Genomic DNA, 230,686 nt, shown 5'->3' on the forward strand with positions numbered 1-230,686 from the left:
AAGAAAAATACGATGTTCAGGAAATCATGGTTGTCTCGTATATTTATGATATAGAAAAACAAAAACGCTCCTATGAAATATTGAAGGAAATTATTAATGAAGATTAATCCTTAATATATGCAATTAAAAGACAAAACAGGCTCAAGTTATTTTCCTTGAGCCTGTTTTATTAAAATCTAGAAATTCAAAATTATTATGCGTTTACTACCAATTCTTGTTCGAATGCTTTTGCCCCAGCTTTTGCAACGGCAACATCATTTGGAACTGAGCTACCACTGACACCAATTGCACCCACTACTTTACCGTCTTGTACCAATGGAATACCACCGCCGAAGACAACTACTTTACCATTATTTGTAGTGTTGATGCCATAAAGTTCTGCTCCAGGAATTGTTGCAGCTTCTAAAAGTTCTGTTTCAAGTTTGAAAGCAACAGCTGTCCATGCTTTTCCTTGTGCAATGTCAACACTACCGATCCATGCATCATCCATGCGATGCACTGCAACTAAATTGCCTCCTTCATCTACGATTGAAATGACCATTTTTAAATCACGTGCTACCGCTTCGCTTTCTGCAGCAGCAATCAACTTTTTTGCTAATTCTAAATTCATATTATCTACCTCTTTTTTATGTATTAGTTACCCTATCCACCTAAATTAAATGAATATATGGAACTTTTTTAATTTTAACATAAATAATTAACTGAAAATGTAAAAATTTCTTACTTTACAAAAAAGCAATACACAAGACTTCAATAAATAACCAATAATGCAATATACAAATTGAATTTTCAAAGGCTATGTTGATGTACTAACTGTTACTGAAGGGTTCAACACATTATCGAAAAAATTAAAACTCAGCTAATCTTCTCTTAAGAAGGGTGCTGAGTTTTTAATTATTATTAATATGAAATTTAAAAAAACTCTTGCATTTCCTGAAATTCCATTTTTTTATATCATCAGAAATCTAAATTTTCCCACACTGCAGCTATCCCTTGGCCACCACCAATACAAACTGCACTCACACCATATTTTTCCTTTCTACGTCTTAATTCATATAATAATGTTAGTGATATTCTAACGTCACTGGCAGCTAAGGGATGTCCAAGTGCAACTGCACCACCATTCACATTCCATTTTTCTAAATCAAATCCTAATTCCTTTTGACAAGCCAAATATTTTGAATCGCAGGAACTGATCCGGTGCACATATATTTTAGCTCTACACCGACAATTCCCCATGATTTCAGGCGAGCAATAGGTTTTAGATTGTTTTCTTTTGTATAATCACCGGAAGTAACAATCATTGCACCTGTCCCATCAACCATACCGCTTGACTTACCAATTCAAAAAGCTGTGAAGAATAATATACTTCCATCACAGCTTCTATTTCTATTCCCTATTTAAAGCTATCTCTCCAAGCCTTTTCTGCGGCCTTATCCGCAATTTCTTTTTCCTTTATTTGAATTTCTCGTTGTCGACGGTAATTCTTTTCTTCTAGATGCTCAAGTTCTTCCTTACCAGCAAATTCCATGCTGATTTCAGCTTCGCTCATATTCTTTCTTGTATTTTCAATCATATTTTGGATTGGTGCTGCACTATTAGATTGTTTATTTTTTGGTTTTTTCATTTTAAGAGTCCTCCTGCGATGTTTTCATTACTGTATTAGTTTGTTAAGGATTGCACACTTTATACAATAAAGAAAAAGTAAAAAGCTGTGGCACAAAATTTTGGATATTCATCCTTTTGCCACAGCCTTTAACTAAATTATTGTTGTCCTCGTTTTCGTGCTTCTGCTTCATCATGCATTTCTGCAATAAATGCATCAAGTGCTTGATTTCTACGTTCATTTTTTTCTTTAATTTTTTGAGCTTCTTCAGGTCCTGCAAATTCCATACTAAATTCCGCTTCTTTTATATTCTTCTTCGTATTTTTAGCCATTTGTTTTAAACGCTCCACATTGTTAGAACGGTCATCTGGGTTTGGTGTATGTTGATTCATTATAAAAAACCTCCAAAAAATGATTTTTTGAATTACTACGTTAGTTTGTTTAATTTTGTTTACATTATTCAATTATCCGTAGTGGAAAATAATAAGAGAAATACAGTACTTTTTCTCCATTTATCTAAGTGCTAATTATTAAAGAATAAATCTTTTACATATTGAGCACATTAATTTCTGGGAGGTGATTAACCATGCCAAAACGTAGTGGATATAATCAAAAAAACAAAACACATAAAAGCAATGATTTTGCAAACCAAAATAATACGAACAACCAAAACCAAAATTCAAATGAAGAATTTGGTGCTGAATTCGAGGCTAACAACCAAAATAATTCAAGCTACAAGAATCTAGAGTCACATAATAAAAATAAATGACTTGTTGATTGCTAAGCCTTAATACATTATGTATTAGGGCTTTATTTTTGTTCCGTAGAGATGTTGAAATCTCTTCCAACAACAATCTATTAAGGTAACAAACTTTCAGATATAAAAACCCTTGCATAAAATAAATTACATGATAAGCTATTAATGGAAACTAAATAGCACCACTAGGGGTGTCCCGATGAGGACTGAGACTGAACAATCGTTCTAAACCCTTTGAACCTGATCTAGTTTATACTAGCGGAGGGAAGTGAGACATGTTTAATGAATTTATTATACATACCCCACTGACTTTGTTAGTGGGGATTTTTTTATTTTCAAAATTGAATAACAACAACCTACTAGGGGCGCCATTAGGCTGAGATTGTACCCTTTGAACCTGAACTAGACAATTCTAGCGTAGGAAAGTAGTTTCACAGATATTGTTATCTGAGTAATTCTTTTGAAACTGCTTTCTTTAATAGAAAGCAGTTTTTTTAAGTCATTAAAAAAAGAAAGGAGTAACAAAATGACACTTATTCTCAAAGATGTCTCCTACAGTTTCACAAACGAACAAAAACAAAAAAACAAAGTAATCTCAAATCTAAATCTGGAAGTACAAAACGGTGAATTTGTCTCGATCATCGGTAAAAGTGGAACTGGAAAAAGTACAATCTTACGACTTATCGCAGGCCTCCTAGTTCCTTCTGAAGGACAAATTCAAATTGATCAAAAGTACATAACACTTGGCGATGTCGGTTATATGCCACAGAAGGATCTACTACTCCCTTGGCGTACAATCCTAGATAACATCCTAATCGCGTCCGAAATTCAAAAAGACCTGAACATTTCAAAAGATGAAGCGAGAACTTGGTTAAAACGAGTTGGATTATCAGAATACGAAAATGCTCTACCAAAACAACTATCCGGTGGAATGAAACAACGAGCATCATTTCTAAGAGCATTATTAACTGGAAAAAATATCCTATTATTAGATGAACCATTTGGTGCACTAGATAGTATAACGAAAAAAGAAATGCAAACATGGCTTTTATCGATTTGGCAAGATTTAAAGAAAACAATATGTTTTATTACGCATGATTTGGAAGAAGCGATTTATTTAAGCGATCGCATCATACTCCTTCATCCTAATTTTCAAATAGAAGAGATTTCTGTTGATTTGCCGAGACCTCGCGCTGCGAAAATGTTACATTCTCAAAAAATAATTGAATTACGACAAGAATTGGAGTTAAAGATTGCCAATGAAACAGATTAAGAACTTTCTACAAACCTATAGTTTATTTATCATTGTTTCTATTATTCTACTAGCGATTGTTGAATTGCTTGTACGTTTGACAATCGTCCCAAGCTTTATCATTCCTGCACCAACTGGGGTACTAAGAATGATAATAGACAATTGGCAACCGCTAATTTTTGAACATTTAAGTGCTACTATGCTGGAGTTTATCATTGGGTTTTTAATAGCCGTTATAGGTGGTGTAATACTTGCAGTTAGCATGTTCTTTTCAAAAACTATTGAAAAAATTGTATATCCTGCGGTTGTCATCTCGCAAATGATTCCGATTATTGCCATTTCCCCTATTTTTGTTTTGTGGTTTGGGTATTCCATCTGGAGTAAAGTTGCTGTCACAGTCCTTATTTGTTTCTTCCCAATTGTCGTAGGTACTTATGATGGACTGAAGTCATGTAATCAGGAGTATATCGAGTTATTACGTTCAATGGGGGCTACTCGTTTTCAAGTTTTTCAAAAGCTACATATTCCAATGGCACTACCTTCTTTTTTTTCTGGATTTAAGATGGCCATTGTTTTTGCACTTGTTGGGGCAACCATTGGAGAATGGCTAGGAGCAAGTCAAGGCTTAGGATATTATAGCCGAAGAATGTCTGGAAATTTAAACTCGGAAGGGGTCTTTGCTGCGATCACACTCTTAACTATCGTAGGCATTTTACTATTTGCACTAGCCACTTGGTTTGAAAAAAGAATCACCAATAAAGTGAACCTTCACTAATGTAAGATTTTCTTCATCCCGTGAAATACAAATCTAATAGAAATAGGAGCATTCCAAAATGAAAAAATGGATTACATATTCTTTATTACTATCACTACTCGTCCTCATGGCAGGATGTAGTGGAAAAACTCAATCAAAATCGACTGATGAAAATGGGAAAAAATTAGACAATATCAGCATCATGCTCGACTGGTACCCAAATGCTGTACATTCTGCCATCTATGCAGCACAAGAAAAAGGCTATTTTAAGGACCAAGGCCTAAATGTCAAAATCGAAATGCCCGCTGATACCAATGATCCTATTAAACTTGCTGCAACTGGGAAAGTCGATTTAGCTATTAGTTATCAAAATCAAACAATTTTATCAAAATCAGAAGGAATTCCAGTCGTTTCTGTGGCTGTTTTAGTTAGACATTCACTAGACCAACTCATGATGAAAAAATCAGCAGGAATCAAATCACCTAAGGATTTAGAAGGGAAAAACGTTGGTTATTCATCAAGCGAATTAAGCGAAGCTACTGTCAAAACAATGGTTGAAGCAGACGGTGGGGATTTTAGCAAAGTCAAAATGACTGATGTCGGTTGGGATTTAATTTCATCAGTTGCGACAGACCATGTAGATGCGATTACAGGTGGCTATATTAACCATGAATATGTTCTTTTAAATAAAGAAGGTTATGATATGATGACCATCAAAAACAGTGACTATGGCGTACCTGATAATTATGAACTAATTCTAGTAACAGGTGAAAAAACTTTACATGAAAAGAAAGATGCAATTAAGCGATTCTGGACTGCTGTAACAAAAGGCCAAGAATACGTAAAACAAAATCCAAAAGAAGGATTACAAGTTTTACTAGATCATGAAAATGATAGTTTTCCTTTAGATAAAGAAGTTGAAACAAAAAGTTTACAAATCCTTCTACCTCTCATGGAAGAAAAAGGAGTACCTTTTGGCTATCAAGACCAAGAAGCTTGGAAAAAAGCATCTGATTGGCTTTATCAAAGAGGGGTTATTAAAAAACAAGTTAAACCTAGTGAAGTAATTGATAATATCGTATCAAAATAATTTCAGAGGGGCTTGGTCTAAATGAAAAATATGAATAAAACAAGAAAACTTACCTACACTGCCATTATTGCTGCTATCACAACTATCTCTAGTAGTATGGTATATATTCCATTAGGATTTGTTAAAGTCTTTCCAATCCAACACTTTGCCAATATTTTATCAGCTGTTCTTCTTGGACCTTGGTACGCAGTGTTGCAAGCTTTTATGTCCTCATCTTTACGCATAATGCTGGGGACAGGAACTGTGTTTGCGTATCCTGGTAGTATGATTGGAGCATGTTTGTCTGCGATACTCTATACAAAAACAAAGAGACTAGCGTTTGCAGGTCTAGGTGAAATCTTTGGAACTGGCATCCTAGGCGCTATGGCCACTTATCCGATTGCCATTTTATTTTTAGGCAAAGCATCTACATTATTTGGCCTCGTCCCCGCTTTTGCCATTAGTTCGTTTACTGGTGCCTTAATGGGCTATGGATTATTGAAAGTATTACAAAAAAATAATGCTTTTTCTCATATAGTTAACTAATATTTAAAATCAATCTCCTAAAGATTATGGTTTTCAAGTATAGGTAAAATGGTAGAGTTTTTGACCTCTCTTAAAGCCAAACTAGTTTGGATACGCGTTATGCCAAGCTTGTTGAGTTTTCGGATAAAGCTTTCTAATTCCTTTCTACCTCTATTGACCACCTTTAGGAGATAATCATGTTCTCCTGTTAAACAATGGCATTCTAGAATTTCAGGGATGGATGAAAGCTCCGTCTCCAATATTTCTAACTGCTCAGCTTGATGAATCGTTGTACTAATGAAAATGAAAGTTAATAACTCAAATCCTAGTTTTTCTTGATTTAAGATTGTAACCTGCTGCTGTATGTAGCCTTCTTTTTCTAATCGTTTAATCCGCGCATGAATTGCTGGAGGGGACAAATTTACTTGTTTAGCTATCTCCGCATAACTTATACTCGCATCCTTTTGCAAGCTATTTAAGATTTGAATATCCAACTCATCAAGAATTTTATTTGTTACTGACTCCACTCTTTTTCCTCCCTCTTTCTATTCTTCAAAAAACCACATAAATAAATGTAAATTATTAAATGAAATGTATCGAAAACCTTATTTCGCTTAACATTATTTCAAATTATTTTTATTATACAAAATATTATTTATTATGTAAGCGGAAAGAGCTAAAATAATTAACAAGAATATAAGTAAGGGGTAATGATAATGAACAATACTTTTACATTTAGAAATGCAATGATTGAAGATTTACCGGAGATTGTTAATATTTACAATTCCACTATTGCAAGTAGAATGGTAACCGCTGATACAGATCCTGTTTCAATTGATGATCGAATGGAATGGTTCCATCAACATACCCCATCCAAAAGACCCTTATTCGTTGTAGAAGATCAAGGTGAAATTTGTGGCTGGATTAGCTTCCAATCTTTCTACGGTAGACCTGCTTATGATTCAACAGCAGAATTAAGTATCTATTTGCATGAAGATTATAGAGGAAGAGGTCTTGGAAAAACTACTTTGAAATATGCCATTGATGCATGTAAAGGGTTAAAAATCAATCGCTTGTTAGGTTTCATCTTTGCACATAATGAACCAAGTCTTCGCTTATTTGCAAGCTTCCAATTTGAAAAGTGGGCACATTTACCAGAAGTAGCTGAATTGGACGGAGTGAAAAGAGATTTAATAATTATGGGTAAAAAAATTGATTAATCCCCTTCATCTAACTTAAATAAAATTACTCGGACAACTTTTCAATTTATAGCCTCCTTCATACTATAATCATTATCCTTTTGTGAAATGACATCTTATGTATAAGGAGACAGCAGCCGATGAAATATGTTCATTTTTTTGAAAATAGAACAAATGTCTTAAGTCAGATTTTAGAAAGTGTTCCCTCAGTTGATACACCGGTGAAAATTAAGGGGCGAAAAGGGAAAGTTGTAGAAGTCAATATAATTGGTGAAAACATTTTTCATGTTAAAGTGGTATTTGAAATAGTTAAGAAAAAAATACCGGTATTTAAAGATGACCGAAATAAGAAAAGAAGATAAATATTATATAAAAAAGTGACGAGATCTGGATGATCTCGTCACTTTTTTATTACAATTTCACAAGAATTCTTCCGCGAGCTTGTCCTTTTAGTAAAGTTGATAGAACTTCTGGTAGTTGTTGTAGTGAAACTTCTTGTAAAACAAATTCTTCTAAGTTTGCAGGTTTAAAATCAGTTGCTAAACGATTCCACGTTTCCACCCTTTTTTCCATTGGGCAGTAAACTGAATCAATTCCTAGTAAGTTGACTCCTCTTAAGATAAACGGGAAAATGGTTGTCGGTACTTTATTGCCTGCAGTTAAACCCGTAGTCGCTACAGAACCGCCATATTGTATTTGACTAATCACAGATGCAAGCACTTCACCACCTACAGGATCTACAGCTGCTGCCCATTTTTGTTTACCTAGTGCTTTAATTTTACCATTATAAACGTCTTCTCTTGAAACTACACTTTGTGCACCTAATTTTTTTAGGTATTCGTTTTCTGAAGTTTTTCCTGTACTTCCTTCAACTTGATAACCTAATGTGGATAGAATTGATACTGCAAAGCTCCCTACGCCACCCGTTGCACCAGTAACTAGAACTGGACCTAAATCATTTGTTATTTGGTTATCCTCTAAGCGTTGAACGGATAATGCTGCAGTAAAACCAGCTGTACCGATAATCATTGCTTCTCTCATCGTAAGGCCTTCTGGAAGCGGCACAATCCATTTTGCAGGAATCCGAGCGTATTCACTATAACCCCCGAAATGTGATACACCAATCTCATAGCTAGTAGCAATAACCTCATCCCCTTCAACAAAACGAGGATCATCTGATGAAACGACTACACCTGCTAAGTCAATTCCGGGAACAAATGGGTAGTGGCTAACAATATTGCCATCAGGAATCGTTGCAAGACTATCTTTATAATTGACGCCGGAATACTGAACGCGAATCAACACCTCTCCCTCAGGTAAATCTTGGAGTGAAAGCTGTTGAACCCCTACTGAAAATTGATCGTTCTTTTTATCTACAACTAGTGCATCAAACTTTTTATTCATGATATAACTCCCTTCACATTTGTATAAGATTTCATTATTAACTCAATCATAACAATAAAAATTTGACCGGTCAATATAATTTTGACCGGTCAGAATAAAATAGTACTAAATATGTGCCCGATTTTGTGTATAATATTAATTATAATGGACGGTGAGTTTAATGAATAATAATAAGGCTGAAAAACGGCGCGAACAAATTTTAAGAGCTGCCTTTCAAGCTGTTTCAGATAAAGGTTTCCATAATGTTACCCTGCAAGATATCGCAAATTATGCAGAAGTAAGCAAAGGTGTTACAAGCTACTATTTTCAAAATAAAGAAGATGTTTTTTACCATTTGCTCAAATGGGTAACTGAAAAAATTTATAAAAAAGAGAATGAGGCAATTAGTCAAGAGAACAATGCAGTAGATCAACTACGGGCCTATGTAAATGCGGCTTTTTCGAATCCAGGTGAGAATCGCAAATTTTACCGAGTTTACCTTGAATTTCTCGCTCAAGCGAATAACAACGAACAATTTCGTGAAACTAATATCCAATTTTATGAAAATTGTTGGTCAATCGGAAGACAAATTATTAAGAAGGGTCAAGAAGAAGGCAAATTTGCAGATATGGATATAGACCAAGCTACTTATTCAATTCGCGCTTTTATCGATGGCTCTCTTATTCAATGGTTGATGCGAAACGATGATGGTCTTCATTCATACTATCGGGATACTTGTTTTAAAACCATCTATCGTTTCTTAACAAATAAGGCTTTTTAGAACAGCTAGAAAAGAGATTGGATATACACAATCTCTTTTCCCCTTTTACAATGTCAAAACGCTGACGCTGTCCAACTCTTCAAAAATTGTTTTGCTTTATTTCTACCAATTTCCATTAAATTCTCTTTCATTTCTTGAGTTAATTCAAATTGAGTTGCATTATAATTCTCAACTGGTATGAAAATTATATGTTTTTCATGTTTTCTTGAAATATACCGCTCATCATGAGCATTTTGCATCGTACTAAAAAGTGCTTCAAACAAGTTGAGACCATTCTCAATTTTATGTGGCTTCATTTGCTCTTGTGGATGACTTAGCTTCAATCCAATGACTGGACGTGGTCTAATTCCATATTCGATATCATATAACCAAATCGGAAAATTACTTAATACGCCTCCATCTACTACAATGGATTCTCCTTCAGCCACACTTAACTTCACTGGTTGAAAGAAAAAAGGTACACCACAACTCATTCGTAGCGCCTTTGAGACTAAAAACCCCCCCGGTTCTATTCCATAATTAATTAAATCATCAGGCAAAACCAACATTTTCCCATTTGTTAAATCCGATGCAATCAACTTTAAAGAGCCTTCTGGTAAATCCTCAAACGTATAAATATCTTTATCTGAAAGCTTTTCATAAAACCATTTTTCTAATGCTTTTCCTTGATAAATTCCCATACGGAAATAAAGATTAATCCATCTCATAAAAGGCATCGAAAAAAACGTCTTTGGAGGATCTAGAAAAGTAGCAACATCTAATTCATCTAGCATCTTTTCAATTTCATGTGCAGTATAACCTGCAGCTAGAAAACAAGCTAATATTGCACCGGCACTCGTACCAGCTACACGTTCAAAATATATATCATTTTCCTCTAATACTTGAAGAGCTCCTACTAATGCAAATCCTTTGATTCCTCCACCAGAAAACACCCCATCGACAAGCATTGTATCCCCTCCTCAACAGTCCCTATTTACACTGTAAGAAAAAACAAGAAAAAATAGAACAATGTCGAACGAAATTAAGAAGATTCCCCATACCATTTCGTTGTTTTATATTCGTGGGCTACTTAAAAATTCCTTCTTTTAGGAAATTTGCGGTAGGTTAAAGATGAGTAAAAAACCAATAGTAATAAGCAGAATAGTTTTGGGATTTTTTCATATGGATATGTATTATCCTTAGATACCTGTCATAATAATTCAAAATGAGCACAAAGTTTAAACAATTAACGAAATAATCCATAACAAAAGACAGGTCCAAAGTAGGATAATAATTATTCCAGCAATCCAGTTTTTCTTTTTAGTCTTTTCTGAATGAGCAACAATTTCGCGACATTCCAAGAGCACATCTTTTGGAATCAATTTCATTACTAATACAATACCTAATGGAATCAAAATGATATCATCCAGATACCCTAAGACAGGTATAAAATCAGGGATTAAATCAATTGGGCTAAAAGCATAAGCAACCACTACAATAGCTAGCATTTTAATATAAAGTGGAGTTTTGGGATGTTTATATGCTTCCACTAAAACAAAAAGATCTTGTTTAATTTTCCTAGCTTTTATCTTTAGTTTTTCAACAACACTTATCATTCGTTCTACTCCAGTCTATGAAATATGTTAAATTCAAAAGGTATACTCTTGTCAAAATGAGTATACCTTTTTTAGTTCATATTCTATATCATTTTCAAGAAATCTGTGCTTCAACAGATGTTTAGAACTATTCTTTCACTTTCATCATTCGCAATCCATTCAATGCGACAATTAAAGTAGCACCCATGTCAGACATAATGGCAATCCATAATGTTAACCAACCTGGGATTACTAAAATTAGCGCAGCAAGTTTAATAAGTATAGCAAACGTAATATTTGCTTTAATGGTATTTAATGCACTACGACTTAGCTTTATGGTAAACGGTAGTTTCCGAAGATCATCTGCCATTAAGGCAACATCTGCTGTTTCAAGAGCTGTATCCGTTCCAGCACCCCCCATTGCAATACCAACATTCGATGCTGCCAGTGCAGGTGCGTCATTTACACCATCACCTATCATCGCAACTTTACCAAATTCTTTTCGTAAGTCTTTAATAATATTTAATTTTTCTTCTGGCATTAACTCTGCTCGTATTTCAGATATGCCTACTTTTTGACCAATTGCTCTTGCAGTACCGATGTTATCGCCCGTAAGCATAACCGTTTTCTTAACACCCATTTCATGCAATTTCGAAATAACTTCTTCACTTGATTCTCTCACGATATCAGCTATTGCAAGTACTGCAATAATTTTTTCTTTTGTACCAAAGAACATAACTGTTTTACATTCAGATTGAAGCTTACGCATATGTGTAAGGATATGTTCAGACATATCAACATGTAATTCTTCAAATAATTTAGGACTTCCAATCAAGTATTCTAGTTGATTTATCAATCCTTTTACACCTTTTCCTGTAATTGAAGAAAAGTTTTCTACATTGATTGACTTATATGAAATGTGTAATCCTTCTACCTTTTGTAAAATAGCTGAAGCAAGAGGATGTTGTGAACGATTTTCAAGAGCAGCAATTAAAGCTATTACTTCATTCTCATTAACATTTGGCTCAAATACTTCAAAATCTGTTACAACAGGAACTCCTTTTGTTAAAGTACCTGTCTTATCAAAAGCAATAGCTTTTAAAGCTCTCATTTCTTCAAGATAATTACCGCCCTTAATAAGAACACCTTTTTTAGCAGCATTCCCTATAGCAGAAACAATGGTAATAGGTGTTGAAATAACAAGAGCACACGGACATCCAACGACTAAAATAGACAATCCTTGGTACAACCAAGTTGAAAAGTTAGCTCCAAAGAATAATGGTGGAATGATTACGACGAATAAGGCAATCATCATAATAATTGGCGTATAATATTTTGCAAATTTATCTATGAATGCCTGTGATGGTGCTCGTTCTCCTTGAGCTTCCTCTACCAGATGTATTATCTTAGAAATTGTTGTATCTTCTACATACTTTGTGACCTTCACTTCTAATACTCCAGCTTCGTTTAATGTCCCAGCAAAGACTTCATCCTCTATCGTTTTCATTACAGGAACAGATTCTCCTGTGATTGCTGCTTGATTAACAGATGAATTTCCTTTAACGACAACACCATCCATAGCAATCTTTTGTCCGGGTTTGACAATCATAATATCCCCAATTTTAATCTGTTCAACAGGCACTGTTAATTCATGACCATTGCGCAGAACAATTGCCTCTCTTGGTGCGATATTCATCAAAGAACGAATAGACTTTCGCGCTTTCTCCATCGAAAACCGTTCAAGTGCTTCACTGATGGCAAAAAGTATGACAACAACAGCAGCTTCTGACCATTGCCCAATAATTGCTGCTCCAATTACAGCTACAGTCATTAATGTTTTCATATCAAAGTCAAATCGAGTTAAATTTTGAAGTCCCACTTTAAAGAGTGAGAAACCCCCAATTACAATTGACACCAAAAATAATAAAATTGTAATCCAATTCTGTTCACCATTTACAAAATGTGAAATATAACCTAGTACAATCAGTAATGATGCATATAAGAGTGTACTATGTTTAATATAAAATGGAACTTTCTTTTCTTTCGACTTTTCTATTACTTTAGGTGTTGCATGGAATGGCTGTTCTACCGTTACTTTTAAGTTTTCGAATGCTCCTGCTTTTTCTAATTCCTTTACAGTTGCCCTTCCGACAACAGAAATTTTTGAAGCACCAAAATTCACTTTGGCATCTTCAACATTTGGTAACTCTTTAACATTTCGTTCAAACTTTCCTGCACAATTAGCGCAGGAGAACCCTTCTACACGATACGTTTGTTTCTCATTCTGAGGTTCATCCAATGGATTCACCCTCTTTATATTGTGAAAACGCTACATCGATTAAATTTTTAAAATATTTATTTTGAATGGTGTAATAAACTAATTTGCCTTCTTTCCGATATTCAGCTAATCCTAAATTTCGCAATAAGCGTAAATGATGAGAAGCGGTAGCAGTGGTAGACCCAATAATATTCGCCACATCGCATACGCAAAATTCGTTTTCAACAGTTAACGCATATGCAATTTTCACCCTAGTGTCATCAGAAAGCGCCTTAAAAATTTTTGAGACTTCTGTTGAGTTTTGTTTATCCAATTGCTCTTTTACATGGTTCACCTTTTCATCATGTATACACGTTACTTCACAAATTTCTTTCAACAAAATCCCCCCAAACATTTTAATATTCAAATGATTGTTTGATTATTAATATTATTGTATGCACTGATGATTAAATAATCAAACGAATATTTGAATAAAATCACTAAAATATTTAGATTTTTATTGAAATTAAATTTAAGGGATAATGCTAAACAAAAAATGAGTACTACTAATCAAGTTGTGAGTTATGCTAAGCTCTTCCTGAGTAATTCTAATCGTGCTGCGAGTTGGGCTTATCAAGCTACAATCCAAATATAAAAAGAGGTTCACTTATTGTTCTTACTCAATAAGTAAACCTCTTTCAACACAACTGTCCTTATTTCACATGCAACTCAGCCAATACAATTTCAGGTCGATTATTTATCCGGAATGTTGCCCCGCTATTTCCAAGACCTCGGCTGATTATTTGTGTCATACCGCCTATTTGTTCCACCCCATCAATATGTGCAGGGAATAAATTAAATTGATGATCAATTAGGCCACCAAGACCTGGGATTCGAATTTGACCACCATGTGCATGGCCATTAAATGTTACGTCAACACCAGTCTGTTCATATTCTTTATAATACTCTGGTCGATGTGCAAGCAAGATTTGAAATTCCGATGGATTGGTATTCTTCTTCGCTATTTTCAACATCTCTTCTGTTGTTTTACCACTAAGTGGATCATCAATCCCGATTAACTGAATCGTTGCCCCATTCTTTGTGAAATTTTCAAAGCTGTTTGATAAAACATGGACACCAAGCTCTGACAATCTTGACTTAATGTGATCGATATCATTAATCGATACCTCATGATTGCCAGTGATGTAATACACGGGGGCAATTTTTACAAAGCCTCTTACTGCATCTAGACTTCGTTCCAAATCATAATTGTAGCGATCAACCAAATCACCAGTTATCAAAATGATATCCGGTTTCTGTTCATTCACTTTTTTAATAAGATATGCTTGCCTGTCACCGAATCTGGCATGATGTAAATCTGAAATTTGAACAATTCGTAAACCATCCATTTTCTTCGGAAGCTTTTTAACGACAATCGTATATTTTGTTAATTGTAACCATTGTTGATTTATAACTAGAAAGCCCATAAAAGCTCCAAAAGCCATCAATATTTTAATGAATTTTTTCATTTAGAATCATCCTTACTTCTAGCCCATTAATGATTAAAGACGAACTTTTCCGTGAAATGTTTCTTCCACAAGATTTCAATTTCGTTCAGAAGAATTTTTTATAGAATAACACATCATGAATTAAATAGAGAATTAAATAAAATTGAAAAAGTTCCCCTTGAGGGAACTTTTTCAATTTTATTTGTTTTTATTTTGATAACCGTGATTGACTTTCTTTTACATTTAAAATATTGATTGCATACAATATTACACCAAGAACAACCATTATAGAGCCAATTATCGTGCCAATCGTCAATGCTTCATTTTCTGTAAGAATCATACTAAATAATGAAATTTGCATAATCGGTAAGCCGAGATTATGGAGCCAAAAATGAGTTTTGGCTAATGCTGTTTCTCCCGCACTTGGGAATAGTAAATAAATAATACCGAAAATTGCCATGGAAACCCAACCGAGGAGATTTAAATGCGCATGTACTGAGGCAAAAGCAAAATTATGAATAATACCCATTACAAGCCCTAAACAAACCGCAATTAAAAAGTATACAACCGCAATTTTCAAAAAGCGCAACCCCATCAACATACCTCCTTTTTTTGTTTGTTTCAAAATTCAAGTGAGTCTATAAGTATATATGTCTACAATTTTGATTTATTCCACAAAGAATCTACAAAATAAAAAGGCCAAAAGCAAATATCTTTCAGCCCTTTTAATCAAAAAAACTTTATTTAGTATGATGGGAACGAGTTTTAAATCGACTATTTTGAATCCATATTGGGAGTCTGAGTACAAGACTTATCAGTAAAGTAATAAGTACTAATAAAGCAGATGCCTTTTGAGCAATTTCAGGTGCATCCTCTACAAGGGCTTCTGATTGAACATACCATAACTGAACAGGCAATGTTCCACCTTGAGAAAGTGGATTCCAATCCCACATATCTCCTGAAGTACCAGTACCACCTACCAGTAATATTAATGCAGATTCACCAAATGCACGACATGTTGCAAGACTAATGCCACTAATAATACCCGTCATTGCTGCAGGAATTACAACTTTCAATATAGTTTGTGATTTCGTCGCTCCTATTGCAAGAGAAGCCTCTCTTAACTCATGACCAACACCATGTACAGCTTCTTCTGTTACAGAAGCAATGACAGGTAGATTTAATAGAGAAAGTGTAATGCCAGCACCTAATATTGTTAATCCAATATCAAATAAATCGACAAACAAAACATAACCAAAAAGACCAAATACAATGGATGGAACTGATGCTAAACTTTCTACACATGTCCTGATAAACTCAGTAAATTTATTGACAGGTGCATATTCAGCCAAATAGATGCCTGACCCTACTCCAATTGGAATAGAGATTATCAGTGAAATCAATAAGACATAGAAGGAATTAAAAAGAAATGGCCCAACCCCACCGCCTTTTTCAATCTCATCTGGTAGATCGATTAAAAAAGAAGGAGTAATCTTAGGTAATCCTTTAGATAAAATATATGCTAATAAGCTAATTATCACGATGAAGATGAGAAATGTCACAATCCCTAAGGAAAATGTAAATAGTTTATCTTTTATTCCATTTATCCTCTTATATAAATTAGCCGGTAAAATTCTATTCATCTCTTATACTCCTTTGGCACGAAGCTTTCTTATTATAATAATTAGTACATTTGAAATAATCAGTAGTAGAAATGCCATCATATATAGAGCATAATTCCATGTAGAATCGAATTCGACATCTATGATTTGATTTACAATATTACTTGTTAATACAGCTGTTGGTGTTAATAAGTCTGTCGCAAGTTGTGGTGTATTTCCAATAACCATAACAACAGCCATTGTTTCCCCTAACGCTCTAGCCATACCTAAAATGATTGCCGTTAAAATACCAGAACGTGCATGAGGAATCACGACGCCAAGAATTGTTTGCATTCGAGTAGCACCTAATGCGTAACTTGCTTCCCTTAATTCAGGTGAAACCGCACTGATGGCATCATCACTTATTCTTGAAATTGTCGGTAAAACCATAATCACTAATACTAATGCAGCTGCTAATAGACCATCACCCATATCTGTCCCTGTTATTTTTCTGATAAAGGGAATTAATAATGTTAAACCCAAATAGCCATATACTATAGAAGGAATGCCAACTAATAAGTCTAAAATTGGACGAAGTAGTCTTTTCAGAAAATCAGGTGCAATTTCAGCAGTGAAGATCGCAATTGCAATCGAAATGGGAGCAGCAAGCAAGAGCGTGATTCCAGTTAATTCCAATGTTCCGATAATAAATGTGGCAGCTCCATATTTTTCTTCGAATGGTTCCCACGTTTTGGAGAAAAAGAATTCTTTAAAAGAGACATCGTGAAAAACGAGCAAACCCGTCTGTCCAATGAAAACGATAATTGAGAGAAGGACAAGCCCCATAAATAAAACACTCAAGGTACAAAATAATTTAAACAAGCGATTATGTACATAGACTTTTGTTTGCACTACATTATCTCTATTGATGAAAAGTTCTGGCTTTTGATGCTGGGGTTCCTGCAAATCATATTCTATTCTCTCCATAAGATCCTCCATATATTAAATATGATGCCAGCCTATAAGACTGACATCATATTACATTTTTGAAAGTACTATATTATTTCATTTTGTTAACTGGGATGAATTTTAATTTCTTTAAAGAACCATTTTGGAATTTGCTGCTTTGGATATATTTAATGTATTTTGCGTTTGCGCCAGATGGATTGCCTTTTGTTACTAAGTAACCATAGCTCCATACTTTGTATTTACCGCTAATTACATTACTTGTCGTTGCAGCTACACCATTGAAGTTTACTGCTTTAATATTGCCTTTTACATACGCTAAGTCAACATAACCAATTGCATTAGGATTAGTTGATACAGAAGTTACCATTTCACCGCTCTTACCAACTTCTTTATAGTTACCTTTAGTCATAAAGCTTTTTCCGCTTAATGCTTTCATTTGATAGTTAACACGAGTACCAGAGCCGAATTTACGGTTTACTACAACGATTTTTGCGTTTTTACCACCAACTTGCTTCCAGTTTGTAATTTTACCTGAGAAGATACCTTGTAGTTGTGAAGATGATAAGTTTTTAACAGGATTTGATTTGTTTACAATTGTTGCAAAAGGAATAACAGCAATTTTATGAGCTTTTAATCCTTTGAACGCTTTAAATCCTGGTACATTTTTTGTTGCGTCCCAGTCAACTGCTCCAATTGTAGCAGAGCCTTTTAAAACGGATTGTGGACCTGCAACAGAAGAAGAACCAGATACAGAGATTTTTACTTTTGGATTTGATTTTTTGAATTCTTTTGCTGCTTGTTGTGTAACTGGAAGTAATGCAGTTGATCCTGCCACAACAATTTTATTTGATGACGCTGCATTCGCATTTGATGAAGAAACGCTACCAATTGTAAAACCAAGTGCTGCTACTGTAGATAAAGCTGTAAGTGTAATTTTTTTGAACATTTTCATTTTTATTTACCCCTTTATTATTTAGTTAATAATTCAAACAATCCATTTTTCAATACTGCTACTTGATCACCATTTGCTCCTGGTGTAGTTGCAACAATTGATTTATCATTTAAAATAGAAAAAGATGTAAGTTTTAATTTTGATGAAGCAACTTTTGTTATTTTTTTCGTAGATGTATTCACTTTATAAATAACAGATTTACCGTTACCTTCAGATACTAAGATTAAAACTTCTCCTTTTGGTGACACATCTGCATAAACGATTTCCTTAGTAGAAATAAGTGATGTAACGTTTTGGTTTTTATCTATCATTTTAAGCTCTGGGAAATTTTCATCATCATCTTCTGCACTTAAAAATACAATATTTCCATTCGCAATAAACCTAGGGAAAACTTTATTATCAGTAGTATTTGTAAGCGCTATTGCAGTTGGTGTTGTGTCCGTTAGATTTACACTAAAGATTTGAGGTTCAGTTCCTGTTGTATCAATATTGTCAACTTCAGGATTTTCACCATCAGTAAATGTAGTACTTCCCTCTTTACCAACAGTATATAAAAGCTTTTTGCCATCAACAGATAAACTCAAATCTGCTTTGTAACTGAAACTATCTGAGAAGATTGTTGATATAGTACCATCTGCAACTTTGATTGAGCCCACTTTGTCACTCTTATCTCCCTGAAGGAAATAGACTATTTTTCCATCATGAGACCAAACAAACTCAGATTTAACTGAATCATCTTCATCATTTAGTACTTTCGGTTTACTTTTAGAAACTAAATCGACTAGATAAACAAACCCGTTTTCATCGGAATAAATTGCTTGCTTTCCATTTGGAGATACAACTAAACCTGAAGCATTAACAGTGTAAGTAACTTTTTTCGTAGTTGTATTTAGTAATAAGCTTTTATTATTTTCGGCATCTTCATTTGAAACTAAAATGTTTGAACCATTCACCCATTGTGGATCAAATGTATCTCCATTTACTAATCCATTTGGGGACAAAAACTTACCGTCAAAATCTGCACCTAACGCTTTTATAATTGTAGTCGGTTCAGCAAACAATTTTTTACTAACTAACTTTGGTGCAACATTCATTTTTGATTTCTTACCATTGATTATGACCGTTGCAACATTCGCTTTAATCGATAGTTGCACTTGCTTTTTATTGATTTTTTTGGAAAGCTCATATGACTTTGTTTTGCTATTATACTTATAACTAGCAGAGAGAAGTTTTGATAATTGTTCTACAGAATAAAGTTTGAACTTATTCTGTTTAGTAAATGAAATAGCCTTGGCTTTCCCGTCAACTAATATGGATCCCTTTTCTACCTTTTGCACCTGTACAGTTTTTGCATGAACATCATTTAGCGCAATTGGTGTAATTGCAGATGATGCTAAAACTGTTGATGCAATTAACAAGCTTGAAAATCCTCTTTTCATTTCAAATCCTCCATTATAATTGCTCGATTTAATAACCTATTACTAATTTCCTCCTTCCAAATGTGTATAATTACTTATCCACAACGATAGTATAAAGCTCTTTTATTAACCTTATTTACTATATTTGTTCGAATATTATGTACTATTTGAAAATTATTGTGAACAATTATTTTCACTTTTAGTAATCCTAAAGTTTTATTTTTTAGCCAAAAAATTCAGAAGAAGTCTAATGTACCTATTAATTCATTCAATATATTCTGAATTTTAAATGTGCAAATTTCATGTCAAAGGATTCATAAAATTTACATCCCATTTACATTTGCTGTATCTACTAATTTAATAATTTTGAAAATTATTAAATTTGTTTTTTGATTGAAAATAATTCATATAAATGTATTTCTTTTTAATTTTTCACATATACATTCAGAATGAAGAATATTTTGGAAGGAGAATGTCTTGGAAATACATGTCGTTAAAAGCGGAGAGACACTCTGGCAAATAGCAAACCAGTACCACGTGGATATCAATTCGATTATTCAACTAAATCAATTACCTAATCCGAATCAATTGGTTGTTGGTCAAACTTTAGTCATTCCAACTCAAAATCCAATTCATATCGTTTCGTATGGTGAAACTTTGTGGCAAATCGCCAATCATTACGGTACAACCGTGCAAGCAATTGTAAGAGAAAATCATTTACAAAATCAACAGTTAATCTTTGCGGGAATGCATTTACTTATTCCAAAAACGAAAATGCCACTTGAAGTGAATGCTTATACGTATCAGCCTCCACAAGAGGGTGCTGATTCTATAAATGAGGTTGGGAATCTTCTAACATACATGAGTCCTTTTGCTTATAAAGTCAAAGAGGATGCCACATTGGAGCCTTTTCAAGATGATTTAATGATTGAGGCAGCTAAAGCACACGGTGTCGTTCCAATGATGTCAATTACCAATTTCACTGCCACAGAACAAGGGTCAAATCTTGCACATATAATTCTTTCAGATCAAGTTATGCGTGAAAAAGTCCTTAATAATGTCTTAAAAGTAATGGATGCCAAAGGCTATAAGGGTTTAAATATCGACTTTGAAGGTGTACTTGCAGCTGATAGAGAAAACTATAATACCTTCCTTCAGCTTGCAGTTGACAAGCTTCATCCAAAAGGCTATTTCGTCTCTACAGCACTTGCTCCCAAAACAAGTGCAACACAAGGAGGACTCTTATATGAAGCACATGATTATCCTGCTCATGGAAGAATAGCTGACTTTGTCATTTTAATGACATATGAATGGGGATATCGCTTAGGGCCTCCTCAATCCATTTCCCCTATCAACCAAATGCGAAGAGTAGTTGAATATGCATTATCCGTCATGCCAGCAAACAAAATATACTTAGGCTTCCAAATTTATGCGAGAGACTGGAAAATCCCACACGTCAAAGGACAAGAAGCCGAAACCTTCAGTCCGCAAGAAGCTATTAACCGGGCTGCAAAATATGGGGCGACAATCCAATATGACACAATAACCCAATCCCCTCACTATCGTTATGTAGATGAAACAGGACAACAGCACGAAGTATGGTTTGAAGATGCAAGAAGTGCACAAGCAAAATTTGATTTAATTAAAAAATATAAGCTCAGGGGCGTTAGTTATTGGGCATTAGGATTCCCTTATCCTCAAAACTGGGCTCTTCTAGGAGATAATTTTAATATAAAAAAAATTAGATAATTTTTAAAAAGACCACCGAAAAATTGCAGTTTTCCGATGGTCTTTTTAATTTTCTAATGGGAAAATTTCTCAAGATAGGTAGAGTACCAACTCAACCTGTTCATTTTACATATATATAACTACAGCAAGACTAAATTTAACAGATGGAGGGAGGGAAAAATTGCTAAAATCCACAGAATATACTCCTAATAATAAAATCATTTTTTATAAAAATACGCACGAAGGAAAGGTCGAATTATATGGAACCAATGGTTTTAATTACGATATTAACTTTCTTTGTGACATTAATATTTATTTTGTGGAGACCAAAAGGTATTAATGAAGCTATTCCTGCTACTATCGGTGCTCTAATCGTTATCCTTTGTGGAACTGTTTCGTTGTCTGAACTCGGGATTATTGCAGAAACAATTAGTGGTGCCGCTATCACCATTATGGCAACAATCGTTATGGCAATCGTTTTAGAAAGCTTTGGTTTCTTTAATTGGGTAGCAGAAAAACTTGCCGAAAAAGCCAATGGATCAGGAATTCGATTATTTTGGTACGTCAATCTCTTATGCTTTTTGATGACACTCTTCTTTAATAACGATGGTAGTATACTAATCACTACCCCTATCTTGGTTATGTTACTAAATAATATGGGCCTAAAAAACCGCCAGAAAATTCCCTACTTACTGTCAGGCGCTTTAATCGCAACCGCATCCAGTGCTCCAATTGGCGTTAGTAATATTGTTAATCTCATTGCTCTAAAAATTGTTCATATGAGCTTATATGCTCACACTGCCATGATGTTTGTTCCAGCAACATTAGGCTTACTATTTTTAGCTGCACTACTGTTCTTACGATTTAAAAAAGATTTACCAAGAACGGTCCCAACCAATGTAGGCGGACTAACACTCCCATCCTATCACCCATTAAAGAATAATTCGATGTTAGACTCTGAAAAGCAACGTTCAAAATTCATGAGAAATATTCTACTCTTTGTATTTGCTGTTCGTGCTAGTCTTTTTGTCGCTTCATTCTTCTCAATACCAGTCTCACTAATGGCTGTAATTGGCTCACTTGTTCTGCTAGCATGGAGATGGGTTTATTTAAAAATACCACCAGGTGATATGCTTAAAAAAACGCCATGGTATATTATAATTTTCGCATTTAGTATGTATGTTATTATATACGGTCTTAACAATATCGGTCTAACTGATTGGCTAATTCATTTCATGAAACCTATGGTAAATGGAAGCCTGCTTCATACAAGCGTTTTGATGGGAATTCTCCTAACGGTTCTCTCAAATATCTTCAACAACCATCCCGCATTAATGGTAGGAACGTTAACCTTAATGAATATGGATTTAAGTCCACTCTCCTTAAAAGTTGCCTACCTTGCTAATGTAATCGGAAGTGATATAGGTTCATTACTTCTCCCAATGGGAACGCTTGCAACACTCATGTGGATGCATATTGTTCGAAAAGGAAAAGTAATGATCACATGGTGGGAATATATTAAAGTAACACTAATTGTTATACCTCCAGCAACTTTATTTACTTTAGTAATCTTATTTTACTGGGTAACTTGGTTATTCTAAGTCAAATTCACAAAAAGGGCACCAATCGCTATTCGATTGGTGCTTACATACTAAAATCAATTAAATTTACCTGTAATTCTAAAGCCAATTTCTGCAATGAGCGTTGCAAAAAGGAATGTTCCTGTATATACAACGAGTGAAACAACGATGATCCTCCAACCAAGCTTTTTAAACTCGTTTAAGTCTTTCCCAAATGATAAGCCTGCATACGCTAAAATCGGGGTCGCTAATGCCATAAAATTAATCTTGGCAGTTTGGGTAGCAATCATCTCATGTCCTGGGAAAATCCCTGAAGTAACAAGCAATGCAATGATTGATACCCAAATTACGACGGGTATTTTAAATGGAATAACCTTACTAATTACAAACCCTGCTATTGTTATGAGAATGATCCATAACATGCCTGGTAACGCCTCTACAGGTGCTACATCAAAGCCAATCCAGTTTCCAATCATCGCAATAATCCCTATTAATAAAAACGTAAATAATTTATTCAACATATCTTTTCCTCCCGCTATGTACCGATGAAGTCTTATTTATCCTTATTTTTTAAATTTTCTCCCTAAAACTGGCTCTAATTTGTCATAGAGATAATTAGTAAGCGGTAATGAGATTAAGATACACACGTAGGTACCGACAATTGTCGATATAAGGTTGGCTGCTCCTGCAAATAATGCGATATCATCCGTTGAGTCTGGGAAAATTACAGATAACGCACCTGTCATTGCTGCCATCATACTACCAGAACCAACCCCTGCACCCATTGCAAGCGAAATAGGGTGGAAGAAACCTGTACTTGCGATCAATCCGGCAATAATGGAAAGGTAAACTGCTCCGAAAATGGTTCCACAAACATAAACACCTAGTGCTCCCCGACCTTCTGGAGAATCTGCACCGTATTTTTCAGCAATGATTGCTAAATTGGGTTCGCGGTCAATAGAAAATGTTGCCCCAACCGCTTCACGTTTCATACCGATTAACAATGCAATAGGTAAACCTAGAATAATCGTTCCTAAAATGTGTCCAACCTCCTGCAAGGCTAAAGACATTCCTGCATCCATTAATTTTGGTAATGATGGACCCATTAAAGTTCCTAATTTTGCGACAAAAAGCATAAAGGAAACACCTAATATACTAGCAGCAAAATTCATTTGCTTATCAGTTAATAATTTCAGCTTTGGTAAACTAATGATTGACCCAATGATTAGAGCATAAAGCATTGGAAAAAATGCAATGGCCCCAAAGCCAACTTTTAAATTCTTTACTCCTATCCATTCAGCAATACATACTAATACAAACACTATCGCGTGTATTTTAAAATTTTTTAAATTATTTTTCATATCTTTTCTCCCTTTTTATTTAGTTTGAAAAGGATTTAACGCTAAAGAAATGTAAAGACCTATGCCGTATTTCATTGCTTCTGCATTAGGTAAGAAATGATCACTATGCAATTTATAAGCGCCACCTTCATCATCTTTCACACCCAAAAACACAAAACATCCTGGTATTTTTTGTAAATAATAAGCAAAATCCTCACTAGCCATACTTGGCTGTTCTAAATAAGAAATTGCTTCTAGTCCAAATTGATTCGTAGCAACTTCTCCAACATAGTTTGCTTGTTCGTGATTATTAATAGTAACTGGGTAATCCGATTGATATGAAATTGAGGCTTTAAGATTCATCGCTTGACCCATACCTTCTACCATTCTCTTAAAATCACTTTCTACTCGAACTCTTGTATCATTATTTATTGTTCGAATTGTTCCATTGAAGTTTGCCTTTTCTGGAATAATATTAAATCCATCACCAGCTGTTAATGTGCCGACAGTTATCACGACAGAATCAACTGGATCAGTGTTACGACTTACAATTGACTGTAACCCAGTAATGATTTGTGCTCCACCAACAATAGCATCGATTCCTTGGTGAGGAGCTGCACCATGTCCAGATTTACCAGTTAGCTCAACTCTAAATGTATCCATACTTGCCATCAATGGACCACCTTTGATGCCGAAAGTACCAATAGGTAAATCAGGCCAAACATGGAAACCATAGATAAAATCTACATCTGGGTTTTTAAGAGCACCGTCTTCCACCATTTTACGTCCTCCACAGAGCATTTCTTCTGCAGGTTGGAAAATAAATTTCAAAGTAGCTGGGATTTGCTCCTTAATTTCAGTTAATGCTTTAATTGCACCAAGTAGTGTAGCCATATGCATATCATGACCGCACGCATGCATTACGTTTGTATTTTTAGAGGCAAATGATGCATCTGTTTTCTCAAGGATTGGTAGTGCATCCATATCTGATCGGAATGCAATTACTGGCTTTTCTTGACTACCTTTTAATATGCCGATTACACCCGTTTCAGCATAGCCGGTTTGAACTTCTAGGCCAAGTTCTTTCAAATATGTTTCAATAGTTTTTGATGTTTCAAATTCATGATAGCCTAGCTCAGGATTTTCATGAAATTGTTTTCTTAAACGAACCGCATCATCAAAAACTTTTTCTACTAGTTTTTGAATGTCAATTGTACTTTCTGTCATCTTTTTATCAACCCCTTGTTTATTACAAAAAGAATTGTCTAAATATTAACACTTGAATTAATTATTTGTAAATAATTTATTGACGTTTTTACAAATTTGATGAATATTTTAATAAAAAATATGCACTTTTCTAATAAAAAAACGAACATTTCTTCCTACAACTTATAAATTCATCCGCCATTTCCTTTCTGGCATATCTCACAGTAATTAAGTTTTTTGTTTTTTAGCATTTGAAGTAAGCTTTCAGTTTTGTTTTTCAAGAAAAAAAGAGTTGTATACTTTTATAAAGTACAACTCTTTTTTCTTAATTCAATTTTCAGGTTATGTTACCTTATATAGAACAATCCACCATTAATTATTTCAATATTAATTCTAGCTACATATCTTTCCTCTAGAGCCTTTTTCTCAATTTCGTAACATTCAGGCTTTTCTTCAACTTCCTCATAAAAGTATTCCAATACTCTTTGGTCTCGTTGCCAACGTTTCTTGGCATCCTCTGCCCATTCGTGATCATCTAGATTGATCATATTTTCTACTACATCATCTAATCGTTTTAGCGCTCGAATTGGTTTAATAATATACTGTAATGGGAAGCTTTTAGTAGGAGGCGTGGTTACTAATTCAAGCTCTGTTAGCATATCATGAAAGTTATCATAAATTTGGCCAGTCATCATATTAATGCCAAGTGAATAAAGCATTTCTTTGGTTCGATCACAGTAGTAAGAAACTTTATAATTAATGCCCAAAAATGGAGTTAAAATAGTTTGATCTTCAGAAGGATCAACATTTTCAAACATCTGAACATAGGTACCAAGCTCTCTTGTGACCTGGAATAGTTGATTTAGTCGGTAAGAACCAAAATGAACAATTTCACCTTTAACATCTACATTCACTTCATTGTGGTTGGTAATCAAGGTTAATTGAGCTGGACTTGGATCTGTTTCAGTTGATTCTATATATTTCCAGTAGAATGGACGATTCATAATTCTCTTGTCCATATCAACTGTTAACTGCACCGTCATATAATGCTCATCTTTTGAAATAATTGGACAATTGTTTTCTTGAAAAAAATTGTGTAAATAACCGTGTACTTGTTGTGGGAGCATAGAATCCTCCTTTCTAAAGCTGTTTGTTAACTATACATTTGTTTAAAAAGCCAAAATTTCATCTAATTCGCCCACTACTTTTTCAAAAACATCGATTTTTGTTTGCAGCAAGTTAAGAATATCTTCTTCAATGGTATCTTGAATCGCTAAATTATAAATTTGCACATCATAATCTTGTCCTAGCCTATGAACCCGACCAATTCTTTGCTCCAATTTCATTGGATTCCAAGGTAGGTCATAGTTAATCACATGATGGCAAAATTGAAGGTTAATCCCCTCTCCACCTGCTTCAGTAGCAATTAACACTTGCGCTCGTTCTTGGAATAGCCGCTTCATATAATCTCTTTTGCTTTTATTAAACTTTCCGTTGAAGAGGACACTTGTAATTCCCTTCGTATGCAAATACCATTGTAAATAAATTTGACTTGCACGGTACTCTGTAAATATAATTACTTTATCATTTGCTTGTGAAATAATTTCAAACGTCTTTTCAGCCTTCGAATTAACCTCAAGCGTCATTAGTTTTTGAATAATTTCTTTTATATAGCTAACTTCATCTGAATCCCCATGGTTTTTAATCATATTTTCTAATGTTAAACATGCCGCTTCCTTACTACTGCACATTTCCTTTTTCAACGTAATCATTGAAAATGATCCCGAGAATATAGATGATTCCTCTTTCAGCTGTTGAATCATGTTATATGCTTCTTTTTCTTCTTTTGTAAATTCGATTTTAATGTTCCGTACTTTGCGATTTGTCCATTCAATCCCTGTATCTTGTCTTCTATTTCGTACCATCACCTGATTTACTAATTCCTTCAAAAATTCATCGTTTTCCAAATTATGTTTACTCGCTGAAAAAGCTGATTGAAACACATCAAAATTCCCTAAATGCCCAGGTTTTAATAATGAAATTAGATAAAATAATTCAAATACATCGTTTTGAATCGGAGTGGCAGTTAGTAATAAGCAAAACTTTTTCTTCAAACTTTGGACAAACTCATAAATTTTAGTTTTATGGTTTTTTAATTTGTGGGCCTCATCAATTATGATCATGTCATAGTCCTGTTCAAAGATGAGTTCTCTATGTGGGCTTTTTTTCGCGGTATCCATACTCATCACAGCAATATCAATATGCTCTAATGAAGATTTCTTTTTATAAGGAATGGCAGGAATATAAAATTTATTGTTTAATTCTTCAATCCATTGATTGATCAATGAAGCCGGCGCTAATATTAAAGCTTTTTTGACAAGTCCTCTGATTAAATACTCTTTCAAAATTAATCCTGCTTCAATCGTTTTACCAAGCCCTACTTCATCCGCAAGAATTGCCTTACCATTCATCCTCTCGATTACTTTTTCTGCGGCTTCTAATTGGTGGGCAAGAGGAGTTAGGTTGGGTAAATATTTCGGTGCTTTGAGACCCGTGAATTCCGTGATGAGATTGTTTTTAACAATATCGTAACTCATATTATAAAGTCTCCAACTATCCCACTCATTCTTTTCTAACCTCTCGATTAATCCTTCTTCCCATTCAGGCGATCTTTCAATAATCATGATTATCACCTCTATAAATTTTCTTAGACTTAAGTTGTCCAAAAATCTTATTTATATGTTTACTAATTTGTAATTAAATTTTTACAATCTTCAATATTTTACCTAAAAAGTAAAATGATTAATAATTTAACATTCAAATAGCATCTTTCTTCTAGTTTTAGGTTTTAGACTAACACAAAGAAATTGGTCTGCGTATTATAAATTAAATCTAAATTATTAAGGAGGTTCTTTAATGAGTGAAGAAAATTTTAACGCAGGCTTAAATTCTGATTGTTCTTGTAGTTCTTCTACTAGTAGTTCCTCTACTAGCAGCTCTTCTTCCAGCAGTTCATCTTCTGGTAAAAAGAGTAGTTCATCCAATTCTAGTTCGTCTTCAAGTAGCAAATCTAGTCATTCTTCTGGTCACTCTTCTTCCAGCAGTTCATCTTCTGGTAAAAAGAGTAGTTCATCCAGTTCTAGTTCGTCTTCAAGTAGCAAATCTAGTCATTCTTCTGGTCACTCTTCTTCCAGCAGTTCATCTTCTGGTAAAAAGGGCAGTTCATCCAGTTCTAGTTCGTCTTCAAGTAGTAAATCTGGACATTCTTCTACTGGCAGCTCATCTTCCAGCAGTTCGTCTTCTGGTAAAAAGGGTAGTTCATCCAGTTCTAGTTCGTCTTCAAGTAGCAAATCTAGTCATTCTTCTGGTCACTCTTCTTCCAGCAGTTCATCTTCTGGTAAAAAGGGCAGTTCATCCAGTTCTAGTTCGTCTTCAAGTAGTAAATCTGGGCATTCTTCTACTGGCAGTTCATCTTCTGGTAAAAAGGGTAGTTCATCCAGTTCTAGTTCGTCTTCAAGTAGTAAATCTAGTCATTCTTCTGGTCACTCTTCTTCCAGCAGCTCTTCTTCTGGTAAAAAGGGTAGTTCATCCAGTTCTAGTTCGTCTTCAAGTAGTAAATCTAGTCATTCTTCTGGTCACTCTTCTTCCAGCAGCTCTTCTTCTGGTAAAAAGGGTAGTTCATCCAGTTCTAGTTCGTCTTCAAGTAGTAAATCTGGGCATTCTTCTACTGGCAGCTCATCTACCAGCAGTTCATCTTCTGGTAAAAAGGGTAGTTCATCCAGTTCTAGTTCGTCTTCAAGTAGTAAATCTAGCCATTCTTCTGGTCACTCTTCTTCCAGCAGCTCTTCTTCTGGTAAAAAGAGTAGTTCATCCAGTTCTAGTTCGTCTTCAAGTAGTTCATCTAGTAGTTCATCTAGTAGCAAATCACATAATTGCTGTCCTAAATGCAGCGAATCTACTGGCGATACTTCAACTCATAAAAATACGACGAATCATAGATCAACTTGTAGTTCATCTTCAGAAAACAATCCTTGGTAAATATTCGTTAACTACAGGTACTTACAGTTGTTATCGATTAGCTAAAAGCTTTCCTTAATCAAATATCGATTAAGGGAGGCTTTTATCCATAAGATTTATTTTTCAACATTTAAAAGTTATTATTCCATATTTAGCCGACAACAAATATTGCTTATCATATGAAATAAAAGGATGGCCATATTTGTTGTCGGCTATGTCCTAAATTTTCAAATCTATCAATCTAGAGAATAAAAACAAGAAGGTGTATAAATGTCTAAAATGATTCCATCTTATTTCTTAAAGATTGAAGACGAGGAATTAAATACATTAAGGAAAAATTTATTCAATGACTATACAGTTCCGGCAACATTAAAGGTTGAAAACACCTCCTATCCAATTGAAATCGGCTATAGAGGTTCTTACACTCGCAAATTTCGAAAAAGATCCTATACGATTGATTTCGAAGAAGAAAGCTTTTATGGGGCAAGTAAAATCCATCTAAATGCAGAATATAGAGACCCATCCCTTATACGTAATAAATTGTCTCTTGATTTCTTTCAAGATCTAGGCGTGCTATCACCTGACTCACAACATATCAATCTATACCGAAATGGCATATTAAAAGGGGTATATCTACAATTAGAATCAGTTGATGATATGTTTTTAAAAAAGAGAGGGCTTCCATCTGGTCCAATCTACTATGCTGTAAACAATGATGCAAACTTTTCATTGACCAGGGAAGATAAACCAAAAAAATCTAGATTATCAGGCTATTATCAAGCAGCTGGTAAAAAATCAGATAATGAATTGCTTCGTGAATTTATCACTACAATCAATACAACTCCTACATCTGAATTCCCTGATATGATTACGCAATATCTTCATCTTGATAAATTTTTCAGTTGGCAAGCTGGAGCAGTTTGTACGATGAATAATGATGGATTTACGCACAACTACGCCCTATATCGTAATAGTGAAACCGGTTTGTTTGAAATACTTCCTTGGGATTATGATGCGACTTGGGGTAGAAAAGTAAGTGGCGGCTTAATGGAGCATACCTACGTACCAATCGGTGGTAAACCTGGTAACAAACTTTGCTATTTACTATTAGAATCACCAGAGTTAAGGAGTCTTTACAGAGAAAAATTAGAAGAAATCCTCGAGACGAAATTTACCGTTGACTATATGGAAGAGAAAATACTTTCCTTACACCAATCCATTCGCCCTCATCTGATTCTTGATCCATATAAAAAGAAGAAAATCGATATTTTCGATAATGAGCCTGACGTTTTTTTCCAATTCATTCGTAAACGTAATGATTTCTTAAAGAATCAATTAAAACTTCTTGTTTAAATTATTAAAATTAAAGGAAGGAGTACTACAATGGGACCAATAGAATTAAGAGATACAGGTAAATATGGAAGAGGCCTTTTTGCTACGCGTAATATTAAGAAAGATGAGTTAGTTGAGGTTTCACCAGTTATCGTATCACCACATGATGAATGGAATGACTTAAAAAAGACAACTCTCTTTCATTATTGCTATAAATGGGGAAATGGCGGTGACGATACAGCCCTCGCATTAGGGCTTGGTTCTCTCTTTAATCATTCATATTCTCCTAATTTAACTCTTAAAAATAACGAAGAAAATTTATCCATAGACTTTTATGCATTACAAGACATTAAAGAAGGAGAAGAATTAACGATTAATTATCATGGGGATCCTGATAACAAAAATCCTCTCTGGTTTGAAGTTATTGAATAATTGATAATCATAATTAAATGGATAAACGCAGAAATAATTATATTCTGCGTTTTTTTATTTTAAACCCAAGTTTTTCTATAGGATTAATATTTTTTGTGGTATACTAACTTTAATATTCTTTTACGGAAGGACGATTGGATATGACATTAACTAAAGAATCATTAGATTATATAGAAGCGCATAAAGGTATACAATATTACGAACAAACTGTAGAAGAAGCGAGAGCAGAAAGAACAAAGAAATCTATTCACCAAGTTCATGTTGAGGGGATTGCCAAAGTTGAAGACTTACTAATAACCGTTTCAGATGGGGCACAAATTACTGTAAGGGCATATATACCAGAAGGGAGCGGACCATTCCCTATTATTATTTACTATCATGGTGGAGGCTTTGTTTTTGGAGACCCAGATTACGTTGATGGAGGGTGCCGTTATTTAACTGCTTCCAGTAAATCAATTGTTCTATCCGTTGATTACCGCCTTGCACCTGAGTTTTCCTTCCCTATTCCAGTACAGGATAGCTATGATGCACTACAATGGGTTTATGAGCATGCAGCAAAGCTCAATGGTGATCCTTCAAAATTATTTGTTGCTGGTGATAGTGCAGGAGGAAATATAGCTGCAGTCGTTTCTCAATGGACTGTTGAAAAAGGTGGACCAAAAGTTTTAGCACAAGCGCTAATCTACCCTGTGACAAATTTCAATTTTAATACTTCCTCTTACGAACAATTTGGAGAAGGATATGGTTTAGATCGAGATGGTATGATTTGGTTCACAGAACAATATCTTACGAATTCAAAGGATCGTCTAAATCCTTCAGTGTCACCTTTATTATCGAAAAAATTACATGACCTACCACGAACAATAGTAATCTCTGCAGAAAATGATGTTTTATTAGATGAAGGGATTGCCTATGTAACTCGATTACATGAAGCAGAGGTTGAAGCAAAACATATTATTCTTCCTGGGCTCATTCATAGCTATTTTAGCAAAATGGAATTCTTTGAAGAGGATACTCGAAAGACGACTGAATTAATAGCTGAATTTTTTATCGAAACCTTGGATTAACATGCTCTCAAATCTCTATTTTGAGAGCATACGTAACTAATTCATCAAGTCAAAAGTGCTAAATTTTATTTTGTTGCAAAAATTTATCTTATTTCTTGGCTTTAGCACATATGGATATAGTAATGTTAGCATATGATACAATCCAAGCTATAACAGATTTGACTAGTGGTGCAGTTAAATCGAGTTGTAGCTTGAGGTTGAATCCTCCTTCAATTCAGACTGATGGATACGTTTTTCTTCCTAACTACACCCTATCGAATGCGTATTCTATCAGTCTGAATACGTTCGTAGAAAGGCACTGCCTCTTGTGCCGGGAAAGCGCAAAAAATCGCCAATGGGCTAGCAATCCGATGGCGATTTTTTGCTTGTTTTTGTAATGACTAAATAGTACCAGCCGGTCCTAGTATTGACTAAAGTCTGCATTCGTATTATCACTCAATTCCTCATTGTCATTTTAATCACTCGAGTATTCATTTGATTTACTCAGAACCTCATTAGATTCACTTATGTCTATATTAAAACCACCGGAATCTAAATAATCCACTCATTAATCTTTTCAAGCAATGTGCCATCGAGTAAAACTTTAATCATTATTGTATAAATATTACTTCTCCATGTTGCCAATTGAATTCATCAAAATCATTGACTATATATGAATTTGGCATGATTTCTTTTACTTGTTGTAGCATTTTTTCGATATCACTTGTGAAGAATCGAGCACTTAAATGATTTAATAATAGATACTTTGCTTCAGCTTGAACTGCCACTTTTGCTGCATCTATATTCGTTGAATGCCCATAATTTGCGGCTAACTCCTCTGTAGTGTGATCGAATGTCGCTTCATGAATCACGATATCTGCATTTTCACTTAAAGTAATCGCGTTTTCGCAATATCTCGTATCGCCTAATATGGCAACAGTAAAGCCTTTTTTGGGTGGCTCAGTTACATCTTCACTTCGAATAATTTTGCCATCTTCTAAAGTTACATCCAGACCAGTCTTCAACTGACCTAAGAGAGGCCCTTTTGGCACCCCTAAGTTAATAGCCTTTTCAACTTGAAGTGCACCAGGTAACGGTTTTTGTTCGACACGATAGCCAAAGCAAGGAATGACATGCTGAAGTGGCATTGCCCTTACCATAAAATCTTCATCTTCAAAAATAATGCCTTCTTCAACTTCTACATACTCAATGGAATAATTTAGATGGGTTTGAGATGTTACTAACGTTAACTCTATCCATTCTTTTAACCCTTTTGGTCCGTATATTGTAAGGGGGGTTTCACCACCTAAAAAAGAACGTGACCCAAGTAATCCAGGTAATCCATAGATATGATCGCCATGTAAATGAGTGACAAAAATTTTCTCTAGTTTTCTTGGTTTAATCGGAGTATGTAAAATTTGGTGTTGTGTTGCTTCTCCGCAATCAAATAACCAAATCGTTCCCCTTTCCTCTAATAATTTTAATACTAAAGAGCTTGTATTACGCATTTTCGAAGGCATGCCTGCACCAGTGCCTAAAAATTGAATTTGCAAACCTTTCGTTCCTCCTATTGTTTATGATCATTTAAAAAGTCCTTACTAAAGCTAGTTTGGGATTCATATGTTGTTTTCTTTACATCCTTAATCCCTTTTGTAATAATGTCTTGGCCAAATTTAGTTTTTAATTCTTCCAAGACTTTCAAAACAGGCTCTTCTTTTGCATATTTTTGATAGGTAAAGATGGATAATTGCTCAACTGTATCTTTTTTATCTATAACATTGCTTACGGTTACACCTAGTAATCTTAATGGAGAGCCGTCCCAATGTTTTTCAGCAAGTTCTAGCGCTATTTCATAAATATCTTCTTTTTTAAATATTGAATTCGAAATAGTTTTACTTCTGCTACTATTATGCCAATCTGAATCACGGATCATTATGGATACAGTATACCCAGCAAGATTCTTTGCATCCAAACGTTTCGCTACTTTTTCACAAAGAATTTCAATATTACTCTTCAACTCTGAGAATTCTATTAAGTCTATAGGAAATGTCATTGAGTTTCCAATCGATTTTGTATCATATATGGAGTTTGGGTCCACTTCCCTTTTATCTACACCATTGGCGCGATCCTTTAAACGAACTCCGTTTTTTCCAAGACTCTCCTTGATGATATGTTGTTCAATCCTTGCCAAGTCCCCTATTGTGTGGATTCCTATAGTTTCGAGTTTCTTTGCAGTGCTTTTCCCTACTCCATGCATCTCAATGACTGGTAATTGCCACAATAATTTGGGCACTTCCCTTTTTCTTAGAATGGTGATCCCCATTGGCTTTTTCATGTCAGATGCAGTTTTAGCTAGAAACTTATTTGGAGCAATCCCAATGGAACAAGGTAAATCTAATTCATGTAAAATACGCATTTGAATTGATTCCGCAAGATCAACTGCATCTATTCCATGAACAAGCTCTGTAACATCCATATACCCTTCATCGATGGAAACCGGTTCCACAAGAACTGTATAGGATCTAAGAATGGCAAACATCGCTTGTGAAGCCTTTCGGTACCGTTCAAAGTTAGGTGCCATAAGAATTAGTTCAGGACATTTACGCTTAGCTTCCCATACGGCCATAGTGGTGTAAACACCCTTCGCCCTTGCTTCATATGAACACGTAACGAGGATTCCTTTTCGTTCTTTTGGATTTCCCGCAATAGCTATAGCCTTCCCCTTCAACTCTGGATTATAGGCTTGTTCGACAGAAGCATAAAAACAGTTCATATCAATATGAAAGATAATTTTACCAGTATGCACCATTTTTATACCCCCTTAAAAATTTTAATACTAAATTATTATATCAAGATGTGCAAAGAATGTACGGAAATTACTATTAGTTAATTAATTTTCAAATAACTCACTTCTTTTTAGTATGCATTCTTTTTTTAGTCAAAAAAATTTATATCGACACTTTAATATTTTTGATGGATAATAGAAAGAATTAATAAAATTTTCCATCATACATTAAACCAATCATATTTCATTACGAAGGGAGTACTACATATGATTCATGTTTCAAATGAACTTTTATTAAGACCTGTCAACACACAAGATGCTGTTGTATTATTTTCATTAACAGATTTTGACCGAATGTATTTAAGAGAATGGCTTCCTTGGGTTGATGGGACAAAAAGTTTGAAGGATACGCAAGAGTACATTGCTTTTAGTCAAAAAGGTGAAAAAGATGGCACATTACTAAACTTAGCAATTATTTGGAAAGGTGATGTAGTTGGAATTACTGGTTTCAACAATATTGACCATACACATCGTATTGGCAAAGTCGGTTATTGGCTAGGCAACTCATTTCAAGGACATGGTCTTATGACACAATCAGTTAAGGCATTAACAGACTATGCTTTTAAAGAATTACATTTAAACAAAGTAGAAATCCGTGCAGCTGTTGGCAATAAAAAAAGCCGGAGTATCCCGGAACGTCTCGGGTATATTCAAGAAGGTATTTTACGAAGTAATGAATGGCTTTATGATCATTTCGTCGACCATTCTGTTTATAGTATGCTTTGTGATGAGTGGAATAACGAAAAGTAAAAAGAGATAAGACAATACTAAAAAGCGAAAACCAGAAGCAGTTGATTCTGCTTCTGGCTTATTTTGTTTATTTAATTTCTTGCAATTCCTTTTCTGCAAGAGATTTGACATATGCTTTAATCTCTTTAACGCCCTCTAAACAATTGACTAATACTTCTGGTGATACGATCGTAATCATTCGTTGTTCAAGATTTGCTACTGCTGTAAAGTACTGAGTTTTTGAATAGTTGAAAAGTCCAACTTGTTTTAATTGTTGTTCTTCAATATCTAAAATTTCCTTTGCTTCCAAAACTAGTAGACCAAAGATAAAATCATCTGCCGTTACGACAATCATTTTAGCATCAGATGAATCCATTGGTTTATGATATAATATTTGTTCAAAATCTAATATAGGAATCAGTTCATTTCGGACTTTTGTTAATCCCAGTACATAGTCAGGTAAATGAGGAATGCGATTTGTGAAATCTTGTTTTTCTATTGATATTACTTTTTCAACAGGAATGGCGTATTCCTCTTGTCCACAGCGAAAGACCACTACTTTTATATTTGTCATATATTCACGCTCACTTCGTAAAATGGTTTATTTTACTTTTGCTGAACATTTAACGATTTCCACTAAAAGATCAGCTAGTTTTTCTAATTCTTTGACAGGAATTCTTTCTTCTGTTGTGTGAATGTTTTCATAACCTACAGATAAATTAACAGTTGGGATGCCGTATCCTGCAATAACGTTCGCATCACTACCTCCACCTGATTGCATAAGTTTTGGTTCACGATTGATATTTTTTGCTGCTTCTACTGCTACTTTTACTACTAGATCTTCTGGACCAAAGTGGAATCCTGGATACATACGTTTTACTTCTACAACTGCAGTTCCACCCATTTCTTTAGCAGCAGTTTCAAACGCTTCTTTCATGTGATTTTCTTGAGCAACAAGTTTTGCTTCATCTAAAGAACGACATTCAGCTAATACAGATGCTTCGTCACAAACGATATTTGTTGCTTTTCCACCTTCAAATCGACCGATATTGGCAGTTGTTTCTGAATCGATTCGACCTAAATTCATTTTAGCTACAGCTTTTGCTGCAATAGTGATTGCAGAGATCCCTTTTTCAGGTTCAACACCAGCATGTGCAGTTTTTCCTTTTAATGTGGCGAAAATTTTTGTTTGGAATGGAGCAGCAGTTACGATTCCACCAACTAAACCATCAGAATCAACTGCAAAACCATATTTTGCATAGACTTTATCACGTTCTAATTCTTTTGCACCTTCAAGTCCAGATTCTTCACCAGCAGTAATGATATATTGGATATCACCATGTTCGATTTTTTCTTCTTTTAAGCGTTTTGCTAATTCTAATAATCCAGCAAGTCCTGCTTTGTCATCTGAACCAAGGATAGTCGTACCATCTGAGTAGATATAGCCATCTTCTTTGATTATTGGCTTAACCCCAACTCCCGGAACCACTGTATCCATGTGTGATGTAAAGTATATTGGTTGAGCATCTGCTAATGTTCCTTTTAACGTTGCAATTAAATTGCCAGAAGCATGTCCATTTCGACTTGCAGCATCATCTTCGTAAACATCGAAACCTAGTGCTTCTAATTTACTTTTTAATACGGGTGAAATGTTTTCTTCATGATATGTTTCTGAATCAATTTGTACTAATTCTAAAAATTCTTCAACGATACGACTTGGCATCATACAAGACTCCTTTAATCTATGGTAGAAACCCTACCTTATTCCTAGACAATTTTATCACAAAATCACGGAAATGACTTATTTTGGTTGTACTTCTTTATTTCTTATAAAAGGTTGGGCGTTTCTATGTACTTTTAAACGATTAACGTTTAGATTTTCAAATCCATCCCCATATTCTTCTTATTACATTCATTGCAAATAGAGGCTATAAATTCCCCCACAAATTCAGAGGGATTATTTACGCCTCTTAATCTGCTTTTAAGCCAAATGAAATTCCACCCCCAATTTGCTAGCAATTCTTACCCTTAGTTTATTATAAATAGATAGTTTGATTAAATTCTTACCTCCAAAGAATTAAGAAATTAAACTACCTATTTTTTTGGAATGATTTTTAGAATTGTAGCTATAGTAATATATTCAAAAACAATACAAAGATTCAGGCCATAGCCATGAAATAAGAGGGTATCCATTTCTTTCATTCTCTTTTTTAATAAGAAAAAAGCAATCTCAAAACCGTAAACGGTTGAAATTGCTTTTTATCATTTAATTTACTTTTCAATTCTTCATTTACAAAGGAATATTCCCGTGTTTCTTATAAGGTCTAGATTCTTTCTTCGTACGAAGCATTTCAAGTGATTGCATCAGTTTAATACGCGTTTCACGTGGATCGATGACATCGTCTACTAATCCGTGAGATGCTGCAACATATGGATTTGCGAATTTTTCTTTGTATTCTTCTATTTTTTGAGCACGTGTGCTTTCAGGATCTTCAGATTTTGCAATTTCACCTGCGTGGATAATATTTGCTGCACCTGCTGCACCCATTACGGCGATTTCCGCATTTGGCCAAGCATAGACCATATCTGCACCAATTGCTTTTGAGTTAAGTGCCACATATGCACCACCATAGGCTTTGCGTAGAATCACTGTGATTTTTGGTACAGTTGCTTCTGAATACGCGAATAAAATTTTCGCACCGTGACGGATTATTCCACCATGTTCTTGTTTAACGCCAGGGAAGAATCCGGAAACGTCTTCAAATGTAATGATTGGTACATTAAATGAATCACAAGTACGAACAAAGCGTGCTAGCTTGTCAGATGAATTGATATCTAGTCCACCTGCAAGTACTTTTGGTTGGTTACATACTAGACCAACTGATTCCCCGTCGATTCGTGCAAAACCTACAACGATGTTTTTCGCAAAGTCTTTTTGTACTTCCATAAATGTTCCTGTATCTACAACTTGTTCAATTACTTTGCGCACATCATAAGCTTTTGTTTGGTCGACTGGTACTAAATCAAGTAGTTCTGAACGGTAGTTGTCATCATGATCTTTTTCAACTTCAACTGTTGGTGCTTTTTCTGTGTTATTTTGTGGTAAGTAGCTAAGTAATTGTTTGATTTGTTCAATTGCAGCTTCTTCGTTTTCAGCACGGAAGTGTGCATTACCACTTACAGAGTTATGAACTTTAGCACCACCAAGGCCTTCAGAAGAAATCTTCTCTCCAGTTACTGTTTCAATAACTTTTGGCCCTGTGATGAACATTTGTGATGTTTTATCAACCATTAATATAAAGTCTGTTATAGCTGGAGAATATACAGCGCCACCAGCACATGGTCCCATGATGACTGAGATTTGTGGAATGACACCAGAATAGATTGAGTTACGATAGAAGATATGGCCATAACCATCAAGTGATAATACACCTTCTTGAATACGGGCACCGCCTGAATCGTTAATGCCGATGAATGGTGCGCCGTTTTTGGCTGCTAAATCCATAACATTCGCAATTTTCATTGCATGCATTTCTCCAAGCGCACCACCGAAAACAGTGAAGTCTTGTGAAAATAGATAAACTGGACGGCCATTTACTTTACCGTAACCTGTTACAACACCATCTCCAGGACCTTCTTTTTTCGCCATATCAAAATCTACTGTTCGGTGTTTAACGAAAGGATTAATTTCTACGAATGTTCCTTCGTCTAGTAATAACTCAATACGTTCGCGAGCTGTCAACTTACCTTTTTCATGTTGCTTGTCGATTCGTGCTTCGCCACCACCCAGTTCAATTTCGCGTTTTCGATCATATAATTCATCAATTTTATCGTACATATCCATATGTCAATTACCCCTTTGTTTGACTTCTGTCTACTAATTCATAAAGCACACCGTAAGATGATTTCGGGTGAATGAAAATAACCTTTGCACCACCTGCACCAATCTTTGGTTGTTCAGATAAAAGTCGTGCCCCTTCTGTGCGCATTTTATCAATTTCTTGCTCTATATTCGTTACAGCTAAAGCAACATGGTGAATGCCCTCACCACGCTTTTCCAAAAATTTATAGATAGCGCTTTCTTTTGTCAGTGGCTCTAAAAGCTCAATATGCGTATTTCCCGCATCGATAAATGCCACGCGCACTTGTTCTGACTCTACTTCTTCAACATTGATCAGTTTCATGCCTAGCACATTTGTATAGTATGTAATTCGTTCATCTAAATCTTTAACGGCTATACCAATATGATCAACATTCTCCATGGATCCCCCACTCCTTCATTGTTGTATAACACAATTCTACCGGAATTTTTCAGAAAACTCTAGTACTTGTTTAATAATTAATATTTGTTAAAATAATTTTAAGGAAAAAAAGGAGAGAACGAGAATGAGCAATAAGAAAGTACAGAAAATTATTGTTATGTTAATGGCTATTATAATGGTATTGTCCATGTTAACATTTGGTCTAGCTATGATAAAATAAATAAAACAACAGACTTATTGATAGAATACAATAAGTCTGTTGTTTTATTTTCTGTTATAATTTGTTACCATTCATAATTTTCTTTCCTGTTTATTAAGTTTGAAGGAATGAAATAGCCATACAACCCACACAATGATATATGCACTCAATGCTAAAATGCCTGGCATTAATACAAGCCACCAGGACCACGAAACAAACCCTAACAGTTTAAGAGCCATGAAGATAATTGTTAAAACTTCTGCAAACCCCAATTTCATTCTCACTCCTTACATGCTCATCTATTCACGTTCGTTTTCCATAAATTCTTTTTGTTATTCCTAGTATTACCAAATCCTAAATTTCTATGTACTTATTCCATCGATTTCAACTAAAAAATAAAAGCACCTCTTTTAGAGAGATGCTTTATTTCTATTTATTTTCATTTTCTAATTCTTTAACTGTTTCTTTGACTACCAGTAAAATCTCTGTGTAATATTCCTTATGATAATTACAGTAGCGAGCGGTTTCTTCAAGGTTTGCAAGCTCCTTTTCAATTTCTGCTACCATATCACTGATGATTAGTTGGGTCATGCCACTACTAACTTTGCTATAGGCATGAGCTAATATTTGTCTTCTTTGCGCTAATTCCTTTTGTTTTTCAATTGATTGAAAAGATTCTTCTGTCATCTTTTGAATTTTTGATTCAATGTCATCTATTAACGATGACACAATATTCGTTTTTTCTTCTCTTAATTGGATCATTTACTCACTCACCCCACGACGATTTTATATTTGTTTTTCTTCTAGTACTATATTATTGATTTGATAGAGAAAATATTCCCTTAATTGACTATCAATTTCATAAGTATATTTCAAGCTTATATACAGCCTATGTTGTTGCCAATAATGTTTCGACACAAATGAGGCGGTAATAAAAATCATTTATTACCGCCAAACTTTTTTCTATTCTAAGTTTTGTCTAGCTGTTTCATTAGATTTTTTTCTTTTTTCTTTGAAAAGTTCAAAATTACTCTTTTTTGTTTTTACCTTTTTCATGATAGGTTGTGCAGAAAAGTCCTCTCCCATTTCTTCTCTACCAAACATACCATGTGATTTTGGAATTTCTTTATTCGACATTTTCCTTCCTCCCATTCATTTATTTTTATTACGGTATTAGTTTACCTTTTCTGTTTTAACTTTATACTGTTCCACTTTTGGCATATTTATGGCGATGTGATTCCATAATGAAGAGCAAAATTTTAAATTACTAATCAATAATTTCGAGTTGTTCAAGGATTTTTGTGAAGGATTTTTCATTTATTGTTTTGGCATTTGTAAATTGAAAAAATGGATTACCATGTTTTTTTATTCGCTCACAAACGGCCGGAATTGAGAATTGGTCAGGTGTAAGAGAATTGTTAACTTCATTCCAATTTAAGGGTGTTGCAACTAACCCTTTGTCATTGCCCCTTGTAGAATAAGGGGCGATTATTGTTTTTCCTTCACGATGTTGCACATAGTCTAGATATAACTTGTTGTGCCGGTTCTTTTTTAATCGTTCTATCGTGAACCATTGTGGATTTTGCTCGATAAGAAAATCGCACACAAATTTTGTGAACAAGCCTGTTTCTTCATATGAAAATGTATTGAATGGTAAAGGAATATAGATTTGCATTCCTTTTCCACCGGAAGTTTTGATAAATGATTTTAGTTTAAATTGATCAAATATTGCTTTCATTTGAACGGCTGCTTCCACAGATAATGAGAATTCCTCTACTGATGGTGGATCTAAATCGAAGACTATTTCTGTAGGCATATCCGTTTGCAGTGGTTGGAATGGTATATGATATTCAATGGCTAATTGATTACCTAGCCATAATAGTGTTTCAATATTGTTACATACTATCGAGCTGGAGTCCTCATTTTTCACAGTAGTTATAAATTCTGGAACATGTTCCGGACTGCTTTTTTGATAAAAACTTTCTCCGGGCACACCATGTGGAAAACGAATGAGTGTTAATGGGCGATTACGAAGAAAAGGTAACATTAATGGTGCTATATTTTGTAAATAGTATAAAAAATCATCTTTTAGGATATCCATAGCTGGAAAAACAGGCTTATCTGGATGCGTGATTTCAAAGGTTTTGGGAAGCGGTTGAAGTTGACGTAACATATGTCGCCAATCACATTCTTGCGGATCAACATTTAATTTAAAGGCATGAAATCTTGGCTCTCGTAGCATTCCCCCAAGGAAATCAATGCAGGCAATTTCAACGCAAATAGAAGGCTGTAATTCATAAATCTCCCCCTTTTTCATTGTTCCATTTTCTTCAAAAAAAGCTGTTAAAGTACCAAACTCTTCTTTTTTTAACCCATGCTTAAAAGAAACTACTTCAATCAATTCATCATCATTAAATACTGCACCGTTAAAAAATCCATTATTTTTATCAAATTTGGTTAAAATAACAGTTACATATCGCCAATTTTTTATCTTTAACCAATTGGTCGTCCTTTTATCACTAACCCATTTGCTATTTGCCTTTTTTGCAATAAGCCCTTCGCCGTTACACACTTGTATATTTTTCCATAATTCTTTGTGATTGCTGAATGCATCGATCATTTGGATTTGATGGAACTCTTCATAATTGACGGAAGTTGGAAGGCTGACCTTTTTACAAAACTGTTGTAATTTAGCCTTTCGTGCTGTTAATGGTTGACTGGTTAAGTCCTTTCCATTCGTTTGTAAAACATCAAAAACGATTAAATGGCACGGAAATGCTCTAGCATGTTTTTCTATTGAATTTTGACTTCGCATTCGCCCACGTAATTGCACTTGTGAAAAATCACTTTGGAAATTATTTATTAAAAAGACCAATTCCCCATCTAATTGTATAGGCAAATAAGGACTAAATAGCTCCTTCTTCTCTTGTAAATAATCAATAATCTCAGGAAATTGTGGATTCAACACTTTACCATTTCTGCTGATTAGGACTGGTTCTTCTTCCCAATTTAAAATGCAACGAAATCCATCATATTTTGTTTCGTATGTCCATTCTTCACCAACTGGTATTTCATCTGTTTGTGTCAATAGCATTGGTTTCAACAATCATCCAACCTTCGTACTTTTTTATTAGCTTTTGATGATTTCAAAATTCTGATACATAAAAAACCTTATTATCTTGAATAATAAAGTCAAAAAGGGGTGAATGTAAAAAATGCATACTGTTTGGAAAGGGAGTATTAGCTTTGGTTTAGTCAATATTCCAATCAAATTACATGCTGCCACTGAAGATAAGGATGTTAAGTTAAGACAGCTTCATAAAGAATGTAATACACCTATTAGTTATAAAAAGGTCTGTGAAAATTGCAATAAAGAAGTACATGAAGAAGATATTGTAAAAGCATACGAATATACGAAAAATAAATTTGTCGTTTTGGATGCTGAAGACCTTGAGAATCTAAAAAAGGAAAACGAAGATAAAGCAGTAGAAATTATCGATTTTGTGAAATTGGAGGAGATTGATCCAATTTATTTTGAAAGAAGCTATTTTATGTCACCTGATGCTACTGGAAGCAAAGCCTATACTTTGTTGAGAAAAACGTTAGAGGATTCAGGAAAAATTGGAATTGCGAAAATTATGATTCGCTCAAAAGAACAATTAGCAATTGTGCGAGTCTATCAAGATACCTTAGTAATGGAAACAATCCATTATCCTGATGAAGTTCGAAATATAAGTGACGTTCCCAACATCCCTAGCGAACAATTAGTAGTTCAAAAAGAACTTGAAACAGCACTAATGTTAGTTGATCAACTCACAACAACCTTCGAGCCTACTAAATATACAGACGATTATCGCACAGCCCTCATGGAATTAATCGAAGAAAAGAAAAACGAAAATACCGTAACCGCAAATAACGTTGAAAAAGAAGTTCCAAATAACGTTACCGATTTAATGAGTGCTTTACAAGCTTCCCTCAATAAGACCAAAAAGAAAACGACTACAAGAAAGAGAACGAAAACATTAAAAGAGAAAACATCTTAAATAGTAATGCCCCTAAACTTTTGGTGATAGTTTTAGGGGCAATTTATCCTATTATTATTGAGAGCTATCCTGCATTTTGTCGTTTTGTCTTTCTCGCCAAACTCCTACGTGATGGGGTAATTCCTTTGAAGTCTTGCTTGATTGCAAGATATCTATCCATTTCTTCAATGAAAATATAGAGTGATGACATAGCCAAAAATTTCTCATGCGAAGTTGGCAAAGGTAATTTTGCAAAATTCACTTTGACATCTTCAAGTTTACTCCGGTATTTCCTTGCTGTATTACCTGAATGGACATTTTGAGATAGTTCTTCCATAAAATCTGCTACTAACTTTGCTTGTTGAACAATAACAGGTAGACTTGTTACTTTCGGTAGTACCCTTTCAATAATCTCTAGTTGTTGTTCTCTGATATCAAAATATTGATAGTAAAGATTTTCGTGACGTGTCAAATGATTTTCTACGTCTTGGTATGCCAATGCTTTTGCTTTATTAATTACGATACTTACTTCAACAAGTTCTTTCCCATCCCAACTTGTATCGCCATTTCTCAAATATTTCGTAATTTCTTTGAAAATAGAAGTATACAATTCTTCAATTTTCAATCGATATTCTTCTAGTTTTTGCTGAATATCTGGCATATACATATTCACTGCTAATGCGGTACCGAAGCCGATTAACATTAATAGTAATTCATTAATCAAAAGATTCCATGTAAAATTTGCTGTTGAAAATATATGTAAAATAATAACACTTGATGATACGAATCCTGGTGCTACTTTGATCATGACAAGTATTGGTAAGAAAAGTAATACCATGAGGCCTAATATCCACGGATGGTATCCCAGTAATTCAAAAAAGGCGACAGACATGACAATCCCAATTAAGGATGCCATGACCCTTGTATAGACTGCATGCACTGATTTTCTTTTAGTTGGCTGGATACATAGTATGGTTAAGATTCCTGCTGATGTGAAGAACTGTATGTGAAAATATTGTGCAATCCCTATGGAAATGGCAACTCCCAAGGCAGTTTTTAAAATTCGATAGCCTATGTGAAACTTTTTCAAAGATAATCACCCCTAAAAAAAAGAGCACTATATGAATATAGCGCTCTTCAATTTACAATATTAAACTTCTTCACAAAATTCTTCGAAGTAACCTTGGATATTTGTAATAACTGACATTGGATCATGTCCTTCAATTTCATGACGTCCAATTTCAGCAATGGGTTTACCATCTTTTAATAGTACAAATGATGGTGATGATGGAATATGGTCTTCACCAAAGTGCATACGTGCTTGAGCAGTTGCTTCTTTGTCTTGACCTGCAAAAACTGTCACTAAGTGGTCTGGGCGTTTGTCATAATTGATCGCATGAACAGCAGCTGGACGTGCGATACCACCTGCACAACCACATACAGAGTTAACCATTACAAAAGTAGTACCTTTACGGTTAAAGGCATCTTCTACTTCTTCAGGTGTTTTCAATTCTTCATAGCCATTTGCTGTCATTTCACCACGTGCTTGGCGTAGCATATCTTGCATAAATAAATCATAATCCATATTCATGTTCATCGCTCCTTTTTTCTTCAACTATTACTATAACAGGAGTTGAGTTGGTTTTCAAAATAGTTGTTTAAAAACATATTTAAATAATTGGAATTTCACAATTCCTTCGCCATTATTTCTACAATTTCATCTATTGCCGGAATAGTTCCTTTTTGTTTTTGGACCAGGATGCTAAAGATATATGGTTTTCCGCTTTTGGCTGTGAGATACCCACTTAGTGTATTTACGCCATCTATTGCCCCGGTTTTTGCATATACTTTTCCTTTTGTTATTGGACTTTTCAGTCGATTCCGAAGAGAACCGCCTATCATGCGATTGCTATTTGCTGACGTTGGTAAGCTACTAAAAAATGTTCCATACCAAGGTGTTTCTCCTCTAACGATAAAGAGTAGCTCTGTTAGATCTTTACTTGATACTCTGTTTTTATGTGACATGCCTGAGCCATCTTCAAATGACCATTCTTCAACTTCTAAATGCCTTGAGTAAGCATATTGCTTCAACACACTGAGTCCGGCTTTGGTACTTCCTTGCCCCATTCTTACCTTTCCCATTGTTTTTACCAGAATATCCGCTATACCATTATTACTCAATTTCATAAAAGGAACCATTAATTCTGAAAGAGGGATTGATTGTTTTTGTACAATAAGCCTTGCGTTTTTAGGTGTTTTTTCACGATATATTTTTCCTTTAGGATATTGAATATTATTTTTTTTAAGTGAATGAGTAAATAAAGTTAGTGTATGCGTCGTTGGATTTGGAACGGTGATCCATTCTTGCAATGATTGTTTAAGAGGTACATTGCCACTTATGACCACTTTGTTTTTTCGATATTCACGTTCTATTTTAATCGTACTATACTGATTTTCCCCTACTGTCTTTGCATTGTTTTCTATAACTAATTCTCCTAATTCAGGTGTCACTGTAATTCTTGGTTTTTTGCCTACTTTTTCACCCTTCGCTTCTATTAAAACAGTCCCACTATCGTAATCATAATCCGGTGATACAGTTAGTGCTGTTACGGGAGCTGCATAATAATAGGATTCATCCTCTTTTTGAATATCAGGGGTTAACAAATCTTGATCAAACCAATAATCATCTCCAACAATTCGGCCATCGATTTTTTTTAAGCCTTGTTCTGCAAAAAAAGATGCTAAATTATTTAGGTCTTCAACGGTTAATGTAGGATCACCTGTTCCTTGAATGTACAAATCACCATGTAAAACTCCTTTTTTTACTTTCCCCGTCATATAGAAATTGGTTTGGAAACGGTAGTTTTGCCCTAATTCTGCTAAGGCTGCTGCACTTGTTAACAGTTTCATATTAGAAGCAGGTTTTTGCTTTCGCTCTGCATTGAAGTCGTAAATCATATCTCCATCTTGATTTCTAACAGCGATGCTTACTTCTGCATTTGGCAATTTAGTTTTTACAATTTTTTTTACGGATTCATCAAGGTTTTGAAAGTTTGGGCTACTTGCTTCAACAGTCGTCTGAACACCTATCCAACCGAAAGTTAACATACAAGTAAACAGAAATATGCGAAACTGTTTTAGCATTAGTACCTCCTTTATTAGTTAGATATATAGTAGAATGTATTTCTTATTCTATCCGTTTCTCAATTGAACATTACATCAATTAATGATTATTTTCTGTTTGCTTCATAACATTCAATCCACTTTTCCGCAGATATTTTCGAAGCCAATTCTCCTATTAATTCATATGGAATATTTTTGGTGTTTGTAAAACGAACACAGCTTTTACCCATATTTAATTTTGTTGGCACTACTTTACTATATTCATCTTGAAACCAATTTAGTATTTTCGGTTCGCCATAGATGCCCATATGATATAAAGCGATATGTCTTTTTTGTGCGGCTAGACTAATGAAAGGTAATGGTGTATCGGGTGTTACATGATAACCGTTTGGGTAAATAGAAAAAGGTACAACATAACTAATCATTCCATATTGCATTTTCTTCTCAAAACCTTCTGGTATATTAGTATCTATCACATCCATTATTCGAATAAACCCATCTTTCCATTTTTCATCCATCGTTTCGATATATTCTTCAAACATTCACTACATCTCCTTTATGTTTCAATATCCTACCCTTTGATCTAAAATCCATTATCTTATTTTTAACATAACAAAAACGCCCGAATTAAAACAATTAATTCGGGCGTTTCTTTTCATCTTATTAATAATTAGATTAAACTTTTAACAGTTTTTGCAATTAATGCTCCATCTGCTATTCCAGTAAGTAATGGTTTTGCAATTTTCATTGCATCTCCCATATTCATGCCGGAAGTTATACCTGCTTCTTTTAGTAACTCAACGACTTTTTCTTCAGATAATTGTTCAGGTAAAAATGATTTTAATAGAACTAATTTTGCTTGTTCTTGTTCAATCAAATCTGAACGGTTTGCTTTTTCTGCACCTTCTAATGCTTGGTGCGTTTGTTTAATTTCACGATTAATAATTGCTATTTCTTCCTCATGTGTTAACTCAGAGCCTTTTTCTTTTTCTGCTATATCAAGATTTGATTTTACAATCGTAAGGACACCTTTTGATAATGTATCTTTTTCTTTCATAGCTTTTTTTAGTTGCTCAAAAACAGCTTTTTTTAACATATTACTCATTCCTTCTTTATTCAATTAAAATTATTATAACACTTTTAAGAGATATTAATGGTTTCAGTGATTCTCGTCTTGCTTTCCTCGATATTTTAAATTGTATCCACGTTTTAACTAATTTATATCATTGTTCAATTTTAATTGAATAAAAAAAGGAAGATGCTCTAAATACATCTTCCTCTTCTACCTATAATTTATAATTGCTCAGCCATTACTTCTACAATTGCATCAATCGCTGGAATTGTCCCTGATTTATCTTGTACTAAAATACTAAATGTATAAGATTTACCACTAAATCCTGTCACATAACCACTTAGCGTATTCACACCACTTAATGATCCTGTTTTAGCGAACACTTTTCCAGCAGTAAGTGGAGATTTTAATCGATTTCTAAGCGTTCCCCCAACCATTCTTTCCGAATTTGCAGCAACTGGCAGACTGTTGATATAGATGTTGAACCAAGTCTCCTTTTGAACAGTGAACAAAAGATGAGTTAAATTAATACTTGATACTCGGTTACTATGTGACATACCTGAGCCATCTTCAAAAGACCAATCTTCAATATTTAATTGGCGAGATTTGGCATATTGTCTTAGCACTTTTAATCCAGCTTCTGTACTACCTTTATTCATTTTTACTTGTCCCATGGTCTTTACTAAAATATCAGCAATTCCATTATTACTTAATTTCATATACGGAATCATCAATTGGGAAAGTGGCATTGATTGTTTTTGAGCAATCAAATTCGCACTTTTCGGAGTCTTTGCACGATAAAACTTGTCATTTGAATAGTGAATCTTATTTTGTTCAAGTAGATGTTTGAACATAGTGACTGTGTGAGTCGTTGGATTTTGTACAGTAACCCATTCTTTTAAACTTTTATTGATAGGTAAATTACCACTTACAACAATCCTATTGGTTCTAAATTTGCGTTCAATTGTTAATGTATTTGCCTGACTTGCTTCAACTGTTTGTCCATTATTTTCAATAACTAGATTCCCTAATTCAGGCGTGATAGAAAGAGTTGGCTTCTCCCCTACCTCTACACCTTTCGCTTCTACGATAATCGTACCGGAATCATAATCAGTATTTGGGGAAGTCGTTAATGCTGTAATGGGAGCTGCATAATAATAAGATTCGTCATCTTCTGCAATACCAGGAGTTAATAAAACTTGGTCAAACCAAAAGTCATCTGCAACAATTCGACCATCAATTTGTTTAATACCTTGGGCTGCAATACTTCTGACAAATTGTTCGAGGTCTTCTATATTTAGAGTAGGGTCACCCGTACCTTGAATATATAAGTCTCCCTTTAAGACGCCATTTTTTAATTTACCTGTTGAAAAGACATTTGTTTTAAAACGATAGTTTTGACCTAATACCTCTAAAGCTGTAGCACTGGTTAATAACTTCATATTTGATGCTGGTTTTAGCTTTTGTTCTCCATTTACATCATAGATGACTTTGCCCTGATTATCCCTAATCGCAATACTCACCTCAGCACCAGACATTTGATCATCAATGATTTTTTTGACCGCTTGATCTAGTGTTTGAATGGATGAAGTACTTGCAGCATCAGCAACAATATTTAAACCAAACATACTAAATGTGATGATACAAGCCGTTAGAAACATACTTAATTTTTTCTTCATACGATTTCCCCTTTACGATAGAATTTCAAGCTATTTTAAGTAGTTCAATATACTTTTTTCAATTCCTACTAATATAGGAAAATCAGTTCTATCGATAGAGTTTTTCGCGTTTTTTAAGGTATTAAATCACTAATACACTTACTCAATATATTTTCAATCTTCATATATCATTTTCTTCGTCATTCCACCATCAACCGTAATATTTTGACCAGTGATAAAGTCATTCAGCGGATGGGTTAAATATAGACAAGCTCGAGCAATATCTTCTGGTTTCCCTACTCGGCGTGCTAGATGTTGAGAATGATCGCTTTCTGATAATGCATTATAATCACCTGTTTCAATCCACCCAGGGGAAATACAATTTACATTTATACCATCTGGTCCAAGGGATCGCGCCAATGCATGAGTTAAAGCGATTATTCCCCCCTTTGTTGCGGCATAGGATTCAGTATTAGGTTCAGACATAAATGCCCTTGTGGATGCCATGGACACAATCCTGCCTCCGTTTTCATTTTCTTTCATATATTTTGCAGCTTCACGTGAACAAAGAAATACACTTCGCAAATTTGTATTTATAACGTCATCCCACTCATCAACAGTCGATTCATAGGGTGTAACCGGAGAAAATATTCCTGCATTATTAATTAAAACATCTATCTTACCATAATACTCCACTGCCTTTTTCATCAATTTTATTATCTGTTCTGGTCTTCGTACATCCGTTTGAACAAAGATTGCATTATTCCCTATCTCATCAGCAACTTTACTTCCTAATGGATTCATATCCGCTAACACAAGATTTGCATGTTGACTCGCATACATTCGAGCAATTGAATTGCCTATTCCTTGCGCTGCTCCTGTTACTACTACAGTTTTTCCAGTAAACATTATTACGCCTCCTAATAATCATTTTCTCTTTCTATCTTATCCATCAACCTTTAGCTCTTAACCTTAGTAGTGAAACATGTGTAAAAATTAAAGTTTTCTGTAATATATAAACAATTATACTGATACCAAATCTGCACCTTCACTTCTTTATTCATAAAATAAAAAAAGACTGAGCAAAAATCACTCAGTCTCTTTCGGAAATAGCTGCTCCACACCTTGTGCTACAGTTATCTGTCCCTGTAGTATTTTTTGTTCTAGAGTTAGTACCTGATTTTTTCTTTCTGGATTTCCGTAGAAGGAATCGATTAGGTGATCGTGAATCATCGATTGGAACCAGTCGGTTGTTTGTTTACTTCGCCGATTGACCCATACCCCATTTTCTATTCCTTTAGTCTGGAATTCCAAAATTGTTTCGAGTATATTGTCTAGACCTTTATTTTCATAGGAGGAGGCAGTCATTGACCTTGTTGTCCATCCTGGTGTTGCAGGTTGTAATAGATGCACAAATTGTTTATATTCTGCAGCTGTTTTTTTGGCATTGCGTACATTATCGCCATCTGCTTTGTGAACAACAATCGTATCGGCTAATTCCATAATGCCTTTTTTCATGCCTTGTAGTTCATCGCCTGCACCAGTCAATACTAGCAATAAGAAGAAATCAACCATACCGCGTACAATTGTTTCACTTTGTCCAACGCCTACCGTTTCAATCAATATGATATCGTAGCCAGCTGCTTCACATAAGAGCATCGTTTCACGTGTTTTCTTATGCACCCCACCCAGTGTACCAGCAGATGGAGATGGTCGGATGAAAGCATTTTTTTCCCGGGATAGTTCTTCCATTCTCGTTTTATCTCCTAAAATACTGCCTCCGGTAACGGTTGAACTTGGATCAATTGCTAATACGGCTACTTTATGACCTTGATTGCAAAGCATTTTGCCAAAGGTTTCGATAAATGTACTCTTTCCCGCTCCAGGAACACCCGTGATTCCAATACGGATAGATTTTCCTGTATAAGGGAGGAGCTTTTTCAATAACTCCTGCCCTACAACTTTATCTTCAACATTAGAACTTTCAATAAGGGTTATAGCTTTAGCTAGGAATAATCGAGAGCCTTCTCGTACTTCTTTCGCTAGTGATTCCAAGTCAAGATTATCTTTCTTTTTCTTGACGAACTTTTTTCGCTTTGTTGGTTCCATACCATCGTGAATCGCTTTTACACCTGGTTGTACAAAAAGCGCAGATTCTTTCTCAGTCATTAAGCTTCCTCGTAGCCAAGGCGTTCATAAATAATTTCAATCATTTTTTGTGATGCGATTGGCAATACAGTACCAGGTCCAAAGATTGCTGCAGCACCATTTTCATATAGGAATTCATAATCTTGAGCTGGAATAACTCCACCAACGATTACGATGATATCTTCGCGGCCCAATTTTTTCAATTCTGCGACAAGTTCTGGAACTAATGTTTTATGACCTGCTGCTAGTGAGGATACTCCGACAACATGGACATCATTTTCTACAGCCATTTGCGCAGTTTCTTCAGGTGTCATGAATAGTGGTGAAATATCCACGTCAAAACCAAAGTCAGCATAAGCAGTTGCAACGACTTTCGCTCCACGGTCATGTCCATCTTGGCCCATTTTAGCAACTAAAATACGCGGGCGACGACCTTCATTTTCTAAGAATTCGTCTGTCATTTGTTTAATTTCTTTGATGGCATCTTCATCTGAATAGTTCGTAGCGTACACCCCACTTATTGAGCGAATAACAGCTTTATGGCGTCCAGAGACTTCTTCGATGGCATCTGAAATTTCACCAAGTGTCGCACGAGCACGAGCTGCATCTACTGCAACTGCAAGTAAGTTCTCTTCACCTGTTTCCGCTGCCTTAGTTAGACGTGCTAAGTGGCGTTTCACTTCTGCATCGTCACGCTCTGCTTTCATTTTATTGATTCGGTCAATTTGAGATTGTCTTACTATTGTATTATCAATATCTAGAATCTCAATTGGCTCTTCTTCTGAAAGACGATATTTGTTCACACCAATAATTGTTTCTGCTTTAGAGTCAATTTTAGCTTGGCGTTTTGCTGCCGCTTCTTCGACTTTCATCTTTGGAAGTCCTGTTTCGATTGCTTTTGCCATACCACCTAATTCTTCGATTTCTTCGATTAATTTCCAAGCAGATTCGGTTAATTCATCTGTCAGTTTTTCAACATAATATGAACCACCCCATGGATCGATTGTTTTAGTCATTCCTGTTTCGTTTTGCAAGAATAATTGTGTATTACGAGCAATACGAGCAGAGAAATCTGTTGGAAGTGCAATCGCTTCATCTAATGCATTGGTATGGAGTGATTGTGTATGACCCATTGTAGCAGCGTTTGCTTCAACTAATGTACGCGTTACATTATTAAATGGATCTTGTTCTGTTAGAGACCATCCTGAAGTTTGTGAGTGTGTACGTAATGCCAAACTTTTTGGATTTTTTGGATTAAATGTTGACATCATTTGTGCCCAAATACGACGAGCTGCACGCATTTTGGCAACTTCCATATAATAATTCATGCCGATTGCCCAGAAGAATGATAAACGCGGTGCAAATTTATCAATATCAATGCCCGCTTTTAACCCAGTACGAACATATTCAAGCCCATCTGCTAAAGTATAAGCAAGTTCAATATCATTCGTTGCTCCTGCTTCTTGAATGTGATATCCAGAGATTGAAATCGAATTGAATTTAGGCATGAATTTTGAAGTATATTCAAAAATATCAGCGATTATTTTCATCGACATTTCTGGTGGATAAATATATGTGTTACGAACCATATACTCTTTTAAGATATCATTTTGAATTGTACCTGATAGTTTATCAGGTGTTACGCCTTGTTCTTCCGCCGTTACAATATAGAACGCAAGAATTGGTAGAACCGCACCATTCATTGTCATAGATACAGACATTTGGTCAAGTGGAATTCCATCAAATAGAATCTTCGTATCTTCTACTGAGTCAATAGCTACACCAGCTTTACCAACGTCCCCAGTTACACGAGGGTGGTCAGAGTCATAGCCACGGTGAGTAGCAAGGTCAAATGCAACAGATAAACCTTTTTGTCCCATTGCAAGGTTACGACGATAGAATGCATTAGATTCTTCTGCAGTAGAGAAACCTGCATATTGACGAATTGTCCAAGGACGACCTACATACATTGTTGGATAGGGTCCACGTGTATTTGGCGCAATACCAGCAACGTCATTTAGATGCTTCAAACTTTCGTTGTCTTCTTTTGTATAAACACTTTTCACTTCAATATTTTCATTTGTATGGAATGTTTGATTTGAAACGGAAACTTGTTCATTTTGTAAAACATCTTCAATCGAAACTTCTGCAAAATTTGGCTTGTTCATCGTTGAACCTCCTTCAGGGTATCTTGGATGCCTTGTAATTTCTCGATAATATTTTGACCTGCATAGACAAAACCGTTTAATCCAAGGCTTTGCCAATCTTCATCAAATTTACCTGCTACATCAAGGATTACTCTTTCAGGTTTTGCAGTAATAATCGCAGGAATGACAACTTGCACATCTTCATCAATTGCGCTAAATACAACATAATCTGCAGTAGTAGCTGCTAACCATTCTTTAGCCATTTCAATATCTGTAAAAGGTTCTGTTACTTCAGGTGTGATTCCTGCTGTTGAAAGTACTCCTTTTACAAAGTCTGTACGTGGTTTAATTTTTTTGAAAATACCATAAGTTAAAATCGCCACATTGATTGGAGATTTTTTGAATTCATGTCTAAGGTCTTCGAATGGTTTGGCAATTCGATTGACTTCTAAGAAAGATTCTTGAGGTACTTCTTCTTTAGCGTTTGCAAAATCGTTTGTACCAACTAATACAGTTTTACGACGTTCTGCATCTTGAATGCGTTTTTCCATCATTTCGTCTAATTCTTTTTGAAGTTTGCCAGATTCAACATAAACTTCAATACCACCAGCGGCTTCAATTTCGATAAATTTTGCCCAAGCTTTTTTAACAAGCTCGTTCGTTAATGATTCAATGTAATAGGATCCACCAGAGGGATCTAACACTTTTGTTACATGTGATTCTTCATTAATCACTAGTGAAACATTTCGAGCGATACGAATTGATTGGTTCGTTGGTTTAGTTAAAATATCATGTGGATGTACAGTCACTACGTCCGCACCACCAATTACACTTGAAAAAGCTTCATTCCCCGTACGTAATAGATTTACATATACATCTAATTTAGAAAAGCTACGCAAGGAAGTTTCTGCAAGGATTTTAACTGGCTTCGGTTTTTCAACCCCATACCCTTTCGCAAATGCTTTCCATAACACTCTAAATGCACGAAGTTTTGCAATTTCCATAAAGAACTTTGTGTCAACTGCGAATGAAACAAAGAACTCATCTTCAAATTCTTCAAAGTCCATTTCGTCTGCTAAATCTCTAGCTTTTGACAGTGCAATAGCCAATTCTTGAACTGCATTCGCCCCTTTATAATGCACATCTTGAATGTAAGCGTTTGACATTCGAATATTCGGAAAACTCATGTTGATATGAGTATCATTTAAGACATACCCTTGTGCTTCTTTATTTTTCATATATAAGAAAACATTGATTAAATCTTGATCTTCGATTGATAGAACAAATGGATATTTATCAAGTAATGCAGCGAGTTTTTCTAATGCAGGAACATCCCATTTGAAATTAACTTTTCCAATCAAAAGATATTGATTCCCGCGTTTCATGGAATCTTCTGCTTGTTCGATAAATTCTTCAATTGAATCTCCAAATGCTTGTTGCGCTATTCCAAATACCCCTTTATCTCTCATAGCTCGAACGGTTGACACTTGCTCTTCTAATTTGTTGTCAACTTTTGCGAGTAAACTTTCTGTTGTATATAGTGGTTCAAGAGTGATACCTTCGATTGTTTTTGTGAATAATGATTCAAAAGGCTTCCCTTTCAGAGCCTTAATCGAAGCTTCTTTCCAATCATCGTAAGTAGCCTTTGTGAATTCTACTTCTTTCATGTTTGTCATACGGACGCGATGACGCTTCCCCCCTTTAGTGATTCTACACACTATTTTACACAACAATGTTGCTACATAAAAGAAAAAAAAGTCTGAAAACCGCAAGATTACGGCCTTCAGACGACTATTAATAAATGCTTGTATTGTCTTTTGAGATGTTTTCGAGAATTTCCTTCACGCGAGCGAGAAATTTACCACTAACAAATCCATCTAAAATTCTGTGATCAATTGATAAACAAATATTTACCATATCTCGTGCAGCAAACATTCCACCATTCATAATAACTGGACGTTTTACGATGGATTCAATTTGTAAAATTGCTGCCTGTGGATAGTTGATAATGCCCATTGATTGAACAGAACCAAATGAACCGGTGTTATTCACAGTAAATGTTCCACCCTGCATATCTTCAGGTTTTAGCTTACCATTTCTTACTTTTAAAGCTAACTCATGGATGTCTTTTGCAATCCCTTTAATCGATTTATCATCTGCATTATGAATGACTGGTACATATAACGCGTCTTCTGTAGCAACAGCAATCGAAAGATTGATATCCTTTTTCTGGATGATTTTATCGTTTTGCCATTGTGAATTCATCATCGGGAATTCCTTTAGAGCTTGGGATACAGCTTTTACAAAGAATGCAAAATATGTAAGACTATATCCTTCTTTCTTTTTAAATTCGTCTTTAATGGAATCGCGATAGCTAACTAAATCTGTCACATCTACTTCCATCATCAACCATGCATGTGGTATCTCTTGTACACTTGTCACCATGTTTTTAGCAATTGCTTTACGCACACCTGATACTGGTATTTCTATATCTCCAGAAGCAAGGGTAGTTGATGATTTTGGTGTGCTTAAGGTAGATACAGGTGCTACTTGTGGTTGTGATTCTTCTATTTTTTCTTCTGATTTTGCCACAGGCTGTGGAATGTTACCAGAATCAATTATTTTTTGAATATCTTTTCTTGTAATTCGACCTGATGCTCCACTACCTTTAACTTTTGTTAAATCAATTTGATGCTCTTGTGCTAATCGAACAACAGCTGGTGAGTATCTTGCTTTCATCGATTGATCTGATTCTGTTGCTTCCGGAACCGTTATTTCTTGGGGAGTATCTTTGGTCTTCGTTTCATTTGAGATTGTTTCTTCCACTTCAATCGTACAAACCACTTCGCCGACTGCAAGTGTATCCCCTACGTTCGCTATTAATTCTTTTATTGTTCCTGCGAAAGATGAGGGAAGCTCTGCTGTCACTTTATCTGTTTGTACTTCAGCCAAAGCGTCATATTTTTTTACATGGTCTCCAGGCTTAATCAACCAGTTTTCAATTGTACCTTCTGTAACACTTTCTCCTAGTTGTGGCATTGTGATGTTTTGAATCGCCATCTACTAAAGCCTCCTTTTTCTTGAATAAAGGATACTGAAAAAATACTTTTATTAATGATATATATCAACCACATTTTTCAGTATCCTTACCTAAAAATATGTGCTTTTATTAACTTGCTTAAAGTATGAAGCTAGGCCTTTAAGTCTTTTCAGCACTAAAATAACGCAAGTTCTCGCATTGCTTCTTCTACTTTTTCGGGGTTGATCATGAAGAATTTTTCCATTGTTGGTGCATATGGCATTGCTGGAATATCAGGTCCTGCAAGACGTTTAATTGGTGCGTCAAGGTCAAATAGTGCATGCTCTGCAATAATAGCAGCTACTTCACTCATAACGCTACCTTCTTTGTTATCTTCTGTTACGAGTAACACTTTGCCTGTTTTTTTCGCTGCTTCAATAATCGCTTCTTTATCGAGTGGATAGATCGTACGTAAATCTAAAATATGTGCTGATATGCCATCTTTTTCAAGGCGCTCAGCAGCTTGTAAAGCAAAATGAACGGCCAAACCATACGTAATAACTGTAATGTCTTCGCCTTCTCGTTTTACATCTGCTTTACCAATTTCAATAGTATAGTCTTCTTCAGGAACTTCACCTTTAATTAATCGGTAAGCTCTTTTATGTTCAAAGAATAATACTGGATCTTCATCGCGAATTGCTGCTTTTAACAACCCCTTTGCATCATATGGTGTGGAAGGAATGACAATTTTCAATCCAGGTTGATTTGCAAAGATTGATTCTACGGATTGTGAATGATAAAGAGCTCCGTGAACTCCACCACCAAATGGAGCACGAATCACCATCGGACAATTCCAATCGTTGTTTGAACGATAACGGATTCTAGATGCTTCAGATATGATTTGGTTAACAGCTGGCAAGATAAAATCTGCAAATTGAATTTCGGCAACCGGTCTTAAACCATACATGGCTGCGCCAATTCCTACACCTGCAATAGCTGATTCAGCAAGTGGTGTATCAATTACTCTCTCTTCTCCAAATTGCTCGTATAAACCTTGTGTAGCTTTGAATACACCACCTTTAAGACCAACATCTTCTCCAAGGACGAAGACACGTTCATCTCTTTCCATTTCCTCTTTCATGGCTAGTGTAATCGCATCAATATAAGATATAACAGCCATTTAGTGCACCTCCCCTTGTTCAGCATAGACATATTTTAGTGCATGCTCAGGTGCAGCATATGGAGCTTGCTCTGCATATTCAGTTGCTTCATCAATTTCTGACATTATTTCTTCTTGGAATTTGTTTTCTATTTCATCAGTTAAAATATTTAAATCTTTAAGATATGTTGAGAATCTGATTAATGGATCATTTGCTCTACCTTCAGCCAAATCCTCTTCTGTACGATATTGACGTTGGTCATCATCAGAAGAATGGGCTGTTAGTCGATAACAAACAGATTCAATTAAGCTAGGACCTTCTCCTGCTCTTGCACGGTCTGCTGCTTCTTTTACCACTTTGTATACTTCTATTGGATCATTTCCATCTACAGTTACGCCTGGCATACCATAGCCAATTGCACGGTCGGAAATATTTTCACATGCGATTTGTTTCTTTAAAGGAACGGAAATTGCATATTTGTTGTTTTCTACCATGATAATTACTGGAAGTTTATGAACACCGGCAAAGTTAGCTCCTTCATGGAAATCTCCCTGATTGGAAGAACCTTCACCTAGCGTAACAAATGTGACAAAGTCTTTCTTTTGCATTTTACCAGCAAGTGCCACGCCAACTGCATGTGGCACTTGTGTTGTAACTGGTGATGAACCTGTTAAGATTCGATTTTTCTTTTGTCCAAAATGTCCAGGCATTTGTCGACCGCCAGAGTTTGGATCTTCAGCCTTGGCAAAAGCAGATAACATTAATTCTTTAGTTGTCATACCAAAATGTAAAACAACGCCCATATCTCGATAATATGGTGCTACATAATCCTTTTCGCGATTTAACGCAAATGATGCTCCTACTTGTGCAGCCTCTTGACCTTGACAAGAAATGACAAAGTTAATTTTGCCTGCGCGATTTAAAAGCCACATTCTTTCATCTAATCGACGTGCTAAAAGCATCGTTCTATACATTTCAAGCACTACTTCATCTGAAATTCCTAATGGAGCGTGTCTATTTTCAGTCATTTTCATTTCTCTCCTTTACTGATGAATAGCCTTACCCTCTACTGCTAAAGCAGCTTCACCCATAGCTTCTGATAATGATGGATGTGGGTGTATATGTGAAGAAATTTCCCAAGGCGTTGCGTCAACCAACATGGCAAGACTTGCTTCTGATATCAACTCAGTTGCATGAGCACCAATTATATGAACGCCAACTAAATCATCAGTTTTTTGGTCCTTTATCATTTTGATAAACCCTTCAGTTTCACCAAAGACAAGTGCCTTACCAATCGCAGCAAAAGGAAACTTCCCTACTGCTAGATCAATTCCTTGTTCTTTTGCTTGTTTTTCAGTTAAGCCAATACTTGCGACTTCAGGTCTACCATATACACAACGTGCAATATTTTGAAGTTTAATGGCTTCTGTTTTTTCGGAAGCAATATGCTCGACCGCGTGAATTCCTTCATGTGAAGCAACATGTGCCAATTGTAAACCACCAATCACATCACCAATTGCATAGATATGTGATTCTTTTGTTTGATAATGCTCATTGACTTCGATAAACCCACGATTCAATTGAATATCTGTATTGTCTAGCCCAATATTTTCAACATTAGCCTTTCTTCCTACAGAAAGTAAAAGTATTTCTGCTGAAAAAGATTGAGATTCTCCATTTACTTCTGCAACCATTTTAACTTCGTCTTCTTCAACTTGAACTGAAGAAGGAATTAAATTGGCATTTGTTACAATCTTAATTCCTCTTTTTTTGAAGGACTGCGTCATTGCTTTTTGAATATCTTCATCTTCTGTAGGTAAAATTGCATTTGAATATTCAACAATCGTCACGTCTACTCCAAAATCATGAAGCATCGATGCCCATTCAATCCCAATAACACCGCCACCTACAATAACGATGGATTTTGGTAATTGCTCAAGTGTCATTAAATCATCAGAAGTTAAAATTCTTTTTCCATCAGGTGTCAAACCTTCTAAAGTTCTAGGTCTAGAGCCAGTTGCGATGATCACATTTTGTGGTATTAGCATTTCATTTTCTCGATCATCTGTAAATTCAACTGAAATTGTACCTGGAATCGGTGAAAAAATGGATGGTCCTAAAATTCTACCGTACCCTTCAAAAACATCTATCTTCCCCTTTTTCATTAACCCTTTAATTCCATTATGCAACTGATCAACTATTCCATTTTTTCTATTTTGAGCTTGGTTAAAGTTTAAAGTAATTGATTGAATATCAATACCAAATTCATGAGCTTGCTCTTTTGAAGTCCTATACACTTCCGCACTTCTAAGCAATGCTTTGCTTGGTATACAGCCTTTATGTAAACATGTACCACCTAGTTTACTTTGTTCAACTATTGCAGTTTTAAGTCCTAACTGTGAAGCTTTTATAGCAGCTACATACCCACCTGGGCCACCGCCTATTATGACAAGGTCATAATTCTTAGCCATAAGATTTCACTCCCGTTATATATTCCCTATACTATATTATCATGAATAATTTTATATTAAACGTGAAAGCTGTCATATTTATTCACAGAATGGAGAATAAAATTGACAGCCACACTCTTTATCACCTGGTACTAAATTATATCACAATTCCAATGAATGTCATCTAATTTATTCGCTGCACTTCACTATTGGGCACGAAGCCCCCCGCTTTCATAATTTCAGTTAAAGAAAGAAAATCTGCTATGTTTCAAGTGCTCTAATTCTTGCTTTATCTATTCGCTAAAATATGTTTCCCATTTTGTAAAAATGTACTTCTTGATTTCGATAATCGATCAATTCGTTCCTCAGCTAATCTATCTGCAGCTAAATCGGTTGGGATACCATCTCGTTTTGATATTTCTATGACTTTTTTTATGCTATCATAGATTCCTTCTACTCTTTTCATCGCACGTTCTTGATTATAGCCGTATAGTTCATCTGCTACATTTATAACGCCACCAGCATTAATAACATAATCAGGTGCATAAATGATGCCTTTTTCAAATAAAGTTTGACCATGAACAGAATCTTGAAGCTGATTATTCGCTGAACCTGCTATGACTTTTGCTTTTAATACCGGAATGGTTTGGTCATTAATAATTGCTCCTAGCGCACATGGTGAAAAAATATCAACATCTTGATGATAAATTTCATTTGGTTTGACAGCTATTGCATTAAACTCATCTACAACCCGCTTGATAGCGTTTTCATTGATATCTGTTACGATTAAATTCGCTCCTTCTTTATACAAATAGTCGCACAATTTATACGCTACGTTTCCAAGACCTTGCACAGCTACAGTTTTTCCTCTTAAATTATCACTACCAAACGCTTCTTTTGCAGCTGCCTTCATCCCAACATAAACGCCATACGCTGTGACAGGAGAAGGATTTCCTGATGACCCAAAAGCTGGAGAAATGCCTGTAACATAATTCGTTTCCTCATGGATTAAATCCATATCAGCAACTGTTGTACCCACATCTTCTGCAGTAATATAACGTCCATTTAAACCTTGTATAAATCTCCCTAAAGCCCTAAACATTTCTTCATTTTTATCTTTATAGGGATCTCCCATAATAACTGTTTTCCCACCACCAAGATTTAAGCCTGCTGCAGCATTTTTGTATGTCATACCTCTTGCCAAACGAAGTGCATCTTCAATTGCCTCTTCTTCAGTTGCATATGACCACATACGTGTGCCACCTAATGCAGGTCCTAGCGTTGTATCATGAATTGCAATAATTGCTTTTAATCCTGATGCTTGATCTTGGCAAATCACTAATTGTTCATAATTGTACTTTTCCATATACTTGAAGATTTCCAATTGTGAATCCCCCTTTGTAGTAGTGAAAATATTCCACTTTTCTAGATGCTCTTTTAAACACTCACTCTATTTAATGCAAAAAGTATGCCAAAATGTAAAAAGCTTATCAAAAATGGCTTTCATTGATGATAAGCTTTTTAAAACATGCAATTTTATGCACAACACGCAAGAAATTGCACGTCATTTTATGCAAGATTGTATTTTTCTAGTTTATAGTATAGATTTCTTATGGAGATATTAAGCAGTTTAGCTGCCTTTGTTTTATTATTTTTGCATTCCATTAATGTTTTTTCGATAATTGTTTTTTCATAAAGATTAAGTTTTTCTTCTAAAGTCCCATCTATTCCACTTTCACTAACCTCATTTTTTGAAGAGTCATTAGGAATTGAAGAAATATGCAAATACTTTTCATGTAGTTCTGTTTCATTTATCGGCATGAAAATCATTGCACGTCCAATAACATTTTCTAATTCTCTAACATTTCCTGGCCAATTATAATCCTGTAATCTTTGAATAACTGTGTTTGTGATGGATGTTATATTTCTCCCGTATTCTCGATTCAATTTTGTAAGTAACCGATTTACAAGTTGTGGGATATCTTCTTTACGATTTCTTAATGGCGGAATATAAATCGGCATTCTATTCAGACGATAATATAAATCTTCTCTGAATGTATGGTCACGTAATGCTTTTTCCATATTGATATTCGTAGCTGCTATAATACGTACATCTATCGGAATTGGCTTAGTGCCACCCACACGGACAATTTCATGTTCTTGCAGTACTCGGAGTAGTTTTGCTTGCGTACTTAGTGACAATTCACCAATCTCATCTAAAAAAATACTTCCATTGTTCGCTTCTTCAAATAATCCACGTTTCCCCCCTTTTTTTGCACCTGTAAATGCTCCATCCTCATAGCCAAATAATTCACTTTCGAGCAAGTTTTCAGCAATTGCTGCACAATTGACCCGGATAAATTTTTCGTAATGTCTGTTACTTTCGCTATGAATGGCATGTGCGAAGAGTTCCTTCCCCGTTCCTGACTCACCTCTAAGGAATACCGTTACAGGGGTATTTGCAGCTAATTTCGCTTGTTCAATTGCTAAAGTCATTTCACCAGAATCTCCAATAATATCATCAAATACATATTTTGATTCTAATGTGCGAATAATCGTTTTTGCTTGGTTTAGTTCATGGGCTAATGATCGAATTTCTGTCACATCATGTATGACACCAACACTTCCTCTTAGTTCGTCTTCTACAATGATTGGTGCCACATTGACTATAACCTCTCTTTTATGTGGTCCAATTCTCATATTCACTCCTCGAATCGGTTGTTTTGTATCGAGCACTTTTAAATGCATACTTTCCCCTTCAGAAATATCAATTGTTGCGGGCTTTCCAATTATTTCTTCTGGCTTTAGTCCTGTTATTCTTGTGTACGCAGGGTTTACAACGATTCCCCTTCCTTGCTCATCTACGACAGAAATCGCATCATCGCTCGATTGTATAATGGCTTCGAGCATCGTTTTAATCTCTTTTAAATCGGTTATTTCTTCAGCCAAAGCCACAACTTCAGAAATATCTTTAAAAATTGCAAGTGCTCCTATTTGCCTATTATTTTCATCTAACATTGGAATTTCTGAAGTAACAATTTTCTTCCCAGAATCGAGGACAAGTTCTTGATTCGTTTCTGCTATTCCTGTTTTAATAACTCTTTCTAAACCACTATTTCGAATAATGTTTTTAATATGTTGTCCAATTGCCTGATCAACAGGAACTTCTGTCATTTTTTGTGCACTTTGATTGAAGAAAGTAATAATTCCTTCAGAATTAACACTTATCATACCTTCTTCAATTGAGTTGAAAATAATTTGCTGGCTCCTTGATAATGTTTGTAGCTTTTGAATATAGTAATCTTTTTCTTTCAAAAGTTGAACGATAATTTCTGCAAATCCTCCTGGAATGAGAATTGTTTCTTTAGGTAGTGTTGCAAAAAGTTCTTCAAATACTTCCTTATCCCCTGTTACATCAATTACCATATCTATAGGGTTTTTCAAAAAATCATGCCAATCATGGCTAGTTACAATACCTGCTGTTTTAGCTTCAATTAGACCAGGTGCATCTTCCCTAACATCAATCACAGCAACTATTTGCCAATTTGGCGAATAACCTAGTAATTGTAGCAGGGCAGTTCCACCTTTTCCTGCACCAACAATCATAATACTGTGCAATTTTTTTCACTCCCTATCTTAAAAAAGTGCAGATTTTTTCAAAGTACTTTATTATTATCGTAAACCATGTTCCAACGCTTGACAATCCTAGGAATACAAGTGAGAATAAAATAGATTAGAGGAGTTGAACGGGCGAATGGGGCGTTTTATAGCTTTTGTTATTTTGGCAATTCCTGCAATAATGGCTGCTGTTGGAATTAAATTAATGCGTGATACATTTTTCGCAAAATTATTTGAACCAATACCCTATTTATGGCTACAGTTTGTGATTGGAATTGTGCTATTTCTATGCGGCTTCTTTTTCTTTGCAGGCTATTTACTAAATCGAGACCGTAAAAATGGACGCGTTGCAGCAAAATACACTAAGAAAAAATAGCAAAAAACGCAAGGGTTATATCCCTCGCGTTTTTTATTTGTCATCAAAGACGTGTCTTTCTTGCGCATTTCGAACAGATTGTGGATAGTCTGTAATCCAACCAATTACTGCATTATGAGGAGATTCTATATATTTTTCATTACCAGTTATATTGTAAAAACGGCAATTTCTCCCCTGACGCATGCATGCTTCTAAATAGTGTTCTTTATAGTATCGAGATTTATTGGCATGAATTGTATCAATATAAGGCAATTGGTCCAATTGGTCCCAATTTAAGAATTTTGTCGCAATCAACGCCGTTTCAATAGATGAGGTTACATTTTTTACTTTTTTAAGTAATTCTATATGAAATGAAGAAATATGTAGATCTCTAATACTTATACATTTTTTTACTACATATTTTAAAGCTTCATCGTTTTCGATAAAAGTTTCTTTCAGTTCGACATTTAAAGGAACAGGACGTTTGGCATGCCATTCTAAAAATTCATCAAATGTAAGAATTCTAGCACCTCTATATCTCCTTACGAACATTTTCCCAACTCTTAATTTTTTAATTTCATCGACCGTTAAATTTTGAACAAAAACTCTTTTTCCTGTTAATCGGTGAAGATTGAGATCATGTACAACAATTGGTACTTTGTCTTTCGTTAGTTGTAGATCAAGCTCCAATCCATCTGCTTGCATGTCAATTGCTAGTTCAAATGCTTCTAACGTATTTTCAATCGCATTTGCCGAAGCACCACGATGTGCAAAAACTAATGGTCTAGACATCTATTTCACCATTTCCTAATATTAATTTTCCAATAGACGAATGGGATAATTTAGGTTGTTTTTCTCTTATTTGAATAGAAGTTCCAGTAAACGCTTGTATCATATTATAAATTACCTCATCCCTTAAAGTTTTAATACGTAAACCAACTTCGTAAATTATCTATTATAGTATCATATGTATTTCAATCTGATTCGTTCTTTCCTATATTCAATAAAAGGGCTTATGTTTTGCTCGGAGGATTACAAAAGAACTTCACTTAAATTTCTTCAATTATGATCTTTTGAACGGAAAGATGCACAAAAAGAGCACACCTCCATTTGTTGAATTTTAAGCAAACTCAATAAATGGAAATGTGCTGAGACTAACTCACCTATCTTAAGTTATTTATAAGACTGAAAAGTAGTTTATTACTTAATTATTATGATTTATATATTATTCTAAACTACTTCAAACGCTTATATATTAAGGCTTTAACTCTATTTAAACCGCTACCATTTCAATACGAATCTTATCAGCAATCATAGCGATGAACTCAGAGTTAGTTGGTTTTGATTTTAAATGATGGACTGTGTAGCCAAACATTTTGGAAATAGATTCATAGTTTCCACGATTCCATGCAACTTCTATGGCATGGCGAATTGCGCGCTCAACACGTGAAGGCGTTGTATCGAATTTTTTCGCGATATCTGGGTATAACACCTTTGTAATCGAACCAAGCAGTTCCACATCAAGATAAACCATTTGTATTGCTTCACGAAGGTATGCGTACCCTTTAATATGAGCTGGTACACCAATTTCTTTAATAATAGCTGTAATCGTCGCATCTAATTGGCGTTGATCTAATTTTTGAGGTTTAGAACCTTGTAAAATGCTTACGCGTTTTGGTTTAGCTACTTTTTTACCTGCACATTGTAGAATTTTCGAAGCGATTCGATCGAATTCAAAAGGTTTTAACATAAAGTATGAAGCGCCTAATTCAACTGCTTGTTTCATTACGTCTTCTTGTCCAAATGCTGTTAACATAATGACTTGAATTTGATCGTATTGTGGGTTTTCATGCATTGTTTCAAGAACAGCAAGTCCATCAAGATGTGGCATGATAATATCCAACAAAAGAACATCTGGAATTTGTTCTTCCAGCATTTTCAAACACTGTTTACCATTTGTCGCAGTACAAATTACTTCAATTTCAGAATGAGCTGCAAGATATTCCTCCATCATTTTTACTAATTCACTATTATCATCCACGATTGCAACTTTTACTTTCTCCATCAAATTTCCTCCTTTGTGTGTTCCCTAAAATATCAATTCTTTCCCTTACTATAAAAATTGAACATTTTGATATAAAATGGTTAATTCGACAACTTTGAAGTATGCCCCTTCATTTTTCAGAAAAATGAGTATGTTGAGATAGATTTTTTCATATTTTCGACAATATTTATGTATAGTTCGTAGTTGTGGACTTTTTTCATTCTCATTGTACCAAAAAAACCAGCGAAAAAATATATTTTTCAGGTTTCTCTTTATAAAAAATCCACCCATTAAGGGTGGATTTAATCTTAAGCAGGTTGATTTTTGAGCATTTCTGTAATAGGTAATGCGGCTCCTTTTTCAGGACTTTCGATAAACATATGGGTTACTGCCCCTGCGAAGTGCCCGTTTTGAATAATTGGACTTCCACTCATTCCTTGTAAAATGCCGCCTGTTTTTTCTTTCAGTACTGGGTCGGTAATTTCAATTTGGAAACTTTTATCATTTACTTTTGTGATGGAAACATCAAACGATTCCACTTTTTTTCCCGAAATGGTCGTTAATAATTTTGCAGGGCCTTTTTTTATCTCGGTAGGTTGCATAACATCTATTGCTTCTGGCAAAGCTTTCTGCATAGGTTTTTGCCATTTACCAAAAATCCCATATACACTATTTGATACGATACTTCCGATTTGACCTTGACCACTTTCAACTGCTGATATTTTATAACCTGGTTCACCAGGGATGCTTTTCTTAATATGCTCAATTTTAGCATAAAAAATTGCTCCATCATTAAATTGTGGTGGTCTCTGTAAAATTTGATCGATAATTTGATGGCCCAAAGCACCGTATTGTTTGGTGTCTGGATCTAAGAAAGTTAACGTTCCAATTCCATCAGTTTCATCGCGAAGAAAGTTCATAACGGATGGCATTTCTTCTCTTTTTACTTTCACTTTTTTATCACTATTATCTCGATTTACAGTTAGGGTTATGGAGTCCTTTGATGAAGTTTTAATGATTTCGTGAATGTTTTCTAGTCTTTTTACGGATTTGTCATTCACAGCTTCAACTAAATCGCCTCTTTTTAACCAACTTCCATTTTGTAATAACACATCATTAGAAACTGTAATATCAGCTAATTGTAATTCAACACCTATAGAGTCACCCATTGGAATTACCTTTTTTGCAGCACTAGCAATAGTTGTCCAGGATCCAAAAACAACAAATAACATAAATAAGCTCAAGAGAGAGCGCTTCGCGTTTTTCATGTGTCACCTCCTTTTCTTTATGATGGCTACAATTTTAATTGTTATGAAAGGTAAATATTTGTCTAAACTTTTTATGTATAAAAAAACATCTTATAATGTATTATAAGATGTCCAAAAAATATTATTTATTGCATTATTTTCTTACGTTCATCTGCAATTTCAATTAATTCTTTTGCATGTTGCAATGTTACAGCTGTAACTTCCTCTCCGGACATAATCCGACTGATTTCATCAATGCGATCATCACCAAAAATTTCTGTTAAGGATGTGTAAGTTCGATTCGTATCTTCTTGTTTTTGTATATGATAATGATGATCTGCCATTGCTGCTACTTGTGGTAGATGCGAAATACATAAAACTTGTGAATGAATGGATATATTCGCAATCTTATCTGCTATTGCTTGTGCGACTCGCCCACTTACACCAGTATCTACTTCATCGAAAATAATCGATGTAATGCCATTTGTTGTAGAAAAAATTGTTTTTAAACCAAGCATAACACGTGAAAGTTCCCCACCAGATGCAATTTTCGTAAGTGGCTTTGGCGGTTCGCCAACATTCGTTGCAATATAAAATACGACTCGATCCATCCCATCCATATCATATTGATCAAGTGGAAGTGTTTCAAAATGAACACTGAATTCAGCTTTTTCCATATATAATTCGCGTAATTGTTGCATAATAGCTTTAGACAATCTATTGCCAACATTTTTTCGAATGGATGTCAATTCAGAGGCTGTTGCTTGAAGATTTTTCTTAAATTCAATTAACTGTTGTTCATTTTTTTGAATATTTTCATCCCTATTTAATAAGGATTCCAATTCTTCACCAATTTTTTCACGATATTCTAATATTTCTTGTAGAGAATGGCCGTATTTCCGTTTCATAGATTGAATCAATGCCAAACGATGTTCTACTTCATTTAATCGCTCTGGATCAAACTCTAAATCGTCTAATATATTCTTAATACCAAATGCAGCTTCCTGTAGATTATAAAAGGCATTCGATACAGCATCTGAATATTCTTTAAAACCTTCATCTACTGTAACTACGTCCTCTAATTCAGTCATTGCCTGTCCAATCCAATCAAGCCCTTTTGACTCACCTAAAATTGCTTCATGAGCTGTACTGGAGCTTTCATAGATTTTATTGAAGTTCATCAATCGACGACGTTCTTCCGACAAATCTTCTTCTTCATTTGGTCGGAATTTACAAGCGTCAATTTCCTTTATCTGAAATTGATAAAGATCAATTTTCTGAGCTACTTGCTGTTCGTTAACAGAAATAGCTGCGAGTTCTTTTTTTAAAAATTTATAGTCTTCATATTGTTTTAAATAACGTTCTTTAACAGGTTCGATTTCTTCTCCTGCAAATTGGTCTAGTAATGAAATATGGTGTTTATCATCCATTAATTCTTGACTTTCATGTTGTCCATGAATATCAATTAATGTTGCACCTATTTCACGAAGTAATGATAAAGGAACTAGTTTACCATTAACACGGCATACACTTTTACCACTGTCATTTAAATCACGGCGTAATATGATCATACCTTCTTCAATCTCTATACCTGCTTCTTCACATTTATTGTAAGCAGAATAATTGCTTGAATTCACTGTAAAAAGACCTTCTAATTCGGCTTTCTTCGCACCATGTCGAATAAATTCTTGAGATCCACGTCCACCAGCTAGTAATTGAACAGCATCAATTATGATTGATTTACCCGCTCCAGTTTCACCTGTTAATACTGTTAATCCTTCCTGGAAAGCTACAGTCAGATCTTCTATAATTGCGAAATTTTTGATTGATAGCTCTTTTAACAAGACTTTTTCACCTCGAGAGTTCTATAACATTTCAATTAGGCGATCTTTGACCTCATCTCGCTCTGTTTCTTGTCTGCAAATAATGAGAATAGTGTCATCACCACAAATCGTACCTAAGATTTCCTCCCAATCTAAATGATCTAGTAAGGAACCGATTGCATGTGCATTACCAGGTAATGTTTTCATGACTAACATATGGCTTGTACCATCAATCGATACAAATGCATCAGCTAATGCTCGATGTAATTTTTGTATTGGATTAAATCGTTGATCAGCTGGTAAACTATATTTATAACGTCCATCTTGTAATGGTACTTTTATAAGATGCAGTTCTTTAATATCACGTGAAATAGTTGCTTGGGTTACATGATATCCTGCCTCTTTTAACATATCGACAAGATCATCTTGTGTTTCGATTTCATTATTCGCGATTAAATCACGAATTCGAATATGTCTTTGGCTCTTATTCAAGCGTTTTCACCTCTATGCATAATTATGCTTATTCACTAATAACGTAACATTTTTTCTTTATTTTAACAAGAAAAAACACGGTCCGACAAAACTTGGACCGTGTTATTTTAACTGTTGATGTGCTTCATTAACAATTGAGGCAAAATCAGTATACGATTGGGTCTCTTCTCCATCCTTAGGATTATAGAGGTGGAACAAAAATTCAATATTCCCTTCTCCACCCGTAATTGGTGAGTACGAAGCATCTTTTATGACAAATCCAATCGATTTTGCAAAAGTTGCAATTTTATTTAGTACTTCTAAATGGGTTTTCGGATCACGAACGACCCCTTTTTTGCCTACTTTCTCTTTACCCGCTTCAAATTGTGGCTTTACTAGCGCGACCACGTCACCTCCAGGTAACAAAAGTGTTTTCAAAACAGGTAAAATTAGTTCTAATGAGATAAAAGATACGTCAATCGTTGCAAAATTTGGTAATCCTTCCACCAAGTCAGATGCAGTTACATAACGGAAGTTGGTTTTCTCCATAACTGTTACTCGCTCATCTGAACGGATTTTCCAAGCTAACTGGTTTGAACCAACATCCAATGCGTAGCAATGCATGGCACCATTTTGTAAGGCACAGTCTGTAAAACCACCTGTTGATGAACCTATATCTAACATTAATTTGCCTTTTACATCTACATCAAAAATTTTCAATGCTTTTTCTAATTTTAAACCACCACGACTTACGTATGGTAGTTGGTGTCCTTTAATGGTTAGTTCGCTATCGACGGGGATTTTTTCCCCCGCCTTATCGATTCGAACTTCTTTTGAAAATACAAGCCCCGCCATTATTGTGCGTTTTGCCTTTTCTCTTGTTTCACATAAGCCACGTTGAACTAATAAGATATCAACGCGTTCTTTCGGAATTTTCGTTGTCATTATGCTTTTAAACCTGCTTGCTTTTTGGAATTTTCGGCTATTAATTTCTCAATACGTTTAACTGCTTCCTCATCTGTAATATTTAAATCACGAAGCAATAAATCAACACTTCCGTGCTCTACAAATTCATCAGGAATACCTATTCTTTCGATTAAATCAGTTGAGTAGTGATTGTCATTTGCAAATTCTAATACTGCACTACCAAAACCACCTTCAAGCATTGCTTCTTCAATCGTTAATATTGGTTTGCCACTTTGCATTAATCGAATGAGCATGTTCTCATCCATTGGTTTGATGAATCGTGCGTTAATTATTTCTACTTGAATGCCTTTTACAGAAAGTTTCTCAGCTGCTGCTTCAGCCATAGGAATGGTTGTGCCGAATGTAAGAATAGCTGCATCTTTTCCTTCACGAAGAACTTCCCAAGAACCGATAGGAATACTTCGTAATTCCTTATCCATTGGAACCCCTAAACCATTACCACGTGGATAACGAAGTGCAATTGGACCGTCCTCATAATCTAATGCTGTTTTTACTAAATGTTGGCCCTCGTTTTCGTCTTTTGGCATCATGATGACAATGTTTGGCATATGACGCAAGAATGAAATATCAAATACGCCTTGATGTGTTTCTCCATCAGCACCAACAAGTCCAGCACGATCAATTCCAATGAAGACGTTTAAATTTTGGCGACAAATATCATGCAGCATTTGATCATATGCACGTTGTAAAAACGTTGAGTAAATAGCTAAAAATGGTTTTGTACCTGCTGCAGCAAGACCAGCTGCCATTGTTGTGGCATGTTGCTCAGCAATACCTACATCAAAGAAGCGTTTTGGAAACTCTTTTGCAAAGCCTTCTAATTTTGAACCTACAGGCATTGCAGGTGTAATCGTGACAACTCGGTCATCTTCTCTTGCAATACGTGTAACCGTATCTGCAATTAATTTTGACCAACCTGGTGCATTTGTAGATGATTTTACAAAATCACCCGTCTCAATTTTATAAGGTCCTGTGCCGTGCCATGTACCAATCGTATCATTTTCAGCTGGTAAATAGCCTTTACCTTTTTTCGTAATGACATGAATAATTACTGGACCTTGCATTTTTTTTGCATTTTGTAGTGTTGCTTCTAGCGTTTCAAAATTATGACCATCTATTGGTCCAAGGTAAGTGAAACCTAGTTCTTCAAAGAATACTCCTGAAACAAGTAAATATTTTAGACTATCTTTTACTCGTTCTGCAGTAGAAGCTAACTTCCCGCCTACTGCCGGGATTTTCTTAAGAAGCATTTCTAAATCGTCTTTTGCTTTATTATATTGGCTTGCTGTGCGAAGGCGACCTAATATATTATGCAAAGCACCAACATTCGGTGCGATTGACATTTCATTATCATTTAAAATCACGATCATATTCGTTTTTTCATGACCAATATGATTTAACGCTTCAAGCGCCATACCACCTGTTAAAGCGCCATCACCGATGATTGGAACTACATAATGATGTTCACCTTTTACATCCCGTGCAGCTGCCATACCCATCGCAGCAGAAAGAGATGTGGAACTATGACCTGTTTCCCAAACATCGTGTTCGCTTTCTATTCTTTTTGGAAAACCACATAGGCCTTTATATTGTCGAAGTGTATCAAAATCTTTTGCACGGCCTGTTAATATTTTATGGACATACGCTTGATGTCCTACATCAAATAATAATTTATCTTCAGGACTTTTAAATGCACGATGCAATGCGATTGTCAGTTCAACAACTCCTAGGTTTGGTCCAATATGGCCACCTGTTTTTGAGCATTTCTCGATTAAAAACCTTCTTATATCATAGCTCAGATCATAAAGTTGTTTAGTATTAAGTTCTTTCAAAAAGGATGGACTAGATATGTTGTTTAAATCCATCGCCATCACACACCTTTTCATTATAGATTCATCGCACAATGTTTTTTACTATTATAACAGTGTTAAACAATTGCACAAAATTTAATGTGCTGTTATTTGTTACGATGAACAATATATTCAGCAAACTCTTTTAATAATTTACTTTCAGATGGCAACTTTTCTAATGCTTCAATTGCTTTATTGTAATGTGCATGTAGTTTTTCTTTTGCACCATCTAATGATAATAATGCAGGATATGTGCTTTTATCGCTAGCAATATCTTTTCCTGCAGTTTTACCAAGTTCTTCACTTGTTCCTTCGATATCGAGAATGTCATCTTTTATTTGGAAACATAGACCGATATGATGTCCATATTCTACTAGGATTGCCTTTTCTTCTGTAGATGCACCTGCTAAAATTGCTCCTGCTTCTACACTGAATCGAAGAATTGCCCCAGTTTTATTTATATGAACATTTTCTAATTCTTCTAATGTTAATTGTTTTGTTTCACCCTCGATATCTAGGATTTGTCCACCTACCATACCTTCAGCACCAGCTGCTAGGCTTAGTTTATCAATAAGTTCTAAACGCTTTTTATCATCAACTTGTTTCATACGAGCTAAAATACCAAAAGCTAATGTATTAAGTGCATCACCTGCTAAAGTGGCAAATGCATCTCCATACACTTTATGGTTCGTCAATTTTCCTCTTCTATAATCATCGTTATCCATACTTGGTAAATCATCGTGAATCAATGAGTAGGTATGAATCATTTCAATGACAGCACCTACAGTATACGCTGCATCATTTTTTACATTGAAATGGTCCATAACAGCTAAAACAAATAGAGGACGAACTCTTTTTCCACCTGCATTTAATGAATAAAGCATTGATTCTTTTAATATATCGGGTGCTGTAATTTCGTTCACTAGATCATTCATCCGTTTCTCAACGACAGGAATGTTATCATTCATAAATCCTTTTAACTGTTGCATCATTTAGTTGGTCCCTCTTCTCCATTCTGTTCAAACGGTTGTTCATCTCCGTTTTCATCCATAACAGACACAAGTTGTTCTTCTGCCTTCGTCAGTTGCTCATGGCAGTACTTGGATAGTTTCATGCCCTTTTTATACAGTTCAATTGCATCTTCCAATGGTACTTCGCCTTGCTCTAATTGGTGAACAATTTCTTCAAGTTCATTGATTGATGCAGCAAAAGTTTGTTTTTGACCAGTCATCTATTATACTCCTTTATCCTCCATAGTAATCGAAGTAATGGTAGCAGTCGCTTTGCCATCCTGTAAGTGAAACTCGACTTCATCTTGTTCCTTTATATCTTGAATCGATTTAATCACTTTCCCATTATGATAAGTAAGACTATAACCTCGTGTCATGATAGATAATGGGTTTAATACTTCTAAAGTTCTAATAACCGAACCAAATTCTTTTTTCTTTTGGTTAACTAATTGAAAAACTGCTTTTTTTAGCAAATTTTCTACATTGTCAACACGAGTTTTTTCAATACGTATTTGCATCATTGGTGAACGTAGCTGTACTCGATGATTAAAACTATTTACTTGTTGTAATTTGACATTTAAATAATTTGCTATACTTTGGTGTAATTGCTCATCAATTCTCGAAACGTGCTCGATAAAAGGTCTATAAAGTCTTTCAGGATACGCTAAAGGATATGATTTTTGTAAGCGCTCTAACTTCGCTCTCTCGTCCCGTATTCTACCTTGTGTTAGCTGGAAGAGTTGAGACTTTCTTGTAAGTAAATATTTTACTAAGTCATCACTACTTGGTACTGCTCTTTTTGCAGCAGCAGTTGGCGTTGCAGCACGTACATCTGCGACTAAGTCCGCTATTGTAGTATCTGTTTCATGACCAACACCACTAATTACAGGTAACACACTTTCAAATATGGCTCTAGCTACAATTTCTTCATTGAAAGCCCATAAATCTTCAATTGAACCTCCACCACGCGCAACGATTAATGTATCAATACCTGGTGTATTGTTCGCCTGATTAATAGCTTTAACGATACTTTTTGCAGCATACTCTCCTTGTACAAGGCTTGGAAAAATCACGATATCACACAATTTATAATGTTGTTTAATCGTTGTACAAATATCTCGGATTGCAGCCCCTGTAGTTGCAGTTACAACCGCGACTCTCTTTGGAAAAGTTGGAATGGGCTTTTTATATTGGTCTGAAAAAAGACCTTCTTTTTGAAGTTTTTCTTTCAATTGCTCAAAGGCTAAATATAAACTACCTAGTCCATCGGGTTCCATCGATTGCGCATAAAGTTGATATTGCCCACTACCTTCATAGACATTGACATCACCTTTTATGAGCACTTTCATACCGCTTTCAGGCTTGAATTTTATGTTTTTTGCACTTGAGGCAAACATTACTGCTTTAACTTGAGTTTTTTCGTCTTTCAACGTGAAATAAATATGACCTGAACTAATATGATGCTTAACATTTGAAAGCTCACCTTTAACATATACGTTTCTGAGGTGAGGGTCTACATCAAATTTTTTTTTAATGTATTTGGTTAATGCTTGGACTGTTAAATAAGGTGTGCTTGTCAAATATCTTCAAACTCCTTATCTATAATAGTACTGCTTGGATATTACTTTATTGTAACTTGAAATACTATTTACTTTTTCTTTTTCAATGAAATGAAAACCTGTTTAATACAAATTATATTTTGGAATGGAGTGGAATTAGCTACGCTTTCCTGCGGGAGTCTCCGCTAATTCCATTTCTACAAGGTTGGATTACTAATCTCTTCAATAGTTTCTATCCAAAATTATATTCATAATAGTTGTACATTCTTACTATTCGTTGAATTACTCTATCCCCTGGGAAAGCATCACTAATTTTAATACAACAAACTAAGTTTACCATTTAAATAGGGCTGTCTTTCGCTAGAAAAACAGCCCATGACGTTACTATTTTACCTGTTTTGCGCTCATTTGTCTTTTGAAAGCTTTTTTTTAGCTGATTGCAATGTATTGTATAATAACATTGTAATCGTCATTGGACCAACGCCACCAGGTACTGGTGTGATTGCTGAAACTTGATCAATTACTGCGTCGAAATCTACGTCTCCACAAAGTTTGCCGTTTTCATCACGGTCCATGCCAACGTCAATGACTACGGCTCCATTTTTAACATGCTCAGCACCAATCATTTTCGCACGACCTGTTGCAACAACTAAAATGTCTGCTTGTTTTGTAATTGCTTTTAAATCAGGTGTTTTTGAATGGCAATATGTAACTGTTGCATCACTTTGTAGTAAAAGTTGTCCCATTGGTACACCCACGATATGACTGCGACCAATTACAACTGCATGCTTACCTGCAATTTTAACATTCGCATGTTCTAATAGTTTCATAACGCCGAATGGTGTGCATGGTAAGAATGTTTCCTGACCTAATAACATTTTACCAACACTAATCGGATGGAATCCATCGACATCTTTATCAGGAGAAATCGTAGCTATTACTTTTTGTTCATCGATGTGTTTTGGAAGAGGTAATTGAACTAAAATTCCGTCGATTGATGGATTAGCATTTAGCTGTTCAATTTGTTGTAACAAAGCTTTTTCTGTGACTTCTGCTGGTAATTTAATTAGTTCTGAGTAGATTCCCATTTGTTCACATGACTTTTGTTTATTTCTTACATAAGTTTGCGATGCAGGATCGTCACCTACTAAAATAACTGTTAGACCTGGAGTAATACCTTTTTCTTTTAAATCATTCACTTCTTGTTGAATGGATTGTCGAATTGTATTGCCAATTTCTTTACCGTTAATTAGTTTGCCTGACATGTTGTTAACACTCCCCAATTTCAGCTTTTTGATATTCAATTATGCGAATTTAGATAATACACCATTAACAAATTTACTTGATTTTTCATCACCAAATGTTTTACTTAATTCAATTGCTTCATTTAAAACAACACTTTTAGGTGTTTCTGGTGTATACATCAATTCATAAGCCGCTAAGCGTAAAATTGTACGTTCAATTTTAGCTAAACGATCAAATGACCAGTTTTCCAATTTCCCTGCCAATGCAGTATCAATTTCTTGTTGATGTTGAACTGTTCCAGATACTAATTTTTCATAGAAATCATTTGTTTGTTCTTCCATCACATGTTCCATTGCTTCTTGAATTGTTAACTCTGTATTTTCTAGTTGAAAAAGTGTTTGTAATGCTTTTTCACGCGCTTCTCGTCGCTTCATTTTTACTTGTGCTCCTTTATACTACTACATTGGGACATTGCTCGACTGCTATATGTTGTAAATTAGCTAAATCCGACATATGAGACCCAGTATGTGAAGTGTTTCAATTGTTTACAATTAGCTTTATTTTATCACAAAATATTATTCACCGCATGGTTTTGTGTCAATATCATTAATATCTTATCGAATTCTGTCAATGTGCACTTATATTTCAATTACTTTTTTTGGAATATCTTTCTATTCAGCTTTTTATAATGCAAAAAAAGAGTGTCTTAACAGTGATTTTGCTCACTTTTAAGACACTCTTTCATAATGGTCGTTATAGAATATGTATGTCATCAAATAAAAAGTTCTTCGTTTGCATACTATTCCATCCATAAGAGGTATATTTACGTTTTTGCATTATTCACTTGGTCAAATTGGATCCCAGTAATATGCACATTCACTTCTTTTGTGACGTGAGATGTCATATTTGCAATGGCTTCTCGGATTTGAGATTGAACTTGTTTAGCTACTTTTGCGACAGATACTCCATATTGCACAAAGCAATAAACATCCACGATTAAGCCTTCCTCCGTCCATTCTGTTTTAATCCCTTTACCATGGACCTTTTTCCCAAATTTCTCTACCACGCCTGTTGCAAAACTCCCTCTTGTTTTAGAGATACCTTCCACTTCAGTTGTAGCAATTCCTGCAATCACTTCAATTACTTCAGGTGCAACCTCAATCTTACCTAATTCAGCCTTTCCTGTTGGCGTGTTTTGAGGTAGAGATTGTACGACTTTTTCAGCCATATAGTTCGACCCTTTCTCGTATTATGAATTCATAACGTCATTTTCTTCTAGGAATTTTGTGTTGAATTTCCCTGATTTAAATACTTCATGATCCATAAGTTTTTCGTGGAAAGGAATTGTTGTTTGAATGCCAGGTCCTTCAACGATAAATTCACCAAGAGCACGTTTCATTTTCGCAATTGCTTCTTCACGAGTATCCGCATGTACGATTAGCTTAGCTACCATTGAATCATAGTATGGCGGAATTGAATAACCCGGATACATTGCTGAATCGATACGTACACCATTGCCACCAGGAGCTAAGTAGTTTTCAACTTTACCAGGTGATGGCATGAAGTTTTTAGATGGATTTTCTGCATTGATTCGGCATTCAATTGCCCAACCATTCACTTTCACATCATCTTGGTTATACTCTAATTTCTCACCAGATGCAATTTTCAACTGTTCACGAACAAGATCGATGCCTGTAATAGCTTCAGTGACAGGGTGTTCTACTTGAATACGAGTATTCATCTCCATGAAGTAGAATTTATCTTCTTTATAATCATAGATAAATTCAACAGTACCTGCACCACGATAGCCACAAGCTTTAGCTGCTTTAACTGCTGCTTCGCCCATTTCTGCACGTCGCGCTTCAGATAGTGCTGGTGATGGAGCTTCTTCAACTAGTTTTTGCATACGACGTTGAACAGTACAGTCACGTTCACCTAAATGGATAGTATGTCCAAAGCTATCAGCTAATACTTGAATTTCACAATGGCGGAAATCTTCGATGAATTTTTCTAAGTATACGCCAGGATTCCCAAAAGCAGCTGCTGCTTCTTTTTGGGTAATTTGAATACCTTTGATTAAATCTTCTTCAGTGCGTGCAACACGAATTCCTTTACCACCACCACCGGCAGTAGCTTTTATAATTACTGGGTAACCAATTTCTTTTGCCACTTCAACTGCTTCATGCTCATCTGCTACAAGGCCTTTAGAACCTGGAACAGTTGGAACGCCAGCTGCAATCATTGTGTCTTTTGCAATATCTTTGATACCCATGATTTTAATCGCTTCAGAAGTTGGACCGATAAAAGTAATGCCTGCATCTTCACAAGCCTCTGCGAAGCTAGCGTTCTCAGCTAGGAAACCGTACCCAGGGTGAATCCCATCACAACCTGTTTTTTCAGCAACTGTAAGAATTCGGTCAATTTTCAAATAGCTATCGCTAGAAAATTTTGAGCCGATACAATAAGCTTCATCTGCAAGTTGGACATGAAGTGCTTCACGATCTGCTTCTGAATATACTGCTACAGATTGAATATCCAATTCTTTACATGCACGAATAATACGTACTGCGATTTCGCCACGATTTGCAATCAATACTTTTTTCATTATGGTATGGCCTCCCTTAGTTTTCTTTCACTAGGAATAAAGGTTGACCATATTCCACTAATTCGCCGTCTTTTACAAGTACTTCGACGATTTCACCTTTAACTTCTGCTTCAATTTCATTGAATAATTTCATTGCTTCTACGATACAAACGATGGTTTCTTCCCCTACTTTGTCTCCTATTTTAACGAAAGCATCAGATTCAGGATTTGGAGCTTGATAGAAAGTACCAACCATTGGTGAAACGATTTTTTGTAGTGATGCATCGTCAGAAGCTTCAACTTTTGGCGCAGGTGTTTGAGTTTCTGCAACAGGTGCTGCTTCAGCTTTAGGAGCTACCGAAACTTGCGCTTGTGGTGCAGGTGTTGTAACCGCTTTAGCAACTTGTACTGGTGCGTCAGTTACAACAGTAGTAGCACCATTCTTTTTAAGTTTTACCTTTGTGTCATCAACTTCATAAACGAATTCATCAATAGAAGAACTATCTACTAGTTTGATAATTTCGCGAATCTCTTGAATTTTCAACATACATTACTCCCCTAACTTGTGTGTAGTATAATACATCTCTATTCTATCTCGTTTGATGTATTTTTTAAACACCTATTTGGAAATATGCATTATTCAAGAAAATTCGCTCAATTACTAGTTAATTGTTTCAGATTGGAAATCTACAACGATCTGACCAGAGTTATTCATCTCTTTTTTCACCATATAAACGATCTCATTTGCCTTTTCTTTTGATAATTCATTTGCCTGTACTGTAACACGAATTCTATCATCCTCAGCTCGTACAAATGCATCAGGATAGCCTAAAGTTTTGATTAACATTTCTAGCATTGCTTCGTTAGATTCATTTTTAGTAATCGCATCAATTTGATCAAACGCTTGATTTTTTTCTTCCGCTGTATATTGAGAAGAAGCAATTTTTTGAGTTAACGTATCTTTTAATTGACTTCTTTCGTTTTGTAATTCCATACGCATTTCTTCAAAAAGGTGACTTTCTGTATTTACTGTAGTTGTTTTATTTGAAATATCACTAATTTTTGTATCTTTTAATGCATTGTCACTGAAAATTGCTAGTCCATTAAATGGTGTCACAGGGTTGGATAGATAATATACCGAAATAACCGCAGCTAAACTTAGTAATGTTAAAAACCATACTGCTTTCTTTTTTACTCTCAATTTAAATCCTCCTTTTTCTCCATTGGTCGAACGACAATTCGATGAGTTGGTATTTCTAGTACACTTGATAAAACTGTAATGAGATCATTTTTTACTGTTACTGAATCAGCTCCTTCTGCCACGACCAAAACGCCCGTCACTTTTTGTTCATTACTTTTTGAATTTGGTTGCCAACTAAAATATTGGCTAAGCGATGATTCACTCTTTTGTTCAACAGAATCAGGCTGATCATAATAAAAATAAACCATCACTTTTCCAACGCCCTCAATTGAACTTAGAATAGATGTTAACTCTTGATATTGACCAGTATCGTCTTTGGAAGGACTAGCTACATCATCAGTTCGGTTTGAAAGGCTCCAAATACCACTAACTAAGACCAGTACAACAATTACTCCTGCGATAAGGTATTGCGTTTTTTTAAACTGTAGCGCTTTTCCAAGGACATCTCCTCCTTCAAAACATTAACAACTAGTACATCCTATGAAGAGACTAGGACCAATATGCAAAACAAGCTATAAAAAGAAATGGCTAATGCAATAAAGTGCTACGACCATTTTAAGGAGCAGCGTAGCTTCTTCTTCATGTTGTCTCGGCAAAATTAAAAGCAATATTTTCCCTATAATTGCATATACCAGTAAACCCATTAAAAATTTTGCCACTACGCTCCTCCCTTACTCAATTGCATTTGAATCATGAGGACGACCATCATAATGGTGAAAAAATAGGCGAAAGCAATTAAAAATGAAACTGCACATAAAATAAAAAGTGTCTTACTAATATCTTCAATTAATCCATTCACTTTGCTATCAGTGAAAGGCTCTAAAACAGCAGCAAGAAATCGATAGCTAAAACCTAATATTAAAATATTTAATGTTGGTAATATCGTTACACTCCAAACGCTTACTAATAATCCTGTACTTGTTGTGACTAATGCGGCTGAAGAATACTTTTTGAAAGTATTAAGAGATTCTGAGACAAGGGATCCAATGATCGGGATATTTTGAGATATTAACCGTTTAACAGGTTCCGAAATATCCCCAGAGAAAGTACCGATAATGACACCATTTGCTGCTAGTAGCATTGCGTAAATAACAACAGAAACGGAAACAATACTTAATACGGACATCCGCAAAAAATCAGCCATTTTAGCAAAAGATAATTCTGGTAGCATTCTTGTGATAAAATCGAAAACAAAAGTAGAGATTAAGGCTGGTATTAAAAATTTCGATACTAGTACCAAAATCGTTTGCAAAAACATTAAAAAAACGGGACTAATCGCTAATACAGAAAATAGTCCCGAACCAAGTAGTAATGATGAAGATAATAACGGTGATAATACAACATAAATATGCATTAGCTGATCTGTTATTTCTTGCATTTGCTCAAATGCAGTAAATACAGGTTTAATGGTTACCATAATCACAACGAGCAAAAAGAAAAACCTTGTCCATTCTTTCATCTTAGGAATTAACCAATTGATGCATAGAAATAGAAATCCATATAGGAAGAAAGATCGTAATGCAAATAGTTGTTCTTTAAATGGCTCTAATAAGAGAGTAGTTATTTGTTCGATTGTTGCAACCTCCTATGGCATTAATAGCTTATCCCACTGCTTTAAAAGCGTACTTAACTCGTCCAACCATAGTGTAACAATCCAAATTTTAATCGCTAGATGACTGATAAAAGCAATGCTCCCATAATCATTCTCTTCTAGAAGATGAGTAACAATAATCGAACAAAGATAAAGAAAAGAGCTGCCTAATATTAATGGTAAGTATGGTAAGTCGAATAAGTAAAAAGTTCGTAACCTTTGCCAAAAAGGCAGTACAAATTGCATCATTAAATAACTACATAATATAAAAAAAAACACGATTGTTAGTAGCTGATGTAACTGAGGTGACGCCATTTGAATTCCTACCAAAAGCAGAAGTGATATCAATATAAAGAATAGGAACATCATCTATGACGTCATCAGCCATTGGAAAAATGTAATGATCTCATCAAAGAAGAGACGTAAGAATCGAAGCAGCTCTATCGTTATATATAGATATGCTATAAAGTTTAGAAAAAAGGAGAATTCCTTTTTCCCTGTTTGTTCAAAGAAAATATGCAATAACCCTAATACAAGTCCAATACCAGCAATACGTAGTAAATCTTGTAGTTCCGAAATCGCCCCTCCTCTCTCTTCATATTTATGGTATGAGCTTATAAAATATGCAAAAAAACAGCGCTCGCAAGAAATGCAGAGCACTGTTTTTTAAGATTACATTAAATTATAATTTAATTATGCGCGAGAAACGTAAGAACCATCTGAAGTGTTAACGATTAATTTATCACCTTGGTTTACGAAGAATGGTACGTTTACAACTAAACCAGTTTCCATAGTTGCTGGTTTAGAACCTCCTGTTGCAGTATCACCTTTGATACCTGGTTCAGTTTCTGCAACTTCAAGTACAACTGTATTTGGTAAATCGATACCAAGGATTTCTCCTTCAAACATCATGATATATACTTCCATGTTTTCTAATAAGTATTGTAATTCATATTCTAATTGATCTTTTGTAAGTTCGATTTGTTCGTAAGATTCCATATCCATAAATGCATAAGCATCACCTGATGCATATAGATATTGCATTTTGCGAGTATCGATTTGTGCTTTCTCAACTTTTTCACCAGCACGGAATGTTTTTTCTGTAACGTTACCATTACGAAGGTTACGTAATTTTGAACGTACAAAAGCTGCACCTTTACCTGGTTTTACGTGTTGGAACTCAATTACTCGGAATAGGTTACCATCAACTAAGATTGTTAAACCTGTTTTAAAATCGTTAACTGAAATCATTTCTAAATATCCTCCAATATTAAATTATAAGATGATTAATTCTTTTGGGGCATGAGTTAATTTTTCATTGCCAGTCGCTGTAATAAGCGTATCATCTTCAATACGTACGCCACCAATACCTGGTAGATAGATTCCCGGTTCACATGTTACGACCATGCCAGGTTCCAAAACTACACTTGAACGATGGGATAATGCAGGACCTTCATGTACTTCTAAACCAATCCCATGACCAGTAGAATGCCCAAAAGCATCACCATAGCCATGTTCTTTAATATAATTGCGTGCAACTGCATCTGCTTCTTTTCCTGTCATACCGGGTTTAAGTTTTTCTAAACCAAGTAATTGGGCATTTAAAACTATTTTGTATATTTCTTTAAGCTGATCAGTTGGTTCCCCAACAGCAACTGTACGAGTTGTATCAGAGATATAACCATTGTATAAAGCACCATAGTCTAAAGTGACTAAATCACCTTTTTCAATAATTTTATCAGTTGCAACCCCATGTGGCAATGCTGAACGTAATCCTGATGCAACAATCGTATCAAATGATGAAGAAGTTGCACCTAGTTTTCGCATATAGAACTCCATTTCATTGGAAACTTCTAGTTCTGTTTTACCTGGTTGAATAAACTGAATAATATGTTCGAAAGTAGCATCTACAATTTCACATGCGACCTTAATAATTTTAATCTCTTCAGGTGTCTTAATCAAGCGGATATTTTCAACAAGTTCTGATACACCAACTAAATCAGCTTTGATCAGTTTAGAATATACTTCATACATTCCATAGCTTACTGTATCTTTTTCAAATCCAAGGGTTTTTATACCCATCAATTGAACTTGATTCGCAATTTCCTCCATAATGGTTCCTTTGTTTTCCACAATACGGTATCCTTTTACTTGATTGCCTGCTTGTTCTGTATATCTGAAATCAGTAATAAACACCGCATCATTTAAAGACACAATCGCAACACCTGTTGTACCTGTAAAGCCTGTCATATATCTCCGATTGAAATCGTTTGTAATTAAAAGGGCATCTAAATTTTGTGATTGCAGTATTTTTCGTAACTTTTCAAGTTTTTCCATAGTTGTTATCCCCTTTTTTAAGCTTCTAAAAACATACGTAGTGCAGCCAGATATCCAAAAGTACCAAGTCCTGTTATTTGTCCAACACAAACTGGAGCAAGGTAGGAATGATGTCTGAATTCCTCACGCTTATGTACATTGGAAATATGAATCTCAATCACTGGTACATTTACCCCAGCAATTGCATCTCTTAGTGCAACACTAGTATGCGTAAATGCACCAGGATTAAAGATGATTCCGTCAATCCCTGTGTCCTCTGCTTCGTAAATCCAATCAATCAGTTGCCCTTCATAATTGGATTGTAAAACATTAATCTCAGCATCGAACTCGGCTGCTAAGCCTTTAAGTTTCGATTCAATATCCTGTAAAGTTTCAGAACCATAAATGGTAGGTTCTCTTTTACCTAGACGATTCAAATTTGGACCATTTAAGCATAAAAACTTCATCCAATTTCCTCCCCTAACTATAATATCCTTATTTTAGCACATTACTAGAATCGGGCAACGTATTTTGAGAATCTAAACTTCTGACTTTAGCATGATATGCTGCTGTTTGAAATATCCACAATAGGTGAATGGCTATGACAGTAGCTAAAGGAATTGAAAACTTGTGTATATAGAATGTCTTTTGAACAGACCATTCAATTAACCAAACAATTACAATTGCAAAAACTAATGATAAGAAATCCATTCGAGCCTTTTTTAATAATTCAGCCATTCCAAATAATATTGCAGCAATTATTATTATTATGATCCAAAGAATGAACCATTTTACAACTGTATGTGAACCACTAAATACATGCCATTTTTTTGTCCAACCAATTGGTGAAAATTTCATAAATTTAAATACTTCTAATATTTTCAATGAAAGTGTAAACGTAATAGAACTACATAATATAGTCCAAAAAAATGTTTGTAATCTCAACTTAAATTCCCCTCCTTAGCTAAAAGGATAGACAAATTCCAATAATAATATGCTTTCTCTAGAGCTTTGTACATTTTTTTAGTAAAATAAGGTGAAACTTCATCGAAAGAGAACTAAAGGCTTAATTCCTATTTAAAAAGCAGGAACAAATCAGTTTGAATTCATTTAAAGAGAGCGGTGTTTGCAGTGAAAAATCAATCGAATCTTCCTATTTATGGAGGACAAGCATTGGTTGAAGGAGTCATGATGGGAAGCAAAGAACATACAGTTTCAGCAATTCGCCGTAATGACAACTCAATTGAATATTTTTATGTAGCTAGAAAAAAGAATCCGAAGCTTCAAAAGTTTAAAAAGATTCTTTTTGTTCGTGGAATCATAGCTTTAATTGAATCTGCGGCGAACGGTACGCAACATTTGCAGTTTGCGAGTGAGCGATATAATGTAAATCCCGGAGAAGAAAATAAGGATACTTCAGAAAAAAAGGAACGTTCAAAGTTGGAGATATGGCTTGGTGTTGCAGCAGTTGGCGTAATATCCTTTCTCTTTGGAAAATTTATTTTTACTTTAATTCCTGTTTTTTTAGCACAACTATTTCATGCATGGTTACCCAACAAAACGGAACAAATACTTTTAGAAAGTGGCTTTAAGTTAATTTTATTATTGAGTTACATATACTTTGTATCCCTTACGCCATTGATAAAACGCGTTTTTCAATACCACGGATCCGAGCACAAAGTAATCAACTGCTTTGAAAATGGCCTACCATTAACAGTTGAAAATGTACAAGCTCAAACGCGGTTACACTATCGTTGTGGTAGTAGTTTTATCTTATTTACGGTAATCGTAAGCATGTTACTTTATTTCTTCGTACCCACCGATCCATTTTGGCTACGAATAGTAGATCGAATTTTGCTCATCCCAGTTGTACTCGGGGTAGCATTTGAAGTGTTACAAGCTACAAATGCTTGTCGTAATATTCCTATTTTACGATTTTTAGGTTATCCTGGTCTTTGGCTTCAACTTCTAACAACTAAAGAACCAAATGACGAACAAGTAGAAGTTGCAATTGCTTCGTTTAATAAGTTACTAGAAATTGAAAAAGACCCATCGCAAATACCCGATCAAGTTGTATAAAAAATGCAAGGCATCTATAGTTTGATGCCTTGCATTTTTATTTCTTATTTTCTTTCCTCATTTTCACAATTTTAATAATGAAATACGGAACAAGCCAAAATATCAAATAATAGATAGCAAAGTTCCAATAGGATTGATCTAACATTGTGTAAATGACTAAGGCATATGCAATAAGCGAAACTCCTAGCGCAATTAGTGGATTAATACGATTAATAGCACATGAAATACCTTGAACTAAAAATGCCAAAGGGAATATAATCGTTAAGCCTAATAAAAAGAAAGATTTATTGACATCACCTTCACCAAATGCTCCAAACATAGCTAATACAGTAAGCGTAAGCATGGTGAAAGCCGGGAATACAATACCGGCAATTTTACTATACATGAAACTCTTCCTCCTTGCAGTTCCTTCTATTTTAACATGAATAAGAATGCAAAAAGAAACAATATCTAGACTTTCTCTTGATTCTTAAACTGTTCCCATGCATCAAAGAATTCTATATAATCATGTATTGTAAAATCAGCAGAAGCACAATTTCCTTGAAACATACAAGTTGAAAATCCCACCTTTTTTGCTGGTATTAAATCTAATTCTCTATCACCGATTGCTAATGTTAAATTATATTTATCATGTAGATATTGATAGGATGCTGGATTTGGCTTTCTTGCAAATCCATTTTCAGTCGTTACAATTTCTGCAAAATAACGGTCTAAATGATAGAATTCTAAAACTTTTTCTACTACTTGTCGTTCTTTATGTGTCATGATTACATTACAATCTGCTTGACGTAAAACCAACTCAATATTCGGAAATGGAGGCATTTGTTCCATTTGCAGGGCAAGATTTTCTTTAGTAAATTGTGAAATTTCTTGATCTGTTAATTGAAAATAGTCAAATGCATAGCCAAAGGAAACTTTTAAATGCTTCATCACGTTTTCATAACTTTCTCTTTGGTGAATGGTTTCAACTAGCAGTTTCGCATACGCAGGATATGTATTACATATAGTTCCATCAAAATCCCATAAAATATTCAATTTGTTTCACTCCAATGTAAGAAAATCCAAGTATGCTTTTAATACATACTTGGATTTTCAATTTGAATTCAATATAAAGAATTATAGTCCACATTTTAGTTGGGCGCCACAATTTGTGCAAGTGTTGCAGCCACCTAATTCTTCGACTGTACCTTGGCGACAAACAGGGCAAGTGTTTCCTACTTCAGAACCAATTGTCACATTTGTTGAACGTAAATCTTGAATTGTATCAACTAGTACTATTGGGCGTTTTTCTACCACTTTTTCTTCTGTCATGATGTCATCCATAACATTTTCTTCTGCTTTCAGTGTAAGTACTTGTGAATCACGGCTACCGTCAACATAAACAGTACCACCTTTTGCTCCACCATTGTATAAACGTTCATATACTTTTTGTACTTGTTCAACAGTATATCCACGAGGAGCATTAACCGTTTTAGAAATAGAGCTATCAATCCAACGTTGAATGATACATTGTACATCCGCATGTGCTTCCGGAGCTAATTCCATTGCCGTAACAAACCATTCAGGTAGGTTGTTTTCATCGGCATCTGGATGTGCTGTCAAGTATTCTTGTACAATATCTGCTTTCACTTCGATAAATTTACCAAGTCTACCACTGCGATAGTAAGTAAATGAGAAGTATGGTTCTAAACCAGTTGAAACGCCAACCATTGTTCCCGTAGAACCAGTAGGAGCTACTGTTAATAGATGGGAATTACGAATACCACTTTCAAGTACTGCTTGACGGATGTCTTCTGGCATTTTCTTCATATAGCCTGTTTCGATATAACGTTTACGAAGTTCGGCAGTTTCTCCATCGCTTTTCCCCACTAAGAACGGGAAACTTCCGCGTTCTTTTGCAAGCTCTGTTGATGTTTCATATGCAGTCACCGCGATGGCTTTGAAGATTTCATCTACTAAAATATTACCTTCTTCTGAGCCGTACTCTTTTTCACAGTAAATTAGTAAATCTGCTAAACCCATTACACCTAGGCCGACGCGTCGTTCACCTAATGCTTGCACACGGTTTTCTTCTAAGAAGTATGGTGTTGCATCAATTACGTTATCTTGCATTCGCACACCTACACGAACAGTTTCTTTTAATGCTTCAAAATCCACTGTTTTTGTCTCTTTATCTGCAAATTGAGCAAGATTCACTGCTGCTAAATTACATACAGAATAAGGCGCTAAAGGTTGTTCCCCACAAGGATTTGTAGCTACAACTTTTTGTCCATAACTTTTAGCATTTGTCATATCATTTGCGTTGTCAATAAAGAAAATACCTGGTTCGGCCGAATACGTTGCACAGATATTAATCAAATTCCAAAGTTCACGCGCTTTGATCGTTCGGTATGTGCGAACTGCATGTCCCATCGCTTCCCATTCACGGACATCACCACATTTATGCCATTCTGTGTTATATGACTCCATCTCTTTTTCATCATAGTCTTCTACAAATGGGAATCGTAAATCATAATCTTTGTCATTTTCTACTGCTTCCATAAAATCATTTGTCAAAGTAACGGATATATTCGCACCAGTTAAGAATTCTGGATTGTTTACACTGTAAGTACCGCCATCACGTAGTTTTGTTTCAGCGTCTTTGAAAATCATTTCATTGAAGCCACCAAAGCCTGGAATATTTTTATAGTTTAGTATACCTTGATACATAGCTTTTTCTTGCTCTGTTAAAGGCTTAAATTTTAGTTTTTCTTTAGCTAAGCGTTTGATTTCATCATCTTTTGTATTTTCTATTAAGAATCTTAAAATTCGAGGGTTTTGCATTTTCGAAATGATAAATTCAAAAATATCAGGGTGATTACAACTTAGCATAATCATTTGTGCGCCACGACGAGAACCACCTTGTTCAACAAGATGTGTCAGTTTAGCAATATCATCTAACCAAGAAACAGATCCTGAAGATTTACCATTTACACCACGAGCTAACGTATTGCGTGGACGTAATGTTGAACCATTAGTACCAACCCCACCACCGCGGCTCATAATTTCCATTACTTGTTTTCGGTGATCACTAATTCCTTCACGTGAATCAGGTACAAACGGCATTACATAACAGTTAAAGTAAGTTACTTCAGTGCCAGAACCAGCCCCATAGATAACTCGTCCTGCTGGGATAAAGTTAAGACTTACAAGTTGTTGATAGAATTTCTCATACCATTCTTTTCGTTTTTCTTCTGTTTTTTCTACAGATGCTAAACCAGTTGCATTACGCTTTGCTATTTGTTCGTAAAACACTTCTAGAGGCTTTTCAATGACATCTAATGAACGAGTAACAATTCCTGCAACTTGCTCTTCTGGATCATCTATTGCGCTACGATAATCCTCTTCTATTAACACTTTCGCCTTCTTATTCTCTCCATCAATTGAAACGATATATCCTAGACCGCGAGCAGGAAACTTCGGATCTGCTTTTACTGTTAAAACAACAAAATCCCCCGCTTTTAATGTCTTCTTTTCAGTATCTTTGAAAGAATAACGGTCAATCATCACTAATTTAGAAACACCTTTATGCGTAATGTGCATTTCTTCTGTTATAGGATGGACTTGGGGGAATTGTTGTATGTCCTTATTTAATTGTTCAATGTCGATTGTTTGATGATTATGCTGTGATGCAAGTACCATATCATCGCCTCCCTATTTATTAAAACACAATATGTAGTGCTAATTCATTTAATAACAATACTATATATTGATAATAAATGCAAATAGAGAGTTTTTGCGAGAATCCTTGTCATATCTACCTTTATCGACATTTTATTTAAAAACTTATGAAAAATAAGTCTAAAAACCTATTATTTTCTAAAATTCCATTCGTCATTTTCATAACGAGTTTTTGCAAGATTTTCAACATAATCTTGTTGTTCTTGTGTCAATTCATATGGAACTAATTCAATATCTAGTGCATCCTCAAATCCTTTGTGGAATGCTTTTGTGCAAGTTTCAACATCTACTTTACGACTCGCTAATTGATTAATTGCAATTGCTTTTTGTGGTAAATGTTTGCGCATACGTTCTTTCGAAGCTTCTGATGGAAATTTGAAAAGAGATATCAATTTTTCATCATCTAAATCTATTAATATTGAGCCATGTTGTAAAATTACGCCTTCTTGTCTTGTTTGAGCACTACCCGCAACTTTTTTTCCTTCTACGACAAGTTCATACCAACTTGGTGCATCAAAACAAACTGCACTCTTAGGTTTTTTCAATATTTCTCTTTTTTCATCGGAATCAGGTATGGAAAAATAAGCATCCAAGCCAAGGTTACGGAAACCTAATAATAAACCTTCACTGATTACTCTATAAGCTTCTGTAATCGTTTTAGGCATGTCTGGGTATTCTTCGGAAACAATGACGCTATAGGTAAGTTCATGCTCATGTAAAACTGCACGACCACCTGTTGGGCGCCTTACGAAGCCTAAATTTAATTTATGTAATTGTTCAAAATCGATATCTTTTTGTGCTCGTTGAAAATAACCGATTGATAGTGTTGCAGGATTCCATTCATAAAAACGAATAACCGGAGGAATTAAGCCTTTACTATGCCAATGTAGTAATGCTTGGTCTAAAGCCATATTGTAAGATGGGCTACAAGGTCCAGAATTTATAAAATACCACTTTGTTTTCATTTTATCGTCTCCCTTTTATATCAACTTTTCTATTTTATCAAAGTCATTGGACTATCGCCAGTTCTTCTTTTATAATAATATTTATAGATAGAAAGGGGTAAGTCATTTTGAGTTGGTTATATTCAATATTAATCGTTCTTGGCGTAATCATTATTTACGCATTAATTAACGCTTTCCGCTTAAAAAAAGCAGTTACTACACTAAATGAAGAAGAATTTAAACAAGGATATCGTAAAGCGCAATTAATCGATGTTCGTGAATTAAAAGAATTTGAGAGTGGCCATATTTTAGGTGCTCGTAACTTACCTACTACGCAATTGCGTAATAGATTTCATGAGCTTCGTCCTGATAAACCTGTGTACCTTTACTGCCAAAATGCTACACGTAGTGCACGTGCTGCCATGTTTTTAAAGAAAAAAGGATATAATGAAGTTTATCAATTAGAAGGCGGCTACAAAAATTGGCACGGTAAAATTAAAGTTAAATAATCTTTTCTTCAAAAAAAGAAAGTCATTTCCAAAAAAAGAAATGGCTTTTTTCTTTTTACATTATTTATTTCCCATATCATTTCCTAAATATATATAATAGGAAGAAACTCAAATCTATATATATTTATTCCAAATAGATTAAAACATAAATTTACAATTTTTAATATAAATCTTACATAAACAAAAGACGATTCATCTCCATTCCTATTAGGATTGGAGAATCCTCGTCTGAATAATTAATCAATTGAATTATGCTTCAACAAGATTTGCAGGTTTTACGTATTTTAAGACTGGTTGACGTGCAGCGCGTGTTTCATCTAGACGACTGATAACAGTTGTGTGTGGCGCTTCTTGAACAATCTCTGGTGATTCTTCTGCTTCTTTTGCAATTTGAATCATCGCATCGCAGAAAGCATCTAATGTTTCTTTAGATTCTGTTTCAGTTGGCTCAATCATTAAACCCTCTTCCACATTTAATGGGAAGTAAGTTGTTGGTGGATGATAGCCAAAGTCTAGCAGTCTTTTTGCGATATCAAGCGTACGTACGCCCAGTTTTTTCTGACGACTACCACTTAATACAAATTCATGTTTACAATGACGATTGTAAGGTAATTCATAATATGGTTGTAAACGGCGCATCATATAGTTCGCGTTAATAACAGCATTTTCTGTAACAGCTTTTAAGCCATCTGGACCCATGGAACGAATATAAGTATATGCACGTACATTTATACCAAAGTTACCATAGTAAGGTTTTACACGGCCAATAGATTGTGGACGGTTATAATCAAAATGATATCCTTGTTCTGTTTTAACTAGCACTGGTTTTGGTAAAAATGGAATCAAATCCTCTTTAACACCAACAGGACCAGAACCAGGACCACCGCCGCCATGAGGACCAGTAAATGTCTTGTGTAAGTTTAAATGAACACAGTCAAATCCCATATCTCCAGGACGCGCTTTTGACATTACCGCATTAAGGTTCGCGCCATCATAGTAAACTTTACCACCAACACCGTGAACGATATCTGCTATTTCTAGAATATTTCCTTCAAATAGTCCTAGTGTATTTGGGTTTGTAAGCATTAAAGCAGCAGTATCTGGACCTACAACATTGCGCAAATCTTCAAGACTTACAAGACCATTTTCATCAGACTTTACAGTGACGATATCAAATCCTGCTACAGATGCAGATGCTGGGTTTGTTCCATGCGCTGAGTCAGGCACAATCACTTTAGTACGTCCAAAGTCTCCATTTGTCTCATGGAATGCACGGATCATCATAAGTGCAGTCCATTCGCCATGAGCACCAGCAGCTGGTTGAAGTGTTACTTCATCCATACCCGTAATTTCGATTAAATGTTGTTGTAAATCATACATTAATTCAAGTGCACCTTGCACTGAATTTTCTTCTTGTAAAGGATGAATATTTGCAAAACCAGGGAATCTTGCAACAGATTCATTAATCTTTGGATTGTATTTCATTGTACATGAACCAAGTGGATAGAATCCTGAATCCACACCATGGTTACGGCGTGATAGTGCTGTATAGTGACGCATGATATCTAATTCAGATAGCTCTGGTAATTCAGCCTCTTCCTCACGAATAGCTGCTGTTGGTAAAATAGTAGATAATTCTAATTCTGGAACATCTAATTCAGGTAAACTATAACCTACGCGACCCTCTTTAGATAATTCGAATACAAGCGGTTGATTTTCCTTATGCATGTTGAAGAGCCCCCATTTCTTGAACAAGTGCATCAATTTCTTCTTTTGTACGTTGTTCAGTAACAGCAATTAATACATGGTTTTCTAATTCAGGTTTTACTTTACCTAAATTAAAGCCACCAATTATACCTTTTGTCAATAAAGCTGTATTCAATTCTTCAACTGAACCATTTACTTTAACAACAATTTCATTGAAATGAGCGCCATTGAAAGGTACTTCAAATCCAGCACGTACAAAAGCTTCTTTTGCATAATGCGTTTTTAGAATATTTTGTTTTGCCATTTCTTGAACACCTTTTTTACCAAGTGCTGTCATTGCTACAGACGCTGCTAATGCATTTAATGCTTGGTTAGAGCAAATATTAGAAGTAGCTTTTTCACGACGAATATGTTGTTCACGTGCTTGTAGCGTTAGTACAAAACCACGACGGCCTTCTTCATCTACTGTTTCTCCAATTAGACGACCAGGAACCTTACGCATTAATTTTGTAGTTGTAGCAAAGTAACCGCAATGTGGACCACCAAAAGCTTCAGGAATACCAAATGGTTGAGCATCTCCAACTGTAATATCTGCTCCCATTTTGCCAGGAGGTGTTAGAATTCCCAATGATAATGGATTGCTTGAAATAATTGAAAGACCTTTCACTGCATGAATTGCATCAGAAATTGCCTGAACATTTTCGATTTGTCCATAGAAGTTTGGATATTGTACCATGACACCTGCAGTATTATTATCAATTAAACTTTCAAGCACTTCTAAGTCTGTTTTCCCATCTTTTAACGGTACAGTAACCACTTCAATGGATTGACCATATGCGTAAGTTTTTACAACATCTTGGGCAATTGGATGTACCGCTTCTGATACTAACAGTTTTTTTCGACGAGTTTGACCTGCGGCTAGCATTCCGGCTTCTGCAAGTGCTGTTCCTCCATCGTACATAGAAGAGTTTGCAAGATCCATACCTGTTAGTTCAGCAATCATTGTTTGGAATTCAAAGATTGCTTGCAATTCCCCTTGAGAAATTTCAGGTTGATATGGTGTATAAGCAGTATAAAATTCAGAACGAGAAATGACATGGTCTACAATAACAGGTTTATAGTGATCATACACACCTGCTCCTAGGAATGAGACATACTCATCACTATTTGCATTTTGTTTTGCAAGTTGAGCTAATTCTTTTAATAATGCTGTTTCTGATTTTGCAGGTTTGATATTGTATTCACCTTTAAATCGGATCTTTTCTGGGATGTCAGCGAATAATTCATCAACTGATGATACACCAATAACCTTTAACATATCTTGCTGATCTTGTTCAGTCATTGGTAAATAGCGATGTTTCATGCAATAAAACCTCTCTTCACTTTATTTTTGGCGTTTATAAAAAGGTGTTTCTACCGTTTTTACCTTAAGTCTACGATTTCGAATTTCAATCTCTAATTCTTGGCCCACAACCGCATATTCACTTTTCACAAGTGCTAACCCAATATTACGTTTAGTTAGTGGCGATTGTGTACCTGTTGTTACCTCACCGATTTCTTCTTCCCCTTTATAGACTTTATATCCATGACGAGGGATCCCTTTGTCAATCATTTCAATGCCAATACTTTTTCTTGGCACACCATTTTCCTTTTGAGCGAGTAATGCATCCTTACCGATGAAATCTTCTTTATTTAATTTCACGACAAAGTTAATACCTGCTTCAAGTGGTGAAATAGTATTTGATAATTCTTGTCCATACAATGGAAGGCATGATTCAAATCGAAGAGTATCACGTGCACCTAAACCACAAGGAAGAACTCCCTTTGATTCTCCAGCTTGTAAGATTAAATCCCAAAGTGCAACAATTGCATCATTGGAAGCATATATTTCGAAACCATCTTCGCCAGTATAACCAGTACGAGATACTAAAGTATCGTAGCCTTTTATATTTACATGTTGTTGTAAACGGAATGGTTTGATTTCTTGAAGATTCGTTTCAGTTAATTGTTGTAACACTTCTAATGCAATAGGTCCTTGAAGTGCTAATTGACCGAATTCACTTGAACGATTTGTGATTGTCACATCTCCAAAAGCCTGTTTTTTCATCCAATCAAAATCTTTTTCAATATTTGCTGCATTTACAACTAATAAATACTTAGCTTCTTCTAGTTTGTAGATTAGTAAATCATCTACAACTCCACCATCTTCATAACACATTGTTGTATATTGTGTTTGATTGATTGCAACTTTTGAAACATCATTTGTCACTAAATTTTGCAAATAAGCTAAACTATCTGAACCTTCAACAAAGATTTCTCCCATATGCGAAACATCGAATAACCCCGCATTTTTGCGAACAGCTTCATGTTCAGCTTTAATAGAAGAAAATTGCACAGGTAAATCCCATCCACCAAAATCAATTGTTTTACCGCCATATTTTGCATATGAATCAAATAATGGTGTATGTTTTAATTCTGTTCCCATTTTGTTGCCCCCTAATCCTCATAGTCTTATCCAGCTCCACGCGCCAGGTCCTCGAAAGTACACAGTATGATGTGATTTCGATAGCCTAAGTACGCCGTACGATTCGACGTACTTAGGCTATCTTCCTTCGTTCGGACGCGTTCAGCATTTAAATAAAAAGACAGAGAAATCCAATTTTTGGATTTCTCTGTCCCATGCACCTGAAAGTTTAACCATTACGGTTGGCCTCTTTGGTGGCTACTTAGAGTAGCTCTCTCCAGAGTTGCGTCCCTTACGAGTCTTTTTGCCTGAGAGATTCATAGCACTTTGCTACTTGCTCCTTCGGCGACGCAATTTTTGCGTTCTCTCCCCGTACAATCATCCGCTTCCAAGAATAAATCTTGGTTCATTTCATTTCAATGTTCTATAACAGGATTGCTTGACTATATCCTAACATTGAATTACGAAAACTGCAATAAGTTTATGAAAAATGTTTCAAAGACGAATAATAAACTTACAGACCGTAAAATCATTCGCCTTTCAGTCTGGTAATTTGGAATGCTGCGTATTCAACAATTTGTCTTAATGATCTTCCTTCAGTTCGTATCGTTATATGTGTTGAACTTTTATAATATCTTCTACGCTGGTAAAACAAATCTTCTAACTCTTGTTTCGTTGAACGTTGAACAATAGGTCGATTTTTGTCTTTGTGAATTCTCTTCCAAATATCAGGAAAAGTCGCATCTAAAAATAACACTAATCCAGTTTGTCGCATAATTCTTCTATTTTCTGCATTCATCGCAACTCCACCACCAGTTGAAATAATGCAAAATTCATCTCGGAAGTCTCGCAAAAATTCCGTTTCTATTTTACGAAAATAATCTTCCCCTTTTTGCTCGAAAATCTCTGGAATAGCCATTTTTTCCCTTCTCACGATTTCTTTATCCATGTCGTAATATGGCATTCTTAGAAAATAACTGAGTCTTCTGCCAATTGCGCTTTTCCCACTCCCCATAAAGCCAACTAAATATACTTTTCTCATTTTTCTCACCTTCTTAGACAAAGCAAATGCCTTACAACTTTATATCACTTTTATTTATAGTAGCATGAACACTTGTCGATTCCAATAAATCATTCAAGGATGAGAAAAAATATAAGAAATTTAGGAGTTTATGTCAAATATTCATATTAATTTGAGCTACTAACCGTTTTATTTTCAATATTTTCATTTTCTAATTGAATAGAGTTTAATACGATTTTTGTTTGATCAATAGCTGCGATTTTCAAAGCATCATATGCTCTATAATGTGATTCATATGATGTACTAGCAGATAACAGTAAATTTGTAACAAAAAATAGGAAAATCAATGCAGTTAACAGTAAAAAACCCTCTTCATTTCTGAACATTCGGTACAATATATACTCTACTCCTTTCATCCCCATTTGCAAAGTAGACAGACATATTGACCACATAATTACGATAGTCAAAATTAGCATCTCGAATTCCAAATAATAAAGGTTGATACCCTTCGTCTCGTCTTAATTCACCCATTCCGATTGCATGCACTGCTACATCCCCTCTATTTTCGGTGAAATAATGAATACTCTTCTTATCATAATAAATTTCTTCTGCTTCGGTTAATTCATTTTGTAATTGAAATGCGAACAACTCCCATTGCAATTCACTACTATTAAGAATTCCTTTGCTTTTTTGACTATACCAAGTACAAAATAGTAAAAAGAAATGGGCAAACAGAACCAAAATCATTAGTTGGAGCAATGAATCTAATAATGTAAAACCCCCTTCTTCCTTTAAACTAAGGATTCGCATTTACACATAGCCTTTCGCTTTTTATATTTGTGTATTGTATACAAACTTGACTTTCGTCTCCTTCCCAATAATAAATCACTTCATCTATCTCAATTTCACCTTGATATTTTTGAAACTTTTTAATATTGCCAGCTGCATACAATGCTGCTTCTGCAGCATGAAGACTTAACTTTTTGCTATAAAGGGATGTCTCAAGACGATAAAAGAACGGCAATAATGTTCCAAATATAAGCATAACAATGACAAATGCCAGTAATGATTCTGGCAACGAATGTCCTTTTTCATTGAACAATTTTTACCCTTCCTTCGCCTAGATACACAATGAGTTTCGTAAGCCTACCGTTTACACTAAAAACCATGGTCCCCGCCTTAGCGACCGTATGGTTTTCTGAAAATTGTACAACATTTATATTACCAGTATGATGATATCGGATTTTTTTTGAATATTGTCTAACAATTATCGGCTTTTCTTTATTTATTTTCGATACATAAATTCGAATTTCACTTAATTCTTTTGGAACATATAAATACGTAGAGCTTTTATACTCATATGACAAGGCCTGAGTCAATTCTATATCAGTTTTCAATTCTTGGATAAAGCGGTCCTCTAGTTGTCGATCAAATTGTTTCTTACATACATTAATACCAATCATACAAATAATCATAGTAATTGAAAGAACTAATAACATCTCAATCAATGTAAAACCTTTTTGATTTTTGTAAATACGTTTAATCTGAGACTTCAACTTTGCCATCAGTAATCGTAATCGTTTTCCCTTTACAAGTATTCGAATCACCCGTCATTAGATATTCTGCATCTGCTAATTGGCTAGTTGATGAAGGATATTCTCCTAAATCAATTCTGTAAGCTTCTACCTGTCCTTGTACCATTTTGACATATGCGTCACACCCCTTTTGATCGACTGTTGCAAAATGTTTAGTAACATTCGGAATGGCAATGAGAACTAATATGGCAATGATAAAAAGCACGATTAACATCTCAATTAAAGTAAAACCTTTTTGATTCATTATTTTCATAAATCACACTCCCCCTTTTAAATAAGATCCATCATTTCGTACATTGGCAATAAAATAGCTAAATAAGCGCCTAAGATACAAAGTGCAACGATCAGAAAAAGTAATGGTTGGACAAAAGCAAGAGTCCGCTCTACGTTATTTTCTGTTCGTTTAACAAGAAATTCACTATAAATCTGTAATTCTCTCCCTAAATTCCCTCCTTGTTCACCATGGAGGACATGTGCATTAAATCCCTTATAAAAACAATTTTCTCTCTCAATCGCAGTTGATAAGGACTCTCCAAAGATTATTCTCTTCTGAATCATTTCTGCAATTTTCGCTAAATAGGGTTGCAATTTCTGTTTTTGAAGAATTTCGAGCGCTTCCTGCATAGATATTCCACTTTCAATTAGCCCTCCTAATTCATAAGAAAATTGTCGAGTCAATTGTAATTTGAAATTTCGATTCACAACTGGAATTTTCAACAATAAGTCCAACCGTTCTTTTAGAGTCTTTTTCCGTAGCCAACTCCAGAAGAAAATTAATAGTGAAACAAATAAAACAGCTAAAATTATAAATAAATCTGGTAAGTGTAAAAAGAATGAGGATAATGTCAATTGAACATTACCTTCTGAAGCTCGATTATTCATCATAAACGACATATTCGGTAAAAAGTACGTTCTAAAAGCCCAAAATAGCAAGATTAGAAATATAAATAGCATGATTGGGTATGTTAGTAATTTTAATAATTGTTGCCTATTCCGTTCTTTCTTTTCCAATTGAATTGCTACGGTGTGTAATGCTTGTACTGTTTTCCCGTGCTGTTCTGCAACTAATATGGTCATTAGATAAATATTGGGTATTCCTAATACTTTCAGAACATCTGTCATTGACGATCCATTTCGTAATTGCTTCAAAAGATGATTTTCTATCTCAGACATATTCTTAATATGATGAGGCATTAACATAAATAAAGAATCTGAAAATGTATATCCTTCTTTTAACAGAACACTCATCTTTTTTAATAATTGTGCAGGCTCTCTTAACGGAGCTTTTCTTTTGTTAAACATATTATCTATATGTTTTTTCCTTAGGTCTAAGGGTAATTGCACCAGATCTTACCCCCTTTTCCAACTGTCCTTTTAATGTATATTCATCAGGAAGTTGATAAGAATGTCCATATTCAATAGCTCTAAAAGCATCCTCTAAAAATTGATTTGCTAGTATTTCATAAATAGCTTTTGTTTGTTGCATCGTATTGGAGTAAACAAGCCGCTGTGCAACAACACCTAAAACTGTTTGTTTAAGTTCTTCAAGTGATATTCCTAAATCTAATAAACGATAAATGCACCCTACTGTGTCTTTACTATGAATTGTCGTAACAACAAAATGACCAGTTAATACAGCTTCGATTGCGATTTCTGCCGTTTCACGATCTCGTATTTCACCAATCATAATCACGTCGGGGGAATGTCTTAAAATTGCTTTTAATCCGACCGCATAGGTTACTCCAGCTCTTTCATTCACTTGAATTTGTAGTAAATTCGATTGATTATTTTCTACTGGATCTTCCAAAGAAATAATATGTTTATGATGATTACTCGCTAGATGATTGATTAAAGAATATAAAGTTGTTGATTTTCCACTTCCAGTTGGACCAGTTACAAATAAAATACCTTGAGGTTTTTCTGCGAGTTGAACTAATAGTTTTGCTGAATCAGAAAATAAACTTAACGCAGATATAGGCAATGTACGATTTTGAAGCATGATGCGAATTACAAGACTTTCTTTTAAAAAAACTGATGGTAATGTTGATACACGAAAAGAAATCTGTTGATTGTTGTATTTTTGCTCGAATGAGCCACTTTGGGGTTTTCTTTTTTCACTAATATCTAATGAGGATAAAAATTTCAAATAAGAAATCATTCGATCTCCTAAGTCTTGGGGAAGTTTTCCAGCCGCATTTAGCTGGCCGTACTTTCTAAAATATATTTCATATAGATTTTCTGTTGGCATAACGTGTAAATCTGATGCACCAAATTTTATTGCTTTTTGGAGTAGATGCATAACTTTTTGTTCAATTATTGTTTCAGTAACAGACATATTCCCTCCCTTCAACCTTACAAGTAATGACCGCTCGTTACCTGTTAACAATATTATACATGGTCTATATTGGAAAAGGAAGGATTTATTTCTACAAAGCACATGACTATTTTCCCATCGCTCAACAACTTTAGTACAATAGAACTGAAATATTTGATATTTCGATTGTTTATAGAGGTGCAATCCCTAAATAACACAAAAAAATCATAATTTACAGAAGTATAAAACCTTTATTACTGATAAAATTGTATTATTACATTATTGAATTATAATAATAATGATTACACTGGAGGTGAAATAGTTATATGATTAATCAACTTAAAGTTACCAGTACACTATCTGATGAGACAAGATTTTCTATATATCAATTTATGCTTCAAGAAAAGAGGGCCTTTTCTGTTCAGGATATTGCGGAACGCTTTCAAATTCACCCTAATGTAGCGAGACTCCATTTGACGAAGTTAAATGAGATTGAGATAATTAATTCGGAATATGAAAAAACCGGTAAGGGTGGTCGGCCAGGAAGAAAGTATAAAGCCGCACAAGAAGGCATAACTTTGTCTTTTCCAAAACGAAATTATAATGAGCTATTAGATTGGACACTTGAGATTCTCTCAGAATTTGGTGAAGATGCCAAACGTATTGGAAAGAAAATTTGCCATAAAAAAGGAACTGAAGTTATGGAAAATCTTCTCTCAAGTCATGGCAAAGATAAAAACCTCTTAACATTTGAACAAAAAGTTGAGTATATCACCGAAGCGGCATCATTAATTGGCTACGTACCTCTAATAAAGGATACACCAAATGGAAGGACGATTTCCTTTGCTGTTTATAATTGTCCATTTCTAAATGAAGTAGAAAAGCATTCACAACTAATATGTGATCTACATGAATCGTATCTAACAGGACAGTTTGATTACCTTTTTGAAGTAAAGGATTTTCTTCAAATTGAAAGTATGACAAATAGTTGTGATTATTGTACTTATCATGTTGAGATATAACAAAATATACTATATTTTTGCTTATACTATACACTAATTTCACGAAGTCTTTTAACTCGCGGTTTACATGTATCATGAAAATCATTTATAATAATTATGAGATTATTGTGTCTACGTAAAGGAGGGAATCGTACATGGACAATATGTATAAAGTGCTCGGCTTCTGGACAGGTATTTTCGCAGTTATGTTTTATTTAGGTGGTATGAAAGAGGTTTCGCTATTATTCGTAGCTAACACAGGATTTTTCCTTCTATTAGGCTTTTTAAACCTTACAGAACGTATGTATATGTACATTTTTGGTGCGTACTTAACAGTATTCTTTGCTGGATTCACGTATTACGCTACATTCATTCACGTACCAGGTTTAGAACATTAATAGTTCAAAAAGACAGTCACTTGACTGTCTTTTTGTTTTCTCTTAGTTTTTATTCGCAATATTTTTTATCCATGTTAAGGAAAGTAACATCATATAAACAAATGATATGGCTAATTAAGCTTTTTTAATCTAAAATCCATTTAAAAAAGGATTTAATTCCATTTCAATATCTACTCTAGTAGGATTCCCATGACCTGGATAAATAATTGTCTCTTCATCAAGTGTTAATAACTTGTCATGAATTGATGATAAGAGTTGCTTACTATTCCCTTCCGGTAAATCTGTTCTGCCGATACTTCCCTCAAATAGTGTATCCCCTACAATTGCAAATCCCTCATTCTTAAATAAGAATGTAATGCTTCCTGGCGAATGACCAGGAGTATGCAAAATTTCAAAGCTGAAATTACCCTTCTCTACTATTTTCTCTTCGCTGATTAATTGGTCAGTAGGCTCAATAATAATATCAGGTATTTCTGCATATTTAGCCGAGCCATTCTTTTTAGGATCTTGCAACCAACTAGATTCCTTTTTATGCAAGTAAACTGGTATTTTGAAGGCTTCTCTTACAGCATCAACACCACCAATATGGTCGAAATGTGCATGCGTTAAAAGAATAGCAAGCGGTTTCAGATTAAGTGCTCTTAATTGTTTTACAAATTTTTCTCCTTCACCACCAGGATCAATAACCAAGCATTCATTTTCTGAATTACTAATGACATAGCAATTTGCTTGAACTGGCCCAAGTGGAAATGTACGAACGTTCAACATTTTCATCACCTCTTCTACATTATACAGATAAATAAATTCAGCTACTATTGTTGAAGGTTCAAATTTATAAAAAGAATTAAAAATTGATTGAAAAATTCCAACTTATCACCACTTTCAAATTTCCGATACTTTTAGTTCTCGACAAAAGTAATAAATAGCTTTACAATAGAGGAGGAATATTGTTTGCGACATTCATTTTCTGATGTCGAAAGGAGTGTCTATATTGAACTTATTAATGGTTATTTTTGGCCTAGTTGCAATTCTAGGTCTTGTTGGCACTGTGCAAAGCATTAAAGAAAAAGCTATTCTTGGAATTATTTTTAACTTCGCAGCTTTTGCAGTGTTCGGATGGTTCGTTGTGATGACTGTCCTACATCAAGGTTTTCCACCAAGCCTTCATCACTAATATTTATAGTAGTAAAAAAGATATCCTGTTTCAGGATATCTTTTTTTGTTTTTTAGAAGGTTTATGACTAAAGTTAACATTGATTCAATCTTTAATATAAAATAAAAAGCCACATAGCTAGTCGATTAGCTATGTGGCTATCAATATGATTAAAATTTACTTTTTACTACTAACATTGGATTTTGCTTTTTCCTTATCGTAGAAACGGAGCAAGTCACCATTAATGATTTTATCAGAATAATACAGTTTTTTAGAAGCTTGATCAATATATGGATCACAGTTTTTCGACTCAGTTTGTTCACCAGTTTTCTTGTCGTAACATACTTCTCCTGCATATAAAAATTTATCTGTTACGAATCGTCCATCACGGAACGCTACAAAGTTTTTATGATCTTTTGAGAATAAATCTGTACCCATTTGTAAATCATTTGATGTGTCGACACCTAATAAATGTAACACAGTCGGTCTTACGTCCATTTGACCAGCAACTTCATGCATTTGTTTACCTATACCTGAATGTGGTATATGGATAAAGAATGGAACTTTTTGAAGTTGTGCAGAATCAAAGGGTGTTATTGAATCTTTTCCTAAATATTGAGCCATAGCTTTATTATGGTTTTCTGAAATACCATAGTGGTCACCATACATAACAATAATAGAATTATCGTATAATCCAGATGCTTTTAGATCTTTAAATAACTCTTTAATTGCTTCATCTGTATATCGTACAGTTTGGAAATAGCGATTTACAGTATTGTCACTAGATGTGTATGGTTTAATAAATTGGTCCTCTGGATCAGATGTAAATGGAAAATGGTTAGACAATGTTATCATACGAGTATAGAAAGGTTGAGGCATTGTCTTCATAATTTGAACAGATTGATCCATAAACGGAATATCTTTTAATCCCCAGTTTGCAGAGTTATCATCCGTTACTTTATAAGAATCCACATCGTAGAAATGCTTAATATTTAATGCTTGATACATCATATCACGGTTCCAGAAGCTCTTGTTATTGGCGTGAAGTACAGAAGTATAATAACCATTATGATTTAAGCTATCTGCCATTGAGTTAAATGTATTTCCACTGTTTGTGAAGAATACTGCTCCACCACCAGTACCATATAATGAGTTTTCAATAATAAACTCTGCATCTGAAGTTTTTCCTAAACCAGTTTGATGATAAAAGTTATCAAAATAGAATGTGTCTTTATCTTTTGACAGTTTGTTTAGGAATGGCGTAATTTCTTGACCATTCACTTTATTATTAATTACGAAGTTTTGAGTTGATTCTAATGAAATAATGATGACATTACGTTTTTTAGCTACTCCAAAGGTTTTAGGTTTGTCACTACCTTGGTTTGATTTTACATAGTTAGTAACTTCCGTTAACTCGCTGCCATCAGCTAATGCACGTTGAGCATGTGATTTTGATTGTACAAAAATATCATATAAATGATAGTTATAAGTACCGATGTTTTTAACTAAAAGCTCACGGTCAAAGCTACGAGTCAATAACTGAGGTCTTTCAGTTTCTGCAAGGCCTAGATTTAAGAACAACATTGCAAATGAAAGCACAAAGTATGTGCGTCGCATATTTGGTTTTACAACAATTGCTTGTTTTGCAATAGGTAAAAACTTAACTGCCAAAATTAATAAAATTAGATCTGTAAAATAGAAAAGATCCGTAAAGTTAATAGATGATTTAGCAGAATTCCCTAAATCACCAAAGTTACTAGTTTGGAACAATACAGGTAGTGTTATAAAATCATTAAAGAATCTATAAAATGCTACATTAGCATATAGAACAATAGACAATATCGCACTAACTGTAATCAAGTAACGATTGCGTACTTTTGAAGATTTGAAAAATAATGAAATCCCATAAATGAACAATAAGAACGCTAGTGGATTGATAAATAATATTATTTGTTGCATGACATTTTCAATTTTCATATCAAAACTTGTTAAATAAGTGATGTATGTCTTTATCCAAGTGGTGATTATCGCAATCACCAATATTGAATGTTTAGGTAGCTTATCAAGTTTCATTTCCTAACATCCTCCTACTTTCTTTCGTAACAATTTTAGTTCCATTATTGAAAGAAACAAAATATATATTAATACTTTTTTTACAATAACGCAACAATTTTATTACGTTTTCTTAAATGTAATCATTCATATGCACTTATATATAAACGTATTCTTCTTTTAAAGGTTTCACTCTTCTTCAACTATTTTTTACTTTATTTTGAATCTAAATTTTTCTCTGTTTCTAATCGAACTATTTCCATTTTTAGAATGTGGCGGGCTGATTGAAATTCTCTCGCCTCCATTAATCCAGCCTTATATAGCTCGACTAAATCCATTTCCATTAATTGCAAATCACCGATACGGTTCTTCGTATAGACGAATGTACCGAAGCGTTTTAATAACTGCATTACATCATAAACTGTTTCCAAGGGAAAAATAACCCCTTTCATACTTCTTTACATTGAATTATTTCGTGTTCAGTAATAATTTTTTCAATAGGTATATCATAATCATCTCTCGGTATTTTTTCAACTAACTGTTTGTTAAATGCTAAAGAAATTGTCGGTTCCTTATAATTCGATAAAAAGCGATCATAATAGCCACCACCGAAACCTAGTCTATAACCTTGTCTATCGTATGCAAGTCCAGGCACAATTAAACAATCTATTTGACTCTTTACCACTTTAACTGTTCGATGTGGAATGGGCTCAGAGAGATGCATATACACGGTTTCGAGTTGATCAAAAGATGTAATTTCATAAAATGACATCTCCCTTGTTTTTGGTTCACATTTTGGCACAACAACTTTCTTCTTAGCTTTCCAAAATGTCTCGATTAAACTCCAAGTCTCAACTTCTGGAAATGAAGATAAAGTAATGCCAATCATATTGGCTTTTTTCACCGCAGGTTCTTCTAAGAGTTTTTTATGTATCAATGCAGATTTTTCTTTATAAGTATTCTGTGAAAGCATTTTCAATTCATTCATTATTATTTTGCGAAGTTCTTTTTTTTGCATAGCACTAAAGCACTCCTGTTCTATAAAATGGAAAAGCCAAAACCACAATGGGTTTTGGCAATGAGCATTACTTTGTTTCACGGTGAAGTGTCATTTTGTGATCACGTGAGCAATATTTTTTCAATTCAAGACGTTCTGGATTGTTACGTTTGTTTTTCTTTGAAATGTAGTTACGTTCACCACATTCAGTGCAAGCTAATGTAATATTAACGCGCATTGTTATCCCTCCCACTCTATATAAAGAATAAAATGTCTTAGTGAGCATGATTTATACGACTAATACATTATATCATAATTTGCAAAAAAATCTACAGTGATTTCTTAATAGAATGCTGTATGTTACAATAAATGCACAACTAAATATCCTTTTTGAGGTGAATAACAATGGACTTATCGCTCATTTTGATCATCATTGGAATCATCATTATTATTGCATCCTTTTTTGTAGGTAATCAATCGAAAGAATTAGAAAAAGATGTTGAAGAATTATCTCTAAACTTTTATCAAGAAACGCATCAATTGAAACGTCGTTTAAAAGTAATAGAGGAAGAGCTTTTAATAGATTTACAAACGACATTTGGAAAACAAAACAAGAAAGTAGGTTCAAAGTCAAACGCTAAAAACACTATTAATGGTATTCATCAAATATTAATTAGCCAAGTGTTAACTTTACATAAACAAGGCTATAACTTAGATGAAATTAGTAAGCGGTCTTCTCTAACACCTGACCAAATACAAGCCATCATTTCTTCTGGGGGCAAAATCAAATGATAAAATCTACGTTGCGTTCATTTGGATGTGGTATTTTCTTAGCCGGAAGTCTTATGTCCCTATCAACTCATTTCAATTCAAACGATTCGAACATTCCTTCAAAGGCTTCTTTAGTGAATTCAAAAGATACAGTCGTTATTAAGAAATCAGAACTGAATGCATTAAAGGAAGAAACAACTAATGTAAAAGCACAGTTGGCCAAGATTCAAACAAATTACAATAATTTAAAAGCTGATCAAACAACCAAAAAAAACAGTGTCAAATCTTATACCCTTGTTATAAAAAAAGGTATGGGAACATCAGAAGTTAGTAAAGCTTTGAAAAACGGGGGCATCATAAAAGATGATGCTGAATTCGAACGGTATATAATTAATCGTGATCAAGCAAAATTTATCCAAATAGGTGATTACAAAATTTCTTCCGATATGACCAATGAAGAAATTTTAACTATAATTACAAAACCTAAATAAAACAAAGATGTTTCAAAAGTGATATCACTAATGAAACATCTTTTTATATTCATCTATATTAAATAGGTAGTAATGCATTGTTTCATTCATTCTTACTTTTAAAAATATTATAAAAAGAGTTTCCAAATAATTTTTGGAAACTCTTTTTTTATGAATTTAAAGTAAATCGTTTACCTTGTACTATAAAAAATAATGCTTCTGCTAAATTTGTTGCATGATCTGCAGCTCGCTCTATATGTTTACAAATCAAAGCTAGTTGAATTGCTTGACCACTTGAATTTTCGCTTGAAGCCATTGTTTCAAGCGCAGCCATTGTTTCACCATAGTATTTGTCAATTTGGTCATCACGAAGAGCAATTTCTTTTGCCTTATTAACATCCTCATTAACAAAAGCACTAAGCATTTCTTTCAACATCAATACAGTTAATTGTCCCATTTCGCGTAATTGTTTTTCTGGATAAGGATGTGGATTTGTTCCAATTCTTATTGTTTCTTTTCCAATACTTACAGCATAATCACCGATTCGCTCCATATCTTGAGCTGCACGAATTAATGCGACTAATCTCCGAAGATCAGTTGCTACCGGTTGTTGTTTTGTTATGACTAAAATAATTTCATCATGTAAATGTTCTTCTAACCGATTGATAAAACGATCCTGTTCAATAATTATAATTGCTCCGTCCATATCTTTATTAAAAAATACTTCAAGTGACTTTTCAAATGCATTAATTGAACGCTCACAAAGTTCTATCAATAAGTTTTGGACACGATTTAAATCTTTGTCAAAAGCTTCACGAGGTGCCAATCTAATTCCTCCTTATCCAAATCTTCCAGAAATATAATCTTCAGTTCTGCGATCTGATGGTGTTGAGAATAACTTGTTTGTATTATCAAATTCAATTACTTCTCCATTTAAAAAGAATGCAGTTTTATCAGAAATACGCGCTGCTTGTTGCATATTATGAGTTACGATAATTATTGAATAATTTTGTTTTAGTTCTTGGACAAGTTCTTCTACCTTTAATGTAGAGATTGGGTCAAGAGCAGATGTTGGTTCATCCATTAAAATGACATCTGGTTCAATTGCTAAACAGCGAGCGATACAAATACGTTGTTGTTGCCCACCTGATAAACCATATGCATTTTGATTTAAGCGATCTTTTACATCATCCCAAATTGCGGCCCCGCGTAAACTTTTCTCTACGATTTCATCTAACATCTTTTTGTTTCTAATACCGTGAATTCTTGGTCCATAAGCTATATTGTCATAGATAGATTTTGGGAATGGATTTGGTTTTTGGAAAACCATACCAACTCTTGTACGCAATTCCTCAACTCTATAGTCTTTATCAAGAATATTACTATCACGATATAAAATTTCGCCTGTAGTGTGAACTGTAGGTACGAGTTCAACCATACGATTCAATGTTTTAATATATGTTGACTTACCACAACCAGAAGGTCCGATAATAGCTGTTACATCATTTTCTAAAATGTCAAGATTTATATCTTTTAATGCTTGTGAGTCGCCATACCACAAGTTTAAGTTCTGAGTTCGGTATACAGCTTGTTTTTTTTCTGTTTCAAGCACTTTTAAATCCTCCACTGATTTTTCTTCTGATTCTCTAACTTGAACTTTTAACATTTTATATCCCCCTACTATTAATAGCATTTTGGAATTTTTGAGTTTACACTTTAAAGAAGGAACTCTACTACGATTTTAGATACTCTTTTCAACTGGCTATAATCTATGTTGTTTATCTTTGAAATCCATTACAGCCCCATCTCCTACTATAAGTACTACTAGTGCCATCATCTTTTGACAAAATGTTTCCCAGGAAATGTGAATCCTATACCATAAGAAATCACTCGATTTTAAAATTCCAAGTTTGAACATAATGTAGCTAATTTGAAGGGTTTTTAATCAGATATTACATTATCTTTCATCAGTATTCCTCCAATAGTATTAAGAACTGAAGTATGCTAAAAGATTAGAGTACGGTGAAGAGTGTATTATATATAGACATAAAATTAAATTTGCATCACCATTGAAACCCGATATCATTTTTTTAACTTTAATTATGATGGAATCTGTGATACTCAATCTGATTTTGCTGTAGATTCAACAGCAAGCGAAACTATTATTAATACATAAATTACTCTTGACACTGCAAGAACAATGAATTACATCAATAACTAGTGACTTTTCACTTCAGCTAAAAATAGCTTAGCCGAAAATGAATCGTTTTGTTAATTACAATACATACTATAAAGCTTAATTGTTTAGTTTATATAAACGTAATGTTATTGATTATTATGTTTTTGTAAATGTATTGTAAATTTATAATAAAAAATTATGGTTGCTTGGCAAAAGAGGACTTTCTAAGCTTTATTATGTACTTTTATTAATATTTGATTCTTATAGACGAAGAAAAGCACCACGATGGATAATCGCGGTGCTTTATATTATATAGAAGAAACTCAATATTTCTTCACTAACATTTTATTGATTGTTATTATTGTTGGAGTTATTTTTTGGTTTTGTAATGGTTTCTCCAACTGTTTCTGTGTTGTCTTTTATATATTTCTTTTGTAAAGAAAAATACGTATCAACTGCTTGACGAGCAATAATATTGTTAACAGATGTGTAAGTTTGGCTTGTTGTAACCCAAGGAACTACTACAGCATAAGCAATTTCAGGATTTTTGTAAGGCGCAAATCCGATATGAGTAATATTTAGAGTTTGTGAACCGTATGCTGATTTTTTTGGTCCATAATATACCACTTCCGCTGTTCCTGTTTTACCAGCAGCATCAAATTTTGCATCACGGAAATAAGAAGCTGCAGAACCTTGATTACCAAAGTACACTCTGTGCATCCCTTGTTTAACATGATCAATTTCATATTGTGAATTATTAATTGTATTTAAAACTTTTGGTTGTATTTCTTCTACTATTGGTCCAAGTTTTTTTCCATCAACTGAAGGGTCACGAATTTCTTTTGCAAGATGCGGTTGAATTCGTTTTCCTCCATTTGCAATTGTTGAAACATATTGTGCAAGTTGTAGAGGAGTAAATGTATCATATTGGCCAATTACTAAGTCAAGTAATTTACCTGAAATTGTTTCTTCCCCTTTAAAGCCTGTGAATTCACCTGGTAAGTCAATACCTGTATCAACACCTAAACCAAATTGTGCATAAGAGTTTCGAATTTTTGTAAAATCACTTGCTTTTACTCTTAAACCTGCATTTGGTACATAATTTACACCAGCAATTTTCATAGCTGTTTTAAACATATATACGTTTGATGAACGCTCTAATGCTGTTAAATCATCTAAATAAATAGCTCCTGAACGGTTGAATATAGATGATTTCGTTGCTGTACCAGCAATCTTAATCGGTTCATCCAATAATACTTGTCCTGGTGTAATTGCATTTAAGGAATATCCTGTTAATAAAGTAGCTGGCTTAACAACTGACCCTACTTCATATGCAGAAGTAAAATTACCAATTGAATAATCGTTAACAACTGTTCGGCCATTAGAATCAGTATCTAATTTTTTGCCGACCATTGATAATATTTCACCTGTATTTGGGTCCATCATAACTAGAAATGCCCGATCTAACAAACCTGAAGAACCTGAAGCTTTGGCTTGTAATAACTGATCTTCCACTATTTTCTCCAATTTTGATTGAAGTTGACTGTCTATTGTTAATACAAGATCTTTACCAGGCTCACCATTAAAAGTAGTTTTTGTTTCAACAACTTGCCCTTTACCATTAGTTGCGTTTTTAACAACGGCCTTTTGACCTTGTAATAACTCTTCATATTGAGATTCTATATAACTTTTACCGACACGGTCATTACGAGAATAATCGCGAGCTAAATAGTAATCCAATTTGTCTTTTGGAATCCCTTCAGATGGAGTAGTCGTACTTCCTAAAATACTTAAATCTGAATTTTTGACACGTGCCCAGTCTGTTGTAGTATTGACATTTGGTAACTCATTTAAATGCTCAGAGACAACAGCAAATTCCTTATCACTTACATTATCGCTTTTAATAATTTGAGGAGATAAATTGTAGCCCGCAAGCATTTTGCTATAAATGGCTAGAACTTGTAAATCTTTTTTTGTAAAACTTTTCAATTCTTCATTTGTAATACGTGATCGAACTAAATCATCTAATTTTTTTTGTTTGTCTGAAGCTGTTAATTTTTCATTTTTGTTTATGGCATTTTGCTCTTGTTTAGAAACTTTCGCATATGCCTCATCTTTATGTAGCGTAATCCAATAATCTTGTTTATCTCGTAACGCTAGTTTACTTGTATCCATTTTAATAAGGTTTGATAACTCTTTAGCTGTGTTCAACATTTCTTCATTCGTAGTTGTTTGCAGCTTAGTATACGTAATCGCATTTTTTGGCTTATTATCTACTAATACTCGTCCTTGTCGGTCAAAAATACGACCTCGTGGAACACTTGTATTAACAGTTACTTCTTCTGTTTGCTCTAATGCTCTTACATAGTCATCACCTTTTACAATTTGCATATATCCTAGTCGTAAAATTAGGATTGAAAACAACATGAAAATCGAGAAGAACAGCACATTCATACGAAAAGAAAGATTTGCGCGCTGTTTAGCTTTGACATTTGATGCTCGTTTCTTTGATTTTTTATTTTTTTGTCGCAATGTTTTAGCCCCCTCTCCGTTTAAATACACAATTAGTAGTATATCATTTTTCCATCACAAAACAAATAATCGATTGGATTAAATTACGAACTACAAAAATTGAAAAGGATCCAATAAAGCCTCTCTGAGCTCTTTATACAGCTTATGTTTTTAATACAAAAAAGCACGCATCTTACTGACGTGTAAGATGCGTGCTTTGTTCCACTTTGGTTGGATTATTTTGCAGCAGCGAAGCGTTCTGCAACTTTGTCCCAGTTTACAACATTCCAGAAAGCTGAAATGTAGTCAGGACGACGGTTTTGATAGTTTAAGTAGTATGCATGTTCCCATACATCTAAACCAAGTAATGGAGTTTTACCTTCCATGATTGGAGAGTCTTGGTTTGGAGTTGAAGAAATTTCTAATTCTCCGTTAGCTACAGATAACCAAGCCCAGCCTGAACCGAAGCGAGTTTTAGCTGCTGCTGAGAATTGATCTTTAAAAGCATCGAATGAACCAAATTTTGCATCGATTGCTTGAGCAAGTTCACCAGTTGGTTGACCACCAGCATTAGGTGCTAATGATTCCCAGAATAATGAGTGGTTAGCGTGACCGCCACCATTGTTACGTACAGCTGTACGAACTTCTTCTGGAACTGCATCTAAGTTTGCAATTACTTCTTCAACTGATTTACCTTCGAATTCTGATTTACCAGCTAAAGCATCATTTAAACCAGTAACATAAGTGTTATGGTGTTTATCATGATGGATTTCCATAGTTTTTGCGTCGATATGTGGTTCTAATGCATCAAATGCATATGGTAAGTTTGGTAGTTCAAATGCCATAATAAAATTTCCTCCTCGAAATTAAGTAATATTTAACTACATCACTTAGGTTAGCAAATTTTAGATATTCATTCAAATATTATTAATTATTTTTTTCAAATTCAGCCTTTTGACTGAGCCATTAAGATTAAATTGCTAAAATAAATATAATAATCATCACAATTTGTACGATTCCCTTTGTTACTATTGATGTTAAAAACCCAACAAGCGATCCAATCCCAGATTTTAGCGCTAACTTTAAGGAACTCTTTGAAAATATTAATTCGGCAATTATAGCTCCCAGGAATGGACCTATTAAAATACCAGCAATGGGGATAATAAAAGGACCCACGATTAATCCAATCGTACTCCCCCATATTCCTGCGTCGCTTCCTCCAAATCTTTTAACGCCAAACGCATTGGATAACATGTCTGCACCAAATAATAAAATCGTAAATAAAATTTCTGCAACCCAAAACCACCAAGGAAATTCACCAAATCCGTGGAAAAGTGCGTGGATGATAAATCCTAGAAAGATAAATAACACAGAAGGAATCACGGGATATATGAGTCCTATAAACGCAATGACAAAACTAATAATAATAAGTGTCCATGAGATGTATTCCACAACTAGCCCCCTTCTAATATAAATAAGACTAAACCATTACAATTTATTTCTACCAATTATATTCCCATTAAAAAAAGAAAAAAGCCAATCATTTGAAGTTATTAATCCCACTTTAGAACTCCAACCATTGTTTTGCACATGAAAGGGACTGTTTGAAAGATTCATTATACTTAATTTGATAAGGTGCAAGTAGTTATTCATTTCACCATAATTTCCATGTTAATATACTAGGGTGGAGGTTATTACTATGAAGATCAACCATTGGCAGTTATTCAAAGACAGCATTCTAAATCCTAAAAAACTTGCTGCATATAGACTATTACCTATTGGAAAAGTGATTCAATACGTTTTATTACTTGTTCTCTTTTTAACCATTATTTCATTTATACAATTTTTGACTGGGTTCGGATTAGAATCTAGTAGAATAGAAGGTTTAAAGGAGTTTGTAAATGAAATAAAATGGTTAATTTATCCATTCGGCTTGCTATTATTATTTATTATTAATTCGTTTTCAATATTTGTTCAAATCAGTATTTATGCAATTGTTGGGCTAGGTATTCTTCATATTATGAAAAAACGTGGAGAATATCGACATATTTGGCGAACAGCAGCATTTTCTATCACATTGACAACCATTATCACGACACTGTCAGTCTTACTACCACTTGATGCTCGATTTATTTCTAGCATCGGGATTGCTGTTACGGCGATTTACTTAGTACTTGCATGTACAAAATATCCAAATAAACCCCAAAAATGAGGTCTGAATCTCTTTCTTTTTCATATATTAGTGGAAAAGGGAGGGGTTTTTTTGAGAGTACTAGTTTCCGCACTGATTATTATAATATGTGCTTATTTTATAAAAGTGGACTTAATTGAAGGAACGATTTCAAAAGCAGAGTTTTACACAGTTGAAAAACAATGTAAAAAAAGTACAGATAAAATTCAGACAATTACTGTTACAACAGCTACTGGTGATACATGGGAATCATTATTTGCGATGTATCCTGCCGAAAATATAACATTTGCAGACAGACTTGAACTTGTATATAAATTAAATCCACACCTTCTAAAACAAAGCTTTAAACCGAACGAACAAGTTGTCTTACCTTTCCGTATAAAAAATACTAATTCATGTACAAAATAAACAGTTTGTGTTTAATTCTTGTCAATTTCTTTAAAACACTGATAGAATAGTTTAGAGTGATGGCTAATATAAGGCCAACGAAGGAGAGAATTTTCATGAATGAAATCACACACCGTTCTAAAACACGTAAAGTTCGTGTTGGTGATTTAACAATCGGTGGAAGTAATGAAGTAATCATCCAAAGTATGACTACAACTAAAACACATGATGTTGAAGCAACTGTGGCAGAAATTCTTCGTTTAGAAGAGGCTGGCTGCCAAATTATTCGTGTAGCTTGTCCAGATGAACGTGCAGCTAATGCTTTAGCAGACATTAAAAAACGTATCCATATCCCACTTGTAGCGGATATTCACTTTGACTATAAACTAGCCTTAAAAGCAATTGATGCTGGAGTGGATAAAATCCGCATCAACCCAGGTAATATTGGCCGTAAAGAAAAAGTTGAAGCTGTCGTTAATGCAGCTAAAGCGAAAGGAATTCCAATTCGTATCGGTGTTAACGCTGGTTCACTTGAACGTAAAATTCTTGAGAAATACGGCTATCCAACAGCTGATGGTATGGTTGAAAGTGCATTACACCATATTAAAATTTTAGAAGATCTTGATTTCCACGATATAATCGTTTCAATGAAAGCTTCTGATGTTAATTTGGCAATTGAAGCTTATGAAAAAGCAGCTCGTACCTTTGACTACCCACTACACCTTGGCATTACTGAATCAGGTACATTATTCTCTGGAACTATTAAATCAGCAGCAGGTCTTGGTTCTATTTTAAGTAAAGGTATTGGGAATACACTTCGCGTTTCATTAAGTGCTGATCCTGTAGAAGAAATTAAAGTGGCAAAAGAATTGTTAAAAACATTCGGTCTTGCTTCTAATATGCCTACACTTATATCATGCCCAACTTGTGGTCGAATCGAAATCGATTTAATTTCGATCGCAAATGAAGTTGAAGAATACTTACAAACAATTAAAGCTCCAATCAAAGTTTCTGTACTTGGTTGTGCTGTAAACGGACCTGGTGAAGCACGTGAAGCGGACATCGGTATTGCTGGTGCTCGAGGTGAAGGGTTACTATTCCGTCATGGTAAAACAGTTCGAAAAGTACCAGAAGAAACAATGGTTGAAGAATTGAAAAAAGAAATTGATATTTTAGCAGAAGAATATTATAAAAAACAAGAAGCAGCTAAAGCAGAAAACTAGAAACAATTTCTTTTAGGAGGATCATGTAATGACGAAAAAATATAGTTTTGGCATTGATATTGATGGGACAGTGACAACTCCTGAATTCCTTTTACCTCATATCAACAATGCATTTAAAACGAATTTATTATTAGATGATATAAAAAAATATGATCTCACGGAAGTTCTTTCAGTCGAACCAAAAGAATTCTTAGAATGGTTTAAAAAAGAAGAACTTAATATTTACAAAAATCCTCCTGTTCAACAAGAAGCACAGCGTATTTTATCTAGTTGGTATCCAAATGTTACGTTAAACTATATTACAGCGCGAGAAGAAAACTCTCGGGAAGTTACAGATAGTTGGTTTAAATCGAATCTATTACCCTACGATACAATTGATATTGTAGGACCAACTGATAAAGTACTAGCTGGACGCAGACACGGTGTACAATTGTTTATGGAAGACAAACATGATAATGCTGTTCGTCTTCATGAAGAACTAGATATACCTGTGCTACTTTTTGATGCTCCATATAATCGAGAAGCAATTCCAAACGGCGTTATTCGTGTAAATAACTGGATAGATGCTGAACAATGGGTCAAAAAAGAATTTGGTATTTAGAGTGAAATTCACAAAAGTAAGAAATATTATTTTTAGACATCATAAAACTATTAAAAGGCGAGAGATCATACAGATTTGTGATCGCTCGCCTTTTTTAATTTCTAAAAATTAATATCTAATAGTTTCTTTACCTTGTCTAGTTTGGCTGGTTCTTTATTGACAGTCATATAGGTCATTTCTTTTTTCATCGTATCTTGGAAGAAAATAGATCCATCTTTTAGCATGTAGATTTTATATGTCAGTTTGTTCATTTCATTTGTGTCACCAAGTGCAACAATATAGCTTCCTTGTTTATCTAATTGTTTGACTATCTTAGCTTGCTCCTCAGATTTAGGAACCATTACAACACTACGATTCACGATTCGTATAAAATCTTGTACAGTTGCAGGATTAGCGATTATTTTTCCTGTATCCTTTGTTGATATACCTTTATCATTTACTCCTTGAATATATAGATATTGATAGAATTCTGTTTTTGGAATAATGATTTCTCGTGTATTCACTTTCGAACTCTGCTGTCCACACCCAACTAATCCAACGATTAATGCTAGTATTAATAACGATTTAACATATCTCATAGCTAAGCTCTCCTTCACGATTGCTAATTAACTCTACACGTAATATTATACCGTTCTTGATGTATGTTGCCTGTAACAGTCATTAAGTTGTAACAAGATTGCCAAACCTATTTGTCATAACAGTTAATATATTTATTTTTTAGTAGATATAACAAGATATAATTTCCAAGATGTACTTCTACTATAATGGGAAAATATTTAGTATAATCATTTATGTACTATTGTTTTTTATATCAAAAGGAGAGCGGTGAGTAATATTGAACTGGCATTATATTATCAATGTCTTTGCAAATTGTTTTATTTTCCTCTTCCTTATTCAATACATCTTAAGTTCTTTTAAATCATCGAAAAATCACCTTTTAACTAAAATGTTGATTAATTGCCTAGTAATCTCATTCATGGTAGCAATGTCAGTACCAATACTTGAAGAATGTGATATACGCTTAGGATATATAATTGAATTTCCCTTTGAAGATTAAGATGGTTTAAACTTTAAAAGTAATGAGTAGCTATAGAACAAATAGCTGCTCTTTTTTTGTTTGTATCAACCTTTCATTCCCATTATTTTTGCCATTTTTACAAATAATTTATGTAAATGTTTATTTCATTAGTCCAATGCACAATTTCTAATAATATAAAATTCATATATTAGAAAGGTAATAAAAATAAATGAATGAGGGGGGTGGAAGTATGCGAAATGATAGTAGTAATTGGGAAAATAATGTCAATGATATAAACGATTGTGATGATTGTAATAACAGACGTAGAAATCGTTGCAATAGTTGTATATGTCAAATACTAAGAAGACTACCAAGAAATACAGAAGTAGATGTTTTCTTATCAGGTGGTAATATTTTAGAAGACGTTGTATTTAAGAGATTAAACCGTAACAACTGCTGTGCTTTCTTTAACGACCCTACTACAGAACCTGGATCTACACTTATCGTAGATTGCAACAGAATTGACGCTATTCGCTTAGAAGCAGACGACGACTAAATTTTTGGAGACCACTTTTTTTAGAAAAAGTGGCCTCCTTTAATAAATTCTCTATCCAAAAATGAAATCTTAAATTAGATTATCTTTGACACAATAATTCTGCCAAAAGTTGTTATTGTAGACTTTTTGCTAAACATTCTGGGCATTTTCCATAGATTTCAAATTTATGACTCTCTATTTCGTATTCTGGTAATTGTTCATTGAGCATGTCCATTGGGCAGAGATGAATTTCTTTTATTTTGCCACATTCCATACATATAAAATGATGATGATGATGTTCAGTTTCACATTGCATACGGAAATGTCGCTCACCAGAAAGTTCTGTTTCCTCTAAAATGCCAAGTTCCACAAATGTTGCTAGATTGCGATAGATTGTATCGTAACTCATACCAGGGTAATCTTTTTTCATCACAGCAAGCAAGTCACGGGCTGTTAGATATTTTTCCGTCTCTTCAAACATTTCTAGTATTTGTTCACGTTTATCTGTTTTTTTAAAGCCACTATCCTTTAAAATTCCCCATGCTTTTGTCAAATTCATACCCTATTACTCCCTTCAATCCTTTGCAAGTATAGCCAGAGCAACTTTCTTTCCAATTATTACAAGTAGTAATATTAAAATTGATGTTACAACGATTGTACCACCTGGTGCCAAATTCAAATAGAAAGCTGTAAACAATCCAATTACTACTGCTAACTCGCCAAATAAAATAGCAAAGAAAATGGTTTGCTTAAAGCTTTTTGCGATGCGAATACTTGCAGCAACTGGTAATGTGATTAGTGAAGATACAAGTAAAATACCAACAATTCGCATACTGGCAGCAATAACTAAAGCTGTCACAATCATAAATAATAAGTGGACACTTTTCGCCGGTATACCACTTGCTTTGGCATATTCTTCATCAAAAGATAAAACAAACAATTCTTTATAAAAAATATAAATAAACAGTATAACCAACACTGCAATTCCTAGTACAATCCATAAATCTTGTCTACTTACTGCTGAAACGGAGCCAAATAAGTAGCTAAATAAATCTGTACTAAACCCTTGTGCAAGAGAGATAAAAATTGCGCTCATGCCAAGTCCTGCAGACATGATAATGGGAATAGCCAGTTCTTCAAAGTGTTTGTATAATCTACGGAGTCTTTCTATAAACACAGAGCCCCCAACAGCAGATAAAATCCCTAGATAAATTGGGTTTAAAGTAGCGAGTGATAGAACATTTTGACTTAAGTATAGACTGCCAGCAATCCCAGCTAAAGTGACATGGCTTAATGCATCAGCAATAAGAGAAAGACGACGCACAACAATAAAAACACCTAATAGTGGTGCGATCACACCTATAATTATTCCTGATAAAAAAGCATTCTGCAAAAAGTCATAGTGTAAAATAGATGCAATCATTTTTGTTTCTCCTTATTATCATGATGAATTTTGCGCACAGAATGGCCATACCATGCATTTAACTGATCATCGGATAAGGATTCATAATCGTCTTTATACCCGTGAAAATGGATTGTTTGATTTAAACAAGCAACATGGCTAATCGTGTTTGAGACTGTATCAACATCATGTGTTACTAAGATCATTGTCATATTAAGTTGCTCATTTAAATCAGTTAGCATATCATAGAATGACTGCACATTTTCGTGGTCAATTCCGACGGTTGGTTCATCTAAAATAAGCAATTTTGGTTTAGCAACAAGTGCCCTTGCAATAAAGACACGTTGTTGCTGGCCACCAGAAAGTTCACCAATATTACGATTAGTAAACTGCTCCATGCCAACAGCCTGTAAAGCCTCCATTATACTCTTTTGCTGTTTTGGTAAATTTCTCTTAAATAGGCCGATTTTTTTAGTAAGCCCGCTCGCTACAACTTCTCTTACTGTTGCAGGAAATCCAGAATTGAATGAATTGGACTTTTGAGAAACATAACCAATCCACTCTCTATGTTTAAATGATGAACTTGGTTGACCAAATAACTTTACAGAGCCCTTTGTAGGTTTTAATAGACTTAAAATAATTTTCAACAATGTCGATTTTCCAGAGCCATTTGGGCCAAGTAACGCTAAAAAATCGCCTTCTCTAACAGTTAAAGAGATATTGGATAACACTTGCGTATATTCATATTGAAATGCAACGTCTTGTAATTCAATTAACGGCTGTTGCGCCATAAACTTCTCTTCTTTCTAATTCATAATCATTACGATTTACAGAAAGTTAGTATAATAGATTGAAGGCGCTTTGTAAAGAACAATCTCCTGAGAGGATGAGAAAATGGATTATCTTGCATTAATTAGCGAAATTAATCGCAAATCAGATAAGGAGCTTGCAGAATATGCCCAAACTTATCAGATTCCACTTTCGAAAAAAGAAATACAAAAACTACGGCCACTTCTTTCATCGTTTTCGTTCCAATGGGTCCTAACTGGAATTCCAGACCATGTAATGAAAGAAATCGAAAAAATTCTCGGAAAGAAGAAAACGAAAGAATTACTAGGCAAATATAGTAAATATATGTAAAGAAGATAATTAAACAGATTTTATTGGTGTGTCTATGATTAGGTATCAGATTATCCCCTCACTATCTATCCTACCTTTTCATAGATGCACTTGTGTTATTTCATAATGATTTAAATTTTTATTGCATAAGTTGCATTTCTGACAGTATTTCTTCAATCAATGGATCTAAAAGGTTTAATAATTCAATATCAATATTTTCCCCCGCCTCCACCATCGAAAGTTGTCCAATTGCAAAAGAACCACTGTTTTGACTAAAAAGTTTCGTTAAACTTTTAACAACCATATCATTATGTTCTTTCATCTTCCCATTCATCAAATACTCAAATGCCTCAGGAATAACCACAACTTTATAGTCATTTGGGGCATTAATTTTTTGCAGGTGTTGATTAAGCCGTTTCGTAGTACCTTCTATTGTCTTTGGGTTGGTGAAAATTAAAAAACGCGGATTCGATAGTTTAGAAAATGCGTTAAAAAATGGTTCATCAATTTTAATTACGGGAACATTCCAAAAACTATTCTCCTCTATAAGAGCGATGTAGTTTGTGCAAGTAATGAGTATGGCATCTACGCCAGTTTTGGCAATCCAATTAATTTGTTCTTTTACTTTATTTTTAGCCTCTGCAGTTGTGAAGTTTGAATCATTTGCCATTCTCATCATTAATCCAGGATCAACAAAATGCTGCAGTTCTATTGAGTATTTTGATAAGGCTTCTTCAATATAGCTAATATTTGAAAAATGCGCGTGTAAGCATCCTAATCTTTTCATTGTTTACTCCCTTTTGGTTCTATTATGTAATTCTGGTCAACTAGGAAATTATCTTTGATTTCCTAATATATATTTTTCCTACTCCATCAATAAAGGTAAACTTAAAAAAGCTCAACAAACTTTAGTTTGCCAAGCTGCTTCTATATAAATTTTGATTATTCTCTTTCAAATACAACTCGACCAGCAACTACTGTTTTTACGGCTTTTGCTTCTAGCATCTCTTCTGATGTCCCATCGAATAAATCACGGTCAAAGATGGAGAAGTCAGCTACATATCCTGGGTTAATTAACCCTCGTTCATTTTCTTTGCTAATCACTTGTGCACTACCAACTGTGTACATGCGTATTGCTTCATAGCGGGTTAATTTTTGCTCAAGGATATACCCATCGCCTTTTTCATATGGCTTTTTACGTTCTACAGCTGCATAAATCGATACTAATGGATTAACATCTTCAACTGGTGAATCTGTTCCTGCAGCACACATCACTCCATTGTCTAAGAGTGATTTCCATGGATATACATATTTTAGTCGTTGTTCTCCTAGACGATCAATAATCCATGGGAAATCAGATGAAACGAAGGCAGGTTGCGCGTCAACCACAATTGGTAGTTTTGCCATTCTGTCTATTAAATCTTTACGTAAAACACTCCCATGAATTAAGCGATCTCGTTTTCCTTTAGGACTTGGGTATTTTTCAATGACATTCAAAATCTGTTCTGCGGCAGCATCACCAATCATATGCACAGCAATGACATCATCATATTTACGTGCAAGCTTTACAAGGTTCTCAAGCTCTTCATCAGTCTGAATGAGTAATCCACTATTTTCAGGATTGTCTGCATACGGTTTGGAAAGTGCTGCGGTTGAACCACCAAGTGCTCCATCTGCAAATATTTTCATCGCACCTGGTTCAATAAACGGTTCGTCAAATTCTAGGTTTGCTTCCTTCATTTCTTTATATACCGCGTTATGCAGAAGTAAATCTACTCTAAAATGATGTTTTTCACCTATGACTCTTCTAAATGCAGTTAACGGATTCAAAAATCCCCCAAAATAATGCATATCCTCTGTATGGCCACCTGTTAAACCATATGATAACATCGTATCTACAGCAAGGTTAAGTGCTTTTGTCAGGGAATTAATATAGATTTCTCCTTCTTTTGAAATTGCGTTTGTAACGAGTTCTGAAGCTCGATCATACAACAGACCATTTAATTTTCCTTCTTTTGTTCTACCAATTTCTCCTCCAGCTGGTGATTCACTTTGCTGTGATATCCCTCCAGCTTCAAGCGCTTCGCTATTACATAAGATAACGTGATGGCATACTCTAGTTAATAAAATAGGTCCTTTGCGGATAGCATCTAGTTCGTCTTTGGTAGGAATTCGCTTGTCGGGGAAATTATTTTCATTCCATGATTCCCCATACAACCATTGATCATCTGGCGTATTCTTTGCTGCTACTTTTATCATTTCTAACAATTCCTCAAAAGATTTAGCATTTGACAAATCTAGACGAAGAAGTTTTTGACCTGTGAAAATCATATGTAAATGACTATCCACAAAACCTGGATACATTGTAGCGCCTTGTAAATCAATTAATTCATCTGCATTTATTTTTAATTCATCTTTTGAACCTACAGCAATAATTTTATCATTTTCAACTAATACTGCTTCTACAGTTTCGTCTTCTTGTTTCATCGTATAAATTGTTCCACCATACCAAAGCTTTTTCATCTAATTGCCCCCTATTTTATATCCATTTCTATCTTTAACCGATTGAATAAATAGACTATTCTTACTTTTAATTATGCTATTTCACATTTCATTCTTCAAGGGGCGTTTTAGGAGCATGAATTTGGGTTTTTGTTTAAGAATATTTAACCATGAATATATATTTCTAACAGAATAAGTTCCACCTATATTTAATTCATAAAAAAACAGCTCAACCACAAATTTGCGGTAAAAGCTGTCTTTTGTTATTTAATCTCCTACACTACTCTAGGTGAGCTTCAGGTAAATATTTTTGAAACGCTAACTATCAAAACCTCTTCCAAAAATTTATCTTATATTTTTCGAAAATACGATTTAATTATTCCCCACGTAATGCATCAATTTTTTCTGGCATAAACTTATTTGTGCGGAACATTTCAATCTCGTATGCATATGGAGCCTTTTTATTTTTAGAATCTGTTCCTACCCATGGCGTTTCAAGTATTTTTGGGATTTGTGTAAAAGCTTCATGATGAACGATTCGATTTAAAGCGTCGAAGCCAATATGACCAAAGCCAATATTTTCATGGCGGTCCTTTGCTGCGCCTTTTTCGTTTTTACTGTCATTTATGTGAAGCACTTTAATACGATCAAGTCCAATTACTTTATCAAAATGTTCTAAAACACCATCAAAATCATTAACAATATCATATCCTGCATCATGTGTGTGGCATGTGTCATAGCATACTGATAGGCGTTCGTTATTTGTAACCCCATCAATTATTTTAGCTAATTCTTCAAATGTACGACCACATTCAGATCCTTTACCAGCCATTGTTTCTAAGGCGATTTGTACAGGAAAATTTTGCGATAAAACTTCATTTAATCCTTCGATAATTTTCGCAATACCCACATCTGCGCCAGCCCCTACATGAGCACCAGGATGTAATACAATTTGAGTTGCACCTAAAGCAGCAGTTCTTTCAATTTCTTTTTGAAGAAATTCTACTCCAAGTGCAAAGACTTCCGGCTTAGTTGTATTTGCGATATTAATAATATAAGGTGCATGTACAACAATATTAGATAATCCATACTCTTTCATATGTTTGAGACCTGCTTCTATATTCAAGTCTTCAATGGCTTTTCTTCGTGTATTTTGAGGTGCACCTGTATAGATCATAAACGTAGATGCACCATATGAAGCAGCCTCTTCACTTGAAGCAAGAAGCATCTTTTTCCCACTCATAGAAACATGAGAACCGATTAACAAGTCCATCAATATTCCTCCTAGCGTTGACGATTACGTTTACGTCTTTCTGCTTTTTTAATTTTATCCATTTCCCAGCGCATATTACGTTTATAACCTGGTTTAACTTTTTTCGGTTTTCGAACACGTGCTTTTGCGATTTGGTCAATTTCATCGACTTTTTTCTCGCGGTTTTGACGTGCATGTCGCTCTTTCATATCAATGATTTCACCGTTTTTGATATCCTTTTGTACAAAAGGAATTCCCATTTTCTCAACGCGTACAATTGCATCTTCTTCAGATGGATCAAAAATTGTAATAGCAAGTCCTTTATTTCCTGCACGAGCAGTACGTCCTACACGGTGGATAAAGAATTCAAGGTCTTGAGGCAATTCATAGTTGATAACATGACTGACCCCAGGAATATCGATACCGCGCGCTGCTAAATCTGTTGCTACGATATATTGGAATTCAAGATCACGGATTTGTTTCATCATTTTCTTACGATCACGAGGTGATAAATCACCATGAATACGTCCTACACGTTGTCCGTTATTAGATAGAAAATCTGCAACATATTCAGCTTGTTTTCTGGTATTGGTGAAAATAATTGCCAAGTATGGATTAATGGCATTCATTACTTCTAATAACTTACTGTTTTTTGATTTACTTCGTGTTGGAATTAGATAAAAATCTAAGTTTTCTGCTACTGGTTTCTTATCATCCATATGAATATGGACTGGTGAAGCCATGTATTTTTTTAGGAACGGTTGTAAACTCTCTGGAACAGTTGCTGAAAAAACATACATTTCAAGAGTCTCTGGCATTTGAGATGCAAATTGATCAATATCTTCGATAAAGCCCATATCAAAAGCAAGGTCTGCTTCATCAATGACTAAAATATTAGCAGTATGCACAAGTAACGCTTTTTCGTTCACTAAATCACGTATTCGTCCTGGTGTACCAACGACAATTTGAGGTTGTGTTTTTAGTTTGTCGATTGAGCGTTGTTTGTCAGTACCCCCGATATACAATTTTGCTTGGATATCAGTTTCTTCGATTAATTTGTGTAGTTCTACATTGATTTGTGTAGCTAATTCACGAGTTGGTACAGCAATAACAGCTTGCACTTCTTGTTTGTCTTGACGGATACGTTCAACAATTGGGATTAGGAAACTATGTGTTTTACCTGTTCCCGTATGTGCCTGTCCTATTGCACTTTTTCCTTTTAGAATAAGTGGAATCATTTCTTTTTGAATTGGTGTTGGTTCTGTAAAACCTAAGTTTTCAATTGCATTTCTTAAAAAGGGCTGAAAATTGTAATCTGTATATTTGGACATAAATTGTCCCTCCTTACTTCCTTCACTCATTGTAACACGATTCGTACATTAAGTTGAGCATTTGCATATCATAACTATTAATAGAACATTCGTCAATTCCTCACGGCGATTTTTCCAACATGTTTTTAGTGTTCAATTTGACAATACGAAAGGAGAATCTTATGGTTTACCCATCTTTTTACCCTTATGGGAATCAATTTCCTGGGAACTTTAATCCATATGCAATGCAACAAATGATGCGCCCAATGCCTATTCCTCCAAGAGCAATGGGCAATTTTGGTGGTATACCTCAAGCTTTACCTAGAGCAATGCCTAATATGAGAAATTTTGCAGGGGGGGCACAATCTTTCGCAAGAGCGGCAAATAATTTTGCCGGAATGTCACAAGAATTCCCTAGAGCTGCAGGTAACTTTGCAGGAGCGGCAAGAGCCGCAAATAACTTTACAGGAGCGACAAGAGCGGCAAGGGCCGCTGGTAATGCAGCAAGCAATGTAGCAGGGGCGGCAAGAGCGGCAAATACGGCAGGTAATGCGGCAAGCAACGTAGCAGGGGCAGCTAGGGCGGCAAACGCGGCTGGTAATGCAGCGAGCAATGTAGCAGGGGCGGCAAATATGTTCGGAGGTTTTTCAAAAATTGATCAATATTTAAAAACAGCTGATCAATTATTTTCAACAGCTCAGAAATTTTCTCCTATGGTCAAACAATTTTCACCTATGTTCCAAAATCTTCCTGCACTCTATAAACTTTATAAAGGGTTCCAATCCATACCTAGCAATAATGACCAAGGAGCGCAAAAACAAGAAAACACAAGATCAAAAAGAGGGGCTATGAAATTTAAATTTGGCGGCAATAGACCGCAACCTACTAATCAAGAACAAGAACAAGAGCAAACCAAAACACCTACCTATACACTAGAATCTCGCCCTTCAATGCCTAGAATTTTCCAACCGCCATTATAACGAGTATTCGATTATTTTGTATTAGTATTCGGAGTCCGTTATAATAAAGGATAGCGAGCAATGAAAGGAGTTCGAATCATGCAAGTCATTAAAATCACACCAAGAGGCTATTGCTATGGCGTTGTAGATGCTATGGTTATTGCACGAAATGCAGCCTTAGACAAATCATTGCCTAGACCAATATATATTCTTGGAATGATTGTCCATAATAAACACGTAACCGATGCATTCGAACAAGACGGCATCATCACATTAGACGGTAAAAACCGCTTAGAAATATTAGAAAAAGTAGATAAGGGTACTGTTATCTTCACGGCTCACGGAGTCTCTCCTGAAGTACGTGAATTAGCTAAAAGAAAAGGGCTAGTTTCTATTGACGCAACATGCCCTGATGTAACAGTTACTCATAGCTTAATAGAAGAAAAGTCTAAGGAAGGCTACGATATAATTTATATCGGTAAAAAAGGGCATCCGGAACCAGAAGGCGCTATTGGCGTTGCACCTGGTCATGTACACCTGGTTCAAAATATTGAAGATATCGATCAACTACGGTTAACAAGAGATAAAATTCTAGTCACAAACCAAACAACCATGAGTCAATGGGATGTATCACATTTAATGGATCATTTACAAGAAAAATTTCAAAATATTGAAGTCCATAAGGAAATTTGCTTAGCAACTCAAGTTCGCCAAGAAGCTGTAGCTAAACAAGCTGGTGGTGCGGATTTATTGATTGTAGTTGGAGATCCTAAAAGTAATAACTCGAATCGCTTAACTCAGGTATCTGAAGAAATAGCACATACGAAATCATATCGTATTGCCGATTTATCTGAACTTAAATTAGAATGGCTAGAGGGTGTAAATACAGTCGGTGTAACAGCTGGTGCTTCAACTCCAACGCCAATTGTAAAAGAGGTTATTAAATTCTTAGAACAATACGATCCAAATGAACCAACAACACATCATTTAGACCGTTCTGTTACTTTAAATAAAATTTTACCTAAGATTAAACAGCCAACACCAGTTAAGAAAATTTTGCCTTATAATTTAGCTGAAAAATAATAGTACTCATTCATCTTCTTTAATAAAAGAAGATGTTAATTTTTGAGTTTTTTTATATAAAAAAGAGCTACTACATGGTTCAATTAAAAAACCACTAGTTGCTCTTTTTTATATTTTCTATAAAAATTGGAAAGGTTCCGTTGATAATTTAGAAGGGATGAATGTGCAATCTATTTTATGGTCTGCACAAAGCAAAGTCATTTTTTCTGCCACTCCAGCCTTCATAACGCTTTCTACATGATGACCTGGATCGACAATATGTAATCCTATACTTTCTGCATCTTGTGCTACATGGAAATACATATCCCCCGTTACAAATACATCAGCACCTGCTCGTTTTGCTGCATAAATGTATTTGTTTCCATCACCACCAAGCACAGCAATTTTTGATACTTTAGAATTTAAATCTCCCACAACTCTAACTTTAGGTACGTGTAATGTTTTCTTCACATGTTCAGCAAAATCTCTTAAAGTCATTGGATCAACTTTACCTATTCTTCCTAAGCCCATCTCTTTGGCAGGTGTTTCGAGAGCAAATAGATCATATGCTGGTTCCTCATATGGATGATGATTTAACATGGCTCTTAATACTTTATTTTTATTGCTATCTGAAACGACTACCTCTATTTTCACTTCTTTTTCAACATGTAATTTTCCAATCTCTCCAGTAAACGGCTGAGCACCATTTAATGCTCTAAATCTCCCTTGTCCAGAGAGTGTGTAACTACATGAATCATAATCACCAATCTTTCCGGCTCCAGCACCTGCTAATACCTGGCGTAAAGTTTCTGCATGGTTTTCAGGAATAAAGGCAGCTAACTTATACATTTTTTCTGTAAACGTAGGTACAAGCACCTCACAATTTTTTAGTTGTAATGCTTCAGCCAGTAAATCATTTACACCCCCATCTGCTACATCTAGATTAGTATGTGCAGCATAAACTGCGATATCATTCTTGATGCATTTTTCGAGCAATTTGCCTTGTGGTGTATCTGTTCGGAGATTTGGAAGTTTTCTAAAAATTGGGGGGTGATGTGCAATGATTAATTCGCAACCATTTTCAATTGCCTCATCCACAACTTGTTCGTTGACATCCAATGTAACTAAAACTTTTGACACTGATTTATTTAAAGTGCCAATGGCTAACCCTATTGGATCACCTTCCATTGCTGCGATTTTCTTTGGAGACCATGATTCAAAGAGCTGAATAAGTTCTTGTCCATTTGTTTGTTTCATTGTTAAAGAACCCCTTTCACCAATTCAATACGATGCTGTATTTCTTTAGTTTTTTCCATTACATCAGCCGATTGATCTGCTTTTTCGAGCGCTTTTAAAACATTTTGCCACTGTGCAATTTCGCGCTCCCATTTTTCTTTGAAGACTTCATTTTGTTGTTTCATAAGGATTGGACCTAGTAAAAGTTCTTCCTCAGTTAGGTTTTCTGTACCTGGTTCTAACACTAGTACCTCATAAATTTTGCCATCTTCTTTCAAGATAGACTCATCTACTATTTTCCAATTGTTATTTTTTGACCATTCACGGATTGCAATGGCGTGTATATTTGGTTGTAAAATCAAGCGTTTTACCCCAGACAATCGGGAACTATCTTTTTCTAAGATAGAGGAAATTAGTGGACCGCCCATCCCAGCTATCGTAACGACTGTTACTTGATCATTTTGTTCAATAGCTTGCAGACCATCAGCTAAACGTACTGAGATAACATCTTGCAATCCTTCTTGTTGCACTTCGCGACATGCTGATTCATAGGGGCCTTTTACGACTTCTCCGGCAATTGCACCAATTACTTGGCTTTTTAAGACTAAATAACATGGTAAGTATGCATGATCACTACCAATATCTGCAACCTTTGCATTTTGAGGTACAAATGATGCTACTCGTTCAAGTCGTTTAGATAATTTTTGCGCATTCATGTAACGAACACTCCTTCTATAAAATATTGTACCCATTCCCAGTATTTTTTGCATTAAGATATGACTTTTATGTTCATTATATAAAAAGTTGCGTTTACAAACGAAAGACCGCCTTAAAAGTGATTATTTCACTTTTAAGACAGTCCCTTTGGAAAACATATATTAGAATTAAAATTATTTTAATTCAGAAATATATTTAGCCATAGCATCAAGTTCAGCACCTGAAACTAAACCTGCTGGCATTCCACCTTTACCATTTGTAAGAATACCTTTAACGTCTGCTTCAGATAATCCAGTTCCATGTAAGTTTGGGCCTACTTGACCTTTAAGATCGCCACCATGACAAGCGATACATTTTTGTTGTGCGATTGCTTTAGGATCTACATTGCCACCAGAAGCTGCTTCGCCTTTTTTCTCAGCACTTTGTTCAGTTTTTGCTTCATTTCCGCTCTTGGCGATTTCGGCTTTTTTATCTGCTCCACCGACAGACATGAAGAAGATTAAACCAATACCGAATGCCATAATTAAGATATACGGAATAATTGGATTTTTTTTCATGATTTTACCTCCCTTATAAGTTCAATCTATTTGTATAAATAGAATTAGTCAACAATAATATTGTACTTCAAACTTCAAAAAACCGAAAGTCTTTCTGTACAAGTTTTCGCTTGTTTGTGACAAATTTAACAAATTCACTACTTTAACACCCAATTTGCCTTGCTATTACCATTCTTTGTACTTCAGAGGTACCTTCACCAATTTCTAACAATTTTGCATCTCTTAAATAACGTTCAACTTCAAATTCTTTCATGTAACCATATCCACCATGGATTTGTATAGCCTCACGTGCGATTTCCATAGCAATTTCTGTTGCATATAGTTTTGCCATAGAAGCTTCCTTGGTAAATGGTTTTTGTTGATCTTTGAGCCAGGCTGCTTTATACACCATATTACGCGCTAATTCGATTTTCAAAGCCATGTCAGCTAATTTAAATTGTGTTATTTGAAATGAGACAATCGCTTGTCCGAACTGCTTTCTTTCCTTCGCATACTGGAGAGATCTTGAATAAGCAGCCTGCGCAATACCAACTGCCATTGCTGCAATTCCAATTCTTCCACCATCTAATGTTGCCAGAAATTGTTTAAAGCCTTGACCTTCTATACCCAATAAATATTCTTTCGGAACTTGAACATCCTGTAATAAAAGTTCGGTAGTATTTGACGAATTCAACCCCATTTTGTCATACGGTTCACGAATTGTAAAACCCGAACAATCAGTTGGCACAATAATTGCACTAATTTGTTTTTTTCCTTTATAACTACCTGTAACTGCAGTGAGCGCAAGATGTTTAGAATAACTCGCATTTGTTATATAGACTTTACTACCGTTTATTGTATAAGAATTATTTTCAAGTCTTGCTGTTGTCTCTGTCCCTCCTGCATCGGAACCTGCATTTGGCTCTGTTAAGCCAAATGCGCCTAATGATTCTCCTGTACAAATTGGTGTTAGAAATCTTTCCTTTTGTTCCTTCGTTCCAAATAAATGGAGCGGGGCACCTCCTAATGAAATATGCGCAGAATACGTAATACCTGTAGATGCACAAGCTCTACTTAATTCCTCCGTAACAATTGCAAAACTAATTGTATCTGCACCTGCTCCACCATAAGTTTCTTCAAAAGGTAATCCCATTATTCCCATTTCGCCTAATTGTTTAAAAATTTCTTTTGGAAAACGTTTTGTACGATCCCTTTCAACTGCCCCAGGCGCCACAACTTCATCGGCAAATTCCTTAATCATCTTCTGTAACATTCTTTGCTCATCGTTCAATTCAAAATTCAACAATATCACTCCCTAATTGAATTTACAAACAAATACGTTATACAAAATAATATTGTTATAAAGTCGAAAAAAGAAGCTATTTATGTAAGTAAATAGCTTCTTAATTGATAATTTAATGTATTGTTAAAAAGGCGAACATTTAATGAGCCATTGTAATGCCAAACAGCTATAATGTTGAATATAAACCTTACCACTTGATATGTGCGAAAGTCCTATCTGGGCTGTCATGCTAAAATAAAAAACTTTATATTCAAATATTATATGACTCATTTAAATACAATATAGAAAATGATAATGATGAAACCTATGATTCCAGAAATTTTAAAATAAATTAAGTTCAGTAACTTTCCAGAAATAGCCCATAATAGACAATTCCCCAAGAGGACTCCATAAAGAAAATAATATCTATCAGGGAACATAATATTCACAAGTTTTATTGAGACACCTAATATCAATAATGCAACAGTTGCATATGTAAAAGTAGCCATAATTGTTTTAGTTGAAGTATATTTGAAGGCTAAAAACAATAAATAGATGATTGTACAAACACTAAGTATTAATGGGATTAGAACAAAAGGTACTTTAAATGCAAATAACGAGCTGAATAGCACAATAGTACAGAAAGATATTAAAAGTTTTTTCCAATGATGTTTTTCCCTTTTTGTATGTAAAATTGAATTCGTTGCACTTACCTCAACTTTTGAATCTTCTGCTATCCCTCCAGAATATAATGTTATTAAAAAATCACAGTAATGTTCAGGTAGTAATTTATTATTCTTCCAAAATATTATTTCATTAAGGATTACTTCTTTCTTCTGATCGCTCACTTCCTAACCTCCTGCTTAAGTAACAACTTTCATCCATCATTTTACCATTAAAAAAGGCATCCTAACATGTCAGGATACCTAAAAATTTTATATACTACTCTAAAGAAAAAACTTGAAGCGAAATTGACTATGCATAACGCAAATTGTCGTCCATTCCACTTCAAGAAATATTGATTCACTATATTTTTATTAGGAAGTTTTTTAAAAGTTTCTTCCCAAGGAAAGATCTATTCTAAAAAGTCTTTTAGTCGTTTACTGCGTGAAGGATGACGTAATTTTCGTAGTGCCTTCGCTTCGATTTGACGGATACGCTCTCTTGTTACACCAAAAACTTTCCCTACCTCTTCAAGTGTACGAGTACGTCCATCATCTAAACCAAAACGTAAACGAAGAACATTTTCTTCACGGTCTGTAAGTGTATCTAATACATCTTCTAATTGTTCTTTCAAAAGTTCGTAAGCAGCATGATCTGAAGGTGATTGCGCTTCTGAGTCTTCAATAAAATCTCCTAAGTGTGAATCATCTTCTTCACCTATTGGTGTTTCTAATGAAACAGGTTCTTGTGCGATTTTTAAAATTTCACGAACCTTTTCTGGAGCTAAATCCATTTCTTCCCCGATTTCTTCAGGAGTTGGTTCGCGACCTAAATCTTGAAGTAATTGACGTTGAACACGAATTAATTTATTAATTGTTTCGACCATATGCACAGGTATACGGATTGTACGTGCTTGGTCAGCAATTGCACGAGTAATTGCTTGTCGAATCCACCAAGTTGCATAAGTTGAGAATTTGAACCCTTTACGATAATCGAATTTTTCAACGGCTTTTATAAGGCCCATGTTACCTTCTTGAATTAAATCAAGGAATAACATGCCACGTCCAACATAACGTTTTGCAATACTTACCACAAGACGTAAATTGGCTTCTGCAAGTCGTTTGCGTGCTTCATCGTCACCTTGCTCAATGCGTTCAGCAAGTGCAATTTCTTCTTCTGCGCTCAATAAGTCAACTCGACCAATTTCTTTTAGATACATGCGAACGGGGTCATTTATCTTGACGCCTGGTGGAACACTTAAATCATTCAAGTCAAACGTTTCTTCATTTTCATTGCCTTTTAGAAGACGATCTAGATTCTCTTCATCGCCATCCTTACCACCTAATTCAATGCCATTTGATTCAAGTTTTTCGATGAATTCTTCGACTTGGTCAGCTTCCATTTCATAAGTTTGTAATTTATCGGCAATTTCCGCATAAGTCAATTCACCATTTTTCTTACCTGTTTCTAGTAAGAATTTTTTTGTTTCTTCTAATGTATGTTCATGTTCAACAACTTTTACTTTTTGTACATCGTTTGAACGTTTAGACTTGTCCGCCACAGGTGTTTCCTCCTTCTAACAATCACTATCCCACAATACAATTACACTTTCGATAGTGATCTCGTTAAATCAATAACTTCTTGTGAAAGCTGCAATGCACTTCTCTGATCGTGCATTTTCTCTGCTTCTTTTATAGCATGTGTTTTATCTTGTATTTGTTGCTTGATTATAAATTTCTTCATTTCCTTCAAGCAATCAGAAATTTCCTCCTCAGCATGATTCGGATCACGCTCTACAAGAGCAGCTTCCATAATAATTTTGCGTAGCTCTCTATCACCAATGACTTCTGCAAAGCGTTGATAATCAGCCTTTTGATATTCTTCATAAAAACCGATTAGGTGAATATAGATTGCCATATAATCATCCCGTATAAAGGGATTTCCTTTCTCTTCCTGGCGAATTCTATCTGCAACGTCAATGTTGTGTAACATATGTGCTAAGAGTAATCTTTCCGCACGATCGATCGCTGAGAGTGGTTTCTGTTGAAGAGTTAGCTTATCTGATATTGGGAGCGCTTTTGGTTGAGACTCTTTTTGATTAAAACTTTTTGCTATCTGCGCTTCCTTTTGACGTAATTGCATTTGTAAAGTTTCTTCAGTAATACTTGTGTCCATTGCTATTTGTTTGATGTATAATTCTTTTTCAATGGGAGAAATTCCTTCAACCAAGTAATTCAAAGCTTCATCTACATATTGCAATATGTCATTTTGGTATTGAAAATTTTTACTTCTACGTGCATACATCAACATGAATGCGACATAGCTTTGTGGTTCACTAATTACTTTTTCTTTAAAAGCTTCTGGACCAAATTGCTGTATATATTCATCAGGGTCTAAACCTGTTGGTAGAACTGCAACTTCAATATTTAATTGTTCTGCATGTAACATTTCAGCAGCTTTTCTTGCAGCTTCCCACCCAGCTTTATCACCATCATAGCAAACAATTATATGATCAGTTAGACGTTTTAGCTTTGTCATATGTTGTACCGTCAAAGCAGTACCCATAGATGCGACACCGTTAAAAACACCTGCTCTTTTAGCAGATAACACATCCATAAAACCTTCAAATAACACAACATTGCGTTCTTTTCGTATAATAGGTCTAGCTTGGTCTAAGTTATATAATACTTGTCCTTTATGGAATATCGGTGACTCCGGACTATTTAAGTATTTGGCATCTTCACCGCCACTATCCAAAATACGACCTGAGAATGCAATTATTTTGCCTTGCTCATCACGAATAGGAAACATTACACGGCCTCTGAAACGATCGAAGTAACCCGAACCGTCCTCACGCTTAATAATTAATCCGCATTGTTCCATTTCTTCTAAGCTAAAGCCTTTACGTGTTAAAAGTTGAGTTAATGAATCCCAATGGGGCAAAGAAAAACCTACACCATTTGATTCAATTTCCTCACGTGTAAACCCTCTTTGTTGCAAATAATTTAGCCCTTGCTCGCCTTCTTCTGTATTTAGAAGCAAGTGTTGATAATACTCAGCAGCAAAAGCATGGGCGTCCTTCATACGACTTTCCTCTTCAGAAATTGGATGCGTATGATGCTCTGGTGATGATGAGACTTCGACATGTATGCCGACACGGTCACCAAGTTTAGCTGTAGCTTCTTGGAAAGATATATTCTCAATATCCATTAAGAAAGTAATTGCACTTCCTCCAGCACCACAACCAAAGCAATGGAAAATTTGTTTATCTGTAGAAACAGAAAATGAAGGCGTTTGTTCCCCATGAAAAGGACACAGTCCAAAATAGTTTCTTCCGCGCTTTGTCAACTGTACATATTCGCCAACTATGTCAACAATATCCGTTTTTGAACGTATTTGTTCAATCATCTCTTCAGGTATTTTTTGCGCCATTCCATCACCATCTTTTTTTGCTCGTAACTAATGTTCGAGATAATTACCTAAAAGTCCTTCATTTTTCGACAAAAAAATTTTATTTAAGTTAGTATGGCTAAAATCCTTGTAATTATTTTTACCACAATTTTTTATTATAAAACATTTCATTTCAAAATTCTATCATTTTTTTGATTATTTTCAGAAAAAACGCAAAAAAACCTCCTGAAACAGGAGGAGAACATACTTTTAATGTCAATTTGATGAATGAATGCGATGGATAATATCATTTGCTGTCTCTTCAACAGCTTTGTTTGTTACATCAATAACTTGACACCCAATTCGTTTAACTACATTTTTGAAATGAGTAATCTCTTCATTTATACGGTCAAGTTTTGCATAACTAGCACTATCATCAAGACCTAATGCAAGTAGACGTTCTTTACGAATACTATTAAGTTTTGCAGGAGAAATAACGAGACCTATGCATTTTTTCGGATCCACCAAGAATAATTCTTCTGGTGGCTCTACTTCGGGCACTAGCGGTACGTTAGCGACTTTATAACGTTTATGTGCCAAAAATTGCGAAAGCGGGGTTTTAGAGGTTCGTGATACACCGATTAATACGATATCCGCTTTTAGTAACCCTCTAGGGTCTCTACCATCATCGTATTTTACTGCAAACTCAATTGCCTCAATTTTTTTGAAATAATCATCGTCTAATTTACGAACTAATCCGGGTTCTTCCAAAGGTTCAACTTTTAGAGTTTTCCCAAGCATCCCCATAATTGGCCCCATTAAATCAACTGATGGAATTCCCTTTTCTTCGCATATATCACGTAAAAAATCACGCATAGTTTCTTTAACTAATGTGTATACAATTATTGCATTTTGCTCTTTTGCCAGTTGAACAATTTCCGATAATTGTTCAACACTTTCGACATGTGGAAAACGTTGTAACTTAGTATCCTGCATACCTGGTCTAAATTGACTGATTGCAGCTTTTGTTACTAAATCACCTGTTTCTCCTACAGAATCTGAAATGATAAATACGGATAAATTATTCATGGAAGCATCACCTCACAAATCATGATTTTCAGCAAGCGAAAGAAACGCACGTGTAATATTTGTTTTTGTCAAACGACCTATGACTTCCAAGCCATCTGGATGTTCGATTACGACAGGTAATGCATCAATTTGTCTTTCAATGAGTTTATGTGCCGCCTGAATTAAACTATCTGATTTTAAACAAAATGCAATATTTGGCATCCTCGTCATTATAATATGTACGGGAATATGATTTAAATCCTGACTACCTATACTTGTACGAAGTAAATCTTTTCTTGAAAGTACTCCAGTTAAATAAGAATTATGATCTACAACAAATAATGTACCCACATCTTCTAAAAACATTTGACAAATGGCATCATATACAGAAACATTCTCAGAAACTACAACCGGAATGGATTGAAAATCTTTCACTTTCATATTCGTCATGCTATCGACAACTGCCTGGTTTGTCTTTTTACCAGAGTAAAAATAACCAACACGCGGTCTAGCATCCAAAAAACCTGCCATTGTTAAAATGGCTAAATCTGGTCTAAGTGTCGCTCTAGTCAGTGAAAGACGCTCAGCTATTTGTTCCCCTGTTATAGGGCCATTACCCTTCACAATTTCTAAGATCTCTTCCTGACGTTTGTTGAGTTCTATTGGACTCACCGCCTCAAAAAGTGTTATACTCAATTCCTAATTATTATATACTATTTTTGAATTTATTGCGAAGAAAAGTATTGCATGTTACAATTGATTTCAATATGAATAAGCGATGAACGGACAATAAGTATGATTTCACTTTTGAAAGCGAGTAGAGATGGTGAAAGTCTACACGAAATCAGAAAAAGGCAACCGGGAGCTACTTTTTGAATAAAGAGGATTACTTTGGTAATCAATCGGGGTGGAACCGCGGGTCATTAGCACTCGTCCCCGGGTACAAAATTTTGTGCCCGGAGACGGGTGCTTTATCATTTTATGGAGGGATTCTTATGGTAAAAACAATGGAGAGCATAGTAAGCTTAGCTAAACACCGTGGCTTTGTCTTCCCAGGTTCTGAAATTTATGGAGGTTTAGCGAACACTTGGGATTATGGTCCACTTGGGGTTGAACTTAAAAACAATGTTAAAAAAGCATGGTGGCAAAAATTCGTTCAAGAATCACAATACAATGTAGGTCTTGACGCTGCTATTTTAATGAATCCAAAAACTTGGGTAGCTTCAGGCCATGTAGGTAATTTTAATGACCCTATGATTGACTGTAAGAAATGTAAATCTCGCCACCGCGCAGATAAATTAATCGAAGACGCTGCACTTGCAAAAGGTGAAGAAATTATTGTAGATGGTATGCCATTTGATAAAATGGCAGAAGTTTTAAAACAATATGATGTTCATTGTCCAAATTGTGGTGAACAAGATTTTACTGAAATCCGTCAGTTTAATCTTATGTTCAAAACATTCCAAGGTGTTACTGAAGATTCTACAAACGAAATTTTCTTACGTCCTGAAACAGCACAAGGTATTTTCGTAAACTTTAAAAATGTTCAACGTTCTATGCGTAAACGTACGCCATTTGGTATCGCACAAATTGGGAAATCATTCCGTAACGAAATCACACCAGGTAACTTCACTTTCCGTACTCGTGAATTTGAACAAATGGAATTAGAATTCTTCTGTAAACCTGGTTCGGAACTTGAATGGCATTCATACTGGAAAGAATTCTGTAAAAACTGGTTATTAAACTTGAAAATGAATGAAGATTCTATGCGTCTTCGCGATCATGAAGCAGAAGAACTTTCTCACTATTCAAATGCTACAACAGATATCGAATTTAAATTCCCATTTGGTTGGGGAGAATTATGGGGTATTGCGTCACGTACTGATTTCGACTTAAACCGCCACGCTGAACACTCAGGTGAGGATTTCACTTATATTGATCCAGCAACAAACGAACGATACGTTCCTTACTGCATCGAACCATCACTTGGCGCAGACCGCGTTACTCTTGCATTTTTATGTGATGCATATGATGAAGAAGAATTAGAAGGCGGAGATACTCGTACAGTTCTTCACTTACACCCTGCTCTTGCACCATTCAAAGCAGCAGTACTTCCACTTTCAAAAAAATTAGGCGATCAAGCATCTGAAGTATGGGCTGAATTACGTAAATCATTCCCAGTAGATTATGATGAATCACAATCAATCGGTAAACGCTATCGCCGCCAAGATGAAATTGGTACACCATTCTGCATTACTTACGACTTTGATTCTGTAGAAGATGGTCAAGTAACTGTACGTCATCGCGATTCTATGGACCAAGAACGCATGCCAATTTCTGATGTAAAAGCTTATATTGAAAAACATCTTGCATTTTAATTTTGTGAGGTAATATCGAATCTATAATTCCCCACTTTTCACTAGACATTTAACACCAACATATTAAAGAGGTGTGACTTCAACGTCACACCTCTTTTTTATTTTTCATTAAGAATACTCATAAAACCCTTTTCCACTTTTTCTTCCTAAATTCCCTGCTCGCACATACTTGCGAAGTAAAGGAGGAACTCGATACTTGGAATCTTGTGTTTCCTCATATAAAGTTTCGGCAACAAATAATAATGTATCTAAGCCAATCATATCAGCCAGTGCAAGAGGTCCTATAATATGACTTGCACCAAGTTTCATCCCTTTATCTATATCTTCCGCAGAAACTACGCCTTCACTAAGTAAAAATATAGCTTCATTAATCATTGGTACGAGTATTCTGTTGACCACAAATAATGGAGTATCTAAAATTGAAATACTTTGTTTACCAATAGATTCTACTAACTTAATAGCAAATTCATAGGTTGAATCTGCAGTATTTGATCCCCGAACGACTTCTACTAGTTCCATAACAGGGACTGGATTAAAGAAATGCATACCTATTACTTTGTGTGCTCTTTTTGTCGCTGCCCCCAATTCTGTAATGCTTAAACCAGAAGTATTAGAAGCAATTATTGTATTTTCATCACAGATTTCGTCTAATTCAGCAAATACACTCTTTTTTATTTCAATATTTTCGGGAACTGCTTCTATCACTAAATCTTGTCCACTCATTTCAATAATTTCAGTAGTAAACGTGATTTTCTCCATCACATCGCTTATTTCATTAATATTCCGCCCTTGCTTTTTAAACACTCTTAATAGATTAGTATTTATTGTAATTTTTGCTCTCTCTAAAGCTCCTAAATTTTTATCGCATAATACAACTTTGAAACCAGCAGTTGCCATTACTTGTGCAATCCCATTCCCCATCGTTCCAGAGCCTAACACACCAATTTTCATATTCATAACACCCCATATTATAATTAATATCTTTAAACAAAGCAGGAAATTCTAGAGCACTTGGTTACTTTCACGTATTCAGTGCATTACAATAGTTCATTCGATTGAGCACGATTGGCCATTTCTATTAAATTTGTTACAGCCTTATTTAAGGTGCCAAATCGCTCATCATTTACAGCTCCAATTTTCCAGCGATAATGGATTTGTTGTAAGATAACTGCTAATTTGAACAGTCCAAAAGTAAAATAAAAATTGATGTTCGAAACATCTCGGTGACTTAGTTTCGCATACTCTTGGATAAATTCACGTCGACTATAAAATCCATCCTGATTCGTAATCATATTGATACCTAAATCTGGATCATCCTTCTGTCCCCAGTAAACAAGAGCGGATCCTAAATCGCTTAATGGATCTCCGATAGTAGAAAGTTCCCAATCTAGCACGCCAACAATTTTGGAAGGGTTTTCTGCATCAAATACCATATTATTCAATTTAAAGTCATTATGAACAATTGTTGTCTCAGGATTATTTGGTATATCTGTAGTCAACCAATTTTGAAGTTCTTCTAAATATGGAACATCATCTGTTTTTGATAAGTGATATCGTTTAATCCAACTATAAACCTGTCTTTCTAAATATCCATCAGGTTTCCCCATATTTTCTAATTTGGCCTCTTTATAATCAATGGATTGCAGATGTACAAGCGTTTCGATTACACTTTGAGAAATAAGCGTTCCAGTTGATTGCGAATTTTGATAGTGCTCTGGCAGTTTACTATCTATCACGATTCCTTGCTTTTTCTCCATAACATAGAAGTGTTTATCCATAATAGCTTGATCTTCACAAAAGACATATGGCTTTGGAGCAAGAGAAAATACAGGATTAATTTTTTCCAATAGTCTAAATTCTCTTGCCATATCATGCGCTTTTGGAGGAACGCTACCGAAAGGGGGACGTCGTAGGACACCTTCCCACCCATTGATACGAAGTAAGTACGTTAAATTAGAATATCCTTCAGAAAACTTTTGAACCTCCAATTTCCCCACCGGAAGCTCATTTATAGAGTTTCTAAGATAGTTCTCTACTGTTTTCCAATTAATTGCATCTTGTAATGGAATTGTTTTTCGATTTGTGAAACTCATTATCGACTCTCCTTTCTACAAGCGTGATACTGGCATGTTATTGATCATGCTTTTGTTTCTATTATGATTTTTTCGCCATCGTAAACTGGTACTACATGGATACTTTCAAAATGATTTATAACATACGTCAGTGATTCTTCAAATCTTAATGAACGAAGTAATAATGCAGTTTCACAGTCATATAATTTTTGGAAGTTTTCAGCTTTTAATCGTTGATATGTTTCTCTTGCAAGTTTTGAAGAATCAGAAAGTGCATAGTCCCCTTTACTCATCAAATAGTCTATGATTTGTCCTGCGCCTACAAAGTCTTCGAGTGAAAATCGATTATCATTTCCAGAACAAATTAGAAGTATTGAGGAATCATCTGTTTGATCATAAAGTTTTCCAGCAATGGCATGACCATTTATAAGAGAAGAAATGTATAATTTCTTTGCGTTCTTAGCCTTTTGTATAGCTTTTGTTCCATTTGTCGAACAGATAATGGCCGCTTGTTGATTTTCGCAAGGTAGAATTCTAGATGGATCAGGGTAATGAAAACCTGGAATACAATCACCTTTCGTTTCTCCTAGTAGCAGATAAGGCCCTTTTTGGACTTTTGCTACAGCTAATGCACTATTTTGATCCATTACTGCATAAATTGGATGATAGTTTTTATTTAATAAGAAAGCAATCGTAGAAGTTGCAAGAAATACATCAATGACAACTGCAGTGCAATTATTTAATTGATTTTCATTTACAGATTCTTTTTGGGTAATGACATGTATTTTCCTCATTTTATCGAATCCTTCAATTGAAATTTCACAAGATTATTTTTTACCTTCCTTTAAAATTTGGCTCTCTTTTCTCAAAGAATGAAGCAATGCCTTCTTTGTGATCTTCAGTTTGCAATAACATTGCTTGAATCATATTTTCTTGTTTAAATGCCACTTCCTTATGAAGTTCGTTGACATGGTTGACTAAATATTTTACATACTTGTTGCTAACTTCTGGACCTTTAACAATAAATTCAGCGAACTTATTTGCCTCATCTAATACTGGTTGTTGTGTAGTAATCCGGTTAATAATTCCTTTTGAGAGCGCCTCTTCTGCTGATATTACTTTTCCTGAGGAAATCCATTCTTTCGCAATCGGAGGTGATACGCGTTGTGATAATAATTTGATTAAACCTAAATCTGGTATGAGTCCAATATTCGTAAAACTCAAAGCAAATTTGGCATCACAATCTGCAATGATAAAATCTGCAGCTAATGCTAAACTAAAACCCGCCCCTGCAGCATAGCCATGCACCGCTGCAATAATATATTTATCTAAATCCATCATTTTTTGAGAAAGCCCTGATACATAGTCAATCCAATTGATTGCATCATAAGGATTTTCCATCTTACTTATTGATTCTATATCTCCACCAGCACTAAATGATTTCCCCTCGCCCGATAGGATAATTACTTTAACCTGCTCATCCTTTGATAATTCATCTAAGGCTAAACTGATTTCAGCAACAAGTGGTTTTGATAGTGCATTTAGCTTATTGGGACGATTCATTTTGATTTGTCCAATGTTATTTTTAACAGTTACCTCTACTAAGCTTGTCAATTTGTGACCCCCGTCCTAAGTTAAGTACTGATGATGATTTTCCCGTAAGTCGCTCTCTCTGCTAAAAGATCTAGTGCATTAGGGACCTTTGAAAATTCATATTTTTCAAAAATTAATGGACGTATTGCTTTCTTTTTCTTTAATTCCATTAATTCTTGATGTGCCTTTTTCACTTCTTCAGGAAATAATTTGCGAAATAATCCAAAATGAACGCCTACAATCGAATAATTCTTAATCAGTGCATGATTTGTGGGAGCTTCGGCAATACGGCCACCTGCAAAACCAATGACCAGTATTCTGCCTTCAAATGCAATACACTTTCTTGAACGATCAAAGGTATCTCCCCCAACTGGATCAAAAATAATATCCGCTCCTTTTCCACTCGTCACTTCTTTTACAATTTGAACAAAATCATCTTGCCTATAATTGATAACAAAATCTGCTCCTAATTCTTTGCAAATTCGTGTTTTTTCAGCACTACCAGCTGTAGCAATAACAATTGCACCTGCTGCTTTCCCTAACTGTATAGCAGCTGATCCTACTCCTCCAGAACCAGCATGAACTAGTAATACATCTCCATGTTTAATCCTCGCAGTTCTGTGCAGCGCAAAAAAGGCTGTTTGATAAGTGATAAATAAAGCTGCAGCTTCTTCGAAATTGAGTTCATCTGGTATCGGAAATACATCTTCAACTTTTACAACAACCCACTCAGAAAGCCCTCCACTAGGAAGTTGTGGAGTCGCAATAACTCTTTGCCCTTTTTTAAGGAGTACATTTCCGCCTATATCTTCAATAGTTCCAGAAATTTCTGCTCCTGGAGTAAATGGTAATTGAGGTCTTTCTTGATACTTTCCTTGACATAGCAAGATATCAAAAAAGTTTAAGGCAGCTGCTTCCACTTTAATAAGTACCTCGTTAGAACTCGGTTTTGGCTTTGGTAAATTCACTTGCTTTAATACATCTTGTGGTTCACCAATTTCCGTGACATTCCATGCTCTCATAAATTTAGCCCCACCCCTTTACTTCAATTGTTCACGTAATTCTAATTTTCCAATATCCCGTAAATGTACTTGGTCAGGTCCATCAACAATTCGCAATGTACGAGCATTTGCGTAGTGGGCCGCAAGCGGGAAATCCTCTGTGACTCCTGCACCACCAAATACCTGAATTGCACGATCAATCACGTTAATGGATACTTTTGGAGCTACCACTTTAATCATCGCAATTTCTTTTCTTGCTGCTTTTGCACCTTCCAAATCCATCTTATGAGCTGCATGTAAAGTAAGTAATCTTGCCTGTTCGATTTCAATTCGGCTTTCCGCAATGATTTCACGAATAACGTCTTTGTCTGCTAATTTAGTACCAAATGCTTCCCTATCATTCGCTCTTTGACAAAGTAGCTCGATTGCACGCTCAGCAGCTCCAATTGCACGCATACAATGATGAATTCTTCCTGGTCCTAGACGTCCTTGAGCAATTTCGAATCCTCTTCCCTCTCCCAAAAGAATATTCGAAACAGGTACTCTTACATTGTTATAATGTATTTCTGCATGTCCATGTGGAGCGTGATCATAACCGAAGATTGGTAAATGTCTTTTTATCTCTACTCCTTTAGTATTTAATGGAACAAGAACCATTGATTGTTGCTTATGCTTCTCTGCATTTGGATTGGATTTCCCCATTACAATGGCTATTTTGCATCTAGGGTCAAGTGCTCCTGAAGTAAACCACTTTTTCGCATTTATGACATACTCATCTCCATCACGGACTATGCTTGCTTGAATATTCGTTGCATCAGAAGAAGCTACATCAATTTCTGTCATGGAAAAACAAGAACGAATTTCCCCACTAAGTAATGGAGTTAACCATTGTTCTTTTTGTTCATCTGTCGCGTATTTTAGAAATACTTCCATATTTCCTGTGTCTGGTGCATTACAATTGAAAATTTCAGGTGCAATTAATGAACGTCCCATTATTTCACATAGATGAGCATATTCATAATTTGATAAGCCTTGTCCTAGTTCTTCGTCATCCAAAAATAAGTTCCATAAGTTTTGTGCTTTTGCTTTTTCTTTTAATTCCTCAATAATTGGCGGGATTTGCCAACGATTTACACTTTCATTTAACTGTTCTTCATATATTTTTTCGTTTGGATATACATACTCATCCATGAATTGGATTAATTTGTTTTTTAACGTTAATGCATTTTGTGATAATTCTTTTAGCACTTCTTTCTCCCCCTATTAGTTGAAGTCATTTAATATCTATCTAATCACTGATTGCGTAAATGATTTTTCAATACTTTCCCACTTGCATTTCTAGGCAGGCTTCCAATCAATTCAACTTCGTGAGGTAGTTTATATTTTGCTAACCATTTGGAACAGTAATCGATAATTTTATCTTCAGAAAGTTGTTGTCCTTCTTTTACAACCACAAATGCTTTTGGAACCTCCCCGTAGATTTCATGAGGGATTCCCACCACAGCAGCCTCTAACAATTCTGGGATTTGATATAGCACTTCCTCTACTTCTAATGGGTATACATTTTCTCCCCCCCGTATAATCATGTCTTTTTTCCGATCGACAATATAGAGCAATCCATCTTCATCGAATCTTCCCAAATCTCCACTAAATAGCCAACCATCTTGTATTGTTCTAGCTGTAGCCTCTTCGTTCTTCAAATAACCTTTCATCACTTGTGGCCCCTTTACAACAATTTCTCCTACCACACCAATTGAAAGTGGTTTACCAAATTCATCTACTACCTGTACTTGTGTTCTTGGAAGTGGTGCACCAACTGAGCCAATCTTCTCTAGTGCTTGATGGTCCTTAAGGGATGTTGCAGCAGGTGAATTTTCTGTTTGCCCATATAAATTTTGTACGGCTACATTTGGGAATAAGGCTTTTACTTTTTTCACTAATTCAAATGGCATAGGGGCAGCCCCATAAGTAAAGAGACGCAGATTTGGAAGTTGTAAATCTTTCATTCTGTCCGTATTCAATAAAATACTGTACATTGCTGGTACCCCAAAAAAGATGGTGATATTTTCTTGTTCCAACGTATTCATTGTTTTTTCAGGAGAGAATGCCTCTTCAATGACCATTGTTCCCCCCGCATAGATTACCGGTATACAAAATACATGACTGGCTGCACAGTGGAATAATGGGGTGACAATTTGCATTCGATCTTCTGCGTTCAATTCCAACGATTCACCCCAAATTTCTGCAGTGGCCACTACATTTCCAGCCGTCAGCATAACCCCTTTAGGCTTACCAGTTGTACCAGAAGTATAGAAAACTACCGTTGTTGTATCATCATCTATTTTCTCAAGCATAAATGGAATAGATTGATCTGCTAATACAGCTTCCAACGTATTATTACCACCCACTTGCAGATAATCCTCAAATCTTGTGTATGCATCCGGCACTTCATTTAGAATGGATTTCAATTCAGTATCATAAATTAACGCTTTTGCCTCCGAATGTGTAAAAATATAATCAACTTCAGGAGCTACAAGCTTTGTATTCACTGGCATGAAACTAAACCCACCTAATTGACAGGCATAATAGCAAACTAGAAAATTGTCAGAGTTATTCAAGTAAACTGCAATAATATCTTCTTTCTGGTATCCTTTTAACTGGAAATGACCTGCTAATCTTTTGGCTTGCTCATAAAAAGTAGCATAAGTTGTATTTCTACCGTTAAATTGTGTAATTAATTTGTTCGGATGTTGTTTTGCATGGAATGCTAATTTTTCTCCAACTAACATGATTGATCCCCCTGTTCTTTTATTAAATTGAATTTATTTCATTATTTTTAATAAATACTCGCTATATATCTCTTGTAACTCTTCAATTGTCTTATCACCATTAGGTTTGTACCATTGTTGAATCCAATTCATTGCTCCTAACAAAATCATGCGAGCGATTTTCATCTCTTTAATTTTGAATTCCTCTGTCTTTATTCCTTCTTCAATTACGCAATCAAACCAACTTGAATATTCATTTCGCTTTTGAAGAATAGGTTCTAATTGATCCGCTTGAAACGTCTTTTCCGGTTTAATAATCATATTGAATGTTTCCTTTTTTTCAATGGCATATTGAATATGTGAGGTAATCATCAACTTTAGCTTTTGCTCATTCGATATTTCTTTATTAAATATAGATTCTAGTTCTAGAGTCGCCTGTTCCAATACCAATATGTGACATTGGAAGATTAAATCTTCTTTGTTTTTAAAATAATAATAGAGAGAACCTTTCGTCATAAGAAGCTCTGCAGCAATTTCTTCCATTGTTGCACCTTGGTAACCCTTTTCATTTACTATTTTTATGGCAGATAGAATGATTTCTTCTTTCTTTTTCTTTAACTTTTTCTCCGAGAGCTTCATTTAGATGATTCACCTTTCTTTTTTATAATTTTTTATTATTGTATTGATGTTGCTTCTGAAGTATGTCATCTTTTTTTACTCTGTTTGAATTTTGAATCTGGATGAAATGACGATTTTTATGAACTTTTTCACTTTAAAATGAAATTTTGAAATTTCCGTTTGAAATTTGAATAACAGCTTTCAAAGCTAGCTATTTATTTAAAATAACAAAGAGGTGTCTTAAAAGTTTTTCCACACTTTTAAGACACCCCTTGTAAAAACAGAGACGCTGTTTATACCTTCAATTACCTGCTATTGTTACCAGAAAAATGCTGAAGCTAAACCAATTCCAATAATTGTACCAATTGCAATTCCGATACCAAATCCTCTTCTAGGGAATCCGAAGAATGGTCGACCGAAACCTCCATATCCTCCATATCCATAATAGCCTAAACCATATCCCCCCATGTTTCCTTGAGGGCGAATCCAGACCATATCACGACTTACTCTTGTAATTTGACCTACATGAACGTTGCCATCTCTACATTTAATTCTTACCATTCTGCCTTGATATTGGTTACATAAATTATAAACATCAGACGGATTCATTTATTTCCCTCCTCCCTAATTTTTTTCACATACAAGTATGCGCCTTGTATTATATGGGGTAAGGAATGATGCTGATTGGACAAAGGGCTATATTTATACATTTTTGATTCTTGATTATTTTAAAAACAATACATTCGTCTTTACATATGATACTAAAAAAGCAAAAAAAGGATGAGATAATTGTCAGTAGTCCAAACACAAAAATGGCTTTATGAATTGGTTAAACAATGCAAGGAGAAATCTATTTTGGATTATGCCTCCATACAATGTGAAATCCTTTGTAATCCATTAAAAAAAGCATTTCCAACGGTTCATCCTCAATTGATGCAACAAGAACTATTGAGCCATGGATTATTCGAACCATTTGAGTGGTTTAAAATAGAAACGATTGTAAATGAAATGGAAAAACAAAAAGTTTGGAGTATAGTGGAAAGTGAATATCAATATTTACAAAAATTATGGAGTGGCCCCAATGTACCTATCTATATTTTTCCAATTAAAAAGGGGGTATTTGGATTTAGGAAAGAGCGGAAGAATGGAGTGGCCTATAAAAATGCCCTTTTTTTATTTTTGTCTCCTGAAATTGGAAAGACAGAAGTAAAGGCAATGCTAGCCCATGAATATAACCATGTTTGTCGGCTTAATTTGTTAAATCTTGCTCCTGAAAGAACACCTTTAAAGGACTCCATCATTATTGAAGGGCTTGGTGAATACGCAGTAAAAGATTTGTATGGTGAAAAGTTATTGGCCCCATGGACAAATTTATATCAAATGGATTATGCCATTAACATTTGGAAAGAATATTTCTTACCCTCATTGAATGTTAGAGATTTAAAAAATCATCAACCTTTTTTATATGGTCAAAAAGGGAGCCCCTTTCCTAAATGGATAGGATATTATATCGGGTATCAAATTGTTAATACCTATCAAGAAAATAATGGTCCATTCAAAAATAATGAATTGTACACTAAGTCAGCAGATACATTAATAAAGGGATCAAAATTCCCATTAAAATACGATTAAGTTTTAGAACATTTTAAAACCCTAAATTTAATAAACTCTCCGTATTTTTCTATGAATTTGTTGTGTTTTTCCCACAAATTGTACAAATCCATAGAAATTATTTCGCTTGCGTCCATATCAACTAAATCACTTGGGATTATTAGAGTTTGATTACTTATTTTATTTATATTCTTAAAACCTACTTGTTGTAATTTTGTGATCCACTCATTTTCATTTAAAATTTCTTGAATCTCATAGAGTTTGCTTACCTTTTTTCTCACCTTTTTAGGGGTGTTATGTTCTGCAGTCATTTCAATCAGGATGAAAGTTCCATCCTTTTTTAAAACTCTTTCTACTTCATTTAATGTCTTTGAGATATTCGTAAATGAGATGACAGACTCTGAGATGACAAAATCAAACGCATTCTCTCCAAAGTCCATATTTTGTACATCACCTAAAATGGTATTAATTTGAAGTCCCTTCTTTTTAAATCTTCTTGTTGCTTTTTCGATCATCGTATAGTTATTATCAATTACCGTGACATCACATTTAAAATGCTCAGCTAAAAACGCAGCTGTCTGACCAGTACCACAGCCTATATCTAGCACCTTTTGAGATGGTAAGATTGCTATTTCTTCAAATATGGATTGCGTTAAAGGAAATCCGCCAGGATGAGCACCTCCTATTCCAAATTGAGCAAGTAATTCAATATATCGATTTGCCACTTGGCTCCCTCTTTTCAAATTTGATAGTACTATCATATGTAGGTATGAAAATGTCGGAAGTGTACGAAACCTAGCTATGATTAATATTAAAAAGAATTTAAGCAACACTTGGTTGTAAATAAAAAAACATCCTGATTCATTTGATTTGACTCAAAAAAGTTAGACATTAATCTAACTTTTAAGGGGCAGTTCAATTTTAGTCAGGATGTTTTGCGTGTTTTTAGTTGTTTTGTTTTATTAAGATTTAAGTCTTATTATATATCCGGTCTTCTTAATGATTGTGATGATGATTATGCTCTGCATCATTTTTACATAAAACGGTATTCACATGTTTATGTGAATCTACTTCAAGCTGCACAGTCATATGACCAATCCCTAGATGGAGTAACTTATGCTCTAAATCTTGAAGTACTACTTGGCAATTTTGTAATGTTAACGAATCATCCACAACTACATGACAAGAAAGTGCATTTTGCCCACTCGTGATGCTCCAAATGTGTAAATCATGTAGATCGATTACGCTCTTTGTCTGACGAATAGTTTGAATAATCATATCCAATTCTATATTCGAGGGCGTTCCCTCCATCAATACATGTATAGAGTCCTTTGTTACATGATATCCACTATTAAGTACTAAAACGGCAACGATTATACTTGCTAAAGGGTCTGCCCATTCCCAGCCAAAAAGCATGATGAGGATAGCCGCAACGATTGCTCCCACAGACCCCAGCATATCACTTATTACATGTAAAAAAGCTGCACGCATATTCAAGTTATCGTGGGTATCTCCACCTCGCAATAAAATCCATGCAACAAGAATGTTTACTAATAGGCCTATGATTGCTATTAATAACATGCCATTTGAAGATATGTCTTGAGGATGTGCAAAACGTTTGATTGCTTCAATCAAGATAAAAACGGCGATTACGATCAATGTCACACCATTGAATACTGCTGCCAATATCTCAAATCTTTTATATCCATACGTATTTCGATAATTTGCTACCCTTACACTAAAGGTAAAGGCTAATACGCCAATTCCAAGGGAAATCGCATCACTTACCATATGTCCAGCATCTGATAACAATGCTAAACTATGTGTTAATAATCCACCAATAACCTCAACAATCATATAAAGTGTAATAATACAAAATGCGATTAGCAATGTCTTCTTATTTGCTCCATGTGTATGATTATGGTTATGTCCCTCATGTGAATGTCCCATACATATCTCACTCCCTAATTGTGCTTTGCATGATCAATGGTTTGTTGCAAGATAGCCATAACATGCTCATCATCTTGCGAATAATATAAAGTCGTTCCCTCACGACGAAATTTTACTAATCTTAAATTTTTTAAAAAGCTCAATTGATGAGAGACAGTTGACTGTTTTAAATTTAATATTTCACCAATTTCATTTACTGAATGCTCATTCTTGCTTAGGAGATTTAATATGCGAATACGAGTAGGATCGCTGATTGCTTTAAAAGTTTGCGATACTAAGAACAAAATTTCTTCGTCTAAATCTTCAGTTTCAAACGTTTCTTTTTCTTTACTCATAGTAAGGCTCCTTTCATAAATGCATCTTCTAATTGACTATATGATTATCTATTCATATATGAATATTATATGGAGCGTTATTGGAAAATGTCAAAGGAATGATCAAATATTTTAAAAATAATTAAAAGAGCCACCATATTAGTAATATTCTCACTAATATGGCAGCTCATTTTATTCAGATTCATTGTCTTTTTCATCTGGTGTTTTTTTCACATCTTGCTGTGGGTCTTGCTTTTCAAAATGTGCATCGAATAGCATAGGTGTTCTTTCCAGTTGTTCTATAAATGAGCGACTTTTGAATCGCATACCTGTTTGCTCTTCGTATATGGTAGTGACAATTTTACGGATGAAGTATTTTGTTTCTTTTTTTAAATTCAGTTTGCCAATTTGCTCGATTGGCACATTATAAAACATTCGAATAAGTTTAACGTGTGTTGGAGTTAAGCGAATTAGATAGGGGTCTCGGTGGAAGCAGCGATGGCATAAGAAACCGCCTTGTGTAAAGGAAAAGGCAAACTCACCTTCCACTGCTCCACAACTTGCACACGCATGTAGAATTGGCTGAACGCCTGTATAAGGAAGCATTTTCCATTCCACAAACATAGCAATAGCCTCTGGATCATATCCTTCTTCAATCGCATGTAAGCTTTGGGAGAGAATATCAAATGCATAAGGCTCTTTTTTATCTGATTCTATTAAACGATCTACAATCTCTATAATATAGCTAGCATAGGCTGTTGCTACGATATCTTCTTGGATATGTCGCATGGATTCTAGTGGCTCCCCTTGTTGCAATGTCCCCATGCCACGACCTTGCTGAATCATAAAAGTTCCATGAACAAAGGGTTGGCTAATCGCAGCTAAACGGCTTGAGGGCTTTTTCGCTCCTCTAGCCATTGCAGCAATTTTGCCAACCTCTCTTGTCATTAAGGTGACGACTTTGTTTGTCTCACCATAAGGTCGTGTTCTTAAGACAATGCCTTCCCATTTATTCAGCAATTGTCTTCACTTCCTAATATAAATTTAATTAGTATTCATCATCACGGTAACCGTAGTCACGAAGTTGTGATGCTCGATCACGCCAATCTTTTTGGACTTTTACCCAAAGTTCTAAATAGACTCTGCTTCCAAGAAGTGTTTCGATATCTTTGCGGGCACGAGTACCGATTTCTTTAAGCAAAGCACCTCTTTTACCAATGACAATCCCTTTTTGCGAATCACGTTCTACAATAATAGATGCATTAATACGGACTAAATCTTTGTTTTCGTCTTTTGCAATTTTTTCAATTTCAACTGCAATTGAGTGTGGCACTTCATCACGAGTTAGATGAAGCACTTTTTCACGAATTAGCTCTGCAATGATAAATCGCTCTGGGTGATCTGTTACTTGATCTGCAGGGTAATATTGTGGCCCTTCTGGTAAATATTTTTTCAATGTATCAAGTAATTGTTGTACATTATTTCCTTGAAGTGCTGAGATTGGAATGATTTCAGCGAATTCAAATTCATTTTTATATGATTCAATAATTTCAAGTAACTCATCGGGATGAACGGCATCTATTTTATTGACAACCAAAAAGACTGGTGTTTTAGTGCCTTTCAACATTTCCATTACGTATTTGTCTCCAGCACCTAGCTTTTGAGTAGCATTTACCATGAACATGATCGCTTCGACTTCACGTAAGGCATTTTTTGAAACCTTTAGCATGAATTCACCAAGTTTATGTTTTGGTTTGTGAATCCCTGGTGTATCAATAAAAATCATTTGCGAATCATCCGTTGTATAAACACCTTGAACTTTATTTCGTGTCGTTTGAGGTTTATCACTCATTATGGCAATTTTTTGACCAATTACATTATTTAAAAAAGTGGATTTCCCAACATTAGGACGTCCAACTATTGTGACAAATCCTGATTTAAAACCTTTATTTTCCTGCATTCATTAAATCCTCCGGTGAAAAGGCACCTGGTAGCAACTCTGCTACAGTTGTTTCTTTAACATCGCCTTTCATATTTGTTAAGTATACTGGCATATTTGGTGAACAAAATTCTGAAATAACTTGTCTACAAGCTCCACATGGTGCACAAGGACCATCGGTATCAGCTACGATTGCAATTGCAGCAAACTCTCTTTCGCCTTCAGATACTGCTTTGAACATCGCTGTACGTTCTGCACAGTTTGTCATAGAATAACCTGAGTTTTCTATATTGCATCCTTTATAAACTTTCCCATCAGAAGTTAATAATGCAGCACCAACTTTAAATTTTGAATATGGAACATAGGCTTTTTCTCTACCTTCTTTTGCAAGTTCCATTAAATTGTTTTTATCCATTAAATACACCTCTACAATAGAAAATCCATCCATTTTGGTAAAAAGATTAGTATTCCGATTATAACACTGACACACGCAAAAACCAATACAGCACCTGCTGCGATATCCTTTGCAGCCTTAGCTAATGGATGGATATCTTGCGTCGCCAAATCCACCACTTGCTCAATAGCTGTGTTAATCATTTCAAGGGACATCATTAAGCCGATTAGGATAATTAGAATCATCCATTCCGTTTTAGTTAATCCAGTAAATACGCCTAATATTATAACGATGAATGCAACCATTAAATCAAATCGGAAGTTTTGTTCATCCATCACTTGTTTAATCCCTGCAAGTGCATATTTAAAAGAGTGGATAAACCGACGTATGTCCATTTTAATCACGTGTTAAGCCATAAGATTCCAATATCTCATCTTGTTTACCAAACATAATCTTCTCATCTTCAGGCACCATATGGTCATATCCTAAAAGATGAAGAAAACCATGAACAGCAAGGAAGCCTAATTCACGTTCGAACGAATGGCCATACTCATCTGCTTGTTCTTTTGTACGATCAATGGAAATAATCACATCGCCCAAAATGCGTGGCATTCCTTTAGCAATAATTGGCGTTTCGCCTTCTCCTATTTCTTCAAGGGCAAAGGAAATCACGTCTGTTGGCGCATCTTTTTGACGGTATTCTCGATTAATCTCATGAATAGCCTCGTTTGTAACAAAAGTAATTGAAATTTCAGTTCCATCTTCAATACTTTCTACCTTTGCTGCATGTTGTAAAAGTCCTTCTACTAATTCAATATCAGACTCCTTTACTTTTCCTGTTTCATCTAAAAAATCAATATTTAAACTCAAAGTATTTTGCCTCCTAGGCTTATTTTGGCTTCGGATATTCGATACGTGAATGGAAAATTCCATTTAATGTTTCACAAAAAACATTCTCTACTTTAATTAACTCTCGAAAAGAAAGATCACATTCATCAAATTGTCCATCCTGCAACTTATCTTGAACAATGTTATGAACTAGCTGTTTAATACCATCTGAAGTTGGGTTCTTCATTGAACGCACAGCTGCTTCTACACTGTCTGCTATACTTATTATAGCAATTTCTTTCGTTTGTGGCTTAGGTCCTGCATAGCGATAATCACATTCATGCACTTCGGAGTTTATATCTTTTTCTTTATAGTAAAAGAATTTCAATAAGCTTGTACCATGATGTTGCCTTGCAATATCAATTATTTCTTTTGGCATTTTATGTTGCTCTAATATTTTAGCACCATCTTCAGCATGTGCAATAATTATATCTCTACTAGTACTTGATGGCAGTTGATCATGGGGATTAATCCCCGACATTTGATTTTCCACAAAAAAACCAGGTCTTTTTGTTTTTCCAATATCGTGATAGTAACAGCCGACCCGAGCAAGCAATCCGTTTGCTCCAATAGCTTCACAAGCTGCATCGGCTAAATTTGCGACCATGACACTATGATGATATGTTCCTGGTGTCTCCATCAAAATTTTCTTTAGTAATGGATGATTAGGATTTGATAGTTCTACAAGTCTATAAGTTGAAAGCATTCCAAATGCTGATTCAATAAACGGTTGTAATCCCAAAGTTAAAGCGCCAGAAAGAATGGCAGAAGCAATTGCTGCAATAAAATAATAGAGTAACTCTTTTGGTCCATAATTTGATTGCGAAAGAAGCAAATAAAATGCGATAAACGCAATATTCACAGCTGATACATAAAGGCTTGTCGTCATTAGATTGGATCTTTTTTCTTCATTGCGCATGAAATAGATACTTGCAAATCCAGCAAAGACAATATATAAAGATACCTCCATTTGTAAAACAGAAGAATAGCCTTTTTGAAATACAATGCCACCAACTGCTGAAGTCATCATTGTTGCAAGTATAGCGATACGTTCATTGACGATTACCCTAATTAACATAGAAACGACTGCAGCTGGGAATAAGAACCCAACAATAACATCAAATTCACTAGATACTAAATCTAATAACTCCATTACGATGATTGACGATATATAAATGATCATAGTAATGATTATGTTTCTTATTTTTACTTTTGTATCAGTTTTCCAATTATAGAATGCCGCATAAAAAAATGACATTTGTAACATTACAAATAGCGCTAAGCCGATTATTGGCTTAAGCGATTGCTTATTCGAAATCATACCAGTAAGTTGCAATTGACGATAAACGTCACGATCAATGACTTGCCCTTCTTGGACGATAATTTGTCCAAGTAATATCCTTGTAGGATCCACACTTGCCTTCGCCTGTTCAATTCTTTCTTTCGTTTGCTCACTGTCAATCTTTTCAGTTTCTACTATGGAAGTTCTAGCAAACGGTATAGCGATTGATCGAAGGACATTTGGAATCATAATACTTTCGCGAACAGATTTTTCAACGCTTGCTTTTGCATCAGTAACTTGTTCTTGACGTATTGGCTCTGATAATTTTTTTTCAACAATTGTTGCTAAAGCATCTCTCGTATCGATCAATTCTTGTTCATCTTGAGACAACAAAGTGGAAAGCTCTTGATTAGTAAATCTTATAATTTGTCCATTTGAATCAATCTTATCAAGTTTTTCACCTATGCTTTTAATTTCTTCTTCTAATACCTTTTCACGGTTTGAATTCTTTTTATTATTCTTGGAAGAATTCTTTATTTCTATTATGTAGTCGAAAGTGGATTTAATGATAGCTGCCTGGTTTTTAGCAACATCAGGTGAAAATGAATAGACAGGGCTAACTTCACTCGCAACTCTTTCTCTATCTTCTTCTGTTTTTTGTGTATCCTCTACTGTTTTAACTGAGCGGATTGTTTTGGGAGACAATTGAAATAGCTTTATGTCATAATGCTCTGCCTCTATGTCTCTGACCATGAGGAAAAATTGTATAATACCTGTTAGTGCTAATATGATTGCTAACAATAAAGGAAATCGTACATATCGGTGGAGTGTTTTTATGATATTAATCACTTTGCCACCTCCCATCTCTTTTATCATACCAACTGTCAGAATTTTTTCCATAATTATTTTGAATTAAAATAGCAATTTTATTTTGTTTTTCCAGAAATTAGAATACTAGGTCACCTATTGTCTTTAAAATAAAAAATCAGAAGTACAATTATGCACCTCTGATTTACCGTTATTTTTGTTGTTCATATGCCTGAATAATTTTTGCAACAAGAGGATGTCTTACTACGTCTGCCTGCTCTAGGAATCTTATCTCTATATCTTTGACATGGCGCAATGTTTTCTCAGCGCTTATTAGTCCTGATTTTGCTCCATGTGGTAAGTCTATCTGTGTTTCATCACCAGTGATTACCATCTTAGAACCAAATCCTAATCGAGTTAAAAACATTTTCATCTGAGCTTCGGTTGTATTTTGGGCTTCATCTAGGATTACAAAAGCATCATCTAAAGTACGTCCACGCATATACGCTAGAGGTGCAATTTCAATTTGCCCTCTTTCAATCATACGTGCAGTTTGTTCTGCACCTAGTACGTCATGAAGGGCATCATATAAAGGTCTTAAATAAGGATCTACCTTTTCCTTTAAATCCCCAGGTAAGAAACCGAGACTTTCTCCAGCTTCTACTGCTGGTCTAGTCAAAATAATTCGTTTCACATGGCCATTCTTTAATGCTTGTGTAGCCATTACAACAGCCAAATACGTTTTCCCTGTTCCGGCAGGTCCGATGCAAAAAACTAAATCTTTATGCCGTATCGCTTGTATATATTCTCTTTGTCCGATTGTTTTCGCTCTTATGATTTTACCTTTTGTATTACGGGCAATAACTTCATCATATAGCTCAGAAAAATATTCAACTGTGCCGTTTTTAGACATTTCAATTGCTGATACTACATCGCGTTGATTGATGTTGATTCCTTTACGAATTACTTTCAATAATTGCTGTACTAAAAGACTGGCCCTTTCCTTGTTTTCTTCCTCGCCAACAATGACAATAGAATCTCCTCTTGTAATCATTTGAACTTGGAAAGTTTCTTCGATTAATTTTAAATTGGCATCAGATATGCCAAGAAGCATGACTGCTTCATTAGGATCTTGCATTTGTAATTGAATTGGTTGTTGTTCTGTCATGCTCAGTCTCCTTAGTTAATCGCTTGTTTAACTGCAATATTTTCATTCACTAAAAACAATACTTTCCCCTTAACTGTATCATTATCAATTGTAACATTCAAAAGTTTTTCACGCTTTACGACAGTTTTAGGTGGTAATTCTTTTACATATTTTTGATGCAAAAGTGGTATAACAATATCTGACACTGACTTTTCATCAAGTGTTATCTTTTTCTCGATTAATTCTTGCTGTAAATATACCTCACCAATTGATGAAAACCACTTAGGCAAATTGACAACTTTCCACTTCTGATCATTTGTTTTTTCGTTCGCCCATCTGAAATGATATGTCTTTTCTCCCATTGTTTTGTACGTAATATTCCTTGGCATTGTAAAATCTGACTCTATCCAGTAATCTGCATAAACCTCACCTTCAGCACCATATACAATCGTTTCCTCACCGCGTTTTAAATAACCTGATACCAACAAGTCTCCATTTTTGACTGCATCATTTTCTTCAACTACTCTTTCACCCTTCTGTAAGTTAAAATGTGTAATTACACCACTTTTATTAGCGATTAAGTTCCCCTTTATGGATTGATTGGTCGATTCATTTTCAATTACGGGTGCCGCAAGTGGCTCGAAGATTAATTTACTTCCTCTTCGGTGAATATGAACCCAAGCAAGATCTCGATGTTTTGATAAAATTGACTGCCTAATTTGTGTATCATCAGGTTTATTTCTTTTCATAAATGGACCTAGTAAATGCATCCCATCTAGCGTTTCTGATAATTCTTCCGTTTGTTCTGGTGTTGCATTTTCAACTGAAACTTGCCATATCCACTGAGAAAAGAAAAAAGGAATGACAAAAAGAATCGCTAATCCTACGTAGACAATCCATTCTTTACGTAATACTTGATCATCATCTAATGATTCAATCCGAAATGAAATACCATATTGATATCTTAGTTTTCTAATAGTCGGAAGGTGTTTCCGAATTGTTTGAAATGATACCTCATTTTCAGTAGTTGTAAGATGACGTAAATCGATTTTGGATTTTGTCAGAGCACTCAAAAAAGCAGTGAGTCTCTTAGTTCGTTTGATACGAATTCGAACAATGCGGTATTCTCGACTTTTTTTCATACATCCTAATCCTCTATTCTGGTTAGCTCTATTTTTTTTAAGTTTTCCATGTCAAGTGCCAACAATTCATCTCGAAGAAGCCTTACATGAAAAGAGTCTGCTTCAATTTTAATTCGATAATCTTCATGTAAAAAAATCATGTGGTGTTCTGCAATTGTTTCAAGCATCAAATCTCCTCTGATTCTGATCGCTTGGAAGTTTTCAATTTCGATCAGAGGCATTACTTGAAATAGCCTTTTCGACATAAAAAACCTCCTCTCTTTTAAGCATATGCTCAAAGAGAGGAGTGCATGTGTTATCTTTTTGATTTGGGTGGTCCTAAAATTTCTGCTATTAAAATACTTTGTGCTAATTCATTAGTATTGCTTGGAAATTTAAGTACAGTAGATGTATTTTTTTTAACTACCGGCGCTTTTGTTTGAATTGCTTTTTGCATTAGAATCGAGCGATCATTACTATTTTGTTCAGCACGTTCAAAAATTTTTTTCTCAATTGGCGGCTTTTCCTCATTTACTAATTGCGTTGCTCTTTTTTTCAATCCACCTGATTCAGGAAATTTTTCTTCAATGTCTTGAACGGCTGTTCTCGTGTATTCTTCCATTCGTCTCATAGTTTGATCCAATTTTTTTGAAGTTGTTTTTTGCGTTCTTCGTTTAATTGGTGGTGGTGTTTTTGAAGTGTCTTCCCCTTTACTTTTTAAGAAATAACCAATAAGTGATGATATGATTAGGAATATTATGGCTTCCAAAAAACACCCCCCCTTTCTTACTAATCATCAGTTTTAGTATTGGTATCTGAACCATTTTGATTCATCTTACTAATGGAATCACGCATACCTGTATCTGCTTGTATATTCTTGTAATTCATATAATCCATTAGTCCAATATTGCCTGTGCGCAAAGCTTCTGCCATAGCCATTGGGACTTCTGCCTCTGCTTCCACTACTTTTGCTTTCATTTCTTGAACTTTTGCGATCATTTCTTGTTCAGATGCAACCGCCATTGCACGACGTTCTTCCGCTTTAGCTTGTGCAATGTTCTTATCTGCTTGAGCTTGCTCAATTTGAAGCTCTGCACCAATATTCTTGCCTACATCCACATCCGCAATATCAATCGATAGAATTTCAAATGCAGTTCCTGAGTCTAAGCCTTTTGATAATACTGTTTGTGAAATTGAGTCAGGATTTTCTAATACATCTGTATGACTTTGTGAGCTACCAATCGTACTAACAATCCCTTCACCTACACGAGCAACAATTGTTTCTTCACCGGCACCACCGACTAAACGATCGATATTTGCTCGTACGGTAATACGTGCTTTTGCCTTTACTTCAATACCATTCATCGCAACACCAGCAATGAACGGTGTTTCAATTACTTTTGGGTTAACAGACATTTGAACTGCTTCTAATACGTCACGTCCTGCCAAATCTATAGCAGCACAACGTTCAAATGTTAGTGATATATTGGCACGGTGCGCAGCAATTAAGGCATTTACTACACGATCTACATTACCACCCGCTAAATAGTGACTTTCTAATTGATTGATAGTTACAGGAAGGCCTGCTTTATGTGCTTTAATCAAAGGATTGACGATACGAGATGGTATAACTCGACGTAAACGCATTCCAATTAGTGTAAAGATGCTTACTTTAACTCCTGCAGCTAACGCAGAAATCCAAAGTGCCACTGGTACAAATGTAAACAATATGACTAATGCTAAAAAAACTACTACAATTCCTATAATAGTGAATATGAAACTACTCGTTAAAGCCATTTTATTCCTCCTAATCGATATAAGACTCTCGCACCACGATCCGAACACCCTCTACTTTTATGATTGTAACTTTTTTATGAGCATCGATATAGCCACCCTCTGTCACTACATCAATTCGCTCATCTCCAATCATAGCAGTTCCTGAAGGACGTAGAGGTGTTGTGGTCATTGCTTCTTGACCCAATAAATCTGTACGATTTTTATTTGATACATATCCTTTTTCTGTATCAGTTGCATCTTTCAAAACCATTTTGTTAAATACATTTAACTTTTTACCAAAAAACTTCATCATAATCACCATTCCTACGACAGCCACCACTAAGGCTATCAATATTGCATACGCCATATGCATTGTATCTGCCCCTGAGCTGAGTAAACTAATAATTATTGCTGCAAAGCCAAAAATCCCTACAATTCCACCAGGTAGAATTAACTCTAAAAGCAACAAAATTATACCTACTATTAGCAAAAGAATACTTTGTAAACTTGCATATCCTGCCATCATATGAATCACATAAAAAATTAATAGTGCTAAAATGCTCATGACTCCACCAAAGCTAAAATGTGGCGAAAATAATTGTAATACCATACCCAGACTAGCAAGACACAGTAAAATTGTTACTGGAAGTGGTTGGATGAACCAATCGATTAAGCCCCCTGCTTCCTGATATTCCGTTTGAGTAGCAAGTACATTTGCAAAACTAGGGATTGCAGTTGAAAATACACATATTATGGCAATTATAAATATCGATTTTTTCATCAGACTATATTTCTCCACCTCCTAATTGCATTTTCTGCTCACTATAACATACGAATGAAATTGACTATAGTTTCATTTATTTGGCTAAACTTTTTTTGACGTCCGTATTGCATAAATGGAAAGACGAACAAGAATTACTGCACTTAAAAACAGTCCTAAAAAAGAAGCTGTATTTAAATAAATTGCTGAAGTAGACTGGATGAATTGCGTTATAGCTAATAGTGAAACTGAAATAATACCTATCGTAATTCCGACTAATAGAAGCATAAAATTTGACAACCATTTATTCACAAATGTACTACTAGCTTTTTCTGAAAAGATATCTAACTTGACCGTTACTTTTCCTTTTCCAATTGTATCCGCCATGCTTTCCAGGCGTCTAGGCAAATCTTGTAATGTTGGAATTAACATAACAAGCTCTTGTTCGAGCATCTCTTTCGCGTCTTTAAGACTTTTCACTGGTAGAAAGTCTATTTTATTTTTTGATGTAAAACGTTTGGCTTCAACGAATAGATCAAACTTTGTGTCTAACACATTTAGCGTTCCTTCTAATGTGATTAGTGCACGTAATGCGACACCTACCATTGGGTAAAGCCGTAGCTCATATTTCTGTGTAATTGTAAAAAGTGATTGTACCAATTCTTCTACAGAGATGGTATTTAAATAAGATAACTGTACTAATAACTGGCTAATAGATTGTAATAAGTCTTCTTCATTTTGAACTTCTCCATCTTGAATAATATCCTTTAACCCTTCAAAAACAACCTTTGGATCATTTCTTTCAATCCCGATAAATAATGTTCTAAGACCTTGTTGTTGAATTGGACCCAATCTTCCTACCGCTCCAAAGTCTAAGAAACATGCTTGCCCTGTTTCTTCAATTACATAGATATTTCCCGGATGTGGGTCTGCATGGAAAATTCCAGTGACAAGCATCTGATGCAAAATTGAATCGTAAATCGAGCGCAATAGTTCGATTTCTTTTATACCATGTTGCTTAAGTAGCAATGCACTATCTCGAATACTGACACCATGGATGAATTCAATTACTAATATCATTCGATTGCTATATTGCTTATAAACTTTAGGTATTTCACAACATTTCTTGTCAGATGATAACGCATTGGTCATCTGCTCCATGTTTTTAGCTTCAATTTCAAAATTAATTTCTTCACGAAGGGCATCCGCAAAACCAGTAGCAAGATGATGCAAACCAATATTCTCAGCCCATGAAGATTCTTCAGTCAGCCACTTCGAAAAATGTAAAAGAATCTCTAAATCTTGAGTGATTAAGGAGGTTACTTCAGGTCTTAATATTTTGATAATGACCTCATCTCCATTATCTTTGAGGACTGCTCTATGCACTTGACCTATTGAACCAGCTGCTATCGGCTCATCATCAAAATACTTGAATACTTCCCCAAGAGGTTTCTGCAGTCCTTTTGCTAATTGTTCATGTAGTTGCTCAATAGTCATCGGTTTAACAAACTGTTGAAGCTTTTCTAATTCTTCTATAAATGCAAGTGGTAAAATATCTTTTCTAGTTGAAAGGACTTGGCCAAACTTAATAAAGATACCGCCACACTCTTCTAGTGTATTACGTAAAGTACTAGCTAAATATCGATCATTTTCATAAGATCTTTTGTAACTTAAAGTTCTCCCTACACCTTGCTTAAATGCAATCCTAAAAACTTGTGCTAGGCGTCTCTGTCTTCTAAAACTACTCCTGATTCTGAAAATAATATTGCGATTACCTGCTAATCGTTCGCCACGTTCACCAAGTTGAATAGGATCAAAAAGCTCTAAAATCAAATAAAAAAGCATTGTGATAAGTAACATACTCCCAATCCACACGAGTGTTGAAATGTTTGTTACTTCTTTAATCATGTCTTCTTTTGGAAATTCAGTGTATCTTAAATAAGAATACCAATATACAAATGTTGTAAAAACAACACTTAATATGGCAGAAAGAACTTTTTTGATCAAGTTAAGTTTTGTACCTATTAATCTGCCACTTACAAAATATATTAGGATTCCGATTCCAATTAGTTGTAAAGTTGTCCAAAGATAATTCATGGATTCACCTTCGTATTATTTTATTCGTTATGTATATTAAATCATAAAGTAAAACGCATGGCTTGTCAGAACATTTCAACTTCTTCAAAGATTAAATATCATTTTTCTCGAATGCATCGCTAAATCGTTTTAAATTCAAATTTCCCTCTTCAAAGGTAGGCAAAAAGTAAATAAGCCGAGAAATCGATTAAGATTTCTCGGCTTATATTATTTGCGAGTTTAATAAATCATCATAGTGCGTGTTTAGAACGTAGGGATTGTCTAGGAATTTAAATTACCACTTACGTTTACGTGCAGCTTCTGATTTCTTTTTGCGTTTTACGCTAGGTTTTTCATAAAATTCGCGTTTTCTTACCTCTTGAATTGTACCACTTTTAGAAACAGTACGTTTGAAGCGGCGAAGAGCATCTTCAAGCGATTCGTTTTTTCTAACGACAGTTTTTGACATCTCTCTTTCCCTCCCTCCGAACACACGTCAAAGCACAATATTAACTTTCAACTTATATAACATTGTGTACTAAAGAATTATAACTTATTACTAACTTTTGGTCAATACTATTGGGCGAATTAATAGTCTGATTTAGCACTTTCGCCTTGCATGATCTTAACACCAGAGCTTGCACCAATTCTTGAAGCTCCTGCTTCAATCATGGATTCTAAATCTTCCAAACTTCTCACGCCACCAGATGCTTTTACACCGATTTCAGGACCAACTGTTTTACGCATTAAAGCAACGTCTTCAGCTGTAGCTCCGCCAGTTGAAAAACCAGTTGAAGTTTTTACGAAGTTAGCGCCTGCTGCTACTGACAATTCACATGCTTTTACTTTTTCTTCGTCTGAAAGAAGGCAAGTTTCGATAATTACTTTTACTAATGTTCCGTTAGCTGCTTCTACAACTGCTTTTATATCATTTTCAACTACATCAAACTGTTTGCTTTTTAAAGCACCGACATTAATAACCATATCAATTTCATCAGCACCATTTGCGATTGCATCTTTTGTTTCAAACGCTTTAGTAGCACTCGTAGATGCTCCTAATGGGAATCCGATTACTGTACAAACTTTAGAAGTTGCATCTTTCAGTTCAGCAGCGCTTAAACTTACCCATGTAGGATTTACACATACTGAAGCAAATCCAAATTCTTTTGCTTCTGCACATAATTTTAGTATTTGTTCTTTAGTTGCTTCGGGTTTTAGTAATGTGTGGTCGATATATGAAGCATAGTTTTTAGTCATTCTGAAAAAACTCCTTTAAATTAAGAGATGTACGTACCTCTTAAGTCTATCATGCTTTAGTATATCTTTTCCACAAAAACGTTAAACAATTCAACTGGAACTGTTGTTATTCAAAATTTAAATAATAAGCTTTGAATTACGATATCTATTAACAAATATTTTTCACTTCACACTTTCTTTTAAGTATTTGTCGACACCTTTTGCAATTGTAGAAGTGAGTTTACCAAGATATTTTTTATTTGATAGATTTTGATCATCCACTGGATTTGTGACATATCCTAATTCCACTAATATTACTGGTACCTTTGACCAGTTAAAACCGGAGAGATCACTTCGATAACTTATCCCATTTTGATAGAGTAAAAATTCTTTTCCAACATTCTGCACGATTGTTTTGGATGCTTTTTGACTTTCTTTAAATACATCACTTGTGTATGGATTGTTTTTTGATGGTGCAATGATGGAAAAACCTTTTGCATTTATATTTTCCGCTCCATCTGCATGTACTCGAATAAATAAAGCAGACTTGTTTTTATTTGCTATTTTCGCACGTTCAAGATTTGATAAGTCTACATTATTTGTATTCCTAGTTAATACAACTTGGTACCCCTTTTTTTCTAAGGTTTTTTCAAGCATTTTGGAAGCTTCTAGTGTGATGGCATATTCAGGTTTTCTTGTAACGATTCCCATTGAACCGACAGTCGCTTTATATTTTGTTTCCGTCGCTTTTGGAGCAACTGGCTCTTGGCCTATATTTGCCTTCATCTGATGGCCTGGGTCAATAGTAATCACTATTTTTTTCTTGTTCTTTTGTTTTTCTAAAGTATTCTCGATTTCTTTCTTTGTTGTGCTCTGATCTTGTTTCTTTGTTTCTTCATTACTTGGCTTTTTAGTAATTTTATCTGCATTATTCGAGTTTAAATGATTCGACTCACTTGCATTCAATAATCCTTGGTTCGTTTGATGATTGACTATCAATATCACGCCTGAGACAACGAGCGTCATAATGATTAAAGATAGTGTTAGTTTTTTCATCTTTATCGCCTCAATTCATTGTTACCTATAACTATAACAAAAAAGCCTAGCATTGGTCGCTAGGCTTTTTGACATATTCTAAAAATTACGCTTCAACTGTGTCCAACACTCGAACAAATTGTGCGTGAGAATGTGGATATCCAGCTTTGTCAATTTTCACTTTTACTAATTTACCAATCATATCTTCCGTACCTTCGAAGACGATTTTCATATAGTTTGTTGTATAGCCTGTAAGTAATCCAGCCTCTTCGCCTTCTTTTATCACTTCTTCAGGAATAACTTCTAGAACTTGATTTTCAAATTTTGAAGCATATTCTTTTGCAAGTTGATCATTTAAAGTTAGAAGACGATGTACGCGTTCATTTTTTACTTCTTCATCAATTTGGTCTTCCATGCGAGCTGCAGGAGTACCTGTACGTTTAGAATATGGAAATACATGTAGTTCAGCAAATTTGTGTTTTGCAATGAAATTGTAGGTCTCCATAAATTCCTCTTCTGTTTCACCTGGGAAACCTACGATTACATCAGATGTTACAGCTAAATCAGGCAAAACTTCACGTAGACGATCTAATCGTTCACCGAAAAATTCCATTGTATACTTTCTGCGCATACGTTTTAATACGGTATCAGAACCAGATTGAATTGGAATGTGTAAATGATTTACAACAATTTTAGAATCACGTAACACTTCAATTACCTCATCTGTTAGCTGACTTGCTTCGATTGAGCTAATGCGTAATCGTTTTAATCCTTTAACATTTGATTCAATGTCACGTAAAAGTTGTGCTAGATTATAATCTTTTAGATCTTGTCCATAACCACCTGTATGAATACCAGTTAAAACAATTTCTAAATAACCTGCATCCACCAGCTGTTGTGCTTGGTGAACAACTTCTTTTGGATCACGTGAACGCATTAGGCCACGAGCCCAAGGAATAATACAGAAAGTACAGAAGTTATTACATCCTTCTTGAATTTTCAAAGAAGCACGTGTGCGGTCTGTGAAGTATGGAACATCTAGTTCTTCATACACTCTGTTTTTCATAATATTTTTTACTGCATTAATAGGTTGGCGTTCTTGTTTATATTGTTCGATGTATCCGAGCATTTTAGTACGATCTTGAGTACCTACGACAATATCAACACCAGGAATAGCCATAATTTCTGCTGGTGACGTTTGTGCATAGCAACCAGTAACACAAATAACTGCATCAGGATTTTTTCTTATAGCACGGCGAATAACTTGGCGACTTTTTTTATCACCTGTATTCGTAACAGTACATGTATTAATGACATATACATCCGCTTGATGATCAAATTCTTTACGTTCATAACCTTCATCTTTAAACAGTTGCCAAATAGCTTCTGTTTCATAGTGATTCACTTTACATCCAAGTGTGTGAAAAGCCACTGAAGACAAGGCTGCTCACCTCTTTCATTCAAATTCATAAGAAATAGCAGAAAGCACATATAAAGGTGCGGTTTCCGCTCGTAATATTCTAGGTCCAAGTGAGATACATTGACATCCTAATTGTTTTAAAGCTTGTGCTTCGTGGCGGTCTATCCCACCTTCTGGTCCGAAGATGACAAGCATTGATTTATAATCATACACCTTTTTTAGCTGTTCGGCAAATCTTGTTCGTACCTCTTGCTTGGCATCCTCTTCATCTGCTAGGAAGACAACATCATAATTTTCCACTTGTTGCAAAAGCTTTTTAAAACTAATTGGTTCTTCAATCGTCGGTATATGCGTGCGATGTGATTGTTCTGCTGCCTCTTTTGCTATTTTTTGCAATCTCTCTTGTTTCTTTTTCCCTTTTTTTTGATCCCATTTAACGATTGAGCGTTCAGCTTCAAAAGGAATAAGTTGATACATTCCCAATTCAGTTGATTTTTGGACGATTAAATCCAATTTATCACCTTTAGGTAATCCACATGCAATCGTTACATTGATTGGAAGCTCTGTAGATTGAATTGTGCGGGGTGTTTTATGCACTTGTACACCTTCATCTGTCAGCTGTATGATTTCACATATGGATGCTTCTCCATTTTGGACAACAATTATTTCATCGCCGGCACGCATACGCATCACTTTTAAAATATGGTGTGCATCATCACCGCCGATGATGGCTAAATCGTTGTCAAAAGATTCATTGATAAAATATCGTTGCATAATTACACTCCAAAGTTTAGGCTTTTCGTGAAATAATGGTTACCCAGTCTTCCATCATCATGACTTCTTCAATTTGGAACCCTGCGTTTTCAAGTGAATTCTTGACATCGTCTTTTTTTGTTTCAATTATTCCTGAAGTAATAAAGTATCCACCCGGTTTTACAATAGTATAGGCATCCATTGTAAAAGTCATAATAATTTCAGCTAAAATATTTGCTACGACAATATCTGCTGGTTCTTTCACTGTGTCTAGAAGGTTACCTTTAACGACATCAATTTGATCTTGGACTTTGTTAAGTTTCACATTGATTTTTGCTGATTCGACTGCGACTTCATCCAAATCAAGTGCATGTATATGTTTGGCCCCTAGCATTGCAGACCCTATTGCTAGTACTCCTGAACCAGTACCAACGTCAATTACATTCGAGTCTTTTGTAATACACTTTTCTAATGCTTGTAGGCTCATAACAGTTGTTGGATGTGTTCCCGTACCAAAGGCCATACCCGGATCTAATTCGATAATTAATTCATCACTTTCAACTGGTTCATAGATTTCCCAAGTTGGAACGATTGTAAAGCGGTTAGAAATTTTCACTGGGTGATAATATTTTTTCCACGCAGTTGACCATTCCTCTTCGTTAACTTCACTAATGGTTACCTCGTTTGCACCAATATTAATATCAAAATTTATGAGATTAGTGATTGCAAGTTTTATTTCTTCTACTGTTTCTGCTAAAAAGCTTGTGACAGGTAGATATGCTTTTATGATAACTCCATCTACTGGGAAATCATTGGGATCCAATTCATAAATTTCACCGTATTCATTTGTACGGATTTTACTTAGATCTTCTGAATCTTCAATAACGACACCACTTGCCCCTGCCTCATGCAAAATATTTGAGATAGGTTCTACGGCTTCGTTTGTTGTATGGATGGATAACTCCGACCATTTCACTTGCAATCACTCCTCTAATTATTCACCTTTAAATTTTTTCTTCAATTTATCTATTAATGAACTACTTTGCTCCTCTGGGATATCACCTGAGACATTCGCAAATTCACGTAATAATTCTTTTTGTTTCTCAGTTAACTTTTTAGGTGTTTTGATTTGGACAATAACATGTTGATCACCATTTCCATAACCATGAACATTTTTAACCCCTTTACCTTTCAAGCGGAAACGATCGCCTGATTGAGTACCTGCTGGGATTTTCATTTTAACGTTACCATGAATTGTTGGAACTTCAATTTCATCACCTAAAGCAGCTTGTGGGAATGTAATTGGTAACTCTAAATAGATATCATCGCCATCACGTTCAAATTTTTCATGTGCACGAACTTTAAATACGATATATAAGTCGCCTGATGGACCACCATTGATGCCAGCTTCACCTTGTCCGCTTAAGCGCAATTGTTGACCATCATCCACACCTGCTGGAATATTAACTTTAATTTTTTTGCGTTTTTTCACTGTACCTGCACCATGACATGTCGTACATTTTTCTTTAATAATTTGTCCTGTACCTTGACAGTAATTACATGTACGACGGTTAACCATTTGACCAAATGGAGTGTTGACAGTTTCAGAAATTTGACCTGAACCATTACAGTGAGAACATGTTTCTTTTGATGTACCTGGTTTTGCACCAGAGCCATGACAAGTTTCACATGTTTCTTCCCGTGGAATTTCGATTTCTTTTTCTTTACCAAAAACAGCTTCCTCAAAGCTGATAGTCATTCGATATTGAAGGTCGTCACCTTTACGAGGAGCATTCGGATCACGTCGAGTTCTTCCACCTCCAAAGAATGAGCTGAAAATGTCTTCAAATCCTCCAAATCCTTCAGCTCCACCGAATCCTCCAAACCCTCCAAATCCTTGGTTAGGATCTTGATGTCCGAATTGGTCATAGCGTGCACGTTTTTGTTGGTCGCTTAATACTTCGTAAGCTTCGGCAATTTCCTTAAACTTTTCTTCTGCTCCTGGTTCTTTATTTAAATCAGGATGGTATTTTTTTGATAATTTACGATATGCTTTTTTAATTTCGTCTTGAGACGCTGTTTTTTCAACGCCCAATACTTCGTAGTAATCGCGTTTATCCATCTTTCACACTCCGCTCTTTTCACATAATTATTATTGTACCATGTATCTTTCAAATGGCAAAAGTATTATTTAGAAGCACAAACCACCGGAAGAGGTTGTTAGCCGTCAATAACAGATGTAGCTTCCTACGCTTTTAATTAAAAAAAGCCAAAGCCCGAGGACGGTCTTTGGCTACCATACTAGAAATAAGTTGATCACCTTTCAGGCAATGTCCGAAATGGTCTTTGGCTTTTTTAAAATGCAAGATATTTGGCCTTTATAGGTGCTTTGCTTTTTTCAAAATCCTACATTATTTTTTGTCGTCAACTTCAGTGAAGTCTGCGTCAACTACACCGTCGTCTTTTTTATCTGTTGCTTCGCCTTGTGCACCAGCTTGAGCTTGTTGTGCTTCAGTAGCTTTTTGATATACTTTCATAACTAATGGTTGAAGAACACCTTCAAGTTTTTCTTTAGCAGTTTTAATTCCTTCGATTTCGCCTGCTTCAAGAGCTTTTTGTAATTCTTCTTTTGCATCAGTTACTGATTTCTTTTCGTCTTCAGTAATTTGTTCACCAAGGTCAGTGATTGTTTTATCCACTTGGAATACTAATTGATCTGCTTCGTTTCTTAGATCAACTTCTTCTTTACGTTTTTTATCAGCTTCTGCATTTGCTTCTGCTTCTTTTACCATACGATCGATATCTTCTTCAGATAAGCCTGAGTCAGATTGGATTGTAATATTTTGTTCTTTTTGAGTTCCTAGGTCTTTTGCTTTTACGTTAACAATACCGTTTTTGTCAATATCGAAAGTTACTTCGATTTGAGGTACACCACGTGGAGCTGGTGGAATATCTGTTAGTTGGAAGCGACCTAATGTTTTGTTATCTGCAGCCATTGAACGTTCACCTTGTAATACGTGAATATCTACAGCAGGTTGGTTATCTGCAGCTGTTGAGAACACTTGTGATTTTGAAGTTGGGATTGTTGTGTTGCGATCGATTAATTTTGTGAACACACCACCCATTGTTTCAATACCAAGTGATAATGGAGTTACGTCAAGAAGTACAACGTCTTTCACATCACCAGTCAATACGCCACCTTGTACTGCTGCACCCATTGCAACTACTTCATCTGGGTTTACACCTTTATGAGGTTCTTTACCAGTTGCTTTTTTAACTGCTTCTTGAACAGCTGGGATACGAGTAGAACCACCCACAAGGATGACTTGGTCAATTTCAGAAGCAGAAAGGCCAGCATCACTTAATGCTTGACGAGTTGGAACCATTGTACGTTCTACTAAATCAGAAGTAATTTCATTGAATTTTGCTCGAGTTAGTGATACTTCTAAGTGTAGAGGACCAGCTTCTCCAGCAGTGATGAATGGTAATGAGATTTGAGTTGTTGTAACACCAGATAATTCTTTTTTCGCTTTTTCAGCAGCGTCTTTTAAACGTTGTAATGCCATTTTATCTTGTGATAAATCAATACCATTTTCTTTTTTGAATTCTGCTACTAAGTAGTCGATGATTTTTTGGTCGAAGTCATCGCCACCAAGACGGTTATCCCCAGCAGTTGCTAGAACTTCAAAGACACCATCGCCAAGTTCTAGGATAGATACGTCAAATGTACCACCACCAAGGTCAAATACTAATACTTTTTGATCTTGATCCATTTTTTCTAAGCCGTATGCAAGTGCTGCAGCTGTTGGTTCGTTGATAATACGTTCAACTTCAAGGCCTGCAATTTTACCAGCGTCTTTAGTTGCTTGACGTTGTGCATCATTAAAGTAAGCAGGAACAGTGATTACTGCTTTTGTTACTTTTTCACCAAGGTAATCTTCAGCATATTCTTTTAAGTGAGTAAGGATCATTGCTGAAACTTCTTGTGGAGTGTATTCTTTATCTTCAACTTTTACTTTGTAGTCTGTACCCATATGACGTTTAATAGAAATAATTGTATTTGGGTTTGTAATTGATTGACGTTTAGCTACTTCACCTACTTGGCGTTCACCATTTTTAAATGCTACAACTGATGGAGTTGTACGAGCGCCTTCTTTGTTTGCGATAACAACAGGTTCGCCGCCTTCTAGTACTGATACGCATGAGTTAGTTGTACCTAAGTCAATACCTATAATTTTACTCATTTAAATTTCCTCCTAGATTTTACTCATCTTTTAATTATGTGATTTATTCATTAACTTTAACCATTGCTGGTCGTAGTACACGATCTTTTAGGATATACCCCTTTTGCAACTCTTGTAAAATGACTCCTGATTCTTTTGTTTCATCATTTTCTTGCATAACTGCATGATGAATGTTTGGATCAAACGCTGTGTCTTCAGTTGCAATTGGTTCTAAGCCTTCTTTTTTTGTTGCTTCTATCAATAAACGGTACACCATGTCAATTCCTTGTTTCATTGACTTGGCATCTTCCGTTGTTGCCTCAACTTGTAAAGCACGTTCAAAATTATCTAGCACTGGAAGTAAATCTGTAAGTAAACTTTGTGCACGATATTTTTCTTGTGCTACACGATCAATTTGATTGCGACGCTTTAAGTTGTCGAAATCAGCTCGTAAGCGTACATAACGCTCTTCTTGCTCCGCTAGCTTTTCATTTAACAGCGCTAGCTCGTCTGGTTCATCAACTTTTCCATTGTTTTCAACTGTTTCTTCTACAGTTGCTTGTTGTTCTTCATTTTCAGCTGTCTTTTCCTCTACTACTGTTTCTTCAGTAGTTTCTTCGTTTTCAACTAGCTGATCTTTTTCTTCATTTGCTTTAGACAATTGTCATCCTCCTCTAATGTCGGTCACTTGCTTCTTTTTGAAAATTGGCTAGATAAGCCATTACTCATGAAGTCAAGTATTGAAACTACACGTTTGTAATCCATTCGTGTTGGACCGATGATAGCAATAGATCCTGTTAGCTCTTCACCAACTGAATATGATGCAGTAATAACACTACAATCTTCCATCGCTAAATGCTGATTTTCAGAGCCTATACGGATATGAATTCCCGTTTCATGTAATGGGAAAATCGATTGAATCTGGCTCGTTTTCTCCATTAGTTCCATTAGCATTCGGACTTTGTTTAAGTCATGGAATTCTGGTTGGTTAAGCATATTCGTTTTTCCACCATAATATATTTTACCTTCGTTTTGATAATTGTTCACATTAAAGATTGACGAAAGTAAGTCACTATAGGTACCTAGATGTTGTTTAATCATTGCAGCTGCCTCTAGCTCAAGCTTATGATGTAGATGCTCAAGCGGAACACCAACAAGTCGCTCATTTAATATGTTAACGACTTTCTCAATATCCGATGGTGAATAATCTTGGGGAACAGAGATTAAACGGTTTTCAACATGTCCATTATTCGTTACGATAATTGCTACTGCAGAATCATCAGTTAATGGCACAATTGAAAAATGTTTTACTGTATGAAGCTGAACATCTGGTCCTAAAATAATGGAAGTATAAGTCGTCAAGTCAGATAAAATATCAGCTGATTTACGAATAACTTGTTCCGTTTCCATCATCCGATCTTGGAATACGGATTGGATGGTTTTGATATCTTGAGTATTAATAACTTGAGGCCTTAACAAATGATCCACATAAAATCTATATCCTTTTTCAGATGGTATACGTCCTGAAGAAGTATGCGTTTTTTCTAAGTAACCTAGTTCCTCTAAATCTGCCATTTCGTTTCGGATAGTTGCGGCACTAAAGGTCATGCCTTCCTTCTTCGCAATTTGGCGAGATCCAACTGGTTGTGCAGTTCCAATGAAGTCATCTATAATTACTTGCAGTATTTGCAATTGTCGATTTGTAAGCATGATCATCACCTCTCGTTGTTAGCACTCAACATAAGGGAGTGCTAATACAATAATTAATTTATCACCTCTTCAAAATCATGTCAATGAAAATGCATAGGATTACAATAAAAATTCTTCAAATACTTCATTACCTACAAAACGCCCTTTTCGAGTTAGTTGAATAACATCCTCATCTATCCACAAAAGGCCTTTATTCTTTAGCTCATCTAATTGTTTTTCATAAATACTTTCGATTGTACAATTAAACTTTTTATAAAAGTGCTTTTTACTAACTCCTGCTGTTTTGCGCAGTCCTAAAAAGAGTTCTTCCTCAATCTTTTCTTTTTTTGTTTCTACATGTGTTTCATGAATTGGCTTATTGCCGTTAGCAATTGATCCCATATATTTTTTTAGTGGACCATGATTTGAGTAGCGTATACCATTAATATACCCATGTGCTCCCGCACCAAACCCTGCATATTCGTCGTTATCCCAGTAGATTCGATTATGAATCGATGAGTACCCATCTTTACTAAAATTGCTTATTTCATATTGATGTAATCCATGCTTTTCCATTTCACTCATCAACACATCATACATTTCTGCTTCAGTATCTTCGCCCGGTAGTCGTAATTTTCTTTTTGCCATAAGATTATAGAAAATAGTCTTTGGCTCAACAATCAGTGAATAAGCAGAATAATGCGGAAGTTGAAGTGAAAAAGCTATTTCTAGCGTTTCTTGCCATTGCTGCATCGTTTGCCCAGGTAATCCGTACATTAAGTCAATACTGATATTTTCAAATCCAATCTTCTTTGCTTCTTCAATAGCACCAAAAACTTGGGTGTTTGAATGGGTCCTACCTAAATTCGTCAATAATTCTTGTTGAAACGCTTGAACACCTAAACTAAGCCTATTGACGCCACCGTTATAAAGTACCTGTAACTTGTCCTTCGTCAATTCATCAGGATTTGCTTCTGAAGTAAATTCTGTAACATGATCCATTGGTATATACTTTCGAATTAACTCTAGTAGCCTATTCAATTGTTCCTCTGATAAGGATGTGGGTGTTCCTCCACCCAAGAAAATTGTTTCAATGTTAGAAAAATCCTGTTCTTCGCTCCATAAGCGCATTTCTTCACCTAATGATTCAATATATTCATCGACTGGCTGGTTTTTAAAAAACACTTTGTTGAAATCACAATAGTTACAAATCTGATGGCAAAACGGAATATGGATATAAATACCTCTAGCCAATCCAAAACCTTCTTTCAAGTATATTCACATAAATTTCATTAGATATAGTTTAATGTATTTCTTGATTTTATCAAAATAAAAAAGAAACGTTTGCTTTAAACGCTTCTTTGTCATCACTTAAAAAATCTATTTAATTGAAGTTTTTGACCTTGGCAGATTCGTTCCTGTCTTTTGAGTTCTTCTAATTTACTATGCATGTGAGTGATGCGGCTTTCAAAAGTGCTTAGTTTATATTCAATCGCTGTCATTAAACGTTCAAGACATTCGATATCCTCTTTAAACACCATATGATCACTCCTTTTCATATTGAATTTAATTTTAGTATGTATAAATTCAGGCACTACCAAACTAATTTTCACTACATTCGAACTATTTTTCTGTTTATCCATTACTATTGTACCTGCAATTTCATTTCGAGTCCAGGATTTTCAGTAAAACAAAAAAAGTGCTACCGCATAGGAAGTTAATCACTTTGCGATAGCACTTACTTTTTTATAATGGCTAATCAATATGGAATAGCTTATTTTTTAGGTTGATCGTCATCCATTTTCAATACCGCCATAAAGGCTTCTTGAGGAACTTCAACAGAACCTACTTGTTTCATACGTTTTTTACCTTCTTTTTGTTTTTCAAGAAGTTTACGTTTACGTGAGATATCCCCGCCGTAACATTTTGCCAATACATTTTTACGCATTGCTTTGATGGTTGAGCGTGCGACAATTTTTTGACCAATTGCTGCTTGTACTGGTACTTCAAATTGTTGACGTGGGATGAGCTCTTTTAATTTCTCTACAATTATTTTACCACGTGCATATGCAAAGTCTTTGTGAACGATAAAGCTTAATGCATCGACATGTTCTGCATTTAGTAAAATATCCATCTTCACTAAACTAGATGGTTTATACCCAATTAACTCATAGTCAAATGATGCATATCCTTTTGTGCTAGATTTAAGTTGGTCAAAGAAATCATAGACGATTTCTGAAAGTGGAATTTCATAGAAAATATTCACACGTGTTGTATCAATATAATCCATTGTTAAGAAACTACCACGTTTTCGTTGGCAAATTTCCATTACTGCTCCAACATAATCATTTGGCACCATGATATTTGCTTTTACATAAGGCTCTTCAATTCGGTCGATTTTTTGTGGTTCCGGCATCATTGATGGGTTGTCCACTTTTACTTCTTCACCATCTGTCATGTGTACATGATAAATAACACTTGGCGCAGTAGTGATTAAATCGATATTAAACTCTCGTTCGATTCGTTCTTGGATAATTTCCATATGAAGCAAACCTAAGAATCCGCATCGGAATCCAAATCCTAGAGCTTGTGATGTTTCTGGCTCATATTGTAGTGCAGAGTCGTTCAACTCTAGTTTTTCCAATGCTTCACGTAAATCATTATAACGTGCTGTATCGATTGGATATAAACCGCAGTATACCATTGGATTTAATCTACGATAACCAGGTAATGCCTCAGATGCTGGATTATTTGCAAATGTAATTGTATCCCCTACACGAGTATCACCGACATTTTTGATAGAAGCAGTTAAATATCCAACATCCCCAACTGTTAAAAATTTAGTAGGTGTAATTTTTGGAGTATGTACACCGACTTCGATGACTTCGAATTCAGCACCTGTTGCCATCATACGAATCTTATCACCTGGCTTAACAGTACCTTCTACAATTCGAATAGAAGTAATGACACCACGATATGCATCATAAACAGAGTCAAAAATAAGTGCTTGTAGTGGTGCTTCTGGGTCTCCAACTGGTGCTGGAACTTTTTCTACAACTTGTTCTAAAATATCTTCAATTCCTATACCAGCTTTTGCAGATGCTAATACTGCGTCTGTTGCATCTAAACCAATAACATCTTCTATTTCAGCACGAACACGCTCTGGATCAGCTGAAGGAAGGTCAATTTTGTTGATGACCGGTAAAATTTCAAGGTCATTGTCTAGCGCTAAGTAAACGTTCGCTAAAGTCTGAGCCTCAATTCCTTGTGCAGCATCAACTACTAAAATTGCACCTTCACATGCAGCTAAACTTCTTGATACTTCATATGTGAAATCGACATGTCCTGGTGTATCAATTAGATGTAAAATATAAGTTTCACCATTTTTCGCTGTGTAGTGTAGCTGAACAGCGTTTAATTTTATCGTAATTCCACGTTCTCTTTCTAAATCCATGGAATCTAGAAGTTGTTCTTTCATTTCACGTGCAGTTAGTGCCTGTGTTTTCTCTAAAATACGGTCTGCTAATGTTGATTTTCCGTGGTCAATATGAGCGATAATAGAGAAATTGCGTATATGTTCTTGACGGTTGATCAGTTCTTCTCGGTTCATGCGTTCCACTCCTATTTAAACTACTAGAATTATAGCAGTGATTCGCCTGATATTGCAATGTTAGGATGATGCTGGTTCGACAAACGCTTCTTCGATTGCTCTTGCTAAAATCGCAATCGAACGATTTAACTCTTCTTCACTATTTGACACCCCACCAAGTTCTATCAAGATTATTTTCTTAGACAGATCTTGATTATAAATTCCATTGACACCTTCTCCAGATTTTTTCATCACACCTCTTGAAATACCTGGCACTAAACTATTTAGCTTTTTAGACAACCGTTCAGCATATGCCTCGTTTGCTTGATATTGACTGTTTTCCCCACCAATAATTAATGCCATTTTAGCGTATGAACTACCATTATAAGTGGCAGTCGTAACGGCTTTTCCGGCAGAATCTCTATGAATATCCATGATTAAGTCATAATCATGTTGATCAATCTGTTTTTTTACATAGGGACGGACTGCATCATAAGCCTGATAAAATGCCATATGTTGTTGTTTCATCAGCTTCATAGTATCCAATTTTAGAACATCTGTATCAATATTGTTTTGTTTAAAGTGGTTTACGAATAAATCACCTAATGTTCTTACATTCGCCATTTCAGAGTAGACTGAAATGATTTGTTTCCGTTGTTTTAGCATGGGATAATAAGCTTCTTGTGAGTGGGTAAAATAAATCAATGTTTTAAAATTATAGGTTTTGTTCTTTTCCGAGACTTTTGTGGCGAGTGTTTTGTTAGCAGCGAATGCGATTTGGGTTTCTTGCTTCGGTTCATCAATAATATTTTGCTGATTTTGCCAAATTGGGATTTTCGCTGCAATAATAGGTAGTGAAAAAAAGATTGCTAAGAATAATACACTAAATTTCCATCGTCGTTGGCGTCTTTGCATCCTATATCCCTCCTCCTGTTACTTTATGGAGAAGGGATGTTATTTAGAACCTTATGCAGGACTCAACCATCTTGTACATACGCTTGCAAGCATGGATACATAGGCTGATACCCAATCATCAATATTTTTTGGTGTTACAAACAGGCGTTGTTGACCCGTTAAAACTTCTTGGAAAAGTTGCAGTCTTTCGTTCTTATCCCAGTTCACCCATTCTCCAAAAATCGGCAATAATGCTTCTGGCAAAATAGGTGTATTTTCATCTACCTGGTACGATGAAACGGATAAAGCAGACGATGGTCTTTTTCCTTCTGCTATTTTTGCGGAAATATATCTAAACAATGTTTCGACAGCATCTGAAATAAGTACAGGTCCATCGACAACTGTTGGTAATCCGATAGCTGTTACCGGACACCCCATTGATTCCTTCGATATTTCTTTTCTAGCATTACCAACCCCCGCACCAGGTTGAATCCCTGTATTTGTAATTTGTACGGTTTTACACAGTCGATCACTAGAGTTTGTTGCTAGTGCATCGATGATAACGATTAATGTGGGCTTGATATTTTCAGCAAGTGCTTTGACAAATTCACTCGTCTCATAACCAGTCTGAGCTGTAACACCAGGTGCATAAATGATGCAATTATCTTGAATCATAATTTCTTGATTATGCAAATGCTCAATTGTTAATGGTCCGATCGCATCTGGAGTAATCGTACGATTGCCCAGTCCAATAATAAGTACTTTTTTTAACTGCTCCTTAGAATGTATTTTTTGAAGTACCTTTATAATATTTTCTTCAAATATTTCAAGACCTTCTGGATCATATGCTTCTAATGTTGGAACTGATAATGTTACATAAATCCCTTCTTTTTTCCCTATATGTTCCTCTCCTTTTTTAGAAACCGTTACTTGTGTGATTTTCACGATTTCTTCCCAATTCTCTTGAATATCAATACCGTTAGAATTCCTTAGTTTCGAGCGTTCTTCCTCTGTCTTATGATTAATATATGCTTCTGTTTCATCTACTAGGTCTGTTGTAGACCATTGGAAGTTTTCCATAATCTCACCTCATTTTTAGTGTGTACATTGTGTCAAGTAAATATTCTTTGCAATTCTCTCTTGATTTTTCTATTAGGATTTTGCTATAATGATGCTTGTTGTATTAGACACATGAAAGTTGAGAATTTACTCATCTCGATCCATTTTAGGAGGTGAACGTTAATGCCAAACATTAAATCTGCAATCAAACGCGTAAAAACTGCTGAAACTGCTAACACTCAAAACGCACAAGCAAAATCTGCTATGCGTACTGCTGTGAAAAAAGCTAACGCTGCACTTGAAGCAAAAGAAGAAAACGCAAAAGAACTTTTAAATGTTGCTGTTAAATCTTTAGATAAAGCAGCTTCTAAAGGCTTAATCCACAAAAACGCAGCTTCTCGTCAAAAAGCTCGTTTAATGAAAAAAGCTTAATCCTATTTAGGATTCAAAAAAAGAGGGTGTCCAAAGAAATTCTTTTGGACACCCTCTTTACTTTCTTCTTATAAAGGCTTCATCAGGAATAATTCCAAGAATCTTTCCCTTTTCCCACCCATAGATTTTAATTGTAAATCAACCTCAGAAAGTCCATACAACGCTTTTAACAATGATTCATCTGAAACATTACGGTGATCTTCTACGATTCTTTTGACGCGATAAGGATTCACTTTTAACTGTTTAGCAATTTGACCAGGATGATATCCTTTTTTCAATAAATAATAGACATTAGACATTAATCGTATTTGGGAAGCCAATAGTGCAACGAGCATAATAGGCTCTTGCTTTTGTCGTATTAAGTCATGATATATTGACAAACATTGAGAGATATCATGTCGCAAATAGGCATTTAACATTTTAAAAGCATCTTGTTCTAATGTTTTGGCTACTAATTCATCAACCAGAGATATGCTAATATTCTTTTCATCACCTAGGTATAAACTAATTTTCTCTATTTCTGATTGTAAATGAATCATATCCATCCCAACCATTTCAATTAGTTTTGAAATTGCCTCTTCGTCAATCGTTTTTCCTCTAGACGATACTTCGTTTTGTACCCAAACAGCCAAATCGTGCTCTTTAGGAGTTTCCGCAAGCAGATAAACAGCATGTTGTTTCATTTGCTTAGTCACTTTTTTACGTTCGTCAAGCTTTTCATAAGGAGCAATGAATATCGTAATGGATGTATCTGATGGAAATTCAAGCCAATTAGCTAATCTTGTTAAATCATGATTAACTTTCTCTTTTGATTTATCTGTTGCTTTTAAAAAGTTTGCATTTTTAGCAATTATAAGCTTTTTACTAGAAAAGAAAGGGATTGTGTCAGATTCGTCAATCACATAATCTACCGGTTTTTCATCCAGATCTATCGTGATCGTTTCAATTTCTCCCTCTTCCTCAATTTTCAACTTTATACGTCGAATAGTTTCATCTATAAAATAGGATTCAAGTCCAGCTAGCAAATAAACTGGTGCTATTTTTCCTTTTTGAATCTCATTCCATAATTTTGTAAACATAATATCCTCCTAATAACACAACACTTCTTCTAGTATACATTCAATTTTTAGTCTCTGCATAGTCTAGATAGATTCTGTTAACAATAGTTGAATCACCCTATTTACGCATTCAATATAGATTTTTTGTAAGCATTACCGTATAATTAAGACGAATTAGGAGGGATATTAATGAATCCATTTGAAAATGATGTACAAAGTAAAAGAAATGACGCTCTTGATTCAGGCGTAGGCTTCGGCGTATCATTTGTATTCTTCGCACTTATGTTTATTATTGCTACTATAGTTGACTACGTGAACTTATAGGCGTCTACCCGAAAAAGCTTTGTCACTCGGACAAAGCCTTTTTCATTTCTATTAATTGTGAAGTTGTAATAATATTCCATTTATTTTCCGTTAACTTTACTTCAATTGTTCCTACTTCAGCTGTGTTTAGAGTATTTAACTCTAGTCGTTCATAACGTTTTACTACCTCCTTATTAGGATGCCCATATCGATTATTTAACCCCGTTGAGAAGATCGTCAGTAGTGGATTTGTTGTAACTAAAAACGCCTCCGAACTTGAAGTTTTACTTCCATGATGCCCAGCTTTTAATATTGTTACGTTTTCGATGGATTGAATCTTTTTATTTACCAGACGTAATTCACCCGGTTCCTCTAAATCGCCCGTAAATAATATTTTAAACTTCCCATAGCGCAATAAAAGTACGAGGGAATCGTCATTTCCTTCATAATGGGTATCTGCTGGTGATAGATAATCAAAATATACATCCCCTTCACGCCAATTCATTGCCATTATTTTTTCTCCTAGCGGGACTTTCTTACTATTCATAAATTGAACCACATCTTGCATCACGCCTTTTTTCCATGAATTAGGGGTAACATGAATTTCTTTTACGCGTATTTCTTCCATTACCTCTTCTGCACCTTCCACATGATCCGCATCAGCATGTGTGAGTATCATTGTATCGATAGACCTTATACCACGGCCTTTTATGTACGGTACAACAATCCTTCTACCAATTTCGAATTCGACTTTTGACTGTTTCCAAAAATCCTGGTCAAAACGTAAGAGTCCCCCTGTATCGATGACATATACCTTTTTTCGAAATGGAAGTTCGATTAAAGCACAATCTCCCTGACCTACATTCAAAAAGGTAATTCGTACATCTTTGTGTAAACTTGGCGCGATATGAATGACCATTGCCGGAATGATTATACAACTTGCAGCAACAACAAATTTACCTTTTTCAAAAAACAAAAAAGCTGCTAATACACCTATAAATGCCAAACAACATATTATTACACTCGGTCTTCCGGTAACCCACATTTGAAAAGGGACTGCCTGTAACCACATAATAATTTTTGTAATAAGCCCCCTTAAAGGTTCATAGATGAAAAAAAGCAATCCTGCAAGTGAAGGGAATACAGCTGATAGCACGAGCAAGACAATATTTATAGGCAAAACCACAAATGAAAAAAGCGGAACAAAAACAATATTTGTAAGAAACGATGAAAGACTTAGTTCAAAAAAATGATAAATGAGCAACGGATATACAAGAAGTTGACATACACTTGTTAAATAGAATGACTGTAGGATTACATTTTGTGTTGATTGTAATATTTTATTTGAAAATACTAGAGCGACAGTTGCTAAAAAAGATAGCTGAAACCCGATTTGAAAAATAATACTTGGCTGATATAAAACAAACAAAATAAAACTTAATGATAATGCATCATCAATTGATAATCTATAAGAGAAAAGTTTAACAATCATGACCATTTCTACAACAATGACTGAGCGCCAGACAGAAGGGGCTCCCCCAGCCAAGCACGCATAAATTGGCAACGAAATCATTATGACAAGCTTTGCATGCTCCCGCCTTACCCCCAGTCGAAGAAGCAATTCGTTTACTAATATAGCTAGTAATGCTATATGTGAACCAGAAATTGCAAATAAATGCGTAATCCCAAGCTTTTGATAGGCTCTTTCTACATCAGGATCAACATTTTCTTGTTCCCCTATTATTAAGGCTTGTGCTTCAGCTACTAGACTTTTCGGAAAAGTGTTTTCTATATGCTTCTTAACTGCAAATCTTTGTTCTGCTAATATAGCCGAAAGTGAGTTTTTCTTTTGTAAATAAGTTGCTTGTTCAATTTCATAAATTCCTAGTGCGCCATGACTTTCAATATAATCTTCCATCGAGAAAGCATATTGATGCGCAGGCAATGCTTCCGGAACCAATTCCCCCTTTACTTGAAATGTTAGACCACTTAGTGAAATACCTTCATATTTAGCCTTTTCTTGTTGGGATTGAAATGTTTGAACAGCATATACTTTTGCACCATTTGCTAATATTGCAAAGCCTCTTAGCTTTGATCCGTTAATTGTATAGGATTCTGTCCATGTTAAGGTTGTAAGTTTTTGGATGGGGTGTATTCTAAGTTGTAAAATAGATGAGGTATAATAGAATGCAAAAAAAGAGATGATTACAACAATTGCAATCATCTTACCGTTTTCTTTTTTCCACAATAAATACAAACTATAAGGGATTAGTAGTACTAATAGCCACTTATATATATGAGCTGCTATAGTTCCTAATAATAAGCCTAACGCAACATAAATTATTTTATGTCTAAGGACGACTTTCCAAATAATTCCTCCACCTTCTGTTCATATGGTTCCAATTCCTTTTGAGTAGCACCTCGGCCACGAAGCTCATTTAACAATTCAACATATAGCGAAATTTTCTCTTCACTTAGAAAATCTATTTTTCGTTCATCAAACGGAACTTGTACAACATTGACACCTGCTTGTTCTAATAATTCTAGCGCATATGGATTATTCTTATAGTCCGTTGCATAGAAAAGATTTTTAATACCTGCTTGAATAATTGATTTAGTACAAGGTAAACAAGGAAAATGCGTTACATATATATCTGCACCATTTGTAGGAGTTCCGTATTTTGCGCATTGTAACAATGCATTCACTTCTGCATGAACTGTTCGAACACAGTGATTGTCCACTACATAGCAGCCTTTATCGATACAGTGATCATCACCAGAAATTGAGCCATTGTATCCTCCAGCAATAATTCTTTTATCTCGAACAATTGTTGCACCAACGGATAATCTTGTACAAGTACTTCTTAAAGCTAGTAAATGACTTTGTGCCATAAAAAATTGGTTCCATGTAATTCGCTCCATATAAATGCCTCCTGAATAAATCTACTATTACCAGTTTAGTTTTAGTATATTAGTTTTTCAACAGTCAAAATAACTCAAAATTATTGGACTGATAAAAAATCTTTTAAAGATTCGAACGTTTTTTCACCAATACCCGTCACATTCTTTAAATCTTCTATTGTTTTAAATGGTCCATTTTCAGTTCGATAAGCAATAATTGCTTTTGCTTTTGCTGGTCCCACTCCATTAAGTGTAGTAAGACCTGCTTCATCTGCCGTGTTAATATTGACTAATTCGGATGACTTGTTTGCACTTTCTCCCCCGTTTTGAGTAGAGGGTACAGATGAAGAAGATTGATCAGCGATATTAAGCACTTTTTCTGTTTCTTCGCCCTTTTGTGGAACGTAGATGACCATTTCGTCTTGTAATTTTTGGGCATGATTAATCTGCCTTGATTGTGCATTTTTTGCATATCCACCCGCAATTAAAATCGCATCAATCACTCGACTATCTGCATCAAGCTTATAAACGCCAGGATTTTTAACCGCACCTTTAACATCTACCATAATGGAAGTAGTTGCAACTGCACCTTGCTTTTGCGTGTCGTTTTGCTTGTCTTCTAGTAATTTAGGATTGAAATTGGTGGATTGTTGATCTATATTGAGTTGTTTTTCATCTTGAATTGTTGAGAATAGCTCGTCCTGTGGGGGTGTGGACGATTGTTTGAAGATATAACCAAAAGTAATACATACAACAAGTATGATTATGGGGATGATATACTTGTTGTCATTTTTCTTAAAAAAAGAAGGAATTAGCTAAGCACTCCCTTTCTTTTCAAAAGGCATTTATACGAAGCTAATTCCAATATATATTATTTTCCAATATTTGAAAAGACTATTTTACTGCTCTAAAGAATATTCTTTCAGATTCTTCTGTTGGCTGTTCTGGTGAAAAATCAGCAGTAATTGTAATATCACGAAAACCTGCTTGATGTAACATTTCTATATATGTTGTTATTTCAAATGTTCGTTGATAATGATATTCTTCAAATCGTTCATAATAACCGTTTGCTTGTTGTACATAGAATACCATATCATGATGAACAGAATGGGGTTCTTCCCCTGGCTCTGTTACCCATAAATACGTAATTTCGCCATCATCATATGTAAATGGAGATTCCATAAAGATTTCATCCATTTTAAATAAGGAATGTACATCAAAGAATAATTGTCCACCTCGGCGTAGTGCTTGGTAAATGCGAGATAAGGTTTGTTGAACTGCCTCTTGTTGTTCTACATAATTTATCGAATCAATCGGAATCGTTACCACATCAAGATTCTCAAATCCCTCTAGCTCATCCATTGACATACAAAACAGAGGTACATCTATTTTTTGCTCCAAGAATCGTTGTGAAGCAATCATTAACATTTCTTCAGATAAATCAAGCCCACTAACTTCAAACCCCTGTTTAGCAAATTTTTCGGCCATGATTCCAGTGCCACAACCAATATCTAGTAGCTTTTTATATTCTTTTGCCGGTGCAAACGTTGTAATCCAACGAATATATTCATCATAAGGAATGTCAGTCATTAATTTGTCGTAAACTTCTGCAAACCGTCCGTAACTACTCATTCTGGGTCAATCGCTAAGAATTTTTCTGGTGCATCGGCCCAAAGACGTTCTAAATTATAGTACTGACGTTCATCCTTATGGAAAATATGACAAACCACATCTCCAAGATCAACTAGAATCCAACGAGCAGTATCAAATCCTTCAATACGTTTAACTTCATAGCCCTCTTTATGTGCTACATCAGCGATTTCTCTAGCAATCGCTTGCGCTTGACGATCAGAATTCCCATGGCAAATTAAGAAATAATCTGCTAATAATGAAACGCCCTGCATATTTAATACAACGATATTTTCTGCTCGTTTGTCATCTGCTGCTTTAAAAGCAATATCTAATAATGGTTTTGTCATTCTGTCACTTTTCCTTTCTTTTTCAACAATAAGTCGTTATAACATTCAAATGAATCTGGGAAAACTGGTTGATGCTTGCTGATTAAAAATGATATTGAATGTCCTATACATTTAATCATTAAATCATGTAATTCTAAATTCTTTGCAGCATCCCGTAATTCGTCTACACCAGGAAATTTACGATTAGGTTCAATCATATCTGCAATATAGACGATTTTTTCTAAATTACTTTGACCTGCTCGTCCTGTTGTATGAAATCTGATTGCATTTAGCATGTCCCCATCTGCTATATTAAATTCTTTTTTTGCTACATAAGCACCAACAGGACCATGCCAAAGCTCATGATGATACTCAAGTAACGCCTTATCCATTTTTTGTTCGATGATTACTTGTTTCATCCACTCACGGTCAGCATACTTACATGAGTCATGTAAAATCGCCGATACTTCTGCTTTTTTTGGATCTTCCCCAAAACGTTTTGCAAGCTTTATAGCTGTATCCGTCACACCAATTGTATGGATATAACGCTTTTCCGGCATACGGTCTTTCATCGCTAATAATAATTCATCGCGTTCCATATAAACCTTCCTCTCGTATATACTGTTCAACGGCTGTCGGCACTAAAAATGTCACAGTTCGTCCTTCTTGTAATCGATTTCGAATCATCGTAGAAGATAAATCCATAAGAGGGGCTTCTATTAGCTGTACAGGAAGTTTTGTTATGCCTTGCGTACCTGGACGATGTACACCAACAAAATGTACCAATTCAGTTAGTTCCTTAATATGGTACCATTCATCAAGCATATCAATCATATCGCCACCGATAATGAAATAGAACTCTGTATCAGGTTCACGCGATGTTAAAACTCTCAAAGTTTCATATGAATAAGATACTCCACCGCGATTGATTTCATACGGCTCTATTTTAAAATACGGAATAGATTGAATGGCAAGTTTTGTCATATGAAGTCTTTCTTGTGCAGTAGCATCCTGTGGTTTCACTTTATGAGGAGGTACCGCATTTGGCATAAAACGCACTTCGTCTAATCCTAAAACATCATAGACCTCATTTGCCATCAATAAATGTGCCATATGAGGTGGATTAAATGTTCCACCAAGAAGTCCTACTTTTTTCATCTAATCAAATCCTTATTTTGCTTTTGGTAATTCGATTTTACGATGCTCACGTTTTGAAGCTTGTTTATATAAAACAACTGTTAATCCAATTAGTTGGACAAGTTCTGAATTCGTCCCTTCAGCTAATTGTTCTGCTACGTCTTTCTTATCAAACTCACAGTTGTCTAAAATACGCACTTTCAATAGTTCACGTACTTCTAATGCTTGTTTAATTTGAACAAGCATAGCTTCATTTACCCCACCCTTTCCAACTTGGAAAATTGGTTGTAATGAGTGTGCTTCAGCACGCAAAAATCTTTTTTGTTTACCTGTTAACATGAAATTAATTTCCTCCTAATTGCTTAAGCAGAATATTATCTACAACTTCTGCTTTCGGATAACTACCAGTCCAATAACTGTATGCTAGTGCACCTTGGTGAATGAACATTCCAAGACCAGTTACAATTGTAGCTCCTTTTCTCTTTGCCTCATTTAAAAATGGTGTCATTAATGGATTATACACAATATCCGCTACGATTGCAGTGGAAGATAGTTTTGCAAGTGATAAGGGTAAGGCAAATTCACTTTTGTTTAAGCCTGCAGATGTAGTTTGAATGAGAACTTCAAACTCATCTAGTTTTTCTGAGGCCTCACTTAAAGTAATAGCTTGCGAATCAATATCTAACTCATCACATATAGCTTGTGCTTTTGATACAGTTCGATTTGCAATGGTAATATGTGTGTATCCTGAATTAACAAGTGCAAAAACAATACCTCTCGCTGCACCCCCAGCACCGATCACTAATATATGCTTTTCACGATGACTATTGCCAACGTTTTCCTCTAATGAACGGACAAATCCTAAACCATCTGTATTATATCCCTTGTAAGTACCATCTTGTAAACGAACGACTGTATTGACAGCCCCCATTTTTCGAGCTGACTCATCAAGTTCATCTAAGAATGGAATAATTTTCTCTTTATGTGGAATGGTAATATTCCATCCGCTGCAACCAAGCGTTTTTAATGCTTGTACTGCTTGTTCCAACTCTTCATGTTTGACATGAATTGGAATATAGCTCGCATCCCGATTCTCATCTACCATCCATGCATTATGCATGAGTGGAGACATCGAGTGTTCAATAGGATCACCAATAACCGCGTACCATTTTCTCAAAACTTCTCTCCCCCTAGATTAATGAAGGCCGAATTTGAACTTCTACACCTTCTGGGGCATATGCTGCAACTACTACATTTGGATCTTGAATCGTAATCCAACCAAGACCTGAAAATACGATATCTGTTTTTGCTTCTTTTATTGAAAATTCATGTCGTACTAATTTTGGTAGTCGGTCCATATACTGATTAGATGGTGGAGCTAGTAATTCACCTTTATGATTTGCGTACAATTCATCTGCATTTTCTAATTTTGTTCTGTGAATATTTAAATCATTTGCAATGTGAATCGTAAAAGCAGATCTTTTTCCTTGTATAAAATCAAATCGAGCTAAAGCACCAATAAACAATGTTTGCTCTGGATTTAGTTGGAATACTTTTGGTTTGATCTCTTTTTTAGGCATGATAAATTTTAATTCAGATGGATCTAAATAATGTGCCATTTGATGATGATTAATAATTCCTGGTGTGTCATAAATAGCATGACCATCATCTAAAGGAATTTCAATCATATCAAGCGTTGTACCTGGGAAGTAAGATGTCGTTATAATATCGCCTTCACCTGTAGCTTGTTTGATGATACGGTTGATAAAAGTGGATTTACCTACATTTGTACAACCAACAACATAAACATCTTGACCTTTGCGATATTTATCAATTGCATCCATCGCTTCTTGCATGCCTTGTCCTTTTTGTGCACTTACTAACAAAACATCAATCGGTTTTAACCCTAATTCTTTTGCTTCTCGTTTTAACCAATTGATTACCTTTTGTTTTTTCACAGACTTTGGCAACAAATCAACTTTGTTTGCAATTAGTAATACTGGATTATTCCCAACAAAACGGTGTAATCCTGGCAACCAGCTACCATTAAAATCAAAAATATCTACAATTTTTACAATCAACCCATTATGTTTACCTAAACCATTTAAAATACGTAAAAAATCGTCATCTGTTAGAGACACAGGTTGAAGTTCATTGTAGTTTTTCAAACGGAAGCAACGCTGACAAATGACATCTTCTTTTTCCAAAGAGGAAACAGGAGCATATCCTGGTGCGTTTTTGTCTTCTGTTTGGATTTGTGTACCACAGCCGATACAATGTGGCATTTCGTTCATTATTTTTCCTCCCAAGTTTTAATACCTTTTTTGCTTAAATATTTATATACACGTCTTTCAATCATACGATTAAAACGCGTAACAAAGCCATCTGATTGTGCAACAGGTTTTACTAATATGGTGTGCAATTTACTACGATTTGCTCCCATCATATCTGTCAGCATTTGATCGCCTAACATCAATACTTCTTCGGGTCTCATTTTAAGCAAATCAAGCGCTCGCTTAAATCCTCTTGCAAGTGGCTTTTGAGCTTTAAAAATATAAGGAATCCCTAATGGATCCGCAAACTTTTTCACTCGTGGTTCTTTATTGTTTGACAGGATAACTATTTGAATACCGGCATCATGCATTATTTTGAACCATTCTATAAGTTCTTCTGTAGCATCTGGACGATCCCATTCTATCAATGTGTTATCAAGGTCTGTAATAATTCCTTTAATGCCCAATTGCATTAGCTTTTCCGGTGTTATATCAAAAACCGAAAGAGCAAATTCTTTTGGCATAATTAATTTGTACAAATTTTTCACATCTTTCTAATTTAATGCGGAGATACTAAAGATATTTACAACATAACTTTTAAAATTATACCATATGTGCAAACGCTTGACCCACCTTGATATGTGTACCTTGCACAACATTCTCTAAAAATTCAATGCTATTTTCATTAAATAATAATACAACCGTTGAACCAAACCCAAAAAAGCCTACCTCTTCTCCCTTTTTCCAGTAATTCGCAGTATTCGTAAGATTAATCGAATTGACAAACATTGCACCAACTTTTATAAATGCACAACGCGAACCGTTATCAGCTACCAATTCAGTTATTTGTCGGTAGTTTTTTGAGATTGGTTGGTTTCCGTAAGTTAATCCAAAACCATTGACAGGGTATGATTTTCTTCCGAGTGTATATTGTCTCACTACACTCGCATCAATTGGACTATGAAAGTGATGATAATCGGCAGGACTAAGATAAAAAACAATATACTTGCCGTTTAAATATCGATCAACGATTTCATTTTTTCCTAATAAATCTTTTAAGTCATAGGATTTACCTTTAACATAAAAAATTGTATTTTTCTCTATATCACCAAACGATTCAATTTTAGCATCAACCGGGCTTATATAAATATCGCTTCCTTTTGCAATTAGTCGAGCATCAGATTTTAGATTTCGTATAAAAAAATCTTGTAGATTTCGAAAGTCTTCTTTTTTTCCTGAAACTTCATCAAGCTTAATCCCGTATACTTTAATGTATGAAGAAATGAATTTTTTACTTAATCTTGAAGTTGATAGATGCTGAAGAAGAAAGGATGACCATTTTCCATTTGTTAGTTCAATAATAGATCGGTAAAGTTTTTCTCTAATCAATTGATTACCTCATTTTAAAAAAGTTTTACAGTACTATATTAAAAGCAGTATAATATTTAAATATAGAAATTAAAAGGAGTGCTGTCCATTGTTTCTTATTCAAAAAGTGGATACCACAATTAAAAAAATGAAATCACACTTAGCAAATTTAATTACAATTGGTAATATATCATTTGGTGGCGCATCAATTATGTCTACCATCAATGAATCATATAATTATGCGGTCTTGTTTATATTCATAGCTGCATTTTTAGATCGATATGATGGAAAAGTAGCTCGAAAATTTAATCAAGAATCAGAATTAGGGAAACAATTAGATTCCATGAGTGATATTATATCATTTGGAGTGGCCCCTGCGTTACTAATGTATGTAATGACAGTAAGAGATTATGGAACAATTGGTATGATTGTTACTGTGTTGTATATTGCTTGCGGTGCATTTAGACTTGCACGTTTTAATATAACAGAGTCAAATGGATACTTCTGCGGATTACCTATTACCGCAGCAGGTGCGATTTTAACAGTATCATTTTTCTTGATTCCTATCTTCTCAACTGCGTTCTTTTTATTTTTATTCCCGCTATTATCGATTCTTATGATTAGTACATTTTCTTTAAAAAAAGTTTAAAAAAACATTTTTAAGTGATCTACAATTGTAGGTCACTTTTTTGTTGTAAAATGTAAGGATGTGTCATATGTTGTATTATTCACTATCACGAAAGGATGAAGACAATAAGTACCCTTTTAACAGCCATTTTACAACTCTGGGTTGATCTCCCTGTCATTCTTGGCTATTTAAAAGGGCAATCTTTTCCTCAGCCCTTTACGAAGGAAGAAGAAGCAGAGTGTCTTGAACGATTTTTAAATGGTGATGAATCGGCTAAGTTAGAGTTAATTGAGAGAAACATGCGCTTAGTAGCTCACGTAGTAAAGAAATTCCATCCTAAACATGAGCAATTAGATGATTATATCTCTATTGGAACAATCGGATTAATGAAAGCCGTTGCAAGCTTTACACCTCAGAAAAAAACCAGACTTGCAACTTATGCTGCCAGATGTATCGAAAATGAAATATTAATGCACTTGCGAAGTCAGAAAAAAGTGCAAAAGGACGTTTCATTATATGAAACCATCGGCTCTGACAAAGATGGCAATCCCCTTGAAATTGCGGACTTTCTTCAAAGTGATGATCCCTCAACAGAGCAACAAATTGAACGACGTGAAGAGGAACAAAGACTATATGAACACTTAGACTTATTGGATGAGAGAGAATTATCGATTATCCAACAACGTTACGGACTTGGCCAGCAAGATGCAAAAACACAAAAAGAAATTGCACAGGAAATGAACATCTCAAGGAGTTATGTAAGCAGAATTGAGAAAAGAGCTTTAATCAAGCTCTAGCAACATTTCAAACGAAAAAAATCTTAGAGGGATGCACGATTCATATTAAAAAATAAAAAAGGAGTGCCCCAAATAATAAGGGAACTCCTTTTTCGTTTGTTTAAAATACTTTTTTCTTGATTGCCACTTAAATAAGATGATTAACTTAAAATTTGCTTAGTTCTAAAATTGATATTTCTCCAAAGAAAATTTCTGATTTTATTATCTTTAAAATGTAACTTTCTTTTGAAATGTAACTCAAAATTTCTTCCGGAGTCTGTGCTCTATATCTTTGATATGGATGCCATCCAGTTATCTTCTCACTAGGTATTTGCCTAAAATAAGAAAAATACAGAGACATATCATACTGAGGTATTTGATAAAACCGTTTATAGAAGAATAAGGAGTGACTAACTTTGAATTATCATCCATATTTACCGGGCCATCATCATTACTATTATGCCTATCCACGTCCTAGATTTTATTATTCCTGGCAAATGCAATGCTATCAGCAATGCTTATCAAATGGAGGTACTCCAGAATCCTGCTGCTTTTTCTGTGATTTACCTTGTTATTCCCCCTGGTAATGTACTGCAGCTTAATTCCCTAAGAGGAGAGTAGGGGTTCGAAATTTTGGAATTTATAGCTAATTCACCATAAATCAACTCGGGATGAATGATTTTAATCATAAATAAAAAAGGAGTTGCTTAAGCAACTCCTTTTTTGATCATTTTGCTAGACTTTTGTGTATTATGGATTACTTTTATTATCCTGTTTCGGACACTAGCTGCTCGAGAGTGCACAGGATGTGTCGTGCTTTTAGGCTTTCTTCCTTGATTAGGTCTCTCGGTCGAAAGCTGAATATACACTTTTGATTCGTGCCTTCCAGTGCTTGTTGCAGCTAAACGAGCCGCCCTCAGCACTTAATTTTATCCGGCTTCAGCGGCTAGACCCTCGAGTCACAACTCTTTCTCGGTCGAAAACTGAAAAGACGTTTTCGATTCGAAAGCTTATGTGATTTTCGGGTCTGGACGAGCCGCTTCAGCACTTATTTTATTCAGGAGATACTTCGGATACCATTATTAGACTAAATACTACTGTTACTGCTATTGCAGATACCATAATGAATGTCATATTAGCTCCTCCTAACATCTCGAAGAAATGTAGTAACTTAACTACATCTATAGTACCATCTAAAAAATGTTATGGATTGAAACATTTTGAACATCTGCTGTCTTTTCCATGGCATAATTGTGTCGTTCTTATAGTTTAGAAATAACTTTTAAAACAATTTGTGTTGAATGTTTTGCTGCCACTGGTAGGAATTCGTCAAAACTAATATTTGATTCTTTTCCTGCGATATCAGATAATGCACGAATGACAACAAATGGTGTTCCAAATTGATAGCAAACTTGAGCTACAGCTGCCGCTTCCATTTCAACAGCTTTCATAGTTGGGAAATAGCCACGTACTTTTTCAACACGAACAGGATCATTCATAAATGAATCTCCTGTAGTGATTAAACCTACTGCAAATTGATGTTCACCAATTTCACTAACAGCCTCTTCGGCTAATTTCATTAGTTTTTCATCGGATTTAAAAGCTGCTGGCATTTGTGGTACTTGTCCCACTTCATAGCCAAAGATTGTTGCATCTACATCGTGATGGCGAACTTCATCAGAAATAACAATTGCGCCGACCTCAAGATTTTCATCATATCCACCCGCAGAACCCGTATTGATAACTACATCTGGATTATATTCATCAAGTAAAATGGTAGTTGACATAGCTGCATTCACTTTGCCAATGCCACTTTTTAACAAAATGACTTCTTTTCCTTCGTATGTACCTTCTGTATATTCACTATTTGCAATTGTTTTAGTTGAAGTATTTTCAAGCGCATTTCTAAGTAATTCTACTTCTTCTTCCATTGCACCGATTACAGCAATTTTCATGTAACTCTTCCTCTCTATTGTGACACTTTTCTTAGTATGCTAAATTGGTTAGTTTCGCAAAATGCAAATTTTTTTTGTTCGCCTTTTAGCTCATATTCCAAGATAAAGCAAAAGACGGCTATCCGTCAAGATTCGGATAACCGCCTTAGCATATTAATACGCGCCTTTATATGTTTTTAGAACTTCTAATTTTGTTGGTTGCCACCCTTTATTTGAAACCCATTTCATCGAAACTCGATAACTCTTTTCTTTATCTTTTGAAGAAACGATTCCAATTGAAGTGTCTGGACTTCCTCCATTTTTAACATACCAAACGATCATATCTTTTTCATGTAAACCCGTAGTCTTGGCGATTGTTTTAATTTTTTCGTTCCAATCTACAGTACCCTTATTATAACTTGATGCATGGGTACTACCATTGTCCTTTTGGGAAGTTTTAGTCGGTTTCCAAGCCGGATCCGTTACTACGTCGATTACGTTAGGATCATCGGAAGATTCTTGTTTTGCCGTTTCGCTACTTTGATAGTTATAATTTGTTTCTGTATTAGAATCTGTAGAAGTAATTTGATCTGAACTTGTTACTACCCCTGTATTACTTTGGTCAGAAGTATTATCTGTTGAGTTCGTTGCAACTTCATTCGAATTTGTATCATCAACATTTTCTGTAGTATCACTTTCAGTTTGATCTTGTTTACTTGACTCTTCTTGAGCAAGTTCAGCTTTCTTCGCTTTCTCTTTTTCTAGCTCTTTTGAATCTTTCACTACAATATTTTCATCCTTAGCATTTGTGTCATGCTGCGTGTTATTTGCGACTTTTTTTTCGTTTGCGGAATCCTTACTTGAAGAACCTCCTATGACGATAGTAGCTGCAACAATTAAAATTAATACTACAACGATTCCAATTAACAGGTTCAAAACTTTATCCATTTTTCGCTTTCCTGTATTTTTTGGCTTTTTTTCATTTGGGTTATATCGACGTCCAACCTCTGCCATGTGTATTCCCCCTCTAACATGCTTATATAATCACTTTTATAAGTTTCATAGTTTTAACTTATCACTAGATTATCATAGCATAGAATTCGAAACAGCTTCTAGCCTTAAACAAAAACACGACTAATTTCATCTATATGTATGTCAGATGAATATTATTCTAAATATATGGTTCTATGTCAAACGTTAGAGTAAGACATAGGAATTTTTGTTTCTAATTCTATTTGCCGATGTCATAACTATCGACGTCTTACTCGTTATAGTTACAAAGACTATTTCCTAATTTATTCTCACAGGAGTATTCTCCTTATCTGAAGGGTTTTTAGATGGGATTAGAGTAATGATTCCTTTTCGAATTTTTTGCTCTTATCGTCTTTCATTCCATTTGATGTTGGGGCGTTACTTTATTTTGAGAGGTATTATTGCTTTTAGAGTAGTTCGTTCCCTTTTTTAAAATTATAAGGTAACAATGATGTCCCCATCTGGTAATAACTTCGTGATTTGTTTAACATAACAAAAAACTCACTCTTAAGGAGTGAGTTTTTTAGTTTTTTATAATGGTTAGATATTATTTAATTGAAAGAATTTCTACGTCCATGTCTCCACCAGGTGTAGAGATTTTCACTTTATCTCCTACTTTATTGCCAAGTAACCCTTTAGCGATTGGTGAATCATTGGAAATACGTCCTTCAAATGGGTCTGCTTCTGCTGAACCAACGATTGTGTAAGTTTCCTCGTCTTCATCTGGAAGCTCTTTAAAAGTAACTGTACGGCCAATTGTTACGATATCAGAAGCGCTTGTACCTTCTTCAATAATGATAGCGTTACGAATCATAGTTTGTAATAGTGAAATACGTCCTTCTACGAAACCTTGTTCATCTTTTGCTGCATCGTACTCAGAGTTTTCGGATAAATCACCAAAACTACGAGCGATTTTAATTCTTTCTACTACTTCTTTACGTTTTGTAGAAATTAAGTATTCTAATTCGTCTTCCAATTTTTGCTTACCAGCAGCGGTCATTGGATATTGTTTTTCAGTTGACAATGTTGCTCACTCCTCAGGTTATATCTTGAACTTAATAAAAATACTATGCCGCAACTTCATGAAGAATGCGACATAGTTTCTAAAAAGAATATTAACTAATCAATTATCATGATATTACACAATACTGTCAGATTCAAGGATTGTTTTAATTTTTGTAACCATTAAGTCAATGGCTACTTCATTTTGTCCGCCTTCTGGAATAATTATATCTGCATAACGTTTTGTTGGTTCGATAAATTGATTATGCATTGGACGAACAACTGAAAGATATTGTTCAATAACAGAATCCATAGAACGTCCTCGTTCATTAATATCCCTTAAAATACGTCGAATAATACGTAAATCTGCGTCTGTATCGACAAATATTTTAATATCCATTAAATCACGTAAAGCTGGATCACCTAACACTAAAATTCCTTCAAGTATAATAACATCTTGAGGGTCAATGTGTATGGTTTCTTTTGATCGTGTATGAAGTGCATAATCATAAACTGGTTTTTCAATCGGTTGACGTTCTAGCAAATGTTTAATATCTTCAACTAATAATTCTGTATCAAAAGCATTTGGATGATCATAGTTTGTTTCTAAACGTTTTTCAAATTCCAAATGACTTTGGTCTTTATAATAATAATCTTGTTCAATTACCACTACTGAATGATCTTTAAAAAAATCATGGATGGCGTGGGTAACACTAGTTTTACCTGAGCCAGAACCTCCAGCAATACCAATCACAACTGGACGTTTACTTCCCATTATCGCATCTCCTTGCGCATCATATTATGCGGATATAATTTATGTTCGCATTTGAAACGAACGATTTGTAATGGGTGTCGTGCAGCATCTAATGATTCTCCATTTTCATCCCATACTTCATCAATCACAACTGTAAAGTTTTCTATTTCTGGACCAAAGAATTCTACTTCATCTCCTGGTTTAAAATAGTTACGTTGTTGTAATGTTACCATTTTAGTATCATCGTTGTAATCTAATACCATCCCAACAAAATCAAATTTAGTTTGTTTACCGTGTTCACCAAACATTTGTTGTTCATATCCTGGTGCACCTTCAAAGAACGAAGAAGCTGTTTCACGGTTTGCACATTTATCCAATTCTTCAAGCCATTCACGTTTGATTGTAAAATGGTCTGGATCTGCACAATATGCATCCATTACTTTACGATAGACACTGATAACTGTTGCAATATAGTGAATAGATTTCATTCGTCCTTCAACTTTTAATGAATCAATTCCTAATTCAATAATTTTTGGAATAGATTCAATGAGTTTTAAGTCTTTTGGACTCATGGCAAAGGCTTCATCGCCTTCATCAAATAACGGCTTTTCTTCCCCATCTTCTACTGCATATAAATCATAATCCCAACGACATGATTGGCAACAACCACCACGATTTGAGTCACGAGCAGTCATATGGTTAGATAATACACAACGTCCAGAATACGCAATACACATTGCACCATGAACGAATGATTCTATTTCAATATCTACTTTTTCTTTCATCAATTTAATCTCTTCCGCACCTGTTTCACGGGCAAGAACAACACGTTGTAACCCTTCTTCTTTCCAATATTGGACAGCTTTCCAGTTCGATAGAGATTGTTGAGTACTAAGGTGAATTTCAAGTTTTGGTGCAACTTGTTTACACGTTTCAATGATCAATGGATCTGCAACAATTATCCCTGAGGCACCTGCATTTTCAAGAGCACGTAAATAATCTTCTATTCCATCCATATTCTCATTATGGGCAAATATATTTGTTGTTACGTATATTCTAGCTCCATATTTATTGGCAAATTCTACACCTTCTCGAATTTCATCAATTGTAAAATTACCTGCATTAGAACGCAATCCAAATTCTTGTCCACCAATAAACACGGCATCAGCACCATAATGTACGGCAATTTTCAATTTTTCTAAGTTACCAGCAGGTGCTAATAACTCAGGCTTTTTTACAATGACTCTTTTGCCATCTCGAATTTCACTAATCTGGTCATTTTTTAATAATGTCAACGTTTGTCTTCTCCTTTCTAATATACTGTTTCTTTAAAGAAGAAGCCGGTATCTAGTGGGCGAAGTTCTGGTTGAATTTCTTCAATTTTCGCTAACAATTCTTCTTTAATGTCAAAATAGTCATCTGGCGATTTCGCATATGCATCAATTGCTTTGCGATACATTTCTGTTACAGTAACGACATATTCCTCTGATTGAAGGACACCTTCTATTTTGAAAGCATCTACTTCCGCCTCAAATAGTTCATCTAATTCATCAATGATGCACATATCATTTGGACTATAGATGTGCGTACCATTTAAGTCCTCATAAATTGGATATTTGCTATTCCGTTCTTTATCATGCAAGAACATATTACGTGCATTTTTGCGATTTTCAACTTCCATAGCTTTGCCTTCATACATAAAGTAATGGCCAAGAAGTGGGCGCTTAGATTGGAACATACAAGTCATACCATGGACTTGTACTTCTATTTCAACTTCTGCATTTTCTTTTATTTCAATAATTTCATCCATGCTTAGCTCGCGTGCTAGACATGCACGAGTTGCACCTTTTTTCCCCCAATAATTCGCTTGGAACCAGTTCGTTGCAATTGTTTCAGGACTCCAATGTAATGGGAGTTCAACACCTGCTTCTCGTTTTGCTATCACGACAGCTGGATCACCAAAAACGATTGCATCAACGCCAATTTCAGACATTTTTTGCATATATGGTGCTAAACTATCAACTCGGTCATTATGATAGATAGCATTCATCGCTACATACACTTTTTTTCCGGAGTCGTGTATCAATTTTGTTGCACTAGCAACTTGTTCAATATTGAATTCTCCTGCTAATCGTAAACCAAATTGTTGTTCACCAATTAAAAAAGCATCTGCTCCTGCTTGGATAAGTGCTTTGATGTGATCAATAGATTGTGGTGTCACAAGTAACTCAGGTTTCTTCATAAATGGTCACCTCTTTATACAGATCAATAACCCATCACCAACAGGGAAGAACGTGGATTTATAGTCTTTGTTTGCAATAACCCATTCTGCAAATTGGTGTAAGTTTCTAATCATTGTTCTTTTTCGTCTTGGTACATCTTTCATATCTAGATTTGAAAGGCCGTGCATATACATATTGTCGATATATAATATTCCGCCTTTTTTTACAAGAGGGCTATATTTTTCAAAGAACTTTTTATACTGCCCTTTTGCTGCATCAATAAAAACGGCATCAAAAGATGGATAATTACCTTCTACATCCACTTCTAACGCGTCACCTTCAATTAACTCAATATTATCTTTCACAGTTGATCTAGATAGAAATTGCTTTGCTTGCTCGATCCGTGTTTCGTCACGTTCAATTGTCACAATTTTGCTTTGAGGCAATGTTTCAGCCATTCGAATAGCAGAATAGCAAATAGCACTACCTATTTCTAATATCGTTGTGGGGTTTTGTATACGAAGCAGTTGAAGTAATATTTCAATTGCTGGTAATTGCATAATTGGAACATAATTTTCTTCCGCAAATTGTTCCATCTCCATTAACAAGGCTGATCGTGGCTGAATGAAGGATTGTGTATATGCATCTGAAATAGCCATACAACACTCACTCCTAACTATCAAAAATACACTTTATCTTATCACGAAAATAGAAGAAAAGCGAGAGTCGCCTTTCTTCTATACTTGTTACTTCTTACTTAATATGTTCTTCCACTTTTTTCAAGTGTTCGTTATAACTTTTAGAAAAATGGTTAATTCCATTTTTATCTGCGACAAAGTATAAATAGTCTGTTTCTGTAGGATTAATAGTTGCTTCTAAAGATGCTTTTCCGGCATTAGAAATTGGACCTGGTGGTAATCCTTTATTTTTGTATGTGTTATAAGGATTTTTTACTTCTAAATCTTTATATAACACACGATTTTTGTGTTCCCCAAGTGCATATAAAACTGTTGGGTCTGTTTGTAATGGCATTTGCTTATCTAATCGATTAAAGAATACACTGGCAATTGTTTCTCGATCCGTTTTTGCTGTAGCTTCACGCTCTAGTAAAGAAGCAAAAGTTAGGAATTTATGCACTGACATCTTCTTCTCTTTCAATTGCGCTGAATATGATATTACGACTTCATTAGTTTGTGCGATCATTTGATCAGCAATATCTTCGAGTTTTGGTTTTGGCTCAAAGAATGGATAAGTAGAAGGATATAGATAGCCTTCTAGCGCATAACGAATATTCTTATTATCCACAGCATTTGTTACAGTTTTTGGGTATTTCTTCTTCATTTTATCGATAAATTCTTTGCTTGTCACTAAATCCATAAATTGTTTTTTAGAGTAATCCGTACTTTTTTCAACACGTTCTGCGATTTGAGTAAGTGTTAATCCTTCAGGTATTGTAATTGTAAATTCGGGTTGACGATAGACTTTACCAGTTTTCAAACTCTTAATTATTTCATCTATTGTCATGGCCTGCGTTAGCTTATATGTACCTGCTTGAAATGCGGACTCATTCTTAAATTTAGTGTAGTATTTAAATACTTTTCCATTTTTGATAATGCCCTTATCCTCTAATGTTTGAGCAATTGTATCAATTGAAGAACCAATTGGTAGATCTACTTTTATCGTACTTGTTGCGTTTTTATTTACAGGCTTCAAAGCACTTGTAACATAAAAATACATACTGATTCCGATAATTAGAGCAAGAGCTACTACTATTGTTGAAATCGTAATAACAATTTTTCGAACGATTCGTTTTTCTTCATGTCGTTCTTTTAATTTGTTAATTTGATTTTGATTTGATGAGTTGGAACCCACTGCTTATCCTCCCTGCATAAAAAAACGGAATGCTAAGAACTCATTCCGTTTGGTTTTGGTCAGTTGTATTATTTACTCTTCTCCAAATTCAGCATCAAGAGTGTTTAATACTTCTTCAACCATATCCCATTCTTCATCTGTTTCGATTGGGGCAAGTTCTCCGCCTTCTCCATCTTCAGCTGGGATAATTGCAGATGCGAAGATTTCAACTTCTTCGCCTGCTTCAGCACCCTCTTTATAATATAAAACATAGGATTTGCCGAAGTCTTCAGAATCGAAAGTATACAATACTGCATATACTTGTTCGTTGCCTTCTTCGTCTACGGCAATAATATGTTCGTGTTCGTGTTCGTGTTCATGTGCCATTGATTGGTCACCTCTTCATTAATTTTTGAGTTACTTATTCTTGTTCAATACCTTCATCAAGTTCTTCGATGACAGATTCAATATAATCCCATTCTTCTTCTGTTTCAATTGGCGATAATTCACCATCTGTACCATCTTCAGAAGGAACGAATGATGAAGCAAAGATTTCAACTACACCTTCTTCATCTTCAGAACCGATTACAGAATATAAAACATAGGATTTGCCAAACTCTTCAGATTCAAACGTATGAAGAACTTCACAAAGCTGTTCATTTCCTTCATCGTCAACGATTGTAATGTGTCGTTGTTCTAATTCTTCTTCCATTTAATTTCACCTCATAACTGTTTACGGTCTAAATATCCTTGAAGGATCATAACCGCGGCCATCTTATCGATGACTTTTTTACGATTTTTGCGCCTCACATCTGCTTCAATAAGCAGACGTTCCGCAGCCATCGTTGTCAATCGCTCGTCCCAAAGTGTGACAGGCATAGAAAAAGTATCTTCTAACAATTTCGCATATGCTTGTGAAGCTTCTCCTCTTGGCCCAATTGTATTATTCATGTTTTTTGGGAATCCAACCACGAATTCCGATACTCCATATTGTTCAACGAGTTGTCGAATACGGTCTATACCAAATTCTTCGTTTTCCTCATCGATTTTCACAGTTTCAATACCTTGAGCAGTCCACCCAAGTGCATCGCTAACTGCTACTCCAATAGTTTTGGAGCCAACATCTAAACCCATTATTCTCATCATTTTGCCTCGTTATTCTTTTTGATGTAGAACTTTACAAGTTCTTCTAAAATCTCATCACGTTCAAGCTTACGAATTTTATTACGAGCATCCTGATGACGAGGGATATAAGCGGGATCCCCAGATAATAGATAACCAACTATTTGGTTAATCGGATTATACCCTTTTTCTTCTAGTGCTGCATGAACATGAAGCATGGTTTCTCTTACTTCTTGTTCCATAGATTCTTCTGGGAAATTAAATTTCATCGTTTGATCAAACTTACTCATGCTCAGCACCTCACTTCTAAAGTTTACAAGCTTTTTTCTATTCTTTGTTAGTATACCCGATTTTTAGTACCTTTTAAATAGATTTTACATAATTATACACAGAATCCAACGCTTCTACCAATTTTGAAGCATCTTTTGCTCCAGCCATTGCCATATCAGGACGACCGCCACCTTTACCTCCGCAAAGTTCAGCTACATGTTTAACGATATTGCCAGCATGATAGTTCCCACCAGCTATATCTTTCGTCACACCTGCACAAAGCATAACTTTGTCACCAGCAGTTGCACCAAGCACAATAATACTATTATCCATTTTTTCTTTCAAATCGTCCATTAATTGACGCAGTTGGTTATTATCTTTTGCTTCAACCTTTGTTGATAATACTGTAACTTCCCCAATTTGTTGTGCGTTAGATAGCATGTTAGATGCTTGAGCACCAGCCATTTTAGCAGAAAGTGATGTATTTTCACGTTGTTGTTCTTTTAATTCATGTTGTAAGCTTTCGACACGCGTTACCAAATCTTTTGGATTAGATTTTAGTAAACTTGCTGTTTGTTCTAGAATATGTTGTTCTTCTTTAGCTGCAAGATATGCTGCTTGACCTGTAACAGCTTCAATACGGCGAGTGCCTGCGCCAATACCACCCTCAGAGACAATTTTGAAGAAGCCAATTTCAGATGAGCGTTTTACGTGAATACCACCGCAAAGTTCAATTGAGTAATCAGATACTTGTACAACACGTACTACATCACCGTATTTCTCACCGAATAATGCCATTGCTCCCATTGCTTTTGCATCAGCGATTGGCATTTCTTCGATAACAACAGGAATGTCTTCCCATACTTTTTCATTAACAATTCGTTCGATTGTTTCTAGCTCTTCTTTGGTTACTGCACCGAAGTGTGAGAAGTCAAAACGTAATCGGTCTGGACCTACGTATGAACCTGCTTGGTTAACATGTTCACCAAGTATATCTTTTAATGCACGTTGTAAAAGGTGTGTTGCTGTGTGGTTTTTGACAATCAAATTACGTTCAGCACGATCTACTTGTGCAAATACGTCATCTTCTACATGCATTTCGCCAGATTCAACAATAACTGTATGAAGTGGTTGACCATTTGGCGCTTTTTGAACGTCTTTTACAAATGCTTTAAATGAATCATTTGAAATGGTACCATGATCAGCAATTTGTCCACCCATTTCAGCGTAGAAAGGTGTTTGTGATAAGATTACTAATACTTCATCGCCTTCAGAAGCAGTTTTTACTTCTTGGCCTCCCATCACCATTGCAGCGATAGCTGTATGCGTTTCTAATGTTTCGTAACCTACAAATGTACTTTCTTGTTTTAAGTTTGCTAGCACTTCAGATTGTACATGCATAGAATCCACATCTTGGCGTGCATTACGAGCACGTTCACGTTGAGCTTCCATTTCAGCATCGAAACCATCTTCATCAACAGTCATGCCAACTTCTGCTGCGTATTCTTCTGTAAGTTCTACAGGGAAGCCGAATGTGTCATAAAGACGGAATGCATCTTTACCTGGGATGATGGTTTCTCCTTTTGCTTTTTGTGCTTCTACTACTTCATTGAAAATAGCTAAGCCATCATGAAGTGTTTCATGGAAACGAACTTCTTCATTTTTAATTACACGAGCGATGAATTCCGCTTTTTCATTTACTTCTGGGTAGAAGTCAACCATGATATTGCCAACTGTTGGCACTAGTTCATACATAAATGGTTTTTCAATACCAATTTGTTTTGCGTAACGTACAGCACGACGTAATAAACGACGTAATACATAACCACGACCTTCATTTGATGGAAGTGCACCATCACCAATTGCAAAGGCTACTGTACGGATATGGTCAGCAATTACTTTGAATGGTGTGTTGATATCTTCTTCACTGCCGAAGATTTCACTTAAATCGATTTCTTCTGGGCGTTTATATTTGCGATTTGCAAGTTCTTCAATCTTTTCGATGATTGGCATAAATAGATCCGTATCAAAGTTTGTCGGTACATTTTGAATAACAGATGTGATACGTTCTAAACCCATACCTGTATCAATATTTTGTTTTGGCAGTGGTGTATAAGTGCCATCAGGATTGTGGTTAAATTGTGAGAACACTAGGTTCCAAATTTCAAGATAACGTTCATTTTCCCCACCTGGATATAGTTCTGGATCATTTAAATCATTACCGTATTTTTCACCACGGTCATAGAAAATTTCTGAATTTGGACCACTTGGACCTTCACCAATATCCCAGAAGTTTCCTTCTAAACGGATTAAACGTTCTTCTGGAATACCAATTTCGTTTTTCCAAATATCATATGCTTCTTGGTCTTCAGGATGAATCGTAATAGATAGTTTTTCTCCATCAAAACCCATCCATTTAGGATCTGTTAAGAATTCCCATGCAAAATGAATAGCTTCTTTTTTAAAATAATCGCCAATTGAGAAGTTACCAAGCATTTCAAAAAAAGTATGATGTCGTGCTGTTTTCCCAACGTTTTCAATATCGTTTGTACGAATTGCTTTTTGAGCATTTGTAATACGTGGATTTTCAGGAATTACAGAACCATCAAAATATTTTTTTAAAGTTGCAACACCTGAGTTAATCCAAAGTAATGAGTTATCATTAATTGGAACAAGTGGCATACTTGGTTCTTGTTTGTGATTTTTTTCTTCGAAGAATTCAATGAATTTACGACGAATTTCTGCAGATTGCATGTTTTTTTCCTCCTTAAATACAATAAAAAACCTTCATCCACTGCACGATAACAGGGACGAAGGAATAATTCGCGGTACCACCCTAAATTATAATAGTTTTCACTATTATCTCTTAATTGACCTTAACGCGGTAAACGACAGTTTTTGACTGCACTCTGGAAGAGCTTTCCTAAAAGGTTAGTGAAGGTTCTCACAGCCAAGGAACCTTTTTCTGAACACACCCCTAAAAGTACTTTTTTCCATCAACGTTTTATTTTATAGGGAATTCAATATAGTACATTTGCTAAAAGTCGAAATTTATCCAATTTTAACTATACCCTATTTTAAAAAATGAAAGTTTATCTGTCAATTATCTACATCCATAAAATCATATGGACTAATACCCTTCATCCCAATCATTGGATGTATGAAATTGACATTTTCTACAGTAAGAATTGCTGTCATTTCATCAGATAGCTCATGGTCCTCATCTTCATATTGTTCATCAACCCTTGTTGAAGGAACTTTTTCTACTTCATCATGCTGTTCTGTTTTTTTAGCTTCTATTGTTTCTACTGTTTGTTCATTATTTAATCGATCACTTAATGTTGTATGTCTCTCTAAATCATCTGTTCTTTGGAATCCATATACAAAAGTATCTGGCTCTCCACAGAGTATTAAAAAATTCTTTGCTCGTGTTATACCTGTGTAGAGTAGATTTTTTCTTAACATTTTAGAATAACTACGCACAATTGGCATGATGACCATTGGAAACTCACTACCTTGCGATTTATGAATCGAACAACAGTAAGCAAGGGTTAGCTGATTTAAGTCTCCCTTTTGGTAAGTAACTTCAATACCATCAAAAGAAACGACAAGTAAATCTGTTTTTTCAATCGTTTCCTTTGCTTTAATAATGGAAATGACTTCACCCATATCACCGTTGAATACATTATTATTCGGCTGATTGACTAGTTGAAGCACTTTATCTCCAATACGATAAATGGTGTCACCAAATGCGATTTCCTTGGTTTTTTCACTCTTTTTGGGGTTAATCAGCTCTTGTAACATTTTATTCAGAGCATCAATTCCAGCACTTCCCCTATACATTGGCGCTAATACTTGGACGTCATGAATAGAAAAGCCCTTTTTTATTGCGCTATTAACAACTTGACCGACCACATTTGCTATTTGATCTTGACTCGCTCGTATAAAGGAACGATCACTTGTTTTTAATGCTAAGTCTTGTGGCACAATTCCTTGTTTCATCTGATGTGCTAATTCAATGATTGAGGAGCCTTCAGATTGTCTGTATACGTCTTTTAATTCAACAGTTGGAATAGCTTTTGATGCTAGTAAATCCTTTAGCACTTGACCTGGCCCTACAGGTGGCAACTGATCTTGGTCTCCTACGAAAATCACTTGGCAATCATCATTCAGCGCCTTTAATAATTGATTGGCAAGCCACGTATCAACCATAGACATTTCATCTACGATAATAAGTCGACCTGCTACTTCTCGCTCTGTATCTCCATCTTTTTCTTGGCCAGTGAATCCTAGTAAACGGTGTATAGTCATCGCAGGTAATTCTGTGGATTCGCTAAGTCTTTTTGCAGCTCTACCTGTTGGTGCTACAAGTACAATTGGGAAGTCTTCGTCTTTTGCAGCATAGTCTTTAGGATTAAGCGATAACCCGTGCAATTCTGCATAGACATCGACGATTCCTCTAACAACCGTAGTTTTACCGGTACCAGGGCCACCTGTTAAAATCATCACAGCCGAATTAATCGCAGTTTCAATCGCCTCAATTTGCGTTTCAGCATAAGATACCCCGAAGCGTTCTTCTGCATCACCTATATGTTTGCGAATTTCAGATGAGGGAAACGCTGAATGCTCTTTGTTTTTTTGCGCTAATTCAGTGATTTTCGTCGCAATTCCTATTTCAGAGTAGTATAGAGAAGGCATATAAATCCTTGTCTCTTCACCACACACTTTTCCATCTTCTCCAAGTTCAATAATACATTTTGAAATATCATCATATTCGATTGAGCAAAGTTGACTGGATTCTAATAATTTTTTTGCTTGGGGTATAACTTCTCTCGCATCTAAAAAAACATGTCCTTCAGATAATGCTGCAGCATTTAATAGATGCAAAATAGCAGCCTTTATGCGATCAGGATGATTCCCAGTGATATGTAATTTTGCTCCTAGCTCATCTGCACGTTGGAATCCAATTCCTTCTATATCTTCTATCAAACGATAGGGATTCTTCTGTAGGATTTGCAGGGTCTCGCCTTCATAAGTTTGATAAATTTTAACAGCTATTTGAGCACCAAATCCCCATTCATTTAATTGAATCATAATACGATCGAGCCCAAGGTTTTGTTCAAGCACAGAGCGGAGAGTTTGCTTTTTGTCTTCCTTTAATCGAGGAATATCATCTAATGCATCTGGATTTTCAATAATCACCTTGATTGCATTGGGGCCAAGCTTTTTCACAATTGTTTCTGCAGTTCGATGACCAATACCAGGAAATAAATCACTAGCCAAATATTGAACGACCCCAGTTTCAGTAGCTGGAATCTCTTTTTCAAAAGTATTAGCTTGAAACTGGAGGCCGTATTTTGGATGTTGCTTTAATTGACCTGTATATCGATACATAGATTCCTCAGAAACTTTTGGAAAATAACCAGTTACGATTATTTCTCTTTCTTTATAATCTGTATTTGTTTCTTGGATTTTCAATTTCACAATAGAAAATAGATTTTGAGCGTTATGAAATATAGTGACAACAGGTCGACCAACAATAAATTGTTGTTCGTCATTAAATAATGATAAATTTTCAGTCAACTCTGTCGCCTTCTTTCAAATTAGTTCTTTTTCATCGCAAGCATATCATGAATATAACGTGCTTGTTCAAATTCAGGTTGTAATGTAAATGCTTGTTTTAAATGATACATAGCATCATCAATTCGTTCAGTGGAAACGGCAAATAACACACCTAAGTTATAGTGTGCATCAGCGTTATTCCAATCTTTGTCGATGACATATCGTAATTCTATTTCCGCTTGTTCAAATAACTCTAATGTACAAAGCAAAATGCCATAAGCTAAACGTATTTGTAAATCATTGGGTGCTAGTTCAGCTGCACGTTGCATATAAGGCAGCCCTAATTTCGGTTGACCTTCATGTTCAAAACTCTTACCAAGCATGTAGTATGCATCTGCTCCTTCAATGCCTTGACGAATGGAACGTTCGTATAGTTTTGCAGCTTCTAAAAAGCGTTCAGAATTATAATATAAATTAGCTAGTCCGTAATAGGCAGTTGCAGCATTTTCATCTAATGTTATTGCTTTTTGGAAAAATCGTTCGGCTCTCTCGATATCATCCATTGAAGCTAGAAGATTACCAAAATTAATGTAACCTACGGGATCATCTGGACTTTCCTCAATTGCTTGTGTAAATGCTTTAGCAGCATCTTCGAAACGTTTTTCTTGAATGGCTTTTACGCCTTCATCGTTAAAATTCAATTGTTTCACCTCTGTTACCCAACATATGTTAATTTTTCACTATTTTTAAATACTTCATCGATTGTTGCGCCACCTAGGCACTCATCTCCATCATATAAAACAACAGATTGCCCTGGTGTAATAGCACGAGTTGGTTCACTAAAGGTTACAAGCCACTTGTCTTCGCCTAAGATTTCAACCTCAACTGGAACATCCTTTTGACGATAACGGAATTTAGCTGTTGCATTAAATTTCTTTGGCATTTCACGATGTGTTGTAAAGCTTGTTTTCACTGCTGTTAAACTTGTAGAGAACAATTTATCATTGTAGAAATTTTGTCCAACTAACAATACGTTTCTCTCTAAATCTTTACCTATTACAAACCAAGGATCACCGTCTCCGCCGATTCCTAAGCCATGACGTTGGCCTATTGTATAATACATAAGACCATCATGTTTGCCCATTACTTTTCCATCAAAAGTTTCCATATTCCCCGGTTGAGCAGGAAGGTATTGGCTAAGAAATTCTTTAAAATTACGTTCACCGATAAAGCAGATACCTGTAGAATCCTTTTTCTTTGCAGTAGCTAGTCCAGCTTCTTCTGCAATTTCACGCACACGAGGTTTTTCAAGTTCACCTATTGGGAACATTACTTTGGAGAGTTGTTCTTGTGAAAGTTGGTTTAAGAAGTAGGTTTGGTCTTTGTTTTGATCGACGCCTCTTAGCATTCTAGTTTCTCCATCACGAATTTCCACTCGTGCATAGTGACCTGTCGCTAAATAGTCTGCCCCTAGTTTCAAAGCATGTTCTAGGAATGCTTTAAATTTGATTTCTTTATTGCACATGACATCAGGGTTTGGTGTGCGACCAGCTTTATATTCTTCTAAAAAGTATGTGAATACTTTATCCCAATATTGTTTTTCAAAGTTTACAGCATAGTAAGGTATACCGATTTGGTTACAAACTTTGATTACATCTTCATAGTCTTCTGTTGCGGTGCAAACACCAAATTCGTCGGTATCATCCCAGTTTTTCATGAAGATACCGATTACGTCATAGCCTTGCTTTTTTAATAGATATGCTGCTACAGAAGAATCGACTCCTCCAGACATACCAACAACAACACGTGTTTGTGAGGGGTCTTTTGTTGCATTCATATTGTTCACCTTTTTTCTATTATTTCGTTAAACGTTTTACGATTTCAATTGTTTTTCTAGCAGCTGTTTGAATATCCGAGATGGTAATTCCATAACCAAAGCTAAAGCGAATTGAGTTACGAAGTTCATCTGCGTCATTCCCATACATTGCAACTAATACATGTGAAGGGTCAATTGAACCAGCTGTGCAAGCAGAACCACTTGAAGTAGCTATGCCTTCCATATCTAAATTCACTAAGAATGATTCAACATCCATTCCAGGGAAGCTAATATTTAATACATGAGGTAAAAAATGCTCTTTATCACCATTCACATGATAAGAGATTTCAGCTTCATCTAATGCATGTAAAAATTCTTTTCGGAATTGAATAAATTGTTGTTGTTTTTCTGCAAAACTTTCTTGAGCAATTTTAGTCGCTTCTGCAAATCCAACGATTGCTGGCACATTTTCAGTACCTGCACGACGTTTTCTTTCTTGCTCTCCCCCAAAAATTATCGGGCGGATTTTCGCGCTTTCACGTTGATAGAGAAAGCCTAAACCTTTAGGTCCGTTTAATTTATGTGATGAAACAGAAAGTAAATCAACTTGAAGCTCCATTACATCAATCTTTTGAATGCCAAAAGCTTGTACAGCATCCGTATGGAAGCTTGCTTGATGATCTTTTAATAATGCACCAATTTCTTTGATTGGTTGTAATGTACCTACCTCGTTATTACCATACATAACGGTAACTAAAATAGTATCATCACGAAGCGCATTTTTTAGGTCCTCAAGTGAGATCATTCCCTTATTATTAACAGGAAGGTATGTTACTTCAAATCCTTCTTTTTCTAATTGTTCACATGTATGGAGTACTGCATGATGCTCGATTTTTGTTGTTATAATATGCTTGCCTTCAGAACGTCTAGCATAAGCTGTCCCCATGATTGCTAGGTTATCTGCTTCACTTCCACCACTTGTTAAAATGATTTCATGATCTTTTGCACCGATAGCATTTGCTAGAACATGTCTTGCTTCATCCAAATACTTTCGAGCATTGCGACCTATGCTATGAATACTTGATGGATTACCAAATACCGAACGCATCACTTCTGTCATCTTATCAATCACTGCTGGATGCATGGGAGAAGTAGCTGCATGGTCAAGATATATTTCTTTCATCGTAAAATCTCCTTTTAAATGTAAAACATATAGCCATCATCATTTTGTTCTTCTGTGTAGGCTGCTAAATCATCAAGTGACGTTTTTTCAAGAACATCTTTTACTGCATCACGCACTCTTAACCAAAGCTCTCTTTGTGGTGGTGCTTCCTCTTCAATTCCTTCTACCGGTTGAATAGGACCTTCAAGTACTTTGATAACGTCTGCTGAAGATATTAAATGTGGTGCTTTTGATAACATGTAACCACCATAAGCTCCACGAACACTTTTCACAAGACCTGAGTTTCTAAGTGGTGAAACAAGTTGCTCTAAATATGCTTCTGATAAATTATTTTGAGCTGCAATTTGTCTAAGTGGAATTGGTCCTTGACCATACTCTTTGGCTAATTCAATCATAATTGTTAGGCCATAACGCCCTTTTGTTGATATTTTCATATATACACCTCTAATAATTAGCTAATTTGTCTAGCTTACAGTATAGCATATTTCCTTTCATTCTACTCGGGAATGATTTATGATTATTATTATGAGTTTAGAAATGATAGGTAAGAAACTAGGTAATACCCGTAATAAACAAGCAAACCATTCCTTACAGATTTGTCCTCTTTGCAGGTATTACCAAGATTTCATCCTATAGGAAAGAGGTGTCCGTTTTGCCAAATGAACCACTCGCATTTCGTATGCGACCACGTAACCTTGATGAAGTTGTCGGTCACCAAGAGATCATTGGTAAAAATACAACTTTATATAAAATGATTAAAAACGGCCATGTTCCATCCATGTTACTTTATGGTGAGCCAGGTATCGGCAAAACATCGATTGCTTTTGCAATTGCAGGTTCTTCTCAGCTACCTTTCTTTGCTTTAAATGCTACTCGTGCAGGAAAAAAAGATGTAGAAGATGTTGTGAATGAAGCAAAACTTACTGGACAAGTTATTTTATTTTTAGATGAAATTCATCGATTCAATAAACTACAACAAGATACATTACTTCCTCACGTAGAAAACGGCTCCATTATCTTAATTGGTGCTACAACCGAAAATCCATTCCACGATGTCAATCCTGCAATTCGCTCACGTTGTGGTGAGATTAAACAACTTAAAAGATTGACAGATGAAGATATTAATACACTTATACTCCGAGCTTTGGAAGATAAAGAAAGAGGACTTGGTCGTTATAAAATCCGTATGACGGATGATCAACGCGCACTAATCGTACAAGCTGCAAATGGTGATGCAAGAAAAGCTCTTACACTTTTAGAATCTGTCTACTATTCTTCAGATGAAGAAAATGATGAAACGATTGTACAAGATTCTATTGTCAAAAATCTAGCAAAACGAATCGGCATTTATGGTGACAAAAAAGGAAGCCATTTTTATAATTTAATTTCAGCATTGCAAAAGTCCATTCGTGGCAGTGATGTTAATGCAGCTTTGTATTATTTAGCAAATTGTTTAGAAAACGGAGATTTAGTCGCTGTTAGTCGACGATTACTTGTAATCAGTTATGAAGATGTCGGATTAGCTGCACCTGAAGTTGGTTCTCATGTTCTCGCAGCTGTGCAGTCCGCAGAAAGATTAGGAATGCCAGAAGCACGGATACCGCTTGCTCATGCTGTTATTGAAATGTGTTTAGCCGAAAAATCAAACTCTGCTATTTTAGCAATTGATGCGGCAATTTCTGCAATCCATACAGGCAAAACTGGAGACATTCCAATGCATTTACGTGATGCACATTATGCTGGTGCAAAAGCTCTTGGAGTGGAGGGATATCAGTATCCACATAACACTCCAATTGGCACTTTCGGTGGGTGGGTCGACCAACAATATTTACCCGATGAACTTGTTGGAACCGAATTCTATAATCCAGTCATTGCAGGGCAAGAAAAACGAATGGCTGGAATTTATGATCATTTAAATGGTTTAAAAAAGAACAGAAAAAAATAGCCTACTGAAGTTTGCCAGTAGGCTTATTTTGTCTATTTAAATTAGTATTTATAAGATTGACCACCATCAATTGGAATAACCGCAGCATTGATAAATCCTGCTTCATCAGAAAGTAGGAATGCAACAAGTGCACCAACTTCTTCAGGACGACCAAAACGTTTCATAGGATTTGGTAGTACAAATTGTTTACCAACCTCTTCCCAGTCATCTCCACCCATTTGACGAAGTGAGCCTTCAACCATTGGCGTCATAATTGCACCAGGAGCAATTGCTTTAATCGAAATACCAAATTGACCGTATTCAATTGCTGAGTTACGTGTTAGACCTACAACACCGTGTTTACTTGCCGCATATCCTGATTGGTTACCAACACCACGGATTCCCCCTACTGATGCTGTATTAACAACTGACCCAAAGCCTTGTTTTTTCATGACTTTTAAAACATTTTTCATGCCATAGAATACACCTTTTAAGTTAACGGAAATTACCTTTTCAAACTCATCTATTCCAAAATCCTCTGTTAGATTTTGTCTTCCTTCAATACCGGCATTATTAAAGAAACCATCAATCTTACCAAATTTTTCTACAGTAGCATTTACATAGTTTTCCACTTCTTCTTCATCCGCTACATTCGCAACAATCGATAAGATTTCAGCGTTTGGTGCAACTTCTAGAACTTTTTTCTTCGTTTCTTCTAAGCCTTTTTCACTTAAATCAACAAGTGCTAATTTAGCTCCTTCTTCAGCAACTTTTAATACTGCAGCTTGTCCCAAACCTGAACCAGCACCTGTTACTAATACTACTTTATCTTCGAAACGATCTTTCATAAAGAAACCCTCCAATAGTAATGTTTTCGCTTACAATTACATTTTACTTTCGGACATAAATTGTTAATATCATCAAAACACTATAATTTGATTAAAAAATAGACACTTTGTTAAGATGTGTTTAGAAAGATTGAAAGGTTGATAATCAATGACCACTCTACATGCCGAACGCACAAAAAACTTTTTTTATGAAGCATTAATTGACCTTGTTCCCAAAAAAGGTTTTAGCCAGATTACTATCAAAGATATTTGTCAACAAGCAGGTTATAATCGTTCTACTTTCTACTTATATTTTGAGGATAAATTTGAACTTCTTCATGAACTAGAACAAAAAGTAACAGATGATTTACTTAGTAACAGTATTAGTAACTATCCGGTAGAAAAGTTTGTTGATGTCGATCAAATGAATGAACATTCCTTTGATTTACTTCATTATATTTACGATTATCGCAGATACTTTTTATTAATTAAGATAGATGATACGCTTCCACATATCCACGCCCAAATACCAAATACACTTAAAATCTTAATGGAGAGATATTTTAGCTTCAATTTTAGAGATAAAACGATATCATCAGATGTCCAATTAACTTATATGGCGAATGGAACAGCAGGATTAATTAATAATTGGATTACACATGATTTTGACAAAACACCTGCTGAGTTAACAATTGAATTTAATAAACTCCTTTATCTTTTCGCTACACGCTTTTCTATCCAAGATTATTGAATTTCACAGAATAAAAATCCGAGTAAGGCATCATCGCCAAACTCGGATTTTTTCTATGTTGTAACCTTTAAGACAGTCTTAATTTTCTGTATTAGTCCTCCTGTACTATAGGTCAACACGCTTCGTTTATAGAAAGAAAAACTTATAAAGAATAACAGCACTACAGTTGCGATTAAGATAATTAGTGCAATTAATGGTTCAGCGGGTGCTAAATCAGTTGCCCCTATGCGAAGTGGCATAACCATCGCTGTTGTAAATGGGAAGTAAGAACAGAATTTCACTAATATTGTATCAGGGCTATACAACCCAGACATTAGTACATAAAATCCCCCTACCCCCATAAACATTGCCGGCATCATTGCTTGACCTGCTTCTTCTACCTTCGAAACAAGTGATCCAAATAAGGCACCCATGATTAAGAACAAGAAAACAGATAATAGGAAATAACTTACTGTATAAAAGACGTAACTTGAAGATAGGTTATGAATAATATTCGTCACATAATCCCATTTTGCTCCTCCGTCAATGGTTAAGAATAACAAGATTAACACAGCTAGTAATACAGCTATTTGCGTTAAAGCCAATAAAAAAGTCCCGGTTATTTTGGCTAAAAAGTGCGTTGAAGGCTTAATACTTGCGAGCAACACTTCTAATACACGCGAACCTTTTTCAGAAGCAACATCTGTTGTAATCATTGATAAAAATGAAATGACAAATGAATAGATGATGGAGCCAACTAAAATGGATGTACCAATCCCAGCGGCTTTTTCTTCTTCGCTTTTACCATTTTCCTTTTCCGCATTCAAATTTTTCATATGAATAGTGGTTTGTGATTCAACGATTTTCGCTGCCTGTTCAGCACTCAAGTTTAATTGTTGTACGGCAAATATTTTCCCAGCATATTGAATCATAGAAGATAGTTTTTGCTGATTTTTAAATTCAAGTGGTGTATATGTAGCAATTTCCGCTTCTAATTGACCGTCCTTTTCAGATAAGAAAACAGCTGCATCAATTTTTTCAGTTTTAACCTTTTTTTCTATGTCCGTTTTATTTTCTTTCGAGAATGTGAACTTCACATCATTATCTGATTTGAAAAACTCTTTAAAATCTTGTTGTGTATTATTGACCATTGTAATTTTAAGTGGATCTTGAGAAAATAACGCATTTTTGATGTCTGACCAGAACAACACGCCACTGATTACCAAAACATAGATTAATACGGAAATAATGAATGATTTTGCTTTCACCTTTTGTTTGTAAAGTTGGGATACTAGAATCCAAAACTTAGACATGCTGCTCACCACCTACCAGGTCTTTGAAAATTTCATCCAGGGATAAATAATCCATACTGAATTTTTCCATATATTCACCTTTCCCAAGTATTTCAAACAATTCTTTTCCATAAGATTCATCTTCTAATAAGAGCGTATGGCCGTCTCTTGTTTGCCTAACGCTTTTTACACCAGGCAACGTACTCAAGGAACTTTGATTCAATTCTGTTCGAATGCTTAATTTTATCTTTCCATATTGCTCTTTTAAATCTTGCAAACTACCTGAGAAAAGAGAGACACCTCGTTTCAAAATGCACAAATGGTCACAAAGTTCTTCAACATTATCCATTTGATGACTAGAAAACAAGATTGTTGTACCTTTGTCTTTTAAATATAAAATTGCATTTTTCAATAAATCACGATTGACAGGATCAAGTCCACTAAATGGTTCATCTAGAATCAAAAATTCTGGTTGATGGATAAAGCTTGCGATTAATTGGACTTTTTGTTGATTTCCCTTAGATAAGGTCTCAGCCTTTGATTTTCGTTTATCCTCAAGTTCAAATCTCTTAATCCAATAATCTACCTCTTTCTTTAAATCTTTTTTTGGCCAACCACGCAATACGCCAAAGAAATACAATTGATCCTCTACTGTCATATTCGGGAAAATACCACGTTCTTCTGGCAAATAACCAAGAATATCTCTATTTACTTTTTTTATCGGTTGTTCGTTCCATGAAATATTCCCCTCTGTAGTTTCCTGCAAATCTAAAATCATGCGAAACGTTGTTGTTTTGCCGGCTCCATTTTGACCGATTAAGCCAAAAATTTCTCCCTTATTTATGGTAAAGGAAAGCTTTTTTACCGCTGTGAAATCATGATACCTTTTTGTCACTTGATCAATTACGAGTGCCATAATCCTTCTCCTCTTATCCGTAATTTCTGAACATATTACATATACGTTACATATATCTAAATGTTTCACTTTTTTTAAAACTTTCTAGTTTATTTTCTATTGTTATTGCAATTTTCAACTATATGTAGCAAGGTATTGATATAAAGTATTTGCAAAGGGGTTGAAGTGAATGCCAAAATTAGCTGGCAAACAAGTTGCACTTCTTGCAGCACGTAAAATAGAAGAGCAAAGTACAATTGTCAAAAATCTAGGAGGAACACCAGTATCTCGTCCATCACAAGGAACCGTATTCTTAAATGATGAAAATGTAAAAGAGCAAGTATTAAACATTATCGAGGGTAATTTTGATTGGATGATTTTAACTACTGGAGTTGGTACAGAGACACTGATCAAAATCGCTGATGAAATGGGTAAAAAAGAGCTTTTATTAAAAGCTTTAAAAGAAATGAATATTGCTGCAAGAGGTTACAAAACAGTAAATACATTAAAAAAGTATCAAATTACACCTATCGCAAGAGATGATGATGGAAGTACTGTGGGCTTAATTAGAGCTTTGAAACATTTCGATTTTCAAAATATTCGTGTTGCCTTGCAACTTCATGGAGATCCAGCACCAAAATTAGTTGAATGGCTTAAAGAGCAACAAGCACAATTTAATGAAATCCTTCCTTATCAGCACATCCCCCCAGAAACAACGATTTTAGAGCAATTATTAGAAGAAATTTTAAACGAAAAAGTTGATGCTGTAAGCTTTACAAGTACACCACAAGTCCGCAATCTCTTCGCTTATGCAGAAGAAAAAGGAAAAAAAGATGAATTACTAACCACCTTTGAAACAAATGTAGTTGCACTATCTGTCGGAAAAGTTACAGGACAAGCTTTAAAGAACCAAGGTGTTCAACGCATCGTCATTCCAGAAGATGAACGAATGGGTAGTGCATTGATGAAATTAGCACAATATTATGATCAACTTGAAAACCAACTTGAAATGAAAAAATAACTTATTATTCATAATAGATAAATATGTAAAAAAAACAAAAGACAACGAAACGATATAATGTTCCGTTGTCTTGTTAAAATATCAAAGCATTTACCAAATATAACTTAAATTATCCTTGTATATGTTGGATATGAATATCTTTTAAGATATCGTTAATTACCCAACTTGCAGCGAATAACCCTACTGTTGAAGGTGTGAAAGCATTTGAAGATGGTGGCATTTTAGCTTTTCTGATTTCCGCATCTGGTTTTCCGACGGTTTGCGCAACATCAGGACGAATGACTACTGGGCTTTCATCAGAGAAAATAACAGGAACGCCTTTTTTAATACCTTCCTTGCGTAATTTTAATCGTATAACTTTTGCAAGTGGATCTGTATGTGTTTTTGAAATATCTGCAATTTTAAAACGAGTTGGATCCATTTTGTTGGCAGCTCCCATACTCGCTATAATTTTAATATTACGTTTCAGACATTCTTTAATAATGTGAATTTTGTATTTTACAGTATCTGACGCATCAATTACATAGTCTATACCATAGCTAAAGAATTTTTCGTATGTTTCTTCAGTGTAGAACATATGCAAATCAATAACTTCACATTCAGGGTTAATATCTGCAATACGTTCCTTCATTACTGCTGATTTTGATTTTCCAATTGTAGATAGGTACGCAACCAATTGACGGTTAATGTTTGTAATATCAACATCATCCTTGTCCACTAATATAATACGGCCAACTCCACTTCTTGCACAGGCTTCTGCAGCAAAAGAACCTACGCCACCCACACCTAAAATCGCAACCGTTGTATTTTTTAACTTTTCTAAACCTTCTTGCCCAATTGCAAGTTCATTTCTTGAAAATTGATGTAACATGTAAACCCTCTCCATCTATCAATAATAATTTTATTTTTTAGTAAACCAAGTAAATAACTCCGAAAAATCTCCAAAACAATTATTAATTATATCACTTATCGTTTGTTATGAAAATATAGTAAAAGTTCAACTAAAGATTACCCCTATTTTAAGCCAAAAAAACCCGAAACATTCATTTTATTCCCTATTGTCTTCTTAGGGAATTATTTCAGAAAAGAAAAAAACCTTTGATTCTATAAGAATCAAAGGTTATTAGTCTCTTTTAGGAACAAATCCCAATCGCGCCGTTGTTTTTTTCAAAATCGCTTTGAACCCGCACTATGCAGGGGGGTGTCGTATTTGAAACTTTAAAAGTCCCAGGTCGGGCATGATTGCCATTTCAAAATCCCGACTCCCAACGATATTATGTTCGGTCAAAACTGATTAAGTTCCAACGCACACATCAGGATTTGTTGTTAAACTTATATTAACATGAACTTTCAGAAAAATCAAAATAAATAATTAGAAAATTTAAAAAAATATTATAAAACTAGCAAACCCCTTGCCAGACTTAAGCTTGCAAGGGGTTTTAAATAAATTTATGCTTTTGATCTTATCCAGCTTCACACGCCAGCCCCTCGAGGATGCACAGGATGTGCACCCGATAGCCGTTGCGCTCGCGTTGTCGCGACTTTAGGCTATCTTCCTTTTACTTGGGGCTTGTTCCACTTTTAATCTTCGTCTGCTAGCGTTTTTGTACGGATGTGTAAATCATCAAGTTGAGCTGTTGATACAGTGCTTGGTGCATCAGTAAGTAAGCAGCTAGCTGATGCTGTTTTAGGGAATGCGATTGTATCACGTAGGTTATCGCGGCCAGCTAGTAACATGATGAATCGGTCAAGACCAAATGCTAAACCGCCATGTGGTGGAACGCCATATTCAAAGGCATCCATTAAGAAACCAAATTGTTCTTGAGCTTGTTCTTGTGAGAAGCCAAGAACTTTGAACATTTTTTCTTGTAGTTCTTTTTCGTAAATACGAAGTGAACCACCACCAAGTTCATAACCATTCAACACGATATCGTATGCTTGTGCACGAACTTCACCAGGAGCTGTTTCCATTTTTTCGATATCTTCATCAAATGGACGAGTGAATGGATGGTGAGCTGCTGTATAGCGGCCTTCTTCTTCTGAGTATTCAAGTAATGGCCAATCAGTAATCCATAAGAATGCAAATTGTGATTCGTCAATTAAGTTAAGTTCTTTACCTAATTTTTTACGTAGAGCACCAAGAGAATCAGCAACGACTGATTTTTTGTCTGCAACGAATACTAATGTATCTCCAGGTTCTGCTTTCATACGATTAACTAATTTTTCGCCAAATTCATCTTGGAAGAATTTACCGATTGGTCCTGTAAGACCTTCTTCAGTTACTTTAATCCATGCAAGACCTTTTGCACCGTAGCGACCAACGAATTTAGTTAATTCATCTAAATCCTTACGAGAGTATTTGTCGTTTGCACCTTTGATGTTTAGACCTTTAACTTGATTTCCAGCTTCTACAGTTTGCGCGAAAACTTTGAAGTTACATCCACCTACAACATCTGTTAAATCGATTAATTCTAAACCAAAGCGAACGTCTGGTTTATCTGAACCGTAACGTGACATTGCTTCGTCATATTTCATACGTTGGAATGGACGTGGAATATCAATACCTTTGATATCTTTCATTACTTTTTGGATTAAACGTTCGTTTAGATCTAAAATTTCTTCTTGAGTTAAGAAACTCATTTCCATATCGATTTGAGTGAATTCTGGTTGACGATCAGCACGTAAATCTTCATCACGGAAACAACGAGCAATTTGGAAGTATTTTTCAAATCCTGATACCATTAATAATTGTTTAAACAATTGTGGTGATTGAGGAAGTGCATAAAATTCACCTTCATGAACACGTGATGGTACAAGGTAGTCACGAGCACCCTCTGGAGTTGATTTTGTTAAGATTGGTGTTTCAACTTCTAAAAATCCTTCTTCTTGTAAGAAGTTACGAATTGTATTCGTTACATCAGAACGTAATTTGAAAGTGTTGTACATTACTGGACGACGTAAGTCCAAGTAACGATATTTTAAACGTAAATCTTCGTTTACTTGAATACGGTCTTCGATTTGGAATGGTGGGTTTTTAGCTTTGTTTATAAGTGTAACGCGATCAACATAAACTTCGACCATACCTGTTTCCATATTCGGGTTAATCATATCATCAGCACGACGACGTACTTCGCCTTCTACTTCAATAACATATTCATTACGGAATGTATCAGCTAAGTCAAGCGCTTCTTTTGAGTGTTCTGGTGCGAAAACAACTTGTACTAAACCTGTACGGTCACGTAAGTCGATGAAGATTAATCCTCCAAAATCGCGACGGCGTTGTACCCAACCTTTTAGAACTACGCGGTTGCCTTCATTTTCGCCGCGTAAAATACCACATTCATGTGTTCTTGTAGCCATTTCTTTTTCCTCCAATTATTGTTCTTTCTCTATTGTTAAATAATTTACTAAATCATAGAATGGTACCATTTCTTGATGTCCTGAAGACATATTTTTTACAGTTGCTTGTTGTTCAGCCAACTCTGTTTCACCAAGCACAATTACCCATTTTGCATTTTGACGGTCAGCAGATTTCATTTGCGCTTTCATTTTGCGGTTTGAATAATCAAGTTCAGTTGAAATTCCTTTTGCACGGAAAGAACTTGCTAATTCAACTGCTTTTAGTTTTGCTTCTTCGTCCATAGCAACAATGTACATATCTAGTTGATTTTTTGTATCTAGTTCTTTTCCTTCTGCTTCTAAAGCTAGAAGTAATCGTTCGATACTCATCGCAAATCCAATACCAGGTGATTCAGGACCACCGATTTCTTCTACTAAGCCGTTATAACGTCCACCACCACATAAAGTTGTGATGGCCCCTAGACCTTCAGCAGTACTCATGATTTCAAATGTTGTATGATTATAATAATCTAATCCACGTACAAGATTTGGATCTACTACGTAACTAATACCTAGTACGTCTAAATAATTTTTTACTTGTTCAAAATAACTTGCAGATTCTTCGTTTAAATAATCTGTTAAAGCAGGAGCTGTTGCCATTAATGGATGGTCATGATCCACTTTACAATCTAAAATACGAAGTGGATTTTTTTCTAATCGAGATTGGCAGTCTGAGCAAAATTCATGAATATGCGGTTCAAAGTGTTTCACTAATGCTTTGCGATGATTTGCTCGAACCTCATGATCTCCAAGAGAGTTGATGACCAATTTCAAATCTTTTAAACCACATGATTCATAAACATTCATAGCAAGTGCAATTACTTCTGCATCAATTGCAGGATCTTTACTACCGATTGCTTCGACTCCAAATTGAACAAATTGGCGATATCTACCTGCTTGTTGACGTTCATAACGGAACATCGGTCCAATATAAGACAACTTTACGGGTTGATCTGGTTGACCAAACATTTTATGTTCTACATATGAACGTACAACAGCTGCTGTACCTTCTGGGCGAAGAGTAAGTGAACGGTCTCCTCTATCTTTAAAAGTGTACATTTCCTTTTGTACGATGTCAGTTGTATCACCTACGCCACGTTGAAATAACTCAGTGGATTCAAAAATAGGTGTGCGAATTTCTGGGTAACGGTAAACAGAGCATAGATGGCGGATGATTTCCTCAACTTTTTGCCATTTTTCTGTTTGACCTGGCAGAATATCCTGTGTGCCTCTAGGTACTTTAAAACTCATACACTGTTCTCCTTTCTTTCATTAACGGCATCTTCTATAGAATTTAAACCAACAAAAAAGCTCCCGTTCCTCGCAAAAATGCAAGGGACGAGAGCTATTAGCTTCCGCGGTTCCACCCTAATTGATTTAGCAAAATTTCACTAAATCCTCTTTAAAATCGGATAACGGCCGATTCCGTTTTCCCCTACTAGTTCGTTTTACTTTCGAAGAAAAACCTCTCAAGTGTTTTTCACTAATCGGTACTTTAGAAAAGCTTTCAGCCGCGTCTTTTCCTCTCTATAAAAGTACAACTTGATTGTTACTTTCTTGGTCATAGGCATTTTTTTATCATACAGATTAATTTATATCATATCATTTCCGAGAAATATGTCAACTATTAAAAAAACTTGTAGTTTTTTATCTTCTTACAATTTACAATGGAAGAAAGGAGGGAAAACATGAGTACTAAAAAACTAAATACAGCGACTATTGTCTCACTCTGTCTCGCTTTAGTATTCTCACTATTCGCGGTAATACCGCAAGCGAATGCTGCGTCTTCAAATTTGAAGGTAACTGCAACTGCACTGAATATTAGAACTGCACCAAACACTAGTTCAAAAGTCCTTTTATCAGTAAAAAAGAACACAATTTTAACTAAGGTCGGTAAAAGTGGTAGCTGGTATCAAGTGAAGTATAAAAGCACAAAAGGTTGGGCTTCTGCCAAATATTTAAAAACAGTCACTACTACTGTTTCAACTGCTTCTATTTCTTCTAAAATTGTCACTTCTAAGACAAATAGCTTGAATATCCGTCAATCATACTCCACTTCTTCTAAAGTTCTGGGCAAAATGAACAAAGGGAATACAGCTACATACATCCAACAAAAAAGTGGATGGGTTCAGATTAAAACTGCAAAAGTGACAGGTTGGGTAAGTTCTAAATATGTAACAATTACTGATAAAAAAGTGTCTGTTGCATCAAGTCCTAAAATCACAAATGCTAAGAAGAATCTATACTTTGTCGTCACAGCAAATTCACTAACTGTAAGATCGCAGCCAACTGCTGATTCAACAATGTTAGCATATGTAAAGAAAAACGAATCACTTCTCATCTCTAGAATAGCAAATAATGGTTTTGTTGAAATTACATATAAAACAGGTAAAAAAGGTTGGGTCTCTGCAAAATATGGTACACAAAAAGTAAAAGAACCGACAACTAGCACAATTACAATAGTTGTACCAGAAAAAACTACTTACTATTATGTGACAGAACCAACTGGTCTAACTATGCGTGCAAGTTATAGTACGAGCGCTAAAACAATCGGACAAGTTGTGCCTTTTGAATCGAAAGTTCAAATTTTAAAACAAGCAAGTAATGGTTGGATTTATGTAAGTTATGGTGATGTAGAAGGTTGGATAAATGGGAGTACATATTACGGTTTCGCTTCACCAACTAATATCTCATTTACTACAAGTAAACCTTCAGGTACTCAATATTTTGTAATGACAGCTAGCACTCTAAATGTGCGATCATTACCTACGACCGCTGCCCCATCTTTAGGGTTAGCATCGAAAGGAAACTATTTTAAAGTATTGCGAGTTTCAAATAATAATTGGGTAGAAGTACAATATACATCCACTCAAAAGGGTTGGGTTTCTGCTAATACTTCTAGCAGTAAAATTACTACTAAAAAGCCAACAACTACAGTATCAAATAGTGTAAAAGGTTCTTTAGCTGGTCTTAAAATTGTACTTGATGCTGGTCATGGTAAACAAGACAATGGCGCATCAGGCAATAATGTAGTAGAAAAAACCTTGAATTTGAAAGCTGCACAAGCCATTCAAGACGCGATTGAAAATGTAGGCGGTACTGTTTATATGACGCGTACGAATGATAATCAGTTCTTAAAACTAGATCAACGTGCTGCTTATGCAAAGCAAAAAGGGGCAAATGCCTTTATTAGTGTGCATCATAATTCAGGACCATCTGCCGCTTCAGGTTATGAAACATACTATTCAACTTCTAACAAAGTAAGTAGCAAAAATTTCGCTGAAGCCATTCATGAGGGTGTTAAAGAAGCGGTTGAAGAAGAGTACCCAAGTTTTAATGACCGAAAACTAAAAGCAATGGATTTCTATGTTGTACGATATAATTCAGTAGTTTCTGTGTTATTAGAATTAGGTTTTGTATCCAATGCTTCTGATGCAAAATTAGTAAATACAAATCATTATCGTGAAACAGTTGCTGAGGGCGTTGTAAACGGACTATTAGAATACTATGGTCGTGATTAATTAAATTATAAAAAGGACAACCGTATCAAAAATGATACAGTTGTCCTTTTTGTTTTTAGCTAAATTGAACAGACTTACAATTAGATTATTTTGATTCAATCAGTATTGTAACTGGGCCGTCATTGATTAATTTTACATCCATCATAGCACCGAATACACCTGTTTCAACATGCAATCCAAGGGCACATAAAGTGCTATTGAAGTATTCCCATAAACCAAATGCTTCTTCGGGTCTTGCGGCATCAGTAAAACTTGGTCTATTTCCCTTTTTGGTATCTGCATACAAAGTAAATTGAGATACGGATAGAATGTCCCCACCATGTTCTTTAATCGAATGGTTCATCTTGCCCTGTTCGTCTTCCCAAATTCGCATTTTCGCTATTTTCTTTGCGATATAATCTGCGTCATCTTTTGTATCGCCATGTGTTATTCCTACCAATAACACATAGCCCTCATCAATCTTGCCTGTTACCTTTCCATCGACGGTAACGGAAGCTTCCTTACTCCTTTGTAAGACTACTCTCATAACTATATCTCCTATCTTAGTGCGTTACACGTTGTACTGAATAAATATCTTGTACCTGTTTAATACGATCTACAATTTTATATAACGATTGAATATTACGTATCTTCAATGTCAAATTGATGGTAGCAATTTTATCTCTATCAGTTCGAGCACTAATCGCACTAATGGAAGTTTTGGTTTCTGTAACTACTTGGATAACTGAGTTCAACAAGCCAGAACGATCAAATCCTGCTACCTCGATATCAACATCAAATAGTTTTTGTTCATGTTCCAAATTATGTCCCCATTCCACCTCGATTAATCGTTCTTGCTCTTCTGAAACTTGGACATTTGGACAGTCTGCACGATGGACAGAGACACCTCTACCTTTTGTGATAAATCCAACTATTTCATCTCCAGGTACAGGATTACAGCACCGAGATAAACGAATAAGTAAGTTATCTAAACCTTTTACAACAACACCTGTTTCTGTCACTTTTTCTTTTGGAGGTGTTTTCATCTCTTTTGTAATTTTCTCTATTGCTTCTTCTTGGGAACGTTGCTTTCTTACCTTTTCAGCTAATCGATTGACCACTTGTAAAGCAGTCATTCCATTAAAACCAACTGCTGCTACTAAATCATCTTCATTTGCATAGTTTAATTTTTCACAGACTCGTTTAAAGTTTTCCTGTGTTAATATTTCCTTTGGATCGTATCCTTGCTCGTCGATTTCTTTTTCAATCATATCACGACCCTTAGTTACATTATCTTCACGTAATTGCTTTTTAAAGAATTGCTTAATTTTGTGTTTTGCTTGTGAAGATTGTGCAATATTCAACCAATCTCGGCTCGGACCGAATGATTGTTTAGATGTCATAATTTCAATAATGTCGCCTGTTTTTAACGGTGTATCCAGTGGCACCATTTTACCATTTACTTTTGCCCCTATGGTTTTGTTTCCGATTTCTGAGTGAACCCGATATGCAAAGTCGATTGGAACTGAACCAGCTGGCAACTCAATTACATCGCCCTTAGGAGAAAATACATAAACCATGTCTGAGAATAGATCAAATTTCAATGATTCCATGAATTCTTCCGCATTCGATGATTCATTTTGAAATTCTAAAATTTCTCGGAACCAAGTCAATTTATTGTCAATATTTGATTTATTTTTATCGACATTCTTGCCTTCTTTATATGCCCAGTGTGCTGCAACCCCATACTCAGCAATCTTATGCATTTCCTTTGTCCGGATTTGTACTTCTAAAGGATCTCCGTATGGACCAATTACTGTGGTATGAAGTGACTGATAGAGATTTTGTTTCGGCATCGCTATATAGTCTTTAAATCTCCCCGGCATTGGTTTCCAAAGTGTGTGAATAATACCTAATACAGCGTAACAATCTTTGATACTATCTACAATGACTCGAACTGCTAATAAGTCATAGATTTCATTAAACTGCTTATTTTGCATCGCCATTTTACGATAAATACTATAAATATGCTTTGGTCTACCAGATAAGTCTGCATTGATTTTGATTTCATCAAGTTGTACTTTAACTTCGTCGATTACTGATTTTAAATAATCTTCACGTTCCACACGTTTTCGTTTCATTAAATTTACGATGCGGTAATACTGCTGAGGGTTTAAATAACGTAGCGCCGTATCTTCTAACTCCCATTTGATTGTAGACATTCCAAGACGGTGTGCCAATGGAGCGAAGATTTCAAGTGTTTCTTTTGAAATACGACGTTGTTTTTCGACAGGTAAATGTTTAAGCGTTCTCATATTATGTAATCTATCTGCTAATTTTATGAGAATGACACGAATATCTTGTGCCATTGCAACGAACATTTTGCGATGATTTTCAGCTTGCTGCTCTGCTTTAGATTTATATTTAATCTTTCCTAGTTTGGTAACCCCATCTACAAGCATAGCAACTTCTTCGCTAAATTGTTCCACAAGGTCTTCTCGTGTGACAGGTGTGTCTTCAACTACATCATGCAAAAAGCCAGCAGCAACTGTTTCTGGGTCCATTTCTAAGTTAGCTAAAATACCAGCGACTTGAACCGGATGCAGGATATATGGCTCACCTGAACTTCTGAACTGCTCTTTATGTGCTTCTTTTGCTACTTCATATGCTTTTTTAACAAATGCAACGTGTTCGTCATTCATATATGATGTAAGAATTGCGAAAACTTCTTCTACTGTCATCACTTGATCTTTCGCCATGTTAGCTCACCCTATTCCATAAATTTTCCGATTAGGTATAATTTTAATTGTATAAAAAAAACAGCCCATTTGTAAAGGCTATTCCAACAATAAATTCGACAATTCGACAAATTACGCAAGCCCTCAGAGCAGATTCCCAAGGGCTTCCATCATTTGTCCAATCCTAATATCTAGTATTTCATTAAAGTAAACACGTCGTAATCTTTAATTTTATCACGACCATGCAATTCTTCTAATTCAATTAAGAATGCACAACCTACCACTTCTCCACCTAGTTGTTCTACTAAACGGATGGCAGCATCGACAGTACCACCAGTAGCTAATAAATCATCTACGATTAATACTTTTTGACCTTTCTTAACGGCATCTTTATGCATAGTTAATGTATCTTTACCATATTCAAGTCCATAATCAGCAGTGATTACTTCTCGTGGTAATTTACCTGGTTTACGAACTGGCGCAAATCCAATTTCAAGAGCATATGCTACTGGACATCCAGTGATAAAGCCACGAGCTTCAGGTCCTACAATTAGTTCGGCTCCAACTTTTTTTGCATATTCAACGATTTGGTCAGTAGCATATTTATATGCTTTCCCATTATCCATAATAGTTGTGATATCTTTGAAGGAAATGCCTTCTTTAGGCCAGTCTTCTACGATTGTCACATATTGTTTTAAATCCATTAGTATTGTTCCTCCTCAGAAACTGATTGACCATTTAAACGTAGGTCAAACCACTCTCTTAAATCCTTATATGGTGCATACAAAAGAGTTCTTTCTAACTCCATTTGTTGCTTGCGTTCTTGATAGATGTTCGCACTTGTTAAATCTTTTTTTGGCGGATGTTCTACAATCTTCGCGAGTCCATTCTCTATTGTAACAAATCCAAGTTCAAAAAACACCTGTGTCATGAAAATAAGCATATTACGGCTCCAGCCTTTATGCTTTGCTAATTCTGTTAGATTCTTACGCAAATCGAAAACTTGTCTTTTTCGCAAAAAAGTATAATACCATACAAATTGCTCACGAGTTGGCATTCCATCGAAAAAGTGAGAATCAGGAATATAAAAATGTGCGTAGATTCGAATAGGTTTGATTACTTCCAGTAGCGATTCTAATAATTGAATATTTTGCGGCAAATCTAATAGTACAATATATGAAGAGCAATTTGCATTGGAAATTTCTTCATCATATAAATAAATTTCTTTTGAAATGAGGGAATCAAAATATTGAATGGTTTCTTCTCTAAATGCTATAAAGGTTACTTCTTCTAAAGGTATTGTTTGTAACCAACGTGCCACTTGACGTATTCCTCTCAAATCGAATAATTGCCATTCATCTGTTTTTACATCCTGTAGCATTAGTTGTGGTTTTTTTCGTCCATTCCATTCATTAATTTGAAGATCCCCAGCAAAGGAAATTTTGATTCCATGCGTTAATTCATCGGCTAAGTAACCTTTATGGAAACCAACTGCATCAATTTCCTGATTATTAAATCCGATTTGTAGCTTAATATGGTCTTCGTTCGCACCAATTTTACGCATTGATTGAATCGTAGCATCTTCTATTACATACATCGGCTTTGCAAAGCTTGTACCAAATGGTGCCAATGAACGGACATCTTCGATTGCATGGATATCAATTTCTTCTAGTTTGAGAGGGATATCTATATCCAATACAGGGATTAACTCTTCTTCAGATAAACATTCTCTTGCTTGCATATCTAAACGATTGCGCAATTCATCTACATCTTCCATTGCAAGAGTCATCCCCGCAGCCATAGGATGTCCTCCAAATGCAGGTAAAATATCTCTGTTTTTTGCTAATTCCTTATACATATGGAAGCCTTCAATACTTCTTGCAGAGCCTTTTGCTGTTCCCTTTTCTACATCTATTGATAGTATAATGGTTGGTCGGTAATATTTTTCTACTAATCTAGATGCTACAATACCGACTACTCCTGGGTTCCAACCTTCTTCAGCAATAACGAGGACTTGTGAATTACCAATTTCCTCATCATTTTCTACCATAGCAATTGCATGTTCAGTAATTTCGCTTACGATTGCTTGACGTTCCTTATTTTGTTCATTTAAATAGTTTGCCATGGAAAGTGCTTCTTGCTGTTCCGTTGCCATTAAGAAATCTACCCCTGGTGCTGCATCACCTAGTCTGCCTAAAGCATTTAATCTAGGTCCTATACTAAATCCAATGGTTTCTTCATTTATTTCTTGTTGTTTTATACCAGATACTTTGCACAATGCTTTAATAGCAGGTCTTGCGGTATGTTGAAGAGCTTCAATTCCTGCTTTTACAAGGTACCGGTTTTCATCTAATAGTGGAACTAAGTCTGCTATTGTTCCTATTGCAACAATTTCTAAAAGATGCTTAGGAAATTTACCATATAGTGCATGCGCTACTTTAAAAGCTACACCAACGCCAGCTAATTCTCCAAAAGGATAATGTCCATCTGGATGTCTTGGATGAATAATGACATCTGCAGGAGGTAATACTTCCCCGGGTTCATGATGGTCGGTTATGATAACATCTAATCCTAACTCTTTGGCAACTTGTACTTCGTAGTTCCCTGCAATACCATTATCAACCGTAATAATAAGTTGATAACCTTCTTCATATGCTTGTCTAAATAATCGTTCGCTTGGACCATAGCCATCTATGAAGCGATTTGGAATCATGTGAGATACATTTGCACCGAGATCTTGAAGTGCGGTTTTCATTACCGTGGTACTTGTAATCCCATCAGCGTCGTAATCTCCATAGACTAAAATCTTTTCCTTATTTTCGATTGCTTTATTTATTCGTTCAACGGCTTCTTTCATACCGTGCATTTCAAAAGGATCGTGGATAGCTTGTTCATCAATCATTAAAAAAGCACGGGCTGCTTCAACTGTAGTGAAACCACGTGCTACTAATATTTTCGCAGAGATAGATGAAATTTTGAGTTCACCTTGTAATTCTTTTACAAGCTGTTCATCTAGGCGATTAATA

General features: G+C 35.1%; 238 protein-coding genes, 1 other RNA gene, 1 pseudogene, 3 riboswitches and 2 other annotated features (2 of these 245 only partly in view). Of the genes and pseudogenes, 43 read left to right on the top strand and 197 right to left on the bottom strand.

The window, feature by feature from the left end:
- Window positions 1-107, top strand: partial view of an LLM class flavin-dependent oxidoreductase gene (locus ACWV26_RS12380; protein WP_455895044.1) — the final stretch only. 895 nt of this gene lie to the left of the window's left edge; only the last 107 of its 1,002 coding nucleotides appear in the window; the start codon falls outside the window, past its left edge; the stop codon is at window positions 105-107.
- A gap of 86 nt (window positions 108-193) precedes the next feature.
- Here ACWV26_RS12380 and ACWV26_RS12385 read toward each other — a convergent pair whose 3' ends face one another.
- The 4 genes and pseudogenes from ACWV26_RS12385 to tlp form a co-directional block, all read right to left on the bottom strand.
- Entirely contained in the window at window positions 194-610 is a 417-nt protein-coding gene (locus tag ACWV26_RS12385) for a GlcG/HbpS family heme-binding protein (protein WP_455895045.1), read from the bottom strand.
- 347 nt (window positions 611-957) lie between these two features.
- Window positions 958-1,340, bottom strand: a pseudogene (locus tag ACWV26_RS12390) (acetyl-CoA C-acyltransferase); the annotation flags it as partial.
- A gap of 56 nt (window positions 1,341-1,396) precedes the next feature.
- Complete coding sequence (locus ACWV26_RS12395; protein ID WP_455895046.1) at window positions 1,397-1,627, bottom strand: spore protein Tlp; 231 nt, start codon at window positions 1,625-1,627, stop codon at window positions 1,397-1,399.
- A gap of 137 nt (window positions 1,628-1,764) precedes the next feature.
- Entirely contained in the window at window positions 1,765-1,998 is a 234-nt protein-coding gene (gene tlp, locus ACWV26_RS12400; RefSeq protein ID WP_455895047.1) for a small acid-soluble spore protein Tlp, read from the bottom strand.
- A 194-nt stretch (window positions 1,999-2,192) separates the two neighbouring features.
- Between tlp and ACWV26_RS12405 the strand changes: the two genes are divergently transcribed.
- From ACWV26_RS12405 to thiW, 5 genes are all read left to right on the top strand, one after another.
- Window positions 2,193-2,375, top strand: coding sequence for a hypothetical protein (locus tag ACWV26_RS12405; protein ID WP_455895048.1), 183 nt, complete (start codon window positions 2,193-2,195; stop codon window positions 2,373-2,375).
- A 165-nt stretch (window positions 2,376-2,540) separates the two neighbouring features.
- Window positions 2,541-2,647, top strand: a riboswitch (TPP riboswitch).
- Between the two features lie 67 nt (window positions 2,648-2,714).
- Window positions 2,715-2,804, top strand: a riboswitch (TPP riboswitch).
- Window positions 2,805-2,889: 85 nt separating this feature from the next.
- On the top strand, window positions 2,890-3,636 hold the full coding sequence (locus ACWV26_RS12410; RefSeq protein ID WP_455895049.1) for an ABC transporter ATP-binding protein: 747 nt from the start codon (window positions 2,890-2,892) through the stop codon (window positions 3,634-3,636).
- Window positions 3,623-4,390, top strand: a complete 768-nt coding sequence (locus tag ACWV26_RS12415) for an ABC transporter permease (RefSeq protein WP_455895050.1) — start codon at window positions 3,623-3,625, stop codon at window positions 4,388-4,390. The genes ACWV26_RS12410 and ACWV26_RS12415 overlap by 14 nt, the downstream gene beginning before the upstream one ends.
- A gap of 58 nt (window positions 4,391-4,448) precedes the next feature.
- Window positions 4,449-5,459 carry an ABC transporter substrate-binding protein gene (locus ACWV26_RS12420; RefSeq protein ID WP_455895051.1) on the top strand — a complete coding sequence of 337 codons (1,011 nt, stop codon included), beginning with the start codon at window positions 4,449-4,451 and terminating at the stop codon, window positions 5,457-5,459.
- A gap of 30 nt (window positions 5,460-5,489) precedes the next feature.
- The gene (gene thiW, locus ACWV26_RS12425; RefSeq protein ID WP_455898246.1) at window positions 5,490-5,984 is read left to right on the top strand and encodes an energy coupling factor transporter S component ThiW; all 495 of its coding nucleotides are present in this window, start codon (window positions 5,490-5,492) and stop codon (window positions 5,982-5,984) included.
- Window positions 5,985-6,001: 17 nt separating this feature from the next.
- On the opposite strand, the gene ACWV26_RS12430 is transcribed toward thiW, so the two are convergent.
- Window positions 6,002-6,490: an Lrp/AsnC family transcriptional regulator gene (locus ACWV26_RS12430; protein ID WP_455895052.1), complete on the bottom strand. Its 489-nt coding sequence runs from the start codon at window positions 6,488-6,490 to the stop codon at window positions 6,002-6,004.
- Between the two features lie 189 nt (window positions 6,491-6,679).
- On the opposite strand from ACWV26_RS12430, the gene ACWV26_RS12435 reads away from it, so the two are divergent.
- On the top strand, window positions 6,680-7,183 hold the full coding sequence (locus tag ACWV26_RS12435) for an N-acetyltransferase family protein (protein WP_455895053.1): 504 nt from the start codon (window positions 6,680-6,682) through the stop codon (window positions 7,181-7,183).
- Window positions 7,184-7,302: 119 nt separating this feature from the next.
- Entirely contained in the window at window positions 7,303-7,524 is a 222-nt protein-coding gene (locus ACWV26_RS12440; protein ID WP_455895054.1) for a hypothetical protein, read from the top strand.
- A gap of 49 nt (window positions 7,525-7,573) precedes the next feature.
- Here the strand turns inward: ACWV26_RS12440 and ACWV26_RS12445 are convergent, their stop codons facing one another.
- Window positions 7,574-8,566, bottom strand: a complete 993-nt coding sequence (locus ACWV26_RS12445) for an NADPH:quinone oxidoreductase family protein (protein WP_455895055.1) — start codon at window positions 8,564-8,566, stop codon at window positions 7,574-7,576.
- A gap of 160 nt (window positions 8,567-8,726) precedes the next feature.
- On the opposite strand from ACWV26_RS12445, the gene ACWV26_RS12450 reads away from it, so the two are divergent.
- Entirely contained in the window at window positions 8,727-9,326 is a 600-nt protein-coding gene (locus ACWV26_RS12450) for a TetR/AcrR family transcriptional regulator (RefSeq protein WP_455895056.1), read from the top strand.
- A gap of 53 nt (window positions 9,327-9,379) precedes the next feature.
- Here ACWV26_RS12450 and ACWV26_RS12455 read toward each other — a convergent pair whose 3' ends face one another.
- The 10 genes from ACWV26_RS12455 to ACWV26_RS12500 form a co-directional block, all read right to left on the bottom strand.
- On the bottom strand, window positions 9,380-10,273 hold the full coding sequence (locus ACWV26_RS12455) for a patatin-like phospholipase family protein (RefSeq protein WP_455895057.1): 894 nt from the start codon (window positions 10,271-10,273) through the stop codon (window positions 9,380-9,382).
- A gap of 270 nt (window positions 10,274-10,543) precedes the next feature.
- Complete coding sequence (locus ACWV26_RS12460) at window positions 10,544-10,921, bottom strand: YkvA family protein (protein ID WP_455895058.1); 378 nt, start codon at window positions 10,919-10,921, stop codon at window positions 10,544-10,546.
- A 127-nt stretch (window positions 10,922-11,048) separates the two neighbouring features.
- Window positions 11,049-13,208 carry a heavy metal translocating P-type ATPase gene (locus tag ACWV26_RS12465; protein WP_455895059.1) on the bottom strand — a complete coding sequence of 720 codons (2,160 nt, stop codon included), beginning with the start codon at window positions 13,206-13,208 and terminating at the stop codon, window positions 11,049-11,051.
- Window positions 13,192-13,557: an ArsR/SmtB family transcription factor gene (locus ACWV26_RS12470; protein WP_455895060.1), complete on the bottom strand. Its 366-nt coding sequence runs from the start codon at window positions 13,555-13,557 to the stop codon at window positions 13,192-13,194. Before ACWV26_RS12470 ends, ACWV26_RS12465 begins: the two co-directional genes overlap by 17 nt.
- 313 nt (window positions 13,558-13,870) lie before the next feature.
- Entirely contained in the window at window positions 13,871-14,686 is an 816-nt protein-coding gene (locus ACWV26_RS12475) for a metallophosphoesterase (RefSeq protein ID WP_455895061.1), read from the bottom strand.
- Between the two features lie 187 nt (window positions 14,687-14,873).
- Window positions 14,874-15,260: a cytochrome-c oxidase gene (locus tag ACWV26_RS12480; protein WP_455895062.1), complete on the bottom strand. Its 387-nt coding sequence runs from the start codon at window positions 15,258-15,260 to the stop codon at window positions 14,874-14,876.
- A gap of 145 nt (window positions 15,261-15,405) precedes the next feature.
- A complete protein-coding gene (gene pstA, locus ACWV26_RS12485; protein ID WP_455895063.1) occupies window positions 15,406-16,308 on the bottom strand; it encodes a phosphate ABC transporter permease PstA in 903 nt (300 codons plus the stop codon).
- 3 nt (window positions 16,309-16,311) lie between these two features.
- The gene (gene pstC / locus ACWV26_RS12490) at window positions 16,312-17,253 is read right to left on the bottom strand and encodes a phosphate ABC transporter permease subunit PstC (protein ID WP_455895064.1); all 942 of its coding nucleotides are present in this window, start codon (window positions 17,251-17,253) and stop codon (window positions 16,312-16,314) included.
- Window positions 17,254-17,326: 73 nt separating this feature from the next.
- Window positions 17,327-18,187: a phosphate ABC transporter substrate-binding protein gene (locus tag ACWV26_RS12495; protein ID WP_455895065.1), complete on the bottom strand. Its 861-nt coding sequence runs from the start codon at window positions 18,185-18,187 to the stop codon at window positions 17,327-17,329.
- A gap of 17 nt (window positions 18,188-18,204) precedes the next feature.
- Complete coding sequence (locus ACWV26_RS12500; RefSeq protein WP_455895066.1) at window positions 18,205-19,626, bottom strand: stalk domain-containing protein; 1,422 nt, start codon at window positions 19,624-19,626, stop codon at window positions 18,205-18,207.
- Between the two features lie 456 nt (window positions 19,627-20,082).
- Between ACWV26_RS12500 and ACWV26_RS12505 the strand changes: the two genes are divergently transcribed.
- Together ACWV26_RS12505 and ACWV26_RS12510 are read left to right on the top strand one after the other, a co-directional pair.
- Window positions 20,083-21,354 carry a LysM peptidoglycan-binding domain-containing protein gene (locus tag ACWV26_RS12505; protein WP_455895067.1) on the top strand — a complete coding sequence of 424 codons (1,272 nt, stop codon included), beginning with the start codon at window positions 20,083-20,085 and terminating at the stop codon, window positions 21,352-21,354.
- A gap of 248 nt (window positions 21,355-21,602) precedes the next feature.
- A complete protein-coding gene (locus ACWV26_RS12510) occupies window positions 21,603-22,934 on the top strand; it encodes an arsenic transporter (RefSeq protein ID WP_455898247.1) in 1,332 nt (443 codons plus the stop codon).
- A gap of 56 nt (window positions 22,935-22,990) precedes the next feature.
- Here ACWV26_RS12510 and ACWV26_RS12515 read toward each other — a convergent pair whose 3' ends face one another.
- The 7 genes from ACWV26_RS12515 to ACWV26_RS12545 form a co-directional block, all read right to left on the bottom strand.
- Window positions 22,991-23,434 carry a hypothetical protein gene (locus ACWV26_RS12515; RefSeq protein ID WP_455895068.1) on the bottom strand — a complete coding sequence of 148 codons (444 nt, stop codon included), beginning with the start codon at window positions 23,432-23,434 and terminating at the stop codon, window positions 22,991-22,993.
- Between the two features lie 42 nt (window positions 23,435-23,476).
- Entirely contained in the window at window positions 23,477-24,274 is a 798-nt protein-coding gene (locus tag ACWV26_RS12520; RefSeq protein ID WP_455895069.1) for a DUF3100 domain-containing protein, read from the bottom strand.
- A 15-nt stretch (window positions 24,275-24,289) separates the two neighbouring features.
- Entirely contained in the window at window positions 24,290-25,480 is a 1,191-nt protein-coding gene (locus ACWV26_RS12525) for a M20 metallopeptidase family protein (protein ID WP_455895070.1), read from the bottom strand.
- Between the two features lie 326 nt (window positions 25,481-25,806).
- Window positions 25,807-26,586, bottom strand: a complete 780-nt coding sequence (locus ACWV26_RS12530) for a YqhG family protein (protein WP_455895071.1) — start codon at window positions 26,584-26,586, stop codon at window positions 25,807-25,809.
- Between the two features lie 42 nt (window positions 26,587-26,628).
- On the bottom strand, window positions 26,629-28,143 hold the full coding sequence (locus ACWV26_RS12535) for a DEAD/DEAH box helicase (RefSeq protein ID WP_455895072.1): 1,515 nt from the start codon (window positions 28,141-28,143) through the stop codon (window positions 26,629-26,631).
- Window positions 28,144-28,359: 216 nt separating this feature from the next.
- Window positions 28,360-28,527: a hypothetical protein gene (locus ACWV26_RS12540; protein ID WP_455895073.1), complete on the bottom strand. Its 168-nt coding sequence runs from the start codon at window positions 28,525-28,527 to the stop codon at window positions 28,360-28,362.
- A 111-nt stretch (window positions 28,528-28,638) separates the two neighbouring features.
- Window positions 28,639-28,809: a hypothetical protein gene (locus ACWV26_RS12545; RefSeq protein ID WP_455895074.1), complete on the bottom strand. Its 171-nt coding sequence runs from the start codon at window positions 28,807-28,809 to the stop codon at window positions 28,639-28,641.
- Between the two features lie 937 nt (window positions 28,810-29,746).
- On the opposite strand from ACWV26_RS12545, the gene ACWV26_RS12550 reads away from it, so the two are divergent.
- From ACWV26_RS12550 to ACWV26_RS12560, 3 genes are all read left to right on the top strand, one after another.
- Window positions 29,747-30,829, top strand: coding sequence for a CotH kinase family protein (locus ACWV26_RS12550; RefSeq protein ID WP_455895075.1), 1,083 nt, complete (start codon window positions 29,747-29,749; stop codon window positions 30,827-30,829).
- 30 nt (window positions 30,830-30,859) lie between these two features.
- The gene (locus ACWV26_RS12555; protein WP_455895076.1) at window positions 30,860-31,240 is read left to right on the top strand and encodes an SET domain-containing protein; all 381 of its coding nucleotides are present in this window, start codon (window positions 30,860-30,862) and stop codon (window positions 31,238-31,240) included.
- 140 nt (window positions 31,241-31,380) lie between these two features.
- Window positions 31,381-32,307, top strand: coding sequence for an alpha/beta hydrolase (locus tag ACWV26_RS12560; protein WP_455895077.1), 927 nt, complete (start codon window positions 31,381-31,383; stop codon window positions 32,305-32,307).
- A 590-nt stretch (window positions 32,308-32,897) separates the two neighbouring features.
- Here ACWV26_RS12560 and rnz read toward each other — a convergent pair.
- Both rnz and ACWV26_RS12570 read right to left on the bottom strand, forming a co-directional pair.
- Window positions 32,898-33,839: a ribonuclease Z gene (gene rnz, locus ACWV26_RS12565; RefSeq protein WP_455895078.1), complete on the bottom strand. Its 942-nt coding sequence runs from the start codon at window positions 33,837-33,839 to the stop codon at window positions 32,898-32,900.
- Between the two features lie 14 nt (window positions 33,840-33,853).
- Window positions 33,854-35,095 (bottom strand): DNA polymerase IV, encoded by a 1,242-nt coding sequence (locus ACWV26_RS12570; protein WP_455895079.1) that lies wholly within the window; start codon window positions 35,093-35,095, stop codon window positions 33,854-33,856.
- 243 nt (window positions 35,096-35,338) lie between these two features.
- Here ACWV26_RS12570 and ACWV26_RS12575 point away from each other — a divergent pair, with 243 nt between their 5' ends.
- Complete coding sequence (locus tag ACWV26_RS12575) at window positions 35,339-35,881, top strand: GNAT family N-acetyltransferase (RefSeq protein ID WP_455895080.1); 543 nt, start codon at window positions 35,339-35,341, stop codon at window positions 35,879-35,881.
- 67 nt (window positions 35,882-35,948) lie between these two features.
- On the opposite strand, the gene ACWV26_RS12580 is transcribed toward ACWV26_RS12575, so the two are convergent.
- The 4 genes from ACWV26_RS12580 to mce all read right to left on the bottom strand — a co-directional run bounded on the left by ACWV26_RS12580 (window position 35,949) and on the right by mce (window position 40,122).
- Window positions 35,949-36,434, bottom strand: coding sequence for a chemotaxis protein CheW (locus ACWV26_RS12580; RefSeq protein ID WP_455895081.1), 486 nt, complete (start codon window positions 36,432-36,434; stop codon window positions 35,949-35,951).
- A gap of 27 nt (window positions 36,435-36,461) precedes the next feature.
- Window positions 36,462-37,583, bottom strand: a complete 1,122-nt coding sequence (locus ACWV26_RS12585; protein ID WP_455895082.1) for a M20/M25/M40 family metallo-hydrolase — start codon at window positions 37,581-37,583, stop codon at window positions 36,462-36,464.
- Between the two features lie 567 nt (window positions 37,584-38,150).
- Window positions 38,151-39,704, bottom strand: a complete 1,554-nt coding sequence (locus ACWV26_RS12590) for an acyl-CoA carboxylase subunit beta (RefSeq protein WP_455895083.1) — start codon at window positions 39,702-39,704, stop codon at window positions 38,151-38,153.
- 7 nt (window positions 39,705-39,711) lie between these two features.
- On the bottom strand, window positions 39,712-40,122 hold the full coding sequence (gene mce, locus ACWV26_RS12595) for a methylmalonyl-CoA epimerase (RefSeq protein ID WP_455895084.1): 411 nt from the start codon (window positions 40,120-40,122) through the stop codon (window positions 39,712-39,714).
- 124 nt (window positions 40,123-40,246) lie between these two features.
- Here mce and prli42 point away from each other — a divergent pair, with 124 nt between their 5' ends.
- Entirely contained in the window at window positions 40,247-40,342 is a 96-nt protein-coding gene (gene prli42 / locus ACWV26_RS12600; RefSeq protein ID WP_455895085.1) for a stressosome-associated protein Prli42, read from the top strand.
- Between the two features lie 408 nt (window positions 40,343-40,750).
- On the opposite strand, the gene ACWV26_RS12605 is transcribed toward prli42, so the two are convergent.
- The 3 genes from ACWV26_RS12605 to ACWV26_RS12615 form a co-directional block, all read right to left on the bottom strand.
- Window positions 40,751-41,083: a hypothetical protein gene (locus tag ACWV26_RS12605; protein WP_455895086.1), complete on the bottom strand. Its 333-nt coding sequence runs from the start codon at window positions 41,081-41,083 to the stop codon at window positions 40,751-40,753.
- Between the two features lie 201 nt (window positions 41,084-41,284).
- Complete coding sequence (locus ACWV26_RS12610; protein WP_455895087.1) at window positions 41,285-41,458, bottom strand: hypothetical protein; 174 nt, start codon at window positions 41,456-41,458, stop codon at window positions 41,285-41,287.
- A gap of 130 nt (window positions 41,459-41,588) precedes the next feature.
- Complete coding sequence (locus ACWV26_RS12615; protein WP_455898248.1) at window positions 41,589-43,424, bottom strand: DNA ligase D; 1,836 nt, start codon at window positions 43,422-43,424, stop codon at window positions 41,589-41,591.
- Between the two features lie 112 nt (window positions 43,425-43,536).
- Here ACWV26_RS12615 and ku point away from each other — a divergent pair, with 112 nt between their 5' ends.
- Entirely contained in the window at window positions 43,537-44,364 is an 828-nt protein-coding gene (gene ku, locus ACWV26_RS12620) for a non-homologous end joining protein Ku (protein WP_455895088.1), read from the top strand.
- A 64-nt stretch (window positions 44,365-44,428) separates the two neighbouring features.
- Here the strand turns inward: ku and ACWV26_RS12625 are convergent, their stop codons facing one another.
- The 16 genes from ACWV26_RS12625 to ACWV26_RS12700 all read right to left on the bottom strand — a co-directional run bounded on the left by ACWV26_RS12625 (window position 44,429) and on the right by ACWV26_RS12700 (window position 64,738).
- On the bottom strand, window positions 44,429-45,433 hold the full coding sequence (locus tag ACWV26_RS12625) for an aromatic acid exporter family protein (protein ID WP_455895089.1): 1,005 nt from the start codon (window positions 45,431-45,433) through the stop codon (window positions 44,429-44,431).
- A gap of 60 nt (window positions 45,434-45,493) precedes the next feature.
- Window positions 45,494-45,934 (bottom strand): BrxA/BrxB family bacilliredoxin, encoded by a 441-nt coding sequence (locus tag ACWV26_RS12630; RefSeq protein ID WP_455895090.1) that lies wholly within the window; start codon window positions 45,932-45,934, stop codon window positions 45,494-45,496.
- Between the two features lie 95 nt (window positions 45,935-46,029).
- On the bottom strand, window positions 46,030-47,487 hold the full coding sequence (gene dacB, locus ACWV26_RS12635; RefSeq protein ID WP_455895091.1) for a D-alanyl-D-alanine carboxypeptidase/D-alanyl-D-alanine endopeptidase: 1,458 nt from the start codon (window positions 47,485-47,487) through the stop codon (window positions 46,030-46,032).
- 86 nt (window positions 47,488-47,573) lie between these two features.
- A complete protein-coding gene (locus tag ACWV26_RS12640; protein ID WP_455895092.1) occupies window positions 47,574-48,008 on the bottom strand; it encodes a DUF1801 domain-containing protein in 435 nt (144 codons plus the stop codon).
- A 128-nt stretch (window positions 48,009-48,136) separates the two neighbouring features.
- Window positions 48,137-48,562, bottom strand: a complete 426-nt coding sequence (locus ACWV26_RS12645) for a GatB/YqeY domain-containing protein (protein ID WP_455898249.1) — start codon at window positions 48,560-48,562, stop codon at window positions 48,137-48,139.
- 197 nt (window positions 48,563-48,759) lie between these two features.
- Entirely contained in the window at window positions 48,760-50,217 is a 1,458-nt protein-coding gene (gene dacB, locus ACWV26_RS12650; RefSeq protein WP_455895093.1) for a D-alanyl-D-alanine carboxypeptidase/D-alanyl-D-alanine endopeptidase, read from the bottom strand.
- Between the two features lie 153 nt (window positions 50,218-50,370).
- The gene (locus ACWV26_RS12655; protein WP_455895094.1) at window positions 50,371-51,105 is read right to left on the bottom strand and encodes an SDR family NAD(P)-dependent oxidoreductase; all 735 of its coding nucleotides are present in this window, start codon (window positions 51,103-51,105) and stop codon (window positions 50,371-50,373) included.
- A gap of 180 nt (window positions 51,106-51,285) precedes the next feature.
- On the bottom strand, window positions 51,286-52,365 hold the full coding sequence (meaB, locus tag ACWV26_RS12660; RefSeq protein WP_455895095.1) for a methylmalonyl Co-A mutase-associated GTPase MeaB: 1,080 nt from the start codon (window positions 52,363-52,365) through the stop codon (window positions 51,286-51,288).
- Window positions 52,365-54,512, bottom strand: coding sequence for a methylmalonyl-CoA mutase (gene scpA, locus ACWV26_RS12665; protein WP_455895096.1), 2,148 nt, complete (start codon window positions 54,510-54,512; stop codon window positions 52,365-52,367). Before scpA ends, meaB begins: the two co-directional genes overlap by 1 nt.
- On the bottom strand, window positions 54,509-56,167 hold the full coding sequence (locus ACWV26_RS12670; RefSeq protein WP_455895097.1) for a methylmalonyl-CoA mutase family protein: 1,659 nt from the start codon (window positions 56,165-56,167) through the stop codon (window positions 54,509-54,511). The genes scpA and ACWV26_RS12670 overlap by 4 nt, the downstream gene beginning before the upstream one ends.
- Window positions 56,168-56,285: 118 nt before the next feature.
- Window positions 56,286-57,551, bottom strand: a complete 1,266-nt coding sequence (locus tag ACWV26_RS12675; RefSeq protein WP_455895098.1) for a dihydrolipoamide acetyltransferase family protein — start codon at window positions 57,549-57,551, stop codon at window positions 56,286-56,288.
- Window positions 57,552-57,706: 155 nt separating this feature from the next.
- Entirely contained in the window at window positions 57,707-58,690 is a 984-nt protein-coding gene (locus ACWV26_RS12680; RefSeq protein WP_455895099.1) for an alpha-ketoacid dehydrogenase subunit beta, read from the bottom strand.
- A complete protein-coding gene (locus ACWV26_RS12685; protein WP_455895100.1) occupies window positions 58,691-59,698 on the bottom strand; it encodes a thiamine pyrophosphate-dependent dehydrogenase E1 component subunit alpha in 1,008 nt (335 codons plus the stop codon).
- 15 nt (window positions 59,699-59,713) lie between these two features.
- Entirely contained in the window at window positions 59,714-61,141 is a 1,428-nt protein-coding gene (gene lpdA / locus ACWV26_RS12690) for a dihydrolipoyl dehydrogenase (RefSeq protein WP_455895101.1), read from the bottom strand.
- A gap of 268 nt (window positions 61,142-61,409) precedes the next feature.
- Window positions 61,410-62,504, bottom strand: a complete 1,095-nt coding sequence (locus ACWV26_RS12695; protein ID WP_455895102.1) for a Leu/Phe/Val dehydrogenase — start codon at window positions 62,502-62,504, stop codon at window positions 61,410-61,412.
- A 185-nt stretch (window positions 62,505-62,689) separates the two neighbouring features.
- Complete coding sequence (locus tag ACWV26_RS12700) at window positions 62,690-64,738, bottom strand: sigma 54-interacting transcriptional regulator (protein ID WP_455895103.1); 2,049 nt, start codon at window positions 64,736-64,738, stop codon at window positions 62,690-62,692.
- A 136-nt stretch (window positions 64,739-64,874) separates the two neighbouring features.
- Between ACWV26_RS12700 and ACWV26_RS12705 the strand changes: the two genes are divergently transcribed.
- Window positions 64,875-65,114, top strand: coding sequence for a DUF2627 domain-containing protein (locus ACWV26_RS12705; RefSeq protein WP_455895104.1), 240 nt, complete (start codon window positions 64,875-64,877; stop codon window positions 65,112-65,114).
- Window positions 65,115-65,147: 33 nt separating this feature from the next.
- Here the strand turns inward: ACWV26_RS12705 and ACWV26_RS12710 are convergent, their stop codons facing one another.
- From ACWV26_RS12710 to ACWV26_RS12830, 25 genes are all read right to left on the bottom strand, one after another.
- Complete coding sequence (locus tag ACWV26_RS12710) at window positions 65,148-65,885, bottom strand: glycerophosphodiester phosphodiesterase (RefSeq protein WP_455895105.1); 738 nt, start codon at window positions 65,883-65,885, stop codon at window positions 65,148-65,150.
- 481 nt (window positions 65,886-66,366) lie between these two features.
- Window positions 66,367-67,158, bottom strand: coding sequence for a sporulation transcription factor Spo0A (gene spo0A / locus ACWV26_RS12715; RefSeq protein ID WP_455895106.1), 792 nt, complete (start codon window positions 67,156-67,158; stop codon window positions 66,367-66,369).
- A 287-nt stretch (window positions 67,159-67,445) separates the two neighbouring features.
- The gene (locus tag ACWV26_RS12720) at window positions 67,446-68,405 is read right to left on the bottom strand and encodes a SpoIVB peptidase S55 domain-containing protein (RefSeq protein ID WP_455895107.1); all 960 of its coding nucleotides are present in this window, start codon (window positions 68,403-68,405) and stop codon (window positions 67,446-67,448) included.
- 125 nt (window positions 68,406-68,530) lie between these two features.
- Window positions 68,531-70,228, bottom strand: a complete 1,698-nt coding sequence (recN, locus tag ACWV26_RS12725) for a DNA repair protein RecN (RefSeq protein ID WP_455895108.1) — start codon at window positions 70,226-70,228, stop codon at window positions 68,531-68,533.
- 21 nt (window positions 70,229-70,249) lie between these two features.
- Window positions 70,250-70,699, bottom strand: a complete 450-nt coding sequence (gene ahrC / locus ACWV26_RS12730) for a transcriptional regulator AhrC/ArgR (protein ID WP_455895109.1) — start codon at window positions 70,697-70,699, stop codon at window positions 70,250-70,252.
- A 102-nt stretch (window positions 70,700-70,801) separates the two neighbouring features.
- Window positions 70,802-71,623 carry a TlyA family RNA methyltransferase gene (locus ACWV26_RS12735; protein ID WP_455895110.1) on the bottom strand — a complete coding sequence of 274 codons (822 nt, stop codon included), beginning with the start codon at window positions 71,621-71,623 and terminating at the stop codon, window positions 70,802-70,804.
- On the bottom strand, window positions 71,623-73,530 hold the full coding sequence (dxs, locus tag ACWV26_RS12740; protein ID WP_455895111.1) for a 1-deoxy-D-xylulose-5-phosphate synthase: 1,908 nt from the start codon (window positions 73,528-73,530) through the stop codon (window positions 71,623-71,625). The genes ACWV26_RS12735 and dxs overlap by 1 nt, the downstream gene beginning before the upstream one ends.
- A 92-nt stretch (window positions 73,531-73,622) precedes the next feature.
- Complete coding sequence (locus tag ACWV26_RS12745; protein ID WP_455895112.1) at window positions 73,623-74,507, bottom strand: polyprenyl synthetase family protein; 885 nt, start codon at window positions 74,505-74,507, stop codon at window positions 73,623-73,625.
- Window positions 74,504-74,746, bottom strand: coding sequence for an exodeoxyribonuclease VII small subunit (locus ACWV26_RS12750; protein ID WP_455895113.1), 243 nt, complete (start codon window positions 74,744-74,746; stop codon window positions 74,504-74,506). The genes ACWV26_RS12745 and ACWV26_RS12750 overlap by 4 nt, the downstream gene beginning before the upstream one ends.
- A gap of 3 nt (window positions 74,747-74,749) precedes the next feature.
- Complete coding sequence (gene xseA, locus ACWV26_RS12755) at window positions 74,750-76,105, bottom strand: exodeoxyribonuclease VII large subunit (RefSeq protein WP_455895114.1); 1,356 nt, start codon at window positions 76,103-76,105, stop codon at window positions 74,750-74,752.
- A gap of 383 nt (window positions 76,106-76,488) precedes the next feature.
- Window positions 76,489-77,349 carry a bifunctional methylenetetrahydrofolate dehydrogenase/methenyltetrahydrofolate cyclohydrolase FolD gene (folD, locus tag ACWV26_RS12760; protein ID WP_455895115.1) on the bottom strand — a complete coding sequence of 287 codons (861 nt, stop codon included), beginning with the start codon at window positions 77,347-77,349 and terminating at the stop codon, window positions 76,489-76,491.
- Window positions 77,350-77,388: 39 nt separating this feature from the next.
- A complete protein-coding gene (nusB, locus tag ACWV26_RS12765; RefSeq protein WP_455895116.1) occupies window positions 77,389-77,763 on the bottom strand; it encodes a transcription antitermination factor NusB in 375 nt (124 codons plus the stop codon).
- 389 nt (window positions 77,764-78,152) lie between these two features.
- Window positions 78,153-78,557 (bottom strand): Asp23/Gls24 family envelope stress response protein, encoded by a 405-nt coding sequence (locus tag ACWV26_RS12770; RefSeq protein WP_455895117.1) that lies wholly within the window; start codon window positions 78,555-78,557, stop codon window positions 78,153-78,155.
- 21 nt (window positions 78,558-78,578) lie between these two features.
- On the bottom strand, window positions 78,579-79,934 hold the full coding sequence (gene accC / locus ACWV26_RS12775) for an acetyl-CoA carboxylase biotin carboxylase subunit (protein WP_455895118.1): 1,356 nt from the start codon (window positions 79,932-79,934) through the stop codon (window positions 78,579-78,581).
- 16 nt (window positions 79,935-79,950) lie between these two features.
- On the bottom strand, window positions 79,951-80,460 hold the full coding sequence (gene accB, locus ACWV26_RS12780; protein ID WP_455895119.1) for an acetyl-CoA carboxylase biotin carboxyl carrier protein: 510 nt from the start codon (window positions 80,458-80,460) through the stop codon (window positions 79,951-79,953).
- Between the two features lie 114 nt (window positions 80,461-80,574).
- Complete coding sequence (locus ACWV26_RS12785; protein ID WP_455895120.1) at window positions 80,575-81,114, bottom strand: SpoIIIAH-like family protein; 540 nt, start codon at window positions 81,112-81,114, stop codon at window positions 80,575-80,577.
- The gene (locus ACWV26_RS12790; protein ID WP_455895121.1) at window positions 81,111-81,365 is read right to left on the bottom strand and encodes a hypothetical protein; all 255 of its coding nucleotides are present in this window, start codon (window positions 81,363-81,365) and stop codon (window positions 81,111-81,113) included. Before ACWV26_RS12790 ends, ACWV26_RS12785 begins: the two co-directional genes overlap by 4 nt.
- Before the next feature lie 261 nt (window positions 81,366-81,626).
- Window positions 81,627-81,773 carry a hypothetical protein gene (locus ACWV26_RS12795; RefSeq protein ID WP_455895122.1) on the bottom strand — a complete coding sequence of 49 codons (147 nt, stop codon included), beginning with the start codon at window positions 81,771-81,773 and terminating at the stop codon, window positions 81,627-81,629.
- Window positions 81,773-82,573, bottom strand: coding sequence for a stage III sporulation protein AE (locus ACWV26_RS12800; RefSeq protein WP_455895123.1), 801 nt, complete (start codon window positions 82,571-82,573; stop codon window positions 81,773-81,775). The genes ACWV26_RS12795 and ACWV26_RS12800 overlap by 1 nt, the downstream gene beginning before the upstream one ends.
- Window positions 82,574-82,699: 126 nt before the next feature.
- Window positions 82,700-83,020 carry a hypothetical protein gene (locus ACWV26_RS12805; RefSeq protein WP_455895124.1) on the bottom strand — a complete coding sequence of 107 codons (321 nt, stop codon included), beginning with the start codon at window positions 83,018-83,020 and terminating at the stop codon, window positions 82,700-82,702.
- Window positions 83,021-83,074: 54 nt separating this feature from the next.
- Window positions 83,075-83,284, bottom strand: a complete 210-nt coding sequence (locus ACWV26_RS12810) for a SpoIIIAC/SpoIIIAD family protein (RefSeq protein ID WP_455898250.1) — start codon at window positions 83,282-83,284, stop codon at window positions 83,075-83,077.
- A 114-nt stretch (window positions 83,285-83,398) separates the two neighbouring features.
- Window positions 83,399-83,956 carry an elongation factor P gene (gene efp, locus ACWV26_RS12815; RefSeq protein WP_455895125.1) on the bottom strand — a complete coding sequence of 186 codons (558 nt, stop codon included), beginning with the start codon at window positions 83,954-83,956 and terminating at the stop codon, window positions 83,399-83,401.
- A gap of 24 nt (window positions 83,957-83,980) precedes the next feature.
- The gene (locus tag ACWV26_RS12820; protein WP_455895126.1) at window positions 83,981-85,042 is read right to left on the bottom strand and encodes a M24 family metallopeptidase; all 1,062 of its coding nucleotides are present in this window, start codon (window positions 85,040-85,042) and stop codon (window positions 83,981-83,983) included.
- 17 nt (window positions 85,043-85,059) lie between these two features.
- On the bottom strand, window positions 85,060-85,488 hold the full coding sequence (aroQ, locus tag ACWV26_RS12825) for a type II 3-dehydroquinate dehydratase (RefSeq protein ID WP_455895127.1): 429 nt from the start codon (window positions 85,486-85,488) through the stop codon (window positions 85,060-85,062).
- 28 nt (window positions 85,489-85,516) lie between these two features.
- On the bottom strand, window positions 85,517-85,966 hold the full coding sequence (locus tag ACWV26_RS12830; RefSeq protein ID WP_455895128.1) for a hypothetical protein: 450 nt from the start codon (window positions 85,964-85,966) through the stop codon (window positions 85,517-85,519).
- Between the two features lie 243 nt (window positions 85,967-86,209).
- On the opposite strand from ACWV26_RS12830, the gene ACWV26_RS12835 reads away from it, so the two are divergent.
- Complete coding sequence (locus tag ACWV26_RS12835) at window positions 86,210-87,100, top strand: DUF1385 domain-containing protein (protein ID WP_455898251.1); 891 nt, start codon at window positions 86,210-86,212, stop codon at window positions 87,098-87,100.
- A 37-nt stretch (window positions 87,101-87,137) separates the two neighbouring features.
- Here ACWV26_RS12835 and ACWV26_RS12840 read toward each other — a convergent pair whose 3' ends face one another.
- The 4 genes from ACWV26_RS12840 to ACWV26_RS12855 all read right to left on the bottom strand — a co-directional run bounded on the left by ACWV26_RS12840 (window position 87,138) and on the right by ACWV26_RS12855 (window position 91,785).
- Window positions 87,138-87,485, bottom strand: coding sequence for a hypothetical protein (locus tag ACWV26_RS12840; protein WP_455895129.1), 348 nt, complete (start codon window positions 87,483-87,485; stop codon window positions 87,138-87,140).
- Window positions 87,486-87,550: 65 nt separating this feature from the next.
- Complete coding sequence (locus ACWV26_RS12845) at window positions 87,551-88,135, bottom strand: HAD-IA family hydrolase (protein ID WP_455895130.1); 585 nt, start codon at window positions 88,133-88,135, stop codon at window positions 87,551-87,553.
- A gap of 81 nt (window positions 88,136-88,216) precedes the next feature.
- Window positions 88,217-90,781, bottom strand: coding sequence for a vitamin B12-dependent ribonucleotide reductase (locus tag ACWV26_RS12850; protein ID WP_455895131.1), 2,565 nt, complete (start codon window positions 90,779-90,781; stop codon window positions 88,217-88,219).
- A gap of 170 nt (window positions 90,782-90,951) precedes the next feature.
- On the bottom strand, window positions 90,952-91,785 hold the full coding sequence (locus tag ACWV26_RS12855; RefSeq protein ID WP_455895132.1) for a lipoate--protein ligase family protein: 834 nt from the start codon (window positions 91,783-91,785) through the stop codon (window positions 90,952-90,954).
- A 107-nt stretch (window positions 91,786-91,892) separates the two neighbouring features.
- Between ACWV26_RS12855 and ACWV26_RS12860 the strand changes: the two genes are divergently transcribed.
- Window positions 91,893-92,273: a rhodanese-like domain-containing protein gene (locus tag ACWV26_RS12860; protein ID WP_455895133.1), complete on the top strand. Its 381-nt coding sequence runs from the start codon at window positions 91,893-91,895 to the stop codon at window positions 92,271-92,273.
- A 249-nt stretch (window positions 92,274-92,522) separates the two neighbouring features.
- Here the strand turns inward: ACWV26_RS12860 and gcvPB are convergent, their stop codons facing one another.
- The 11 genes from gcvPB to comGA all read right to left on the bottom strand — a co-directional run bounded on the left by gcvPB (window position 92,523) and on the right by comGA (window position 101,395).
- Window positions 92,523-94,001, bottom strand: coding sequence for an aminomethyl-transferring glycine dehydrogenase subunit GcvPB (gene gcvPB, locus ACWV26_RS12865; protein WP_455895134.1), 1,479 nt, complete (start codon window positions 93,999-94,001; stop codon window positions 92,523-92,525).
- Complete coding sequence (gcvPA, locus tag ACWV26_RS12870) at window positions 93,994-95,343, bottom strand: aminomethyl-transferring glycine dehydrogenase subunit GcvPA (protein ID WP_455895135.1); 1,350 nt, start codon at window positions 95,341-95,343, stop codon at window positions 93,994-93,996. Before gcvPA ends, gcvPB begins: the two co-directional genes overlap by 8 nt.
- A 21-nt stretch (window positions 95,344-95,364) precedes the next feature.
- Window positions 95,365-96,465, bottom strand: coding sequence for a glycine cleavage system aminomethyltransferase GcvT (gcvT, locus tag ACWV26_RS12875; RefSeq protein WP_455895136.1), 1,101 nt, complete (start codon window positions 96,463-96,465; stop codon window positions 95,365-95,367).
- A 265-nt stretch (window positions 96,466-96,730) separates the two neighbouring features.
- Window positions 96,731-96,826: riboswitch (glycine riboswitch) on the bottom strand.
- 147 nt (window positions 96,827-96,973) lie between these two features.
- Window positions 96,974-97,486, bottom strand: coding sequence for a shikimate kinase (locus ACWV26_RS12880; RefSeq protein WP_455895137.1), 513 nt, complete (start codon window positions 97,484-97,486; stop codon window positions 96,974-96,976).
- 146 nt (window positions 97,487-97,632) lie between these two features.
- The gene (locus ACWV26_RS12885; RefSeq protein WP_455895138.1) at window positions 97,633-97,860 is read right to left on the bottom strand and encodes a hypothetical protein; all 228 of its coding nucleotides are present in this window, start codon (window positions 97,858-97,860) and stop codon (window positions 97,633-97,635) included.
- Window positions 97,838-98,275 (bottom strand): competence type IV pilus minor pilin ComGF, encoded by a 438-nt coding sequence (gene comGF, locus ACWV26_RS12890; RefSeq protein WP_455895139.1) that lies wholly within the window; start codon window positions 98,273-98,275, stop codon window positions 97,838-97,840. Before comGF ends, ACWV26_RS12885 begins: the two co-directional genes overlap by 23 nt.
- Window positions 98,262-98,567: a hypothetical protein gene (locus ACWV26_RS12895; protein ID WP_455895140.1), complete on the bottom strand. Its 306-nt coding sequence runs from the start codon at window positions 98,565-98,567 to the stop codon at window positions 98,262-98,264. Before ACWV26_RS12895 ends, comGF begins: the two co-directional genes overlap by 14 nt.
- Complete coding sequence (comGD, locus tag ACWV26_RS12900) at window positions 98,557-99,030, bottom strand: competence type IV pilus minor pilin ComGD (RefSeq protein ID WP_455895141.1); 474 nt, start codon at window positions 99,028-99,030, stop codon at window positions 98,557-98,559. The genes ACWV26_RS12895 and comGD overlap by 11 nt, the downstream gene beginning before the upstream one ends.
- Window positions 99,005-99,313, bottom strand: a complete 309-nt coding sequence (gene comGC, locus ACWV26_RS12905) for a competence type IV pilus major pilin ComGC (RefSeq protein ID WP_455895142.1) — start codon at window positions 99,311-99,313, stop codon at window positions 99,005-99,007. The genes comGD and comGC overlap by 26 nt, the downstream gene beginning before the upstream one ends.
- A gap of 17 nt (window positions 99,314-99,330) precedes the next feature.
- Complete coding sequence (comGB, locus tag ACWV26_RS12910; protein WP_455895143.1) at window positions 99,331-100,404, bottom strand: competence type IV pilus assembly protein ComGB; 1,074 nt, start codon at window positions 100,402-100,404, stop codon at window positions 99,331-99,333.
- Window positions 100,364-101,395, bottom strand: a complete 1,032-nt coding sequence (comGA, locus tag ACWV26_RS12915) for a competence type IV pilus ATPase ComGA (protein ID WP_455895144.1) — start codon at window positions 101,393-101,395, stop codon at window positions 100,364-100,366. Before comGA ends, comGB begins: the two co-directional genes overlap by 41 nt.
- Window positions 101,396-101,700: 305 nt before the next feature.
- Between comGA and ACWV26_RS12920 the strand changes: the two genes are divergently transcribed.
- Window positions 101,701-102,396: a helix-turn-helix transcriptional regulator gene (locus tag ACWV26_RS12920; protein WP_455895145.1), complete on the top strand. Its 696-nt coding sequence runs from the start codon at window positions 101,701-101,703 to the stop codon at window positions 102,394-102,396.
- A gap of 134 nt (window positions 102,397-102,530) precedes the next feature.
- Window positions 102,531-102,773, top strand: a complete 243-nt coding sequence (locus ACWV26_RS12925; protein WP_119416339.1) for a DUF2626 family protein — start codon at window positions 102,531-102,533, stop codon at window positions 102,771-102,773.
- Between the two features lie 129 nt (window positions 102,774-102,902).
- Here ACWV26_RS12925 and ACWV26_RS12930 read toward each other — a convergent pair whose 3' ends face one another.
- On the bottom strand, window positions 102,903-103,541 hold the full coding sequence (locus ACWV26_RS12930) for an MBL fold metallo-hydrolase (protein WP_455895146.1): 639 nt from the start codon (window positions 103,539-103,541) through the stop codon (window positions 102,903-102,905).
- A 223-nt stretch (window positions 103,542-103,764) separates the two neighbouring features.
- Here ACWV26_RS12930 and ACWV26_RS12935 point away from each other — a divergent pair, with 223 nt between their 5' ends.
- A complete protein-coding gene (locus ACWV26_RS12935) occupies window positions 103,765-103,947 on the top strand; it encodes a DUF2759 domain-containing protein (protein ID WP_455895147.1) in 183 nt (60 codons plus the stop codon).
- A gap of 156 nt (window positions 103,948-104,103) precedes the next feature.
- On the opposite strand, the gene ACWV26_RS12940 is transcribed toward ACWV26_RS12935, so the two are convergent.
- The 4 genes from ACWV26_RS12940 to rpmG all read right to left on the bottom strand — a co-directional run bounded on the left by ACWV26_RS12940 (window position 104,104) and on the right by rpmG (window position 107,213).
- A complete protein-coding gene (locus ACWV26_RS12940; RefSeq protein ID WP_455895148.1) occupies window positions 104,104-105,999 on the bottom strand; it encodes an LTA synthase family protein in 1,896 nt (631 codons plus the stop codon).
- Window positions 106,000-106,193: 194 nt separating this feature from the next.
- Window positions 106,194-106,409 carry a YqgQ family protein gene (locus ACWV26_RS12945; protein WP_455895149.1) on the bottom strand — a complete coding sequence of 72 codons (216 nt, stop codon included), beginning with the start codon at window positions 106,407-106,409 and terminating at the stop codon, window positions 106,194-106,196.
- 17 nt (window positions 106,410-106,426) lie between these two features.
- Window positions 106,427-106,996: a 5-formyltetrahydrofolate cyclo-ligase gene (locus ACWV26_RS12950; protein ID WP_455895150.1), complete on the bottom strand. Its 570-nt coding sequence runs from the start codon at window positions 106,994-106,996 to the stop codon at window positions 106,427-106,429.
- Between the two features lie 67 nt (window positions 106,997-107,063).
- Complete coding sequence (gene rpmG / locus ACWV26_RS12955) at window positions 107,064-107,213, bottom strand: 50S ribosomal protein L33 (protein WP_066786565.1); 150 nt, start codon at window positions 107,211-107,213, stop codon at window positions 107,064-107,066.
- Window positions 107,214-107,380: 167 nt separating this feature from the next.
- Here rpmG and ACWV26_RS12960 point away from each other — a divergent pair, with 167 nt between their 5' ends.
- Window positions 107,381-107,767 (top strand): hypothetical protein, encoded by a 387-nt coding sequence (locus ACWV26_RS12960; RefSeq protein ID WP_455895151.1) that lies wholly within the window; start codon window positions 107,381-107,383, stop codon window positions 107,765-107,767.
- Window positions 107,764-108,237, top strand: coding sequence for a hypothetical protein (locus ACWV26_RS12965; RefSeq protein ID WP_455895152.1), 474 nt, complete (start codon window positions 107,764-107,766; stop codon window positions 108,235-108,237). Before ACWV26_RS12960 ends, ACWV26_RS12965 begins: the two co-directional genes overlap by 4 nt.
- Window positions 108,238-108,385: 148 nt before the next feature.
- Here the strand turns inward: ACWV26_RS12965 and phoU are convergent, their stop codons facing one another.
- The 5 genes from phoU to ACWV26_RS12990 all read right to left on the bottom strand — a co-directional run bounded on the left by phoU (window position 108,386) and on the right by ACWV26_RS12990 (window position 114,358).
- Window positions 108,386-109,042 (bottom strand): phosphate signaling complex protein PhoU, encoded by a 657-nt coding sequence (gene phoU / locus ACWV26_RS12970; protein ID WP_455895153.1) that lies wholly within the window; start codon window positions 109,040-109,042, stop codon window positions 108,386-108,388.
- A 12-nt stretch (window positions 109,043-109,054) separates the two neighbouring features.
- Window positions 109,055-109,882, bottom strand: a complete 828-nt coding sequence (gene pstB / locus ACWV26_RS12975; protein WP_455895154.1) for a phosphate ABC transporter ATP-binding protein PstB — start codon at window positions 109,880-109,882, stop codon at window positions 109,055-109,057.
- A gap of 858 nt (window positions 109,883-110,740) precedes the next feature.
- Window positions 110,741-112,849, bottom strand: a complete 2,109-nt coding sequence (locus tag ACWV26_RS12980; protein ID WP_455898252.1) for a peptidoglycan D,D-transpeptidase FtsI family protein — start codon at window positions 112,847-112,849, stop codon at window positions 110,741-110,743.
- Between the two features lie 293 nt (window positions 112,850-113,142).
- The gene (locus ACWV26_RS12985; RefSeq protein ID WP_455895155.1) at window positions 113,143-113,751 is read right to left on the bottom strand and encodes a superoxide dismutase; all 609 of its coding nucleotides are present in this window, start codon (window positions 113,749-113,751) and stop codon (window positions 113,143-113,145) included.
- A gap of 127 nt (window positions 113,752-113,878) precedes the next feature.
- A complete protein-coding gene (locus tag ACWV26_RS12990; protein WP_455895156.1) occupies window positions 113,879-114,358 on the bottom strand; it encodes a DUF456 domain-containing protein in 480 nt (159 codons plus the stop codon).
- A 247-nt stretch (window positions 114,359-114,605) separates the two neighbouring features.
- Here ACWV26_RS12990 and ACWV26_RS12995 point away from each other — a divergent pair, with 247 nt between their 5' ends.
- The 4 genes from ACWV26_RS12995 to ACWV26_RS13010 all read left to right on the top strand — a co-directional run bounded on the left by ACWV26_RS12995 (window position 114,606) and on the right by ACWV26_RS13010 (window position 117,308).
- A complete protein-coding gene (locus ACWV26_RS12995) occupies window positions 114,606-115,118 on the top strand; it encodes a DUF1189 family protein (protein ID WP_455895157.1) in 513 nt (170 codons plus the stop codon).
- A 51-nt stretch (window positions 115,119-115,169) separates the two neighbouring features.
- Complete coding sequence (locus tag ACWV26_RS13000; RefSeq protein WP_455895158.1) at window positions 115,170-115,505, top strand: hypothetical protein; 336 nt, start codon at window positions 115,170-115,172, stop codon at window positions 115,503-115,505.
- Between the two features lie 89 nt (window positions 115,506-115,594).
- Window positions 115,595-116,707, top strand: coding sequence for a flavodoxin-dependent (E)-4-hydroxy-3-methylbut-2-enyl-diphosphate synthase (gene ispG / locus ACWV26_RS13005; protein ID WP_455898253.1), 1,113 nt, complete (start codon window positions 115,595-115,597; stop codon window positions 116,705-116,707).
- A gap of 28 nt (window positions 116,708-116,735) precedes the next feature.
- Window positions 116,736-117,308, top strand: coding sequence for a hypothetical protein (locus ACWV26_RS13010; RefSeq protein ID WP_455895159.1), 573 nt, complete (start codon window positions 116,736-116,738; stop codon window positions 117,306-117,308).
- Between the two features lie 101 nt (window positions 117,309-117,409).
- Here the strand turns inward: ACWV26_RS13010 and ACWV26_RS13015 are convergent, their stop codons facing one another.
- The gene (locus ACWV26_RS13015) at window positions 117,410-117,886 is read right to left on the bottom strand and encodes a hypothetical protein (protein ID WP_455895160.1); all 477 of its coding nucleotides are present in this window, start codon (window positions 117,884-117,886) and stop codon (window positions 117,410-117,412) included.
- A 669-nt stretch (window positions 117,887-118,555) separates the two neighbouring features.
- Here ACWV26_RS13015 and ACWV26_RS13020 point away from each other — a divergent pair.
- Window positions 118,556-118,882 carry a hydrolase gene (locus ACWV26_RS13020; protein ID WP_455895161.1) on the top strand — a complete coding sequence of 109 codons (327 nt, stop codon included), beginning with the start codon at window positions 118,556-118,558 and terminating at the stop codon, window positions 118,880-118,882.
- 112 nt (window positions 118,883-118,994) lie between these two features.
- On the opposite strand, the gene ACWV26_RS13025 is transcribed toward ACWV26_RS13020, so the two are convergent.
- The 3 genes from ACWV26_RS13025 to ACWV26_RS13035 are packed head-to-tail and all read right to left on the bottom strand — an operon-like array spanning window position 118,995 to window position 121,054.
- Complete coding sequence (locus tag ACWV26_RS13025; protein WP_455895162.1) at window positions 118,995-119,420, bottom strand: Fur family transcriptional regulator; 426 nt, start codon at window positions 119,418-119,420, stop codon at window positions 118,995-118,997.
- Between the two features lie 15 nt (window positions 119,421-119,435).
- A complete protein-coding gene (locus ACWV26_RS13030; RefSeq protein ID WP_455895163.1) occupies window positions 119,436-120,284 on the bottom strand; it encodes a metal ABC transporter permease in 849 nt (282 codons plus the stop codon).
- Window positions 120,281-121,054 carry a metal ABC transporter ATP-binding protein gene (locus ACWV26_RS13035; protein WP_455895164.1) on the bottom strand — a complete coding sequence of 258 codons (774 nt, stop codon included), beginning with the start codon at window positions 121,052-121,054 and terminating at the stop codon, window positions 120,281-120,283. The genes ACWV26_RS13030 and ACWV26_RS13035 overlap by 4 nt, the downstream gene beginning before the upstream one ends.
- A 103-nt stretch (window positions 121,055-121,157) precedes the next feature.
- On the opposite strand from ACWV26_RS13035, the gene ACWV26_RS13040 reads away from it, so the two are divergent.
- The gene (locus ACWV26_RS13040; protein ID WP_455895165.1) at window positions 121,158-121,403 is read left to right on the top strand and encodes a hypothetical protein; all 246 of its coding nucleotides are present in this window, start codon (window positions 121,158-121,160) and stop codon (window positions 121,401-121,403) included.
- A 118-nt stretch (window positions 121,404-121,521) separates the two neighbouring features.
- On the opposite strand, the gene ACWV26_RS13045 is transcribed toward ACWV26_RS13040, so the two are convergent.
- The 4 genes from ACWV26_RS13045 to ACWV26_RS13060 all read right to left on the bottom strand — a co-directional run bounded on the left by ACWV26_RS13045 (window position 121,522) and on the right by ACWV26_RS13060 (window position 126,467).
- Window positions 121,522-122,169, bottom strand: coding sequence for a hypothetical protein (locus ACWV26_RS13045; RefSeq protein ID WP_455895166.1), 648 nt, complete (start codon window positions 122,167-122,169; stop codon window positions 121,522-121,524).
- 155 nt (window positions 122,170-122,324) lie between these two features.
- Complete coding sequence (locus ACWV26_RS13050; RefSeq protein WP_455895167.1) at window positions 122,325-123,905, bottom strand: amidohydrolase; 1,581 nt, start codon at window positions 123,903-123,905, stop codon at window positions 122,325-122,327.
- Window positions 123,906-124,260: 355 nt separating this feature from the next.
- Complete coding sequence (locus tag ACWV26_RS13055) at window positions 124,261-125,151, bottom strand: deoxyribonuclease IV (RefSeq protein WP_455898254.1); 891 nt, start codon at window positions 125,149-125,151, stop codon at window positions 124,261-124,263.
- 17 nt (window positions 125,152-125,168) lie between these two features.
- Window positions 125,169-126,467, bottom strand: a complete 1,299-nt coding sequence (locus tag ACWV26_RS13060) for a DEAD/DEAH box helicase (protein WP_455895168.1) — start codon at window positions 126,465-126,467, stop codon at window positions 125,169-125,171.
- A 161-nt stretch (window positions 126,468-126,628) separates the two neighbouring features.
- Between ACWV26_RS13060 and vrrA the strand changes: the two genes are divergently transcribed.
- Both vrrA and ACWV26_RS13070 read left to right on the top strand, forming a co-directional pair.
- Window positions 126,629-127,426, top strand: coding sequence for a VrrA/YqfQ family protein (gene vrrA / locus ACWV26_RS13065; RefSeq protein WP_455895169.1), 798 nt, complete (start codon window positions 126,629-126,631; stop codon window positions 127,424-127,426).
- A 78-nt stretch (window positions 127,427-127,504) separates the two neighbouring features.
- Complete coding sequence (locus ACWV26_RS13070; RefSeq protein WP_455895170.1) at window positions 127,505-128,488, top strand: 4-hydroxy-3-methylbut-2-enyl diphosphate reductase; 984 nt, start codon at window positions 127,505-127,507, stop codon at window positions 128,486-128,488.
- A gap of 117 nt (window positions 128,489-128,605) precedes the next feature.
- On the opposite strand, the gene ACWV26_RS13075 is transcribed toward ACWV26_RS13070, so the two are convergent.
- The 9 genes from ACWV26_RS13075 to ACWV26_RS13115 form a co-directional block, all read right to left on the bottom strand.
- Window positions 128,606-129,724: a Nif3-like dinuclear metal center hexameric protein gene (locus ACWV26_RS13075; protein ID WP_455895171.1), complete on the bottom strand. Its 1,119-nt coding sequence runs from the start codon at window positions 129,722-129,724 to the stop codon at window positions 128,606-128,608.
- 2 nt (window positions 129,725-129,726) lie between these two features.
- Window positions 129,727-130,419, bottom strand: coding sequence for a tRNA (adenine(22)-N(1))-methyltransferase (locus tag ACWV26_RS13080; RefSeq protein ID WP_455895172.1), 693 nt, complete (start codon window positions 130,417-130,419; stop codon window positions 129,727-129,729).
- 174 nt (window positions 130,420-130,593) lie between these two features.
- On the bottom strand, window positions 130,594-130,977 hold the full coding sequence (gene cccA / locus ACWV26_RS13085; protein WP_455895173.1) for a cytochrome c550: 384 nt from the start codon (window positions 130,975-130,977) through the stop codon (window positions 130,594-130,596).
- A gap of 142 nt (window positions 130,978-131,119) precedes the next feature.
- Entirely contained in the window at window positions 131,120-132,259 is a 1,140-nt protein-coding gene (locus tag ACWV26_RS13090) for an acyl-CoA dehydrogenase family protein (protein WP_455895174.1), read from the bottom strand.
- Window positions 132,260-132,525: 266 nt separating this feature from the next.
- Window positions 132,526-133,086: a hypothetical protein gene (locus ACWV26_RS13095; protein ID WP_455895175.1), complete on the bottom strand. Its 561-nt coding sequence runs from the start codon at window positions 133,084-133,086 to the stop codon at window positions 132,526-132,528.
- Between the two features lie 227 nt (window positions 133,087-133,313).
- A complete protein-coding gene (gene rpoD / locus ACWV26_RS13100) occupies window positions 133,314-134,462 on the bottom strand; it encodes an RNA polymerase sigma factor RpoD (protein WP_455895176.1) in 1,149 nt (382 codons plus the stop codon).
- Window positions 134,463-134,503: 41 nt separating this feature from the next.
- Window positions 134,504-136,333 carry a DNA primase gene (dnaG, locus tag ACWV26_RS13105; RefSeq protein WP_455895177.1) on the bottom strand — a complete coding sequence of 610 codons (1,830 nt, stop codon included), beginning with the start codon at window positions 136,331-136,333 and terminating at the stop codon, window positions 134,504-134,506.
- 234 nt (window positions 136,334-136,567) lie between these two features.
- Window positions 136,568-137,380, bottom strand: a complete 813-nt coding sequence (locus ACWV26_RS13110; protein WP_455895178.1) for a pyruvate, water dikinase regulatory protein — start codon at window positions 137,378-137,380, stop codon at window positions 136,568-136,570.
- 12 nt (window positions 137,381-137,392) lie between these two features.
- Complete coding sequence (locus ACWV26_RS13115) at window positions 137,393-138,031, bottom strand: helix-turn-helix transcriptional regulator (RefSeq protein ID WP_455895179.1); 639 nt, start codon at window positions 138,029-138,031, stop codon at window positions 137,393-137,395.
- A gap of 323 nt (window positions 138,032-138,354) precedes the next feature.
- Between ACWV26_RS13115 and ACWV26_RS13120 the strand changes: the two genes are divergently transcribed.
- Window positions 138,355-139,737 carry a glycine--tRNA ligase gene (locus ACWV26_RS13120; protein ID WP_455895180.1) on the top strand — a complete coding sequence of 461 codons (1,383 nt, stop codon included), beginning with the start codon at window positions 138,355-138,357 and terminating at the stop codon, window positions 139,735-139,737.
- A gap of 108 nt (window positions 139,738-139,845) precedes the next feature.
- On the opposite strand, the gene ACWV26_RS13125 is transcribed toward ACWV26_RS13120, so the two are convergent.
- The 9 genes from ACWV26_RS13125 to ACWV26_RS13165 all read right to left on the bottom strand — a co-directional run bounded on the left by ACWV26_RS13125 (window position 139,846) and on the right by ACWV26_RS13165 (window position 148,398).
- Window positions 139,846-140,694, bottom strand: a complete 849-nt coding sequence (locus ACWV26_RS13125; RefSeq protein WP_455895181.1) for a 3-hydroxyacyl-CoA dehydrogenase family protein — start codon at window positions 140,692-140,694, stop codon at window positions 139,846-139,848.
- A gap of 80 nt (window positions 140,695-140,774) precedes the next feature.
- A complete protein-coding gene (locus ACWV26_RS13130) occupies window positions 140,775-141,830 on the bottom strand; it encodes a phosphotransferase family protein (RefSeq protein WP_455895182.1) in 1,056 nt (351 codons plus the stop codon).
- Between the two features lie 44 nt (window positions 141,831-141,874).
- Window positions 141,875-142,603, bottom strand: coding sequence for a 2-phosphosulfolactate phosphatase (locus ACWV26_RS13135; protein ID WP_455895183.1), 729 nt, complete (start codon window positions 142,601-142,603; stop codon window positions 141,875-141,877).
- A 40-nt stretch (window positions 142,604-142,643) separates the two neighbouring features.
- Window positions 142,644-143,423 carry an enoyl-CoA hydratase/isomerase family protein gene (locus tag ACWV26_RS13140; RefSeq protein WP_455895184.1) on the bottom strand — a complete coding sequence of 260 codons (780 nt, stop codon included), beginning with the start codon at window positions 143,421-143,423 and terminating at the stop codon, window positions 142,644-142,646.
- 20 nt (window positions 143,424-143,443) lie between these two features.
- Window positions 143,444-144,424 carry an NADPH:quinone oxidoreductase family protein gene (locus tag ACWV26_RS13145; RefSeq protein WP_455895185.1) on the bottom strand — a complete coding sequence of 327 codons (981 nt, stop codon included), beginning with the start codon at window positions 144,422-144,424 and terminating at the stop codon, window positions 143,444-143,446.
- An 18-nt stretch (window positions 144,425-144,442) separates the two neighbouring features.
- On the bottom strand, window positions 144,443-145,594 hold the full coding sequence (locus ACWV26_RS13150) for an acyl-CoA dehydrogenase family protein (RefSeq protein ID WP_455898255.1): 1,152 nt from the start codon (window positions 145,592-145,594) through the stop codon (window positions 144,443-144,445).
- A gap of 101 nt (window positions 145,595-145,695) precedes the next feature.
- Entirely contained in the window at window positions 145,696-147,192 is a 1,497-nt protein-coding gene (locus ACWV26_RS13155; protein ID WP_455895186.1) for a class I adenylate-forming enzyme family protein, read from the bottom strand.
- A 33-nt stretch (window positions 147,193-147,225) separates the two neighbouring features.
- Window positions 147,226-147,810, bottom strand: coding sequence for a TetR/AcrR family transcriptional regulator (locus tag ACWV26_RS13160; protein WP_455895187.1), 585 nt, complete (start codon window positions 147,808-147,810; stop codon window positions 147,226-147,228).
- A gap of 297 nt (window positions 147,811-148,107) precedes the next feature.
- Entirely contained in the window at window positions 148,108-148,398 is a 291-nt protein-coding gene (locus ACWV26_RS13165; protein ID WP_455895188.1) for a hypothetical protein, read from the bottom strand.
- A 180-nt stretch (window positions 148,399-148,578) separates the two neighbouring features.
- Here ACWV26_RS13165 and ACWV26_RS13170 point away from each other — a divergent pair, with 180 nt between their 5' ends.
- Window positions 148,579-149,421, top strand: a complete 843-nt coding sequence (locus ACWV26_RS13170; protein WP_455895189.1) for a DUF2268 domain-containing protein — start codon at window positions 148,579-148,581, stop codon at window positions 149,419-149,421.
- On the opposite strand, the gene ACWV26_RS13175 is transcribed toward ACWV26_RS13170, so the two are convergent.
- The 31 genes from ACWV26_RS13175 to gpr form a co-directional block, all read right to left on the bottom strand.
- On the bottom strand, window positions 149,418-150,125 hold the full coding sequence (locus ACWV26_RS13175) for a class I SAM-dependent methyltransferase (protein ID WP_455895190.1): 708 nt from the start codon (window positions 150,123-150,125) through the stop codon (window positions 149,418-149,420). The genes ACWV26_RS13170 and ACWV26_RS13175 overlap by 4 nt on opposite strands.
- A gap of 271 nt (window positions 150,126-150,396) precedes the next feature.
- Window positions 150,397-151,350, bottom strand: a complete 954-nt coding sequence (locus ACWV26_RS13180; protein WP_455895191.1) for a cation diffusion facilitator family transporter — start codon at window positions 151,348-151,350, stop codon at window positions 150,397-150,399.
- A 14-nt stretch (window positions 151,351-151,364) separates the two neighbouring features.
- Window positions 151,365-151,685: an ArsR/SmtB family transcription factor gene (locus ACWV26_RS13185; RefSeq protein ID WP_455895192.1), complete on the bottom strand. Its 321-nt coding sequence runs from the start codon at window positions 151,683-151,685 to the stop codon at window positions 151,365-151,367.
- A 171-nt stretch (window positions 151,686-151,856) separates the two neighbouring features.
- A complete protein-coding gene (gene recO, locus ACWV26_RS13190; RefSeq protein WP_455895193.1) occupies window positions 151,857-152,684 on the bottom strand; it encodes a DNA repair protein RecO in 828 nt (275 codons plus the stop codon).
- A gap of 28 nt (window positions 152,685-152,712) precedes the next feature.
- Window positions 152,713-153,624: a GTPase Era gene (era, locus tag ACWV26_RS13195; protein ID WP_455895194.1), complete on the bottom strand. Its 912-nt coding sequence runs from the start codon at window positions 153,622-153,624 to the stop codon at window positions 152,713-152,715.
- Window positions 153,611-154,018 carry a cytidine deaminase gene (locus ACWV26_RS13200; protein ID WP_455895195.1) on the bottom strand — a complete coding sequence of 136 codons (408 nt, stop codon included), beginning with the start codon at window positions 154,016-154,018 and terminating at the stop codon, window positions 153,611-153,613. Before ACWV26_RS13200 ends, era begins: the two co-directional genes overlap by 14 nt.
- 11 nt (window positions 154,019-154,029) lie before the next feature.
- On the bottom strand, window positions 154,030-154,392 hold the full coding sequence (locus ACWV26_RS13205) for a diacylglycerol kinase family protein (RefSeq protein ID WP_455895196.1): 363 nt from the start codon (window positions 154,390-154,392) through the stop codon (window positions 154,030-154,032).
- A 1-nt stretch (window position 154,393) separates the two neighbouring features.
- Window positions 154,394-154,867, bottom strand: coding sequence for an rRNA maturation RNase YbeY (gene ybeY / locus ACWV26_RS13210; RefSeq protein WP_455895197.1), 474 nt, complete (start codon window positions 154,865-154,867; stop codon window positions 154,394-154,396).
- A 19-nt stretch (window positions 154,868-154,886) separates the two neighbouring features.
- Complete coding sequence (locus ACWV26_RS13215) at window positions 154,887-157,016, bottom strand: HD family phosphohydrolase (RefSeq protein ID WP_455895198.1); 2,130 nt, start codon at window positions 157,014-157,016, stop codon at window positions 154,887-154,889.
- A gap of 169 nt (window positions 157,017-157,185) precedes the next feature.
- The gene (locus tag ACWV26_RS13220) at window positions 157,186-158,142 is read right to left on the bottom strand and encodes a PhoH family protein (RefSeq protein ID WP_455895199.1); all 957 of its coding nucleotides are present in this window, start codon (window positions 158,140-158,142) and stop codon (window positions 157,186-157,188) included.
- A gap of 11 nt (window positions 158,143-158,153) precedes the next feature.
- Window positions 158,154-159,263 carry a sporulation protein YqfD gene (locus tag ACWV26_RS13225; RefSeq protein ID WP_455895200.1) on the bottom strand — a complete coding sequence of 370 codons (1,110 nt, stop codon included), beginning with the start codon at window positions 159,261-159,263 and terminating at the stop codon, window positions 158,154-158,156.
- Between the two features lie 5 nt (window positions 159,264-159,268).
- The gene (locus ACWV26_RS13230; RefSeq protein WP_455895201.1) at window positions 159,269-159,508 is read right to left on the bottom strand and encodes a hypothetical protein; all 240 of its coding nucleotides are present in this window, start codon (window positions 159,506-159,508) and stop codon (window positions 159,269-159,271) included.
- Between the two features lie 50 nt (window positions 159,509-159,558).
- The gene (locus tag ACWV26_RS13235; RefSeq protein ID WP_455895202.1) at window positions 159,559-160,011 is read right to left on the bottom strand and encodes a hypothetical protein; all 453 of its coding nucleotides are present in this window, start codon (window positions 160,009-160,011) and stop codon (window positions 159,559-159,561) included.
- A gap of 20 nt (window positions 160,012-160,031) precedes the next feature.
- Window positions 160,032-161,039, bottom strand: a complete 1,008-nt coding sequence (gene floA / locus ACWV26_RS13240; protein WP_455895203.1) for a flotillin-like protein FloA — start codon at window positions 161,037-161,039, stop codon at window positions 160,032-160,034.
- Window positions 161,040-161,049: 10 nt separating this feature from the next.
- Complete coding sequence (locus ACWV26_RS13245; protein ID WP_455895204.1) at window positions 161,050-161,799, bottom strand: NfeD family protein; 750 nt, start codon at window positions 161,797-161,799, stop codon at window positions 161,050-161,052.
- Window positions 161,800-161,883: 84 nt separating this feature from the next.
- Window positions 161,884-163,875: an ABC1 kinase family protein gene (locus ACWV26_RS13250; protein ID WP_455895205.1), complete on the bottom strand. Its 1,992-nt coding sequence runs from the start codon at window positions 163,873-163,875 to the stop codon at window positions 161,884-161,886.
- Between the two features lie 274 nt (window positions 163,876-164,149).
- Entirely contained in the window at window positions 164,150-164,323 is a 174-nt protein-coding gene (gene rpsU / locus ACWV26_RS13255; protein WP_004227078.1) for a 30S ribosomal protein S21, read from the bottom strand.
- Between the two features lie 119 nt (window positions 164,324-164,442).
- A complete protein-coding gene (gene deoC, locus ACWV26_RS13260; protein ID WP_455895206.1) occupies window positions 164,443-165,111 on the bottom strand; it encodes a deoxyribose-phosphate aldolase in 669 nt (222 codons plus the stop codon).
- Between the two features lie 162 nt (window positions 165,112-165,273).
- On the bottom strand, window positions 165,274-166,146 hold the full coding sequence (locus tag ACWV26_RS13265; protein ID WP_455895207.1) for an N-acetylmuramoyl-L-alanine amidase family protein: 873 nt from the start codon (window positions 166,144-166,146) through the stop codon (window positions 165,274-165,276).
- 85 nt (window positions 166,147-166,231) lie between these two features.
- On the bottom strand, window positions 166,232-167,566 hold the full coding sequence (mtaB, locus tag ACWV26_RS13270) for a tRNA (N(6)-L-threonylcarbamoyladenosine(37)-C(2))-methylthiotransferase MtaB (protein ID WP_455895208.1): 1,335 nt from the start codon (window positions 167,564-167,566) through the stop codon (window positions 166,232-166,234).
- A gap of 15 nt (window positions 167,567-167,581) precedes the next feature.
- A complete protein-coding gene (locus ACWV26_RS13275) occupies window positions 167,582-168,319 on the bottom strand; it encodes a 16S rRNA (uracil(1498)-N(3))-methyltransferase (RefSeq protein ID WP_455895209.1) in 738 nt (245 codons plus the stop codon).
- 16 nt (window positions 168,320-168,335) lie between these two features.
- Window positions 168,336-169,274, bottom strand: coding sequence for a 50S ribosomal protein L11 methyltransferase (gene prmA / locus ACWV26_RS13280; RefSeq protein WP_455895210.1), 939 nt, complete (start codon window positions 169,272-169,274; stop codon window positions 168,336-168,338).
- A gap of 18 nt (window positions 169,275-169,292) precedes the next feature.
- Window positions 169,293-170,420: a molecular chaperone DnaJ gene (gene dnaJ / locus ACWV26_RS13285; RefSeq protein WP_455895211.1), complete on the bottom strand. Its 1,128-nt coding sequence runs from the start codon at window positions 170,418-170,420 to the stop codon at window positions 169,293-169,295.
- Between the two features lie 289 nt (window positions 170,421-170,709).
- Window positions 170,710-172,542, bottom strand: coding sequence for a molecular chaperone DnaK (dnaK, locus tag ACWV26_RS13290; protein WP_455895212.1), 1,833 nt, complete (start codon window positions 172,540-172,542; stop codon window positions 170,710-170,712).
- Window positions 172,543-172,585: 43 nt separating this feature from the next.
- A complete protein-coding gene (gene grpE / locus ACWV26_RS13295) occupies window positions 172,586-173,182 on the bottom strand; it encodes a nucleotide exchange factor GrpE (protein ID WP_455895213.1) in 597 nt (198 codons plus the stop codon).
- 23 nt (window positions 173,183-173,205) lie between these two features.
- Window positions 173,206-174,231, bottom strand: a complete 1,026-nt coding sequence (gene hrcA, locus ACWV26_RS13300) for a heat-inducible transcriptional repressor HrcA (RefSeq protein WP_455895214.1) — start codon at window positions 174,229-174,231, stop codon at window positions 173,206-173,208.
- 99 nt (window positions 174,232-174,330) lie between these two features.
- A complete protein-coding gene (gene hemW, locus ACWV26_RS13305; RefSeq protein WP_455895215.1) occupies window positions 174,331-175,464 on the bottom strand; it encodes a radical SAM family heme chaperone HemW in 1,134 nt (377 codons plus the stop codon).
- A 113-nt stretch (window positions 175,465-175,577) separates the two neighbouring features.
- Window positions 175,578-175,853: a hypothetical protein gene (locus ACWV26_RS13310; protein WP_455895216.1), complete on the bottom strand. Its 276-nt coding sequence runs from the start codon at window positions 175,851-175,853 to the stop codon at window positions 175,578-175,580.
- A gap of 131 nt (window positions 175,854-175,984) precedes the next feature.
- On the bottom strand, window positions 175,985-177,820 hold the full coding sequence (gene lepA / locus ACWV26_RS13315; protein WP_455895217.1) for a translation elongation factor 4: 1,836 nt from the start codon (window positions 177,818-177,820) through the stop codon (window positions 175,985-175,987).
- A 60-nt stretch (window positions 177,821-177,880) separates the two neighbouring features.
- A complete protein-coding gene (spoIIP, locus tag ACWV26_RS13320; protein ID WP_455895218.1) occupies window positions 177,881-178,714 on the bottom strand; it encodes a stage II sporulation protein P in 834 nt (277 codons plus the stop codon).
- 51 nt (window positions 178,715-178,765) lie between these two features.
- The gene (gene gpr / locus ACWV26_RS13325; RefSeq protein ID WP_455895219.1) at window positions 178,766-179,773 is read right to left on the bottom strand and encodes a GPR endopeptidase; all 1,008 of its coding nucleotides are present in this window, start codon (window positions 179,771-179,773) and stop codon (window positions 178,766-178,768) included.
- 162 nt (window positions 179,774-179,935) lie between these two features.
- Between gpr and rpsT the strand changes: the two genes are divergently transcribed.
- Complete coding sequence (gene rpsT / locus ACWV26_RS13330) at window positions 179,936-180,184, top strand: 30S ribosomal protein S20 (RefSeq protein ID WP_455895220.1); 249 nt, start codon at window positions 179,936-179,938, stop codon at window positions 180,182-180,184.
- Between the two features lie 68 nt (window positions 180,185-180,252).
- Here rpsT and holA read toward each other — a convergent pair whose 3' ends face one another.
- A complete protein-coding gene (gene holA / locus ACWV26_RS13335; protein WP_455895221.1) occupies window positions 180,253-181,263 on the bottom strand; it encodes a DNA polymerase III subunit delta in 1,011 nt (336 codons plus the stop codon).
- A gap of 168 nt (window positions 181,264-181,431) precedes the next feature.
- Here holA and ACWV26_RS13340 point away from each other — a divergent pair, with 168 nt between their 5' ends.
- The gene (locus ACWV26_RS13340) at window positions 181,432-181,566 is read left to right on the top strand and encodes a YqzM family protein (protein ID WP_455895222.1); all 135 of its coding nucleotides are present in this window, start codon (window positions 181,432-181,434) and stop codon (window positions 181,564-181,566) included.
- A gap of 22 nt (window positions 181,567-181,588) precedes the next feature.
- Here the strand turns inward: ACWV26_RS13340 and ACWV26_RS13345 are convergent, their stop codons facing one another.
- From ACWV26_RS13345 to ACWV26_RS13400, 12 genes are all read right to left on the bottom strand, one after another.
- Window positions 181,589-183,793 (bottom strand): DNA internalization-related competence protein ComEC/Rec2, encoded by a 2,205-nt coding sequence (locus ACWV26_RS13345; protein ID WP_455895223.1) that lies wholly within the window; start codon window positions 183,791-183,793, stop codon window positions 181,589-181,591.
- A gap of 92 nt (window positions 183,794-183,885) precedes the next feature.
- Window positions 183,886-184,467 carry a ComE operon protein 2 gene (locus ACWV26_RS13350; RefSeq protein ID WP_455895224.1) on the bottom strand — a complete coding sequence of 194 codons (582 nt, stop codon included), beginning with the start codon at window positions 184,465-184,467 and terminating at the stop codon, window positions 183,886-183,888.
- Window positions 184,468-184,547: 80 nt separating this feature from the next.
- On the bottom strand, window positions 184,548-185,012 hold the full coding sequence (locus ACWV26_RS13355; protein WP_455895225.1) for a helix-hairpin-helix domain-containing protein: 465 nt from the start codon (window positions 185,010-185,012) through the stop codon (window positions 184,548-184,550).
- Window positions 185,013-185,340: 328 nt separating this feature from the next.
- A complete protein-coding gene (locus tag ACWV26_RS13360) occupies window positions 185,341-186,078 on the bottom strand; it encodes a class I SAM-dependent DNA methyltransferase (protein ID WP_455895226.1) in 738 nt (245 codons plus the stop codon).
- Complete coding sequence (gene rsfS, locus ACWV26_RS13365) at window positions 186,075-186,425, bottom strand: ribosome silencing factor (protein ID WP_455895227.1); 351 nt, start codon at window positions 186,423-186,425, stop codon at window positions 186,075-186,077. Before rsfS ends, ACWV26_RS13360 begins: the two co-directional genes overlap by 4 nt.
- Window positions 186,422-187,003 carry a bis(5'-nucleosyl)-tetraphosphatase (symmetrical) YqeK gene (gene yqeK / locus ACWV26_RS13370; protein ID WP_455895228.1) on the bottom strand — a complete coding sequence of 194 codons (582 nt, stop codon included), beginning with the start codon at window positions 187,001-187,003 and terminating at the stop codon, window positions 186,422-186,424. The genes rsfS and yqeK overlap by 4 nt, the downstream gene beginning before the upstream one ends.
- Window positions 186,990-187,562 (bottom strand): nicotinate-nucleotide adenylyltransferase, encoded by a 573-nt coding sequence (locus ACWV26_RS13375; RefSeq protein WP_455895229.1) that lies wholly within the window; start codon window positions 187,560-187,562, stop codon window positions 186,990-186,992. Before ACWV26_RS13375 ends, yqeK begins: the two co-directional genes overlap by 14 nt.
- Window positions 187,563-187,574: 12 nt before the next feature.
- Entirely contained in the window at window positions 187,575-187,880 is a 306-nt protein-coding gene (gene yhbY, locus ACWV26_RS13380; protein WP_455895230.1) for a ribosome assembly RNA-binding protein YhbY, read from the bottom strand.
- Between the two features lie 4 nt (window positions 187,881-187,884).
- On the bottom strand, window positions 187,885-188,718 hold the full coding sequence (gene aroE / locus ACWV26_RS13385) for a shikimate dehydrogenase (protein WP_455895231.1): 834 nt from the start codon (window positions 188,716-188,718) through the stop codon (window positions 187,885-187,887).
- 13 nt (window positions 188,719-188,731) lie between these two features.
- Window positions 188,732-189,835, bottom strand: a complete 1,104-nt coding sequence (gene yqeH / locus ACWV26_RS13390; protein WP_455895232.1) for a ribosome biogenesis GTPase YqeH — start codon at window positions 189,833-189,835, stop codon at window positions 188,732-188,734.
- A complete protein-coding gene (locus ACWV26_RS13395) occupies window positions 189,835-190,338 on the bottom strand; it encodes a YqeG family HAD IIIA-type phosphatase (RefSeq protein WP_455898256.1) in 504 nt (167 codons plus the stop codon). Before ACWV26_RS13395 ends, yqeH begins: the two co-directional genes overlap by 1 nt.
- Window positions 190,339-190,417: 79 nt before the next feature.
- Window positions 190,418-191,200 (bottom strand): phosphatidylserine decarboxylase, encoded by a 783-nt coding sequence (locus ACWV26_RS13400; protein ID WP_455898257.1) that lies wholly within the window; start codon window positions 191,198-191,200, stop codon window positions 190,418-190,420.
- A 91-nt stretch (window positions 191,201-191,291) separates the two neighbouring features.
- Here ACWV26_RS13400 and pssA point away from each other — a divergent pair, with 91 nt between their 5' ends.
- Together pssA and sigK are read left to right on the top strand one after the other, a co-directional pair.
- Complete coding sequence (pssA, locus tag ACWV26_RS13405; protein ID WP_455895233.1) at window positions 191,292-191,831, top strand: CDP-diacylglycerol--serine O-phosphatidyltransferase; 540 nt, start codon at window positions 191,292-191,294, stop codon at window positions 191,829-191,831.
- A gap of 104 nt (window positions 191,832-191,935) precedes the next feature.
- Entirely contained in the window at window positions 191,936-192,607 is a 672-nt protein-coding gene (sigK, locus tag ACWV26_RS13410) for an RNA polymerase sporulation sigma factor SigK (RefSeq protein ID WP_455898258.1), read from the top strand.
- A gap of 1,241 nt (window positions 192,608-193,848) precedes the next feature.
- Here the strand turns inward: sigK and mtnN are convergent.
- From mtnN to cymR, 18 genes are all read right to left on the bottom strand, one after another.
- A complete protein-coding gene (gene mtnN, locus ACWV26_RS13415) occupies window positions 193,849-194,541 on the bottom strand; it encodes a 5'-methylthioadenosine/S-adenosylhomocysteine nucleosidase (protein ID WP_455895234.1) in 693 nt (230 codons plus the stop codon).
- 153 nt (window positions 194,542-194,694) lie between these two features.
- A complete protein-coding gene (locus ACWV26_RS13420) occupies window positions 194,695-195,534 on the bottom strand; it encodes a DUF1510 family protein (RefSeq protein ID WP_455895235.1) in 840 nt (279 codons plus the stop codon).
- 565 nt (window positions 195,535-196,099) lie between these two features.
- Entirely contained in the window at window positions 196,100-196,576 is a 477-nt protein-coding gene (gene greA / locus ACWV26_RS13425; protein WP_455895236.1) for a transcription elongation factor GreA, read from the bottom strand.
- Between the two features lie 114 nt (window positions 196,577-196,690).
- On the bottom strand, window positions 196,691-197,329 hold the full coding sequence (udk, locus tag ACWV26_RS13430; RefSeq protein WP_455895237.1) for a uridine kinase: 639 nt from the start codon (window positions 197,327-197,329) through the stop codon (window positions 196,691-196,693).
- Entirely contained in the window at window positions 197,329-198,603 is a 1,275-nt protein-coding gene (locus ACWV26_RS13435; RefSeq protein WP_455895238.1) for a peptidase U32 family protein, read from the bottom strand. Before ACWV26_RS13435 ends, udk begins: the two co-directional genes overlap by 1 nt.
- Before the next feature lie 17 nt (window positions 198,604-198,620).
- Entirely contained in the window at window positions 198,621-199,550 is a 930-nt protein-coding gene (locus tag ACWV26_RS13440; protein WP_455895239.1) for a peptidase U32 family protein, read from the bottom strand.
- 6 nt (window positions 199,551-199,556) lie between these two features.
- A complete protein-coding gene (locus tag ACWV26_RS13445; RefSeq protein ID WP_455895240.1) occupies window positions 199,557-200,189 on the bottom strand; it encodes an O-methyltransferase in 633 nt (210 codons plus the stop codon).
- A gap of 94 nt (window positions 200,190-200,283) precedes the next feature.
- On the bottom strand, window positions 200,284-201,402 hold the full coding sequence (gene mltG / locus ACWV26_RS13450) for an endolytic transglycosylase MltG (RefSeq protein ID WP_455895241.1): 1,119 nt from the start codon (window positions 201,400-201,402) through the stop codon (window positions 200,284-200,286).
- A 72-nt stretch (window positions 201,403-201,474) separates the two neighbouring features.
- A complete protein-coding gene (locus ACWV26_RS13455) occupies window positions 201,475-201,768 on the bottom strand; it encodes a DUF1292 domain-containing protein (protein ID WP_455895242.1) in 294 nt (97 codons plus the stop codon).
- 34 nt (window positions 201,769-201,802) lie between these two features.
- Window positions 201,803-202,093 (bottom strand): DUF1292 domain-containing protein, encoded by a 291-nt coding sequence (locus ACWV26_RS13460; RefSeq protein ID WP_455895243.1) that lies wholly within the window; start codon window positions 202,091-202,093, stop codon window positions 201,803-201,805.
- A gap of 11 nt (window positions 202,094-202,104) precedes the next feature.
- Window positions 202,105-202,524: a Holliday junction resolvase RuvX gene (gene ruvX, locus ACWV26_RS13465; protein WP_455895244.1), complete on the bottom strand. Its 420-nt coding sequence runs from the start codon at window positions 202,522-202,524 to the stop codon at window positions 202,105-202,107.
- Window positions 202,524-202,793, bottom strand: a complete 270-nt coding sequence (locus ACWV26_RS13470; RefSeq protein WP_455895245.1) for an IreB family regulatory phosphoprotein — start codon at window positions 202,791-202,793, stop codon at window positions 202,524-202,526. The genes ruvX and ACWV26_RS13470 overlap by 1 nt, the downstream gene beginning before the upstream one ends.
- A gap of 73 nt (window positions 202,794-202,866) precedes the next feature.
- On the bottom strand, window positions 202,867-205,527 hold the full coding sequence (gene alaS, locus ACWV26_RS13475) for an alanine--tRNA ligase (RefSeq protein ID WP_455895246.1): 2,661 nt from the start codon (window positions 205,525-205,527) through the stop codon (window positions 202,867-202,869).
- Between the two features lie 49 nt (window positions 205,528-205,576).
- Window positions 205,577-205,782 (bottom strand) — a binding site (T-box leader).
- A gap of 90 nt (window positions 205,783-205,872) precedes the next feature.
- Window positions 205,873-208,356: an SF1B family DNA helicase RecD2 gene (gene recD2 / locus ACWV26_RS13480; RefSeq protein WP_455895247.1), complete on the bottom strand. Its 2,484-nt coding sequence runs from the start codon at window positions 208,354-208,356 to the stop codon at window positions 205,873-205,875.
- 20 nt (window positions 208,357-208,376) lie between these two features.
- A complete protein-coding gene (locus tag ACWV26_RS13485; RefSeq protein WP_455895248.1) occupies window positions 208,377-209,036 on the bottom strand; it encodes a tetratricopeptide repeat protein in 660 nt (219 codons plus the stop codon).
- Between the two features lie 14 nt (window positions 209,037-209,050).
- The gene (gene mnmA, locus ACWV26_RS13490) at window positions 209,051-210,172 is read right to left on the bottom strand and encodes a tRNA 2-thiouridine(34) synthase MnmA (RefSeq protein WP_455895249.1); all 1,122 of its coding nucleotides are present in this window, start codon (window positions 210,170-210,172) and stop codon (window positions 209,051-209,053) included.
- Between the two features lie 19 nt (window positions 210,173-210,191).
- Window positions 210,192-211,334, bottom strand: coding sequence for a cysteine desulfurase family protein (locus ACWV26_RS13495; protein WP_455895250.1), 1,143 nt, complete (start codon window positions 211,332-211,334; stop codon window positions 210,192-210,194).
- A 14-nt stretch (window positions 211,335-211,348) separates the two neighbouring features.
- A complete protein-coding gene (gene cymR, locus ACWV26_RS13500; RefSeq protein ID WP_455895251.1) occupies window positions 211,349-211,768 on the bottom strand; it encodes a cysteine metabolism transcriptional regulator CymR in 420 nt (139 codons plus the stop codon).
- A gap of 218 nt (window positions 211,769-211,986) precedes the next feature.
- Here cymR and ACWV26_RS13505 point away from each other — a divergent pair, with 218 nt between their 5' ends.
- The gene (locus ACWV26_RS13505; RefSeq protein WP_455895252.1) at window positions 211,987-213,279 is read left to right on the top strand and encodes a replication-associated recombination protein A; all 1,293 of its coding nucleotides are present in this window, start codon (window positions 211,987-211,989) and stop codon (window positions 213,277-213,279) included.
- Between the two features lie 41 nt (window positions 213,280-213,320).
- Here ACWV26_RS13505 and ACWV26_RS13510 read toward each other — a convergent pair whose 3' ends face one another.
- Entirely contained in the window at window positions 213,321-214,106 is a 786-nt protein-coding gene (locus ACWV26_RS13510) for an SDR family oxidoreductase (RefSeq protein ID WP_455895253.1), read from the bottom strand.
- 148 nt (window positions 214,107-214,254) lie between these two features.
- Here ACWV26_RS13510 and ACWV26_RS13515 point away from each other — a divergent pair, with 148 nt between their 5' ends.
- A complete protein-coding gene (locus ACWV26_RS13515; RefSeq protein ID WP_455895254.1) occupies window positions 214,255-214,836 on the top strand; it encodes a TetR/AcrR family transcriptional regulator in 582 nt (193 codons plus the stop codon).
- Window positions 214,837-214,889: 53 nt separating this feature from the next.
- Here ACWV26_RS13515 and ACWV26_RS13520 read toward each other — a convergent pair whose 3' ends face one another.
- Both ACWV26_RS13520 and ACWV26_RS13525 read right to left on the bottom strand, forming a co-directional pair.
- Window positions 214,890-216,128, bottom strand: a complete 1,239-nt coding sequence (locus ACWV26_RS13520) for an ABC transporter permease (RefSeq protein ID WP_455895255.1) — start codon at window positions 216,126-216,128, stop codon at window positions 214,890-214,892.
- Window positions 216,121-217,023, bottom strand: coding sequence for an ABC transporter ATP-binding protein (locus tag ACWV26_RS13525; protein WP_455895256.1), 903 nt, complete (start codon window positions 217,021-217,023; stop codon window positions 216,121-216,123). The genes ACWV26_RS13520 and ACWV26_RS13525 overlap by 8 nt, the downstream gene beginning before the upstream one ends.
- 169 nt (window positions 217,024-217,192) lie before the next feature.
- Between ACWV26_RS13525 and ACWV26_RS13530 the strand changes: the two genes are divergently transcribed.
- Entirely contained in the window at window positions 217,193-218,023 is an 831-nt protein-coding gene (locus tag ACWV26_RS13530; RefSeq protein WP_455895257.1) for a uroporphyrinogen-III synthase, read from the top strand.
- A 109-nt stretch (window positions 218,024-218,132) separates the two neighbouring features.
- On the opposite strand, the gene ACWV26_RS13535 is transcribed toward ACWV26_RS13530, so the two are convergent.
- The 4 genes from ACWV26_RS13535 to hisS form a co-directional block, all read right to left on the bottom strand.
- Entirely contained in the window at window positions 218,133-218,894 is a 762-nt protein-coding gene (locus ACWV26_RS13535) for a tRNA threonylcarbamoyladenosine dehydratase (protein WP_455895258.1), read from the bottom strand.
- 268 nt (window positions 218,895-219,162) lie between these two features.
- A non-coding RNA gene (ssrS, locus tag ACWV26_RS13540) (6S RNA) lies at window positions 219,163-219,346 on the bottom strand.
- Between the two features lie 258 nt (window positions 219,347-219,604).
- Window positions 219,605-221,383 carry an aspartate--tRNA ligase gene (gene aspS / locus ACWV26_RS13545; protein ID WP_455895259.1) on the bottom strand — a complete coding sequence of 593 codons (1,779 nt, stop codon included), beginning with the start codon at window positions 221,381-221,383 and terminating at the stop codon, window positions 219,605-219,607.
- 15 nt (window positions 221,384-221,398) lie between these two features.
- Entirely contained in the window at window positions 221,399-222,673 is a 1,275-nt protein-coding gene (hisS, locus tag ACWV26_RS13550) for a histidine--tRNA ligase (protein WP_455895260.1), read from the bottom strand.
- Between the two features lie 80 nt (window positions 222,674-222,753).
- Window positions 222,754-222,996, bottom strand: a binding site (T-box leader).
- A 114-nt stretch (window positions 222,997-223,110) separates the two neighbouring features.
- On the opposite strand from hisS, the gene ACWV26_RS13555 reads away from it, so the two are divergent.
- Entirely contained in the window at window positions 223,111-224,943 is a 1,833-nt protein-coding gene (locus ACWV26_RS13555) for an SH3 domain-containing protein (protein ID WP_455895261.1), read from the top strand.
- 85 nt (window positions 224,944-225,028) lie between these two features.
- On the opposite strand, the gene dtd is transcribed toward ACWV26_RS13555, so the two are convergent.
- The 4 genes from dtd to recJ all read right to left on the bottom strand — a co-directional run.
- On the bottom strand, window positions 225,029-225,469 hold the full coding sequence (dtd, locus tag ACWV26_RS13560) for a D-aminoacyl-tRNA deacylase (protein ID WP_455895262.1): 441 nt from the start codon (window positions 225,467-225,469) through the stop codon (window positions 225,029-225,031).
- Window positions 225,470-225,485: 16 nt separating this feature from the next.
- Window positions 225,486-227,681 carry a RelA/SpoT family protein gene (locus ACWV26_RS13565; RefSeq protein WP_455895263.1) on the bottom strand — a complete coding sequence of 732 codons (2,196 nt, stop codon included), beginning with the start codon at window positions 227,679-227,681 and terminating at the stop codon, window positions 225,486-225,488.
- A 170-nt stretch (window positions 227,682-227,851) separates the two neighbouring features.
- Window positions 227,852-228,364 (bottom strand): adenine phosphoribosyltransferase, encoded by a 513-nt coding sequence (locus ACWV26_RS13570; protein WP_455895264.1) that lies wholly within the window; start codon window positions 228,362-228,364, stop codon window positions 227,852-227,854.
- Window positions 228,364-230,686: the 3' portion of a single-stranded-DNA-specific exonuclease RecJ gene (gene recJ, locus ACWV26_RS13575; RefSeq protein WP_455895265.1), read on the bottom strand. It continues 26 nt past the right edge of the window; only the last 2,323 of its 2,349 coding nucleotides appear in the window; the start codon falls outside the window, past its right edge; its stop codon occupies window positions 228,364-228,366. Before recJ ends, ACWV26_RS13570 begins: the two co-directional genes overlap by 1 nt.

The organism is Rummeliibacillus sp. JY-2-4R, from assembly GCF_053847205.1.

Bases quoted from the DNA above. Each gene is read 5' to 3' on its own strand.
- ACWV26_RS12385 (WP_455895045.1), bottom strand. From the start codon at position 610: ATGAATTTAGAATTAGCAAAAAAGTTGATTGCTGCTGCAGAAAGCGAA.
- ACWV26_RS12395 (WP_455895046.1), bottom strand. From the start codon at position 1,627: ATGAAAAAACCAAAAAATAAACAATCTAATAGTGCAGCACCAATCCAA.
- tlp (WP_455895047.1), bottom strand. From the start codon at position 1,998: ATGAATCAACATACACCAAACCCAGATGACCGTTCTAACAATGTGGAG.
- ACWV26_RS12405 (WP_455895048.1), top strand. From the start codon at position 2,193: ATGCCAAAACGTAGTGGATATAATCAAAAAAACAAAACACATAAAAGC.
- ACWV26_RS12410 (WP_455895049.1), top strand. From the start codon at position 2,890: ATGACACTTATTCTCAAAGATGTCTCCTACAGTTTCACAAACGAACAA.
- ACWV26_RS12415 (WP_455895050.1), top strand. From the start codon at position 3,623: ATGAAACAGATTAAGAACTTTCTACAAACCTATAGTTTATTTATCATT.
- ACWV26_RS12420 (WP_455895051.1), top strand. From the start codon at position 4,449: ATGAAAAAATGGATTACATATTCTTTATTACTATCACTACTCGTCCTC.
- thiW (WP_455898246.1), top strand. From the start codon at position 5,490: ATGAATAAAACAAGAAAACTTACCTACACTGCCATTATTGCTGCTATC.
- ACWV26_RS12435 (WP_455895053.1), top strand. From the start codon at position 6,680: ATGAACAATACTTTTACATTTAGAAATGCAATGATTGAAGATTTACCG.
- ACWV26_RS12440 (WP_455895054.1), top strand. From the start codon at position 7,303: ATGAAATATGTTCATTTTTTTGAAAATAGAACAAATGTCTTAAGTCAG.
- ACWV26_RS12445 (WP_455895055.1), bottom strand. From the start codon at position 8,566: ATGAATAAAAAGTTTGATGCACTAGTTGTAGATAAAAAGAACGATCAA.
- ACWV26_RS12450 (WP_455895056.1), top strand. From the start codon at position 8,727: ATGAATAATAATAAGGCTGAAAAACGGCGCGAACAAATTTTAAGAGCT.
- ACWV26_RS12455 (WP_455895057.1), bottom strand. From the start codon at position 10,273: ATGCTTGTCGATGGGGTGTTTTCTGGTGGAGGAATCAAAGGATTTGCA.
- ACWV26_RS12460 (WP_455895058.1), bottom strand. From the start codon at position 10,921: ATGATAAGTGTTGTTGAAAAACTAAAGATAAAAGCTAGGAAAATTAAA.
- ACWV26_RS12475 (WP_455895061.1), bottom strand. From the start codon at position 14,686: ATGAAAAAATTCATTAAAATATTGATGGCTTTTGGAGCTTTTATGGGC.
- ACWV26_RS12480 (WP_455895062.1), bottom strand. From the start codon at position 15,260: ATGGGGTTGCGCTTTTTGAAAATTGCGGTTGTATACTTTTTAATTGCG.
- pstA (WP_455895063.1), bottom strand. From the start codon at position 16,308: ATGAATAGAATTTTACCGGCTAATTTATATAAGAGGATAAATGGAATA.
- pstC (WP_455895064.1), bottom strand. From the start codon at position 17,253: ATGGAGAGAATAGAATATGATTTGCAGGAACCCCAGCATCAAAAGCCA.
- ACWV26_RS12495 (WP_455895065.1), bottom strand. From the start codon at position 18,187: ATGAAAATGTTCAAAAAAATTACACTTACAGCTTTATCTACAGTAGCA.
- ACWV26_RS12500 (WP_455895066.1), bottom strand. From the start codon at position 19,626: ATGAAAAGAGGATTTTCAAGCTTGTTAATTGCATCAACAGTTTTAGCA.
- ACWV26_RS12510 (WP_455898247.1), top strand. From the start codon at position 21,603: ATGGTTTTAATTACGATATTAACTTTCTTTGTGACATTAATATTTATT.
- ACWV26_RS12515 (WP_455895068.1), bottom strand. From the start codon at position 23,434: ATGTTGAATAAATTATTTACGTTTTTATTAATAGGGATTATTGCGATG.
- ACWV26_RS12520 (WP_455895069.1), bottom strand. From the start codon at position 24,274: ATGAAAAATAATTTAAAAAATTTTAAAATACACGCGATAGTGTTTGTA.
- ACWV26_RS12525 (WP_455895070.1), bottom strand. From the start codon at position 25,480: ATGACAGAAAGTACAATTGACATTCAAAAACTAGTAGAAAAAGTTTTT.
- ACWV26_RS12530 (WP_455895071.1), bottom strand. From the start codon at position 26,586: ATGCTCCCACAACAAGTACACGGTTATTTACACAATTTTTTTCAAGAA.
- ACWV26_RS12535 (WP_455895072.1), bottom strand. From the start codon at position 28,143: ATGATTATTGAAAGATCGCCTGAATGGGAAGAAGGATTAATCGAGAGG.
- ACWV26_RS12550 (WP_455895075.1), top strand. From the start codon at position 29,747: ATGTCTAAAATGATTCCATCTTATTTCTTAAAGATTGAAGACGAGGAA.
- ACWV26_RS12555 (WP_455895076.1), top strand. From the start codon at position 30,860: ATGGGACCAATAGAATTAAGAGATACAGGTAAATATGGAAGAGGCCTT.
- ACWV26_RS12560 (WP_455895077.1), top strand. From the start codon at position 31,381: ATGACATTAACTAAAGAATCATTAGATTATATAGAAGCGCATAAAGGT.
- ACWV26_RS12570 (WP_455895079.1), bottom strand. From the start codon at position 35,095: ATGGTGCATACTGGTAAAATTATCTTTCATATTGATATGAACTGTTTT.
- ACWV26_RS12575 (WP_455895080.1), top strand. From the start codon at position 35,339: ATGATTCATGTTTCAAATGAACTTTTATTAAGACCTGTCAACACACAA.
- ACWV26_RS12580 (WP_455895081.1), bottom strand. From the start codon at position 36,434: ATGACAAATATAAAAGTAGTGGTCTTTCGCTGTGGACAAGAGGAATAC.
- ACWV26_RS12585 (WP_455895082.1), bottom strand. From the start codon at position 37,583: ATGCCAAGTCGTATCGTTGAAGAATTTTTAGAATTAGTACAAATTGAT.
- ACWV26_RS12590 (WP_455895083.1), bottom strand. From the start codon at position 39,704: ATGGATATGTACGATAAAATTGATGAATTATATGATCGAAAACGCGAA.
- mce (WP_455895084.1), bottom strand. From the start codon at position 40,122: ATGGAGAATGTTGATCATATTGGTATAGCCGTTAAAGATTTAGATGAA.
- prli42 (WP_455895085.1), top strand. From the start codon at position 40,247: ATGAGCAATAAGAAAGTACAGAAAATTATTGTTATGTTAATGGCTATT.
- ACWV26_RS12605 (WP_455895086.1), bottom strand. From the start codon at position 41,083: ATGATCCAATTAAGAGAAGAAAAAACGAATATTGTGTCATCGTTAATA.
- ACWV26_RS12610 (WP_455895087.1), bottom strand. From the start codon at position 41,458: ATGTCGAATAAAGAAATTCCAAAATCACATGGTATGTTTGGTAGAGAA.
- ku (WP_455895088.1), top strand. From the start codon at position 43,537: ATGCATACTGTTTGGAAAGGGAGTATTAGCTTTGGTTTAGTCAATATT.
- ACWV26_RS12630 (WP_455895090.1), bottom strand. From the start codon at position 45,934: ATGAATATGGATTATGATTTATTTATGCAAGATATGCTACGCCAAGCA.
- dacB (WP_455895091.1), bottom strand. From the start codon at position 47,487: ATGCTAAAACAGTTTCGCATATTTCTGTTTACTTGTATGTTAACTTTC.
- ACWV26_RS12640 (WP_455895092.1), bottom strand. From the start codon at position 48,008: ATGTTTGAAGAATATATCGAAACGATGGATGAAAAATGGAAAGATGGG.
- ACWV26_RS12645 (WP_455898249.1), bottom strand. From the start codon at position 48,562: ATGTTAAAAAAAGCTGTTTTTGAGCAACTAAAAAAAGCTATGAAAGAA.
- dacB (WP_455895093.1), bottom strand. From the start codon at position 50,217: ATGAAGAAAAAATTAAGTATGTTTCTAACGGCTTGTATCATCACATTT.
- ACWV26_RS12655 (WP_455895094.1), bottom strand. From the start codon at position 51,105: ATGTTTACTGGAAAAACTGTAGTAGTAACAGGAGCAGCGCAAGGAATA.
- meaB (WP_455895095.1), bottom strand. From the start codon at position 52,365: ATGACTGAGAAAGAATCTGCGCTTTTTGTACAACCAGGTGTAAAAGCG.
- scpA (WP_455895096.1), bottom strand. From the start codon at position 54,512: ATGAACAAGCCAAATTTTGCAGAAGTTTCGATTGAAGATGTTTTACAA.
- ACWV26_RS12670 (WP_455895097.1), bottom strand. From the start codon at position 56,167: ATGACAAACATGAAAGAAGTAGAATTCACAAAGGCTACTTACGATGAT.
- ACWV26_RS12675 (WP_455895098.1), bottom strand. From the start codon at position 57,551: ATGGCGATTCAAAACATCACAATGCCACAACTAGGAGAAAGTGTTACA.
- ACWV26_RS12680 (WP_455895099.1), bottom strand. From the start codon at position 58,690: ATGGCTGTTATATCTTATATTGATGCGATTACACTAGCCATGAAAGAG.
- ACWV26_RS12685 (WP_455895100.1), bottom strand. From the start codon at position 59,698: ATGACTGAAAATAGACACGCTCCATTAGGAATTTCAGATGAAGTAGTG.
- lpdA (WP_455895101.1), bottom strand. From the start codon at position 61,141: ATGGCTAAGAATTATGACCTTGTCATAATAGGCGGTGGCCCAGGTGGG.
- ACWV26_RS12705 (WP_455895104.1), top strand. From the start codon at position 64,875: ATGGGGCGTTTTATAGCTTTTGTTATTTTGGCAATTCCTGCAATAATG.
- ACWV26_RS12710 (WP_455895105.1), bottom strand. From the start codon at position 65,885: ATGTCTAGACCATTAGTTTTTGCACATCGTGGTGCTTCGGCAAATGCG.
- spo0A (WP_455895106.1), bottom strand. From the start codon at position 67,158: ATGGAGAAAGTAAAAGTTGCAATCGTGGATGATAATAGTGAATTAGTA.
- ACWV26_RS12720 (WP_455895107.1), bottom strand. From the start codon at position 68,405: ATGAAAAACGCGAAGCGCTCTCTCTTGAGCTTATTTATGTTATTTGTT.
- ACWV26_RS12735 (WP_455895110.1), bottom strand. From the start codon at position 71,623: ATGACAACGAAAATTCCGAAAGAACGCGTTGATATCTTATTAGTTCAA.
- dxs (WP_455895111.1), bottom strand. From the start codon at position 73,530: ATGGATTTAAACAACATATCTAGTCCATCCTTTTTGAAAGAACTTAAT.
- ACWV26_RS12745 (WP_455895112.1), bottom strand. From the start codon at position 74,507: ATGATGCAACAGTTAAAAGGATTTATGAATGATAACATTCCTGTCGTT.
- ACWV26_RS12750 (WP_455895113.1), bottom strand. From the start codon at position 74,746: ATGACTGGTCAAAAACAAACTTTTGCTGCATCAATCAATGAACTTGAA.
- folD (WP_455895115.1), bottom strand. From the start codon at position 77,349: ATGTCAGGCAAACTAATTAACGGTAAAGAAATTGGCAATACAATTCGA.
- nusB (WP_455895116.1), bottom strand. From the start codon at position 77,763: ATGAAGCGACGAGAAGCGCGTGAAAAAGCATTACAAACACTTTTTCAA.
- ACWV26_RS12770 (WP_455895117.1), bottom strand. From the start codon at position 78,557: ATGGCTGAAAAAGTCGTACAATCTCTACCTCAAAACACGCCAACAGGA.
- accC (WP_455895118.1), bottom strand. From the start codon at position 79,934: ATGAAAAAAGTATTGATTGCAAATCGTGGCGAAATCGCAGTACGTATT.
- accB (WP_455895119.1), bottom strand. From the start codon at position 80,460: ATGTTGAAAATTCAAGAGATTCGCGAAATTATCAAACTAGTAGATAGT.
- ACWV26_RS12800 (WP_455895123.1), bottom strand. From the start codon at position 82,573: ATGAAAGAATGGACAAGGTTTTTCTTTTTGCTCGTTGTGATTATGGTA.
- ACWV26_RS12805 (WP_455895124.1), bottom strand. From the start codon at position 83,020: ATGGCGTCACCTCAGTTACATCAGCTACTAACAATCGTGTTTTTTTTT.
- efp (WP_455895125.1), bottom strand. From the start codon at position 83,956: ATGATTTCAGTTAACGATTTTAAAACAGGTTTAACAATCTTAGTTGAT.
- ACWV26_RS12820 (WP_455895126.1), bottom strand. From the start codon at position 85,042: ATGGAAAAACTTGAAAAGTTACGAAAAATACTGCAATCACAAAATTTA.
- aroQ (WP_455895127.1), bottom strand. From the start codon at position 85,488: ATGAAGTTTTTATGCTTAAATGGTCCAAATTTGAATCGTCTAGGTAAA.
- ACWV26_RS12835 (WP_455898251.1), top strand. From the start codon at position 86,210: ATGATGGGAAGCAAAGAACATACAGTTTCAGCAATTCGCCGTAATGAC.
- ACWV26_RS12840 (WP_455895129.1), bottom strand. From the start codon at position 87,485: ATGTATAGTAAAATTGCCGGTATTGTATTCCCGGCTTTCACCATGCTT.
- ACWV26_RS12850 (WP_455895131.1), bottom strand. From the start codon at position 90,781: ATGGTACTTGCATCACAGCATAATCATCAAACAATCGACATTGAACAA.
- ACWV26_RS12855 (WP_455895132.1), bottom strand. From the start codon at position 91,785: ATGAAAACAAAGTGGTATTTTATAAATTCTGGACCTTGTAGCCCATCT.
- gcvPB (WP_455895134.1), bottom strand. From the start codon at position 94,001: ATGCATAAGGAAAATCAACCGCTTGTATTCGAATTATCTAAAGAGGGT.
- gcvPA (WP_455895135.1), bottom strand. From the start codon at position 95,343: ATGAAACATCGCTATTTACCAATGACTGAACAAGATCAGCAAGATATG.
- gcvT (WP_455895136.1), bottom strand. From the start codon at position 96,465: ATGGGAACAGAATTAAAACATACACCATTATTTGATTCATATGCAAAA.
- ACWV26_RS12880 (WP_455895137.1), bottom strand. From the start codon at position 97,486: ATGAGAAAAGTATATTTAGTTGGCTTTATGGGGAGTGGGAAAAGCGCA.
- comGF (WP_455895139.1), bottom strand. From the start codon at position 98,275: ATGCGAATCCTTAGTTTAAAGGAAGAAGGGGGTTTTACATTATTAGAT.
- comGD (WP_455895141.1), bottom strand. From the start codon at position 99,030: ATGGCAAAGTTGAAGTCTCAGATTAAACGTATTTACAAAAATCAAAAA.
- comGC (WP_455895142.1), bottom strand. From the start codon at position 99,313: ATGAAAATAATGAATCAAAAAGGTTTTACTTTAATTGAGATGTTAATC.
- comGA (WP_455895144.1), bottom strand. From the start codon at position 101,395: ATGTCTGTTACTGAAACAATAATTGAACAAAAAGTTATGCATCTACTC.
- ACWV26_RS12920 (WP_455895145.1), top strand. From the start codon at position 101,701: ATGATTAATCAACTTAAAGTTACCAGTACACTATCTGATGAGACAAGA.
- ACWV26_RS12925 (WP_119416339.1), top strand. From the start codon at position 102,531: ATGGACAATATGTATAAAGTGCTCGGCTTCTGGACAGGTATTTTCGCA.
- ACWV26_RS12930 (WP_455895146.1), bottom strand. From the start codon at position 103,541: ATGTTGAACGTTCGTACATTTCCACTTGGGCCAGTTCAAGCAAATTGC.
- ACWV26_RS12940 (WP_455895148.1), bottom strand. From the start codon at position 105,999: ATGAAACTTGATAAGCTACCTAAACATTCAATATTGGTGATTGCGATA.
- ACWV26_RS12950 (WP_455895150.1), bottom strand. From the start codon at position 106,996: ATGCAAAAAAAAGAACTTCGCAAAATAATAATGAATGAATTGAAAATG.
- rpmG (WP_066786565.1), bottom strand. From the start codon at position 107,213: ATGCGCGTTAATATTACATTAGCTTGCACTGAATGTGGTGAACGTAAC.
- ACWV26_RS12960 (WP_455895151.1), top strand. From the start codon at position 107,381: ATGGACTTATCGCTCATTTTGATCATCATTGGAATCATCATTATTATT.
- ACWV26_RS12965 (WP_455895152.1), top strand. From the start codon at position 107,764: ATGATAAAATCTACGTTGCGTTCATTTGGATGTGGTATTTTCTTAGCC.
- pstB (WP_455895154.1), bottom strand. From the start codon at position 109,882: ATGTTAAAAGTTCAAGTTAGAGAATCAGAAGAAAAATCAGTGGAGGAT.
- ACWV26_RS12980 (WP_455898252.1), bottom strand. From the start codon at position 112,849: ATGAATGTGCTGTTCTTCTCGATTTTCATGTTGTTTTCAATCCTAATT.
- ACWV26_RS12985 (WP_455895155.1), bottom strand. From the start codon at position 113,751: ATGGCATTTGAACTACCAAACTTACCATATGCATTTGATGCATTAGAA.
- ACWV26_RS12995 (WP_455895157.1), top strand. From the start codon at position 114,606: ATGAAGATCAACCATTGGCAGTTATTCAAAGACAGCATTCTAAATCCT.
- ACWV26_RS13010 (WP_455895159.1), top strand. From the start codon at position 116,736: ATGACGAAAAAATATAGTTTTGGCATTGATATTGATGGGACAGTGACA.
- ACWV26_RS13015 (WP_455895160.1), bottom strand. From the start codon at position 117,886: ATGAGATATGTTAAATCGTTATTAATACTAGCATTAATCGTTGGATTA.
- ACWV26_RS13020 (WP_455895161.1), top strand. From the start codon at position 118,556: ATGAATGAGGGGGGTGGAAGTATGCGAAATGATAGTAGTAATTGGGAA.
- ACWV26_RS13025 (WP_455895162.1), bottom strand. From the start codon at position 119,420: ATGAATTTGACAAAAGCATGGGGAATTTTAAAGGATAGTGGCTTTAAA.
- ACWV26_RS13030 (WP_455895163.1), bottom strand. From the start codon at position 120,284: ATGATTGCATCTATTTTACACTATGACTTTTTGCAGAATGCTTTTTTA.
- ACWV26_RS13035 (WP_455895164.1), bottom strand. From the start codon at position 121,054: ATGGCGCAACAGCCGTTAATTGAATTACAAGACGTTGCATTTCAATAT.
- ACWV26_RS13040 (WP_455895165.1), top strand. From the start codon at position 121,158: ATGGATTATCTTGCATTAATTAGCGAAATTAATCGCAAATCAGATAAG.
- ACWV26_RS13045 (WP_455895166.1), bottom strand. From the start codon at position 122,169: ATGAAAAGATTAGGATGCTTACACGCGCATTTTTCAAATATTAGCTAT.
- ACWV26_RS13050 (WP_455895167.1), bottom strand. From the start codon at position 123,905: ATGAAAAAGCTTTGGTATGGTGGAACAATTTATACGATGAAACAAGAA.
- ACWV26_RS13060 (WP_455895168.1), bottom strand. From the start codon at position 126,467: ATGTCCAAATATACAGATTACAATTTTCAGCCCTTTTTAAGAAATGCA.
- vrrA (WP_455895169.1), top strand. From the start codon at position 126,629: ATGGTTTACCCATCTTTTTACCCTTATGGGAATCAATTTCCTGGGAAC.
- ACWV26_RS13070 (WP_455895170.1), top strand. From the start codon at position 127,505: ATGCAAGTCATTAAAATCACACCAAGAGGCTATTGCTATGGCGTTGTA.
- ACWV26_RS13075 (WP_455895171.1), bottom strand. From the start codon at position 129,724: ATGAAACAAACAAATGGACAAGAACTTATTCAGCTCTTTGAATCATGG.
- ACWV26_RS13080 (WP_455895172.1), bottom strand. From the start codon at position 130,419: ATGAATGCGCAAAAATTATCTAAACGACTTGAACGAGTAGCATCATTT.
- cccA (WP_455895173.1), bottom strand. From the start codon at position 130,977: ATGAAAAAAAATCCAATTATTCCGTATATCTTAATTATGGCATTCGGT.
- dnaG (WP_455895177.1), bottom strand. From the start codon at position 136,333: ATGGCGCAAAAAATACCTGAAGAGATGATTGAACAAATACGTTCAAAA.
- ACWV26_RS13110 (WP_455895178.1), bottom strand. From the start codon at position 137,380: ATGAATAATTTATCCGTATTTATCATTTCAGATTCTGTAGGAGAAACA.
- ACWV26_RS13120 (WP_455895180.1), top strand. From the start codon at position 138,355: ATGGTAAAAACAATGGAGAGCATAGTAAGCTTAGCTAAACACCGTGGC.
- ACWV26_RS13125 (WP_455895181.1), bottom strand. From the start codon at position 140,694: ATGAATATGAAAATTGGTGTGTTAGGCTCTGGAACGATGGGGAATGGG.
- ACWV26_RS13130 (WP_455895182.1), bottom strand. From the start codon at position 141,830: ATGAGTTTCACAAATCGAAAAACAATTCCATTACAAGATGCAATTAAT.
- ACWV26_RS13135 (WP_455895183.1), bottom strand. From the start codon at position 142,603: ATGAGGAAAATACATGTCATTACCCAAAAAGAATCTGTAAATGAAAAT.
- ACWV26_RS13145 (WP_455895185.1), bottom strand. From the start codon at position 144,424: ATGAGAGCATGGAATGTCACGGAAATTGGTGAACCACAAGATGTATTA.
- ACWV26_RS13150 (WP_455898255.1), bottom strand. From the start codon at position 145,594: ATGGATGAGTATGTATATCCAAACGAAAAAATATATGAAGAACAGTTA.
- ACWV26_RS13155 (WP_455895186.1), bottom strand. From the start codon at position 147,192: ATGTTAGTTGGAGAAAAATTAGCATTCCATGCAAAACAACATCCGAAC.
- ACWV26_RS13160 (WP_455895187.1), bottom strand. From the start codon at position 147,810: ATGAAGCTCTCGGAGAAAAAGTTAAAGAAAAAGAAAGAAGAAATCATT.
- ACWV26_RS13165 (WP_455895188.1), bottom strand. From the start codon at position 148,398: ATGAATCCGTCTGATGTTTATAATTTATGTAACCAATATCAAGGCAGA.
- ACWV26_RS13180 (WP_455895191.1), bottom strand. From the start codon at position 151,350: ATGGGACATTCACATGAGGGACATAACCATAATCATACACATGGAGCA.
- ACWV26_RS13185 (WP_455895192.1), bottom strand. From the start codon at position 151,685: ATGAGTAAAGAAAAAGAAACGTTTGAAACTGAAGATTTAGACGAAGAA.
- era (WP_455895194.1), bottom strand. From the start codon at position 153,624: ATGCAGGAAAATAAAGGTTTTAAATCAGGATTTGTCACAATAGTTGGA.
- ACWV26_RS13200 (WP_455895195.1), bottom strand. From the start codon at position 154,018: ATGGATAAAAACAATTTAATGGAACTTGCAAAAGAAGGTAGAGAAAAA.
- ACWV26_RS13205 (WP_455895196.1), bottom strand. From the start codon at position 154,392: ATGGACATACGTCGGTTTATCCACTCTTTTAAATATGCACTTGCAGGG.
- ACWV26_RS13220 (WP_455895199.1), bottom strand. From the start codon at position 158,142: ATGACAGAACAACAACCAATTCAATTACAAATGCAAGATCCTAATGAA.
- ACWV26_RS13225 (WP_455895200.1), bottom strand. From the start codon at position 159,263: ATGAAAAAAAGTCGAGAATACCGCATTGTTCGAATTCGTATCAAACGA.
- ACWV26_RS13230 (WP_455895201.1), bottom strand. From the start codon at position 159,508: ATGTCGAAAAGGCTATTTCAAGTAATGCCTCTGATCGAAATTGAAAAC.
- floA (WP_455895203.1), bottom strand. From the start codon at position 161,039: ATGGCTTTAACGAGTAGTTTCATATTCACTATTATAGGAATTGTAGTA.
- ACWV26_RS13245 (WP_455895204.1), bottom strand. From the start codon at position 161,799: ATGAAAAAATCGATATTTATAATTGCCATAATATGTGTATTTTCAACT.
- ACWV26_RS13250 (WP_455895205.1), bottom strand. From the start codon at position 163,875: ATGAATTATCTTTGGACAACTTTACAACTAATTGGAATCGGAATCCTA.
- rpsU (WP_004227078.1), bottom strand. From the start codon at position 164,323: ATGTCAAAAACTGTCGTTAGAAAAAACGAATCGCTTGAAGATGCTCTT.
- deoC (WP_455895206.1), bottom strand. From the start codon at position 165,111: ATGACTAAAAACTATGCTTCATATATCGACCACACATTACTAAAACCC.
- ACWV26_RS13265 (WP_455895207.1), bottom strand. From the start codon at position 166,146: ATGAAAAAACTAACACTATCTTTAATCATTATGACGCTCGTTGTCTCA.
- ACWV26_RS13275 (WP_455895209.1), bottom strand. From the start codon at position 168,319: ATGCAACGATATTTTATCAATGAATCTTTTGACAACGATTTAGCCATC.
- dnaJ (WP_455895211.1), bottom strand. From the start codon at position 170,420: ATGGATAAACGCGATTACTACGAAGTATTGGGCGTTGAAAAAACAGCG.
- dnaK (WP_455895212.1), bottom strand. From the start codon at position 172,542: ATGAGTAAAATTATAGGTATTGACTTAGGTACAACTAACTCATGCGTA.
- hrcA (WP_455895214.1), bottom strand. From the start codon at position 174,231: ATGCTTACAAATCGACAATTGCAAATACTGCAAGTAATTATAGATGAC.
- ACWV26_RS13310 (WP_455895216.1), bottom strand. From the start codon at position 175,853: ATGGATAAACAGAAAAATAGTTCGAATGTAGTGAAAATTAGTTTGGTA.
- lepA (WP_455895217.1), bottom strand. From the start codon at position 177,820: ATGAACCGAGAAGAACTGATCAACCGTCAAGAACATATACGCAATTTC.
- spoIIP (WP_455895218.1), bottom strand. From the start codon at position 178,714: ATGCAAAGACGCCAACGACGATGGAAATTTAGTGTATTATTCTTAGCA.
- gpr (WP_455895219.1), bottom strand. From the start codon at position 179,773: ATGGAAAACTTCCAATGGTCTACAACAGACCTAGTAGATGAAACAGAA.
- rpsT (WP_455895220.1), top strand. From the start codon at position 179,936: ATGCCAAACATTAAATCTGCAATCAAACGCGTAAAAACTGCTGAAACT.
- holA (WP_455895221.1), bottom strand. From the start codon at position 181,263: ATGTTTACAAAATTATGGAATGAGATTCAAAAAGGAAAAATAGCACCA.
- ACWV26_RS13340 (WP_455895222.1), top strand. From the start codon at position 181,432: ATGAATCCATTTGAAAATGATGTACAAAGTAAAAGAAATGACGCTCTT.
- ACWV26_RS13350 (WP_455895224.1), bottom strand. From the start codon at position 184,467: ATGGAGCGAATTACATGGAACCAATTTTTTATGGCACAAAGTCATTTA.
- ACWV26_RS13355 (WP_455895225.1), bottom strand. From the start codon at position 185,012: ATGGTAGATGTTAAAGGTGCGGTTAAAAATCCTGGCGTTTATAAGCTT.
- ACWV26_RS13360 (WP_455895226.1), bottom strand. From the start codon at position 186,078: ATGAGTAGTTACGGACGGTTTGCAGAAGTTTACGACAAATTAATGACT.
- rsfS (WP_455895227.1), bottom strand. From the start codon at position 186,425: ATGACAAAACCATTATTAGATATTGCTTTTAAAGCAGCAGATGACAAA.
- yqeK (WP_455895228.1), bottom strand. From the start codon at position 187,003: ATGGAACGCGATGAATTATTATTAGCGATGAAAGACCGTATGCCGGAA.
- ACWV26_RS13375 (WP_455895229.1), bottom strand. From the start codon at position 187,562: ATGAAAAAAGTAGGACTTCTTGGTGGAACATTTAATCCACCTCATATG.
- yhbY (WP_455895230.1), bottom strand. From the start codon at position 187,880: ATGTTAACAGGTAAACAAAAAAGATTTTTGCGTGCTGAAGCACACTCA.
- yqeH (WP_455895232.1), bottom strand. From the start codon at position 189,835: ATGAACGAAATGCCACATTGTATCGGCTGTGGTACACAAATCCAAACA.
- ACWV26_RS13395 (WP_455898256.1), bottom strand. From the start codon at position 190,338: ATGCCAAAAGAATTTGCTCTTTCGGTTTTTGATATAACACCGGAAAAG.
- mtnN (WP_455895234.1), bottom strand. From the start codon at position 194,541: ATGAAAATTGCTGTAATCGGTGCAATGGAAGAAGAAGTAGAATTACTT.
- ACWV26_RS13420 (WP_455895235.1), bottom strand. From the start codon at position 195,534: ATGGCAGAGGTTGGACGTCGATATAACCCAAATGAAAAAAAGCCAAAA.
- udk (WP_455895237.1), bottom strand. From the start codon at position 197,329: ATGGGAAGTAAACGTCCAGTTGTGATTGGTATTGCTGGAGGTTCTGGC.
- ACWV26_RS13440 (WP_455895239.1), bottom strand. From the start codon at position 199,550: ATGAAGAAACCTGAGTTACTTGTGACACCACAATCTATTGATCACATC.
- ACWV26_RS13445 (WP_455895240.1), bottom strand. From the start codon at position 200,189: ATGGCTATTTCAGATGCATATACACAATCCTTCATTCAGCCACGATCA.
- ACWV26_RS13455 (WP_455895242.1), bottom strand. From the start codon at position 201,768: ATGGCACATGAACACGAACACGAACACGAACATATTATTGCCGTAGAC.
- ACWV26_RS13460 (WP_455895243.1), bottom strand. From the start codon at position 202,093: ATGGAAGAAGAATTAGAACAACGACACATTACAATCGTTGACGATGAA.
- ruvX (WP_455895244.1), bottom strand. From the start codon at position 202,524: ATGAGAATAATGGGTTTAGATGTTGGCTCCAAAACTATTGGAGTAGCA.
- ACWV26_RS13470 (WP_455895245.1), bottom strand. From the start codon at position 202,793: ATGAGTAAGTTTGATCAAACGATGAAATTTAATTTCCCAGAAGAATCT.
- alaS (WP_455895246.1), bottom strand. From the start codon at position 205,527: ATGCAATCTGCAGAAATTCGTCGTAAATTCATTGAATTCTTCGAAGAA.
- mnmA (WP_455895249.1), bottom strand. From the start codon at position 210,172: ATGAATGCAACAAAAGACCCCTCACAAACACGTGTTGTTGTTGGTATG.
- ACWV26_RS13495 (WP_455895250.1), bottom strand. From the start codon at position 211,334: ATGAAAGAAATATATCTTGACCATGCAGCTACTTCTCCCATGCATCCA.
- cymR (WP_455895251.1), bottom strand. From the start codon at position 211,768: ATGAAAATATCAACAAAAGGGCGTTATGGCCTAACAATTATGATTGAA.
- ACWV26_RS13510 (WP_455895253.1), bottom strand. From the start codon at position 214,106: ATGAAAGATCGTTTCGAAGATAAAGTAGTATTAGTAACAGGTGCTGGT.
- ACWV26_RS13515 (WP_455895254.1), top strand. From the start codon at position 214,255: ATGACCACTCTACATGCCGAACGCACAAAAAACTTTTTTTATGAAGCA.
- ACWV26_RS13520 (WP_455895255.1), bottom strand. From the start codon at position 216,128: ATGTCTAAGTTTTGGATTCTAGTATCCCAACTTTACAAACAAAAGGTG.
- ACWV26_RS13525 (WP_455895256.1), bottom strand. From the start codon at position 217,023: ATGGCACTCGTAATTGATCAAGTGACAAAAAGGTATCATGATTTCACA.
- ACWV26_RS13530 (WP_455895257.1), top strand. From the start codon at position 217,193: ATGCCAAAATTAGCTGGCAAACAAGTTGCACTTCTTGCAGCACGTAAA.
- ACWV26_RS13535 (WP_455895258.1), bottom strand. From the start codon at position 218,894: ATGTTACATCAATTTTCAAGAAATGAACTTGCAATTGGGCAAGAAGGT.
- aspS (WP_455895259.1), bottom strand. From the start codon at position 221,383: ATGGCTACAAGAACACATGAATGTGGTATTTTACGCGGCGAAAATGAA.
- hisS (WP_455895260.1), bottom strand. From the start codon at position 222,673: ATGAGTTTTAAAGTACCTAGAGGCACACAGGATATTCTGCCAGGTCAA.
- ACWV26_RS13555 (WP_455895261.1), top strand. From the start codon at position 223,111: ATGAGTACTAAAAAACTAAATACAGCGACTATTGTCTCACTCTGTCTC.
- dtd (WP_455895262.1), bottom strand. From the start codon at position 225,469: ATGAGAGTAGTCTTACAAAGGAGTAAGGAAGCTTCCGTTACCGTCGAT.
- ACWV26_RS13565 (WP_455895263.1), bottom strand. From the start codon at position 227,681: ATGGCGAAAGATCAAGTGATGACAGTAGAAGAAGTTTTCGCAATTCTT.
- ACWV26_RS13570 (WP_455895264.1), bottom strand. From the start codon at position 228,364: ATGGATTTAAAACAATATGTGACAATCGTAGAAGACTGGCCTAAAGAA.